The organism is Phaeodactylibacter sp. (assembly GCF_022763345.1).
Taxonomy (GTDB): Bacteria; Bacteroidota; Bacteroidia; order Chitinophagales; family Saprospiraceae; genus Phaeodactylibacter.
In genome coordinates, this window is record NZ_JALEGS010000024.1 from 1 (window position 1) to 168,023 (window position 168,023).

A 168,023-nucleotide genomic window follows, 5' to 3' on the forward strand; every position below is an offset into this window, starting at 1 on the left:
CCGTACTTTACCAGGATTCCACTACGGCTACGCCACTGGCCAGCGGGCTTGGGCTCGATACCATTCAGACGCAAATCTTCCCTAGCGGGCTACATACTTTCCAGGTGGAAATCACCACGCCCGATGGCTGTTCCTATTTCGCCACCGTGCAAGGGAATTTTATGGAAATTATCGTTGCTGTGCCCAATACCTTTACCCCTAACCGGGATGGCGCAAACGACTTCTTCAATTTCGTAGCACAGGCCAATATCGAGGACCTGGAGGTGCTGGAATTCAAGGTCTACAACCGCTGGGGCCAACTGGTCTACGACAATGAAACGCCGGACGATGGATGGGACGGCAACGCCAATGGAAAGGAGCAACCTACCGAGGTCTACTTCTACCTCATTCGGATTGCCCGTCCGAACGGATTTGAGCTGGGCACCTTCCAGGGGGATGTGACCCTGATCCGGTAAGCTAACCTACAGGAATCAAAAAAGCGCCAAACGATACGTCGTCTGGCGCTTTTTTGTTGGCGACCGTTTGTTATTGCTGATGCCCCCGGGTGAAGTACACGCGGGCACATGGTGGTCACATTGGGTTATAAATTCAGCTTGCTCGCAATATCTGTTGGAATAGCATCCTTGTGCACCATCAAGCCCACCGTTTTCATACGAAAGTAAGGAGCTGACATGTATAGGAAGCCTTCATAATCACTGATTTCGCCCCAGCTGTTTTTGGTGATGTAGTAAGTCTGCCCCTTCTGATCTTTAGCTAAGCCAGTGAGGTGCATGAGATGGTCATCGGTTGTCGAGAAGTTTTCGAAAGCTTTCTGCCGGTTTTCTTGCGTTACCTTAATCTCATCCACAGGGCTTTTGAATTGGTCGTCATCGTTCTGGTTCTCAGGTAGTATAGCCAGGCCATCTCCAGCGCTGAAGCCTTTCTCGCTGACATCTCCATCCCAGGCTACGGTGTACCCATTGCTGAGTGCATATTCTGTAATCGCCTGTAGTTCATCGAGCGGCACATTGAAGTAGCTGCCGTTGGAATAATTATCAGGAATCTCGAGAATGAAAGTCTCGTAGAAAGGGTGGTGCGCAAAGGACGTCAGCGATACATAGTCATCCGGATTGATAGGCAGGGCTTTTTTGAAGGATTCTGGTGTGTGAGTCTTGCCTTTATAAGAGAACGACTCCGGCACAGCGCCCATATACTGATCGATGATGGCTTCAAACGCGCCGGGCCACTTTTCACTGGGGCGCTTGCTTTCCAAGACACCGTCCAAAAAACCTTTCAGCGCGGCTTCCATTTCACTATGATCATGGTAGCGGTCGCCCTCCTTTAAACCGGAATAGACAGACTCCGGTACTGCGCCGGCCATTTCCAGGGCACGCATCACATCGTGGTTCAGGCTGCCCTGACTGAAGTTAGCTTTGCCCTGCCGCAGGACATAGTTGCGGGCTTTATCCTTGTAAATATTGCGGACTATATACATTTCAGAAAGGTCATAGCTGTCCTCTCCCAGGCGCATCAGCTCTGCTTCAATAAAGGAAATGGTAGAGAAACTCCAGCAGGTACCGGTGCGTTGCTGGTTTTTCACATCAGTGCATTTCAGCTCTTTCTCAACTGTAAATTTGTACTGTCCGAATACAGGGACCGAGAGCAAAAAAATTACTGTCCCCAACATCCATTGTTTCATGCTGCTATTGTGTTTTGTTTGGCACTGGAATCCAGGCCGGGTGAAAAAAAATTATCGCAATAAGGTAATATTTCCTTTGGTTTGGTAAGATTCCTGGTTAAAACACCTTACTTCCAGGTAATACCCATAGACATCAGCCGGAAGTTCCCGGTTTCGGAAGGTGCCGTCCCAACCGTCATGCTGTGGGTCAGATGTTTCGTAAACCTGCTCTCCCCAGCGGTCATAGATGACGAAGTAGAGCTCGTCAATAGTGCCTCCCTTCACCTGAAGGCGGTCATTCAGCCCGTCCCCGTCTGGTGTAAAGGCATTGGGCACAAAAATATAGGGCGTCAGGCATTCCGAAAGCCAGAAGATTTGTACCACCTCCTCATTCGAGCAACCATTGCCATCCGTGACCCGAACGGTGAAGGCCCTTGAGGTGTCCACAAAGACCTGCGGATTGAATACCCCCGGATTGCTCAGCCCGTTCGGAGGCAGCCATTCGTAAGTGTAATCGGGGTCCTGTGTGGCCAGCAATTGAACCAACTGAGGTTCGAATATAGTATCGGGAGTAGCCGATACGTCCAGTGGAGGCACTGTGGAGGTTACGGAAACAGCTATGGAGAGTGTTTTCACACAACCGAGTTCATTGGTAACCCATACTTCAAAATTGCTTCCCGCTCCTGCATCAACCGTCACGGCAGAAGTGCCCTGCCCGTTCAGAATATTTTCATCGGGCAGCCACTCATAGAACAAGTTCTGGTCCGGTGCCAGCTCGATGACTTCAAGTGTGGCGGTATCACCTTCGCAAATGCCTACAGTCGCATCGGTAAACACCAGAATGTTGCTCCCCTCCACCTGCACGCTGTCCTGCACAAAACAACCCAGGCTATCCTTGATGGCAACGTAAAAGGTCCGCAGCCCGGAAGGGTTAATGGTAAAACTGGGGTTGTCGCTCAGCTCTACACTGAAGTCCGCTTCGTCCGACCAGGCGTAACTTGCAGCTTGTGCGCTAAATGCAGACAGGGTCAGGCTCCCCTCACAAATCAGGGTGTCATTGCTCAGGGTATAATTTATCGGCGGGGCCACTTCCACCATGATCTCCCGCTCAAAAACACAGTTGCCACCGGTTTCCTCCATGACCACGGAATAAGTTTGAGGGGCATCCAGGGTAGCAGTAGGGTTGGGGCTGTTCTCATCACTCAATCCGGCTGCCGGCGACCAGGTGTAGGTATACCCTGGGAGTGGATTAGGATTGAGGTTTAAAGCTAGGCCCGGGCACCCTTGTAAAGTATCAGGGAGCATGGGTTCTGGAATATTTATGGCAACCGGTTGAATGATTTCATCCACGCAGCCATCACTGGAGGTAACAACCAACTGCACCTCGTAGATACCAGAGGCGGTGAACGTGAGTTCCGGATTAGCTCCGGCACCTGTCGCACCGTTACCGAAGTCCCAACCCCAGTCGATAATGTCGCTTTGTGTATTGACAGAGGCATCCGAAAATTGCACCGTTACGGAATCTGTGCAAGCAGTGATGTCATATGTAAAACCAGGCGTAATTTGTGGTGCGGTCACCTCGACCTGCTGAATTATAGTGTCCGGGCAAGCACTAAAATTATCCAGTATAGTCATGACTTCGTAAGTACCTGGCCCAGGGTAAGTATAGCTTACGGCACTCCCCTGCCCCACGGCACCGGGATTGTCTGGGTCACCAAAATACCAGTCATAAAACGGTGCATTGACACTCGTACTGCTGAACTGCACCGTAAACCCGCTGCACTGCTGCACCACCTGAAAACTATCCTGAGGAAAAGTGTCAATCTGAATCAGCTGCACACTATCCACCAGCGTACATCCAAATTGATTCTCCAGGCTGACCGTTAGCCCGTAACCGCCCGGTGCAGGAGGAGAAATAAAAACAGTCGGATTGTCATTGCCAAAAACAAGAAGGGAATCGGGCGCCCAAAGATAAGTGAGTGTATCCGTAAGGTCTTGATTGATGACCGCCGCTGCCCCAAGCGCACCCGGGCAAATCCCGCCCTGACTGGTGGTAATGACGTTTATGGCATTCCCGGTTACCGTTACGGAATCTACGGCAGTACAACCGAGCGCATCCCTAACCAGAACATAATACACTGCTGAGCCCATTGGGCTGACCTGCAGCGTGTCCCCTTCCCCAATCGGTTCAGTCAGCGCTGCATCTGCATACCAGTTGTAGAAGACCGCATTCGGATCGCTGGCCTGCAAGGTGAAGTCCGGAACGCAAATGGTGGTGTCCGGAGGAAGACTGGGGTTCAGGGCAGGGGCTACTTCCACCAGGACTTCCGTTTCTAAACTACAGTTGCCTGCTACATCTGAGACCGTTACCGAATAAGCGGTGGTTTCCAAAGGCTGAACGACTGGATTAGGCAGGCTGGGATCTTCGATATCTGGATGGCTGCCCCAGGAATAGGTGTAAGCCGCGTTGAAATCAGGATTCAGCGCAGTACTGTCTCCAGGGCACTGACTAAACTGTAAAGCCGTCAGGGCATTGCTCAGCAGCTTCACATCTATCGTTTGGCTGAGGGTGTCCGTACAGCCTTCAGTGGAAGTCAGCGTAAGGGCAACGGTGTAAGTTCCGGCTTCTTCAATCGTGAAAACGGGCGAAGGGGCCTCACTCGTAAGCCCGCCCGGGGTTACCGTCCAGTTCCAGGAAGCGATATCGTGCAAGGTGTCCTCACTATTGTCTTGTACCTGCAAGGCCGCCACATCACTGCAACCGTCGATTGACAATTCAAAATCAGGCACCAAGGTATTGGGCTTCAGGTGAATCTCTTGAAAAGCGGTATCCTCGCATACTTCACCGGGCGCAACGATGAGCATGACCGTATACTGCCCGGTATCTGAGAAGGTGTACACGGGGTCCGTCATCGCAGAAGACGCCCCAGGGTTACCAGGGTCATTAAACAGCCACAGGTAATTGCTGGAGCCATTGCTCTGATTATCAAAGTTGACAGTGAGGCTGCCACATTGCACCTCGGGGGCTGCAAAGGCGGCATCGGCTTCTCCACAGAGCCCAATATTGTATTGAAAATCCCGGCGGGTGGTGGAAATCAGAATACCATCCCGGTACTCTTCCACGCAAATGCCCACCACGAACTGCCCCTGAGTGACCGGAAAACCGGTTAGCAAGCCGGTTTCGGAGTTGATACTTAATGGCGCTCCGCCGGGCGAGCCGTTGAGCATATTATCGACGTTGTAGGGCGGATCGATCCACTGTATCTCATCGTAGGGCGGATTATTGGGGGGCTGAGGCTGGGGAATATCGGGCGTGGCACCAGTCAGGGGCGTACAAAGCCGGTAAACAATAGAATCTCCATCCTGATCAATGGCGGACTGGTCGAAGACGATGGGCTCATTGACGCAAATATAGATGGGCGGCCATTCCTTAAATTTAGGATTGCTGTTGCAGGCCTCCAAAGCCGCTTCGGAAATCGTCACGCCATAGGTTGCCCCGGTGTCGAGCGGGTCGACAATATTGACAATGGTTTCGTTCCGGCAGCACCTTTGGTACGCCAGCTGATACCCTCCGGGAATGGGCGGCAACGTCACAATAGTGCGGTAAGTCGTAGTGTGGACGCAGACATCCGGCGGGACGACCAGGCATTCGCTCGTCAGCACCGGGTTGAGGGTATCGTTGTTCATCAGCGGGAGCAGGATCTCTTGCAACAGCACATTGTCCTCATTAAAAACGCCTATTGAAGCCGGGTTATCAAACCAGGCATTGGGGTTGCCGTTATAGCAATCCCGGAAAATGGTCAGGGTGATTTCGTATTCATCATTGCCAAGACAGGTGTAATTCATTTCTCCCCCTACGATATGCGTGGCCTGCAAAACGTTGGGCAGGCACAACAGCAGGAAGGACAACAGTACACCAAAACGAAGCAACGGGTTCCACATCATGACAAGGACTGATTTAAGTGCAAAAAGATAAGGCAGAATTCCCGGCTGCCGAAGCAAAAGGAGGCAAATTGGAAGCTATTGTCCGAAAAATAGTAAGGCTGTACACCAAAAAACCTATCTTTTGCATCTGCTCTAATGTGATGAAAGTTGTGAATCGAAAATACCAATTTGTGACGGAGGAAGACTTGATCGAAGCCTGTCTGCAAAAAGACCGGCGCGCGCAGAAGGTGCTGTACGACCGCTATTCACCGGTGATGTACGGGGTTTGCAAGCGCTATGTCAAGTCTCCGGAAGATGCAGAGGATGTCTTGGTGGAAGCCTTCTACAAAGTCCTGACCAACCTGCACCAATACAAAGGCAGCGGCAGTTTTGAGGGCTGGATCCGGCGGATCGTGGTGAACGAGTCGCTTATGTTTTTGCGCAAGCGCCATAATTTCCGCCTAACACTGGAAATCAGCGAAGTGGACCAGCCGACCACGACCAACGTCATCAACCGGATGGCAGCAGAAGACATCCTGGGGCTGCTTAGCAAGCTGCCCACGGGCTACCGCACGGTATTTAACCTGTACGTACTGGAAGGCTACAAGCACCGGGAAATTGCTGACATGCTGGGCATCAGCATCAATACTTCGAAGTCACAGCTTATACTGGCCAAAAAGAAAATGCAGGATATGCTTGAAGATTTTGGCTACCCCGGGCTTCAAAAATTCAATAAATGAACTGCCCGGTTTTCATGATTTGCCTGTATAGAAGGAAACGGTAAATCATGCTCAACGTTACATTAACCCTGTAAAAAATACGCCATACCATGGCCAATAAAAAAGATCTCTTTTCCATATTTCAGGACAATCAGCACCTGTTTGATTCCGCTCCATCGCCGCGGGCCTGGGACAAACTGGAACGACGCCTCGACGGGCACCGCAGCCGCAACCGCCTGTCTACGCTTCGTACGATTTCGATGGCAGCAGCCGTACTGCTTTTGGCGGTGGTCGCAATTCTGATTTCCATTGCGGTTGGAGAAAAGCCCACCCGGTTGCTCAACAAGGGCCCACAGCCCCTGGCTTCCGAACAACTGCAAGCTGATGATGTAGAAGCCGCTGAAGAACTGCGGCAGACCCTGTATGCGCAGCGGGCCGAACAGCAACGGCAACGCCCAATCAACGAAGGCCCGGCTGACCGCAAGCTCATACTGGCCAAAAACCGGTCGGCCTCCACCGCACTCGAATCCCTCAACCGCTTCGACTGGATAGAAGGAGAATGGCAGCCACAGGATTCCAAAGCTCACCCGGCTATACAATGGAAGAAAATTGGCGATCATGCTATCGAAGGGCAGATGACGCAAGGCGAAGCAACCGAGCACATCCGTATTTTTCAGGACGGTGAAACGCTCTACTTTTCGACGGATTTCCGCAAGGACCAGCAAGTCCGTTTTGCCCTGCAGTACGCTACGCCCAATACCGCCGTTTTTGAAAGCAGCTCCGATGGCTTTCCTAAGCAGGTCACCCTCACCCGGAGCAGAAACAACCGTTTGACGCTCAAGTATGAGCAAAAAGATGCAGCCGCAGCACCGGGGCTCCTCAACCGCAGGCAGCAGGTCCGTTCCTGGTACAAAATTCAGCTGCAATAAGTAGTTCCTACGAACTATATCCGTTTGTGCTCATTATAATGAATACACTTTTATTCATTGGCAAACCAATGCCCAACACGAAGCGAGCCCACGGATATGAATTTCTTGCTGCGCCATCTTGAAAATGAAGTGCCAGAGTCAGCGCTCCTGGAAGGAGAAGCCTTGCTGGAAGGTGGTGCAGTAGAAGCGCTTCACGAACTGGAAAAACAGCTTTGGATCGCGCAGTCCGAAGGCTTCGAGGTGGAAGTCCAACTCTCCGGTCAAAAAGTCACCGCAGGCACCTGTGAGTGTGACGCCTTTAAGGCATCCGGCATTTGCGGGCACTTGGTCGGCACTTTACTTCAGGTACGACAGCAGCAACAGCGCCAAAAGGAAAAACGTGAGCAAAAGAAAAAAGCCACCAACACCCCCCGCCGCCTGACCACCGGCGTAGTCCTCGATCAGGTCGACCCTGGAGAACTGATTGACTTTGTGCGGGAATATGCCCGTACCCACCGTAATTTTTCCATTGCTCTGAAAGCACGCTTTGCCTCCTCCGTTTCCAATCTCAACAGTAAAGACAAATACTTACAGCTGCTGGATACCACCATTAACGCAGTACGCAAGTCCGACCGGCAGATTACAATGCGGGGTGCCCAACGGCTTAGCAGAGTGCTCGATGAACTGCATCAACAAATGGAACAGCATCTGGACGCCGGCAATTTAGTCGAAGTAGCGGACATCGCACTGAGCATTATTGAAAAAATCAGCCCCGTGCTGTCCAAAGTACAGCGGAAACGGGAACAAGTCAGGGTACAGCTGGTGGGGGCATTTGACTACCTCTTTGAGCTGGTTGACCGGTCCCCTGCACCCCAATTGCTCCGAAGGCTGTGGGCTGATAGCCAGCGTGAATACCCCAAGCGTACTTACCAGAGCAACCGCCTCGATGGCTACTTTTTCAAGCTGATGCTCAGCACTGCACAGGAGCCTTACCAGTTGGAAGCCCTGCTTGAAACGCTGGAAGATCGGGTCGGTCAGGAAGAAGAAAAAGACGGGACCGGGGCTGATTACATCCTCTTGCAAATTGCCGTGCTGGAAAAGCTGGACAGAGCGGAAGAAGCCCGTCAACTGATAGAAGCCCACCTCACGTCCCCGGACATCCTCGATTACGCTATAAAACAGGCACAGCGGCAAGGCAACCGGCCACGGGAAAAAGCACTGGCGCAGATCGGGCTGCGGCTGGACATGCCGGAAGTGTATCAGGACCGGCTGGAAGCATTGCTGCTGAAGATTTCCGAGGCAGAAGCAGATGCCAACAGCACAAAAACCTACGCGCTTTTGCAGTTTTTCCGTAAGCTCGACCTGCGGTTTTACAAAAAAGCCCGGGAAGCCACACCAAAGCCGGAACAACCAGCCCTCTTTGAGAACACCCTCACTCAGCTCCGGCAGCGCCCCTATAGCGCTGAGCTGCGCAACACTCTTGCCGGCTTACTGCTTGCTGAAGAACAGTGGCCGATCCTGATGGCTTATGCGGAGGAAGTGCAATCCCTCGACTTGCTTAGCGAAATAGATGAAACGCTCCTCCCCCTTTTTCCGGAACGAGTACGGCAGCTGTACCGGCAACTCCTCCACGAGTATGCCCGACATTACGTGGGCCCCAAAACGGCCCGGCGCATCGCCCTTGCCCTGCAGCATCTCCAATCCCTCGGCGCACAAAAGTTTGTGTCAGAACTGGCAGAGGAACTGCGCGTGCAATACCCCGAACGCCACACCCTTACTGCCGAATTATCCGCATTTGAAGAATAATTCCTAATTTCCCGACATGAAAGTAGAACTGTGGGCGATTGGAAAAACCAACGAACGCTACCTCGAAACCGGTATTGAGGTATATGCCAAACGGCTGAAGCACTATCTGAAGTTTGAGTTCAACATCTTGCCGGACGTTAAAAAAGCGGGCAAGCTAAGCCCGGTACAGCTGAAGGACAAGGAAGGTGAAACCGTACTTAAAGCCTTACAGGCAGGCGATTACCTTGTGTTGCTGGACGAGCGCGGCAAACGCATGACCTCAACCGCCTTTGCGGAATTCATCAACCACAAGTTGCAGCTCAGCCACCGGCGTATCATTTTCCTTATTGGAGGCGCCTTTGGTTTTTCACCAGCCCTCTATGAAAGAGCCGACCACAAAATTTCGCTTTCGGATATGACGTTTTCTCATCAGATGATCCGGTTGTTTATGGCAGAGCAAATCTACCGCGCCATGACCATCCTCAACAATGAGCCTTATCATAACGACTAGAAACCACGACTATGAGCATTAGCCTGACGATTATCCTGATTGGTATAACCGCCCTGATTTCCTATCAGGCGTTCAACAACCGGGAGCTGTTTTACAAGTCTGCCTTTCATCCGGCTTCCATTAAGGAATTTGGACAGATATCCCGCTTTCTCACCACCGGGTTTATTCATGCAAGCTGGGGCCACCTGGCCATCAATATGTATGTGCTTTACCTGTTTGGGGATATTCTGGAGCAGATTTTCACACAATGGCTCTTTTCGCCGGCTATTGGGCGCATCGTTTTTCTGGTTTTCTACCTTTCGGCGATTGTAGTCTCAGACATTCCCTCCTATTTCAAACATCAGGACAACCACGGTTACTCGGCAGTCGGTGCCTCAGGTGCGACTTCGGCACTGGTAATGGCTTATATCCTGTTCGACCCCTGGAACTGGTTTATTTTTCCACCGGTGCCGGGTGTCATTCTGGCGATAGGCTACCTGTGGTATTCCTCCTACATGTCGAAGCATGGCGAGGACCTTATTGCGCACGATGCCCACCTTTGGGGCGCGGTCTACGGGATTACATTTATGATCCTTTTGGCAGCGCTGACCCAACCGGAGTTGCTCACTATGTTTTGGGAGCGCTTTATGGAAGGCCCACGGATGCCAAACTTCTAAATCATGTTTTTTATCCTGTCCAAAGTCCTGGTATTTCTCCTCAAACCCATCACTTGGGTAGCCGGACTGCTCTTTTTGAGCTGGTTCTCTGCCAAGCCCAAGCGGAAACGCCGGTATGTGATGTTTGCGCTGGTGCTGTTGCTGTTGTTTTCCAACGGGTTCATTTTCAATATAGTGATCAGCGCCTGGGAGCCGGAAACGTTAACGGCCGACAAAATTGAAAAGCCCTACGCCGTAGGCATCCTGCTCGGGGGCTATTCCAACCTCAACATCCGCCCTGCCCATGACCGGCATAACCTTAATGAACGCGCCAACCGCTTTGCCAATGCGCTGGAGCTCTACAAAAAAGGGAAAGTCCGGAAGCTTTTGCTCACCGGCGGGCAGGGCTCCATTACCAAAAGAAACCCACCGGAAGCCAGCGAAGTGGTCGAATTCTTAGAAACCCTGGGCGTGCCCCGCAGGGATATCCTCGTGGAGGACCAAAGCCGAAATACGTATGAAAATGCGGTCTTCTCCAAAGCATTGATTGAAGAACAGCAACTGCAAGGCCCCTTTTTGCTGCTCACCTCCGCCTGGCATATGCCCCGAGCCCACGCCTGCTTTGAACAGGCAGGACTGGAGGTGACACCTTTTGCCGTAGATTACCTTACGGAGGAATGGGCACCTTCGCCCGAACAACTGGTGCTGCCCAATGCGCGGACACTCTACCTTTGGGAGCTAATCATTAAGGAATGGGTGGGCATACTTGCCTACCGGATCAAAGGCTACAACTAAGAGCGAAAAAGCCGTTGGCTAAGCTTTTGATTATCAAACCACTACCCTACTCTACCTGAATTAGTACAAAATCCCCGTCATGAAAGGGGATTTCCAGGAGGGGCTCATAAGCCGGGAATTCGCCCTCCGGCACCATCATAAAACTGCCCGGTTTCAGTTCATCATTAAAATGCACCGTTTGGCCACGCAGGCGGTTGAGCTCATAAATCACGGTATAGGAAATACGCCCATCCTGGTACATATGCAGGGGCTCATCACCGGCAATGGCTTGTATTTGATGAGCCAGGTCTGTATTGAACTGCCCCGCGCTGTCGTGCGCCCGCTGCGGAAGAATGGTCAATGCAAATAGCAAACGCCCGGCGATCAGTCCAAACAGGAGCCAGTTGAGCGCCAATTCCGGTTTTCTGAAATGCAGAATGGCCAGGCCGGCAAATACAAGCGCGCCGAGTCCGGTTATCCAGGCCCGCCCGGGCAGAAAGTCAAATGCGGGGAGAAAATTCAAGGTAACCGCGCCAAGTGACAAGGCTACCAGCAACACGCCTACGATCACCCGAAAAGTGCGTTCCCGCCACCGGGCCAGTACGCCCCGCTCCTGCCAGGCGTAGACGCCCACGGACAACAGCAAGGGGTAAAGCATGTAAATATAGCGTTGCTTAGCGCCAGGAGCCAGCCAGTAGACCACGAAGTTAGACAGGAAAACCACAACCGAAAAAGCCAGCAAAGGCTTAGCCCTGATTTGTCGCCATATCCCTCGGTGCGTGGCGAAGAGCACCAGTAGCAAGCTCATGGGCAGGGTGTCTTTTAGCGTATCGAGTGGGAAGATAAGCAAGTGCTCCAGTGTCCTCCCCAAGCTGTTTTGAACGGCAGTGCGCCCCACAGATTCGGAAAAGAGGTCTGCCAGGTAATTGCCCAGGCTGTTGTACTGATGGTAAAGGGCAAGATAACCTCCGGCAATGCCTGCAAAAACCGTAATCCCCAGCAGATGCTGCCAGGAAAAGAGCAGCCGCCAGCGCTTTTGATAAATCAGCCAGGATAATACGGTTAAGCCCAGAAAAGGGATAGAGGGTAGCCCTTTGGTCAACACTCCTATGGCAGCAAGCCCGTAGCTCAAGGTGAACATCAGGCTCCAGCGCGCTTTTTGCTCATAATGGAAGAACGCCAGCATGCTGCCCAGGGTAATCAGGCTGTAGAAAATGTCGATTTCCCCTAGCATGGAGAAGTAAAAATAGATGGCGCCGCAAAAGACATAGGATAACGCCCAAAGCTGCCCAAAGCCGGAATGGACATGTTGCCGACCGATCCGGTACAGCAGCAGCAGCGTGGCGATGAGTGACAAGATCGTTGGCAGTCGCAGCGCCCAGCGGCTGTACTCCCCAAATAGCGCAGCACTCCCGATGATCAGCCAGTTGAAAATCGGTGGTTTTTTGTAGTAAAACTCACCCAGCTGTCGCGGAACGATGTAGTTGCCGTTTTCCTGCATCTCCATGGCAATCAGGGCCCGGCGGGGCTCTTCCAGGTAGACAGGCTGTACCCCAATATTAATGAACAAGCTTACCAGCATGAGCCCCGCTGCCCAGGCCATCAGCCGTTTTTCCAGAGATGATTCCAGCATGCTATAGTTATTGTACCCCGCAAAGATGCCATTTTTTTCCCGCCTGGATAAGCCAATTTAGGCTTTGACAAAAGGGAGATCAAACCGACTCAACCTGAAGCGGGTTTGCGGCGTTTCCTTTCCTGAAGATTTCAGTTCGGGCGACAAACTGTGACGGTAATTACAGACCGCTTTGCTCAAACTTTTTATTTTTGCCCGGATTATAAAAAAACTACAAAGAAAAACCACGATGGCAGAAGATATCCAACAAGTAAAATGCCTCATCATTGGCTCTGGCCCCGCGGGTTATACCGCTGCCGTTTATGCTGCACGTGCCAACATGTCTCCCGTACTGTATACTGGCTCTGAGCCAGGCGGCCAGCTCATGATTACCACTGACGTGGAAAACTACCCGGGCTATCCGGAAGGCATCATGGGCCCACAAATGATGGAGGACTTCCGCAAGCAGGCGGAGCGTTTCGGTACGGATGTCCGTTATGAACTGATCAGCAAGGTAGACCTTACCGGCCCGGTGCACAAAGCCTGGACAGAATCCGGCCAGGAAATCCACGCCAACAGCATTATCATCTCCACAGGAGCCAGCGCCAAATGGCTGGGACTGGAGTCTGAAAAGCGGCTGACCAATAAAGGTGTATCTGCCTGCGCCGTATGCGACGGGTTCTTCTTCCGCGGAATGGAAACCGCCATCGTCGGGGGTGGAGATACTGCTGCCGAAGAAGCCTTATACCTTTCCAAGCTCAGCCCAAAAGTGCACATGCTGGTGCGCCGGGACGAGCTGCGGGCTTCCAAAATCATGCAGGAACGGGTGATGAATACCGAAAATATCGAAATCCACTGGAATACAGAAACTGAGGAAATCCTTGGAGAAGAGGAAGTGGAAGGCGTACGCGTGATTAATAACCAAACGAAGGAAACTTCCGTCATCCCGATCAAAGGCTTCTTCGTAGCCATTGGCCACAAGCCCAATACAGACATTTTCAAAGACTGGCTGGATATGGATGATACGGGTTACATCGTGACTAAGGGCAAGACCACCAAGACCAACATTAAAGGCGTCTTTGCCAGCGGTGATGCGCAGGATAATGTATACCGTCAGGCCGTGACCGCGGCGGGCACCGGATGCATGGCAGCCCTTGATGCAGAGCGCTATTTGACCGAAGAAGGGGTGATTTAGGGCTTGTTGGGATTTTGCTTTTGGAGCGAACGCAGCCAAATTTTATTCTGATCAAGGCGCGATGAGGGAACATCCGTACGGACGTGACCGATAGAACAACGAAGAGCAGGACAAAATTTGGCAAGAGCAGCCCGAAGTGTAAAATCCAAATTAAGCTCTTAAATCAATTCCCGCTCCAAAAGGGGGGCGATACTCGCCCAAAACATAGAAAATGGCTATATTACCGCCTCGGTGATATAGCCATTAATTTTTCAAAACCGAACCCAATAATATGTCAACTGCAACCGCAACCCGCTTTCGCCCGGGTGTCCTTCACGGTGACGAGGTTACCGAATTGCTAAACTATGCAAACGAAAACAATTTCGCACTGCCTGCCGTCAACGTGGTAGGCACCAACTCCATCAATGCAGTCCTCGAAACTGCACGGGAGGTCAACTCCCCGGTTATCATTCAATTCTCCAATGGTGGTGCCAGCTTTGTAGCCGGCAAAGGGCTTTCTAATGAAGGGGAGCGCGCTGCCATCCTTGGGGGCATCTCCGGCGCCATGCATGTGCATACGATGGCACAGGCTTATGGCGTGACGGTCATTCTGCACACCGACCACTGCGCGAAAAAACTCCTGCCCTGGATCGACGGGCTAGTGGAAGCCGGGGAGAAATTCTACAAAGACCGTGGCTATCCGCTCTACAGTTCTCACATGCTCGATCTCTCTGAAGAGAGCCTCGAAGAGAACGTTGAGATTTGCGCCAAGTACCACGAGCGTATGAGCAAAATCGGTATGACGCTGGAAATTGAGCTTGGCGTAACCGGCGGAGAAGAAGACGGCGTGGACAACACGGATGTAGACAGCTCCCGACTCTATACGCAGCCGGAAGAAGTTGCCTTTGCCTACGAAACGCTAAATAAGATCAGTGAGCGCTTTACCATTGCTGCTGCTTTCGGTAACGTGCACGGCGTTTACAAACCCGGCAACGTAGAGCTGAAGCCAATCATCCTAAAGAACTCGCAGGAGTATGTGAAGGAGAAATTTGGCACAAGCGATAACCCCATCAACTTTGTCTTCCACGGCGGTTCCGGTTCTTCCCGCGAGGAAATCCGCGAAGCGATCGAGTACGGAGCCATCAAGATGAATATCGATACGGATTTGCAGTGGGCTTTCTGGGACGGCATCCGCAACTACGACAAGAAGCACCACGACTACCTGCAGGCGCAGATTGGCAACCCGGACGGGGACGATGTACCGAACAAGAAGTTCTACGATCCCCGTAAATGGCTGCGCGCGGCTGAGGAAAGCTTCAAGATTCGCCTGAAGCAGGCGTTTGAAGACCTGAATTGCATCGATCAGAATAAGTAAGCGAAATAACAACCTTAAACAGGTACCATTACCGCAGTCCTCACCGGACTGCGGTATTTTTTTACCTGTTTAAAACACTACGGTACCCAACTCTTTGGCCAGTTCATTGCGCAGCTGTTTCAGCTTTTGGTCCAGTTTCAGGTGGGCCATGTAGTCCCCTTCCCCATTTTCCATTACCGCTCTGAGCTGCTCTGCGTTCTGCATGATCATGCGGTTGAGTTTGCGAAGCCGGAACCGTTTCATGGCAGAAAGGCTGTCTTTGGCAAAATTCTCATCAGGCATTTTCTGGGTATTCAGGAAAATCTCCCACTTATTTGCCCAGTTTTCGCTGTACTCATAAGGAGAAGCAGACAGGTCCACGGCAAGCTGCTGCACATCATCCTCAATATGGTGAAGGAAGAGCTTGGGCCTAACGGCCTTGCCCTCCGCCAGGGCTTCCATAGCAATTTGGAAGACCCGCTGATACAGACTGTTGTCGAACTCATCGAGCACATCTTCCACATTGGCAATAAGGTACTCCGCAACTGTTATACCATCTTCCTGATCGAACTGAGCATCACCTCCGGTGACCAGGATACGGACGAGGTCCCGCTCCTGAAAACCATCGCCAACGGGTTTTTCCCGGGCCGGAGCGGGCATTTCTTCCGGCGGCAACTCTTCGAACGGAAGGTCCGTAATCCCTCCCGGCTCTTCAGAAGGAAAAGGCGGCTCGTCTCCGGCACCAGGCGGAGGCGGTCCCTGAGACAGCTTTTTCGGGGAAGATGCCGGTGGTGCTTCCTGCTCTAGCCGGCGGGCACGTTCCCGCTGACGAGCCTCTCGCTGACGTTCCTGCTCTTGTTTCCGCAGCCTTGCCTCCACAGCTTTATTAGCTTCGTTGACCAAGAGCTGTTCGTCTACCCCCATTAGGTTGGCACACTCCCTGATGTACAAGGAGCGCTTGATGGGGTCGGGAATCTTGGAAATGCTCTCGACGATTTCCTGTATGAGTTTGGACTGCTTTACCGGGTCGCCCGCAGCTTCTTCCTGCAGCAACCCCGCCTGAAACATGATGAAGTCCTTGGCTTCCTGATCAACGTAGTTCCGAAAAGCATCCGTGCCTACAGACTGCACATAGGAATCAGGGTCTTCACCATCCGGCAGGAGTACGATTTTGACATTCAAACCCTGTTCCAAAACCAGCCCCAGCCCCCGTAGGGCAGCCTTAACGCCGGCTTTATCCCCATCGTAGAGGATTTTGATATTCTCCGTATACCGTTTGATTAGACCGATTTGCCCCACAGTAAGCGAGGTGCCGGAAGAAGCCACGACATTTTTCACATCTGCCTGATGCAGGGAGATGACATCTGTGTAACCTTCCACCAGAATGCACTCATCAAGCTTGCGGATGGCCTGCTTGGCATGGAACGCACCGTAAAGGACTTTACTTTTGTTGTAGACTTCCGTCTCCGGCGTATTGACGTACTTCGGGGCTTTAACATCCTTCACAAGGATACGCCCACCGAACCCTATAACCTTTCCGGAGAGGTTGTGAATGGGAAACATCACCCGGTCCCGGAAAAAATCGCGCCCGTACTGTGAAGTCAGGCCCAGCTGCTTCAGCAAATCTGCGTTATACCCTTTTTGGACGGCCGTCAGCGTGAAAGTGTCCTTGCCGGCAGGGGCATACCCCAGCCCAAACTTTTTGATGACCTCTTCCCGAAAGCCTCGTCGTTTGAAATAGCTTAGGGCCACACTTTTGCCCCGGTCGGTTTCAAACATCTGTTGCTGGTAAAATTGCTTGGCAAACTCATTGACCAAAAACAGGCTCTCCTGATGCTGCCGCTCGGCACGGGCCTCGTCGCTGACTTCGGTTTCTTCTATTTCTATCCCATATTTGCTTGCCAGGTAGCGCAGCCCCTCAGGATAAGAAAGCTGCTCATGCTCCATGACAAACTTCAGGGCATCGCCCCCTTCTCCACAGCCAAAGCATTTGTAAATCCCCTTGGAAGGCGATACGGTGAAGGAAGGTGTTTTCTCATTGTGAAAAGGGCACAATCCGATCAAATTAACGCCCCGCCGCTTCAGGTTGACGAAGTCTTCGACCACATCCTCCACCCGGGCGGTTTCCATAATTTCATCTATGGTCTTTTGCTTGATCATAATGCCAAAAATACGATTTTTGACTAGAACCGTTCATCCGTTAGCGGAGGCCCGCCGTTCTTTTTGATCCTTTAACAAGGTATTAACGCCGTTCTTTTTCATGCATTTTAACGTGCAACCCAGCGCTTATCAGGGCATTAGGAAATTCAGTTAACGGACGTTAAAAACGCTAACACCTTATGATATAACAAATCCCCTCAAGCCATCGTATTAGGAGCGAACAATTTAATGGGTGTTCTCATAGTGTGGGCTGCCCCGTCTCCGGAAAGGATGTGCGGGGCAGCGTTTTTTATACTGCTTCAAGACCGTTCATTTATTGGGCCTTAACAACAATTTTTAAAAAAAATTTGGTCATCATTAAACAAATAGTGCAAAAAGGCTGTATATTTGAGTATACAGAGAGAGCGCGTTAGTGAGCCCGCTGCACCTTCCTTCAAAATAGCAGCGGGTTTTTTTATGCCCTGAATCAAGCATTTCCCACTCTAATTTACTGAGAACCATTAAGGAACAAAACGGACTATCTCTTATTGATTGGTCTGTTGAGGCTTCACTGTAGTGGAGTCCGTTGCTTCTATGAAAAAAAAGCGGGCGGATTTTGGCGTGAAAAACATGGATTGGATGTAATCCGGCTGGCGGGTAATAAGTATTGGAGCAGTTGTGCCGGAAGAATTGAGGGCCACCCCTTCCAGGTCTACTTCTGCCGAAAAGTCTTTATAAGTCATCCGGTCGTATTGACTCAGTCCTAACCTGGAAGTTACGGTCACCTTTTCCGGAAAAATCCGGATGCTATCGGGTGCGTTCTTGACGACTAAGGGGACGTAGACGGATTTTTCCGTGAAGGATTCAACTTCTATTTGAGCCTCGGTTTGTTCCGGAGACAGGGCGAGTTCCGGAGGTGGCTTTTTTAAGCGTACGGTAGTCAGCAGGCTTTGCTTGAGGTTATTGAACACTATGGAATCCGAGGGCCAGGATTCAAACTGACTGACAATGGACTGCGGGCCAATAAGGGTTACGGAGTCCGGAGACAGGGCAACCGGAGCTTTCAGCTGATGGTCAGGAGCAAAACTCAGGACGGTGACAGGTACAATAGGCACCCGGCGGCTGGCCTGTTCTTCTGCCCGGAGGTTCAGCTGATCGTAATTAATTTCCAGTACCTTAATATCGTCAGAATACAGCTGTGCCTGAATATCGCTGCGCAATTGCCCGCGGGACAAGTTCAACCGGCTGATGCCATCCATGTTGTAGGTCAGCCCCAGCTCACTGCTGTAAAAATGGTCAAAGAGCAGGTCCCATCCGGTGCCCTCGAGGTCAACTACCAGGTTGTCCGGTGGCAGGGCGGAGAGCGAAGCCCCTTTAGGCAGTTCAATATTGAAATAAACCTCTTTTTGTGCGCGGTACGTTTGAGAGAGCTTGATCAGCAACCAAAAGACAAAGGCTATCCCGATACAAGCAAGCAGGATAGCCCGGTCTTCTTTCAGTTGAAACTTAAATATTTGCTTATTTATCTTGATCATCGCCTTCTGATACGAAGGACTCCGTCATCTCTTTGGAAATCGCACTGCGCGTCACCCGGATGAAGGTTTTGTTGGAGACTTCCAGGGTAGCTTCCGTTTCACTCAGCTTATTGATACGACCAATAATGCCGCTTGCGGTAACCACTTCGTCCCCTTTCTGTAGCCCTTCGTTAAATGATTTTTGTTCTTTTTGCCGTTTCTGCTGCGGGCGGATCAGAAACAGGTAAAAAATTACGATCATCGCACCGATGAACACCAGGTTCATCATGCCTGCATTGCCCGCTTGTAGCAGTAAGATAGCGTTTTGAGTCATGTTTAAGATGAATTTCGTTTGTTTTTATTGTTCAGCGCCTTCTTCCTTTACGAAGCCGCGCAGGTAGACTTTAGTTGTTGCCGGATAGGAGTTTGCTGTGATGATAACAGGTTTTACCTGACGGGCCCGTTTGTTTTTGGTGTCAAAGCGGACAAAAATCTCGCCCTCCTCTCCTACTGGTATCGGATCTTTCGGCCATTCCGGCACCGTGCACCCACAGGTGGAACGGGCGCCCTGAATGACAAGGGGTGCTTTGCCTGTGTTCTTAAACTTGAAGGTGTGCTCAACCATTTCCCCTTCCATCACTTCACCGAATTCGTAGTTTTGCTCCTCAAAACTCATTTTAGCCACATTGACCGTATCGATGGGCGTATCTAAAGATACCGGGTTGCGAATAATATCCGCATTACTGATGGCGCCATCCTTTTTAATCTCTTGTAGGTTTTTTTCTGAACTACTTTCCGGCTGTTGGCTGTCGTTGCTGCAAGCGGCAATCAGGAACAGGGATGCGAACAAAAAGACTGGCAGTGATTTCATCATAGCATTTCAATTTTTCAGCACAAAGGTAATGAACTCCATGAATCCTTAACCAAATTATCAACTAATCCGGGAAAGGATTTGTTTTGTCCCCTACAAATACGTACCCTCAGGCATGCAGATTTACCTTATCGGATTTATGGGTTCGGGCAAATCCTATACCGGCCAGCAACTGGCACAATTACTCAACCGCCGGTTCATTGATCTCGATGATTGGATTGAGCAGGAGGAGGCGCTTTCCATACGCGAAATCTTTGAGCAGCAGGGAGAAGGGCACTTCCGGCAGGCTGAGGCGCAAGCCCTCCGGCAAATGGTCCAGGAACCGCCTGCGGTGATTGCCACCGGTGGCGGCACCCCATGCTTTCACCAAAATATGGAATGGATGAACGCTAACGGGCTGACCGTTTACCTCGATACTGCGCCGGAGGTATTACTTCAGCGCCTGAAAAGCGGGCGGGACCACCGGCCGCTCATCCGTTCCCTGACCGATGAGGGCCTGCGGGCATACATCAGCCAGAAACTGCGGGAGCGCCGCCCTTTCTATCAGCAGGCTAGCGTCGTCTATACACAAGAGACCGGACAGGAGGCTGTTGCAGAAGACCTGGCGCACCAATTTTCTAACATAATCGGGCACTAAATGAAATGGGCAGGTGTAGATTACGGAAGCAAAATGGCAGGCACAACAGTCATTGCATGGGCTGAAGGCCGGGCGATCCGGCTGGCACAGAGCGCCGCCAAAAAAGATGCTGACAAGTGGGCCAAAAGCTGGGTGGAAGCGCACCGCCCCGACGCGCTATACCTGGACGCTCCTCTCAGCCTGCCCGGCGTTTACCACACCCCGGATGTATACGAAGATTTTTTCTACCGGGCTGCCGATAAAGAGGTGCAGGCCATGTCGCCTATGTTCCTCGGTGGGCTTACCGCACGCGCCATGCGTCTAAGCCGGGAACTAAAAGTCTTGGAATGCGCTACCCTTGAGGTCTACCCGGGGCAGCTTTCTAAAATCATGGCCTTAGACCGTAAGCGGTACAAAAAGGACAAAACTTACCTGCAGGAAGCTACCGAAATAGTCCTTGCCCATCTGCCGGATTATCAACTAGCAGCACTTCCAGCCAACTGGCATCAGGTAGACGCTTTGCTTGCCTTCTGTAGCGGATACCGGCATCAGCATGGGCTTGCGGCCATTTATGGTGGCATTGAAGAAGGGCAGATCATAGCTTAGCTTTTCAGAACCGGAAAAAAGCACTAGTTTTAAGGCTTACCAATTATTGGGCTACTGCTGAGCCCGGAATGGTCAGGCCCTATTCAATCAACCCAATTGCCTGCATGGCTTTCGAACTTACCATCCCGTTTTACGCTTTTCGGCTCCACCTGCTGACCGGCGGCAGCCTGCTCGCCCCGCTCAACGACCGCGAAGTGCTCCGCATTCGGGAAAAACTCCCCATTCTTGCCGGGCAATATGCGGAGGCACTGCAAAACAAAGTGCTCAATCAGGGGCAGATCAGCGAACTGCTCAACGAATACCAGCAAGGGCATTTTATCCCCGCTAAAGTCAAGGTGAGCTTTCCAGCTTCCAGGGATCAGTTCACTTATCCGGCCTTTGAACTTGAGTTCACCTACTATTTCAATCAATTGCAACCCGGTGAAGGGATATGGGCTATTGTGCCAGCTTTGGATTTAGAGGCTTATTCGGCCGTCCCTGAAGAGCTGGAGAAAAAGGTCATTGAGGCCATTCAACTTGACTTTGCCCGCCATCGCCGCCTGCAGGCCGTGCAAAACATCGTGAGCGCGATCTGGTTTGACCTCATCGAGCTTAAGCAGTACCCGATTACGCTTCAGGTGCCCAGCCCGAAGGAACTGGAGCAGATGGGCAATGAGCAGCAGGACCGGCTATTGCCCAAAGCAGCTACGGAACTTAAGATAGACACGCCCGCCAGTTATGGCAGGGAGAAGGAACTCGGGCAGCTGGCGCAAATCCTTACCGGCAACTTTCACCGCAATACTTTGCTCGTGGGCCCAACCGGAACTGGCAAAACCGCACTGGTCTGGGAGCTTGCCCGCCGGCAATCCGAATTTAAGCTGCCCGGCAAAATTTGGGAGACAACGGCTTCCACCCTCATCAAAGAATTGATGAAAGACACTGGCTGGCAGGAAAACCTATCCTTGCTTTGCCGGGAGCTTTCCGGTCAGCCCGACCTCCTCTTTGTGCGCAACCTGATGGACCTGTTCGAGGTCGGTAAATATGAAGGCAATACGGTAAGTATCGCAGACTACCTTCTGCCCTACCTTAGCCGGGGAGAGGTCACGCTAATCTCCGAATGCACGGATGAAGAGCTCGCCCGCATTGAAATCAAAAGCCCCTCCTACCTCAACGTCTTTCAGCGCATAGCTATCACGGAACCTGAGTCCGGGGAGCTGGAGCAAATCATTGAGCGAAAGGCTAACGACCTGGCCAGAGGGCAACGCATTAGTATTGACCCTTATGCCATTCAGGAGACGGTGCGGCTTAGCCGGCGGTTTACGCCCTACGATGGGATGCCGGGACGCCCTGTCCGCTTTTTGGAGAACCTCCTCCTCAACCGGAGGGGAAAGTCTCTACCTGGCGCCCCAACCGATTCGGTAGCCATACACCGTTCCGAAATCATTGCCCAGTTCAGCGAGGAGACTGGCATGCCGCGGTTTATGATCGACCCGGACCTGCCAATGGACCCGGAAGCCCTGCTCAAGCACTTCAATAGCCGTGTTTTCGGGCAGGAAGAGGCTGTTGGCCGGATTGTGGGCATTCTCTCTACCGTCAAAACCGCCCTGGCCCGGACCGGGAAGCCAATCGCCTCTATGTTATTTGTAGGTCCTACCGGTGTGGGCAAGACTGAGCTGGCCAAGCAGCTTGCAGAATTCATGTTTGGAAGAGCGGAGCGGATGACCCGTTTTGACATGAGTGAGTTCTCAACGCCCTATTCCGTACAGCGGCTCATAGGCCAAAGCTATTTTTCTGAGGGCCTGTTGACTTCGGCGATCCGGAAAGCGCCCTTTGGAGTGCTGCTGTTTGACGAGATTGAGAAGGCACATCCGGTCTTTTTTGACTTGCTTTTGCAAATGCTTTCTGAAGGGCGGCTGACCGACAGTCAGGGCCGGCTGGTCAACTTCTGCAGCACCATCATCATCATGACCTCCAATGTGGGAGCTGGCAGCCTACAGCTCAACCCCATAGGATGGCAAAAAGAGCAGACCATCAAGAGCGTGGAAGATCACTTTCTTAATGCAGTGCAGAAATATTTCCGCCCCGAGCTTTTCAACCGGATCGACCAGATTATCCCCTTTGCCCCGCTGGACAACCTGACCATCCGCTATGTGCTGGACCGCGAAATTGAACAGCTCAAGCGCCGCGAGGGCATCCGCTTCCGCAAAATGAACTTTGTGCTGACCGAGCCCTTTTTGGAACACCTCGCTACCCGCGGCTACGACAAACAATACGGTGCCCGCCACCTGCAGCGAACGCTCCGCCATGAGCTCATCCTGCCCCTGGCCTATGCCCTGAACCAACAGGATGTTGACGATCAGGTTGAAATCGTGGTAGACCTGAAAGATGGCCAACCTCACCTGACGACCAAATCAGACCCCTTGGGGCTCGACCTGTTATTGGAAGAATATACTAAAATCGCCTACGCTGACCATGCGAGCAATCTGCGCCGGTCGGTAGAAAAACTGATGGAAGGCAGTTCCTATGTGCACATGCTTTCCGAACTGGACCTGCTGACCGCCTCCCGCCGCCGCAAAGGCAAGCAGTTTTGGGAACAAAAGGAAAATGCAGAACGCTACGGCATTCTTACCGATCAAAAGGCACGTTTCGAGGCCTTGCTGCAACATACGGAGCAACTGGAGTTGCAGTTAGCCTTGTCCTGCCTCGATGTACAGCCCTATCAGCCCGAGTGGGTAGACACCCTCGATCAGGTGGAGCAACAGCTGCAACAGGAAAAACTTAATCTTTTTGAAATCCTGAACCCGGACAATAATGAATGCCCGCTTTATATTATAGGTGAGCCCCCTGAACGGGTAATCCGGTTCTATGAGGCGCTAATCAGGGACTTGCCTTTTGAGTTGGCTGCCACAGAGGCGGTCTGGCTCCGGGGCACGGAACCTAAAACTACCGTTATTTCAACAGAGCACAACTGGAGCAATGGCCAAAAGCCCGAGCCTCAAAATGCACAAGACAGACTAATTGGGGCTTGCTTGCACTTTACCGGGCAAGCTGTACGTGTTTATTTCAAACCGGAAACCGGTGTACAGTGGTGGCAGGAGGGGGCATCCGAATACCAGGAATTTTATGTTATTGCCGCACCTCAAAGCGTGAAACAGGCTCATGATCTGGTACGCACCGCTGAACGCCTGCCTTTCCCAACCCCGCACCGCGTGATTAACGCGGATACTATTCAGGATACCCAGTTTGACCTTAAAAGGGAACACCACGGCAATCAGCTACTGGAGCTCATCCAGGATAAGCTGGACCAGGAATTCCGCTTCAATATTGATAAGACAATTGGATAACAACCTATGAAAAAGACCATTTTCAGCAGCGCTATCGCCTGTTTATTAGGCTTTGCTTACCCTGCTTTGGGGCAGGAACAACAACCCAACAACGACCAGCAGTTTTACTGGGTCGCCTTCAAAGACAAAGCGAATACGCCTTACACGGTGGATGCACCGGAGGTCTTCCTTTCTCCCCGTGCCATTGCCAGAAGGCAGAAATTGGGCATCCCGGTGACAATGGAAGATTTCCCACCCAATCCCGTTTACCTAAAAGGCGTGACCGAAGCCGGGGCCAAAGTGCACCATACCTCCCGCTGGCTCAATGCCGCTACCATTTACGGAGAATCGTCTATGCTGCCGGATATTAAAGCCCTGCCTTTTGTGGATACCGTTTGGTATGCCGGGCCGTACCGGGCAAAAAAAGCCAGCGTGGAACGGGACGCGAAAATGGGCAAGCTCAAGAGCAAAGCGCTATCCGGGCAGCATTACGGTTACGGAACCAAACAGATCAAAGCCATCAACGGGGACAGCCTTCACCTGATGGGCTACCGGGGCAAGGGTGTCCTGATTGCCGTTATGGATGGCGGTTTCACCGGAGTGGACCAAAGCCCATTCTTCGACTCCCTCCGCGCTGACAACCGGTTGCTTACGTCCCTGGACATGGTCGATAAAGACACGCTGGTTTGGGAATCCAGCAGCCACGGTACCAAAGTCCTTTCCACTATGGCGGCCAATCAGCCGGAAGTGCTGGTAGGCACGGCACCAGATGCCACTTACGTCTGTATTAAAACTGAAGATACACGGGGCGAACACCGAATAGAGGAATGCCACTGGGTGGCCGGGCTTGAGTATGCGGATAGCCTCGGAGCAGATGTCATGAACTCTTCCCTGGGCTATACCCAGTTTGATGAGGCCTCTATGAACTACACGGCGGAGGACCTGACGGGGAGCATTTCTGTAGCCAGCCGGGCAGCTGATATTGCGGCCCGGAAAGGCATGCTGGTGGTCACGAGCGCAGGCAATGAAGGAGGCAGCCCCTGGCGCCGGATTGGTATACCGGCGGATGCGGCAGGCGCTTTTTCAATCGGGGCTACTGCGTTAAACGGGGATTTGGCGAGCTTCAGCTCGGTAGGCCCTACAGCAGACCGACGCATCAAACCGGATATTGTAGCGCCCGGAGCGTGGGTTACATTGGCTGATGCCTATCAGTATCAGGTCACGATTGGGTCCGGGACGTCTTTTGCCAGCCCGATTGTAGCGGGCATGGTCGCCTGCCTGCGCGAAGCTTATCCCGATGCCAGCGTAGAGGAACTGCTGAATGCCATCCGCAATAGTAGCAGCCAGTCTGACTTGCCTAATGTTGCTGTGGGGTATGGAATGCCAGATTTTGTTAAAGCCTACTTGGCACTTCGCCAACAACCCTAATAAAAAAACCGGGCGCTGCCAGTGGGTACGGCAGCGCCCGGTCAAAGTTTATTTTCTGAAGTTCTAAATCACCTGATGGTTGAAAGGCTGTATAACCATCTCGGATACTACGCCGGAGGTAGGTTGCTGGCACATGAACCATACCGCACGCCCGGCTTCCTGAGCCGTGATGAACTTATCCCGGTTTACAGGCATATCAATGTCATCCCAGAATTCCGAATCCACGCCGCCCAGGTAAAGGTTCGACAGCCTGATTTCTGTTCGCTTCAACTCTTCGCGCAGCGACTTCACCATGCCGTTTAACCCGTATTTGGAAGCCGCATAGGCTGCAGCGGCTGCCATAGGAGCCCGCCCCAGAACACCAGGGATGTTGATAATCATCCCTTTTTTAGAGGCCTTCATTGGAGGAAGGAAGGCCTGCATGACCAGGAAAGCACCTTTGAGGTTGATGTCAATCATACGGCTCATCTGCTCGTATTCGATCTGCTCAAACTTCTTGAGGTAGCCTACCCCGGCTGCGTTCACCAGAATGTCAATTTGATCCACTTTACTGTGGATTTGGTCCGCTACTTTTTGAACGGACTCCGGGTCAGTAACCTCCATGGTGAACACCTGATCATCAGGAATTTTATTGTCTTTAGCTACCTTTTTCAGCTTCTCCTGATCTCTGCCGGTAATGAAGACATTACCCTGAGAGTTTTTGATCATTTTGGCTGCTTCGGCACCAATGCCGCCGGTAGCACCTACAATCAATACCTTCTTGTTGGCTAATAATTCAACCGCCATAATTTAAATTTCGCTTTTTAGTCTTTGATAGTCTTTAGAAATTCTGCGCGTACATTCTCATTGAGAAAACGACCGCTATACTCAGAGGTAACGGTGCTGCACTGTGTGTGTTTAATGCCTCGCATTTCCACGCACATGTGCTTGGCATCCATATATACCGCTACATCATCGGTTTTGAGCACGCGCTTGAGCTCTTCGGCGATCTGCACGGTGAGCCGCTCCTGTACCTGCGGGCGACGAGCGAAGTGTTCTACAATCCGGTTGAGCTTAGACAGTCCAATCACCTTGCCATTAGCGATGTAGGCGATGTGGCATTTGCCATAAATTGGCAGAAAATGGTGCTCGCAAAAGGACTGCACCTGAATGCCCTTCTCCACCAGCATTTGCCGGTAACCAAATTTATTTTCGAATAAAGAAATCGCAGGTTTGGATTCCGGGTTCAGCCCGCCAAAGATTTCCTTGACGAACATTTTCGCTACCCGTCTCGGCGTACCGTTCAGAGAATCATCGGTCAGATCCAGTCCCAGGGTTTCCATGATTTCCCGGAAATGCTGACTGATGATTTCCATTTTTTCTTCATCAGAGCGGTCAAAGGCATCTGCCCGCAGCGGCGTGTCAACAGAGGTCGCAGCATGCATATCTCCCAATTCCTCCACGAGGTCGCTCCCATTATTAGGCACATAGCCGTTTACTTTCCGGGCAATACCATTGCCGGAATATTTTGAATTCACCATAAAGGATGTATTTTGAAATTTTTCGGGTTATTTGAGTGGCCAAATAGTCTACTATTGCCGTGTAATCTTAAAACCGATAGCCTAACACCAATTGCTGATAATTGTTTAACCATCGATCTACCGAAATGAAGCGGGCCCTGTCAGGTATTATTTTCTCGCTCGGGCTTTGGGCCTTGGCCGGACTGGGTGGCTGCGCCTCTGATCTGCCACCTCGTGAATCTTTTGAAGATTGTTTGTACGGTGCTCCGGAGCCCATTTTTGATGCCTCCCTGCCGGGGGTTTCTCAGCATCAGTTTGAGCTGCAGCCTGGCAAAGGGGTGGAGCGTTTTGTACTGAACCAATCTACGACTGTGCAAATTGAGCAGACCGGCTGCGATCAGATCAGGCAGGAATTCACATTCTCCTGGCAAGCAGTAACCCGGAAAGAAGACTGGGCGCTGCAGGCTATTCAAAAATACCGGGAGCTGGGCGAACTGGGAGCGCCCTATCTCTCTTTCAGCGCAATAAGCGAAGTACTGGAGTCCAGGAAGGAAAACTTGCGCCCCCGGGGTGAGCCCATCTCTTTGCAGCCCGGTTTAGCATTCCGAATCACGGCAGCCGAAGCAGGCCAAGAGTCAAAGCTCGTCACGGTCCTCTACGAAACCACGCCCGAAGAGGAATAAAAAACAGAATTTTATCTGACAGCCCTCGCCCCTGATTTACAAGGAATAGCGGAAAGCAGCAGCATTGCATAAATTAAAATAAAAATGTATAAACATTAAAAAACCAGCATCTTAATCAAATCATGAGCACCTTTCATCATTTTGTTGCTTGACAAATTGTCAGTGAGAATATTTTAGAAACCGTTCCCTTTGTTCTACTTTTAGATCATCAAAAGAAGATGTCCAACTCCCTATAGGCACAAAGATTAAGTATCAGCAAGTTAGAATGGACTCCGCGGCAGTGATAGCAGCGGAGTCCTTTTTTGTGCCTTCCCGCCGTTGAAAATCGTACTATAAGCTGCTTTGTTGTGACAACCGCGTTTTGGTCAGTATATTTGCGCTAATTTTCCAGCAGTCTGAAAAGCTGGAGGCTTGAAAATTTTCGCCTACTCCTGCTGATCGATTTTGCAGGCAGACTCATAATTAAAACCAGAAACAAGAACATGGATAAGTTTGATCTGATTGTAGTTGGCAGTGGTCCCGGAGGATACGTTGCCGCCATCCGCGCTTCACAACTCGGTATGAAAGTTGGTGTAGTGGAGCGGGAATCACTTGGGGGCATTTGCCTGAACTGGGGCTGTATCCCAACCAAAGCCCTGTTGAAGAGTGCTCAGGTTTTTGAGTACATCAACCACGCAGAAGACTACGGTATCAAAGTAGATAAAGCCAGCGTTGACTTCACCGGAATGGTGAAACGCAGCCGTAACGTGGCGGATGGAATGAGCAAGGGGATTAACTTCCTGTTCCGCAAAAATAAAATCACCGTACTCGATGGCCACGGCAAACTGCTCCGCGGCAAGAAGGTAGAGGTGACGGACAAAGACGGCAATAAAAAAGAATACAGCGCTGAGCACATCATTATTGCCACCGGCGGGCGGGCCAAAGAGCTGCCTACTGTTCCTATTGATGGAAAAAAGGTCATTGAGTATCGCAAAGCGATGAGCCTTGAAAAGCAGCCTAAGAAAATGGTTGTGGTGGGCGCTGGTGCCATCGGTACCGAATTTGCTTATTTCTATAGCTCTATCGGCACGGAAGTGACAGTGGTGGAATTCATGGAGCAGGGCCTGGTGCCCCGCGAAGATGCCGACGTGAGCAAGGAAATGAATAAAATCTATAAAAAGAAGGGCATCAATATTCTTGGCAACACCTCTGTGGAGTCGGTTGACACCAAAGGCCGTGGATGTACAGTTACCGTTAAGAACCGGAAAACCGGCAAGACGGAAGAAATCAAGTGCGACGTTGTACTTTCTGCAGCAGGCGTAGCGCCAAACACAGAGAATATTGGCCTGGAAGCACTGGGCATCAAAACGGACCGCGGCCTGATTCAGGTAGATGAGTTCTACCGCACCAACGTTGCAGGTATCTACGCAATCGGCGATGTGACGCCCGGTGCCGCACTTGCGCACGTTGCCAGCGCTGAGGGCATCATCTGCGTGGAGAAAATCGCAGGTGAAAATCCGCAGCCTATGGACTACAACAACATTCCAGCCTGTACTTACTGCGTGCCTGAGGTCGCATCAGTAGGCTATACGGAGCAGGCGGCTAAGGATGCCGGTTATGAAATCAAGGTGGGCAAATTCCCATTTTCTGCTTCCGGCAAAGCCAGTGCAGCTGGTGCGAAGGAAGGCTTCGTAAAGGTCATCTTCGACGCGAAATACGGCGAGTTCCTGGGCGCCCACATGGTCGGCATGAATGTAACGGAGATGATTGCAGAAGTAGTAGCCGCCCGAAAACTGGAAACCACAGGCCATGAGATCATCAAAACGGTGCACCCTCACCCCACGATGAGCGAGGCGGTGATGGAAGCGGCAGCAGCGGCTTACGACGAGGTGATCCACCTGTAGGGACCATTAAAATCAGGGCTCATGCGCACCCATTTGGATGCGTATGAGCCCTTTTTAATGGTGAATACTTGGGGGGGCATTTATTAACTCCTAAAATGCTCGAAAATCCGCTCAATAAACCGCTTGTCCTTAATGATGATATTGGCATCGCCCTTCATGGTCTGAGAAGCATCCAACTCCCGACCGAACTCTGTGACCAGGCCTCTGGGGAAATCAATAGTTAGGGCCACCTGCCCGTTGATCGGCACCTGACTGATAGATTCGACCTGCCCAATTGTTGACCCAAATTCCAGTACAGGGTACACATCGAAACTGACCACCACTTTTTTACCAGGCTTCACCGGGCTGGCTTTGGCCACCGGCAACCAGATGATGCCCTTCGCTTCCTGTTCCAGTTGCGGGACAACCACGCCAATTTCAAAACCTTCTTCGACAAATTGCTGCTCCGTAATGTCTTCCATGTAAAGCGACACCACTCCGGCTACCGGAGCCGTGATGACGTACTTAAACATCCATTCCTCTACGGCGCGCTGTAAGTCGTTAAAACGCTCCCGCAGCTCAATACCGGCCTGTTTTTTACTTTCAACGGAACCTTCGCGGACACCCGTTTTCTCCGCCCGGATACGCTCTTTTTCCAGTTCACGGTTCTTGATGGAAGACTCAACACTCTCCCGCATTCGTTGCAGGCTAAGCAACGACTCTCTGGTTTTCTCAATACGTGATTCAGCCAGAAGGTTATCCCGGACCAGCTTTTCCTCTCTCGCCAGCCGTTCCTGAACCAACTCGATTTGACTGTCCAGGTTTTCGATTCTCCGCAGGTCCGAGCGAATAATACTCTGTATCTTTTGAAGCTCGCGCTCCAATTGGTCAATGCTGTACTTATCGTAAGGGTTCTCCTCATACTGCTGCCTCACCTTCTGCTGCCGGTAGAAATCATAGAGCGGCTCCTTGATAGACCCCAGGACGAAGGTATCGGGTACTGAAAAGGCGAGCAGGGCAGAATCGGAAGGCGCCTCCATCATCATCATTTTGGACTCCAGCGTGAGCATATCCTCCAGGCGGGCATTGCTTTTGAAAACGACGATCACATCATTTTCCTTAACCGCAGCCTCATTTTCCACCAGGATAGACTGAACCCGGCCACTGATATTGGACACCAGGCGCTTGGGCGGTTCTTTGGAAGACACCGTAATACCGGCATCCACCACCACCGGGTATTCAATAAAATAACTAATATAGCCGAGCACCACTACGACAAGCAGTGCCAGCAATGTGCCAAACCGAGCCATCCATGGCGGAGGGGTACCCAGGATTTCCTGTACCTCTTCGCTTCGGATTTCTATATTTTCGTGCTCTTGCATAGGTGGTAGGATTTATGCGCCCAGCTCCAGTTGATTGCGGACCAGTTGGTAATAAGCGCCCCGCAGATAGGTCAGTTCGTCGTGCGTGCCTTGTTCTACAATTTCTCCACCTTCCAGTACAATGATATTGTCCGCGTTCATCACCGTGCTCAGGCGGTGCGCTACGGTGACCACGGTACGTCCGCGGAAGAAGTCTTCCAGGTTTTCCATGATCAGCATTTCATTATAGGCATCCAGTGCGGTAGTCGCTTCATCGAAGAAGATATAATCCGGGTTTTTGTATACAGCACGGGCGATGAGCATGCGCTGCCGCTGCCCCTGACTAAGCCCGAGCCCTTCCTGACCGATTTTGGTGTTGTACCCTAACGGCAGAGATTCAATGAAGGTCTGAATATTGGCCACCTTTACGGCATTCAGCAGTTTTCGTTTATCGATGATCTCATCGCCTAATGCAATATTACGAGCGATTGAGTCGAAGAAGATGTATCCATCCTGCATGACTACCCCGCATTTATTCCGCCACAGCCGGTTGTTGACATTAGACAAGTTGATGTCACCGAGACGGATCGCGCCTTCGGTGGGCTGATAGATATTGAGGAGCAGTTTAAGAATAGTGGTCTTGCCACTTCCACTTGTGCCCACGATAGCGGTCGTTTGTCCTTTGGGGATACGCAGGTTAACGCTGCGCAGGACGGTTGGGGAGTGCGGGCCATTGTATTGGAAGCTTACGTTTTCCAAAATCAGGTCACCGTACTCCGGCAATATGGTAATTTTCTCTTCCAGGTTCTCCTCGTTATCGCGGACGTGGATTTCGTTGAGGCGCTCCAGGCTGATTTTGGCTTCCTGCCTGGCCCGCAGAAACTCGAACAGCTGATTGAGGGGCGAATTCATCTGCCCTATAATGTACTGAACACCAAGGAGCATTCCCAGCGACATCTCATTATCCATAACTGCCTTGGCGACCATGAAAATGATCAGTAGGTTCTTAGTCTCATTGAAAAATCCCGACCCGGCACGTTGTATTTGCCCAATGCGCAAAGCGCTGACACTTGTGCGGAACAACCGGGCCTGAATACGCTCCCATGCCCACCGTTTTTGTTTCTCGGCATTGTGGAGTTTGATGTCCTGCATGCCACTGATGAGCTCCATCAGGTTGCTTTGGTTTTCCGCAGACTGATCAAAATGCTTGTAATCCAACTCCCGCCTCAGGTATTGGAAGTAGAAAATCCAGCCTATCTGAGCCAGGGTAAAAACGATAAAAATGCCAAAAATAGTCGCATCCCAAGCGAGTAACACTCCCGCAAAAACCAAGATATTCGCGAAGGTAAAAATGGAAACCAGGGAGGTAGAAGTCAGGAAACGTTGAACCCGCTCATGGTCTGCAATCCGCTGCATTAAATCACCAGTCACTTTTGAATCAAAAAAGCTGATGGGCAGCTTGGTGAGCTTGATTAGGAAATCAGAAATCAGGCTGATGTTGACGCGCACCGTTACGTGCAACAAAATCCAGCTTCGGAATTGCTCCACGGCCATCATCGTTGCGAACAGGAAAAACTGTGCCAGCAGAATAAGCTGTATGAAATTAAGGTCATCGTTTTCAATTCCTGTATCAATAATAGACTTGATCAGGAATGGAAAAATAAGCTGTAACAAACTGCCCAGTGCCAGCCCTACGCCCAGCTGTAGGAGCAGAGGGCGGTAGCGCTGAAAATAACTCCTTACGTAGCCAAAGCCAGACTTGTTGATCTTTTCGCCCTCGCGGGCATAAAACTCAGGTGTGGGCTCCAGCAAGAGTAGCACACCGACATCTTCCCCGTCCTCCACATCGCTTGCCCAGTTTTCAAGGAATTCTTCACGGGTCAGTTTGAATTTGCCCGCTGCCGGATCGGCAATCCAGACATGCCTGGAATTCGCCTTGTAGACCACCACGAAGTGTTCCTGTTTCCAGTGCGCGACAGCCGGGACCGGAATATCCCTCGCCAGGCGATCGAAGGTCGTCTTCACAGCCAGGCTTTGCAGCCCGATATGCTCAGCTGCGTCACTGATGCCCAAAAGGGTGACGCCCTGTTTGCCCATATAAGTCAGGTCTCGGAGATACTCTAGCGAGTAGTACCGCCCAAAATGACGAGACACCATGCGCAGGCAGGTTGCCCCGCAGTCCATCGCGTCGAGTTGCTGGTAAAATGGAAATCTCCCTGACATTTTTTTAGCCTTAGTGGTCAAGCCGAAAGCAAAATAATGGTCATTTGCTCCCCGACTAATCTCTACGCCAGCTCAATTTTATCACCAAAAGTCTGGCACAGAAATCTCTCCGATTCGGTTCTCTGAATTTCAACTATAGCAGTGTTGCGTATTCAGAGAACAAATTTAAATACGAAATATAAGGCGTTCAGGTATCTTTTAAAACAAAGTCACCGCAATTTCTTTAAAAACCGGGCAAAAAGCAACTTATGTAATTGAAATAGTGATATTTTTGGGCAAATTTGGGCTAAATGTACAATAGTTTCATCACTGTGGTCTGTGTTTTGGAGCATACGCATGAGCTCCGTTTGTTGCCGGAATACCTGCAAAATACCTTTGCCGTAGTGCGCCAACACTTCACGGATTTTGAATTTATTGTAGTCAACAACAATCCGGAAGCTTCTGCCGATGATGCCATCGAGCAGCTACCGGACGATCTGAAACATAATGTGTACCTGCTCAACCTTTCCCGTGCCACCAACCACAATCATGCTGTACTGGCTGGACTAGACCGAAGCAACGGGGACTACACGGTGATTTTTGAGTTTGACTTCTATCAGCAGCCTGAATTAATACTGCAGCTCTTTGAGCACAGCCGTAACGAAGGAGCAGATATCGTCTACATGCGGGCCCGGCAGCGGCAGGCAGGCGCCCACTTTCGACCGTTTTACAGTCTTTTCTACTTTATCCTGCGCCGCTATTCAGCCCTGGAAGTCGATGAGATGGCGCACAACACCCGGGTTATTTCCCGCCGGGCGCTTAATTCACTGCTGCGCCTGCGTGAGAATTTGCGGTACATGAAGGCCATCTACTCCATCGTGGGCTACAAAACGCGCTACCTGGAAACCGATGAGCCCCTGCATGGCAGAGAACAGGAGTCCTTCTCGGAGCGTTTCCGAACCTCGCTTATCGCGATTACGTCCTTCACTACCTTCTTGCGCTCCTTGCTGTTGTGGATATTTTTGTTTTCCCTGGTCTTTCTTATCGGCGTCATCGGTAATGCGCTGAAAGTGAAATTTACCGGCGTGGATTTGTTCGGTAGTGCCGGAGAGCCGTATCCGGGATGGACGTTTCTGGTCATCCTTATCGCCATTTTCTTTGCTACCACTTGCCTGAATTTGTACATCATGTCGATTTATCTATCGAATATCTACAATGAAATCAAGCAGCGCCCGCTTTACATCCTGGAATCAATCAAGCGATTCTAGCATTTAGCCATTCCAGCACATATTGAAAATGGGCTTCTTTTTCCGGTTCGTTATGTATTTCGTGGTACAGCTCAGGCCACGGCTTAAAGGTCACATCCCCTTCCAATTGAGCCGCAAAAGCTTCACTGGCTTCGGGGGAAGTGATACCATCTCCCGTGCCATGGGCGATCAGTAACGGAATAGGGAAACCACCCTTTTGCTGCATCATCCAGTCGCCTTCCTGCATCATGTCAATGCCTACTGCCGCAGAGATCCTGTCGTGGACCAATGGGTCTTCTTCATAGGCTTTCACCACTTTGGCATCTCTGGACAGCAAACCAGTTTCCAGATTGTTCCCCTGAAGCAAGCCCGGATAAATTCTCCGCATGAGCTTTCCTACTGCTACCAGTGCTGCTGGCGGCGTAAAGGAGAGTTGAATCCAGGGAGCGGAGGCAATCAAACCGGCAATTTCCGGGTTGCGGTGCAGGGTGTAAGAAAGCGCCAGCCCACCGCCCTGACTGTGGCCATACAGGAATACCGGCAGGTCCTGATAAGCGGTCCGGGCTTCGACCAACAACTGAGCAATCTCGTCCAGCAGAGGCTCCAGCCCGGGGCTGTGCCCACGCTTCCCCCCGGATTGGCCATGCCCACGCCGGTCGTAACCTAGAACAGCATAGCCGCGGGCGTTGAACCAGCGTGCCATATGATCATATCGTTCGATGTGCTCTCCCAAGCCGTGGGCGATCGCCAGGACAGCTTTGGGGTTCGCGACTGCCCATTCGCAAGCGTGTATGTTGATGCCGTCTTCTGTCGTCCAGGAAAGTGTCCGTTTCTGCATTATTCTTCTTTTGGTACTGCCTTGAATTGCCGCTGCCCTTCGATATAACCTACGACTTTAGAGGCCGGATAACGCCCCTCCAAGAAGGCCGCCCGGAAAGATTCTGCCTTTGCCTGCTCTTCGAAATGCCCGATCAGGTAGGAAAATTCGCCCTCCCCTAATTCTTCCAGCGTGATATTCCCATGCTGGAAAAACAGATCATGATCGGGAGGAAGCGGCATAGCCGTAGACATAATCTCAATTTTAAAGCCGTTGTAGCCTTCCGGAATTTCCTGTAGGTTGCGGTAGGCTGTATCCGTTTCTATCGTCTCAATTGGAATGACTTTACGATCATTAGCCCGCTGCTGAAAAGCCGGTTGGCGGTCTTCATTTTGCCGCACAGCTCCGCTCAGTGGTTCATCAAAACGCTCGGACAGCGGGATGGTGTCCACAGCAGATATCTGTGCCCCTGATCCGGGGCAACCGCTAAAGGCTAGCCCCTGATCCGGCAAAAAGAAAATGACAAATACGCTGTAAAATAAGGCTGATTTCATCATATTGTGCGATACCTCTGTTGTAATTCTTAGAACTTTTCTGAAAATTAGGTACAATAACGCAAAAATACCAACTTGTCTTCTATGAGTTTAAGAATAGTTTTTATGGGTACGCCAGATTTCGCGGTGCCTTCCCTTCGGATATTGGTACAAAACGGGTACAAAGTCGTAGGCGTAGTGACGGCTACTGACAAGTACGGCGGGCGCGGGAAAAAACAACTTTTGGAGTCCCCCGTGAAAAAATATGCCGTGGAGCAGGGCATCCCAGTCCTGCAGCCCAAAAACCTGAAATCGCCTGAATTCCAGGAAGAACTGAGGGGTTTGAATGCCAATCTTCAGGTCGTTGTCGCTTTCCGTATGCTGCCGGAAGCAGTTTGGGATATGCCGGAATACGGCACCTTCAACCTGCATGGTTCCCTGCTGCCACGCTACAGGGGCGCAGCTCCCATCAACTGGGCGGTCATCAACGGAGATGCCGAAACAGGCGTTACGACCTTCTTCATCCGCCACGAAATCGATACCGGTGATGTCCTCTTTCAGGAAAAAATGCCCATTGGCCCTAATGAAACCGCCGGAGCGGTCCATGACCGGATGATGCTGCTCGGGGCAGAAACGGTGCTAAAAACGGTCAAAGCTATTGAGTCTGGCGATTACCAGCTGCAAAAACAAGACGATGCCCTGGCGACTAAGGCTCCAAAGCTGTTTCGGGAAACCTGTGAAATTGACTTTGCTCAGCCGATCGAGAAAGTACACAACTTCGTGCGGGGGCTCAGCCCCTACCCTGCTGCCTGGACCACTCTGGAAGGCAAACAACTGAAAATTCTCCGTGCCCACTATGAGAAAGCAGATATGGATGCCACACCCGGCACCTTCCGCTCTGACAATAAAAGCTGGATTAAAATCGCAGCACCCGATGGCTGGCTGGTCGTAGAGGAACTTCAACTGCAAGGCCGTAAACGCATGAAAGCCAATGATTTCCTTAATGGTTTCTCCTTTTGATTTTTGAAATTATAAAAATAAAAACACAAGAAAATTCTAACTGAGTAAAAGCAAAAATAAAATGATTAAAGTTCTGGATCTTCATTTTCTGGACAAAAGCGACACGATTGCAGCATTTCTGGCAGAGACTTCAGCAGGACCCATCCTGTTTGAAACCGGCCCCTACTCCACCTTTAGCCATCTGAAAGCCGGGCTTGCAGCACAGGGCTATCAGCCTGAGGACATTGCCCATGTTTTCATCACACATATACACCTGGACCATGCCGGAGCAGCCTGGGCCATGGCAGAAGCAGGAGCCACCATATACCTGCACCCCTTCGGACAGGCGCACATGCATGACCCTTCCAAGCTCGTGGCCTCCGCTACCCGTATCTACGGCGACGATATGGAGCGGCTATGGAGCACCATGAAAGGCATCCCGGCAGCACAGCTAAAGACGGTGGACCATGAGGATACCATCAAAATCGGGGATACCGAAATTACCGCCTGGCATACGCCCGGGCACGCGGTGCACCATATTGCGTGGCAGGTTGGCAGCGCATTAATTGCAGGTGATGTGGCCGGGGTTAAAATTGGTGATGCTCCGGTTGTACCGCCCTGCCCGCCACCGGATATCAACGTTGAAGACTGGCAGGCTTCCCTCAACCTCATCCGGCAGTTACCTCTGCAAGCCATTTACCTGACCCACTATGGGCGGATTGCAGGGGCCAATATTCCCGTCCACCTCGATGAGCTGGAACAAGAGCTTTTAGCCTGGGCCGAATGGATGAAGCCGCACTTTGAAGCTGGTAGTGACCCAAAATCCATTACGCCGGAATTCATGGCATGGGTACAAGACCGGCTCACCGAAAAAGGCGTTTCGGAATCCATGCTGGAAATTTATGAAAATGCTAATCCTTCCTGGATGAGCGTGGCAGGCCTGCTGCGTTACTGGAAGAAACGAACCGCCGGGTAACCAACGATCACGAGGAAAAACATACCGCCTGTGAGGACAAATTTGTTACAATTTATGCCTTATTCTATTACGCGGTAGTAACGCTCATGGAGCCGCTGCCTTGTAACCCCAAACTGATGGAAAATACTGGCAGGGGCTCCTTTTATCCCATCATGCCTGCTATTACGCGCCCGGGGGCCACAAGCATTGCATCAAGATCTTCACCGGGCAAAGCGATGATTTGCTCTGCCCCCGCGTCCCATTCCATCCTACGCCCAAGTTTCCAGGAGAGCCCTGCCATATGAGCAGACATTGCTTCCTCAAAACCTTCCTCTATACCGCAGCTTACGGGTGTTCCATTACGGATGGCACCCAGCCATTCCCTGATGTGCAGCATAGCTGAATCGACCCGCTTGCCACCCCGGTAAGTCCAAAGCAGCCCTTTCTGGGCAAAGTATTTGGAGGTCGCTGAAGTCACGCCATCCGCATTGCCGGAAGCCGGGTCATAGGCATAAATCGGCACACTCGGGTCCATCACACCGCTTTCGATCAGGTGCCGGTAACGGGTAGAGTTCGGATCGGCATGCACCCGGAGTTGGTTGCCCAGCTCGAGTGTGCCATCGTGCCCCATCAGAAGGGTTTCACGCCAGTGCTGATTCCCAAGGGTAGCGCTGTAAACAAAGGTCATCCCCTTTTCCAGCCCGGCTTCCCGGCTGGAGCCCGTGGTGAAGTCCGGGTATTCCATTACTGCCTGGAAAACGTCCGGTACATCCCGCCCATCGCGGTGGGTGTAAATGCCGCCGGAAGCGGTTACGAAGCGGGGCATCCCCATATTGAGGATACAGTTGACCCGGTCGAAATCGTGGGTCATCAGGTCGCCGGACAAGCCCGAGCCATAGGCCCACCATTTGCGCCAGCGGAAGAAATGCTCTTTATTGAAAGGAATACTTGGCGCATTGCCCAGAAAAAGGTCCCAGTCGATGGTCTGAGGGCTGGCTTTTTCGTGGATATGGTACTGCCAGGCTCCATTATCGCTGTTACGGTTTGTATTGGCCTGTACCAAAGACACGTGCCCCAGCACCCGCTTCCGGATGATATCCTGAGCGGTAATAAAGCTTTGAGTCTGCCGGTGCTGATGCCCCACCTGAAAGATCGCTTTTGAGTTTCGGGCCGCTTCACGGAGAGCGTAGGTTTCCGCGATTTTATGGGTCATGGGTTTTTCCACATACACATGCTTGCCGGCCTGCAAGGCAGCGATAGCCACCGGTGCGTGCCAGTGGTCAGGGGTGGCGATGACTACTGCATCTATATCCGGGCTGTTGATCAGGTCTTCGTAGTGCCGATAGCGTTTGCAATCCGGGGAAGCAGATTGTGCCAGTTCAGCATTGACCTCGAAGACATCACAGACGCCGGTCAGCTTGACATTGAGGTTTTCCTGGTTCTGATAAGCTTCCAAAGCGCCGGTGTTGCCTTGTTCCTGCATCGCCTGCACCCAGGCCGGCGTAGCAAACCCCAGCACACGGACCAGGTGTTGACCGCGCCCTCCATTCCCCACAATACCGATCCGGACAGGTTCGCCTGACATATCAGAGGCGATTTCTGGGCGTTCTGCCTCGATATTGAGTTCCCGGAGGATTTGGTCTTTTTCCTGTTGTTTCTTCCGTACTTCGGCATAAGCGCCGGCCGCAATACCACCAATGAATGGCAATCCGATCAGTCCTTTGAGGGCTTTCCGGCGTCCCTGCAATGCGCCTTGCTCTGCTTGATGCTTATCCATGTTGTACCTGATTTTTCGGATTAAAAAATACGCCCAGCCCCAGCAGGTGCCCCGTTGGGAAATAGGCTAGTACACCGAGTGCAGCAAGTTCTACGAGGTTCTTGTTGACAATAAAGTAATTGCCTTCTGATGGGCCAGCGGCAGGTATGCCCGGCCAGGAAGGGTGCGCCAGGTAGAAAAAGGTGAGCATAGCGATACCAATATAAGCGCCCGCTTTCTCCCATATTCCAAGGATAAGGGTTAGCCCTACTGTGGATAAGGCCACCGCAGTTAAGGTATCTGAAACACCAATCAGGGCGTCATTGCCCAGCCATTGAAAAAGTGGCGCCAAAGGGCCCTGTGCACTGAGCAGGTACCCCTGAGCTGTCCAGCCGGGCGTTAGCAGCTTGATGAAGCCTTCAAATAGAAAATGCCAGCCGGCGAGGAGTCGGAGCGCTGTCAGAAAAAACAGCTGTGGTTTGGAATAGGACATAGCTATACCTCTTTGGTGTCGAGCTACTAAAGTCCACCATTACTTTTACTCCAAAAATGATAATTATCAGATCAAAAACTGATTATTGCCGGGCTGCTTCGATGGCCTTGCGCACACTGCCGTGCTCCAGCAAGAGGGCTTTGGCGTCATCGTAAGTACCGCCTACGGTATTTTTGATAATCTTGGTGCCCCGGTCCACCAGCTTTTGATTGCTCAGCTGCATATCCACCATTTTGTTGTCCACAACCCTTCCCAGACCAATCATAACGGTGGTGGAGATCATATTAAGGACCAGCTTTTGGGCGGTCCCGGCTTTCATGCGTGTACTCCCGGTGACAAATTCAGGCCCTACGATAACTTCCAGGGGATAATCGGCGTAAGCGCTGACCGGTGCATCCGGGTTACAAGTGATACAGGCTGTCAGGATGCCATGTTTCTGGCACTCTTTAAGCCCGTGTACTACATATGGGGTGGTACCTGAGGCCGCAATACCAATAACCGTATCCTGATCATTGACGAAATAATCCTGTAGATCTTTCCAAGCCTGGGTTTCGCTATCCTCTGCAAATTCGACGGCATTGCGTATGGCGTGGTCCCCACCGGCAATCAGCCCAATGACCCAATCCGGGGGCACACCGTAGGTTGGGGGGCATTCTGAGGCATCTAAAATCCCCAGCCGGCCGCTTGTGCCTGCGCCAATGTAAAATAAACGGCCGCCCTTTTTCATGCGCTCCAGAATGGCTTCGACTAATTCAGTGAGCCTGGGGATGACCTCCTGTACGGCAAGATGGACTTTGGCGTCCTCTTCGTTAATGTGGGTAAGGATTTCCTTTACCGGCATCTTTTCCAGGTGCCGGTAAAGGGAAGGTTCTTCGGTTACTTTTTGCATGCGGGTGCTTAATGATTTAGACTGAGTAGTTTGACGGTCTAGCTTTATTTTATTTCCGTCTCTAAAGTTAGAAAAACCGTTGCATTTTCGTCGGATTAATCTTTTTCCTCCACTACCACATCGACCGAGCGGTAGGCATCAATGACAGCCTGCTCGCCCTCTTTCCCAGGCATAGAATTACCATGCTCCATACCGAGGATGCCTTCAAAGCCTCGGCTGTGGATATACTGGAAAATATTTTTGTAGTTGATCTCGCCCGTGGTGGGTTCATTGCGCCCGGGATTATCACCGATCTGGAAGTAAGCGATCTCCCCCCAGCACTTTTCGATATTCGGCAACAGGTTGCCCTCCTGAATCTGCTGATGGTAAATATCAAACAGGATTTTGCAGGCAGGGCTGTCCACCGCCTTACAAATTTGGTAGCCCTGGGCCGCTTTGCTGAGGAACAGCCCCGGATGATTGTAGAAGTTGAGGGGCTCCAGCACCATTACCAGTCCATGGGGCTCTAAAATCGCGGAGGCTTGCTTTAGGGTTTCAATCACATTGGCCGTTTGGTAGCCCATGTCCTGCCGCAGGTCAACCAGCCCTGGCACAACGGTCATACAGGTTGCGTTGACCCGTTTGGCTACTTCCACACTTTCTTCGATCTCTTTTAGAAAAGCCTGCCGTTTCTCCTCATCGCCGCTGGCCAGGTTGGCATCATTCCAGGCAATGCTATGGGCCACGAAAACCCCCATTTCCATGCCCCGGCTTTCCATTGCCTTTGCCATTGCCTTTTGGAGTTCGACCGGCTTATTCTTCATACTATTGTCTTCAAAAGCGGTGAAGCCCTGATCAGCCATAAAGTGCAATTGCGCCACCGGGTCTTTTCCGGCCGTCTCGGCAAACATGCCCAAGTGAGGGGCGTATTTGAGGTTAAATTGTTGATGATCCTGCCTGCCCGTTCCCGCAAAACTAGGAGTGCCCGTGGCCATAGCTCCAGCGGCAAGCCCGGCCTTCTGAATAAATCCTCTTCTGTCCATCATGGTTTTGTTTTCCGTTTTGTTGGTCATGATTAAGCCCTTAATTTAGGGATAAAGCGGGAACAATTTATAGCAATAGCGAGGTAAAACCTAACTGTTATGCCCACAAATACCTCCTGCCTGAAAATGAAATCAGGGCAAAATGTCTATCTTGCAAGACTTTCAGACAAATCTCGAGCAAACCTATTCATGAGAGCGGATAACAAGGTGGTTCATGGGCTGTGGATAGGGGAAAAACTGACCCCCCTGGAGATCCTTTGCATTAAATCCTTCCAAGCGCAGGGGCATACGTTTTGTTTGTGGATTTACAATGACCTTGTCACTCCTCCGCCAACGGGCACTGTGGTATGTGATGCGAGGCAAATACTGCCCCGTGATGCTATTTTCCGTTACATTGACGGAAATGAATTTGGGCACGGCAAAGGCAGCCTTGCCGGCTTTTCGGATATCTTCCGGTACAAGCTGCTGTATGAGCATGGCGGATGGTGGACGGACATGGATATCACCTGCCTGAAACCGCTTGACTTCCAGAGTGCCTATGCATTCAGAGAACATGATGTGCTGCCTGTTGTCGGTAACCTCATGAAGTGCCCCAAAGGAAGCCCACTGATGGAATGGTGCTATCAACGGGCACGGGAACAGGTTGATGCCTGGAATACCGATTGGCTCCTGCCCATCCGCATCCTGAATGAGGGCATTTTCCAGTTCGGCCTGAATGGCTGCATTCACTCTATGACCAATCCAGATCGATGGGAGGTTGTGGATTGTTACCGCGAACAGCAATTGCGGCCAGCTCCTCAGTGGTATGCATTTCACTGGATGAACGAAGAATGGAGAAGCAAGGCCTTGTCGAAAAACAAGGTCCGGGCCCAGAGCTATCTGGCCAGTCTTTTTCACCGTTATAGTATTGAAATCCAGTTGTTGCCCCGACTACCGCTCCGAACACGCCTGAACCGGCGACTGGCTAAACAGGTGATTCCCTTTATCCCCCTTTTGGTACGCAGAAAGCTGAAAATACTATTATTCCGGTTTAACAAGCTAATCCCTTCCTCCTGATGCCTAACTATAAAGTTGCACTGTTTTTTTCATCTTTGTTAAAAAAACGCTCGCAAAAGCATGCGTAAATCCGCCCGCAAGACCATTGCGATCCTTTCTAATACCAGCTGGAGTATTTACAACTTTCGCAGGGGGCTTGTCAGGCGGTTGGCCAAGGAAGGATATCAGGTTTTAATTCTTTGCCCGCAGGACCGCTATACGGAGAAACTAAAAAACGAACCCTGCCAATTTATCCCAGTCAAGCTATCCAGGCATAAAGTTAATCCGATTCCCGACCTGCAGTATTCCTTTGAGGTATTTAGGGTTTTAAGGCAACATCGCCCGGATTTTTTAATCAGCTATACGGTCAAGCCAAATATCTACGGGCAATTTGCTGCCCGGCTCCTTCGCATCCCACGGTTAGCAGTGGTGACAGGCCTGGGCTACCTGTTTATCCGCCGAAATTGGAAAACGGTATTGGTAAAGTGGCTGTATAAGCATAGTTTTAAAGGTGCAAAAAAGGTATGGTTTTTAAATAAAGACGATCAGTCCTGTTTTTTGACAGAGGGTGTAGTTTCGCCCGCCCAGGCAGCCTATCTGCCCGGGGAAGGCGTAGATACTGGCTATTTCAAACCTAACCCGGTGCGGCCTGCAACAAGCTCCGCTCTTTGTTTTGTTTATGCCGGGCGCCTGATCAAAGAGAAAGGGGTTCCTGAATTTGTACAAGCCGCCCAAATCCTCAAACCCAGCTATCCTGAGGTGGAATTTCAAATTGCAGGCTTTTTAGAGAAGGACGCACCTGGCGCGATTAGTGCAGCTGATATTGTAACCTGGGAAAAAACAGGGGCCGTAAATTACCAGGGGGCCAAGGAAGACATTCGCCCTATCCTGGCCGAAGCCCATTGTGTAGTGCTCCCGACCTATTATCGGGAAGGTGTCCCCAGGATACTCCTGGAGGCTGCAAGTATGGGCATCCCAATAATCGGGACGCCCACTCCAGGCTGCAAGGATATTGTACTTGAGGGCAAAACCGGATTTCTCTGCCAGCCCATGGACCATAAGCAATTAGCGAGAGTTATGGAAAAAGTTATCAGAATGGACGATACCCAGCGGCACCAATTAGGAATAGAAGGCAGAAAAATTGTTCGAGCCTATTTTCAGGAAGAAATAATCATAAACCGTTACCTTCACTTCCTCCAACAGCTATTCGGTGCTACAGCAGAGCCAAAAGATAAAGCTACTTTAAAATTCAACTAAATTCGGCAACCTCAATCTTGCACCGACCAACCCATTGAACGCATGGCTTCTAAACAAAAGCATACGGCTAAATCCTCCCCACTTCTGATTGGCTGGGTAGTTGTGGGGTTGTTTATTAGTGGCTTCATCTTTGACCCGGCTGCCAGGGAGCCTTTTCTGCCAATTCGCCAGTTATTGATTGCCCTGTGGTTAGTGGGCGGTGCAGTCCTGGTTTTCCGTGTACCAGGCTTAAAAGTTGCCTTGCCTCCGGTCACCCGGCTTTTCATAGGGCTCAGCTTGGCTTTTCTGGGCTGGAATATCTTAAGTATATCCTGGAGCATTAATCCAACTGAGGCAGTTCTCGCTTCTAACCGGGTACTGCTGCAGGTAAGCCTTTGTGCCTTTTTTATTATAACTGCCCCGCTATTGCTGGAACGGCTGGGCCTGCTTGCGCGTATCCTTGCAGTGTACCTCTGCTTTTTGAGTGTGCTTAGCATTTTGCAGTACCTGGGCTGGACCAACTTCCCAATAGAGAGCAGCAGCCCGCCTGCGGGTTTGTCGGGTAACAGAAACCTGCTGGGGTCCATCCTGGTTATCCTTCTGCCCTGTGCACTTTACCTATTCTTTTTGGGGCAGCGGTATTGGAGTATTGCTGGCCTAATAGGTTTAGGGGCCGGTGTTATTGCGCTGCTGCTTTCGCAAACCCGTTCAGCTTGGGTGGCTTCTTTCGTCGCTTTTTCTGCTATTCAGATACTTTTGATGCTTCGGCGGAGCAATTTGTCTCCTGAATTGAAAGCGAGATGGAAATTTGTGAACTTATCGGTAGCAGGGGCCGTAGTGATGCTCGCGGGTTTGCTGGCAATAAGTGGGCAAGGCAATCAACTAAAGAATAACCTCCTAAATCGATTCTCCACGCTGGTTCAGGTTCCTGATGTTGATGATCAAGCTGAAAACGAGGCAGAACGCAACATTTTGGACCGATTACACCTTTGGCAACACACCACCGAACTGATAAAAGACCACCCCGTAAAAGGAGTAGGTGCCGGAAATTGGAAAGTCCGCTTTCCGGAATACGGAGGGAGCAGCGCACCCCGCTTCGAGGAAAAAGACAAACTCCGCGTTCGCCCTCACAACGAGTACCTGAGCATTGCAAGTGAACTGGGCCTGGTAGGTCTGGCCCTTTTTGTCTTGCTTTTGGCAACGCTAGCCTACCAATCGTTTCAGCTTCTTTTGAAAGCCCGGACGGAGCAGGGGATCATTCTCAACATCCTACTTATTGGAGTTGGTCTCGGGCTTGCTGTAGACTTTCTGTTTAGCTTTCCCCTGGAGCGTATGAGCCATAGTTATCTTATTGCGTTAAATATTGGGCTGGCGCTTCAGGGATCCAAAAGCAGTTCTACCCGCAAAGCCCGACCGGGCCTCTGGGCGGTGCTCCTGGGGCTTGGCGCACTGGCCGCTTTGGCAATAAGTTACTACAACTGGCAGGCGAACCGCAGTTTCCATCAGTTGCTGCGGGCTGAAGTCAGTGGGCAGTGGGACAAGGCCGTCTCCATCAGCCTGGAAACTGAGCAGATGCCATTGACGAGCCTGGACCCGCTTGGCGATCCTGTTGAATGGCATTCGGCAAATGCCTTAAAGCAAGTGGGCAAAAGCGATGCAGCACTGGAAAAAATTGAGGATGCGATCGAGGCGCACCCGAACAGCCATCGGATTTGGAACACTAAGGCTGCCATTCTGATACAGGAGGAGCAATTTCAGGAAGCCATAGAACCGCTAAAACGTGCGCTTACGTTGGCATCAGATTATGAGCCAGCCCTCTCCAACCTGGGTTATGCTTTCTACCGGACCGACCAATTCGAGGCGGCTGTCACTACCTTACTAAAGCTCGATCTGGAAAAGCATGCTAAAGTCCTTCCCGTCATTTGGGATGCCGGGCAGCGGATGGAACGCTCCTGGTTAGGCAACAGCCCTTTTTACCAGGCAGGCTTGAACGCGCTGAAGCCCCCTACTCCACTCCCTTTGGTACAATGGCCGTCGCAAATGCGGCAGCTTCAGCACCAGTTTGAATCAGAGAAAGCCTTCGTTGTCCAATACTTTGAGACACTGGGCCATTATGCGATGCTGAAAGCCTGGTCTGAAAAGCAGCCCCCCGAAGCCGTCATGGGCTTAAATGCGGCCTTACAGGAGCTGTACGAAAACCTGGCGCAGCAAGAAGACTATGCGGCCCTTGCAGATCGAGTCATTCAGAACCACCACACAGCAACTCTGCAAAAAATCCGGCAATTAACCAAAGATGAAATCATCACCGTAGGCGCAGTCCTGGTCCCATTACCAATTTAGGCTCACATGCACATTATCAACAACAAGCCTAAGCCATTTTCTCAGGAACTAAAGACCGTTTGGCGGGCATTACCCATCGCTATGGTCTTCGCAAAACGAGCGATCCGGATTAAGTACAGCCATACCGCACTGGGCTTACTGTGGGTTATTGTGCCTATTGCGGCCTATGTGGTGATCTATTCCGTTTTTTTTTCGGTCCTGCTTGAGATCGACACCCGGGAAACGCCCTATCCGCTGATTGCCTTTTCAGGCCTGTTGGGCTGGAACTATTTTAAGGATATCATTCATAATGTAGGCCCTTCGCTGCATCAGGAAGGCGAATACCTGAAAAAGAATGTATTGCCTAAGTTTATCATTCCACTGTACAAAAGCTTACTCGGGCTGGTGGAACTGGGCATTTCGCTGGGGCTCTTCTTTATTTTGATGCTCATCTATCGAGAGCCGTTAAGGTTATCCATTTTGATACTGCCCGTACTGATCATCATCAATCAGCTCCTGGGGTTTAGTATAGGGATATGGGTTTGTAATTTGTCCGGCCGAAGAAGGGACGTAGTACACCTGGCCATTTCGGGCCTCAATGTGGCCATTTGGCTGACTCCTGTTTTCTACCTCCCCGGGCTACTCCCGGAAGTTTATGAGCCATTTTTGTACCTTAATCCCATGACGACACTGATTGGTGCCTACCGCTGGGCATTGCTCGGGTTATCTTTCCCGCCGGCCTATGCCTGGGCAGCACTGCTTATTTGGGGAGTGGTATTGGTAGCGGGAATAAGAACCTTCTTCCGGCGGCAGTACGAACTTATTGACTATCTTTAATTAATGATTCAGGTAGATAACCTAGGCAAGAAATTTGGTATTCGGCAGCAATCAAAAGGCCAACCCACTACGGAAAAAGAGGTCTGGGCAATCCGTCAGTTGTCCTTCACCCTGCCCAAAGGGAAAGCTCTGGGGCTTATTGGGCCAAATGGCGCCGGCAAAAGCACCCTTTTGAAAATATTAGCCGGTATTTATCTGCCGACCTGTGGACAAGCCATACTTAGTGGGCAGTCAGGTGCAGTGCTGGACATCGGATCAGGATTCCACCCTGATCTAACGGGAAGAGAGAACATAAAATTTGCAGGCCGCCTGGCCGGATTAACCAAGGAGCAACTCGAAGCGGCTCTGCCAGAAATCATCGCATTCAGTGAGCTGGAGGAACATTTAGACACGCCGGTGAAGTATTATTCTTCCGGCATGTTTTTACGGCTGGCTTTCTCGACGCTCATCCATACCGAATGCGAAATTTTACTTTTTGATGAAGTCCTCGCTGTGGGCGACAGTGCATTTCAGGAAAAGTGTTTTCAAAAAATACAAAGCCTTAAACAGGACGGGAGGACCATGATTATGGCCAGTCATGAACCTGCAAAACTTGCTCAGTTCTGTGATGAGGTCATGGTGATGGCTAATGGGGCATGCCAATTTTTAGGGCCGGCACAGAAGGCGCTGTCTTTCTACAGCAAGCACTTTGCACTTAGCTCCACACCTCAACCACGGGACAGCCGCTACCTGGAGCAGCTGACTTATGAGGGGGCGACTGTAATTGGGGAACTCCCAAATGAGGAGATAGCAGTCACCTTTACCGTAAAACTAAAAGTGAAGTCACATCCGCTTACAGTCGCCATAGCCCTTACCGACAGTTTAAACCAACTGCTGTTTAGCGGCCATCAGCCTCTGGTTATGGAGAACGTCAACGCAAACGAGAGCATGGAAGTCCAATGGTCCTTTCCCAAATCACACTTAAACGAGGGCTTGTTTTGGGTCAACTTTTATCTTTTTGAAGAGCAGAACATTGTAGAGCAACTCCCTAAAGTAGGGCAACTGGAAATCCCTCCTTATCAGGACCCCAAACGGAATATCGAAGGAGGGTTCCACGCCATTCATATTGACAGTCAAATTCAGGTGAGCTATGAATAAAATGGTTGTCGCATTAACCGGAGCTACGGGCTTATTGGGTAGCAACATCTTATTTGAGCTCTTAAAACGGTACGAGGGTTCGCCCGGTTTGCTTACGATTTGGGTTTTAGGCCGGGCCGGGAAACAACTTTCCCTGAGGGAGCGTATCCGGCAATTGTTAGCCAATGATGGCGCCCACTACCTAAACATGCCGGACACGGCCCCATTGCTTGAGTGGATTCGAACCGTAGACTGCCACCTGGACCAGCCGAACCTGGGAATATCGGAAGACAGCTTCAGGAAGATGAAAAAAGAGCCCCCGCATTTATTTATCCACGCAGCGGCAGCTTTGGACTTTCGGGATCAGGCAGCGGTCCTGGATTTGCTGCAAAAAATTAACGTAGAGGGGACACAGCAGGCCCTGAATCTTGCGGAAGCGCTGGGCACTCCCGGCTTTGCCATGATCAGTACCGCTTACGTTTGCGGCATTCGGTCAGGGGTGGCCAATCCGGATTTCATGCCTGAGGATCAGCTTTTCAGAAACCCCTACGAGCGTTCTAAGCTGGACGGAGAGCGACTGGTCAGGCGTGCCGAACAGGAAGGCCGGTTCCGGCGGGTTTACTTTTTCCGCCCCACAACCATCTGTGGGCGCTTAATTGAGCATCCGGTTGGATACACACCTAAGTTTGATGTCTTTTACGCCTGGCTAGCCTTTTTCCTGAGGCTTAAGGCACGGCAATTAGGCCGTATGGACTATGAAACGCCAGCTAAGATTGACATTCGTGTGGCGCTGAAACCAGGATCAGGCCTAAATATTATCCCGGTAGATTATGCAGCCAAAGCTTTAGTGGAAATCAGCCTGCAACAGCCTCCTTCTAACGCCTTCCATTTGGCTTCGCCTTACCTGACCGATAATTATGAGGACCTTCCTGCCCTCTTAAAGTTCATCAATGTCCATCTACCCACGTTTGTCGAAGAGATGCCCCCTGCACTTAACACCCTGGAATACCTTTACTACCATAGGTCGGTAGGGAAAATCTATGACCCTTACATTAGCAAAAACGTGCCGGACTTTTCACTGGATTCACTGCACCAACACCTCCCCACCGGCTTCCCCGAGTGCCCAGCGGTGAAAGGTACTGTAATGACTCAGCTGCTAAAATTTGCAAAAAAGCATGACTTTGGACTCTAGAGCCTGCTTCCGGATTGGCGAAGGCCAGCTAAACCCCTCCCAATGTGGTGCCAAAGCTTTCCGGCAGCATGAGCTCAAACGTTTAGGGTTCCTGGTCCCCGATGGACTTATCCTGACGTATGACCAGGTTGACCACTGGGCAGCTGCCTGTCAGCTTTCCCAACGTGACACCTACGCTACTGCACTTGAACGCATCAGAGGTGCTGATCAAGGCAATGATTTTCTAGCGGCCGTCCTTAGTGCCCTCCTGGGGAAAGGGCCATTAATATTGAGAACAGCAGCGGCAACAGAAGACCGCCCGGACGGGACAATGGCCGGCCAGTTTGTCTCACGCCCCGGCATCCATACTACGGAGGACCTTCAGGAAGCGCTGGCAGCTGCATGGGCTGCTGCGGCAAGCCTGTCCTCTGCGCCGCTCCGGCTGTCGTTTTTGGTGCAGGAATATATTCAAACCGAGTATGGTGGCGTGGCCTTCACGGTTTCACCTACAGCACCTAAAGCGTCCGAAATAATAATGGAGGTTATTGAGGGAAGTTGCGCTCAACTCACAGGCGGAGCATCTCCGGATGCCAGGCTCACTTTCGACTGGAGGAACCAAACACTGGACAAGCCCTTCCCGGGCCAATTATCCAGGTTAGTTAGCAATGCCCAAATCACTCAATTGGGCAATACTTTTCTCGACCTGCAAAAGCACTTTGGATGCCCACAGGATATCGAATGGGGCGTTTGCGAAGGCGTACTGTATATATTTCAGTCGAGGCCCATCACCCGCATTGCTTTTTCGGCTGATACCATCTGGACGAATGCCAACTTCCGGGATGGTGGCATTGGGGCAGATATGCCTTCTCCGTTGATGTGGAGTTTGTATCAAATGACCTTTGACCAATCCATTGATGCTTTTTCAAAGCGCTACCACATTACGCCCGATACCCCGCCAAAAGCCTGGTCCCGCACCTTCCTGGGCTACCCGTACTGGAACCTTGCTGCAACCAAAAGCGGTGCCCGAAAAGTGTTGGGTTACGTGGAACGACAATTTGACCAAGGCCAGGGCGTCACCCCCTACTACGAGGGCGATGGAGAAGTGTCTAAGCTGACCCCAAGGCGGCTTTTCACGTCTCTCAAAGCGCTCCTTGCCATTCGAAAGTCGATAAAATCCCGTTTCAAGGTATGCCAGCAAACGAAAGCCTACTTTGAAAAGATAGCCAGCACGGAATTGGTAACGCCCCCTGATGAGCAGAGTGCCACGGCAGACCTGGTGCTTTATTTCGAGCGGTTGGTTACGCAACATCTGATGTACATCTATACCCGCTACTGGGAGATCATTTATGACAACACCTTTGTCAGTACATTCACACAACAAGCACTAGACCGTTACAACCGTAAAACAGGTTCCAATCTTGAGTTCCCGGCAGTTACAGCTAACCTCGAAAATGTGGCGCACCTACGACCGCTGGAAGCGCTTCTGGAATTAGGACAGGATATTTTATCTGATGACGCCGCCCATGCCTGGTGGACTGCCCATTCAGTAGAGGAAATATTCGAAACCTGGTATAATGGCTCCCCCTTTCCTTTTCAGGATCAACTCAAGGATTACCTGACGGATTATGGCTACAAAAGCTCCCGCGAACTGGAAATCCAGGCTCCAAACTGGTCGGAAGACCCTACCCCTGTTTTTCATGTCCTACGACAATTCCTGGCTGGTGCTTTTTCCGCCTCGGCTAAGCCGCATACACCCTGGCACAGCGACCGCTCACTCCCCCACAAGTTTAAGAGGCAGATAGAACAGCAGCGAAAACTACTTTGGTGGAAAGAGGAAATCCGGGACATCACCACCCAACTGTTCCACTATATCCGCAAATCTGTCATTGCGCTGGGCCAACGACTGGAAAAAGAGGGGATTTTGCCTAACGCCGAAGATGCTTTCTTTCTTACCCATCAGGAGCTCATCTGCCTGGGTAAAATGGGAACCGTAACGGCGGACTATCGGGAGCGAATTGTGTACCGGCGCAACCTTCAGGCGAGTTTCAGAAATTTTCAAAAACCAGATCTTATTTTTCCTGACCCGGCAGAGCATAGGACCACAACCGTAGGGTACTCTGGTTTGAAAGGCATTGGAGTCTGCCATGGCAAGGTGGAAGGGATTGCTGTTACCGTTAATGAAATCAATGATTTTTTTGACCCCAGCACTCTTGATGGCAGGATCCTTGTCACCCCCTATATCAACCCAGGACACCTTCCCTACTTTTCTAACCTCAAAGGCCTGATTACTGAAAACGGCGGTTTGCTTTCTCATGCGGCCATCATTTGCAGAGAGCTTAACATCCCTGCTATTTTCGGAGTACCAGACGCAACCCATAAACTCAGAGATAACCCCCGCATTCGACTCAATGGAAAGACTGGGGAAGTTGCTATCTTAGCTGAATGAAGCAGCTTTTTAGCATCGTGGGGACAGATGGTAGCGGAAAGGACTACCGGCTGGCGCAGATTATGGCTAAGGTTGATCCCGGCATTTTCTTTCCGCTGTCCTGTACGGCTTACCACCACTCTGCCTTTTGTGCGAACCCTGCTTTGTCCAGAACGCTGCAACGCCTTGGGGAGGAAGCCGACCGGAAATCAGATGCTGCCCTCAAAGGCATCTCCCTTTTTCTCAAGATGCTGCTCTTCGGTCAGGAGCTCCGCCATTTGCAGGAATCGCATCAGGCGAAGGTGGTCCTTTCCACCCGGCATCCGGTTACCGACACCCCGGCCTATGCCCGTTTGTTTATTCAGCAATTGGCCATGAGTGCTGAAGACCGAACCCAGGTCCTTTCCAGAGCACAGTCCTTTGTATCCCCAACAGAGTGGAAGTCGGTGGCAGCACTGCTATCTTCGGTGAAGGACAGGATGAACATGGAGCCAATACCTGATTTCATCGCCCGCACGGCCAGGCTTGACTGGACCGAACAGCTGAAAGTTTATATCCACATTTTTAATATCCCCCTTCCTGACAGGATTCTTTTCCTGAATCCACCAACAGCGACGATATTGGAACGGCTACAGGCGCGTACAGACCGGGTCCGGGAAACCCATGAGCAAGCGCTTTTTATCCAAACCCTAAACAAATACCTTGAACAAGCCCTGAGTGCCTTATGTGCCTGGAAGCCGGAAATCAAGTTGTATGCCACCCCAAATACAGGGGAGGCACTAGATAATACGATCCGTTCCTTTTTTAGCCTGGACAATTAAAAGTGAATCCCTTGAGAGCATTTGCCGCTAAAAACAACTGGCTTTTTTCAAAAGTACCAATGGCGTTTGGCTATTGCTATTTGGGATTACTGGTGGCTCCGGGGGAGGTGGGAAACAAAGCAGCCCTGCACTTAGCCACTATGCTCTTTGTTTTTCTGGGAAGCGGGCTCTTCGTCCGCTACTTCAATGACCTTTGCGATATTGATCAGGACCGAAAGGCAGGTAAGCAAAATATTGCCCGGGGTGATCACTCTGCCATTCGCTGGCTCAAGCTATCAGGGTATACCGCCATAATTCCTGTTGCCTTATGGTTTTCGGCTGCCCCATTCCCATTGTATCTGCTGATGGGCGTACAACACTTGCTTTACCTCCTCTATTCCATTCCACCCATTCGGCTAAAAGAAAAAGGCTGGCCGGGGCTGGTCTGTGACGCCGCCTACGGGCACGCTGTCCCTGCTGCTGTTGGCTTTGCCTTTGGGTATACCGCTGGTGCGAAAAGCAGTCCTGAAAGCCTGTGGATGCATATAGCTTTTGCGGCCCTGTCCCAGTTCGCGCTGGGCATCATCAATATCCTTTATCACCAGATTGAAGACCATCCGAAAGATAAAAAAGCGGGCGTCCTCACCTGGGTCGCCCTCAAAACACCAGCCACTGCCCTTAAAATAGGCTTTAACCGGTACGCCCCGCTTGCCCTGGCTTCACTTGGAGGCTTTTACCTGTATTGGGGTATTAATGGCTTTCCGGTTTTAGCCCTCGCCCTTTTATTGACCTTATTCCTAATCTCGGCTGCCTGGTTTAGCAATACCGCGAATACACCTGCCCGGCACTCCCCCAGGCTTCTGGCTTTAAATGAATTAACAGAAATCTGGGCCCCGCTTTATACCATTACGGCCCTTGTGTTCCAGGATCACAGATTTATTTATTTGCTGTTGCTCCATACGTTTATGTTTTACCGGATTATTTTCCCTTTCGTTTTTTATTACTTCAGACGGTTAGGAAGTGGCCTCCAATGGCTAAGTGGCCAACTGGTTTATTTTTACTACCACAAACTGCTGGTCTTGTACGCCAGATTAAAAAAACGCTTTTTCAGCTAAGACTATGTGCGGAATAATTGGTCAGGTTTCCCTTCAGGCTCCTATTCAGCAACGGCAATTCAATGCCATGCGGGATACCCTTCAGCACAGAGGGCCTGATGGTTTTGGCTCCTGGTTTTCTGAGAATCGTCTCGTTGCGTTAGGCCACCGGAGGCTCTCCTTCCTGGACCTTTCCGACAAGGGTAAGCAGCCTATGACCAATGAAACCGGATCGGTATGGCTGACTTTTAATGGAGAGATTTACAACTATATCCCCCTCAGAGCTGAACTGGAAACAGCAGGGCATCATTTCAGCTCAAAAACGGACTCCGAGGTGCTGCTTCACGCTTACGAGGAATGGGGTACAGGTATGCTCGGCCGGCTTAAAGGGATGTTTGCATTCGGTATCTGGGACGAACACCGAAAGCGGCTTCTAATAGCCCGGGACCGTTTTGGCATCAAACCACTTTACTATGGTTTCCTGAATAATCAATTTTATTTTGCCTCCGAGCTAAAAGCCATCCTCAAAGGGCTGGCCAAACGCCCTGCCCCATCTATGGAGGCGGTGGCTGACTTTTTGGTCTACCGGTATGTCCCCAGTCCGAAGACCATCTGGAAGGGGTTGAAGAAATTGCCGCCAGCCCATTACCTCGATATTTCCTTTGCCTCGGGGTCTCCTGATTTATTCCCCCAATGCTACTGGCAATTGCCAGATCCCAGGCTCAGGCCCACTCCCCGGGAAGCCGTCCTTCAGGTACATGAACTTCTATCCGAGTCTGTAGGGCAACACCTGCAAAGCGATGTACCGGTAGGCAGCTTTTTGAGCGGTGGATATGACAGCAGTGCGCTGGTCGCCTACGCCCATAAGCAAGGGAAAGCGCTAGACACCTTTTCGATTGGTTTTGAAGGCTGGGAAAAAAGTGAGCATCAATACGCCCATCAGGTTGCCGACCATCTCAACCTGCCTCTTCACACCCGATTAGCCGGCCGGGAACAACTCGCTTTGCTGGACCAGCTCGCTTATTTCTACGATGAGCCCCTAGGGGACATTTCTACCATCCCCACATTTATGGTGAGCCAAATGGCCAGTCAGCACCGAAAGGCCGTACTTTCCGGAGAGGGTGCGGATGAGTTATTCGCAGGTTATACCTGGCAAAAGCCCATTGCAGGCCTCAGCACCCTGAGCCGCCTTAAGTATTACCTCCCGGAACAAATTTCCGGAAGTAGTATTACCAGCTACTATGCCACTGCCATGGCAATGGGCCGTTTTGACCTGGAGGTATTAAAGGATACGATCCATCCCCGGCTGCACGATCAGCTGCCGGCTTTTCCCGACTGGTTTTATAAAAAGCATACCCGGCAGTACCCTCAATTATTAAAGACGGTTCAAAAGCTAGATATTCAAACCTTTATGGGTGAACTTGTGCTGACCAAGATCGACCGGGCGAGTATGGCGCATGGTTTAGAAGTGCGCGTCCCTTTCCTGGACCACGAATTGGCTGAATACCTATTTTCCCTACATCCGAAAGTATATTACCGGGCCAGCCAGACCAAGTTTTTGCTTTACGAGAACATCAAAAACACCCTGCCGGCAGAAATTTTGAAGCGGCCTAAACAGGGATTTGTAGGGCCAGACTCTTATTATATGGATATTGCATTTTATGCGAATTGTCTGAGGGATGGCCAATTGATTAAATCGGATGTGATTAGCCCGGCAGGCCTTGAACGATTACTACGGGACAAGGATCACTGGCGGCTTTGGAAACTAGTAGTACTCGAAAAATGGTGGCAGCGATGGATGACCTGAAGTCAAATAAGGCTAAAAACGTACCAGCCTTTCTATCCAGTGAGGTTAGGGCGGCATACAACAGGCAACGACCGCCAGCGTTGCAAAAGCGGCTGTGCTTTGCGCCCTTCAGCAGCCTGTACTTTTCCAGAAATGGCGATATTCTGGCCTGCTGTTATAACCGAAAGTTCGTTTTGGCACGCTATCCCGCCGACAACCTGCTCGGGGCCTGGTGTGGGGAAGAAGCCCAGAAAATGCGGCAGGCTATGATGGGAAAAGCTCTTCCTGCCGGCTGTTCGAGCTGCCAGGAGCAATTCAGGGCTGCCAATTTCAGCAATGTACTGGCTCGCAACTACGACCGATATGCAAATCTCCCGTTCCCGCAGGCGCCCCTGCGACTGGGAAGCGCTCTCTTTGCAGCTCCTTTTCCCCGGGCCTTTTTTCAGCAATTAAAAGCTGAGGCTCGTCAATTGAAGTACGGCCGTATCAGGGCTGCCTCCCCTCCGGATATGCCCCGCCTGATGGAATTCGAACTCAGCAATACCTGCAACCTCGAATGTGCATTTTGCTTTGGGGAGTTCAGTTCAAGCATTCGGCGCAACCGGGACCAATTGCTTGCATTCCCGGAACTCTACAATGCTGATTTTGTCGAAGAACTTCAACCCTTTTTACCTCACCTTTGGGAAGCCAAATTCCTGGGGGGAGAACCCTTTCTTATTCCGTTGTACTTCGAAATATGGACAGCCATCCGAAAGCTCAATCCAGGCATCAGGGTACATATTACCAGTAACGGTACTGTGCTGAATCAAAAAGTAATAGCGGCACTAGAAGGGCTAAAAGTAAGCCTGATCCTGTCCATCGATTCCTTTGAGGAAGATACCTTTGAAAACATTCGGAAGAACGCCAAATTTGGCCAGGTTATGACCAATCTCCAGTATTTCAGCCGCCTCGCAAGGCAGAAAGGCAGCCGCCTCACACTCGCGGTCAGCCCCTGCATACTCAATGCATGGGAAATCCCAGCAATTGTAGCGCGCTGCAATCAGGAAGGCTGGTATGTACATTTCAACACGGTTTGGTGGCCAGAGGAGTTATCCCTGCGCCGGTTGCCCGTACAGGAATTAGACCGCCTCATCCATCACTATGTACAATTCCGGACACACTTAAATACGAAGGTCAAACGACAAAATGCCAATGCTCTATCGGGTTTGTGCAACCAATTAAAACTGTGGAGTAAAAATGCTGGATCATATTGGACGCAAAAATAGGCAGGCAGCTACGAGGCTTACCTGGCTTTTTATTTTTACAGGCATAACTGCGCTGGTACTTTTCATATCCTCCTGCACCAGTAAGCCACCCCAGGAACAACGGCAGGAAACGTACAGGCTGGACCACCCGGAGCAAACGGTCGTTCACCTGACCAACACCGGACCAGAGGAAAGCCAATTCTTTATCGACATCAACCAGGGATGGTATCTCCAACGCACCCGGGTAGCTCAGCGAATCAAAGCTCAAAATATCGGGCAGGAAGCACAGGCCAGAGCAGCCTGGAGGCTCGTCGCCAAGACCACTCGAAATGCCCACCTCACCAGCGCCCGCTGGCTCCATGCACCAGAGTATCTACTGAATTCGGCCGGATATGGGTTCTGCGACGATATAGCCAGTGCCCTGGCTACTATCTGGCAGGAAATGGGCTTACCGTCCCGCATATGGCACCTGGGAGGACATGTGGTGCCTGAGGTAAACATTGGTGGAAAATGGCAAATGTATGATCCAGACCTCGGATTGTATTATTTGAGCGATGCACAGCAAGTTTTATCCGTAGAGGCCATTGCAGGCGGAGCAGCAAGGTGGGTAACCAATGGTACACAAACGGTAGACCTGCAAAACTTGCCCAGCCCCGTTACCCACCAGGAAAAATTCCTCCGTCCGGAGGATAATCACATCAATAGCTGGTTTTTAGACTCCATACCTGAGGAATCCGGGCAGTTTATTTTAGGGCCGGGTGCCCGCTTATCCTGTTGTGATTATCACCCGGGTTACTTCCCAAACAAGGTAGTGAAGATTTCACTCCCGGCAGGATTCAAAGGGCTCATCAAGGCACCCCTGATACTTGTAGATGCAGACGGTTTTACAGCAGAGGTGGAAAGTCAAATTAAAGCCGGTCATTATTTGCTCCCATCCGGGGAAATCTCCATTAGAACCCCGCTGCCGGAACTAAGCCACCTGTACTTTTTAGCCAATCGCCAATGGCCTGCTCTGGAAAATGAAAATTCATTATTCCTGGAGGGGACCAGGCTTCAACAATTGGAAGTCTCTTTTTCTCCTTCAGCCTCTTCTGGGGAATTGGCTGATTTTCATCATATTCCATCCTTTGATTTCAAAGATTACCTCACCTTTCTGTCCATTTGGCCCCAACTGCCGAAAGTAAAAAGCCTGGAAAACCTGAAGGCAACTTACCATCGATATCATTCCATTAAGGCAGGAAAAACTATAGACATTCAACTGGATTTTAAACCTCGCTATGAAGCACTGATGGACTTTCTTAAGCAAAATCCGGAATATGAAGAAGTCATTTTAAGTTCTCTTAGTCAACCTGAATTCCTTTATTTTATCCTTGAATATTTTTTAAAGGAGTACCCATCAGTGCAGCTTCCGGGCTTTATTGAACAAACTTATAAATCAGCCATTACCAACCAGCCAGAGCAATGAAGTATGTTTTTGTCGTTTGTGGCGCCGCGCAACATATCCAGACTTTGCACTTTGCTTTGGGCTTATTGAAGCAGTTTTCCCGAAAGCCGGCTGTGGTGGTGACGGATGCCTCCCGCAATGCCATTCCTATACAGCATAATGAGATCATAGACATCGCAACGCCGCCTCAGTTATCCGCTCACGAAGCTGCAATTTACCTCAAAACGAGCTTGCACCGGCACCTGGATTTCAATAACGACGAAACCTACTGCTACCTCGATTCAGATGTGTTGGCCGTACGGCCGGGTGTAGATGAGATCTTCAACCAGTTTATTCCTCCCATCCGATTTTGCAGTGACCACTGCCGGATGATGGAATTTAGTCCCAGTGCGGTGTATCAGCCTGGCTCAGAGGAGTTGATCCGGAAACAAAAAGAACTGGAAGTACTCCGGCACCGTTACCAGCCGCTGGAGGAAGCACAAAAGGCCGAAGCCGGCGCACATTACGAGCGCATCCAGGCCATCAAAAAAGCATTCAATGCTGCCCAACCGGCACATGCAGGAAAGTTTAAAGACTTTGGCTCCTGCAAGGGCAGGCTTCGGTTACTCCTGGCAAAAACCGCCTTCAAGGCGCTATTTTGGAGCAATGCCGTGCTCACTTTCCCGTTGGAAATCCTGTATCCGGGCATTCGGGAAAAATCATTTGAAAGTCTCCACAAGGCGCTATTTGGAGCACCGTTTGAATTTGACGCCTTTGTCCAGAAACATGGCTACCGTTATGACAAAAAGGAAAGGAAATGGTACGATGAGCAAGAACAATTTGTATTCGATGAAGCTATTGTCATCCGGGCCATAGAAGCCCGGTCTGCATTTCGCTGGAATGAACCCACATTATCCTGGCAAGACAGCGAAGGGAGGAAGGTCAGTTGGCCCAGCTCTGATGCATTGCGGCAGCTGATTCATCAAAAATTTGGGGTGCACATTAATCAGAAAAACTGGCAGCACTGGAACGGTGGGGTATTTCTGTTCGGCCGGGCATCCATTCCTTTTCTGGAACAGTGGCATGCATGGACCCTTGAAATATTCAATGACCCAAAGTGGAAAACCCGAGACCAAGGAACGCTTATCGCCACCGTTTGGAAGTACGGCCTGGAAAACCACTCTACCCTTCCTATAGAATACAACTTCATTGCAGATTATTACCACCCCCGCATTCAGTATAATGGAGATTTGTCTTTCAGGTTCAGGGGCTCACCAGACTGTATACGCCCTTTTCTCCTTCACATTTACCATCATTTTGGCGATACCAGCTGGCCACTGTGGCTGGATGTGGAGGACCGGGCCGGCCAATCCTTTTCACCAACTGAATAGTGTGGTGCCCTACGGGAAGGATAACAAAATCAGAGCGGAAGTTACTGTTTTTCTCCCCCTCACTGGTCAATCCTTATCAGCGCAACATTTGCCTTTGGCTGTCCAAAACACTGAAAAAGAGGTAAGCTCAAGCAGGGTCAAAGCAACACCTTACTCTACCACAAACTGCCGCCGCACCGGCTCTGACCAGGCGCCATCATTGTCTTTCACTCTAACCTGTACAGCGTAAGTGCCCGGACCGGGGTAGATGTAGTCCAGCTCAGATCGTTCCGTTTCAACGGTGTAGATGCCTTCCAGGGTAAACTCATATGCCATGATCTCACCGCCCCAGTTGCCATCCTGATCAAAGCTTTGCTTGGCGTCAAAACGCATGTGGTAAGGTGCTACCTCGTCCACCTGTTCCGCAACCAGGGCAGCTACTGGCTTGTAATTGCCAATGGCCAGAATTTCCACCAGGGCGGTTCCGGAAGCTCCTAATGGGTCTTCTGCCGACAAAACGAAAGAATGAGTACCCTCCTCCAGGGCCTGCAAAGTTAAGGTGCCCGTCTTTGGGGACTCTTCGATACGGGCATTATTGAGTATAAAGTCACCGGACCTGACCACTGCGCCGTTGAGTTTGGACATACTGAGCGTGTGGTCGTTTTGGTCATCCTCAATGCTATAGGACAATTCCATCAACTGCCCGGCATTGACCTTAAGGGTATCCTCGTACACGTCAGTGCCGTTCACCAACAGGATAGGCGGCTGTCCGTCGCCGTTGCCATTGTTTTCTTTTTTACAGCCAGCGAAGATTAGGCCTGCCAGGCAGCAGGTCATGATCGCGAAAGTTTTGAAGTTTCTGGGCATGATTTATTGCTTTACGATTTTAGTAATGGTTTGCTGGCCGTGCCCCTGTATACGCAGGTAGTACATGCCTGAGGGCAGGGCATCAAGGTTATTAAGCTGCCAGCTCCGGGGCTCTGGCCCGATTTCCAGCTGCTCAGTTGTTAACGTCCGGCCGAGGGCGTCTGCGAGGCTTATGGCATACTGCCCTTTATGCTGCGCCGTCAGCACTGCAGTAAGGGTGGAACGGAACGGGACCGGGAATACGGTACCGCGCACATCGCTGCTCCCCTGCATTTGGCTCGAGCGTTCGTCCAGGCCCGGGCCAAAGCCCTGATAGGGCAATACTTCCACCAGATCTGACATCATTTCGTTATTGGTACATCCATCCGGGTCGGTGACTTCCAATGACACATCAAACATACCCGGCAGATTGTAAAAATAGAAAGGCTCCATAGCGGTGCTCCATCCGCCATCGCCAAACTGCCAGTAATACGTATGACCGTTGGCAGGAGCCGCAGGCAGGAATTGCACTAGGTCTCCTTCTTCAAGGGTACCTTCAGGCGTGACGGTGAACGCAGCTTCCGGGGCCTGTACTTCTACTGCATATTGCAGCCTATCAGACTGGCACCCTTCGACAACTGCTTCCGTATACAATACCGCATTTGTGGCATAGCCTTGGCTCACGAATACATCACCCTGAGCAGCGGGGTCGGACTGGGACAGGCTTTCGTACCAGCTGATGGTGGCATCCGGGTAGCCGGGTACGGTGGCGGCGAAAAAGGCAGGCTCGTTTTTACAAACGACTGCCCCACCATTAGCAGTGATCACAGGCTGTGGAATATCCGCTTCCAGGTTATCCACCTCGATAGTGCCTTCAGTGGCAAGCCCCATAGCGTCCGTGACGGTTACGCTGTAGTTACCTGCTTCCAGGTTCGTAAGTGTCGCACTGGTCTGCCCGTTGCTCCAGGTGAAGCTGTACGGGGGCATTCCCCCCTGCACCGTCACAGTTGCTGAGCCGGCAGTGCTGCCTGCACAAAGCACATCTTTTGTGTCAAATAATAATAATAGCTGTTCTTCTGCTTCTACGGCCAGGCTCTGAGCTATTACTGAGCTGCAGCCCGCCTGGCTCGCGACTTCCAGCGAGGTTTCAAAACTACCGGAAGTGGCGTAGGTATGCTGAACACTCTGGCCCACAGCGGTATTTCCATCACCAAAGTCCCAATTATAATTGGCATAACCAGTGGTGTTTGCCTGGAAGGATAAACTCTCGCCAGCCTGAGCGTTTCCTGCCACTTCAAAAGAAGCGTCTATCGTTTCCACCTCGAAGGCAGCGGATGTCAAGGCGGAGAAGCAGCTTCCCCGCTGCGCTTGCACCTGTAGTTTTAGGGAGTCGCCTTCTGCCACGGCAAGGTAACTGTTGCCAGCTCCCAGCAGGGCACCGGACTCATCATACCAGAAATACTGGTCCACCACCTGTCCGGAAAAAGCTGTGGCCAGTATATTTTCACCAGCACAAAGGGGCAGGCTCGCAGACAAGTTAATCTCAGGAATATTAGGTGTTGGGAAAAGCGCATTAAGGCTGAAGGTTTTCTGGGCGCTATTGCCTTCGCTATCGGTGATGGTTACGGCATATTGGCCCGCAGGTACTTGTTCGAGAACCTCGGCATTACTGCCCGTGCTCCAGGCATAGGTAAACGGTGGTGTGCCATTCAGCAGCGTGGCTTCCACCAAACCAGTGGCCTCACCCGCACACGCTGGCTGTTCTATCTCCAGACTTACAGACAAAGCACCCTGAGCAATAACTTCTATAAAAGCAGGCTCCTGCACCGTCTGACTACAGCCCGACGGGCTTTCCGCCAGAAGGCTTACCGTGTATTGTCCTGGAGCATTATAGGTATGCACCGGGCTCATTTGAGTGGAAACCGTTCCATCACCAAAGGACCATAAGTAATCGTATGCTGCATCTCCATTGATAGGAGAAAAGCTGACTGTATTGCCGGCCGTGACAGTATTTGCAGAAGCCGTGAAGCCTTCATTGGGAGATTCAGATGCTATGGTAATCGGTGTGCGCGTACCGCTGCGGCAAGTGCCGGCCGCGGCTTCCACAAAGAAAGTCTGTGCAGCGCCTGCCAGCCCCTGTTGGCTGTAGGTCGGCCCACTGCCCAGCAAGTCGTTCCCAGAAGCGCTGTTGTACCAGAAGAATGTATTGGCAGCACCAGTGTTGTCGTAAGCATAGAGCAACAGGAACCCATCGCCACAAATGACATCATTGTTTGAGGCCGCCTGTGGTGCAGGCAGAGGAGGCACATTGCTTCCTACGGTTGCCTGTGCCACGGCTGTGGTGCCTTCCACATCGGTAACCGTTACGCTGTAGGTACCCTCGCTCACGCCCTGAAGGGCTGGCCCGGTGGCACCATTGCTCCACTCAAAAGTATAAGGGCCGGAGCCGTTGAAGACCTGGGCCGCTACAGCACCATCTGTCCCACCGCTGCATTGCGTATTTACCGCTTCCAAAAGCAGTCCAAGCGCCTGGCCAAAGCCAACGGGGACAGCCTGTGTATTGGATACTGCACAACCGGATCCGTCAGTCACCGTCAAGGTTGCGAGAAAAGTATTTTCTGAGGTGTAAGTATGAGCAGGAGTTTCGTCACCGGAAGTGGAACCATCCCCAAAGCCCCATTCATACATATAATCCGGGTTGATTTCATCCGGTGTAAAAGTTACCTCATCACCGGTTAGGATATCAGCCGGACTAAAGGTAAAACCAGCATCAGGGCCACTGGCAGGGACTTCCACCATCACCCGGCTGCTGTTGCAGGTGCCCAGCTTTGCTGCTACGTATACGGTATCTGTATCAGTGATAGGCCCAAATGGGAAAGTAGCACCTGCGTAGAGGAGGTTGCCTCCTGTGGGGGCATCATACCAAAGGTAATCAGCCTGCGAGGGGTTGTTGCCTGCGATCAGACTCACGATGGTGCCCGGGCAGGCTCCTCCGGAAATGGCCACTTCAGGCGCAACCAAATCACCAGCATGGCTAATTAATGCTACCACGGCAGAGGCGGTATTGCCTAATCCATCTGTAACTGTCACTTCATAATTGCCCGCAGGCAGCCCATCCCGGTCTTCCGTAGTGGGGCCGTCTGCCCATTCTATGCTATATGGCCATGCACCGCCTTCTACCGACAAGGCTAAAGTGCCATCGGTTGCATCCGGGCAAGTAGGTGCCTCTGCTTCTATGGCAAGCTGCAGCCCGCCACCAGGCAGCACCTGCACGGTTTGAGTCTCTGTTGCCCGACAGCCATTCTCTGTGGTGGCTTCCAGCATTACGGTGAAGAATCCGGGACCGTTGTAGGCATGCATGGCGCTAAATCCGGTAGCTCCATTGCCGTCACCGAAGGACCAGGCGTAGGTTTGATCACCCGGGCCGCTCTGAGCAACGAAAGTTATGGGTTCGCCGGCCGCCGTTACCACCGGTGAGGTGGAAAATGCCGCGTCTGCTGCTTCCACTTCCACAAAAACAGGCGTACGGGTACCGGAAGTACAGCCCTGGTATCGAGTTTCCACAAAATAGGCCTGTGCTTCAGTAAGTGCATTGAGTTCCAGATAACTGCCGGTAAAGACCGTTGTGCCGCCAACCGGCGCATCGTACCAATGGTAGGTCGCACCAGGCACCTCTGCGGTAGCTGCAAGCCAGGCAGTACCCTCAGCGCATACCGGACCTGCCTGTGCCTGCCCAACCTCGGGTGCCGGCAGTTCATCAATTAGTGCAGGGAGTGTGGTGGAGGCAACGGCTGTAGCCCCATTCGCATCTGTCACGGTAACTTCGTAGGTGCCGGTGTTTAGCCCTGTACGGACGTTGCCGTTCGCACCATCTTGCCAGTCAAAAGTGTAAGGAGGCTGACCGCCAAAGACCAGGGTGTTGATCGCCCCGGTTTCATCTTCGGGGCAAAACGGGTATTCTAAAGCAAACGCAGCAGACAGCTGTCCGTTTTGCGCTTCATAAACATTGACAAAACGGCGTTCAACAGCGGTGCAACCGGACTCGGACTGTACTTCCAGGTTTACTTCATACAATCCTTCCTGTGGATAGCTGTGGGTGGCCAAGGCACCTTCAGCATTCGTGCCATCCCCAAAAGTCCAGGTGTAAGTAGCGCCCGGCACAGTGGTCTGAGCAGCGAAGGTAATTTCCTGGTCAACTGATGCAGTGGGTGCACTAACACTAAAGTTCGCGGCTACTGATTCGTAGTGAATAGTCACTGGAGTCAGGTCAGAAATACACCCCTCATCCCGTGCCTGAAGGTACAGGGTATCCAACAGGTCACTGCCCTGCGCCTGAATAGAGGCACCCGCATATAGTACTTCCTGGCCCAGGGAATCTGCATACCAAAAATAGGACAGCCCTTCGCTTTGATTGGCGGCAGCGACCCATATTGGGGTGCCCGGGCAAGCTGGTTGCCCACCATTCACCACAGCCAGAGGCGGGTCTAACTCATCCAATGCACCCACTGTGGCACTGCCTACGGTGCTGTTGCCTTCACTATCGGTAACGGTCAGGAAGTACGCCCCGCTACCCACACCGTTTTGATAAGCTTCTGTACTGCCATTGCTCCACTCGTAGCTATACGGAGGCGTGCCGCCTATAGCATGGGCGGAAAGTGTTCCTGACGGGCTGCCCTGGCAACGGGCGGGCTCGGATAATGGCAAGGCTAAAAGGGTGGCTTCTCCACCACCGCCGCCTGAGCCGCCATCTGGTGCCTGTACGATTTGGATCCTGAGGGTTTCTTTGGCAACACAGCCTGATTGTACCGCAACTGCGGTAAGCATTACTTCGTAAATACCTGGTTCTGAGTAAGTATGCTGCATATCCGGGAACTGCCCGTTGGGTGTGTTGTCGCCCCAATCCCAGGACAATATGGTGCCCAGGTTCGTATTCAATGCAGAAAACTGAATTGGGGTGCCCGGGTAAGCGACCTCCAGGGTTGAAGTAAAGCGTGCATCCGGATTATTCACCTGAATATTTACCGGGGTACGGTCTGACACACAGCCGCCTCTGCGGGCTTCCACGTAGTAGGTATCGCTTTCCTCTATGCCGAATAGCAGAAAGGTATTGCCCACAAAAACCGGGTTATTGCCCAAAAAAGTGGGATACCAGTAATAGGTCACCCCTTCATCTCCTGAATAAGCCGTTGCCCAGGCATCGCCACCGGCACAAATGGCATTGGCGCCATTCACGATTACGGATGGTGGTGCAGGGCCGTCGATTTCTGCTCCAACTATGACTTGTATGCTGGCTCCCAGGCCATTGGCATCCGTGATGGTAGCGCTATACGTACCAGGCGTAAGCCCATCCAGGACTGGCTGGGCGCTCCCATTGCTCCAGGCGTAAGTATACGGGCTTTGGCCGCCCTGTATTTGTAATTGGATAGCCCCGCTATCGTCACCAGCACAAGTGGCGTTGGTGACAACAGGCAATAGTTGCATCGCTCCGCCCCAAACATTGACGAATTGAGCTGTGCTTGATACGCAGCCTTCCGGGCTTTCTACCTGAAGGGTCACTTCAAACGTACCGGACAGCAGGTAGGTATGGTCGTGCGGGCCAGGACCGGAAGCACTGCCCCCATCGCCAAAAGACCAGGTGTAGGTATAGCCTGCCTGCTGAGCGGCAGCCTGGAAAGTCGTGGACTCGCCCAAAGGCAGGGCTGATGTGCTGATGGTAAAACCGGATTCAATGGCAGGCACTTCAATGTTTACTGCTGTCAGCGCGGAAGCACAGCCGCCAATCCGGGCCTCTGCCCAAAGCTCCTGGCTGCTGCTCAAGCCAAAAAGCGTAAGCTGGCTGCCTGTGTAGAGCAATTGCGCGCCGGCAGCGTCTCCGTACCAGCGTATTTCTGCGCCTGGGCGGTCAGAAAAAGCCGCAACCGTTACGTCATCACCTGCGCACGCCTGTCCGTTGCCATTGGCGATTACGGTAGGGGCTTGCAGGGTGCCGCTGGCCAAAAGATCAAATACCGCTTCCCGCTCATTGCCCTGTGCATCGGTTACGGTCAGACCGTAACTGCCTGGCAACAAGCCGGATACAGTTGCGGTGGTTTCCCCATTTTCCCAGGCGTAGGTGTACGGCGGCGCTCCGTTGATGGCCTGCGCCGTAATGCTTCCTGAGGGGTCATCGTCACAGGCAGGGGCTTGCTGCGTAAACAACACGTCTATGCCCGTAGCGCCAACACTGAGGTATTGTTCCGTCCGGTTGATACAACCATCTGGTGTGGTCATTTCCAGTGACACTATATAATTGCCTGCAATGGTGTAGGCGTGGCTGGGCATGGGCGCTGTACTCGTAGCTCCATCTCCAAAATTCCAGGCATATGCATATTGCCCGTCGTTGACTTCCGGGGTGAATATTACGGTATCCTGTATGGAAGGGGCATTATTATTTAGCGTGAACGCTGCACTTGGCACCGGCAGTACTTCCACGTCGATTTCAGTAGGATCAGACAAGCAATTGCGGACATTGGTAAAAACCTCCAGCTCCCTGGAAAAGGCAATTTCGGGTAAGTACAGTGCATTGCCTTCCTGAATAAAGTTGCCGAAATTATCAAACCATTCGTAAGTAGGCATCTCGGTTTCTGCGCTAAAACTGAATAGATATACATCCTGACCTGCACAAAGGGTATCCTCTGGGGCTACGGCTAGTACAGGCGATAAAATTGCTCTGTTGAGATTTAGGATGTCTACGCTATCGACCTTCGCAAACCCATTATCGTCTGTAATGGTCAGGTAGTAACGGCCCTGGCCGATGTTGTCGATCCGGTCCGTGGTTGCCCCGGTACTCCAGAGGTAGTCATAGGGTGGCAAACCACCGGTCACGTTAGCTTGTGCAAAGCCGAAAGTATCGGCAGCACAGAGCACATCATCTTTGGTGAAATTGGCCTGAATGCGGACCGTGAAGATCGTATCCGGCTGCGCAAAGCTGCCCACCGTTTTATTTGTACTGAACAGCTCCGTAGTCGTACAGGGCAAGACCACGTCTGTACTTGCATCGTATACCTGAAAGGTAATATCATCCTGTGCACCGCTTACGGAGTATACAAACAAGCTGACAATATAGCGATCAAGCGCTGCTACGTAGGCCGGGCTCGACACGCCACGGATACCATTGGAATTGCCTACGAAAGCCGCAACCCGGTCATTGGGGTCAACGGACTCCTCCCCTTCTATATCGATCACTGCCGTAATGACCATGCTATTGGGGTAGTTGGCCGGGTCTACGGACCAGGTGGATTCGTCGAAGCGGTCGGCAGTGTCTTGAGCCAGTGCAGCACTACTACACCAAGCCATAAGGATCAAAAATATAAAATATACTCTAGGTGCCATGGAGCTAGTTTTTTCTCATTTTTATAATGGACGCTAAGGCCGGGGGCTTTGCTTGATTATCGGCAAGGCTAGACGATGTCCCCGGTCTGTTCTCAATTGCAACAAGTAAGTCCCGTCTGAAATATCTGGTGTCATACGAATGCTGCGCTTCCCAGCTTCCCAAACTGATTGTACCCTTTCGATTCGCTGACCGGAAATAGATAGCAACTCCAATTCGAAAGATCCACCGTAGGGAAGATCCAGCATTACATCGAGGTAATGGCTAAAGGGATTGGGCGTTGCCTGGAGTTGAATTTTCCCCTCAGGCAGTTCCAGCGTTTGTGTTGCTGCTCCCACCCAGATATCGTACAATCCATATCCTGTGCATCCTGCAAGGTCAGTCCGTGCTAATGAAGCCTGATAATGCCCTGGCAATTCGTACTGATGGAGTGGCGCAACGAGATCGCTTACCGCACCATCTCCAAATGACCAGGCAAAACTGCCCGTATTATCCCCCGGCAGAAATTGTACTGCGGTGGCAGTCGTCAGCTCTTCCGGTGGCGCGATGGTAAAGTCTGCGTCTGGCTCATAGACCTCAATAGTAGTCTCCAGAGGTTCTGATTGGCACCCCCGGTAGAAGGTTGAAGCATAAGCGGTAAATTGTGATTGTAAGTGCTCAAGCAGCAGGGTATTGCCCTCTTCTAAAACTTCACCCGCACTGTTTTGCCAGACCACGGTAGCCTCCTGATTTGGGGGCATAGCATGCAGGACAACATCAGTGCCGCTACAAGCGGGGTTGTCTGTGGATAGCTCTACCGTTGGAGCCGGGATTGTGATTTCCAGGTTTTCCAACACCACCGTATCTACAAAGGAAATACCCTCCTGACCGGTAATCGTAACAGAATAGTCCCCTGCGCTAAGGCCAGTGAGGGAGGCGCCGTAAGCGCCGTTGCTCCATTCAAAGGTGTAAGGAGCGGTAAGGCCACTTACCATAGTGACGCCAAGTGAACCGTTAGCATCTGCTTCACAGTAGGTATTCACGCGCTCATAGATCGCGCTCATGGCTTGGTTCTCAAAGGCATATGGGTTTGTAAAGCTACCCACTATACCATTGGGTTCGTAAACCAGGGTTTCCTTAGCCAGATAAACCTGGTCTTCGCTTGCATCGTACATCAGTATTTCCACTACATCCCCTGCATTAGTACCGTAAATAAGCATAGGTGCCATATAATCACCCAGTGCAGGGATATGGCTAATATGAGCTGCCCCACGGCAAACTCCATTTACGTACGCAGCGATTTTGTCCCCCTGATCCAGGCTCTGTACCGCATCAAACAAGGCTACGCCGGTCACGACCATGCTGGAAGGATATTCAGAGGGGTCTACAGACCAGGTTGATGGATCGGATGGTACGAAAGCAGCGATACGCTCTCCGCTCCCATCGGATACCGGAGCGGCAGTGAGTGGAGAAGTAGCGCCATCATATAGCATGACGGCGTTGGCTGCTGCCACCCGAATTTGATAAGCAAAGTTTGGCCGGATCACTTCCATGCCGCTGCCCAGGCCAAATAGCCATTGGGAAAGCCCCTGATCGTATTGGGCAACCATGTTCGCGGATAAGCCTGGTAGTGTCGGATCCTGTGCTACGGTAGTCAGGAAGTCTCCGTTTGATATGTTCAAAACACTAAAGGCATCATTGATAGCTATCGTATCCTGGACAGGAGCTCCGACTAAATTCCAGCCCTGTTCTAAAATTATGGGGCCGAATTCAGCATCCATGCCGGTTACCCGTATGGTATCATCCAGGCCGCCCAGGAATAAAATGTAACCTTCTTCAGCTTCTATGCTATCCAGGCCATTGGTGCTTAACCAACCTACACCTTCTACGTAGCCTGCTGACTTACTTTCGGTTTTGATAATATCACCATTCTGGAGGAACTTCAATTCCCGCAACTGTTCATCAACAGTCATATCCTCTTCCTGGCTGTTAAAGGAAAGCCAGGTAATGCCACCACCACCGTCTTCCTCTCCGTTCACCGGAATGTAACGGGCTAGGTCACTGTTACGGTCTACCATGAGGATTTCCGGATCTCCAAACGAGCCGATGGACTGAGCATCATCAAAGAACAAACTGTCGACCGGATAGCCATTGTATTCCCGGCCTTCATTGGCATCCCAAACCCTGAACTCTAATGGTGTGCCAATATCCTCCGGATCACCGTAAACCAGCATGAAGGCGGCATACTGCCCTACCTGTGTGCTGCTGATTCTGGCTACGCCCCGGATCTCATTGCCGATCCAGGCACTGATAATATCCATCGTATCTCTCGAGGTAACACCCGGTGCATTTGTGAATTCAAAATTCGTGATGACGGGGGTACTCGTAGCGTATTGAGAAGGATCGACTACCCAATAGGGAGGTTTAGCCAAGACGTTGACTTTAATCCTGACAGAATCTACCCCCTGGTTCATCAGCCCAGAGGTAGATACAAAGCGAATAACAGCTGTGGTATCCCCTACCGGAAGCTGTGAGCCATCAATCGTAAAGGTAACCGCTCTGCCCGTTGCAGCAGGCACAGAACCAGTGGTCGGATCAACCGTCAACCACGGGTAATCTGCATTACCGTCTGTTACATAATTAATGAAACCAATGCCGTCATTATAGAAAATGACGGTATTGAGCTCTCCCTCACTATCCTGATAGATGGTCGTCTCCAGGAGGGTATCCTGAACAAAGATATCCCTGGCAACGACTCTGAACTCCCATCTAAAGGTATCGAGGTATCGATTACCAACCTCATCTTCCAGATCATAGACTATGGCATCAAGAATTTGACCGTCGTAGTCCAGCAGTGTGGTATTATCGGGCTGGAAGACCAGTTTGTTTTCATTCGCAAAGCAGAATACCTCTCCGGGCACGGTATTGCCAGAGGCTCGCTCTGTGACTTCAAAGGTAAAGTTCCCGAGCTGCGCACAATCCAGTTCTTTATTAACCTTGATGCTAATCTCATCACCAGCCTGCCAGATACCGTCTGCCGGTTCCGTCAGGGCAAATACATCGCCGGTTTGCCGGCGGATTTGCCCTCTGATGATATTCGATTGCACTTCACCGGAAACTCCACAGAAAGAAATCGCGCGGATTTCATAAATCCCATCCGGATAGGCCTCGTAAAGTTCCGTGATGTCCCAGACAAAAAAGAACTTAGGTATCTGTCCAGGCCCAAAATTTTCTTCATTGTACGCAATCAGGGAATCGCTATTGACAATATAATTGGGGTCTAACTGTGAGGTAGGGATGCGTTCCCAGCCAGAACCATCGCCAATACGGCGGTACTCCAGGTACATTTCTTCTAATGAAGGGTTCGTTGCCTCGTAGTCCCGGATTTCAACAACGATGTTTTCCCGGCTGGTTTCCAGGAATGGATTTCGTCTTGCAATCAACCAATCATCTCCTGGAGAAGCAATGCTGATATCGCTACAGGGAAAGTCAAAATTGGCACTGATCGTTACCGTATCCCGGGTACCCAACAGGAATAAGTCACCATCCGTACAACTCGGCCTGAGCACAATGTAAATACTATCAAACTGGTAGTTATTTACAGAACGGGTGACCGTTAATGGTAGAATGACGGGCTGGTTAGGGTTGATAAAGGTCAGGGTCTGGCCGGTTTCATTACCTCCCCCCAACGGAGCGCCATTCAATCTGATTGCGGCACCATTCTCATTGCTTTCCCCTTCATGATATACAAAGAAATCTCTTTGCTCACCAAACGGACTTAAGTTAGTAAGTTGCACATAGAAAGTAGCCGGTTCATCCGGGTCCAGGTTATCGAGTTCCTGAAAATCGAAGGTAGCTTCTGTTTCAGGGTCATACAGAGATATATCAAAATTATCCCGGAGGATTGTCCCAGCTTCAGGAGGACAACTAGAGCGGCCGCCCAACAGCTGGAAGTAGGGTGTATGACCTGGATCACGCCCCTTAATTGCTGTAACGCTAAACTGATCCCCCGGATCATCATCAGACAATGTGTAGCTGATTGTAGATTCCACGGCCGCCTCTTCGAAATACTCTTCGCCCCATTCCCAACCTAGTTGCAATTGAGCACCACCTTTGAACTTCACATCAGCATTCTCAACCTCAAAGCCAAATCCGGCCGTAGACTCCCACTCAAAAACAATACCACCTGCAAGGCTAAAGTCAATCCAACTCTTGTTTTCATAAGTGGAGCTGGTGGTCCGTGTAATTGAAGTAGATTTATTAACATCCACGCCGGCAGAAAAGGTAGAGTTTTCTACATCTGAGGAAATACCCGTTAGGGCCGTAAAATCGCCAATTTTATCTTCTACTTCGGAGATCGTCAGATAGAGTGAATCCAGGTAAAAATCCACTGACCTGGTAGATCGTTCGTATTTTTGGGCAAGGTCTGTTGTGAAAATGATCTCCTGCAAAGGCTGGTTCAGGATAAAGCTATCCTGGGAGTTGTAGTACCCCACCCGGCTATCCGTGCAGAACTCATTTCTGGCTTCTTTGGCACTTTGAATACGAGTTCTGAAATCATCGGTCGGACCAAGGTCAAGGAAGAAATCAATAATAACCTGAGATAGCGTTGATGTAGAATTGACCTCTGTATCATCTGCAAATACACCAACCTGAGGAAGGTATTCAGAAAACTTATTGGTTTCTAAAGCTTCCTGCCAAAGCTGATCTGCATCATATTGCTCTGCACAAAGCATATAATAGGGGACGGATTCTCTAGACCAATAATTCAGAACGGACTGCCAGTTATCTGCTTCTGTCAGCAGGCGGCCTATAGCCTGAGAAGTATCCAATTCTACTCCGCCAACCTGAATGGTCAGTGTACCTTCTCTTACTGCCTCAATTTGGCTGAAGCGCTCATTGATCAATTGCTTGATCTGCCCCACCGTGTAATACCAATCGGTTTTGATCTCATTGAGAGAGATACTCAAATCATCCACTTTATCTAAGGAACAGGTATTCTCATCGTATTGAACAGACTGAACGATGCCATACTGGGTGGAGGCTCCAATACCAACCAGGACGTCCGCATCTGGGCCAACAAAATCACTGGTGTTGGAAGTCGTTATTTCCTGTGTGGTGGTTACAGATACTTCGTAAGCATCTTTATTGTTGATAATCTTGCCCCCGATCAGCTCTGTATCTATAAATCCACCAACTGATGCTACGGCGAATGAAGATTCAATTAGGAAACCGCCTCCACCTTTATAGTCCGTGTTTTCGGTAAGAGACTTGGTAAATGTCGTTCCTTCCTCTATGGAGCTGAAGCTACCATCGCCAGGAGGATCGCGCAGGATATAAACCGGGAATTTGACGATACCGTTTTCATCCTTAACGTCGACGATGATGTCGCTACCTGGCAGAGGAGAAGAGCCCAGGACAACAACAGGGATAATTTCCTGTGCCAGTAAATCTCCATTTGCAGAATAGTATTTCACGTCTATCCCTTTCCGGTAAGGGAAAACGAGGTTAGGTGACCCGCCAACGAATGGGTGAGGGTCGAATTCGTTTCGGTCGGCCCGGTAGAATAAGGTATCAATGGTATTGGTCTGCGCAGCAGCGTTATTGACAACAATATAGCCTTCATTAACGGCACAGAACTGTCCTTGAATCAGTTCTTCCACTGCAAAACGAATCGAGTAATCGTCATCCTGAGTGATAAGCCTTGGCTCAGAAGCATCCCCGCAAATCAGTTCTCCGAATTCATTAGCCACAGAAATGCTTGCAGGCTTATGGTACACAAGGTTCTTCTGCGTTAAAGAGTCCAGCACTTCATCAGAATAATTCTCGGTAAAGTTTTCGATATGCAGCGCCCTTAGGTCAATTTCGTCCGGTCGGTATCTTAGATAATCCACAATAAGTACGTTTTCCACAGTTGTAGGGAAAGCGTCTTTGACGGTAATGATCAAGTCGTCCACCGGAGGCAATTGGGCAGTCACTCTTCCTGTATTTGCCGTTTCAATTAATTGCTGGAAACAACCATCTCTAAGGCTGACCTCAATTTCGAAGGCGCCGTTACTGGAAGCCGGCCCGCCACACACAGTGGTTATGAAAAACTCCACATCATAAGTGAGGCTGTCCTTCCAATTGATTTCCGTAATTCTAGGCAGATTATTGAAGTCTGTAATTAAAGTTGTTGCATCTGCACCAAAATAGTGCAGGATACTATCTACTTCCATCCCATTATTCACAGAGCGTATTTGGATGGAATCGATTAGAATCTCGATTTCCTGTAAGCCCAATTCGTCCGGGCGCAGCACAAAGGAATACATTCCATCTTCATCCGTGGTCACTTCATCCGTACGTGTCGTGCTGTCAGAGAATCGATATTCAGCCTTCACCGTAATGCTGTCCAAACCACAGGAGAAGTGCTCATAAGCCACTTGTCCCTGGACAATATATGCGGTATTATTTAGGAATAGGATATTTGACTTAACGGAGTTCTCTGGCGAAATCGTAGAAGCGATAGGATTCGTTACAAAGTCATTGCCGTCTAAGGTTGCCGTCAAATCATAGGTCACAGTGGTATCGGCATAATAGACTCCTCCAATGTAAAATTGCCCGGCCACATCGGTAACGGCTTCATAGGTATATAATTCCCCATCGATCTGGGCTTTTGCCGTAATGGTTGTTCCCGGAACCGGGGCACCGCCTGAGGCCGTCAGCACTTCTCCTTCAAACACTCCATTTCCCCTACGGAAACCAGCATCTGACTTGGGTAAGGATTCCCGGTTTTCAGTCGTAAGGACCGTTACTTTATAAACATATTTCTTTCCAGGAATGCCCTCTGTATCGAGGTAGAAGGACTTGTTGGGGTCTTCCGTTGCGATCAATTCGTCATCCCGGTAAACGTTGAATCCATTTATATAATCCCGGTTGCCAGTGAAATCCCATTCTACCTTGGCACGACTGGTGGATACTCCATCCTCTGCCGTGACGGATTTCAGCTTTTGATACCACAACTCCAGCAAATCGGGTGAGAAAAAGAACGCCGCACCAGAGCTGCCATGGAAGGGTGCCCCAATGAGGAACCCTCCTTCACTTGCGGCTACGGAAAAACCAAAATCGTCCCCAGCCTGACCGGTACCATCTGGTATGGCGATAAAATCTACATAGTCAAATTCGTCTCCTGACCGGGAGAACAGAAACGCCAAGCCTGTCCTTGGACTAGAGTTGTCCCCTTCGTCTCTATGATTTCGGGCACCTACAAGCAGCCAGTCATCATACAAGGAGACGGCAGAGCCGAATTGATCTGAGTCCGAGTCATTATTCAGCGTAGGTTTATCAATACGTTGTATGCGTTCCCAGCTTCCGTTGGTAAGCTTGTGAATGTATACTGCTCCCGGGCCTTTTGCACTTGCGCCAATCGCCAGGCGGTTATCCTCTATTGAAACATCAATACCGAAGTTTTCCATTTCGCCTTCCCCTTCCAGCCTTTCTGTCCGGGTATAAGAACTGCCATTGCGCTCGTAAATGTCAACGAATCCATCTTCTTGAGCAGCAATACCTGATGCTGCACCTGCTATAACATAGGAATCAGAGGCATCCAGAGCGATATATTCTTTTGTATCCGTAACAGCGCCAGGTTGAGTAATAGTCGTTAGTTCAGACCAATTACCCCCTGATTTATTATAAACTTGAATGTTTTTCACGGTTTGCCGGCTTGCATATGCCCGTGAACCAAAGATCGTAACGTCCTGCCCAAGCCGTTCTCCATCAGCACCATCATCAAACAGTTCAAACACAGCGCTACCCGAAGTAAACCCCCCACTTGAGATGGTAAGATATCCACCTTCTGCATCATAAGCTGGCTCGCCCACAATGAACTCCTCGTCGTATAAATCCGTTGCGAATCCAAATTGCCCAGCCGCTATAATGCTATAGGTCTGTCTCTTATTCCAAACCTGATCAGAAGATCTACGATACAGGGTCACATTACCTAGTCCTGAAGATATCGAATTCGATTGAGGCGCACCTACCAGCGCGTTATTGCCGAACATGTTTACGGTCCAGCCAAAAGTCGTATTTACGGAAGGGTCGATAATGGTATTAAACCCTTCATTGAGCAGTCCCGGGAAACCAGTATCCGCTGCTGCTACCGAAGGAAAATCAACACCATAATCTGTACGGAAAGCAATAACCGAGTACGTATAATTAGATACCGCACCATTGCCAATATCATTAAACACATCCGCATAAGTTCTTACTCCTCCGGTTAGCGTGGCGATAGTCGAACCGTCCCGCTGTATTATAAACCCATCAACATTGGCCTCCAATGACAATTCCCAGCTCATCTCGACCCGATTGTCAAATGTTCCATCTGAGGCCTGGAAGTTGGAAGGTGTAGGGGGTTTGGGATAGGAAGCCAGATTTCTGGTTTCCGGTTCCGATTGGTAAAGAATACCATCTCGTACAGAAACCGCGGTCACCATATAATCGATCGATGCTGTAGGAATGGCTAATTCATCCAGGAATGTTGCCATATTGTTTTCCAGCTCATTGTAGAAAATCTGGAACTCGATAGTAGAGTCCTGCATCATCCCATTTTGATCCGTGTAGTCGATCATGTAAGTCACCTTGAAGTAATCCACTCCCTGAGCGTAGTACTTAAAGGAAAGCTCGGCATTTCCAAGATCAGTTTGTGACATAACCATGAGGTCCGTCACTTTCCGAATCTGCGGAAAAGTAATAGTATCTGAGGCCCCTTCAGACTGAAAATCCATCGAACCTCGGTCTAATAAAGCAATGACAGTGTATTCATGCACTGTCTCTGGCGTGCCTTCCAAGTCCTGATAACAAGTATCGGTTGCACCAAGGGTAGAAATCAACTCGCCATCCCTCAAAACCCGGAAACCATTAACTAAATCCCCACTGTAACTCCAGGAAACCTTGACTGCGTTGCTATCTGGCAAAGACAACAGGGTGATTTCCGGGTCTGCAACCCTTGGGAAAATCGCCTCTACAGTCTTAGGGTCTGAAACCAGCAAAGCGGCACCTGAAAGCTTGACAGCCTTCACCGAATAAATGTAAACCTGGTCAGGCTTGCCTGTAATATCTTTAAACTCCAGTCGTCCACCTGCATCCACAAGGCCAAGGACCTCATCGTTTCTCGCCACCTCGTAGTAATCGACTTCTCCTGTTTTGTGACTCCAATTCAGCAAAACAGAGTTATCATCTCCGTCATAACTAGCTGTTGCGGTTAAGTTTTCTACCGGATTAATGGTTGGGAAGGTTACCCGGGCGGGAGTAGTCCGGTTATAAACCCGCTCGCCGTCAACTTCCTGGAATGCCCGAATCAGGTAAATATATTCTATGCCCGCACTGGGTAAACTATCAAAAATATAGAAAGGCCCGTCCTCATCGACTGTTGCAATGCGATTCAGCCCTCTGTGCACCTCAAAGCCATCGTATATGCCTTCGCCAGTTGACCAGCTTACAACCACTTTTCTGGAACATTCGAAGGCTTGTGCCACAGCTTCCACGATTCTGGGGATAGAGTCCTGCCTAGGCATTGGAGGGGCCATGGAAGGTTGGAAAGTGTCATTGAAGGTGAAGGTTAGCGACGTATTTTCAACCGGTGTGGTAGCGTTGATCAACGGATTGTTTGTCACAGCTACGGACCGGCCTTGTTCCAAAAGGTTGACCGCAGTAATGTTGGTATTGTCTACCGGGAGGTTTTCAAAAATGGCAAGGCCTGCTTTGTTGGTATAAGCCTGGCCAAAGTACAACCCTCCGCCTTCCAGAGATACCTGTAGGCTGTCCAGGTTCCTGCCGTTTTGATCATTAAAAACGTAGGCAAAGATGGTCCCTGTATTTCTTTTCCGCCCAATATCATAAACCGGGATAGAGCTGGCCCCTTCGTAGATAGCCGTTACGGAGTATTCCTCTGTGACCCCAACTCCGGTATCATAATCATAGTATGCCCTGGCTGTTGTGGGAAGCGTGTCCAAAACTATACCTCCACGGCGAATAACAAACTCTGACAACTTAAATACCGGATAGGTCCACGTCAAGGCAACATGCATTGGGAAAACTTCAGAAGCATTGAAGTTTCCGGGCTTTTCTAACACTTCATTCTGAAGCGGGATACTCACTACACTATTTGCCGGGTCAGAAAAAAAGAAGCTGCCGTTAATATTTCGATAGGCACGAACGTCAAAACTGACAGAGGTCGTTGTACCATTAATATTGGGATAAAAAGACCGCTCCGTTTCATGAGGCTGAAGGGTGTCGAAAGGCACTCCATCAGCATACAAGACGTAGCCGTCATAATTCCTATAGGCCGAATTGTAGGTGCCATCCAACACAATAGTTGCTTTACCAGTTGAAGGCGTAATACTGGAAATAACCGGTGTAGCAATTTCTGGAAAGGTAGCCGGGTTAGGGATAGCCTGACTAAGATCGCTAAGGTATACTGTATCCAATTGCAGCAGGAATGTCCTCAATTCGTAAGTAACAGAACTGCCTGGAATACCTTGTAAGTCAAAAAACTCGTAATCATCTCCCTTATAGACCTCACCTATTTCAATCCCGTCCCTGTATATTTTAAAGCCTGTAAAGTTATCGAAATCTACAGAAGCACCAGGGATATCCCAAGAGATCAACATGGCATTATTGTTCGCCTGCTGAGCCACTGTGAGATTAGTAGCCTCCAGGAATGAAGGGAAGACATTGCCATCTGAGCTCAAAAACGCAGATTCAAACCGCTCATCTCCCAGCACAGGCCCGGTAAACGACCGGAATGCGGACACCTTATAGTCGTAGGTGGCTCCAGGAACGCCGGTATAGTCTGAAAAAGAGGTTATATTGGGATCAAGTACCGCTATCAGGCTATCGTTTCGATAAATCTGGAAGCCATCAAAATTATCCGAAGAATGAGTCCAACTTAAGGTAAGAATACCGTTGGTGTTGGCATCGAAGTTTTCATCAATCACCAGGTTTTCAGGTGTAGTTACCGCAGGAAACTGAAATGTATCTTTTATGGCAGCTACGACAAAGGAGTCGTTTCTTAAAGCATAGGCTTTTAGCTCGTATATATAAAAGTGATTCGGCTTTCCAGTTAAATCCGTTAAAGTCAGGGGGGCTAGCGTACTGTTTGTGCTCCCCAGCAGTTCGCCTTCGCGGAATAAAAGAAACTGAGTGGTATCAGCCGTAGAAAAGAAATCCCATGTAAAATCAATTTTGTCCGCTCCAACTACAGGCGTAAAGGTATTGATCGCAACAGAATCTTCACTAGGGGATAATGCGGTGCGGTAAAGGAAGTTCGCATTGCTTACTTCAGGTTGATCATTACTTAAGGTGATTTCCAGCAAACCTGGTGTGATGGAAGCATCATCCCGATCCGCAGTTAAAGAGAAGTTGGCAGACCGTCCATAGAATACATCCTCAAATGAATAAAAGCCCGTAAAGTCAGTAAGTACGGAGTCCTGTATGGTTGTATCAAGTACTTCTACCAGATATTTGATTTTCACGCCTTCAATCCCTAGCCCATCAGAATTACGAACAAACCCGGAAATCCGGCCATTAGCAGCAACCCCTCCGTCATCGGTTGCCCTCACAATAATCACTCCATCATCATCTAAAATATCGAGTGCATAATTACTATTAAGGCCATAAGTTGGAGAATTGTCAGTAGCGCTTGTGAGTGCATTGTTTTCAAATGTGGCAAATACGTTGTCATTTCTTCGGAGCACTATGGCATCAGCGAAAGCGGAGATATCGTTCCAGGTTAAATCAACTTTGTCGGAAAAAGTAAAGTCCGTAGCAGAAAGCCCGATAGCGTAAGTGGACCCTAAATCCTGAACCGTTGGGAATTCCACTTCACTAAAGACAGAATCAGTCAGCGCGCTATAGGTTCTGATGCAATAGCTATACTCTACACCATTGACTAAACTCTGTGGGGCATTTAAGACAAAATCGTCAACGTAGGTAAAGGTGGAATCAAGGATGGTTGTTCCGGGTATAACGGCAACGGTCACCTCTTGAGTGCCGGCCTTTCTAATCACCTGGAAAGAAGTACTCAACTCTGATTTATTGGTCCATTCAAGCTCTACGGCATCCACCCGAGTGGCATCCGTAGCTGACACACCTGTAGGAGGCTGAAAAGCTAAAGTAGAACCCGTAATCATCAAGCTCGAGCAGTCCATTACTGAAATCTCGTCACCAGGCCCAATCTCATAAAGAACCAGTTCATAATCGATCGATTGCCCGGGGCCGACAAAATGACGATAAACATTATTGACCACTGAAGGCATCGCGTCATCGATAATTTCGGTGTAAATAACTACCCCATCAGCTGTAAGCTCAAGGAATACACCATCTTCGTAGGTCTCGTTATTATTGGAAACATCTTCGAAACAAGCCTGGGCCAAGTCCCATTCTACATCGATATAAGCGTCACTTGAACCAACGGTTGCAGTAAATGGCTGGGAGATTGCTTGCTGAAAGCCAAAAAGCAAAAACCAGCTCAACGCTATGGGGAATAGTCGAGTCATGAGTTTTAGGATTTGTTATCTGTCTCACACGCCCGTTCAGATAGCATATCTGAACAGAACGCATTAGAAAAAACTATTTTTGAAGAAAACCGCTGTTGTTTAGGTCGTCCTGAAGGCAGGAAATAGCGATTTGCCTGAATTAAATTACTTCTAGATTCTCCAAAAATAAACTTTTTTTCAAGACTCTTGGCTACTAACATTACGATTACATGCTTTTAAATAATTTATTTAGAAAATAATGCCCCAAACAGAGATCACCCCCTATCTCTTTCATTCTCTTTGCTTTAGGGCCTTGGTGTCTGTTTGACAACAGGCAATGCCAAGCTTTGCCCCTGACTGCTTTCCAACCGGATCAGATACGTTCCATCCGCCAGATCAGGCAGCAGGCGGATCGTTTGCTCACCAGCCTGCCAGACCTCCTGCCGCCTTTCCAGGACTTGCCCGGAGATGGATAGCAGTTCAAGCGTGTACTGACCGCTGTAGGGTAGGTTGAGCTGTATATCGATTTGCTGCCCAAATGGATTGGGCGTGGCCTGCAAGCGTAATTCGCCCTCTGGCAGTTCGAGTACCTGCGTGGCCGCATTTACCCACAGGTCATAAAGCCCCTGGCCTGTACAGCCTGCAAGGTCGGTACGGGAAAGAATGGCCTGGTAATGCCCCGGCAGGTCATACTGATACTGCGGGCTAACCAGGCTGCTGCTCTGCCCGTCCCCAAAGTCCCAGGCGAAAGCACCTGTGGCTTCTGCGGGGCTAAACTGTACTTCCGTTTCCGTAGTCACTTCTACGGCAGGCTCTACCGTAAAACTTGCATCGGGTTGGTAGACCTGCACGGTAGCTTCCAGTGGCTCAGACTCACAGCCCCGGTACAACGTTTTAGCGTAAGCGGTATAAGCAGCCTGAATGCCCTCTATCATCAACGCGGGAGTTTCCTGCAATACTGATCCATCGGCTGTTTCCCAGCGTACAGATGCCTCCTGATTCGGAGCCTGCGCGTAGAGCACGACATCCGTACCCCGGCAGACCGGATTGTCGGCTGACCATTCCACTTGCGGAGCTGGAATTTCTACCTCAAGATTTTCAAGGGTCACGGTATCCGTGAAGAACAAGCCATTTGCACCGGTAATGGTTACGGTATAATCACCGGCGGTCAGGCCTTCCAGGGAAGCCGTTTGCGCGCCGGTATTCCACTCGTAGCTATAAGGTGGCTGCAGGCCACTGACCATGGTGATGCCCAGCGTACCATTGGCATCTGCGGCACAGTAAGTGCTGCTTTGGGCATAGGCAGCGCTCATGGACTGCGCTTCGAAAACGAAGGGTTCTACAAAACTACCTTCGATGCCGTTGGGCTGGAAAGAAAGCTGCTGTGCGGCCAGATGAACCCGGTCCGTGCTGGCATCGTACATGAGGAATTCGACTGTTTCGCCAGCCTGCGCGCCGTAGACAAACAGCGGTGCCCGGTAAGCATTCAGCGCTGATACAAAACTCACCGGCGCAACGCCCCGGCATTCGCCATTGACATAGGCAGCCACCCGGTCTCCTTCGTCCAGACTCATTTCTCCGCCAAACTGTAAGGTAGAGGTGATCACCATACTCGCAGGGTATGCTGAAGGGTCGACACTCCATGTTGACGGATCAGCAGGAGTAAAGACCGAAGGATTATAGCCAAAGCCATCGCTCACAGGCTCAGGGCTTAAAGGCACTTCGTAGCCATTATAAAGCATGGTTGCAGCGGGGTTGCCCACTAAAACCTGGTAAGCAAAGTTGGGCCTCATGACCTCCATGCCCGGTGCAAATAGCCACTGCGTCAGCGTTTCGTTATACTCCGCGATCATATTAGGTGGAAGGTTGAGAGCAGCAGGGTCTTGTGGAACCGTCTGCATACGGTCTCCATCCTCTACATTTAATAAGGTGAATGCATCGTTTATGCCTACCGTATCCTGAAGCGGATAACCAATCAGGTTCCAGCCCTGTTCCAGCAATATTGGCCCGAAAGTTGCATCACGCCCAGTCACCCGGATGGTATCGTCGAGGTTACCCAGAAACAGGATATAGCCTTCTTCCACATCAATACTATCAAGGCCGTTGGTACTAATCCAGCCTACACCTTCAACGTAGCCTGCTGAGGTCTCTTCCGTTTTTATGATATCTCCGTCTTGCAAAAACTTCAGCTCCCGGAGCTGTTCGCCAACCGTCATATCCGTTTCCTGACTATTGAAAGAGAGCCAGGTCAGGCCTCCGCCCCCGTCGCCTTCTCCATTCACCGGGATATAGCGGGCCCGGTCGCGGTCGCGGTTCACAAATAGCAACTCAGGGTCACTGAAAGATCCAATCAGCATGGTCTCATCGAAGAACAGGCTGTCGATTGGATAGGCATTGTACTCTTCCCCGGGATCAGCGTCCCACGCCCGGAATTCGAGCGGCTTACCGATATCTTCCGGGTTGCCGTACACCAGCATAAAGGCCGCATACTGACCGGTTTGAGTACTCGCGATTCGGGCCACCCCACGGATTTCATTGCCAATCCAGGCACTGACGATGTCCATAGTATCGCGGGAAGGATTGTTCCCAGGAGGTTGCGTATACTGATAGTTCACGACCACCTGCATAGAATTGGAATACTGCGAGGGATCTACTTCCCAATAAGGCGGACGAGCCAGTACATTGACTTTGATTCGGATATTGTCAACTCCGGCGTTGGCCAGATTAGAGTTCGAAACAACACTCAGCACAACCGTGGTATCCCCTACCGGCAGCAAGCTGCCATCAATATTAAATCGAACAGGCGTCCCATCAGACGTAGAGATAATACCGTTAGGAGGAGTAGCCTGTAGCCATGGAAGCCCCACAAGTTCAGGAATAGAAAAGCCAATGGTCGCTCCTGCCCCTTGATTGGTATTGAATAAGACCGTACTAAGAATCCCCTCGCTATCCTGATAAATCGTGGTTTCCAGGAAGGTGTCCTGCACGAGAATATCTCTCGCGACTACCCGGAAATCCCATTTAAAGGTATCTCTGGCGGGTACCGTATTACCATTTGCATCAAGGGTTTCCTGGACAACTCCTTGCGCATCTCTCAATAGCGGGAACGGATTTCCAAATTCGTCAACCAACCCGGAAACCTTAATGGTCAGCAACTGATCATCGAAGGGCTCCAGCGTCTCAAATAATGAGGAGGGTGCAAGAGGCAGGAATACTAACTTGTTCTCAGCCGGGTCACACCCGAAAGTACCGGGTACGGTGTCCTGCGTCAGTTCATTGACAACAAGGAAGGAGGCTTCATCCAGTGTGGCACAGTCCAGTTCCCGGTTGACCTTGATACTGATCTCATCGCCGGTCTGCCAGACCAAATCGGAAGGTTCAAACAACGCAAAAGCTTCGCCCGTCTGCCGGCGGATTTGCCCGCGGATGATGTTGGATTGGACTACGCCATCTGTGCCACAGGCAGCCACAGCCCTAACTTCATAGATACCATCCGGATATTTCTGGTATAATTCCGTAATATCCCAGCTAAAGAAGAATCGTGGCGACTCACCCGGACCAAAGTTTTCCATATCGTACTGTATCAGGGAATCCTGATTGACGATATAGCGCGGGTCAAGTTCTGTAAACGGTATAATCTCCCAACCTGAGCCATCACCAATACGCCGGTATTCCAGGTAGATTTCATCCAGATTCGGATTTTCGGAGTCATAATCGCCCACTTCCACTACGATCGCCTCCCGACTATCGGCCTGGAAGGGGTTACGGCGGGTAATGAGCCAGTCGTTGCCTGGTGAGGCTATACTGATATCGCTACAGGGCGTATCGAAGAAAGCACTGATGGTGACCGTATCCCGCTCACCGAGCAGGAAGAGGTCGCCATCGGTACAGCTCGGCCTTAGGACTACGTAAATACTGTCAAACTGATAGTTATTCAGGGAGCGGGTCAGCGTGAGTGGTAATATGACCGGTTGATTGGCGTTGATGAAGGTCAGGGTTTGACCAGATTGATTACCACCACCAATAATTCCACCGTTTAATCGGAGCGCGGCTCCATTTTCATTGCTTTCGCCTTCGTGGTAAACGAAGAAGTCCCGTTGTTCACCAAAGGGGTTAAGATTGGTTAGTTGTACATAGAAGGTAGCGGGCTGATCGGGGTTGAGGGCCCGAAGCTCCTGGAAATCGAATGTAGACTGCGTCTCCGGGTCGTAAAGGGAAATATCGAAGCGGTCGCGTTGAATAGCGCCAACTTCCGGCGGGCAGCTGGAACGGCCGCCGAGGAGTTGGAAGTAGGGGGTATGGCCGGGATCACGCGCCTGAATAGCAGTTATACTAAATTGGTCGCCGGGATCATCATCTGAAAACGTATAGGATATTGTAGATTCCGTTTCACTACTGCTGTAGAAGTCTTTACCCCATTCAAACTCCAGATCGATGCCCAGTCCTAGTTTATTTTCTACATCAACACTTTTCACTACAAGACCGAATCCGACATTAGCTTCAGTCCCCAATATGTTACCAATGCTGAGGGATAACGTAAAAAACCCTCTTTGAGCGAACTTGCTGCTTGTAGTCTGAGAAATGGATTTACTTTTCTCTATGTCTACCCCGGCAGAGAAGGTCGTATTTTCCACCTCAGGGATAAAAGACGCAGCAGGTGCTTGTTCAATTCTGGTAAGCACCTCGTCAGTATTCAAATAGAGAGAGTCTAGGAGATAATCTACTGCCCGCACGGCGTTTTCGTATTTGGCGGCCAAATCCGTAGTAAATATAACCTCTCTGATATCCGATGACAAAATAAAGCTATCCTGTGCATTGTATGACCCTATCGCCGGATCAGCACAAAATACTCTACGCGCTTCATCAGCTCTAGTTACTCTGTCATTGTAATCACTAGGAGCCTCAGCATTAGAGAACTCTACTTCCTGCCCAAAAACGCCCAGTCCCTGCTTGTATTCGTCTTCTAAATTATAGAACTGCACTTCAGACCAGAGCTGATTGGCATCATATTCTTCGGCACAGAACTGATAGAACGGTACTGATTCTACACGATGGTATTCCAGGATACGCTCCCAATTGAGCGCCTCGGTAATCAGCCTTTCAACAGCTTCAGCCGCAGGTAGTACATTACCGCCTACCTGAATCTCCAGGCTGCCAGCCCTTACCGAATCTGCCTGTGATCTTCTTTCATTAGCGATTTGTTTGATCTGGCCTACTGTATAGTTCCAGTCTGTCTTTATTTCATTGGGAGAAATATTAAAGCTCTGTACCTTAACAAGGCTACATGTTTCTTCGTCAAACCGGATTTCGTCTATCAGACCATACTGGATAGCTACGCCGATCCCCACCATTACATCGGCATCAGGTCCTACAAAATCCGATGTGGAAGAAGTAGAAATCGTTTGTTTGGCAGTAAACTCTAGCTCGAAAGTGTTTTCCTCATTCGTACCCCGGCCAACCCGCTGCTCTATATCCAGGTAGGCCCCTACACCAAATAGGGCGAGCGTAAGATCAGTTTCTACTCCTGCACCACCACGGAAAGAGAACACATCTGTCAGCGACTTAGTGAAGGTCTGTCCTTCTTCTATTGAACTAAAGCTGCCGTCCCCGGGTGGATCACGAAGAATATAAATTGGCATTTTTACCTGCCCCTCCTCATCCTCAACATCCACAATAATATCGCTACCTGGTAGAGGAGCAGCTCCTCGAACCACCACGGGAATGGTCCGTTGTGCTAACAAATCTCCTATATCCGAGAAGTACTGTAAATTGATCCCCTTTCGGAAAGGGGACACAAGGTTAGGAGCGCCTCCAACAAAACTATGCTGCTCGAAGTCTCCCGTTTCAGGCAGATAAAACAATGTGTCACGGCTATTTTCCTTAGCAGCAGCATTATTTATAATAATGTACCCTTCTGTTACATCACAGAGAACGCCCTGATGTATCTCTGTTACATCAAACCGTATAGTATATGAGCTGTTCTGGTCCAGTAAACGGGGAAGGTCAGGATTACAGCTAGGGCGCGTACCAAACTCAGATGCCAATGAAATAGTAGCTGGCTTGTGGTATACCAGCGTTCTCTCTAGTACCGTATCCGCTGCCTGCTGTACGAGGTTGCCATCCTGAAATTGAGTTTTTTCAATATGGAACGCCTCTAGTGCCAGTCCGGCAGGGCGATACTCCAAGTAGTTAACAATCAAATTATTTTCCAGAGAAAGTGGAGCGGCCCCTACTACCCGGGCTACTAACCCGTCAAGTGCGGGAAGTTGCATAGCCACCTTTCCGTTTAATCCTGTTTGTTCAATTCTCTTGAAACATCCATCCCTGGTACTAACTTCTATATCGAAACGGCCATTAGATGAGGCGGCAAACCCGCATACGTTTCTAAGGTTGATTTCTACATCGTAGGTCAGCACGTCCTGGAAGTTGACCTCCGTAAATTGAGGCACTGGCGACATACTGATTTGGCGGACCGGGTTTTCAAAGCGGTGAAGTATCGCAGCCTGCTCTGGCATTCCTTCGTTTCTCAGAAATATACTGTCAACTGTGACTTCAATTCGCGCCAGCCCCTCCAGGTATGGATTGAGTATCAATCCGTAATTGCCCTCCAAGTCGGTAGTTGTGGTTTCTTCTACCACCCCACCGGTTGACAATATATGGCGGGCCCTTACCGTAATGCTGTCAATGCTACAGTCTGTACCAGCGTAGGATACTCGACCGGCTACAGCATAGGCTGTTTTGTCGAAGAAAAAGATATTAGAACGTGTAGCGTTCTGGGGCGATAGCGTAAAGGTTTGGACTGGCTCCACAAAGCTATGATCCATAAAAGCGGCACTTAGACTGTAGTTGACCGGTTCTTCACCCACGTATATACCAGGAATGACAAACTGACCATTTTCATCAGAGGATGCTTCATAAGTAAATTGTTCGCCATCCACAATACCCTGAACGATGAGCTGAGCTCCCTGCACAGGCGCATTCCCTTGAAGTGTCAGGACTTCTCCTTCCAGCTGCCCATTACCTCTTGTAAAACCAATATCCGATAATCCGGAATCTTCATCTCCGTTGACCACTGCTGATACAATGTATACATACTCCCGACCAGGAACACCGTCGCTGTCGTTGTAAAAACGGTCATCGGCACCTAATGTAGCGATCCGTTCATCGTCCCGATAGACTAAAAAGTTGTCTATTTCCGCAATGTCTCCATTGTATTCCCAGGAAATACGGGTCCGGTTTGCAAAGGTGCCTTTGGTTGCTATTACCTCTGATAGATCCGTATTATCGCGAGTGTTAGCTACTCTTCCATTAATATTCCGCGGAATTGAATAATAGGTTGCCCCCTCTATATTTCGGTATGAACGGATAACATACTGCATATTTGTATTCGGCAAGTTCGGGAAAGGAAAGAAAACGTCCCGGTAAGACCGTTTACCGGGATTAAACACAAAGAAGGTATCCTGGAAGCTGTTAAATGTGCGTTCAATACGGAACCCATCTACATTTACGTTCAGATCCTGTGCCCAGTCAAGGTCTACCCAGTTAGGCCGGTCTGTAGTAGCAAAAAACGCATCAACCGGAGGAGGTGGCGGATAAACGGCTAAGCCGCTAAGTCCGGGGGCAGATTCAAAAAGAATACCGCCCCGCCGGTCAGTCGCCACGACCTCATAGCTATAAGCACCGTCTTTTACGCCACTCTTATCGCTAAAGGTGAAGGATTGGACAGTACCATCGTGGGTATAGGGTATACTGCCCAATTCGGTACGGTTACCTCCTATACTCCGGTACACAACAAATTGACTAACGCCCTGGGCGCGATAGTTAAAGCTAATTTCGGTTAGCCCCAAATTGGTATTTGGCATTGCCAAAACGGCAGATGGAGATAAAAGAGGTGGATATTCTATTTCGGCTTCTGAGGGACGGGACTGGAATAACATATCCTCCCGGCTTAGAAGTGCAACGATACTATACGTTGGCTCAGAAAATGGTATTCCGTCGTAGTCCCAGTAATTTCTCTCATTAGCGGGTACATCAGCCAGAGGAACACCATTTCTGAACACCCTAAAAGCGCTAACAGCATCGCCATTGTAAGACCAGTCCAGGCGTACCGCATTTGAATCGGGTACAGCAACTGCGGTGAATGGAGCCGGGCGGGCTACAGTAGGGAATACGACTTCGAGCGATCGGAAATCAGAATTGGAGACTCCGGTATTATTGACCCGTACAGCCCGTACTTCGTATATATATGTTTGGTCAGGTTTTCCCTGCGTATCAACATACCAAAGGGAGTCGCCACGACTTACTGAGGCAATAGGCAAACCATTACGGCGTATTTCGTAATAAGAAACTTTATCATTAAAGTGACTCCACTGTAATGTTATGCTATTGTCTAAGTAATTTAAGTTAGGCAAGGCAGATAAGCACTCTACCGCTGGTAGCTTTGGATATTCAAGGTTTCGAAAGACGGTCCTCTTATCAGCCTCTGGTATACGGCTCCCATCTTCCAGGACATAGGGCCCCACCAAGTAGGGATATGTTGTGGAATTCACACCAAGCGTATCTACAAAAAACTGTCTTCCTCCACTGTTTATCGCCGCTATTTCGGACAAGCCACGGTCCAAGACGCCCCCTGTTGCCTGTCCCTCAGTAAATGACCACGACGCTACCACGGCTTGTTCCTCCTCAAAAGGATGCAACTGAAAAGCGGTTACAATAGCAATGCTGTCCTCATAGGGTAAGGGGGGGGACACTGCTGGCAAAAAGTCATCCCGAAACAAAACGGTACGCACTGAGGCGTTTAAACCCGACTGGCTATTGGCGACAAGTTCATGCCCCGCCCCAATATCATCTACGATGATTTCCCAATCGCCACTGCCTACCAATTCATGCAAGCGAATAAATCGGAAATAACCGGAGCTATCAGTAGTAGTGCCTTGTAGAAAAGCATTTGTAGAAACATCCACTAGGCTGACACTAACACCATTTCGATCAGTAGTGTACCGCTTGGCTAATAATTGTCCTTGCAAGAAATCAGTCCCACGTCTTATACCACTTGCCGCTACGACCGGAGAAGTGTTTCCCTCGTACTCAGCTGTTAGGGTATACAAATGTTTTTGCCCCGGAGTGGCTTCGTAATCATAGTAATTACGGGCAGTGAAAGGAAGCGTATCCAATAGCACCCCGTCTCTGTAAACCGAAAAGGTGGCAAAGATGAAGTCCGGGAACTCCCATTTAAGCCCCACATGCATAGGAATATCCCTGGAAGCAGTAAAGTACTCAATGGAATCTAATGGAGCACCTGTCTGCGGAGGGATTGACGCTGTCTGGACAGCGATATCACTGGTATACACCACCTCGTCGACGGTACGGTATGCTGTGAGTTCAATATTGATATTGGTTAGACCACCCGCGACGTTAGGGGTCAAAAACGCGTTACGCTCAAATGGACGCAAGGTATCAAAAGGGACACCATTTGCACTAAGCACATAGCCGTCAAAATTACTGTACTGTTGTATATATGCAGCGTCTACATCAACGCGCAATACGCCGGGTGCGGGCTGGGTTACAGCACTAATAGCCGGCATTGCTACGGCAGGATAAGTCCCTGCTACCGTAGCTGCTGCACCAACGTAAGTCGTATCCGGTACATAAAGGAAAGGAGAAACGCTGTAGGTATAATTGATGCCTGCCCCACCTTGATAGTCCCGGTAAACATAACTCTGCCCCTTCTTGAGTACCCGTTTTACAGGTAAACCATTACGACTGACAATGAAGCCGGAAAGGTTATCGTAGTTCTCCGCAGTTGCGGGAAGCGACCAGCTTAGCTGGACAGCGTTTGATTCCGGTAATGGATTAACGATGAGTGATTGGGCTAATGGTAAGCCAGGTATCAAAAGTGGTCCAGAGTCAACAGGGTTAGATTCAAGAATATCATTAGATTCTGCTGCTTTCCTAAACGCAGTTAATTCATAGGTAAAAGTCTGACCAGGATTCGCATAGTAGTCATAGTAAATCCGGCTGGTGGTATCGAGTATAGCAATTAATTCATTATCTCTATACAGCCGAAACCCGTCAAAATTTTCCGAGTCATGATCCCAGCTCAGCGCCATGACATTATCACTGTTCGCATCAATTCCAACTTGTCCAATCAAATTGTAGGGCGGCTCGACTACTGGCATGGTGTCGAATAGCATTTTACTGCCAGAAACCAGCGAGTCTCCCTTAAAACCGTAGGCTACCACCCGGTATTGATAGATATAACCTGCACTTCCATCTTCATCCATCAGGGTAAACGGTTGTGGTTGTTGATCATCCGTGAAGTCAATCAACTGGCTTTCACGAAATAACTGGAAGTGTATGGTATCTCTTAAATTGCCCGAGGTTTGATAAGCCCATTCGAAGGAAAGTTCGTCTATTCCAGCCATAGCAACGACAGTATCTATAACTATGCTGCCTTCAAGACTATTGGGGTAGGTCTCACCGGAGGTGAAATTGAGTAACCTGCTTATTGGTTCTTCATTGCTCAATGTATCTCTTAGCCCCCGATTTGAAAAAGTAAACTGCCCCATGTTCCTGGCATTGACATCAAAAACGCCCCTTCTGCCAAAAAACACCTGATCAAAAGCATAAAAGCCTCTGTAATCCGTATATACCGTATCCCTCAGGGTGTCAGCTTCTATTCGGACAGAATAAGTCACCGGAATATTGGCGATACCCACTGAAAGAGGAGTACGAACAAAGCCGGAAATCCGACCGATAGCATCTAAATCGATCGTGACTACGTCACGCCCTCTCGTCTGCCCCTCTTCATTCAGTAAATCAAGCTGATAAGAGCTTGGCATTCCGAAGGTAGGCGTTTGATCCGTGTAAGCGGTGACGGTACTGTCCAAAGTCGCGATAACGATTCCATCCCGCCGGACATTCAGCGCACTCGCAAAGGGACTGACATCATTCCAGGAGAGGTTGATAATACTATTGTTTTCGACCATAGCGCCAAGGCCGATATCAAATGTACTACCGTTTGTACATACCTGCTCGGGTAGTGTTTTATCCAGTTGATCGTTGAAAGTAACCAGACAATATTCATAAACCTGGCCGTTGACCAGATTGTCTGGGTTTCCAGTTACGTAGGCGTCAACAAAAGTGAATGAAGTATCTACGGTTTCTGTGCCCGGAATAGCCTCTACCAATACACTATCAGTGCCGGTTTTACGAAATACCAATACACTGCTCGTTAACTGAGAGTTATTAGTCCAACTGAGCGTTACCTCTCCGGGAGAAGCCCCTGTCGATGCAGTTAGGTTAGTCGGAGCCTGAAACGGTATAGTTGAACCCGAAGTAGAAATACTAGTACAAGCCATTGCGCCGCTACCCCGGATAAACAAATTCAGGGTATAATCGACAGTGCTGTCTGGACCTATGAAGTGGCGATAGCTATCGGTGAGCAGGCCATCGGCGTTATATACTATAGTGGAATAGATGCGCTCCCCCTCGGCCAGCAACTCTAAGAGCACCCCATCGGGATAGGGCATACAGCGGTTATTGACGTTCTTGAAGCATTCTTCCAGCAGTTCCCAGGATATAATGATGTAGGCATCCGAAGTGTCCGTGGCGGTAAGGAGGCTCTGCCGGTTGAGGATGGGGAAATCCGGCTGCTGTACCCCCGGCTGGGCGGTGCCGCCACAGGCATCGAGGGTCGTGTAAAACACTTGTCCCAATGTTCCGCTAAAACTTCCCCCCGCACCCGTTGCTTCCGTATGAGCTGCGTGGATGCCGTTTTGTGCGGACAAGGCAGTAACCGAGAATGCCAATAATAGACATAAATAAATATATTTGAAATAACGCATGGCGTCATGAGTTTAGGTCGTCTGAAAAATAGAAAACGACAGAAGTTGCTCAAATTCTAACTGAAGCTAATTCCCTAGTGCCGGTGAACTTCTGAATACCACTATTCGGCTTTGATAATGTAATTAATGGTCAGATAAGGTTGCAGATTGTTATGGGGCATACCTTCCCCTACAGAAGAAGTCGTAAAGCTATGGGTGTGGTCTCCTTCTAGGTCTGTTTCAACATTGAGCACACCTGCATCTCCACCTCCTGAATCAATTTCATCAGTTGAGCCTCCTGCACCATCCCCCATCTTGACACTTACGTAGAAAGGAGGGTCTAATGCAGGATTTAGATTAGTAACTACATCATGTCCATGTTCTCCATCAGGATCTGTTGTACCATTGTGATTATGGCTGGGAATTTCGCTTAAATCCAGGGTATGCGTCCGTTCACCTCCGAATTCCCCGAGGTTATCAAATTCAACCTGATTGACATTGTAGCCAACCGGGACTCGCCCTTGAAGGTTGGGCACCCTGAAACGGCCTGGCTCAGCGCCATAAGTTGTGTTGATCAAATTAAATAAAGCCGGGTATTCGTTGACATCATAGGAAGTGCCGTCACAAAGCAGCCACCCGCTTGGAACACTTCCGGCATTACCAGCATAAGGGAGTATAGTACCTAGCGGTACGGTTAGGCTTGCTGCTCCTGAGGCAGCAAGTGTACTTGCCTCATCTGCTACAGCGGCTGACGCTGCCCGACCTGCATTTTTAGCATAAAGCGCATAAGGGACGCTAAGCAGTTGCGTGGTTCCTGTAATGGTATAATTCGTTCCTCCCATCGGGTCTATCGCCTGTTCAATGAAAAAAGGCCCCATCTCCCAATTTATAGCGGACAAGCTACCATTTACATTCGTTCCTGTTCCTATTTCAATGCTAAAGAGACCAGCATCGTTAGTTACCGGAGTGTGCGTTTCGCGGAACAGGTTTGAACCGGAGGTTGATCCCTGCAGGATGGTAATTTGAACGCCAAGGGTAGTATTGGTAATTGGGTTGTTGCTCAGGTCCCGTACCACCCCCTGATAGCTAAAACGATCAGGTGCCTGAGCAGTACTGGTTTGGACCAGGGAAAAAAATGCAATCATGCTGAGCAGAAACCCTTTAAAAAGGAAAGTAGGCTGAGGAACCAGTGCTTTGCACCAGTCAATGGGGTTTAGGTAATTCATGAGTTATGATTATTTATGATTTGCTAGGCCAAATTACAATAGCTTCTTTCACGAAGGTCGCACGAATCATTCAATAATTCGTACAAATCATGCAGAAGCCGTATTGTTTTTTCGGAATTGCCCGGGAGTCATTCCATAAAATTGCTTGAAAGTCCTGGCAAGGTAGGTTGAACTCGAAAAACCACAGGTGTAGGCAATCTCCGTAATATTCAGCTCACTTCTGGTTAGCAATATTGCGGCCTGCTGCGACCGGTACGCTGCAATAAGCCGGTTTGGAGATAGATTGTAAACCTCCCGAACCTTCCGGTATAGCGTGGAGTGGCTTAGTTTCATATTCTGTGATAAATCCTGAATACCGAATGAAGGCTGTTCTTTAAACAGATAGCCCAGGGCGGCTAACAGTTCTTTCTTAAAATCCGCATCCTGCTCTTTTTCGGCTCCTTGTTTTGACACCCAGGACAATACGTTTTCAATAGCTATAATCAACTCTGTTTCTTCCGGTGAGTGGCCAACTAAACTGATAACCCCTCCTGCCCTGGCTAGTACCCGCTCATCTGCATCAGCCTCCAATTCATATCCAATAATTGGCGTTTGCGACCCTGTCTGTGATTTTACTTTTTTCAAATAGTCCAGAGCTGCCCGCCCCACCAAAACGATAACATCATGCTTTACACTTTGACGCGGCATACCTGAGATAGCCAACTCCCAGATTGTTATTTCGAAAAAATCTGGCATATGCGCTTCTACCTGCTCCAGCTTTGACTGGTCTGCCCCTGCCAGCAGTATTTTAAACTTGGTCTTCTTTGATCGGCTATTGAATGCCTCCTTTATGTTGTCTACGTTTTTCATATGCTTTGCTTTATACAGAGCAAGAGCAAGTAGTGGATTGAGCCGTAGATTTTTGACCATTAAAGACCACGCACCAGAACAAGCTTAAGCGTGGAAATACTATCAAATAATTCGGTCTAGTCGCACTAGTACCAACCATGCAAAGCCTCAAGGGCCAAACATATCAATTGTTAAACCAACAGGTAATTTGCAATGTAGAACTTGAAGGTGAAAGAGGGAATATAGTCAACATGCTGCCACGGCTGAAACACCATAGCAAAGTTAATAGCTCATTGGTTTTCTAAAGATACCGAATGAAATCCATCTTACAAAACAGCCACTTTGAAAAGAAGGTTGATTAAGTAGTATTGCGAACCCTTTCCTTTGCTTTGTACCGTTTCAAATGTAAACCCAAAGGGTAAAGATTCCGAGAGGAATTCAGTAAACCAGCGGTATACACTCAGGGAAGGGGGCTATTTTCTCAGGGGATGGAAAACAGGCTGTTATCCCACCACCTCCCCAAATAAATCATAATCCGTAGCCTCCGTAATGCGAACTTCCGCAAAATCACCCACCCGCACATAATGCTCGGCGGCTTTCACCAGGACTTCGTTGTCGACCTCGGGGCTGTCGCCCTCGGTACGGCCGACGAAAAACTCGCCTTCCTTACGGTCGAAGAGGACTTTCAGGGTCTGCCCTACTTTCTCCTGGTTTTTGGCTTCGGAAATGGATTGTTGGATTTCCATGATGCGGCTGGCACGCTCGGCTTTGACCTCGGCGGGCACATCATCTTCGTACTCGTGAGCGATAGTGCCTTCTTCGTGAGAATACTGGAAAACGCCGAGGCGGTCGAACCGCATTTCTTCCACGAAGTTGCAGAGGTCCTGGAATTCTTCTTCAGTCTCACCGGGGAAGCCGACAAGAAGGGTGGTGCGCAGGGTCAGGCCAGGTACTTTCTCACGGGCAGTGCGGACCAGCTCCACGGTTTCCTCCCGGGTAATTTGCCGGCGCATGCGGTCGAGCACGGCGTTATTGGCGTGCTGTAACGGCATATCAAGGTAGTTGCAGACCTCGGGGCGCTCTGCCATTACATCGAAAATCTCAGTTGGGAATTTGCTGGGGTAAGCATAGTGCAGACGGATCCACTCAATGCCTTCCACATCAGCCAGGGCATGGAGCAAACGGGGCAGCTCGCGTTTTTTGTAGATATCCAGCCCGTAGTAGGTCAGCTCCTGAGCAATGAGCATCAATTCCTTGACGCCAAAACGGGCAAGGTTTTTGGCTTCCTCCACCAGTGCCTCGATAGGCCGGGACACATGCTTGCCGCGCATCAGGGGGATGGCACAAAAAGCGCAGGTCCGGTTGCAGCCTTCAGATATTTTCAGGTAAGCATAGTGCTGAGGCGTAGTGGTGATGCGCTCCCCGATCAACTCATGTTTGTAGTCAGCATTGAGTTTGGCCAAGAGGCCAGGCAGCTCCAGGGTGCCAAAGTAGGCATCCACTTCGGGGATTTCCTGCTCCAGGTCGTCTTTGTAGCGCTGAGAAAGGCAACCGGTAACATAGAGCTTGTCAATGCCGCCCTGCTTTTTGATCTCCGCATAATCCAGAATGGTATTGACAGACTCCTCCTTGGCCAGGTCGATGAAGCCGCAGGTGTTCACGATGACCACGTTAGCGTCCTCTTCATTGCTGTCGTGCACCACCTCGTAGTCATTGCCCCGCAACTGAGTGATGATATTCTCAGAATCCACCAGGTTTTTGGAGCAGCCCAGGGTAATGACGTTGACTTTATCTTGCTTTAAGGTCTTGGTTTTCATCGCGATACATCCATTTAAGCGCGCAAAGATACATTGATCTGCGCGATTCTTCAACCTTCGGAGGGCAAAAAGAATAGGCTGGAGCAAATCATGTTGCCCCAGCCTGAACCCTGGCCAATGGTTAGCGTTTACTTATTGCTTCACTACAGCAAATGCAGTTTGCTTGCCGTTAGCACGAATTACAACGATGTAAGTACCTTGTGGCTGTTTCATGGTGTACTGAACTTCTTGCAGCCCAGCATCCAGCCCCCCTTCAAACAGGCGACCCAACTCCTGTCCATTCAGGTCATACAGTGCGACCTCTGCTCTGCCTTCCGCTTCCATTTCAAAACGGACAGTCAGGTCACGTTCAACTGGGTTAGGGAAATAGCTGACGCCCATTGCTTCATTGGATACCGCTAGCGATTGCAGCCCACCGTTTGTCAGGCTCATCAACTGCATAATGCGGCCCTCTCCACCTTCAGGGTAATCTTCAGCAGAAATAACGCCATTCAGGACCTGTACCAGGTAGTTCGCAAGTGCCTGCTGATAAGTGATGCCCAGGGAAACAAAATCAGCGCCGCGGAATGGGTACTGATCGCCGCCTCTGGCCAGGAAATTGATCGTGGCCACTGTAATGTCCGGGGCACCAGCTACAATAGCGCCATCCTCTATGATTGAGGTACCGTCGTCCAGCGTAGCACTGACTACCCGGCTACCTGGTGTCACTACATTGCCATCCCCATCCAGTTCCTGAGGTGTTCCGGACAGGTCATACACAAAGCTAAATCCAGCTACTTGCGCAAAGCGACCACTTACGCCTTCTACTTGTGAGACAGCATTTTCCAATACTTCCTTGAACTGTGCAGCTGGCAAAGGTTCAACGATGGAAACAAAATTGGAAAATGGCAGCATGTCAAATGTCGTCAGCTCAGAAATATCACTGCCCGCAGCAATTATCGTATTGTTACGGATACCGCCACCGTTCTGAAGAGCGACCTGAGGCGTATTCGCGTTGAACTCCCCTGCAAGCTGCACGGCTTGCCAAAGCAAGGCATCTGCGATGAGGTTCCCCTGATTGGTCTCGCGGGTACGCACTTCCTGACGGACACCATTAAGCGCGACTTCCGTTATCGCCAGGATATTTTCCGCCAGATTGGCTACATAGGCAGCTACCGGGTCCACAATAGCTTCCTGAATCGTAGCATCTGCGTTCTCTGTATCGATCCGCACCGGATTGCTTTCCTCACAGACACTCACCACATCTCCGTTTTTATCAAATTGCACAAAGAGCTGACCTACATAACGATATTCGCCTGCCGTGGTTACCACATAGACCGTTTCGCCATCAACATCAGCTACTTCAAGCGGATAAGGGCCTCCTACAGAAAGGCCGGGCAGTGTGTCCGCAGGGTTATTCGTCAACAATTCGTCGCCTCCGCCGGCAATAACGATATCTACACCACTAATTTCTTTAATCAAAGCGGTATCCTGGTTAATTCCCTGCAAATGGCTGATGAGGATAATTTGCTCTGCGCCTTCCATTTCAAGTGCCGCCACTTGTTCCGCTACGATAGTTGTAAGTGCAGTATCTACCTCTACACCCCGTGGGCTGGAAATAAAGGGCAAGTCTGTCGTCGTCAAACCAAAGACCCCGATTTTTACACCATTCCGGTCAATGATCTTCCGGGCAGCAATTTTTCCATCCATAGCTAATTCCTGCAAGCCCGCTTCTGCTGAGAAGTCAAGGTTAGCGCTCAAAAAAGTAGCCTCGCTACCGGCAGTAGTGCCTTCAATTAGGCGCTCCAGAATTTCCGGGCCGAAATCAAAATCGTGATTGCCTATTGCAATAGCGTCATAGTCCAGTTCCTGCAGCAAAACAGCATCATAAAGCAGGGCATCTGCCGGCAATTCAAGGCTGGCGTTAAATTCCGGGCCAGGAAGAAAGTTGTCTCCGGAAGACAATAAAACACTCGCTACACCAGAGGCGTCACGAAGGGAATCCACCGTGAAAGCAAAGCGCGCGGCTCCGCCAAAAGCTTCAAGACCGGCACCGGCATTCACCAACTGAGATTCTCCGTCATTATTGTGAAGGATCTGCAAGGTGAAAGTTTTGTCGCTATCCGTGTAGGTGATGAAATTTTCCGAAAGTTCATAGCAGATGCTGGCCAGATCTACCGCAGCGGCATTATCTCCAACCTCAGCAGTGATAGCGCCTGCATAAGCCAGCCCCCAAATGCGGACGTTACCCGCATAGTCAAACAAGGTGGCTTCATCAGCTGGCAGGAGGTCCAGAATGGTATTTTCCTCATCTGTCACCACATACGCATAATCAGTAGTGGTGGAGCTTGTGCTGAAAGCTGTGACATCAGCCCGGTCGCTATTGCAGGAAGCTATCATATCTTCCTCGGCAACGGTGCCGCCTTCAATAGTTTCAGTACTGACAGTGACAAAGTTAGAGGAAAGCTCGGCACAAAGAGAAGCTAGCTGTGCGGTAGCAGCATTTTCGCCCACGGTTGCAGTAATTTGCCCGGCGTAGGAAAAAGCCCATACCCGGTACTGCCCAGCAGCGAGGCTGGAAAAATCAAATACGCCTTTGTTGTTGTAATCAAGTAGTGTGTTAGAAACATCGGTTAGTGCAAAAGCAACCGGGGTAGGATAGCTGCTTGCTTCAAATTTAAGGGTACTGACATCCCCAACTGCACAGGTGTACAGCTCGGTTGAGCCGTCATCCGCAGCCACAGTAAGCCCACTCACGCATTGGGCAGAAAGGTGAAAGCTCCCTAGCAATAAAGCCAGAGACACAAGTAAAAATTTTCTAGGATCCATAAAGTATATAAGGATTAAGGTGAAAAAATACGCACCATTATACTGTGCCAGCTATAGCACAGCACATCCTCATTACTGTAGCCAAAACAAGAAAAAATTAGATCATGGGATAAACGAGGGGGGAATTAAATATACTGACGATTAAGTGGTTTGCCACAGCAAACCTACTCAATGCCTGCCTGCGTATTGGTACTTCGGCAGACGGGTCAGCATTTACGCTGGGAAGTGGCTTGCTCCGATGTCGCAAATCCAAGATCCCGACATTTATCGTCGGTGACCTCTTCGTATTGCGTATACATGCTATTAAACGTGAATTTTGGATTTGAGTTAGCAAATTCAATGCTATTCTAAAAAACTTAATACTGAGTTCACATTCGTGCCACAAATAACTTTTCAGGAAGGCATGGCTAAACATTGCAAGATATTTTTCCTTTTATAGAAAATCCAAATGAAAACTTCTGTTGCCCTTCTTTTCCTTTCCCTGTTGGTAATGATGAGCTGTTCATCGACCAGTCAAAGCCCGCAGACGGCAGCCACAATGGGCCGAGGAGACACCACCTACGTCGACAACCCGCAAACGCTCGCTGATGTCCTCATCCGTGAGCCTGGCGTCAGCTTTCAGAGTGGCCAAATTACCGTACGCGGGCAAGCCTATCCGCTGTTTATTGTGGATGGCGTACCGGTTGGCCGCACCTACGGCGACGCGGTCAGCACAGTGAGTATTGAGGATGTCCGGTCAGTGGAAGTGCTCAAGAGTGCTTCCGAAACGGCGATTTACGGCCGGCGCGGTGCCAATGGCGTTATCCTTATCAATACCCGGTAATCCGCTACAAATCGCTGCGGGTGACCCGCCAGTAAGCCAGGTAGAGAAACAAGGCGCTGTAAACCAGCACGGTAATTGAAGCTTCCCAGGGCTGCAAATAGATGCTAAAGCCATACTTTGAGGTGAATTCATCGGCCATTTCCAGGAAAGGCAGAGCAACCAGGTCTTCTACTGCATTCATCGGATAAAAATGCATGCTGCGGTGCTCCACGATTTGCAGGTGTATGCCCCACCTCAGGATAAGCTCTATAAACATGATGTAAGCCAGGTAAAGGAACAGGGCAATCCCTGTACGCCGGATCATAAAGCCCAGAAAGAGCCCAAAGGCCATATACCCGAAGCACATCAGGAAGTACCGGGGTATGTAATCGGCATGCTGCCAGACTTTGTGCCAGTAGATGGCTTCCGTATTTAAGTACCCAATGGTAAAACCACAAAGAGCATAGTACAACGCAGCCAGCAAACTCACCACCACAATCAGGTAAAACTTACTGAGGAAGTACTGTTGCCGGCTCAGCCCGGTGATGATGTTCTGCCGCATAGTGCGATAGCTATGCTCCGTTGTCACCACCACTATCGATAAGAAGCCGAAAAAAAAGAAGCACAACCAATTGCCGATGTAGCCCAGATACTGCCATACGGTAGGGAACATGAAGAAAACCTCATTGGTGTTAATGGGCGGGGGCAGCTCATCAAACCGCAATCCAGTCAGTAATATAGCGGGCAGCAAAATGAGGTAGCAAATTGAAAACAGCCGGAAAGAGGTCAATTTCCGGATTTTCTTCCATTCCAGTCGGAGTAAATACAACATGAGGTTTATTGGTTGGCGGTGATTTCCAAAAATTCAGCTTCCAGGCTTTTCTTTACGATGCGCAGGTGAGAAAGGGTATGCCCCTTGCTGAAGGCCCACTCGTTGATCGCAGCAGCCGGCGTTTCATTTTCCAGGTGCAGCAGCAAGACACCCTCTTCCTGAAGCTCTGCTTTTTTGATACGGCTGTCTGTTTTGAAAGCGGCTTGCAGGCCGGGCATGTCCTCGGCTGCGACTTCCACCAGAAAGTCGTCGCTAATGATCGCACCTACCGTGCCGGAAGCGAGCAGGTGGCCATTTTTGATAATGGCGACATGGGAACAAACCTTTTCCACCTCATCCAGAATATGGCTGGCCATAATGATGGTCTTGCCAGTCTCGGCAATCCGTTGCAGGGTGTTACGGATTTCGGCGATGCCCTGAGGGTCGAGCCCATTGGTTGGCTCATCAAAAATGAGCACTTCCGGGTCGCCGACCATGGCCGAGGCAATAGCCAGGCGCTGTTTCATACCCAGAGAGTAGGTGCGGAACTTGGAAGTGCGCCGCTCGTAAAGATTGACCAGTTTCAACAACTCATCAAAGCGGGGTGCTTTTACCTGTTTGATGTGGGCTACGATCCCCAGGTTGTCGATGGCGTTGAGGTAGGGATAAAAGTTGGGCGTTTCCAGCAAAGCACCTACATGACGGCGGGCATCACGGCCATACTGCCCTTCAAACCACTCGAAGGAACCGCTGTCTGGGTGTGTAATGTCCAGAACCATCCCCAGAGTGGTGGTTTTCCCACTCCCATTCGGCCCAAGGATACCGTAAGCCATCCCCTGCTCCACTTCCAGGCTCAGCTCGTCCACCGCCTTGATGCGGCCGTACTTTTTTGTCAACCCGTTGATTCGTAATACATTCATTTGAGGTCGTTTTTCCAATAGTGAAACTAATAAACGGAATTCAACTGAGCGAATAGCTTTTTTAGGCTGAATAGCCCGATTTTTTAGATGAACCAAGTGACCGGATTCACGTTTCATCCCCGAACACCATCAACTGAATATGTCAAAATCTTACCGCACGCTCCGGCTTGTTTTGGGCGATCAGCTCAATCACAAACACTCCTGGTACGAAGATAAAGAAGCCGATACCCTCTACTTTCTGGCAGAAATGAAAAATGAGACGGGCTATGTCCGGCACCACGTCCAAAAAGTCGTCGGCTTTTTTCTGGCTATGCGCCACTTTGCAGACTACCTGCGCCAGGACGGGCACGAAGTGCTGTACTACACCCTGGATGAAGAGCGCAATCAACATTCGGTGACCGCCAATATTAAAGCGCTAATCGAAAAGTACTCCATTCAGCGTTTTGAATATCAACTGCCGGACGAATACCGCCTCGACCATGAGCTCAAAAGCCTGTGCGGCCAATTGGATATTGAAACAAAAGCGGTCGATACCGAACATTTCCTAACCGCCAGGGACGAGGTGGAATCCTTTTTTGCCGGAAAGAAAACCTACCTCCTCGAAACCTTCTACCGGGACATGCGCAAACGCTACAACATCCTGATGGAGGAAGATGGCAAAACGCCACTGACTGGTCAATGGAACTACGATCAGGACAACCGCAAGAAGCTGCCTAAAAAGCAGGACATCCCCAAACCCCTGCACTTCAAACGCGACGTCACCGAAATCGTGGAGCTGATCAAAGCAGCTGGCGTGGAAACGATTGGCAGAATTGATCCGGAGTACTACTACTGGCCAGTTACCCGAAAAGAGAGCCTGGAACTCTTAGAGCATTTCACCAAAATCCGCCTTCACCTCTTCGGCACCTATCAGGATGCAATGACGGACCGGGATTACCTCCTGTTCCATTCTAAATTGTCCTTCGCCATGAACGCCAAGCTGCTTTCGCCCCTGGAAGTTGTGGAAGCATGCGTCGATTACTGGGAAGAGCATCAGGAGCAAATCGACATCTCGCAAATCGAAGGCTTTGTGCGGCAGATCATTGGCTGGCGGGAATTCATGCGGGGCATTTACTGGGCCAAAATGCCGGAATACGCTACGTTGAACTATTTCGAACACAAGGCTCCCCTACCCGACTGGTACTGGACCGGCGACACGAAAATGAAGTGCCTGCACACCGCCGTCAATCAGTCGCTGGACCACGCCTACGCCCACCACATTCAGCGCCTTATGGTCACCGGCAACTTCGCCCTCCTCCTTGGCGTAGACCCCGATGAGCTTGATCAGTGGTACCTGGGCATTTATATGGATGCCATTGAATGGGTGGAAATCACCAACACCCGCGGCATGAGCCAGTTTGCTGATGGCGGTATCGTGGGGACGAAACCCTATGTAGCCAGTGCCAACTACATGCATAAAATGAGCGACCACTGCACCAACTGCGCCTACGACCGGAAGAAGAAAGTCGGCAAGGATGCCTGCCCTTTCAATAGCCTTTACTGGGACTTTTACGACCGCCACACCGATAAATTAGGCAACAACCCGCGCATCGGTATGATGTACCGCATCTGGAACAAAATGGATAGCGAGCAGCAGGAGGCGATACTCAAGCGGGCTGAATATATTAAGGTCCATATCAACGATTTTTAATATTGAGTTAATCTACGGCAATTAAGCAATCTGTATATTGAGGCTGGAAAACCCCATTTTTATGAAAGCGCCTCAATTCTACCTTATCCTATTCTTTTTGATTGCCCATGTAACTGCGGTCGTCGCACAGACCTACATTATGGGACTAGACACCTTTGTTACCACCTGCTCAGGTGAGTTTTATGACGATGGTGGCCCAGGTAATGATTACCTGCCCAATGGCCTTCATCAGCTCACCTTTTGCCCGGAGGAAAACAACAGCAATATCCGAATCAGCCTGCCAGCGCTGTTCATTGAAGAAGGTGACCTGCTCTGCTTCTATGACGGCATGAATACAACAGCACCGCTGCTCATTTGTAGTGATCAGGTGTTGTATGGACTTGGGTTTACTGTTCAGGGCTCTATGGCAAACCCTTCAGGCTGTATAACTGCCGTATTTGAATCTGACGCCAACGGTAATGGCTTCGGCTGGGAGGGCAGCATCAGCTGTATCGAAGATTGTCAGCCTATTCTGCCTGCTATCGGGCTATCCGAGCCAGCCCTCTCCAACCTGGGAACGCTAGACCTCTGCCCCGGGGATACGATGACGCTAAATGGAACCGCTACCTACCCTCAAAATGGGCTTGGCTACACGCAGTCCGATGAACTTACACACTTCAAATGGATTTTTGGAGACGGAAACTTTGCCGAAGGCGACACCGTGCACCATGTTTATGAATCTTCCGGCGGCTACTTGCTACAGCTCATAGCAACAGACACTGCTGGCTGTACCAATACCTTTTCTCTTCATCAGCGTGTACAAGTGTCGGAATATCCTGCATTCTTCACCTCAGAAGACACCACCACTTACTGTCCGGGAGACACCATAAGCCTGCTGGGCGGCACAGAGAACAACCCTGTGGAGCAAGCCATCGTTTCTGCCTATAATCCCGGTATGACTTTCCTTTACAGTGACGGGCAAAATCAGCAGTTATTCCTGCCTGATGGCAACGGCACAAGCTACACCGGTACTGTAAATGTCAATTCCTTCCCACCCGGCAGCACGATCATAAATGGAAATGAGCTGCAAGGGATTTGCTTGGACCTGGAACACTCCTACGCAGGCGACCTCGATATAGAGATCATCTGCCCAAATGGGCAATCAGCTTACATGATCAATTACGGCACCAGCTCTATAGGCTCCACCAACTTTGGAGAACCCTGGGCAACGGGCCCCGTCGATGTTGAACAAATGGACAGTACCCAGGGCATACCTTACACCTACTGCTTCAGTATGATTAACAATGATTTTGGAACACTCAATAGCGAAGCCGGTAACTTTATATACACTTACACCACTGTACCGAATGCGGAAGGCGAGCAATACACCTATGAGGATCACTATTTTCCAGCGGGCACTTACTTACCTGCAACACCGCTGACAGCTTTGGAAGGTTGCCCTTTGAATGGAGCCTGGACAATACGGGTACAGGATAACCTTTATCAGGACAACGGATGGCTTTTCTTATGGAATATTAATTTCTTCCTGAATACGCTTCCGGCGTTTTCGGCGGATATTAGCAGTACCCAATGGCTTCCTTCTTCGTCGACCCTCTACGTTGACTCTACCGCCCTGATCGCTATTGCCGATACAGTTAATCAAATGACCTTCCGTTTCGAAGCGACAAATGCCTTCGGCTGCCGGTCCGAAGAAACCATAACCATCCCTATACAGCAACCGGACGAAGCTCCCTGCGGAGTGGCGACGCGCGTCAAAGAGCCCCGGTCTAACGACCAGCAATTCTTACTTTATCCCAACCCTGCCCAAACAGAAGTACAAATCTCTTTTCCTGAAGCCTTGAAAAGCAATGGCTTACTCAGGCTGACCAACGCACAGGGAAGCCTCATCAGGCATATTAGGCTGCCTGAGGGCACAACGGAATATACACTTGACCTACAGGGGCTTGCCCCCGGATATTACGTCCTTTCCAGTCAGGCTTATTCCGGGCCGTTTACTGCTCGCCCACTCGTTATTGCGAAGTGAGGGCTAATGCGGCCAAAGCTCAATCCGGTCATCGTGCAAACGCACATCCATTTCTTTTGCCGTAGCCAGCCACTCGGTGAAGTAGGCACCAAGCATCTCCTTGCGCCATCCATCGCCTATGGCTTCCCGGGCCGTTTCTTCTCCGCTCCGAATGGACTTCAGAATCTGACGGGGCACTACCATATTGATGGAAATCTCCTCCTGAATGCAGCGGTACTTGATTACGTGGTAGAGCAGCTCCATGAGGACATCTTCTTCCGGAGAAGTATCAGATTCATATGGCAGGCGCTTCAGGATATCCAGCTCATCGGGAGTAGCTTCCATTTTGTATAGCCTTTCAAACTCATCTCCATACTTTTTGGCCAGTTTATCCGGAATACGACGGTTTTGCTTTAGGGCATTGGCACCGGAGGCAATGCCGCGCACGATGTGACTGATGTATTTGGAAGGCAGCACCATCTCCTTGGAATGATCACGCCGCTCAGCCGTGGCATTGCGCCAGGCAAAAAGCCGGAGCAGGAATACCCGGTCTTTCTTTTTCAGGCTGCGCATGATGTTGCTGTTCAGTGCATCATGGTGAGGGTCCTTGTAGTAGTAGGCTTCTTTTTCCAGGTGGGCAAACTCTTCAGCCGCCCAGTGTGTGCGGCCCCGTTTTTCCAGCTTGCGCTTCAGGGCCTCGTGCAGCTCTGGCAACGGAATGACGTCGTCCAGGGCATACTTCAGGGCTTTCGAATCGAAAGGGCGCTTTTCCCAGTCAGCCACTGCGTACCCCTTCTTTAGGTGCTGACCGGTTTCTCCTTCCACCAGTTTGCGAAAGGAAGTGGGATAATTGTACCCGGCAAACCCGGCAGCAATTTGGGTATCGAAAACATTCTTTGGCAATGTGCCATACAGATTGTAAAGGAGCCGGTAATCATTGTCACCAGCATGGGTGATTTTCTCAATCCTTTCATCTTGAATAAGCATGAGGAAAGGCCCCAGGTCATCCTTCAGCTTAATGGAGTCGATCAGGTAGAGCCCTGCATCAGAAATGGTCTGAATCAGGCAGAGCGTGGTCCGAAAGCGCTTTTCGCCTACGAATTCAGTATCGAAGCCCATCCATTTTAGGTCCCGGTGGGCCTGATAAAAGTCTTCCAGTGCCTCAGGGGTTTCAATCAGTGTGTACGGTGGTAGTCTGTGCGACATCTTGTAGTGCTAAATAACAAATAGTGGTTGCTATATCAAAACTGCCGGGAGGACTTGTAGCCGCCCGGCAGTTAGCAAATGTATCAAAAAGTTCTTACAGCTGGCTTAAAGCGGGATATTACCGTGCTTCTTAGCAGGTAGTTTGGCCACTTTATTCTCCAGCATCGTAAAGGCTTTAATCAGTTTGCGGCGGGTGTAGATCGGGTCAATGACCTCATCGATAAACCCGCGGCTTGCTGCCCGGTAGGGGTGGGCAAACTTTTCCTGATACTCTTTTTCTTTTTCCAGCAGCATGGCTTCCGGATCTTCTGCTTCCATGATTTCCCGGCGGAAGATGATCTCAGAGGCACCTTTTGCCCCCATCACAGCGATCTCAGAGGACGGCCAGGCGAAGTTCATATCCGCACCGATGTGCTTGGAGTTCATTACGTCGTAGGCACCACCATAGGCCTTGCGGGTAATCAGAGTCACCCGTGGCACAGTAGCCTCGCTAAAGGCATACAGCAACTTCGCGCCATTGACAATAATGCCATTCCATTCCTGATCGGTACCCGGCAGGAAGCCCGGTACATCCACCAGTACAAGGAGTGGGATATTGAAGCAATCGCAGGTACGCACGAAGCGGGCGCCTTTCTTTGAGCTTTCCACGTCAAGCACGCCTGCCAGGCTCATCGGCTGATTGCCGACCACACCTATGCTATGCCCACCAACGCGAGCGTAGCCCACCACGATATTGTCTGCGTAGTTGGGGTGAATTTCCATGAAGCTGCCTTCGTCCACCACACCTTTCACGACATCGCGGATATCATAGGGCTGATTCGTATTTTCCGGTACGATTTCCCGTAGCTGAGGCCTAAGTTCATCGCCAAGTTCATAAGGCAGTTTTGCCGGCTTGTCTTCACAGTTTTGAGGCATGTAGCTCAACAACCGCTTAATCTTTGCGATACAGTCAATGTCGTTAGCCGCAGTCAGGTGTGTAACGCCGGATTTGGTGGAGTGAGCAGAGGCACCGCCCAGCTCTTCAGCCGTTACTTCTTCGTTGGTTACCGTCTTGACCACGTTTGGCCCGGTCACGAACATATAGGAGGTGTTTTCCACCATGATCGTAAAGTCGGTCATGGCCGGAGAGTACACAGCACCACCGGCACATGGCCCCATGATAGCGGAAATCTGAGGTACCACACCGGAAGCCATCACGTTGCGGTAGAAAATGTCGGCATAGCCGCCCAGCGAGCGCACGCCTTCCTGAATACGGGCACCACCCGAATCGTTCAGTCCAATGACGGGCGCGCCATTCTTCATGGCCATATCCATGATCTTGCAAATCTTCTCGGCGTGGGTCTCAGAGAGCGAACCTCCAAAAACGGTAAAGTCCTGTGAGAACACATAAACCAGGCGGCCGTCGATCGTGCCATAGCCGGTAACGACGCCGTCACCCGGCACCCGCTGCTTGTCCATGCCAAAATCCGTGCAACGGTGCTTAACAAAGGCACCAATTTCTTCAAATGAGCCCTCATCCAGGAGAAAATGTACACGCTCCCGGGCGGTGAGTTTGCCCTTTTCGTGCTGTTTGTCAATGCGCTTTTGCCCTCCGCCTAATTCGGCTTTTGCCAGGCGGTCTTTTAACTCTACGAGTCGGTCTTTCATATTCGTAATAGGTTTACTTTTTTATGATAAAGCCTTTGCCGACAGAGTGTGCAGCACTGCGGAAAAGGGCATGGTCAATGGTGATAATCAAGTCTGTCAGCTTGGTTAGGAAAGGCTCCCGGGTGGAAGGCCGGAGTGCCATCCCTTTGTCGGGCTGCCGTTGGAGGTTGGTAGCGTTGGCCTTGAAGATGCGCTGAACGATGCCCGTCCAGTACATTTCAAGCAGCCCGATGATGTATCCACTTAGGTTTTGTTCAATCATTATGCTCAGCCGGTGGCGGTCTGACCATTGACGAAATTCCGTTTTTGAAACGAGGTACTCATGCCCAAAGGCATAGGCGCCCTGTGGAATCCGTTTTTTACTGAACCAGCTCAGCACCCGGTTGATCGGGTCGTAAGTTAGGGGAAAATCCAGAGATGGAAAAGTAATTAGCGCAATACCGTTGGGTTTTAATACTCTTTGTACTTCTTCGATCATCCTTTCCGGCTTGCCCACGTGCTCAATCACATCTACGGAAGTGATCAAGTCAAAATGGTTGTCCGGAAAGCTCAGGTTCAGAGCGTCTTCCACCCGGTAAGTCACGTTCTTCAGCCCCGCATTGAGCTGACGGGCATAGGCAATGTCCTGCTCGTTGATGTCGCAGGAAATCAGCTCCTCGCAGTATTGACTGATCATTGGATCGTAATCGCCTTCTCCGGTGCCCAGGTTAAGGGCTTTTTCAAAACGGCGGTCCTGCGACAGTCTTTTGAGATTGCGCCGAACGAAGAGGTAGCGGTTGCGGTAGGTCGGGAAGAGTAGTTTATAGTTCATTGCCGTATTTACATCAGGTTGAAAAGCCGCAAAATTAGTATTTTATAACTTTTGTGCTGCTTCCAGGTAGCGCTGCGCATTTTGGTTGTCTCCTAATGCTTGCAAAGCCTGAGCAGCCAGCTGATAGCCGGCCCGGAACCTTGGATTGGCTTCTATGGCTTTTTGTGCATTCTCATAAGCTTCCCGGTAACGTTGCTGTTGCTGATGGATAAGCCCCATGTAGTAGTAAGCTGCAAAATATTCATCGTTGACGCGGGTGGCATAATCGAAAGTCTGCAACGCTTCAGATGCCCGCCCGGTATTGAGGTAAGCCAATCCCTGATACAGGATAGCGGATTCTACATCGGGTGCGACTTCCAGGGCTTTTTGAGCTGCATTCAGCGCTTCATTGTACTGTTGGGTATTGATGTATGCATTAGACAAACCAATCCAGGCAATCTCATTGTCGGGGTGGTTTTGTACCTCTGCCGTAAATTGGCGGATCGCTTCCTGCCAATTGCTTTGCTTGATCGCCTGTTGGCCATTGTAGGCCGCTAGGGTTTCGTTTTTCTCAATCGTGGCAATGGGTACGCCGTTGACCGTCACGGTATGCACGGACTTGCTCGTCGGCCAGTTCCCCGACCGCAGATGAGCGCCCCGGATAAAGCGGGAAGGGAAAATAGCGTAGTCCCAGGGCTCATCGTAGCGGGAACTAAAGCGCACATACTCCATCTTCACTTTGCCGTTGAACTGCTCGCGGGTCTGACGGCTGGCCGGATAGTAAAATGTAGTAGCCAGCCGAATGGTATCCTGCATATGCTCACTCAGAATACCTTCGTCTTCCATCCAGTCGATCGCCTGCTTAACGCTAATGCCCCAATAGTCTGTTTCATAGGTACCAAAAGCGCCTTTCAGCCCACCACCAATAGGGTTAAAGTACACATAGGACAAGTGTGGATTGCGAATAATAAACTGGGTCGACTCAACCGCCATTAGCCCAAGAATACCATACAGACCATAAAGCATAGGCTTCTTATTGGCAAACAAATCCTCCAGGCTAATCCAAAACAGGGCCGCTACTGCGATCATGCTCGGGTAAATGAACATAAGGTGCCGCCAGCCATCGTGCAGAATAGAGTCTTTGTAAATGATATAGGCGACCGGGAAAACAGTAGCAAAATAAGCCAGCAAAACAGCCGTTTTATCGTACTTGCTGAGCAATCGGGGCAGCAGGAACAAACTGCCCAGGAAGCCCACCAGCACATAGAGCGGAATCGTTTTCACAATCCAAACCAGCGGATAAGACCAGGCGGTATCATCAGACATTACGTTCTCCCCTTCGAACAACAACCGGATCTTCACACCAAGTTGGGCGAACTCCGTCAATGCAGCTAATGGGTGCCCAATTGGGTCCACCAGTGCCGCCGGCCAAAACAAGACAGCTACGATGTACCCCACTACCGCAGCGCCGAGGCACCAGGCCAGGTACTGCCCAACGAGTTTGGTCTGTGTGGTCAGGCCTTTCACACCATATTTAAACAGAAAATCCAGCCCGGCAAAAAGCCCGAGGTAGGCAATCAGCAAAAGCCCGCCCGCCCGGGTAGCCAGTGCCAGCCCTATGCCGAGAGCAAGCCCCAGCACGTTGCGCCAGTCCGGCTTGGGCAGCGTACGGAATACCCGCACCATATAGTAGAGCGAAACGGCAAAGCCAGCTGCAAACGGTATATCTTTAGGATTCATCATGCTATGCCCCAGAAAACGGGGCGACAGGAACAACATCCAAATAGCCAGCACAGCGGCCCGCCACCCGGCGATCTGCCGGACAAACAGCCCTACGAATAATACCGCCAGCATGCCCATAAGCGCATTGAACAGATGCCGCACCTGATGGTAGCCTGTGTCAAACTCATCAAATCCAAGAGCAGCGTTGATCAGTCCGGTGGTCAGGTCAAAAAAGCCGCCGTAGTAGTGCATGTTTCCCTTCTCGATGTATAGCGCTGCCGTATCCGCACCAAAGGAAGTATAGTAATCCACCAGCTTTTCAGAGTAGTCCACCTGGTACTCATCGTCCCCGTTGATACCGGTACCTAACGACAACAAACCAGCCAGCAGGACCATACCAATAATTGAAAACTGAAATATCTTCTTCAGCAATGGGTCCTGGGGGCGCTCAGGCGGCGTGATCGCAGAAGCCTTTGGCGGTGCAGCTGGCACACTCTTGGCTGTGGCAGCGCTCTTCTTTGTACCCTGTTTTTTCTTGCTCATGAATCGCGTTCGTATTTGGACCGAAGATAGAAAAAAATGGACATTTGGCTATCCCAGGCTCTTTTTGTAACAAATTTTGCCCCCTCAGCTCTAATCCCTTCAAAAAAAGTGGAATGGATTGGTAAAATATCTAATTTTGCAGCCGTCATTTTTCGATTTTATTAATGCAAAAACAACAAGCAAATGGCATTGGCAGCAAAGACGCACCTCGCTCAGCGCATTCTGGAAATGGAAGAGTCCGCCACCATTAAAATGGCACAGATGGCCCGCGACCTGGCCGCAGAAGGGCACGAGGTCATCAGCCTCAGCCTCGGCGAGCCCGATTTTGACACCCCTGACCACATCAAGGAAGCCGCTAAAAAAGCGCTCGATGATGGTTACACCAAATACACGCCGGTCCCTGGCCTGGTGGAGTTGCGCAAAGCCATTCAGACGAAGTTCAAGCGCGACAACGGGCTGGAATTTGACCTGAGCCAGATCGTGGTTTCCAACGGTGCTAAGCAGTCTATTGCCAACATTTGTATGTCCCTGCTGGACGAAGGCGATGAGGTGGCCATCCTTGCCCCTTACTGGGTTTCCTACTCTGAGATCGTCAAAGTGGCAGGCGGCGTGCCCGTGCTGGTAAGCGCCGGTATCGAACAGGATTACAAAGTGACTGCAGATCAGGTGCGGGAGGCTCTCACAGAACGTACACGTATCCTGCTGTTCTCTTCTCCTTGCAACCCAACCGGTTCTGTCTACACCAAACCAGAACTACAGGCTATTGCTGATGTCATTGCCGAGCGGGATGATATTTACATCGTCTCTGATGAAATCTATGAATACATCAACTTCACCGATGAGCACGTCAGTATCGGCTCTTTCGAAAACGTAAAAGACCGCACCGTTACCGTCAATGGCTTTTCCAAAGGATTTGCCATGACCGGTTGGCGCCTGGGCTACATCGGTGCCCCACAGTGGATTGCCAGTGCCTGCGCTAAAATACAGGGGCAGTTCACCTCTGGTGCAACCGCTTTTGGACAAATGGCAGGTGCTCATGCCCTGACTTCTGATATGACGCCCACCCAAGAGATGAAAGCCGCTTTCCTGAAGCGCCGGGATATGATGATCGAGGAACTGAGCAAGATATCCGGCATGAAAGTCAATAAGCCGCAGGGCGCTTTCTACATCTTCCCGGACATCAGTGCCTACTTTGGGAAAAAAGCAGGCGACTTTGCCATCAATACTGCAGATGACTTCTGCGAATACCTGTTGAAGGAAGCCCACGTTGCCGTGGTCACCGGTTCTGCCTTTGGCGCACCTGAATGTTTCCGTATTTCCTACGCTGCCAGTGAAGCCGAACTGCGGGAAGCAGTGAAGCGGATTGCGGCGGCGGTGGAGCGTTTGGGGTAAATCCTATGCATCACAGAACACCCGGCGAAGGGAGTGCGCCAGGTGTTAACAAACAGGACGCCCGGCGCACTCCCTTCGCCGGGCGTCCTTGTTTGGCCCATTTACCAAATGTCAGCTCAGAGCGATGATCATCTACTCCCCCAGCGTTGCAATAAACGCTTCAAAGGTCTCGGCCTCCACACTCCAGTCCGGAGCGGGGATGCCTTCCCCCCATACATCCGGATTATCATAGAGGTTGAAGTAGCAGGCCCCATAGATCTCTGCTTTCTGTGGCCGCAGCACCTCTGCCGCTTCCCGGAGCCAGAAAGCCTGAAAATCTTCCGGCCCTTTCACCCCAAACTCAGTGATAAACAGGGGTTTTCCGGAAAGCGCTACCCGGTGCCGTTTACGCTTAAAAATCCGCTCAAAGCTCTCCTGTTGCTCATGGTCCGTTATATTCTTGTCCGGTAGCCCGTAGATGGCAATACTGACGTAGTCCACCACATCGTCCCCAGGATAAAACTCCATACTGCCCCGGTCGCCCGCCGGTCCCCAAACCCGTTTGATATTTGCCGGTAAGGTATCCGGAAAATTCATAAAGTAGCGGTAGGCCATGATGTATTCGATGGGGTCCTGACTTTGCCAGGGATAACGCTCAATCGGAATTTCCATTTCATGAGCGAAGCGCAGGTAAATGGTCTGATCTGCCTGCGCCAGGATTTCGTAAAGGTCCCGGATGTAGGTGTCATACTGCCCATGCTGCATTTTGGACAGCACCTGACGGTCGTGATTGGCTTCTGCATCTTTGAAGGGCTCGGCGGTGACAATCACTTCGTGCCCCCGGTCCAAGGCATCCTGAAGGTCCTTCCTAAATGGCCCCTGTTCCAGATCTGCCCAGTTGACAAATAAATGCTCTACTGTTACGCCATCAAGCCCGGTCAGCCGGTCTTTAGGGTCATAAACGCCTATCCGGAAATTGCTTTTTTCCTCCTCATTGATGGCTTCCATCCCGAGAGGGATATCCGCAAGCGGCGCTTGTGCCTGAACAGCCGCCTCAAGCCCTTCCTGAATCTCCGTTGCCTGTACATCCTCTACAGCAAATACCGCAATAGGCTTATCAAAAAAACGCAGGCGATGGACTTCACGGTACAGCTCCTCGCCCGGAGAGGTATAAGGCGGATAGGGCTTCGGTGGTGCCTCTGAATCATGCGCTACATCCACACTGATGACATCTACCACGTCAGCACCGGGCCAGTATTCCTCCAGCCCAGGATATCCCGCCGGGCCCCAAATGAACTTTAGGTCCGGATTGACGGCTCGGGCAGTGGTTACAAAATGCCGGTAGGCATCTGTATAAAGCTTGTGGTACTTCAGCTGCCAGGGGTAATCTTGCGCATCCACTTCCATGGCCTCTCCCCAGCGTAGGTAAACCGGCGCGCGGTGGGCTTTCAGGCGTCCTGCAAGCTGCTTAACCCGTTGGTCGTAATCCCCTCTTAGGGTTGCATTCAGGTTGGCGCCATAGCTGTCGGCCAATCCGGGTTCCGCTAATGCATGAATGGTTAGAACCAAGGGCTCAGATTGATCAATCAGATTATAAAAATCATCCAACTCCGCCTGATTCGGGGAGGCATTCCACCATTGGAGCAGGTAGCTCTGTGCACCTATCAGAGCGGAGTGATCATCGGCGCCGGCAACCGTCACAACCTCCCGGAGCAAGGGCTTTGGCCCGGCGTTTGCAGAACGGTCAAAGAAAATTCGGTAAAGGAAGAAAGCGAATAGTACGGCCACGCTTAACAGGAAGAGGGCTTTTAGGTTTCTGTGCATACTTGACCAAATTTATGGCTCTATCGTCTGCTCCTCACAGTACCGGATCAGGGCCCGGTAGATATCACTTCGACTAAGCAGATCGGGGTTGCCGATAATGACAATATGGTTGCGCGCCCGGGTCAGGGCAACGTTCAGTTTGCGGTCTACGCCTTCTTCAGACAGTGAAGTAAGCATTGCCAGTTGGTTGAGGGAATTGGTGCAAAGGGAAATGATGATCACATCCCGCGCTCCACCCTGATAGCGTTCTACTGTATCAATTGTTAATTGCTCCAGAGGCGCGCCCTGCTCTTCAAGTACCGACTTGATCTGGGCAATTTGCGCCCGGTAAGGCGTTATTACTCCTATGCTGCCCTCGTGCAGCCGCCATCCCTGCTGCCGGAATAGCTGCTGATACCCCCGTATGACCTCCCCCACTTTTTCGGCTTCAAAAGCATTCGTTTTTTGAGTGGCGCTGCGGTCATCGGCCGGGGTGGGCAGAAAAATGACGCGGCGGGAAGCAAGGTGTTGCAGGAGCTCATCGGCTTCTTCTTCCAGTACAACAGACAATGCCCGCTTTTGCTTACGGGCTACAGGTACAGAATCCGGCAAAATTTTCAGGCTGTTATCGTAAAAAAACTGGTTCGGGAAGCGCATAATGTCCTCATGCATACGCCCCTGATGGCTCAGCTGCGCGTAGGCCCAGTCCCAGCCGTTCTCCCGGCACCGCTTGAAGAGGCGCTCAAAGAGAGAGTTTCGCAGGTTGTACAGCCCAAGGTTATGCAGCATCGGGTCTTCAATTTCCGATACCACCGGGTCCTGTACCACTACTGCGGGCAGCTGCTTATGGTCACCGATCAGGATAAATCGTTCAAACTGCGGCAGTAAGCCTACCAGCATAGGTTCCAGGATTTGCGAGGCCTCGTCGATGATCACCCGGTTGAAATGCTTAAGCAGCAACAGTTCCTGCTTGCCGGCTACCGAAGAGACCGTACCCACTACAATCCTGTGCTTATTAATAATGGCTGTCAATGCTTCCCGGTCTTCCACTCCTTTGATCTTCTCCTGCAGGAGCTGCCCCTGATATTCGGGGGACGCGCCATAGCGGGAGCCTATACGCAAGTAGTGCTGCCGTATGTCAGGGCGAAGCCGTTCAATGGAGGCACAAATCTCATCTACTGCGCGGTTGGTGTAAGCCAGCAATAATAAGGTTTCCTCTGTTTCCTCAAACAAATACCCCACCAGGTGCTTGAGCATCATGCTCGTCTTGCCGGTACCGGGCGGGCCCCAAAGCAAAAAGTAATCTTCGGCAGCCAGCGCTTTTCGGAAGATATCCTGCTGCTCGGGGGTAAGCTCTGCGCTCACGGGTATGTCTTCTGGTATCCCCTCCCGGGGTGGGTCCTGCGTAAGCAGCAGGCGCTGCCGTTCCTTTGGGCTGTTGGCAAAAGTATACAACCCCCGGTACATGGTATTGAAACTGCTGTCCAGCAAGTCGTGCTCCAGGTTCCACAACGGCTGCTCCTCAAAAATCCGGGTATTGAACTGCCGGCTGCGCAGCCGGACCACCACCTGCTCATTATTGATGTGGATGATGGAGCATTTGAAAATCTGATTCGACAGCACTGCCTGCCCCTCCTGATGTGGATAAAGGACTGCGATATCACCTGTACGGAAATTGGCCAGGGGGTTGGTGTCCTCCGATTTCTGAAAAGTAATAGTGGGCTCTTCTTCCCGAGCATTCAGTTCCTGAACGGTCAGGTGGCTGATGATATCGAAGCCTGCCTGTTTTTCCTCAAAGCTGTTCAGCCAGAGCGAAGCCAGCCCATTGACCTGCTCCATGCCTTGCGCTCCGGCTTTAGCCAACTGATGTTCCCGGGCAATCAGGCCCGAAAAGGCGATGAAGTATCGTTTGGCCACTGCCCCCATGCCCTGATACACTTTTTCAAAGACCTCCATGTCGCGCCGGGTAAAGCCCTTGAGGTTGCTCTGCCGACGGGGGCTGAGTTTTCCAAATAACCGGTTGCCCTGCTCAAGCAGGTCACCCGATGCCGGGTCTCCAAGTTTAGACAATAGCCGTTCAATAGCTACCAACTGATTGCGGACTTGCAGGGCTTCGTACTGCTGCGCCTGAATGCGGGGCGCATAGCGCAGTTGGCGGTCGTCCTGCCCGGAGTACAGGATGTAATTGGCGGGGTCTACCGATTTTCCGAAAGCAGAACGCACCATCAGGTCATACAGCAATGTCTGGGTGTAGTGATTCGCACTAAGCCCGTAGGTATTGGGCATGAAAGGTTTGCCACTTTTTAGCTCTACGATGCTTGCCCGGTCGCTCCCAAGATGCAGCAAATCCAAACGGCCCTGTAGCCCATAGGTCTCAGCGTAAAAGCTGGGCTCCAGATAGCAATCTTCGGGGGTAATGCCCTGCTCCCGGAAACCCTCCTTTACCATTTGCTTCAGGTTGAGAAAGTGCTTTTGCGATTTTTGCATAATCTCCCGGACTTCCCGGTTCTCGAACAGGCAATACTGTAAGGGATTATTCACAAAGGTTTGCCGGAAGACTTCCCGGAAAGGCAGCTCGGAATCGCTCATCAGCTCATCAAGGAAGAAGTTGGCGATGTTTCCGATCATGAGGTATTTGTTCGGCTCCTTGGGCAGATATTTCTTAAGCAGGTAAGGCCAGGGATTGGTACCGTCTGGCTGGAAACATTCTGCTACAGCGGTCACGTCCATGAGGTAGTCCGGCTCCACCACAAAGGCGCGGGGATGGTAAAATCCCTGATCGTCCACCTCCACATCAAGCAGGTTCAGCACCAGAGGAAAGCCAAAAACGGAGCGGATCGCTTCGATGGTAGGCATGAAATTATCGTTGCGGTCGGCGTCATTGTATTGCACCCAGACAACGGTATCGGCCTGGGCTTCATCCCGCACCAGGAGTTGCTCAGCAGCCTCATCGTCTTCAAGTGCCACTACTCTTGCCTGCGGGATAAACTTTTCCACTTTATGGGCTTTCATACCTGAGGGCCAGGCTGGCGGATAGTCACCTCGAAGATGCTCCGGCAGAGAAGTATCCAGCAGTGCCTCAATCATATCTAGCAACACCTTAAACCCCAGCGCACGGATGTTGTCATCAACTGAATCGGGTTGGCGCATGGCTTTCAGGGCGCGTTTCCGAAACTGATGCAGGTAGAATTGCAAGCGTTTGTCCACCTCATCGCGGTGGCATACATAGGCCATACGGGCAAAAAGCGTGGAAAACTGTATGCGTTCAGCTTTGGTACACTCTATAAAAAGCAGGGTGAGCAAACGGTAGCAAGCCGCTATCTGATCACCGGGCGGCATCTCCTCATTGCGGACCACCTTATTTACTTCCTGGTAAAAGAGCTCCGCTAGTGCTGGTTTGTTGAGCTGATCGGACATAGCAGCAATATACGGCCAAATCCGTGAAGTTTACAAACCGATCAACCCAGCAGTTTATTCCGGACTTCCTCCAGCTGATGTTCCGTTTCCTTGATTTGCTCCTCAAGATTAAATTTCATGGAGGGGTCAAAAGCCTTAATTTGCTCCTGCTTAAAGGAATTTAGCTTCCGCTGTAGCAAGGCTGCCTGATTCTCCAGCCCCTGCCGCTCAAGGTCGCTCAGGGTGTGGGTTGTTTGCCTGCCGGTATTGGAATGGGCAGGCTGTTCTTCCTGCACTTCACCCAGGATGAGGTCCTCTTCCTCCAGGCTGTCCACCAGGTCAATCATGGCGTATTGGATCTGATTGAAAGTCAGCTGAGCAGATTCGCTACGGATGGTGCCTTGATTTTGCTCCCGTTTGGTGCGGTTGTAACGGGCCTGCTGCATAATGATGTCGGTCTCCCGGTAAGAATCATCGGAAATCAGGTCGTTGAGCGTGTCAAACACCCGCTCGAATTCGCCGGCAGCGAGGAAGCCTTTGAGCTGTTTTTTCAATCCCTTGAGCGTAGTTGGTTTGGCTTTTTTCGGAGCAGAGCTATCTTGAGCATCTCCACGGACATTGGAGTTGCCTCCACGGTTTGGCGTTACACCTTCCGGTGTTGAACTACGTCTCTCCTGCACGGGTGCATAAGCAAAGTCTTTCAGACGGAACATAAATTCGCCGCCCATGTCGCCCACATCGTACAAGGCTGCGCCACGTGGCAGCTGGTCCTTTACATTTTGCCCTACTGCATCGAGCACCATGTTACAAAACATGGAAACCCGCAAGCGCTGGTCCTGATTGTTCTTCAGGACCGCCAGGACCGCTTGCGCAAAAGGGCTGTGCTGTCCGGGCCGGCCGTCAGAAACGGGCTCGTTGCGCCCGGCGGTGAGCAACCACCGGGACGGCATGCTTTCCAGGCGGTCGACATAACTGGTATCCCGCTTTTGGGTAAAAATACTGCCTGAGTAACAGGAATCCGTTATAATAAAGGTGTGTTTGCTCTTAATGGCACGGATCAGGCGGGTGATCAGATCAAATGAAATATAGGAGCCAATATGATTTTTGCGGGCATCATAAGGTATCCAATAGCCCACATCCAAAGCCTTGTCGTACTCCCCGTGCCCGGCAAAGTACATCAGGAAGTTATCGTCCTCGCCAATCACATCCACCAGGCTCCGGAGGTGCTGAGTGATATTGGCCTGGGTCGCTTCCACGTCAAAATGGCAATGGGTGAGATCAGCATTGAACTGATACTTTTCCTCCAGCACCGTTTTGATTTTTTCAGCGTCCATTCGGGCGTTGTAGAGCTTGGGCATATCCGTATACTGATCGATGCCCACGATGTAGAGGTAGTTCTTGCCTTGTGGCTGATAAGTGCTGAGGTCCATTCCTCCGAATTCTGGCATAGTGCTTTAGGCTTAGTTCGGTGGCTAATATAGGTTTTTTTGAGATTAGTCCGTACGATGCGCCACCGTATCTTCCGGTACCCATACCTCCAGCGGCTGTACAGGGTAGCCATCGCTCCACTGCCCCATGAAAGCCGCCTCAGGGCCACAGCCTTTCGCCAGTTCGCAGTGCTCACCACGCAGTTCGCAGGCCATCATGGCATCCAGCATTTTCCAGTAGGCATAGTAATCGGCAGCATTCTCCTGTGCCACCCGGCGGGCGCGCTTTAGAGAAAGGTTTTCAACACCTCCATCGAAATCAGGGTCTATAGCATAACATTCATTGTGCCCGGCTGTAAGTTCCGGAGTGCCATGGTTATCCGGGAACTGCCGCATCAGAAAACGGCAAGGCGTTTGAGTGGCCGTTTGATAGACCGTACGGCCGAGTTCTTCCCCAACTACATAGTCATTGACGCTTACGATAATCCCCAAGCGGGTTTGAGGCGAAATGCCCTCGTAAGATTCCAGCAGCCCTCCATTTAAGGGGCCGGTACCGGGTGCGCACAATAATACCCCTTTCGGGTGCGGAAGCCCCAGTTCCGGGTAGCGGGCAGCAATATGGGCTGTAATGGCACCGCCGTAACTGTGCCCCGCCATAAAAAAAGCATTGGTATCCGGGCGCACCCGCCCCGCTTCCTCAGACAGCAGCTTCAATGCCGATTGAATGCCCTTAGCGGCGTTGGGTACAAAGTGCTTGGAGCTGGGAAAAAAGAGATTTTTTTGATACCGTGGATATATGACAATATTGCCCTGCCGGACGATGTGCCGTATCCAGGCTCCGTAAATCATAGGGTTGATCGCTCCATAGCCATGATGGAATACCACCACCGGGGCATTTTCCGGTACGGGCGAGGCAGGTTCGAACAACCAAAAGCCATCCGGGCGACGGGCGTGATCTGAAAATTTTACCTCAGCGTGTACATAATTTTGGCCTCCTGGCCCGGCTGCCGGTTGATCAGGTGGAGCAGGCTTTTCGGTATCCTGCGAATAAACCATGCTACCGATCAGCAATAAAGTAGGAATCCATAAATTTACCATACGCAACAAAACGGGATTTCACCAGGAATGTTTTAATCTGTCGGCCAACGCTCATCGGCTTCCGATAAGCTTTGAAAAAAAGTGTACATTTACGCCAAATCAGAGCAGCGCTTCATGCCATCAATCGCAGTAGAACAACCTGTAGGAATTATTGGAGCAGGCAGCTTTGGCACCGCAATTGCCAATCTCCTGGCGTATAATGTGGACGTACTGTTGTACAGCCGGCAGGCACCGCTTGTGCAGCAAATTAATGAAACGCACCGCCACCTTGATGTAGACTTGTCACCAAGGGTCCGTGCCACTAACGATCTACAGGAGCTGGCCCAATCCTGCACCCTCCTCTTTCCGGTCGTCCCTTCAAACAGCTTCCGCAAGATGATGCACAGCCTGGGGCCTCATCTGCGCCCTTACCATATTCTGATCCATGGTACCAAAGGGTTTGATGCCCCTGAGCACCTTTTTCAGGATGTGGATGACGGCAATCCCGTGTCACGCAGCGATGTAAGCACCATGAGCGAAGTGATCCTGCAGGAAAGTGTCGTTCAGCGGGTTGGTTGTCTATCGGGGCCGAACCTGGCCAGTGAAATCATGGAAGGCCAACCAACCGCTACAGTAATAGGCAGCGCCTACGACGAAGTGATCAGCCTTGGAAAGCGCGTGCTCAGCAGTGAGCATTTTCATGTCTTCGGCACTTACGACCTGCTTGGGGCCGAACTGGCAGGTGCATTGAAAAATATTATTGCTATTGGTTCAGGCATGCTAAAAGGCAAAGGGCTAGGCAAGAACATTCAAGCCATGCTCATCACCCGCGGGCTCACCGAAATGGTCTACTTTGGTAACGCCATGGGCAGCGATAGCAGTGCTTTTTTCGGAACCGCAGGCATAGGAGACCTGGTGGCAACGGCTACCAGTAAAAACAGCCGGAATTTCACCTTTGGCTACCGCCTTGGCCAGGGCGAAGCTATTGAGGATATCGAAGCCACCATGCCGGAACTCGCGGAAGGCGTGCGTACCCTCCGCATCGCCCGGAAGCTGGCCCGGCACTACAAACTTCGGGTGCCCATTACCGATATGCTGTACAAAATCGTATTTGAAAACTTTGATATAGACCGCGCGATCCACTTCCTGATTACGTATCCTTACGATGTGGACGTAGACTTCATCTGACCAGAACAACAACCATTATGTTACAGAAAGCCATTCCTCACCTTATTGCCTTAGGCATTTTCTTCGCCCTTTGTGCCGCATTCTTTTTTCCGCAGCTGGAAGGTAAAATGCCCCAGCAGGGGGATATCATTCAGTACCGGGGCATGTCGCAGGAGGTCCGGGAATACAAAGAACAAACTGGTGAGACCTCCCTGTGGACCAATGCCATGTTCGGAGGGATGCCTACCTATCAGATCAACACCGTGAGCGAAGGCAACACCCTGAAAGTCCTCGACAACATAGGGACCCTGGGCATGAAGCCGCCGATTGGCCGCTTCTTTCTGGCTATGGCGGGGTTTTACCTGCTCATGGTCGTGCTGGGCGCTAACCCCTGGCTGGCGGTGATCGGTGCTATTGCCTTTGGCCTGACCACCAACAACCTCATCCTTTTTGAGGCGGGCCACGAAACCAAGGTGAAATCCATTTCTTACCTCCCCATCGTGACGGTGGGGCTGCTCATGGCGTTCCGGAAACGGTACCTATTGGGCGGTATTCTATTCGCTACGGGGCTGGGCCTTAATATCATGGCCAACCACGTGCAGATGACGTATTACTTCGCCCTTACACTGCTCATTTTTGGTATTGCGGAGCTGGTCCACAACATCAAGCGCAACCAAATGCCCCATTTTGCTAAAGCAGCGGGCGTGCTCATTGCGGGTGGACTGCTGGCCCTTGGCGCTGCAGCTTCCAACCTCTGGATCACCTACGAATATTCAAAGGACACCATGCGTGGGGAGCCGATTCTGGAAACCACCGGAGACGCCTCTTCCAGTAGTGAAACGGATGGCCTGGCCTGGGACTATGCCATGCAATGGAGCAATGGAGTCGTTGATTTGTTTGCCTCTTATATTCCGGGGGTAGCCGGTGGTGGATCACAGGAAGCCATTGGGGATGATTCTGCGATCGCCCAGGATTTGAGACGCAAAGGCGCGCGCCTGCCTGCCAACTTCAAGGCTCCTTTATATTGGGGAGACCTGCCTTTCACCAGTGGGCCGATTTACTTTGGGAGCATCGTGTTTTTTCTCTTCCTTATGGGACTGTTTCTGGTCAAGGGCCCGGTAAAATGGTGGATTGGACTGGGCACCCTTCTTACGATGCTCTTGTCGATGGGCAATAACCTGGAGGGCTTCAACCGTTTGTTTTTCGACTATTTCCCATTGTACAATAAGTTCAGAACGCCTAACTCCATTTTGAGTGTCACGGCGTTTTTGGTGCCGGTGTTGGGCTTCCTGACGCTGCATAAGATCATCAACAAAAAGGTAACCAAAGAGGAGGCTATGCGTAGCCTCAAGATCGGCGGAGGGATAGCCGCTGCCATCGCCCTGTTCTTTGCTTTGCTTGGCCCCTCTTTTTTCGACTTCAACGGCGCAGGTGACACCCGGCTGGAGCAAAGTGGTTTTGACCTCGGTGCTGTCCGTGCTGACCGGCAGTCGCTGATGCGGGGGGATGCTTTCCGCACGCTCATCCTTGTGCTGCTCAGCGGCGGATTGCTCTGGGCCTACCTACAGGAAAAAATCAAGCTCAACATCCTGCTGATCGGCCTGGGTGTGCTGATTACATTTGACCATTGGACGGTGGGCCGGCGCTATGTGGATGAAGACCTATTCGTAACCGAGCGGCAATACTTTGCCGGCCTTGCACCCCGCCCTGTGGATGAGCAAATCCTGCAGGATACCGACCCGCACTACCGGGTATATGATGCGTCCATTAACACCTTCAACAGCTCCAAGGCTTCCTACTACCACAAAACCATTGGAGGCTACCATGCTGCGAAGCTGCAGAGGGCGCAGGACCTGATCGACCGCCACCTCAGTCAGGGCAACCAGAAAGTACTGGATATGCTGAATACCAAATACTTCATCGTCGGGCAGCCCGGTCAGGAACAGGTACAGCAAAACCCAAACGCCCTGGGCAATGCCTGGCTGATCAGCAATTTCCAAACGGTAAATTCTGCCAATGCTGAGATTGATGCGCTCAATGATTTCGATCTGGCAACAACGGCAGTCGTGCATCAGGATTTCAAGGAGTATATTGCCGGGTTGTCTCCATCCGGTGCAGGGCAGATCAAGCTGACCAGCTACGCGCCCAACCAACTGACTTATGAAGCGACCGTACAAGGCGATCAGTTTGCTGTCTTCTCTGAAGTCTGGTACGGTCCCGATAAAGGCTGGCAAGCTTACATTGATGGGCAGCCGGTAGACCACATCCGGGTGAACTACCTGCTGAGGGGCCTGAAAATTCCTGCCGGGCAGCACGAAATCACTTTTGAATTTTCACCGGCCTCCTTTGACCGGGGCGTTATGGTTTCCCGTATTTTCAGCAGCCTGATTCTTTTGGGCCTGATTGGTTATGTTGGGTACTCCGGCTATCAGTTCTATCAGAACCCGCCGTCAGAACCTAAACCACAAGACGCAGGAAGTAAGCAGACTCAACCTGCCACTACACGTACCCAACGCAAAAAGAAGAAAAAATAATGCGGAAGGATAGCCACGTCGCGGTGGTCGTCCCTTACCGCTTTGTGCCGCCCCATAACGGCGGGCACAAAGCGGCATTCGGGCTGTGCCAGTTCCTGTCGAAGCGTACCCGACTCACTGCTATTTCGACACCTGATAATGCAGATGACGCTGCGCCATTCCAACTGAAAGGCCTCCTAAGCAGTGGTATTGCCCGCTATGTGCTACCCGCCGGAGCTATCCGTATTAGCCGGTATTTCAAAGAAAATGGTATGGGCCACTGCATCGCCTTCCAGCCCTTCATTGCATTGTTGGTTTACTGGCCGTGCAAGAGGCAGGGGGTAAAGCTTTCCATCTACATCCAAAACCTGGAGTACCAGCGGTTCCGGAGCCTGGGAAAGGTATGGTGGCCTTTGGTCTTCGCCGTGGAGTGGCTGGCTTTTCGGCTGGCGCATCACCTTTACTTCATTTCTCCGGATGAAGTCGGGCCAGGGCAGCAGGTCTTTGGGCTTTCGCCCGAAAAGTGCAGTGTCTTGCCCTACGGCACGCCTCATCCCCGCCAACCGGAGCGGCAGCCTGCCCGGGCAAGTATCCGACAAAAGCATGGCTACGCTGAAGATGAATGCCTCATTATTTTCTTCGGGCCACAAACTTATCAGCCTAATTTGGAAGCAGTGGTGCGCATCATTGAGCACATTGAGCCGGCCTTTCAGCAAATGGCAGATTTTCCCTACCGCTTCCTGATCTGTGGAGGCGGGCTGCCAGCGGAGTACGACAAATTAAGGGCTTACCAAAATGTCGAGTACCTGGGCTATGTAGAAGACATTGAAGCCTACGTTCAGGCAGCTGACCTGATGGTGAACCCGGTCAATTCCGGTGGTGGAGTAAAGACTAAACTGGTGGAAGCGATTGCGTTGGGCACTACCGTAGTCTCCAGTTATACCGGCGCGCTTGGTGTACGCCCGGAAGCCTGCGGGCCAAAGCTTAGGCGGGTAGCCGATGAAGACTACACGGCATTTGCGAAAACGCTGCTGCAATGCTTCCGTGAAGGACGGGTCCCCACTCCAACAACATTTTACGAAACCTATTACTGGGGGAATATTGTGCAGTCCGTTAGCGGTTAATTTGAAAAGCCTTACCTTTGCCAGCCATCAAAAACAATTACCGTGACCAAAGCAGAAATCAAGACCGAAAAGGGCACCATGAAAGTCGAATTCTATGACGAGGATGCCCCGAATACCGTTGCTAACTTTGTAAAGCTCTCCAAGGACGGCTACTACGATGGCCTGACTTTCCACCGCGTCATCCCCAACTTCGTCGTTCAGGGCGGATGCCCGAATGGCGACGGCCGTGGCGGCCCCGGTTATACCATTGATTGCGAGCTTGATGGCGGCAATCAGTACCACGACCGTGGTGTACTGTCTATGGCGCACGCCGGACGGAACACCGGGGGGTCTCAGTTTTTCATTTGCCACAGCCGCGACAATACCGCTCACCTGGACGGCAACCACACCTGCTTCGGTAAGGTAGTGGAAGGCCTGGATGTGATCGACGATATTCGTCAGGGCGATAAGATTGAGGCCGTGGTGATCCACGAGGGGGTTTAATCATTCCATATTACAGCGCAAAACCATACCAATGAATCTGCTCCAGCAAATTTTGCAGTCCAAAGCCCTGGAACGCACCAAGCGCTTCGTGGGCAAACAATCGGGGCTCTACCTCAAGCTTAAGCGTTTCACCCCTTCCGCCAGCGAAGAGATGCGCACCGCTATGCTTTGCAAGCACATGGGCATCACCCACGTGGTGGATATCGGTGCGAACACCGGGCAATTTGCGGAGTCGCTTTACGATTTTGGGTTTTCGGGCAAGGTTGTCTCCTTCGAGCCGGTAGCCGCCGCTCGGGAAGAGCTGGAAAAACGCTCTGCCCCCTACCCCAACTGGACGGTTGCGGAGCGCTGTGCTATCGGAGCTGAGGACGGCACCATCACCATGAACGTGTCTGATGATACCGTCTTCAGCTCAGCTTTGCCGATCAAGGATTCCTACGTTTCCCACAATCAGAAGTCGAGGATTGTCCGGCAGGAAGAAGTTCCGGTGTTTCAAATCGATACCATCCTCCCGAGATATATCAAAGACCTGGACCACGCCAGCATCCTCTTCAAGATTGACACACAGGGCTTTGAAAAGCAAGTGCTCGACGGAGGGCCGGAGACGCTGGCCAATGCCAAGGGATTGAAAATTGAGATCCCGCTTTATGCCATCTACGACAATACTGAGTTCCAGTTTTACGACATCATGAACCTCGCGCGGCACCATGGATTCCAACCCTACAGTTTCCACATAGAAGGCGTAGACCTCACCACGGGCCGGGTGAATACGATTGATGGATTGTTCTTCCGTGAAGACTAAGTAATATGAAGTATGTCATCGTCATGCCGGCCTACAACGAGGAGGGCTTCATTGGGCGCGCCATTGAGTCCATTGCAGCGCAGACGCTGATCCCACAGCGCCTGGTTATCGTCAATGATGGCTCTACGGACCGCACCCGTGAAATCGTGGAGGGCTATCAGCAAACCTACCCCTGGATTCAGCTGGTCAACAACGATAAAAAGGAACAGCGGGCGGCGGGCTCCAAAGTCGTACGTGCTTTCTATCTGGGCTATCAGCAAATTCAAGATGCCTACGATTTTCTGGTCAAGCTGGACGCCGACCTTACCCTGCCCACCCACTATTTCGAGCGAATCGCTTCCCTCTTTCAGGCTGACCCAAAACTGGGCATCGCCGGCGGCACCATTGCCATAGAAGAAAATGGGGAATGGGTGTACGAGAATTTTTCGGATGTTGATCATGTTAAAGGCGCCTTCAAATCCTACCGGCGGGCATGCTTTGAGCAAATTGGAGGGCTGCGGGCCTCTATCGGCTGGGACACCGCTGATGAACTACTGGCCCGCTTCCACGGCTGGAGCATTCAGGTCGACCCGGAGCTACAAGTCAGGCACTACCGGGTACTGGGGGCAGAGACCGGCTCCGTGAAAATCCGCGTCAAAGTTGGCAATGGTATGTACCGGCTGCGCTACGGGTTTTTCATCACCCTTATCAGCGCCATCAAGGCCGGCTATCTGAACAAGCCGTATGGCATTACCGGGCTGGCTGTTCTCTGGGGCTGGATACAGTCCTTCCTGAAACAAGACGAATTTATCGTGACTGAGGAGGAGGGGCGGTTTATCCGGCGGTTTAGGAAAGATAGGATGCGGGGGAAGGTGTTTGGGTAACTCAATCGCAATCCTTACTTCTCTACTTCGCTAGATTAATATCTCCTGTAAGCGTTTCTACCCATCCATCTAGAAACCTGACCTTAACCAAAAAAGTAAAAACTCCAGGGTTCAAATCTTCCCCTTCAAATGTACCATCCCAGCCTAACCCCATCTCGCTAGCCTGAAAGTTGTAAGCTTCATATACCAATTCTCCCCAACGGTCAAATATCAGTAGCTTATCAACCCGCTCCACTCCTTTACCGCCATAGATATAAAATACATCATTAACTCCATCGCCATTAGGGCTAAAGGCATTTGGAATATATATTTTCCTTGGCTTCGTCACAACTACAGTAATTGGAGCCTCAGCTATGCACCCTGCGGAATCAACCATACTCACGGAATAATCTGTACTCTCAAACACAAATGCTGTTGGAAACTCACAATCAGAACAACTAAGACCTTCTGCGGGAGTCCAGAAAAAATTAACAGCTCTGTCGTAGTCAGCCTGAGTTGGAATCGCGATATCACAGCCTAATTCCACTTCAATAACTGATGGTAATTCAAGTAGAAGAGGATTAGGTTGAGTAATTACAAAAGTGGTATCTATTTCACAACCGGTTTCAGACACCATACTTAGCTCGTATTCACCTGCTGCAAGTCCTGAATAGAATCCTTCCTGTTGAACCGTTCCATCGTTAAGCTGAAAGGACAATGGCAGTTCTGGAGATACGGATAGTGACACTGCTCCATCTAATGCTCCAAAACATGAAGCTTCGGAAACATCAAGGGTTACCGCTCCCAGTGAAAAATTAGGTACCTCAACCAAAGCGGTGGAAAGGCACCCGTTTGCATCAACAACATCAACAATATATTCCCCCGGGAACAACCCTTCTATAGTATCAGAAAAAACCTGCTCTTGATTGATAAACACTTCATATGGCAATTCCCCTCCTTCCATCGATAAAAAAATCTCTCCGCTAGGTTCTCCCATGCACGCGGGAACCACTGAAAAAGAAACTTGTGCCGTATCATAATGCATTAAAGAAATTTCGTGTATGGAGTCACATCCGTTCAAAGCCAAAAAGGTATCTCTGTACATACCTTCAACTGATTCAAAACTTCCAAAAACAGAAACGGAGTCACCAGGACAGAAGAAAATCTCTTCATAGGTAACTACAGGTGGTATAAAAAAGGCATCTAAAATTACTGTAGAGTCACAACCATTATTGTTTGACCAGATATTTGTGTAAATACCGGTAACTGTGATAAGCTGATTACCGAGTGATATGGTGTCTCCCAGACATGCACTACGACTGATGCTCGTAAGTGCCGTATCCAAGGGAAAAACGTGAAAAAAATTCGTCACCTCACAATCTGCGGCCTGCAATACTTGCTCGTAGTCACCTGGTGCAGTGACGGTGAGATTTGTGAGAAATAAAGTATCTGATTCGCAAAGACCAACTGTATCGAACTGTGGTTCTTCGAAGATAACCTCGACACTTACAGAATCGTAGTATAAACATCCTTCCGGTGAAAGGGCTTCTACAAAAATATTGATGGCAGTATCTGGTGTTGCGATGGGATTACTACAAGCTTGGCAACTTAGGAAGTCTTGTGGAGACCAGCTGTATGTTGAATACCCAGGTAAAGACAACGGTAAGCTATCTCCTTCACAGATGATAATTTCATTATCCAGTTGTCCTGGCAATGAAATACCATTTAGCAATACTTCGTCACTAAAAGTCGTACCGCACGTATTCATGACAGTAACGCTATAAAGACCGGGCACTTGAGCGCTAATCTGAGTAGTAGTATCTCCATTCGACCAGTTATAGAATAGAAAGCCCTCAGTCGCCGAAAGCGTAACCGGAAATTCATTTTCACAGAAATCCAAATCAGGTCCAAGGTCTAAAGTGATGGGCTCAAGTTCCGTAGCAATAGTGGTGGCGTTATTTTGATAATTGCACTCATACAGTGTCGTCAAAGGATATTGATCGGCAGTCAGTGGAAACACCCCGGCCCCTTCATCGCTTATAATACCAAAAACCTCGGTGGGCTGGACATTTTCGAAGTCAATGATTAAATCAATTACAGTACATTCCCCCGAACCTAAATTGACTTCATACTCTTCTGAATATATAAAATCAGGAATTTCTTCCGATGGGTCCACAGCATAAACTGATATTGGCACATTTTCATTTATTAACGGTTCCGAGCCAGCATTGCAAACCCTAGCCTGCAGCACTCCGCCATCCAAACTGCACTCAAAGTCTAAAAACTCCAGAGTTAGATCAGGCAGAGAAAAATAGGGGTTATTGTATTGATTAACGAAAGTGTTAAGATCCGGTGGAAAGCTGATGAGATGGTGCTGTTGCTGAAAGGCAGGGACGGTCAAATCGTCGTTGATGTTCACATTGAAATAAGCGTGTTGATTCCAAACCGTTCGAGTATCCGCCCAGGGAAAAGTCCCTGATTCATAAGTACGGAGTTCATCGTCACAGGAACAGAGCATTTCTGCTTCACCGTCCTGATCAATATCTCCTACGGTCGGAGTATCCCACCCTGTGCCAGAGTTGCATGGAACGCTAAACAAGACAGTTCCACTCGGTCCGTCAAAAACCCTTAACTGAGAGCCATCCCGATGAATAACCTCTTTAGTACCATCTGAGTTAAAATCAAAAAAGGTACACCTGACTTGTCCGGATAAGTCCGTTGTCGAAACATCCCAAAGGATATTAAGGCTGCCCGATTGATAACTCAAAACATAGAGCCGGTTTCGCACACTAAATGCTATCTCAGGTATCAGGTCGTTATCCAAATCTCCAACCGTGGATAATGACATTTTCCCCTCACTACTAAAAACGGAAAATGATGGAGCAATGACTTGACTCGTCTGCAGGTCCCAAACATATATTGATGCTTCTGAAAAGCTACTGTGGCTAACAATCGCATCGAGATCTCCATCCAGATCAACATCTGCCAGGCTGGTATATCCATCAAAATTCACAGCTGCTTCAGTTTGAAGAGCTAAAACCCCATTTTCTATGTCAACTGAAAAAACCTGGCCTCCTGCAATCAGCTCAGCACCTTCACAACCTACACAACCAGAAAGGACATCAGCGGCAATCGGATTACCTCTGAGAAGTGATGTAAAAGTCACCCCGAAATTGAGTTGCTGATTACCAGATAGGATTCGTTCGCCGGTAAGTGAATTGAAAATTTGATCAAGTACATATATCTCAGGAATGCCATCTCCGTTAAAATCAACAATATTTGGGCTTAAACCGGGAAAATCATTGTTGTAGCCTATTACCTCGTCAGAAGTCCATTCTAAATCATACCCTGTACCATTGTTTTTATAGCATTTTAGCCTTAAAGGCGTGTCCGTACCACCTTCGTTGCTAGTTGCAATGAACAGTTCAGCGAAACCATCTCCATCGACATCTGCAATTGCGGGACCATCAAAAGTGTAATGCATGCGGTCAGTAAACACAACCTCTTCAAGCAAACCTGATTCGCCATTAAGGATTAAAAGATCATTTTCACCTTCAATACCTCCCTGATAAGGACCAGACTTTCCAATGATTTCAACAACACCATCACTATCAATATCTCCAAAGACTGGTGTATTATAATTATGCCAATCACCTGAGTAGGTCCAAAATGATGCAATCTCAAAATCGCTGGAAGGCAGAGCACCAAGGCAGGAATCTGATTCTATCAGGCAGGGGTCATAGTAAAATTCGTCACAACTGCCGCAACAATCACTATCGAAACAATCAATCAAACCATCCTGGTCATTATCAATACCATCATCGCATATCTCGACCATTTGCATGGAGCTGGAATTGAAAGCCGGCCGATTGGCTTCCACAAATAGACTCAGCATACTAATTAAGGTGAGCGCAAGGTTTAGATTTTGCATTTAATAGAAAATTCATTGAGGGAGCAATAAAATAAAATCACTACAATATACTGCAATAGGCCTTTAAAAACAAATCTATTAGAATTGCCTGACCCAGAAGCGAAGTCGGTCTTTCAATGAAGCTTTTCTGGAGGGATTGCTTCTCACTCTTAGGGTTTCAAGTGCTTCTGTGAGGCTGCCTTCTGCGCCTATTGCCTGCCAGAAAGTTTTGAAGCCTGACTCGATATCCTCCAGCTGAAGCGTGAGTTTATGGGGCTTGTCTTCCAAAAAGACGTCAATATTATCATTAACGGTATGAACGTAGTCAATGCAAAATGCGACCCCCTGCTCTCTAGGCCTCAGAAGCACACACTCCGTATAGCCATTTACAATGCTGCTAGGCATTGCCCACCTGCGGTTGTAACTCGCCGCCGTAGCCTCCACATCCCGCTTGAGGTGCACATAAAACGCATCCTTGCCATATTTTTTACCTAACTTGCCGAGCATCCAGCTCAGGCGGTTGTCAGCCTCAATGTGCTGATCCGGGTAGGCCACGCGGGCTTCGCCCAAAAGGGTCGACCGGGTTTCGTGGCCCGCCGTGTAGTTGGTGATGTGCTGGCAGGCTCTGATGAATGTCATAGACCCACTCCTTCCGGTACACAGTATAAAGACGTTCATCTCAGTTTCAATCATTTTGCTGCATGGGAAGCATTAAGCGTCAGGGAATTGGCTCCGGCCTGTTTATGTACATCGGCTTGCTCATTGGTTTTGCCAATAACATCCTCTACCCGCGTATGGTGGGCGAAGAGGTGCTGGGCTTTACCAACTGGCTGATGGAACTGGCCATGCTGTTTACACTGCTGGCAAGTTTCGGGAGCAATGCCACGATCATCCGCTTTTTCCCATATTTCAAAAATAAAGACGAGCAGCACAGCGGCTACCTGTCTTTTCTCTTTCTGCTCCGTACCCTCGGGTTATTGGCCACCGGGTTGGTGCTTTATCTTGCCAAAGACTTCCTGCTCCGGATTTATGGCACCGATGAAGGACAGACTTTTGTCGATGACTACTACAATCTGCTCTTCGTAGCTCTTGCGATGGTAGCTTACCTGGAGTTGCTTGAAAACTACCTGGCAGCTCTTTTGCGGCCAAGAGTGCCTACCTTTTTCCGCGATGTCTTTGCCAGAGTGCTGGCACTGGGGTTTATATTGGCGTATGGCTTCGGGTATATCAGCTTGTCTGCCTTTATCGTCCTTTATGTATGCCGGTTTGTGGCAAGTATAGCAGGTATGCTGGGCTTTACCTGGTACATCGGCGAACTGCACCTGCGCAGCGGATGGCCAGTATTCCGGAAGCCTGTTTTTAAAGAGATCGCTAGTTATAGCTTTTACTCGGTTTTTGCAAGCTTGGGCAGCAAAATCACCACCAAGATCGACATCCTCATGATTCCTGCATTGCTCAATTACGCAGCTGCGGGCATCTATACGGTCTATATGTTTTTCGCGCAGGTGATCATCATCCCGCATCAGGGGCTGGCCAAGATCGCTTCTCCCCTTCTGGCAGATGCCTGGAAACGGGAGGATTTCGATGAGATTCAGGATTTGTACAGCCGCCTCGCGCTAAGCAACCTGGCAGTCGGTATCCTAATCTATGTTGGCATCCTGATCAACCTGGATCACATTTCCACCATACTCGGAGAAGGCTTTGAAACGGGTAAAATGGTGGCGGTCTTTCTGGGACTGGGCCAGCTGGCACACGCAGCGAATGGCTATAACGGATTGTTGCTCAACTATTCACCGCTTTTCCGGTACGATCTCCTGTTCAAAGGCGCCACCGCTATCCTGACGATCATCACAAACTATCTCTTCATCAACTGGCTGGGCATCACCGGGGCGGCTTTAGCTACCGCCCTAACGATCGTGCTGATTAATGTCTTTATACAGTCTTTCATCTACCGGCATTATCAAATGCACCCTTTCTCCTGGCGGATGCTGGGGCTGGCAGGCGTAGGGCTGACCTGCCTGGGGGTAGACTATCTTATTCCGGTTTGGGAATGGCATTTCCTGGCCGACCTTGTCCTACGTTCAGGCATTGCCACCTTGCTTTACTGCACGGCGATTATCGCACTAAGGCTCACGCCGGATATTTCAGACTTCTTTTGGGAATACGTTGGGAAAGCAAGGGGACTATTGAAGCGATAAAGCTTTTTCTGCATCCCGAATCATCAGATTCACCCATCCTGTGTACATTTTAGCGGAGGGATGCAACCCGTCCCCAGCCAATAAATCAGGGTTTTGCAAGCCCTCACGGGACATCGGGGTGACATTGATAAACGGAATGCCGTAAACCTCGGCTTGCAATTCCAGATAGCCATTGTACTTTTCAATTTCTGAGGAGATTTGCGCAGGCTCACCAAAATTCTGCCCAAAGGGCGTATAGGCATAATCAGGCACTGAAACCAGTACCAAACGGCTCGTGTCGCCGGCAGCTGCCTCGATTGCAAAGTGCAATAAGTCTTCCAGGTCGCGTTCAAAGGTCACAAAGGGCAGGCGTTGATACTGATTATTGACGCCGACAAGCAGCGTAACAAGGTCGTAGGGCCGGTTAAGTGCTTCTGCCTGCTCGGCCGCATCCAACAAATCTGAGGAGGTCCACCCGCTCTTGGCGATGATGTCCGGGCTCTTGATGAAAACGGAGTCCTGATGCACCGCATTCAGCCGGGCAGTCAGCTGCTCAGGGAAGCGCTCCTTGGGCTCCACCGATGCCCCAATCGTATAACTATCGCCCAAAGCCAAATAATACAGGCTGTCTACGCCCGATGTGTTCTCGCTGCCCGATTGCTTCTCACCCTCGGGGGTAATGTCGGTATCCGAGCTGCATGCTCCTAAAAAGACCATCACTACAATCAGTACCCCAAAATATATTCTGTTCATTTGATTCAATACTTTTTGTCTTTGTTCCGTGTTGTATGCTCTAATGACACACCATTCCTTAAATGTACGCATGAGATTATAGAAGGTTATGTTTTCCAGCTTACATATTGCATGTTTTTTGATTCCCCTAGCTATCTGTCACAGAAAGTTATTATCTAAGCCAAAACAACAAGCCACTTTGTCAGCAAATAGTGCACATATATGACACTTCGTCTGATGCCATTGATATGGCACGCCCATTGAGCGTATTTAATATGCCGCCTCCGCCTCAAAAGAAGGCTGCGAACAATTTGACCTAAACCAATCCCACTCAATGAGCAACGACATTATTACAGACGAAGAAATCATAGAAGAGGTACAATCCGAAAGTGCAGACCAGCAACTACAGCGGGTTGAGAATGTGCTTCCGCAAAACCTGACCATCCTGCCGCTTCAGCAGCGCCCGATTTTCCCGGGTCTGGCTATGCCTTTGACTTTCAAGGGCAAAGAAATGGTAGCCGCGATCAAAAAGGCAGTAGAAGAACAAGATGGCTACCTCGGCTTAGTCCTGGCTCAGGAATATAATGCTGAGGATTATACCGAATCTGAATTCTACGAACATGGCACTTTGTTTCAAGTCCTGAGGGTCAATGAAGCGGCACCCGGCGTTGCCCAAATTCTGGGCCGGGGCGTTTCCCGCTTCAGCAAAAAGCGCGTAGTCCTCGTAAAGCCTACTCTGCGCTGGGAGGTGCAATACCATAACGAGCCTGACGAAAAGCCTGATCAGGACCTCAAAGCTTACATGATGGCCATCAGTGGAGAGATCAAATCCCTGTTGAAACTCAACCCGCTGTTCCAGGAACAGGTCAACATGGTGGTCTCCCAGCTCAACTACGATGCGCCGGGCCTGACGATGGATGTCATCAGCAACCTCCTGTCTTCCGATGCGGAAGTCCTCCAGGGATTACTCGAAACCTATGACCTCCATGAGCGCGCCCAAACCTTGCTCAAACTGATAAAGGAAGAACTGGAAATTGCCAAAATCCAGAAGCGCATCAATCAGCAGATTGAGGAAAAGGTCAACAAACAGCAGAAGGAATTCTTCCTCCGCGAGCAACTGAAAGCCATCAAAAAGGAGCTCGGCATGGAAAAAGAGGAGGGCGAATCGGAAATTGAAAAGCTGGAAAAGCTTTTTGAAGGCAAAGTCCTCCCGGAGGAGGTGCAGAAGACCGTAGAGGACGAGCTCAACAAACTCCGGACCCTTAACATCCAGTCCCCGGAATTCAACGTCACCCGCACTTACCTGGATACCATCGGCAGCCTGCCCTGGGGTATCCACTCCGAAGACAATGCAGATATCAAAGCCGCCCGTGCAGTTCTAAATGACGAGCACTACGGACTGGAAGAGGTCAAGGACCGCATCCTGGAGTTCCTCAGCACCGTCATAAAGCGGGGCGCAGTAAGCGGCTCCATCGTTTGCCTTGTTGGTCCTCCGGGGGTGGGCAAGACTTCTATTGGCAAGTCCGTTGCGCACGCCCTGAACCGGGAGTTTTTCCGTTTCTCAGTTGGTGGCATGCGCGACGAAGCGGAAATCAAGGGGCACCGCCGGACCTACATCGGGGCGATGCCAGGAAAGCTCATTCAGGCGCTGAAGCGGGCGGGCACCTCGAATCCGGTCATTATGCTCGATGAGATCGACAAAATCGGCAGCAGCTTCCGGGGCGACCCGGCTTCGGCCCTGCTGGAAGTCCTGGACCCGGAGCAGAACAACAGCTTCATGGACCACTACCTGGACCTGCCCTATGACCTGTCCAACGTCCTCTTCATCACCACCGCCAACCAATTGGACACCATCCCCGGGCCATTGCTCGACCGTATGGAGGTTATCCGCCTGGCGGGATACATTGCTGATGAGAAGGTGCAAATTGCCCGGCGCTATCTGTTGCCCAAGCAACTGAAGGAACATGGCTTCGAAGCTGACGAGATCGACATCACCGAAGACGCCCTCCGGGTCATTGTAGAGAAGTACGCCCGGGAAGCCGGCGTGCGGAATCTGGAAAAGCAAATCCGCAAGATCATCCGAAAAGCGACCCTGAAACTGGCAGAGGAGGAGACCATCGACTTTACCGTAGACAAGGACGATGTCGAGGAATTTCTCGGAAAGCCCATTTTCAAATCAGAGCGGCTTTACAATAAGTCTATTCCAGGTGTAGCGCTCGGGTTGGCCTATACCTCACTGGGCGGTGCCACGCTGTACATCGAAGCCAACGGCATACCTGGGCAAAATGGCAGCTTTAAACAAACTGGTCAGTTAGGGGATGTAATGAAGGAATCCGCTTCGATAGCTCATACCTACGTCCGTTCCCGACTGGCAGCCTTTGAAGCAGAGGATATCAAAAACTACTACGACAAGCATCAGGTGCACCTGCATGTTCCTGCCGGCGCAACGCCGAAGGATGGCCCTTCCGCAGGTATTACCATGGCGCTGTCCCTATTTGCGCTGGCTACCGGCAAAGCGATCCGTGACGATATTGCCATGACGGGCGAACTGACCCTTACCGGAAAAGTACTGCCGATCGGTGGCGTAAAGGAAAAGACCATTGCGGCCCGCCGGGTAGGCATTACCAACCTGATCCTGCCGGAAGACAACCGCCGGGACTTTGAGGAACTGCAGGACCACATCAAAGAAGGGATCAGCGTCCACTATGCCGATTACTTTGATGATGTGCTCGCCGCAGCTTATCCGGACGATGACTTCTGGAAAGTTTAGATTAACTTGGCGGTATGATGCATCAGCCCAATATCTTTACGCCTCACCCCGTAGTAGCTGCCGAAAGTCAGCGCAGTGGCGGGGTAAGCCCGGCGCCTTACCATAGCCTCAATCTGGGCATCAACACCGAAGATGCTCCGGAGCACATCAGGCAAAACCGGGAGCGGTTCTTTAAGGCGCTGGGCTGGCCGGATGGCGCATTCTGCTACAGTTATCAGGTGCATGGCAGGGAGGTTTTGGTGGCAAATGCACAGGGCGGTCATCATGGCTATGACGCCATTATCACCAAAGAGCCAGGTCTGCTTATTGGGGTGACAATTGCCGATTGTACTCCGGTCCTGGTTTTCGATCCTAAACAACGGGCAGTCGCTGCTATTCACGCCGGATGGCAGGGCACAGCTGCACAGGTTGTCACCCATACCCTAAACCGCATGCAGGATGAGTTTGCAACAAATCCCGCAGACTGCCTGGCCTACATCGGTACCTGCATCACCCAGCCCCACTACGAGGTTGACGAGCGGGTCGCAAGCCGCTTGCCCGAAACACACCTAAAGCCCGGAGGTAAGCCCGGTAAATGGATGGCTGACCTCAAGGGCGCCAATCTGGCCCAGTTGCTGTCGGCGGGCATTCCTGAAGCTCATATTGAAGTATCGCCCTACTGCACCTGGGCGGATAATGATCATTACTTTTCACACCGGCGAAATGAGGGCACTACCGGGCGCATGTTAGCTGTCATTGGTATCCAAAACAAACCGTCATGAATCACTGGCTTGTCAAATCAGAACCGGATGAATATGGATTCTCTGACCTGCAGGCGGAAGGTACGGGGCGCTGGGATGGCGTACGCAATTATGCCGCCCGCAATCACCTGCGCAATATGCGGGTGGGCGACCTGGTCCTTTTTTACCACAGCCGGAAAGGGCTTGAGGTAGCAGGCATCTGCAAAGTGGTACGCGAAGCCTATCCTGACCCTACAGCTGAAAAAGGTGATTGGAGTGCCATCGATTTAATAGCAGTGAAACCCCTTAAACAACCCGTTTCCCTGAAGTCCATCAAAGCCAACCCAAAGCTTCAGGAGATGCCGCTTGTGCGTATTGGAAGATTGTCGGTCATGCCGGTGGCAGAGGCGGAGTTTCGCGAGATCTTAAAAATGGGGAACACCATTATTGAATAATTACTTTCTTTACCGTCCGAAAACCTTCGCTTTGCACGATCAGCCAATAGACACCGGCAGGCAGTCCTGATACGTTGATCTCCGCATTTTCGGTGCTATCTGCCAGCTGCTGCAGGACCTGCTGGCCTTGTGCGCTAATCAGGTGCAGTTGTACGCTATCGTTGAGATCCCCTTCCTTCCATTGCAAATTAAGCACATGACTTGCCGGATTGGGCGCAATGGTAAAATCCAGACTGGGACCGGAGCTGTTTTCCGTATTCACAATCTGAACCTGCTGGCAAGACTGATTATTTCCAAAAAAACCATCCTGCTGATGGTTGGGCCCTAAGGCAAAAAAGCAAATATTGTACGCGATGTCGAATTCAAAAGGGCTGTTACTACCATAGGTGTTGTTTAACTGCACCGAGGCTTTATAGGAGCCGCCAGGCGGGAGATTCAGCCCATGCAAGCTTTTGATGATACGTAGTTCTCCACAGTTAAAACCATTAAGCCTGGGTGTGGCAATTACGACCTCCTGCAGGGTATCCTGACCGGCATTGACTACTTCGACGCTAAAGAAATGCTGAACCGAAAAGTAAGTGAGCGGGTGATCCACTATAGTGTTATTTAGGTTAAGGCTGTCCAGCTCAATAGCTCCAATTCGCACATCGGTTTCCATGAATGCCGGAGGTACTGATAAATCCTGACGGCTGCCCAGGACTGTCCGGGGATAAGTAAAATTCAAGGCGGATTCTGCCGGGCCTTCCAGCGTATAAACGAAGCGCTCCTCTTTCCACTTCAGGTTCTGTATTTCCAGTTCCGGTCCGGAAGTCCAAACCGAATCCCAAACCCCAATACCGGTGCGGCGGTAGATATTGCGGTCATCGAAGGCAACAAGCTGTGCTCCGTCCAAGGTAATGCCTTTGAACCCCGCACCTGACTCGGAATTTACATTCCCGGATGCAATATGCAGCAGCTTAAAGCCGGATGCGGTGGAATAATGAACAAAATCCTCCGAGGGGCCTAACAAAAAGTTAGACGTTGGGGCATCCTCTAAGTCGACGCTGTCCAACAATACACCTTGTGCATCCACTAAATAGCCCTTTGCACCGATATTGAGCAAAATCGTATTTTCATCTAATACAAGCTGCTGGTCGATAACCGGATAATCACTTAACGGATCAAAATCAAGCGTGGCCAGGCTGTCTAAATTAGAGTCCAGGATCAACAGCCGCCTGCCTGTGGACAGAGCGATATTCCCATTAGCCAGTGTGCTAAACCGAACAGGGTTGTCAAATCCATTCTGGAAAATGAATTGCCGGAAACCAAGGACCTGACCCGCAGTATCCACCCGCACAATAGCGTAGCCATCTTCGGGTGAGCCCACATCATCTGCCTGCCGGAAATTGCCTGATGCCAGAATACGACCATCAGATTCAAACGCTACCTCATGTAAGTAGCAAAAGCCGCAATCATATGGCGTTACGGACCATAGACTGTCTCCTTGTGCATCAAACAGCGTCATCAGGGGCATCATACAGGACTCCTGCTTGCCTGCTGCAACGGTGAGGCCTTCATTAATGGCGGCGTCATGGTAAGTCGCATGCGGCTCGAAAGGGACGTACTCAAAAATACCTTGAGCAAAAAACAAATGGGGCAGGCAAAAGATAGCCAGAAAGATGGTATACTGTTTCATATTTGGGGTTTTCTCTCAATATACCTCATCCCAGGGTAATGAAAAACCCTTCTTTTGCCATCCGCACGACCATCACACCAATAAATCAAACAGCATCTTACTGTCATTCAATGTTTGGTAGTCAATTTTAGAGGCTTGCATACGCTCCAGTAGGCGGTTATAGTCTTCCCACTGCTGTAGCTGTATGCCCACCAGCGCAGGCCCGGAATCCCGGTTGTGCTTTTTGGTATACTCAAAGTGGGTGATGTCGTCGTTGGGGCCGAGGACGTTGTTGAGAAAATCCCGCAAAGCACCTGCCCGCTGCGGGAAGCGGATGATGAAGTAGTGCTTTAACCCTTCGTAGAGCAGGGAGCGTTCCTTAATTTCCTCGGTGCGGGTGATGTCGTTATTGCTTCCGCTCAGGATGCAGACGACGTTCTTGCCCTTGATCTGCTCTTTATAAAAATCCAGTGCTGCCACGGTAAGGGCGCCGGCGGGCTCGACTACGATGCCTTCTTCGTTGTACAGCTGCAAGATAGTGCTGCAAACTTTCCCTTCCGGCACCAGCACCATATCATCCACCACCTGCTGGGCGATTTTGAAAGTCAGGTCCCCCACCCTGCGCACGGCGGCGCCATCCACAAAACTATCGATATGCTCCAGGGTGACCGGCTCACCAGCTTTAAGCGATTCGTACATGGCCGGGGCACCTGCCGGTTCCACACCGATGATTTTAGTATTCGGGCTTAGCTGATGAAAGTAACTGCCAAGACCTGACACCAATCCGCCTCCACCAATAGCGCAAAAGACGTAATCCAGGCTTTCATTGCAGTCTTCCAGGATTTCAAGCCCTACAGTCCCCTGCCCTTCAATAGTCCGTGGATCATTGAAGGGATGGATGAACTCCTTGCCATTCTCCTCCGCATCCCGGACCGCTTCGTGGTAGGCATCATCAAAAGTATCCCCCGTCAATACCACTTCCACCCATTCCTTGCCAAAAAGATTGACCTTTTTGATCTTCTGCCGGGGCGTCACACTGGGCATGTAGACCTTGCCCTTTACCTCCATTTTCTGACAGGCCAGCGCAAATCCCTGCGCATGATTGCCCGCACTGGCACAGACCACGCCCTTCGCCAGCTTATCTCTGGGCACCGTCGCCATTTTGTTGTAGGCACCCCGGATTTTGTAGGAACGTACCACCTGCATGTCCTCCCGCTTGAAGTACAAACGGCAACCGTAATGCTCCGACATGTGGTAATTGTACGTCAGTGGCGTAGGTTCTGCCACTCCGCGCAGGCGCATCTTCGCTTTGTAGATCGCCTCTACGGAAGGCAGGACAGTTGTCGTTGTGGATGTTGACATGGGATTACTTTTTTCCGATAGTTCGCTATACCTCAATAGTCTATTAAAAGCGGAGATGGCCTTCACTTGAACCTATCCGGATTGTCCATCATATACCCCAGCAAAGAGCCCACCTCAACGGAGTTTTCCAACCACGTATCATGCTGCCCCACAGGAATATAACCGAACCGGTAGGCAAATTGCGTCCAAACCTGCACCTCCGCATTCTCCGCATCCGAATCAGATAACTTGCTAATAAAATGCTTAGGATAACGCCGCTTCCTGTACCCCTCCGCAATATTCGCACACACCGAGCGCGAAGCCCGCCGGATCTGATCCGTCAACGAGTACCGCTCCTCCTTAGGAAAGGACTTAGAAACTTCAAAGATATCAACCGCCAGCTCAAATGCCTTCTTGTAAGCCAGCAACTCCGTATACCTCAAATTAAACCTCTTCTCCATCCTAATCCATTTTAAGACAAGTTAAACAAATCCCCCCACTGCCAGACTGCCCCACTGCAAGACTGCCGACTGCAAGACTGCCGACTGCAAGACTGCCGACTCCCGACTCCCCACTGCAAGACTGCCGACTGCCGACTGCCAGACTCCCGACTGCCCACTCCCCACTAAAAACCCTACCCAACCTTCTCCCCCTGATTCTCCGGCCGAAGCCCCCGCACCGTACGGCCCGCTCTCCACATCTCACTATCATGCAACTCCTTGAGTTCCGCATCCAGTTTTTCCCGGTAATCGGACTGACTATTGGAATCAATGGACCGCTGTGCTTCTTCGCCCTTTGCTACGCTATCGTATAATTCATCAAAGACCGGCGCTACCGCATCCCGGAACTTCTTCCACCAGTCCAACGCACCCCGCTGTGCCGTAGTCGAGCAATTCGCATACATCCAGTCCATACCATTTTCCGCTACGAGCGGCATCAGGCTTTGTGTCAACTCCTCTACAGTTTCGTTGAAAGCTTCGGACGGGCTATGCCCATGACGGCGCAGGCAATCGTACTGCGCAGCGAACAAGCCCTGAATGGCGCCCATCAAAGAACCCCGCTCACCGGTCAGGTCACTGTACACTTCTTGCTTGAAAGTCGTTTCGAACAGGTAACCCGAACCTACGCCAATACCCAGCGCAATCACCCGGTCCTTAGCCCGCCCGGTCGCATCCTGGAAAATAGCGTAGCTGGAATTCAGCCCTTTGCCGGCTACGAATAAACGGCGAAGGCTTGTACCGGAACCTTTGGGTGCCACCAGGATCACATCCACATCCTCCGGTGGGATAATACCCGTACGCTCCTTGTAGGTAATGCCAAAGCCATGAGAAAAATACAACGCTTTGCCTTTCGTCAACAGCGGTTTAATCTTAGGCCATACGGAGATCTGTGCAGCATCGCTCAGCAGGTATTGAATGACCGTACCGCGCTCTACGGCTTCCTCAATCGGAAAAAGTGTAACACCCGGCTCCCAGCCATCATCCACGGCCTTGTCCCAGGTCTTGGAATTCTGACGCTGACCGACAATCACATTAAAACCGTTGTCCTTAAGGTTAAGTGCCTGCCCCGGGCCCTGTACCCCGTAGCCGATAACGGCAATGGTTTCGTCTTTCATAATTTCCCGCGCCTTTTCCAGCGGGAATTCCTCACGGGTGACTACGTTTTCCTCTACGCCACCAAAATTTAGCTTTGCCATGTTATTTTGTTGTTTTTTAAGCTTTCTGAAATGTACTGCATGATGCAGGGGAAACGAAATAACGGAATTTCAACACCCGGCGCTGTTATCCCCGCCGCCTTTTAGCGGGCATTTTACAGTAGTAAAGCCAACTTCTTACTGCTTTACAACGGTCAGCCATCAAACCCAAACAAGGTATCTAAATTACTGATTTACTGATTGTTAAACCTACCAAAATCCAATCTGACTCACCACGCTTTCGCCCACCTTTCCCAAGGCAGCCCAAGGAGCGTATTACGAAATCCAAATAAAATAAAGCGGCACCGGTAATGCCAAAAGGATCACCAGTGCCGCTCATGTTACCGTTAGGCTCAAAAGAATTAATCAATCGTCGGCGTATCCAGCTCTGCCAGTGCTGCCTGTATCTCCTCTTCGGTGATTTCGTGCCTGACCAGATTGCCGCTCAGGTAATTTTCGTAAGCGGCCAAGTCAAAGTTGCCGTGCCCGCATAGGTGAATCAATATAGTCTCGCTCTTACCTTCCTCTTTGCAGCGCTTGGCTTCCTGAATGGCGGTGGCAATAGCGTGGTTGGTCTCAGGTGCAGGAATGATGCCTTCTGTTTTGGCGAAAAGCACGCCTGCTTCGAAGCACTCCAACTGATCGTGTGCGCGGGCTTCAATGAGTTGATCCCTTAGCAGCTGGCTCACTACAACGCCCGCACCATGGTAGCGCAGCCCTCCGGCATGAATCGGTGCCGGGACGAAGTTGTGCCCAAGGGTATACATCGGCAGCAGCGGTGTCATTCCGACCATATCGCCGAAGTCATAACGGAACACACCACGGGTAAGCTTTGGGCAGGAGGAGGGCTCGCTGGCAATGCACCGGATATTTTGGCCTTCTTCCAGATTAAGCCGCAGGAAAGGGAAGCTGATGCCGGCAAAGTTGGAGCCTCCACCAAAGGGCGCCACCACAATATCCGGCTGATCACCGGCTTTCTCCATCTGCTTGACGGCTTCCAGCCCAATGACCGTCTGATGCATGAGGACGTGATTGAGGACGCTGCCCAGGGCGTATTTCGTATGCTCGTCGGAGGCGGCCCGTTCCACAGCTTCCGAGATAGCAATACCCAGACTCCCCGGTGAGTCAGGGTTTTTGGCCAGCACCTGACGCCCCGCTTCGGTCAGGTCAGTGGGCGAAGGGTGGACGTTGGCGCCCCAGGTGTTCATCATCATCTTGCGGTAGGGCTTCTGCTCATAGCTGATCTTCACCATGTACACCTCGCATTCAATGCCGAAGTGCTGACAGGCAAAACTCAGCGCACTGCCCCACTGACCGGCACCGGTTTCAGTCGTGATGCGCTTAACGCCTTCTTGTTTGTTGTAGTATGCCTGCGCAACCGCTGTATTGGGCTTGTGAGAACCGGAAGGGCTCACACCTTCGTATTTGTAGTAAATTTTGGCTGGCGTATCCAGGGCTTTTTCCAACCCTATAGCCCGGAACATAGGCGTAGGACGCCAGATTTTATAAACCTCGCGGACTTCTTCCGGTATTTCCACCCATTTTTCCTGGGTTACTTCTTGTTGGATCAGGCCCATTGGAAAAAGAGGTGCAAGGGCATCCGGGCCGATGGGCTCCTTAGTGCCGGGGTGCAGCGGAGGCAGCGGCTTGTTGGGCATATCGTGCACAATATTGTACCACGCTTCCGGAATCTCATTTTCCGACAATAAGATTTTTCGTGTGTTCATGCTAATTTGAATTTGGTTGCAGTAATGCCCACCAAATTAGCATATTCACCAACTTTTTCTACTCCAATACCAAACAAAAATCGGCAATTTTACAAAAGCAGGATACAACCTCACACCTTTCTGCCCAAATGTACGAAGTAGTCCCATACGCCGCCGTAGGCTGGCTTCACACTATGGGAAAGTGTCGTGAATTCCTGCTCCAAAAGCGGTAACAGGTGCCCATCCATCCGGACATGATTGTTACCCATGTGGGTTTTGAACCACCCAAACCGGGAATCAAAAAAGTCCGCCACCGCTATGATACCCCCAGGTTTAAGATCCGCCTTTGCCTGCCGGATCAGCTCTTCCCACTGCGGGTTAATCATGGTTAGGGAATAGGAAAACAGGACGGCGTCGAATTGCTCCAGGTATTGAGTGTCGCCCAGTGCATAGGGGCGCTCCTCCAGTTGGACCCGCTGCGCAAACGGCTTGGTCGCTTTTGTGGCTTTCTCAATCATGTGAGTGGATACGTCCAGCCCGGTCAGGTGAGCTTTGGGAAAACGGCGAGCCAGCAGCCGAAGGTTGTAGCCGGTTCCGCAGCCTACTTCCAGGATACGGTGCGCTTTTCCGGGATCAAGGGGCAATTGGCGGATGACTGCCCGACGCCCAAACAGAAAGGTCCAGCGGGTGAGATCGTAGATTTTGGATTGCAGCACGTAATAACGCTGCATGGTTTCGTTCTGTTCTGAAACGGAAGCCGTAATGTGCTTGGATGCCATATTGGATGTTTAGATTTAGGAGGTGGCTACTGTACCTCGGCCAGGTAAACACTAGCGTAAGTGCCCACCCGGTCAAGTTGATGGGTTTTAGCCGTCAAATCCTGCTCAAAAATAACCGCTTCCTGCACAAAATCAGGGAAAAAGTCCACTTCATGAGCCGCTGAGCGCAGCAGGATTTTGGTGCCGGGCCGGCTGTTATCCAGTATCAGTCGCCACTCTTCCTCCAGTGCAGGCCGGTCATTGGCAGCCAGCCAGTCTTGATGGTCAAGGAGTACGTAGTGGGAATAGGCACCAGGATTGTCCTTCAGGAACTGACTAATGGTAGTGGTGTTGGTCTGCACCCGGTCTATTCGGTCACGCAGAGGCTTAAAGTGCTCTGGCATCAGGTAGTTAGGTGCGCAGGTTGCTGTGTAGGAACCATACATGTACGACCGGTAGAAATAATTGTCTTGCAAAGGCAACTCCGTGAATACCTTGCGCAGGCACTCCTGAATGAAGCCCAAAGCGCCACGCTCATATTTTTTCACAAAAAGCTCCTGCTGCGACCGGGGCACCCCTACCAGGCACATGGTGAGGTGGCGGTTGACCATCCACTCTACCATATTATTCAGGACACGCTCTTCCACCTGCAGGTAGATTTCCTTCTGCTCTTCCAGCGTCGCAGCGTGGAACATTTGATCGATCTGACGGAAGAGTTTCTTGCGCCCCTTTAGGTAATTGCTGGCCAGCCAGGCGAAAGTGCCCGAGGAGCCAAAATGATAAAAGGATTTCCGCAAGCCTTTAGGTGAAAAGTAATTGAGGTGCTCGTCCCAGTATTCCTGCGCATAGGCAGGCAGCGCTGAACGGAGCTGCTGTTGGTAGAGCTCCGGGAAAGCCTCGTGGCTGCCCCTGCCAAACACTTGAAACAACGTTTCCGGATCACTTTGCCTGAAAAAGGCACGCTTGAGTTCAAGCAAAGCATTTTGCCGGGGGTTCATGTCGATGCAGTGCACCGCTTTGGGCGCATCCAGCAGGTAATCCAGCGCATTGCAGCCAGCGCTTGTGATCATTACAATTTCGCTGTCCGCATCAATACCCATGAGTTCGCGGTCGCAGCGGGGGTCTTCCCAACAGGTATTGTAAACGAGGTTGCTCTTGTGTACGCGGTGAAACACCCAATCCCGCAGGTAGTTGATCTTCGTCACTTTTTAACGGTAAAAATAGTACGTGTCAACCCGCAGGACGTTAGCCCTAAATTATCTTTTTGCTAACTTATTGTAAACCGACGGGCTCCCGCTTAGCCAGCCACTGATAGGTGGCGAGCTGAGCCCTTACCGGCGTCCCCCCTTGATAGTGGTAAGGATTATTTTGTTCTGCATTGATTACCCGGGCCTTCGTGTTGTCTTCAAGTTGCAGATTGATGATATGCCGGATTTCCTCACGGATTTTTTCATCATAAACCGGGAAAACAACTTCCACCCGGCGGTCCAGGTTGCGGGTCATCCAGTCGGCGGAAGCAAGGAAGAGGCACTCCTCCCCTCCATTTCCAAAAATATAAACCCGGGCATGTTCCAAAAACCGGTCGACGATGCTTATGATCTCAAGGTTTTCACTTACGCCTTCCACATCCGGCACTGCACAGCAGATACCCCGGACAATCAACTGCACCTTTACGCCAGCCTGACAAGCTTCGTAGATTTTTTCAATCATTTCGGGGTCTTCCAGGCTGTTCATTTTGAGAATGGCGTAGGCTTTTCGCCCCGCTTTAGCCTGCTTGATCTCCTGCTTTAGCAAAGCCTCGAAACCGCTTCTTGTGGTGAACGGAGAAACCAATAAGTGCTTGCATTTCGGCATAATGATCTTCCGCTCCAGCAAATCGAAGACCTGCCCGACTTCTTTAGCCAGGCGGGGATCAGCAGTAAGTAAGGCGTGATCGCAGTACAGCCGGGCCGTTTTTTCATTAAAATTGCCGGTGCCCAGATAGGCATAATGCCGCAAATCCTCTTCCTCCTGCCGAATAATCAGCAACAACTTAGTGTGCACTTTGATGCCGGGATAGCTGTAAATTACCGTTGCGCCGGCTTTTTCCAACTCCGCCCCCCAGTACAGGTTAGCAGCTTCATCAAACCGGGCTTTGGCTTCGATAAAAGCGGTTACCTGCTTTCCGTTCTTGAGGGCTTCCAGCAATCCGTCCACTACCGCAGAGCGGGAAGCGACCCGGTACAAGGTAATCTTGAGAGTGGTCACATCAGGGTCTTCGGCTGCTTCCCGTATCAACCTTGGGATGTAGCCATATTGTTGATAGGGAAAATGAAGTACGGCGTCCTGCTCCCGCAGATAGGGCAATAGGGCTTCTGCCTGCTCAAGCTCCTCGTGAATCAGGGGCTCCATGGGCTCATCGTGCAGCTCACGCTGCTGAGTTGGGTTGGGAAAACCAAAAAAGTCGTTGAAATTGTGATAGCGGGCGCCGGGGATAAGGTCGTGCTTGCTTAGTTTCAGTTGCTCTTTGAGCAGCCCCAGAAGTTCTTCCGGCATACGGCTGTCATAGAGAAAGCGGGTGGGCAGCCCGATATTGCGTTCATCAAGACTTTCGCGAATTTTCTCTACCAGGTCGCCAGAGTATTCGTCATCGATGTAGAGCTCTGCATCCCGGGATACTTTGATGGCATAGGCCCCCAAAATGGGCTCATCCAAAAAAGCCGGGAGGTTGTAGCGGATGATATCATCGAGAAAAGTTACGTAGTAAGTACCTTCTTCTTCGGATGGCAGCTCCTGAAAACGCGGCAGATCATCTGTGGGCATTTGCAGGATAGCAGTACGGCCTTCCCCCTCCAGATCAATAACAAAGTAAAGCCCCTTGTTTTCCAGGAAAGGCCATGCTGATTCCGGCTCCAAAATAATGGGGTTCAGGCAGGGGTAGACTTTCTCAAAAAAGTAGCGTTTAGCAAATTCCCGTTGCGGCTCCGTGAAGGCTTCGTTGTTGATGAGGTGCACCCCGGCTTTTTCCAACTCCGGGAGGATATCCGTCCGGAAGATGCGGCCAAAGACTTCTTGCTGTTCCTGAACAATTTTGCGGATTTGCTTCAATTCTTTTTTAGGCTTCACCGTCAGGTCGAGGGCCTTACGTGTTTTCTTCTTCAGTTCCTTAAAGCTACGCAGAGAAGCCACACGCACCCGGTAGAATTCATCGAGATTGGAACTGTAAATGGCCAGAAACTTGATCCGTTCGTAGAGGGGCACCGATTTGTCCATCGCTTCCTGAAGCACCCGGTGGTTGAAAGAGAGCCAGCTGATATCGCGTTTGACCAATTCTGATTTTGCCATGCTACCTGCGGATTGATTTATTGAGGGTTAAGCAAGGCAGCAAAACTAGGCAGAATGCGTTTATATGCTAGAGAAGCAGTGTTATCTATATATTAAAATTTCAGCAAGAAGTCCTTCAGCAGCGCCCGGTAGGCCGGGGTGTAGGAGTCTTCCGCATCTGTTCCCCTTATGACCAGCTGATCGGTTTCGGTGGGTTTGTCTTCCTGCTCGAACTGCATCAGCAGGCGGTTGACCGCTGCCTCAGGCTTGGGTTGTACTTCGGTCACTTTGGTGCAGAACAGGTGGTATTCCTCCGCTCTTTCCTGAAACCGGAGCCCTTCGAGGTAAGGCAACACCAGGCAAAACCGCCCGTTTTTAGCCAATAACTGCCGAACCGCTATGAGCAAATCCCCGTGCGGCATGCGGACCGTTTGCCGGGCGATCGCACGCTCCTCCTTCATGCCAAAGGTGCCGCCGGAAAAGAACGGTGGGTTGGAAACGATAAGGTCGTAAGTGGTGCGGGTTGTGCGCGCATAGTCCTGAATGGCTTCCTGAATCACAGACAAGCGCTCTTTCCAGGGGGAGGACTCAAAGTTAGCACCAGCCTGTTCACAGGCTACATCGTCAATATCAACCGCATGGATGGTAGCTTCCGGGGCACGCTGTGCCAGCATGAGCGCAATGACGCCGGTCCCGGTGCCTATATCAAGCGCCTGAGTAGCGGCATCTACCTGAGCCCAGGCACCGAGCATGATCCCATCCGTGCCTACTTTCATCGCGCAACGGTCTTGCTGTACAGCGAATTGCTTAAACTGAAACGGAGCGGTTTGTTCTTCTGTCTTTGCCATAGCTGGATTCAAGTAAGGGGAGCAGGTTTTTGTTGCTGCTCCCCTTATTAAGGCTTTTTAGTCAGAATGGTTCAACAGATTGCTTACTGCTGAATATCGTTGAGGTTGCGAAGGGTCAGCTGGGGCGAGTTAAACTCGGACACCATAGCTGTAAGGGTAAAGGCACCATTAGGCACCGCACTACCGGAGAAAGTGGCTTGACTACGGGTGAAGGTCGCAATGGTAGCTGTACCGTCATCCAGCGTCTTGGCACCGGAGAATGTACCACCCTCTGTGTAAGAAACATCGGAAACCTTAACCAGGGTGGACTCCCAGGCTTCCGCATTATCCAGGATCTCCTGAATGGTGGCGTCACGTGGTTCCGGCAAGGTGCCGTTGCCCATACTTGTTGCATCGGCGTTGTCCACGTCATTTATCTGGAGCAGCCCGTTAAATTCACTCAGCTCGTCACCGCCAACACTGACTTCCACCTCTTCACCCAAAGCGAAGCTATGAGGATCCGCAAAGCGGACAACTATGCCTCCGGTTTCGTCCTGAATGACCATATTCCGGAAGTCTGTATTATTCGCATCCACATCCGAGATCACTACGGCATTGATAAAGCGGTTGGCTGGCACAGCTGATGCACCACTTTCAAATAAAGTGCGGAGTTCTGCCAGGCTAATTTGCTCGGGGTCACCGCCGGTACCGGTTTCGCCCCCTACATCTTCCAGGTTCCGGATGACCAGCTGATGGTCGGTGAACTGAGAAACAATAGCGGTCATATCCACAGGCTCCGCCGGCAGTGCAGAACTGGCGAAGGTTGCTGAGGGGCGGGTGAACATCGTAATGCTGCCAGAACCGTCATTTACTGTGGTGGCACCTGTAAAGGTCGCGCTACCGGAAATGCTTGCGCCATTGATCTGCACCAGGGTAGATTCCCAGGCCTCAGCATTGTCCAGCACCTCTCCGATAGTAGTTACACGCGGTTCCACCGGATCGCCCATGCCATTGGAAGTAGCGAGGTCGTTATTGATAAAGTCAAGCTGCAGCAGGTCATTATAAAGTGAAAGCTCTTGGCCGGAAACCACCACTTCGATCTCTTCGCCCAGGCTGAAGCCGTGGTCGCCCTGGAAGAAAATGGTAATGCCTGCCGTACCATCCTGAACCACCGCTACCCGGCCGTCAAAGTTGCCATTCTGATTATCAGAAATCACTACGCCACGAATTTTCCGGTCTTCGGGGCCTTCTGTTCCGCCATCCGCAAATACATCCCGCAGTTCCCGGATAGTCATGAGTTCCTCTTCGCCCGTGCCGGCATTGCAACGCGTGCCGGCCATGTCTACATCGAGGTCAGCGGCACGAATAAACAGCTGCTTGGTATCTCCAAATACATTAAAGATAGCGGTGAGCGTACCATTGCCATCGGGCAGGGTATCAATTGCGAAGTCCGCGAAACCACTTGTACGAACGACAATTTCATTGCCATCACAATCCTGAAGCGTACGGTTAAGCGTGCTGCGGCCAAAAGCATCGGCGTAGGTCAGCCCCAGCTCAAAGGAGGCAAATTCCACATCTTGCAACTGTACCAGCGTGGAAATATCGTTGACGCCCAGGGAGTTAATCGTGCGGACAGCGGGCTCCGGCTCGCCGACCAGCATACCGCGGTAAATGCGCGAATTGTAGTCGATGATGTCGCCCAGCTCTTCACCACCACCTTCCTGAATGATATAACCGCCCAGTTGCACGATACCGTTGAACTCGCCTAAGACCAGTCCCTTACAGTCAATAGCGACCTCACGCCCAAGTGGGAAGAGGTTGAAGGCATCCGTCAGGTTGATGAGCACCTCGATACCAGCCGTGCTGTCCTGAATAATCAGGGAGCGGAAGAAGTTGCCCTGCACGTCGTTGCCAACAACGATGCCCTGTACGATGACATCTGTCTCGATAACCGTCAGGCGGCCGGGGATGTAAAGACTTTTGAGATCTGCAATAGAGGTGTTGCCCGTCACTTCAAGTTCTGTGCCCGTTACAGGCGGCTCTTCAAATTCGGTATCAACACAGGATGGAAGCACAGCCATGCTAAGCAGCAGGCTAAAAAAGAACAGCTTTGATAACTGAAATTTCATTGTATAATGGCTTTTATGTCTTTCTAAATGATGATTGAGGTTCTGAATTACAGGCGCAAACTTACATTCACAAAGAAGTTGCGGCCGTACAGGTAGTAATATCGGGGCTGAAAAACAGAATCAGCGCCAGTCCGGGCATCAAAGTCAAAGCGCAACTGATCAAAACCGCCCGTAATAAAGTCGGTGTTGTTCAGGATGTTGTTGACCCCCGCATTGATGTACAGGAAGGTGCTGCCAAACTTGAAGGACTTGCCACCGAAAAAGTCAACGGTGAACTGACCGTCAGTCTGACGCTGCGCCACAATCTGATCATACTCCAGAGAACTGGGCTCCAGCCCAATCACAGCCTCCGGTGAACGGTTGATCGGGCTGAAATCGATAAACACGTTATCGAAGTAGTTGAAGTTCAGGTAGGCAAACCAGAAGCCTTTCGGGCGAAGATTCAGCCCCAGGGTGTAAGCATTTTGGGGGCGGCCCGGCACCTTTAGCCCTTTTTGGAACACCTCAAATTCGCTATTGACCTGATCGAAGGTCTCTTGATCGTCACCGTACAACTCGCCCTGTGCATTGCTATTGAAGACATAGTCTCCCAGCGCCGCCACGCCCCGGATGCTCAGGGATGGCGTGACCTTTGCCTCGATTGCCAGCTCTGCGCCCTGATGCAGTTGGTCCTGCCCGGTCATCACAAGGCTGCCAAAAGCCCGCTGCAGGTCATTGTAGAACCGGATGATCTCGGTGCGGTTATCAAATTGCGTGTAGTAAAGCGATGCCCGCCCTTGTACATTGGGCGAACGCAGCAAGTAGCCGATTTCACCACCGTAAATGGTCTCGCTTTCCAGGCCCGGCACCAGCTGATCGCGCGTACGGGGCGACACATAGGCATTTCGGGCAAATGGAGCGCGGGTCATGTGCGTACCATTGGCAAAAAGGTAATTCCGGCCATCAATTTTATAGGTAATTCCACCTTTCACGCCAAAGTTGGTGAAATTCTGCTTTTCGGATTCTCCGAACGATTGATCCGGGAAGCGGCCCGTACGGTATTTACCCGTTCGCCAGAAGGTGGTTTGGCTGCCATTGACCGCAGCGAAAATATCAAAGCGTGGCAGGGTAAACTGTCCCTGAAGCCATCCATCAGCCCGGCGTACATCAATATCGTAGCTCCATCCAAAGCGATCACCCTCACGTACAATCCGATTGGGGTTGTTCAGGTCGCTCTGCTGCACCTCCGGATTGTCCGGAAAGTCACGCACGGCAAAAGCGTCGATGTCTACAAAGTAATCGGCACCAAGCAGGTCATCTACCACCTTAAAGTTGTCGATGGTTTGCGTCTGATAAGTCAACCCGCCGCTAAGCGTGAAGATGTCGCTGATGATGTGATTGTAATTGGTGTAAAAGTTGAACTCCTCGGAGTCGTAGCGCCGGTCTTCCACCATGTACTGTGCCCAGCGGCCTTCCACCTCCTGCCCTTCCAGGAACTGAGGATACTTGTCTGCCAGCTGAGAAGTCCGGTTGACCTCATAAAACTGATCCCAGTTGATCTGCCGGGAGGATTCATTATTGCGCAGGTCCGCTTCTACGATGGCGGCGGCCTCAGGTTGCCCGATAGACTCGAAATAGCTCGGCAGGTTCCGGTAGTAGTCGGGGCGGGGGTCCGGCGCTTCAAACCAGTTCAGAGCGGTACCGCCGATGCGGCCAAACTGATAAGATGCGGTAGTGGTTAGTGTAGCGTCTTCGCTCAACTGCCAGTCGTGCCGCAGCATAATTACCGGCTGATGCACCCGGGAAATCCGTGAGTTCCGCTTTTCACCATTTTGGTAGCCCCAGAAAGGGTTGTAGTAGTTGTTGTCAGCCAGGTCGTACATTTCCGGCGTACTTGCGCCTGCCCGGCCGCGCTGTGTCGGAGCGCCAAATGTGGTGAGGTTAAGGAGGTGGTTGTCTCCCAGCTTTTTGTCAATAGCCATGAAATAGGCGTAGGCATCATAAAAACTGCCCTCCTCGTAACCTTCCTGCGCCCAACGGCGGGAACCGGAGAAGGAAAAGGCCCAGCCATTGTCCATCATACCGGTAGAATGTGTGAGCATGGTACGCCAGCGGTAGCCCCGGTTCGTTGCTGACATGGTCACACGGGTCTGTTCGCGCTGTGAGGAAGCTCGGGTATCAATGGAAGAACCTCCCCCCACACCACCAAAGGCATAGGAAAGGGGGCTGAGGCCGATTTCTGCATTACGGTTGCGGGTCACGTCATTCAAACCGCCCAGAGCACTCCAAAACGCACGGCCGTTTTCCAATTCGTTGAAAGGCACACCATTAATATAAACAGCAGTATTTTCAGAGTCGTAGCCCCGTATACGGAAACGCGCGGGACCAAAGGTAAAGGCAGCCGCTGAGACAAACACATCTCTCGAGGCAGCGAGCACACCGGAAATATTCTGATTGTCCGTTTCCTGCTCCAGGTCACCATCCGAAAGGGTAATGGTGGGGATGAAGTCCTCTTTGTTGGTGATCCCTTCTTCCCGCTGAGTGGGCACGAGCTGGACTTTACCGATTTCATACACCCCTTCGCCCTGATCCTTGACGGTGGTACTGAGTGTTTGCTCGATGTAATCCTCTTTGCCACGGAAGGTAAAGTCATGGCTGCCCTCCGGCACCTCAAAGAAAGTGAAAGTACCTTTTTCATCAGAAACGGCTGTTGTCCCATCATCAAGGGTTACAACAACGGCAGCGATGGGAAGGTCCGTCTCACTGTCAAAGACGGTACCGCGAACCTCCACTTGCGCTTGTAACAGCCATGCAGGCAAAAGCGCTAAGAGGGTAAAAAGCGTTCTTTTCAGTTGCATAAGTATGATTTATGTCAGAGTAATGTACGATGTGGCGGGTGTGTGATTGTTGGGATAGTTGTGCGGCATTCAGGGGGCATTGGTCCTAAAAGCGAGTGCAAAAGTAGAAGAAAAATAACTTTATTTAAGACCGGGCGCCCAAAAATTAACCAAAACTTAATACCGATGGCCAATTCGGTCTTCGTTTTTACAAAAGCAGATTTGATATATTTGCCGCCAATTGCCTTTCCGGGCACTTCAAACCTGAGAAAACAAATTTATGCTACGCACGAATTCCCAACATTATTGCTCCAGTTTCCAATCCAGGAGTAGGATCCCACGCCATCTTTTTTTCCTGTTGTGCCTGCTCTTTGCAAGTTCAGCGGTAACCGCTCAGCAGAACTACAAGATCGCTGCCGTAGGTTTTTACAACTTCGAAAACCTCTTTGACACCCTTGATACGGAGGATGTCCGCGATACCGAATTCACGCCCACCGGGAGCAAAGTCTGGAACACCAAGCGCTACCAGGCCAAACTGGATAACCTGGCTAAAGTCGTGGCAGAGTTAGGCACGGACGTTACGCCGGACGGGGTTGCCATTCTTGGGGTTTCGGAAATAGAAAACCGCAGTGTATTGGAAGACTTTGTGAAACACCCCCTTATTAAAGACCGGAACTACCAGATCATCCATCAGGACTCCCCTGATGAGCGTGGGATCGATGTCGCGCTTTTGTACAACCCCAAGTACTTCGAGCTGAAGGGCCATGAGAACCTCTTTGTGGAACTCTACCGGGACGGCGAGCCCGATTACACCCGTGACGTCCTCCTCGTTTCCGGCAATTTTGACGGCGAGCCCATGCATTTTATGGTCAACCACTGGCCCAGCCGAAGCGGGGGGGAAGCAGCCAGTCAGCCTGCCAGGAACAAGGCTGCGTTGGTTTGCAAAACCGCCGCCGACTCCATCTTCGCTGAAGACCCTAAGGCTAAAATCGTCATTATGGGCGACCTCAACGATGACCCCATCAGCCCGTCTGTAAAGGAAGTCATTGGCGCAAAGACCAACCGCCGGAAAGTGCGCAAGGCGGAGTTCTACAACCCCATGTATGAGCTGTACCGCAAGGGCATTGGGACCCTGGCTTACCGGGATGCCTGGAGCTTGTTCGATCAAATGATTCTCTCCGACGGGTTGCTGGACGAGCGGCAGGAGGGCTATCAGTTTTACAAAGTCAGAATACACAGCCCCCGCTACCTGTTGCAAAAACACGGCCGGTTTAAGGGATATCCGTTTAGGACTTTTGGCGGAAATGAGTACCTTGGGGGCTATAGCGACCACTTCCCGGTATATATTTTTATGGTAAAGCCTGCCGAGTAGCCTGGTGCGATCAGACCGAAGTTTATTTGTTGCACTTTTTCTTAGCCTTTATTGCTGAGCGGGTTTAGTGTGCAGGTAATGACGGCTTCATCCATCATTGGCCCGGCAAGGCTTAAAATTGCAGGCACTTGGCATTCGAAAAGGCACCACTGGAACTTAGCGGCGACTTCAAAGCCGCCCTTCAGATGATTGAGAATGAGGGGCGGAACGTCTTCATCACTGGGCGGGCGGGCACAGGCAAGTCCACCCTGCTTCAGTTGTTCCGCAATACGACGCGAAAAAAGACCGTAGTGCTCGCCCCTACCGGCATTGCCGCCCTGAATGTGGGCGGGCAAACCATTCACTCCTTTTTTGGGTTCCCGCCCAAGCCCTTAAGCAGACAGGACCTTAAAAAGCGCCGCAACCGCAGGTTGTACACCAACCTTGAAGTGCTTGTGATTGATGAGATCTCCATGGTCCGGGCCGATATGCTGGATAATATCGACTGGTTCCTGCGCATCAACCGGGAAGTACCTGCCCCGTTTGGCGGGCTGCAAGTGGTCTTCTTTGGGGATATGTTCCAGCTGCCTCCCGTGGTGGCCAATGACATCGAAGCCATGCGCTTTCAGCTGGAGTACGATTCGCCCTATTTTTTTTCTGCTCATCTGTTTCAGGATCAAACCTTTTTCCTGGAGATGATGGAACTCAACAAAGTCTACCGGCAGGAGAACCGCAACTTCCTGCGCTTGCTGGAGTCCGTACGCCTCAACCGGCTGGATTACGATGACCTGGAAGACCTCAACAGCCGCCATCTGCCCCAGTTTGAGCCGGAAGATTTCTACGTCACCCTCTCTGCACGCAACGCCACTGTTGACCGCATTAATCAGAGAGAACTCAGCCGGATACCACTGGAGGAAAAAACCTATGTCGCCACCATCAGCGGGCAGTTCAACCCCCGCCTCTACCCTACGGACCCTGCTCTGAAACTCAAGCTGGGCGCACAGGTGATGTTCATCAAAAATGATCCGGACAAACGCTTTGTAAACGGTACCATCGGCAAGGTAATCAAGCTGGACAAAAAGAACGTGACGGTACAAATTGAGCAGGCGGATGGCACCCCTACCCAATTGGAGGTAGAGCCCATGGAGTGGGAAGTAGTCAAATACAAACCCAGCGAAAAAGACCCAAACCGGATAGAAACTGAAACTTTAGGCAATTTTACCCAGCTCCCTTTGCGTTTAGCATGGGCCATTACGATTCATAAGTCGCAAGGCAAGACATTCGACAAAGTCATTATCGACCTGGGCAGAGGCGCCTTCGAGCACGGGCAGACCTACGTGGCGCTCAGCCGCTGCCGGAGCCTGGAAGGCATTGTTCTAAAGACACCATTGCGCATGCAGGACATCCTAATCGACGAGCGGGTCGTTCAATTCTACGAAACCCACTTCTAATTAGCGAACTTAATCCGGTTTGAAGACATCTTGGTAAGAAAACGCTCACCAACCACATGCGGCTATTCTGGTTTCTATTCTTTGGGCTGGTTTTCCCGGCTACTGCTTTACTGGCACAACCTTCCAACGACACCCTGGAGATCTATAACGTCAACCCCTGGGTAAGCGGCGGCGTAGGGCTGGTGGGCACTTATACCAATATCATCGGGCTGCCCAAAGTAAAAGATAAAGAGCGATTGACCGAACTCGAACTTGAGCGGCTCCTTCGCACCGGGGTTAACCGATTTAACCAGTCTGGGCTGACTCAAGACCCAGCAAAACGGGAAAACGCCCACCAGGTCTCTGACTTCTTTATGTATGGCACAGCGAGTATGCCCTTCCTCTTATTTTTGGACAGAAAAGTAAGAAAAGACTACCGGGATGTCGCGCTAATGTACTTCGAAACCATTGCTTTAACTTCAAATCTGTACACCTACAGCCCACTCGGCCCCACCTTTATCGACCGGTACCGCCCACTGGCCTTTTACGAAGAAGTTCCGGTCAGTGAGCGACAATCGGGCAACATGCGAAATTCCTTCTATTCAGGGCACGTAGCCACTACTGCGATGGGCGGCTTCTTTTTGGCTAAGGTTCTGCATGACTATCATCCGGAATGGGGCAATCGGCGTTGGCTGTTATTCGGAGCCGCCACCCTTCCTACGGCCACCGTTGCCTGGCTTCGGGTGCGTGCGCTAAAGCATTTCCCGACTGATGCCATTGCCGGCGGTTTGATTGGCGCTGGAATGGGGATTCTGATACCTGAATTGCACCGCAAATTTCAAAACAGAGTAAAAGTACAGGCTGGTTTTGGGGTACAGGGCAATAACCTGGGCCTTATTTGGGTATTTTGAGTCCGGGTAATTAATACTGCAACTTCGTTGCAAAACCCTTCAGGAAGGCTATCTTTGCGCCCGTTAACTTAATCAGGCAAAATGGTCAAGGAAGAATGGTTCGCTGAGTGGTTTGATTCCCCTTATTATCACATCTTATACAAAGACCGGGATGAATCTGAAGCAGAAGGCTTCATAGATCACCTTTTGAACACCCTCGATCCGCCTACAGGCAGCTGTATGCTCGACCTGGCCTGCGGCAAAGGCCGCTACTCCCGTCACTTGGCCAGCAAGGGGTACGATGTAACAGGTCTTGACCTCTCTGCTCAAAGCATTGAGTTCGCCCGTCAGTTTGAGCACGAGCGCCTCCACTTTTTCACCCATGACATGCGGGAACCCTTCCGGGAAGCTGCTTTTGATTACGTTTTCAACTTTTTCACCAGCTTTGGCTACTTTGAGGAAGAAACAGAAGACCTGCAGACCCTGAAAAATGTGGCGCACAGTTTAAAGCCGGATGGCACCTTCGTACTCGATTTTTTTAATGCCCACTACGTCCGGCAGCGCCTGACCGGGCCCGAACACCGGGAAATCAACGGCATCGTGTTCGATCTCCGCAAGAAGCAGGAAGACCAGCATGTAGTCAAGACCATACGGTTTGCCGATGGGCACAAGCACTATTTCTTTGAGGAGCGCGTACGCCTGTTTGAGCTGAGCGATTTTGAGCGGCTCTTTGAACTGGCAGGGCTCAACATCCTGCGTACTTACGGTGACTACCAACTACAGCCCTACAATTGGATGGAAAGCCCCAGGCTGATTTTAGTTGCCAACCAAACCACCCTCTAAGCTATGGAATCACTGCTGTCCAACCTGCTTTATTGGGATGAATCCCTCTTCCACCTGATCAATGGCGTATGGACCCACCCTTTGCTGGATGAAATCATGCCCTGGTGGCGAGACAAGAAAACCTGGATCCCACTGTATATGATCTTGGCTGGATTTGCCGTCTATCGCTTTCGCCTGAGGGGTTTATACTTTATTCTGGGCGTGGTCCTAACAGTTGGCGTAGCCGATACGGTAAGCAGCAAGGTGATGAAACCCACCTTTGAGCGCCTCCGCCCCTGCAATAATACGGAGCTGCCCTTTGAGGTAGAACAACGGGGCGGCTGCGGCGGTGGGTACAGCTTCACTTCCTCACACGCCACCAACCATCTGGCTATAGCCTGGTTTATTGTCCTGACGCTGGGGGCCACTTACAAATGGCTAAGGTGGCCATTGATTATTTGGGCGATAAGCATAGCCTACGGGCAGGTCTACGTAGGAGTGCACTATCCACTTGATGTCCTCGTTGGCGGGTGCATCGGAAGCCTTATTGGCTGGGGGCTCAGCAAAGCCTTCAATGCCCGCCCTGCACTAAACCTTCAAAATGCGACTATATGAGCCTTCCGGAATACATCGCCTTATTCTTGACCGTTATTGCGGGAGGCTGGCTAAGCTTCCGGTACAGCACTTTTAATGATCAATGGCTTAAGCTCACCTTGTCCTTCAGCGGTGCCTACATCATGGGGATAACAGTGCTGCACCTGATGCCCGGTGTGTTCGAGCAGGGCGGGCACAATGCTGGCTTCTGGGTATTGGGCGGTTTTTTTACCCAGCTTATTCTCGAGCAATTCAGCCGGGGTATAGAACACGGGCATGTGCACGCCCATCAGCACGAGCCCGGCAGTTTTGCGATACAGGTTATGATCGGGCTCTCCCTCCACGCCCTGCTGGAAGGTATGCCACTGGGTTATTTTGAAGACTTCCACGCCCACCACCATCAGCATGAGGAAGGCGGGCAGCAATTGCTCATCGGTATTATTCTGCACAAGCTCCCGGCCGCCTTTGCGCTAGTAGCCCTGCTTATCCGCTCCGGCTTTAGCAGAAAGGTTACCTGGACGTGCCTGGTCATTTTCGCGCTGATGTCCCCCCTTGGAGCTCTTACGGCTGGTTTCTTTGGTTTTTCGGGCGCACAAATCGCCAATCTGCTGGGTTTTGTAATCGGCTCTTTCCTTCATATTAGTACCACCATACTGTTTGAAGCCGATGACACCCATCAGCACCGGGTGTCCTGGCGGAAGCTGGGCGTGATCATCCTTGGGGTTGCATTGTCAATCGGCGCGGATATGATCTAACGCTTAGCGAAAATTCGCTAAAATCATTTTTGCCGATGCTGGTTGATAATCAACTTCTTACCCAAAACAGAAATGTCATTATTTGCCATACCCTAAATTTATTGTGTTAAGGCTGGGTTAATTGTATTTAAAATTCCCTATTTTGGCAGCCGAAATCCAAATAATTTTTCTGAACCAGACAGGTGGATGACATGAAATTTGCACGCATAGGTTGGTTTCTAAATTTTGTTCTTAGTTTGCTGTTTTTCAATGCTTCCCATGCGCAGGTCACCCTGAGTGGAAAAGTGTTTGACGAGAACACAAAAGAGCCTTTAATAGGAGCAAGTGTCGTAATAGATGGCACCACCGAAGGTACTGTGACCGATTTTGACGGTGCCTTTGCGCTGAAAACCCAAAGTAGCCTACCGGTAAAGCTTAGTGTATCCTATGTCGGGTACGAGCCTAAAATTGTGGACGTGGCTTCTGATGAGGAGCTGGACATCTTCCTGGGCGAGTCCGTAATCACCACTGACGTGGTAGAAGTTAGAGGTCAGCGTATTTCAGATAAACAGAAATCCTCTCCGCTAACGGTGGAGTCTATGGATGTGCTGGCGATTAAGGAAACGGCAGCCACAAGTTTCTACGAAGGCCTGGGCAACCTCAAAGGAGTGGACCTGACCGCTGCCAGCCTTGGCTTTAAAGTCATTAACACCCGGGGCTTCAACAGTACGAGCCCGGTGCGTTCTTTACAGCTCATCGATGGAGTGGACAACCAATCGCCAGGGCTTAACTTTTCTCTTGGTAATTTTCTTGGAGCTTCTGAGCTTGATGTGCTTAAGGTTGACTTGGTGCAAGGCGCTAGCTCCGCTTTTTACGGCCCAGGTGCTTTTAATGGGGTCATCAGCATGACTACCAAGGGACCTTTTTACCATAAGGGACTTTCGGCTATGGTCAAAGCAGGTGAGCGTAACCTGGTGGAATCCGCCTTCCGCTGGGCGGATGCAGTAAAAAATAAGGACGGACAGGATGTGTTTGGGTATAAAATCAACTTTTCTTATTTGCGCGCAGACGACTGGGAAGCAGACAACTTCTCACCCGTTGACAACTCCATCGTCGATGCCAGTAACCCGGGGCGGTTCGATGCGGTGAATATTTACGGTGATGAGTTTTTTGCCGGGAACAACCTATCCGGAGCACTGCCATGGAACTTTGTAGGTCTTGGCACCTGGTACCGCACAGGTTACCGGGAGGTAGACCTCGTAGACTACGATACTGAAAACATCAAAGCCAATGTGGCCTTTCACCTGCGCACAAACCCCTCCAAAGGAATAGAATCTCCGGAACTTATATACGCAAGCAGCTTCAGTACGGGCACTACGGTGTACCAGGGCGATAACCGGTTCAGCCTGCGGGATATTCTGTTTTTCCAGAACAGGCTGGAGTTTCGTAAACAAAACAAATTCTTCATCCGGGCGTATGCCACTCATGAGGATGCCGGCAACTCCTACGACCCTTACTTCACAGCATTGCGTTTACAGGAAAGGGCAAAGACGAACCAGCAGTGGAGTGCTGATTATGTTGGTGCTTGGAGAGGCCGAAACGAGCTTGGAATCAACTTTGAAAACCGGGCCCGGCAACTGGGTTATCCGGAGCTGGAAATCGTAATCAACCCTGATGGGTCAATTTCCACGATGTTTGACAACGAAGCCGCTAACCAGTGGATTATGGAATTCCAGGACTCGTTAACAGCCTGGCATAGCTTTGCAGAACAAATTGCCAATTTGGAGAACCCAATCAGTACGGAACCCTCACAGGATTTTCTACGGCCTGGCACCCCGGAGTTTCAGCAAGCCTTTGATGAAATTACTTCCGGTAAAAACAATGAAGAAGAAAACGGCACCCGATTTTTTGACCGTTCTGCCCTGTATCATGTGCACGGAGAATACCGATTTACGCCTGAATTCGTAGACGAAATTGTTGTTGGAGGTAATTATCGACTTTATACCCCCGACTCAGATGGTACCATTTTTTATGACACTGCGGATGTAACCATCACGAACAGCGAATTCGGCCTGTATGCTGGTGTTAGCCAAAAATACTTTGACGAGCGCCTCACGCTCAGCGGCACCTTACGAATGGATAAAAACGAGAACTTCGACGCTGTCGTATCTCCGGCGCTATCCATGGTTTGGAAACCCAAACCCAATAATTATCTGCGTGCCTCGTTTTCATCCGCATTGCGTAACCCTACTTTAGCGGATCAGTTTCTAAACCTTAATGTCGGTCGTGCTATCCTTGCCGGCAACTTAAATGGTGTAGACAGTCTGATCACGATCGAGTCTTTTGACCGCTACCGGGATTCACTTGACCTCAACCAATTGGAATACATTGATATTGATCCTGTCCGCCCGGAGCAGGTACGCACCTTTGAATTGGGATACCGAACAACGCTTTTCAATAAGCTCTATGTAGATGCGGGGTACTACTATAGTGTATACACTAGTTTCCTTGGCTTTAACATTGGTGTAGAGGCTACTTTCGATGAAGCTACAGGATTCCCAACCGACTTACAGGCTTACCGGTATGCTGCCAACTCAAGAAATAATGTAACTACACAGGGTTTTTCTATTGGGCTGAACTATTACTTTGGGGATTACTATCAGCTTTCCGGAAACTACAGCTGGAACCGGCTCAACTCTGATATTGACGACCCCATCATTCCGGCATTCAATACTCCGGAGCATAAATTCAATATCGGTTTCTCCGGTCGGAATATTGTAATGGATCTTGGGGGGCTGACGCTGAAAAACTGGGGCTTCAATATCAATTACAAATGGATAGAAGGCTTCATCTTCGAAGGCTCTCCCCAATTTACCGGCTTTATTCCAAGCTATGATTTGCTTGATGCACAAATCAATTACCACGCCCGGTCAATCAATACAACCTTCAAGTTGGGTGCATCCAATGTCCTTAACAACCTGGTATTCCAAACCTATGGTGGTCCTCGCGTAGGTCGCCTGGCTTACTTTAGCCTGCTTTACGAATGGAAAAAGAAATAGCAACTAACCGTTTTAACAGCAATAACCAAAATGTCTTCCTATGAAGAAAATTAACATGATTCTAATGCTCCTGCTTGCCGCAGCTACGTTACAGCTTCAGGCACAGGAAAGATACCTGGACATGATCTTCGACAATTACGAAGTCGAGACTCAGTTTTACGGTACAAACGTCACCGTCCTTACGGTTCCCCTAACAGGTGAAGTAACCCTCCGCCCTCTGGCTATTGATATCTACACTCCGCCTGAGGAAGATATGGAGACCAATAGACCAATTGTACTTTACTTCCATACCGGAAACTTCCTTCCACACCCGGCAAATGGCAGTACCGGAGGCACTATGAAAGATAGCACAGTAGTTGAAATTGCCAGCCGTCTGGCACGAATGGGCTATGTGTGCGGCGTAGTGGATTATCGTAAAGGTTGGAACCCACTTGCTGCAACACAGGAAGAGCGTACCAATACTCTAATCAATGCTGCTTACCGTGGTGTTCAGGATTCCCGTACTGCTGTACGTTACTTCAAAAAGACGGTAGCTGAAGAGGGCAATCCATGGGGCGTAGACACCACTCGTATTGTAGCATGGGGACAAGGTACAGGTGGATATATTTCTTTTGCGACTGCTACAATCGACCAGTACCTTGATATTGTTCTGCCTAAGTTTATTGGTCAAGATATTACGGGTGATGGACAGCCAGATCCGATGGTCCTTTTGCCTATTCATGGTGACCCGGATGCGACTACCTTTGGCATAAACCCGCTTAATGGAGATACGCTTTGTGTACCCAATCACGTAGGCTATGACTCTGATATTGACCTCGCTGTCAATATGGGTGGTGCAATGGGAGATACCTCATGGCTCGATGCAAGTGATCCTCCATTTATTTCATTCCAAGTCCCTACAGACCCGTTTGCACCCTATGAGGAAGGCATTCTTATTGTTCCTACTACAAACGAGCAGGTCGTTGAAGTTCAGGGGGCTTACACAGTGCAGTCTAAAGCACATGATCTGGGTCTGAACGATATTTTCATTACAGCGGATTTTCAAGATGAAATCACTATGGTTGCCAATAGCCGAAACGACGGTCTGGAAGGGCTTTACCCACTAATTGGTTCTAACCCATTAGACAGTGGCCCATGGGAATGGTGGGATCCTGCGACGAATGAAAACCATGACAATGGTATTATGACCAATATGGATATGTCTCCAGAGAAGGCACGTACTTATATCGATACCATCATGGCCTACTACGCCCCACGCGCTTGTGCAGCATTATTCCTGCCTTGTTCGCCAGTGGGCACTCAGGAAGCCTTGCTGGATGCCAAGGAAGTAGGACTGATTCTTGCGCCTAACCCGGCTATCGAGGAAGTACGCCTGCAAACCAATGCGGCATACCCGGTAAAAGACCTGCTGCTGTATGACATCAGCGGCCGACTGGTGCAAACACAGTTCAACTTGTTTGAAAATAACATCGTAGTTCCGCGCGAAGACCTGCCATCCGGTATGTACTTTGCCCGCCTTCGATTTGAAGACAAGGGCAGCCTGGTGCAGAAGATTATCTTCAAGTAAGCCTGTGAAGGTTGAAAACTGAAAAGCGCAACACTGCTCATCAGCAGTGTTGCGCTTTTTTTTATTCCAAATCCAGCGTGAAAGTAGCTTTTTCTACCCCCCAATCAAAGCCTTCACCTTCTGCTCATCCAACGGCTTCTCAATGAAGCCCATCACATGGCTATGCTCGTTAGCCCGGTTAATATCAGACGGATCAATGGATGAGGAAACAATGTAAATCGGGAAGGTCACCGCTGATCCTTTCTCCTCCAGCTGCTCCAGAAAAGTCCAGCCATCCATGACCGGCATATTCAAATCGAGCAGGAGCAGGTCCGGCTTTTCCTCTATCAAACGGTTGATGGCTTCCTCAGCATTGCTGAAAGACTGTATGTCAGCCTCTGGAAACACCCGTTTCAGACTGAATTTTGCGGTCAGTAGAAAGATCTTGTCGTCATCTACCAAAAAGATCTTATCAAAACTACTCATATCGTGAGGTAATGTAGCTTTCTGCATTCGGGACAGGTGTGGAACGCTTATTATTTTGCGGTTTTTCTATTTGCAATGGGCTATTCAGTGAACTGAAGGCCGGTTGCTTCACACCCGCAATGCCAATAAAAGTATAGTTAAATATCTAGTTTGCAAATTCAATTGACAAATTAAGGTATTTACGCCTTAATTTTCAGTATTTGGGCATTTTTTACTCACAGTCTGGCAAGGAAAGCTAAAGTGTCCGCTCCATCCGGATAATCCCAGAGTGCTGGTTCCTGTGCCTTACCAAAACTGAATGCGGGTATCGGCAGTGCTCCGCTTTTGGCAACGGTGCATTGTACCTCGCTTTCTCGCGCCTGTATCTCTTTAGTTACTTCCTCCAACGAGCTGTAGAACTCGTAATGCAGACAGGCTATGCGGGATTGCAATGCCGGGGCTTCCACCAGCAGAATGCAACCATTGGCTTTAAATTCTATCTTATTTAGTACAAAAAGAGCATAGTTGTAATCGAAATTGTTTTTGTACTTCGTATTGAGCACCACTTCCCGGTATTCGTGCAGGGCTTTCAGCAAAGGGTCAAAATCATACCCCTCTGGTACGTACAGCTTAGCCACATTGCGGCAGCCTAGTCCGTAGTACCGGAATATGTCTTTTCCTAATGCCTGCAATTCCTCAAGCGTCTCGTCTCCGGTGAGCACCGCTACGCCGTTCCGGTTTTTGCGGATGATGTTGGGATACTTTGAGAAGTACGCCTCGAAATAGCGGGCCGAGTTGTTGCTGCCGGTAGCAATGACGGCCTCAAACCCATGCAGGCGCTCGGTTACCTCTGTATAAGCCAGGGTACGCTCATCCAGGCGCTCCAGTATTTTCATCAGATACGGAAAAAGGAAAGGGTCTTTTTCAGATAACTTCACCTGCGCCTGATGACCGGAGACGAATACACAAAGCCAGTCATGGAAGCCAACCAACGGAATATTACCAGCCATGACTATCCCCACTTTCTTAGGACTGCTTTCGGCTAGCTGGTAGCGCGATAGCCATTCCCGCAATCGGTCCCGGTTGAGCATCTGTACCGCTAATTCCCGAATCGCTTCCTGCTGACTGTCTTCAGTAAACCAGCCATTGTGAAAAGCGGTACGTTTCATGACCGCTTCCAGGTACTCGTCTTTGCCCAGGAGGTGATCGCCGAGTTGCCCCAATACTTCTATACGCTCGGATAATGTCATGTATTAGTTTTTGGTTTGATCTGATGCAATAGATCTAAAATGCCGGTACGCCCCATCGCCTCCAGCCGGGCGATATTCCGGTTGGGGATATCTTCCGGGGCTTCGTAATGCTCCAGTGCTGCCTCCAAACGTTCTTCCCGGATCAGGTGCAGCATTGGATAAGGCGAACGGTTCGTGTAGTTGGATACGGCATCTGGTGCCTCCCCTCCAAACTGATAGGCCGGGTGGAAGGAAGCCACCTGAAGCACCCCTTCCCATTCCTCATCAACAATAAGCGCTTCGACCTCGCGGAGATAGTCATTGTAGTCAAAAAAGTTGCTCAATACGTGCGGGTGTATCAGAAGCGTGGTTTCCACCTCCTTCCACGGGTGGCGGATAAGATATTCCCCCTCAGCAATAAGATCTGCCGAAAGGGCATCCGTAGTAGTTGCTTCAGAGACCTCGATGCGGATTTGCCCGAGCCTGTAGGGTTTTGCTGCAAACGGACAGAAATTAAGCCCAATGACAATCTGCTCCAACCAGCGCCGGGTATGTGCTATGTAGTCTTGCGCGCTCATTACAACTGTTTCTTGGCCTGACGGTCCCGCAGATAGGTGCGCCAGCGTTCCAGCGCTTGCTCAAACTCCTCCGGCAGCTCACTTTCAAAATACATCCGTTCCTTAGTTGCCGGGTGGGTAAATCCCAGGCTTTTGGCATGCAGCGCCTGACGGGGCAATACCTGAAAGGTGTTCTCCACAAACGATTTGTATTTGCTGAAAACCGTGCCTTTCACGATTTGGTCGCCACCGTATTTCATGTCATTGAAAAGTGGGTGCCCAATGTGCTTCATATGCACCCGGATTTGGTGCGTCCGCCCGGTTTCCAGCTTACATTCCACTAAAGAAACATAGTACAGGTCTTCCAGCACGCGGTAGTGGGTCACCGCCCATTTTCCAGCCTCCCCTTCCGGAAAGACGGTATGCTTTTGCCGGAAGCGGGGATGACGGCCGACATTCCCACGGATGGTGCCTTGTTCTTCTTCAAAACCGCCCCAAACCATAGCTACGTAGCGACGGTCGATGGTATGCTCGAAAAATTGCCGCGCCAGGTGTGTCATTGCATAATCCGTTTTCGCTACCACCAAAAGCCCGGAGGTGTCTTTATCGATGCGGTGCACTAATCCCACCTGCTGATGGGAATTGCCCTCCAGTACAGGCAGCTCCTCAAAGTTGAAGTGGTAAGCGAGGGCATTCACCAGCGTCCCGTCCGGATTGCCTACTCCGGGGTGCACGACCATACCGGCAGGCTTGTGCACGATCAGCAGGTCATCGTCTTCGTAGCGGATATCCAAGGGGATATTTTGCGGCTTGACAAAGTTGGCCTTCTCCGCATAGTGCTGAGGGACAACGACTTCAATCTCATCCCCCGGCTTGATCTTGTAGTTGGGCTTCACCTGCTTCCCACTTACGGTGATCGAACCCAGTTTTATGGCATCCTGCACGCGGCTACGAGACACATGCTGTAGCTTGTCGTTCAGGAACTTATCAATCCGGATCATGGACTGCTTGGGGTCCGCTTTGATCACCTTATGCTCAAAATATTCGTCTGAAGTATTATCTTCCATCGCTTTTTCCACGGCCTGTTTTTTGGGAATGGTATTGGGTGTCGCTTAATTAGCGGGCAAAGTTACAGAAAATGAACACACCCTAATGAATGAATCTTGCCAATCTCATCAGGGTCCTAACATTTCCGTGGAGGCGACTGTTTATACTGACGATTAAGTGGTTTGCCACAGCAAACCTACTCAATGTCAGATGCTATGTTTAGCATCTGAGCAAGTTCTTTGAAAATTTCATAGATTA

106 protein-coding genes are annotated in these 168,023 nt (G+C 50.6%); 53 read left to right on the forward strand and 53 right to left on the reverse strand.

What is annotated here, in order from left to right; translation table 11 throughout:
- The coding region (locus tag MRY86_RS06665) for a gliding motility-associated C-terminal domain-containing protein (RefSeq protein WP_293562703.1) at positions 1-455 on the forward strand (455 nt) is incomplete at its 5' end.
- Positions 456-580: 125 nt separating this feature from the next.
- On the opposite strand, the gene MRY86_RS06670 is transcribed toward MRY86_RS06665, so the two are convergent.
- Complete coding sequence (locus tag MRY86_RS06670) at positions 581-1,678, reverse strand: C1 family peptidase (protein WP_293562702.1); 1,098 nt, start codon at positions 1,676-1,678, stop codon at positions 581-583.
- Positions 1,679-1,729: 51 nt separating this feature from the next.
- Positions 1,730-5,602, reverse strand: a complete 3,873-nt coding sequence (locus MRY86_RS06675; RefSeq protein ID WP_293571117.1) for a PKD domain-containing protein — start codon at positions 5,600-5,602, stop codon at positions 1,730-1,732.
- A gap of 17 nt (positions 5,603-5,619) precedes the next feature.
- Between MRY86_RS06675 and MRY86_RS06680 the strand changes: the two genes are divergently transcribed.
- From MRY86_RS06680 to MRY86_RS06705, 6 genes are all read left to right on the forward strand, one after another.
- Entirely contained in the window at positions 5,620-6,321 is a 702-nt protein-coding gene (locus MRY86_RS06680; RefSeq protein WP_293566789.1) for an RNA polymerase sigma factor, read from the forward strand.
- A gap of 89 nt (positions 6,322-6,410) precedes the next feature.
- Positions 6,411-7,229 carry a DUF6265 family protein gene (locus tag MRY86_RS06685; protein WP_293566790.1) on the forward strand — a complete coding sequence of 273 codons (819 nt, stop codon included), beginning with the start codon at positions 6,411-6,413 and terminating at the stop codon, positions 7,227-7,229.
- A gap of 96 nt (positions 7,230-7,325) precedes the next feature.
- Complete coding sequence (locus MRY86_RS06690; protein WP_293566791.1) at positions 7,326-9,014, forward strand: hypothetical protein; 1,689 nt, start codon at positions 7,326-7,328, stop codon at positions 9,012-9,014.
- 16 nt (positions 9,015-9,030) lie between these two features.
- A complete protein-coding gene (gene rlmH / locus MRY86_RS06695) occupies positions 9,031-9,504 on the forward strand; it encodes a 23S rRNA (pseudouridine(1915)-N(3))-methyltransferase RlmH (RefSeq protein ID WP_293566792.1) in 474 nt (157 codons plus the stop codon).
- A gap of 11 nt (positions 9,505-9,515) precedes the next feature.
- A complete protein-coding gene (locus MRY86_RS06700; RefSeq protein ID WP_293566793.1) occupies positions 9,516-10,160 on the forward strand; it encodes a rhomboid family intramembrane serine protease in 645 nt (214 codons plus the stop codon).
- Positions 10,161-10,163: 3 nt separating this feature from the next.
- Positions 10,164-10,934, forward strand: a complete 771-nt coding sequence (locus tag MRY86_RS06705; protein ID WP_293566794.1) for a YdcF family protein — start codon at positions 10,164-10,166, stop codon at positions 10,932-10,934.
- A 46-nt stretch (positions 10,935-10,980) separates the two neighbouring features.
- Here MRY86_RS06705 and MRY86_RS06710 read toward each other — a convergent pair whose 3' ends face one another.
- Positions 10,981-12,546: a glycosyltransferase family 39 protein gene (locus MRY86_RS06710; protein ID WP_293566795.1), complete on the reverse strand. Its 1,566-nt coding sequence runs from the start codon at positions 12,544-12,546 to the stop codon at positions 10,981-10,983.
- A 229-nt stretch (positions 12,547-12,775) separates the two neighbouring features.
- On the opposite strand from MRY86_RS06710, the gene trxB reads away from it, so the two are divergent.
- Together trxB and fbaA are read left to right on the forward strand one after the other, a co-directional pair.
- Positions 12,776-13,720 (forward strand): thioredoxin-disulfide reductase, encoded by a 945-nt coding sequence (trxB, locus tag MRY86_RS06715; RefSeq protein ID WP_293566796.1) that lies wholly within the window; start codon positions 12,776-12,778, stop codon positions 13,718-13,720.
- A gap of 271 nt (positions 13,721-13,991) precedes the next feature.
- On the forward strand, positions 13,992-15,074 hold the full coding sequence (gene fbaA / locus MRY86_RS06720) for a class II fructose-bisphosphate aldolase (protein WP_293566797.1): 1,083 nt from the start codon (positions 13,992-13,994) through the stop codon (positions 15,072-15,074).
- A 69-nt stretch (positions 15,075-15,143) separates the two neighbouring features.
- Here the strand turns inward: fbaA and dnaG are convergent, their stop codons facing one another.
- The 4 genes from dnaG to MRY86_RS06740 form a co-directional block, all read right to left on the reverse strand.
- Positions 15,144-17,213, reverse strand: coding sequence for a DNA primase (dnaG, locus tag MRY86_RS06725; RefSeq protein WP_293571119.1), 2,070 nt, complete (start codon positions 17,211-17,213; stop codon positions 15,144-15,146).
- Between the two features lie 524 nt (positions 17,214-17,737).
- Positions 17,738-18,727 (reverse strand): YbbR-like domain-containing protein, encoded by a 990-nt coding sequence (locus MRY86_RS06730; RefSeq protein ID WP_293570491.1) that lies wholly within the window; start codon positions 18,725-18,727, stop codon positions 17,738-17,740.
- Positions 18,711-19,040 (reverse strand): preprotein translocase subunit YajC, encoded by a 330-nt coding sequence (yajC, locus tag MRY86_RS06735; RefSeq protein ID WP_293570492.1) that lies wholly within the window; start codon positions 19,038-19,040, stop codon positions 18,711-18,713. Before yajC ends, MRY86_RS06730 begins: the two co-directional genes overlap by 17 nt.
- 24 nt (positions 19,041-19,064) lie before the next feature.
- On the reverse strand, positions 19,065-19,580 hold the full coding sequence (locus MRY86_RS06740; RefSeq protein WP_293570493.1) for a DUF1573 domain-containing protein: 516 nt from the start codon (positions 19,578-19,580) through the stop codon (positions 19,065-19,067).
- A 112-nt stretch (positions 19,581-19,692) separates the two neighbouring features.
- Here MRY86_RS06740 and MRY86_RS06745 point away from each other — a divergent pair, with 112 nt between their 5' ends.
- The 4 genes from MRY86_RS06745 (at position 19,693) to MRY86_RS06760 (ending at position 25,529) form a co-directional block, all read left to right on the forward strand.
- Positions 19,693-20,214, forward strand: a complete 522-nt coding sequence (locus MRY86_RS06745) for a shikimate kinase (protein ID WP_293570494.1) — start codon at positions 19,693-19,695, stop codon at positions 20,212-20,214.
- Positions 20,215-20,799 (forward strand): DUF429 domain-containing protein, encoded by a 585-nt coding sequence (locus tag MRY86_RS06750; protein WP_293570495.1) that lies wholly within the window; start codon positions 20,215-20,217, stop codon positions 20,797-20,799. It begins immediately after the preceding gene.
- A 104-nt stretch (positions 20,800-20,903) separates the two neighbouring features.
- Complete coding sequence (locus tag MRY86_RS06755; RefSeq protein ID WP_293570496.1) at positions 20,904-24,122, forward strand: AAA family ATPase; 3,219 nt, start codon at positions 20,904-20,906, stop codon at positions 24,120-24,122.
- 6 nt (positions 24,123-24,128) lie between these two features.
- The gene (locus MRY86_RS06760) at positions 24,129-25,529 is read left to right on the forward strand and encodes a S8 family serine peptidase (protein WP_293570497.1); all 1,401 of its coding nucleotides are present in this window, start codon (positions 24,129-24,131) and stop codon (positions 25,527-25,529) included.
- A gap of 63 nt (positions 25,530-25,592) precedes the next feature.
- On the opposite strand, the gene MRY86_RS06765 is transcribed toward MRY86_RS06760, so the two are convergent.
- Together MRY86_RS06765 and folE are read right to left on the reverse strand one after the other, a co-directional pair.
- Complete coding sequence (locus MRY86_RS06765; protein ID WP_293570498.1) at positions 25,593-26,315, reverse strand: SDR family oxidoreductase; 723 nt, start codon at positions 26,313-26,315, stop codon at positions 25,593-25,595.
- 17 nt (positions 26,316-26,332) lie between these two features.
- Entirely contained in the window at positions 26,333-26,953 is a 621-nt protein-coding gene (gene folE, locus MRY86_RS06770; protein ID WP_363325470.1) for a GTP cyclohydrolase I FolE, read from the reverse strand.
- 221 nt (positions 26,954-27,174) lie between these two features.
- Between folE and MRY86_RS06775 the strand changes: the two genes are divergently transcribed.
- Together MRY86_RS06775 and lpdA are read left to right on the forward strand one after the other, a co-directional pair.
- Positions 27,175-27,711 (forward strand): hypothetical protein, encoded by a 537-nt coding sequence (locus MRY86_RS06775; protein ID WP_293571121.1) that lies wholly within the window; start codon positions 27,175-27,177, stop codon positions 27,709-27,711.
- 482 nt (positions 27,712-28,193) lie between these two features.
- Positions 28,194-29,594: a dihydrolipoyl dehydrogenase gene (gene lpdA / locus MRY86_RS06780; RefSeq protein ID WP_293566693.1), complete on the forward strand. Its 1,401-nt coding sequence runs from the start codon at positions 28,194-28,196 to the stop codon at positions 29,592-29,594.
- 83 nt (positions 29,595-29,677) lie between these two features.
- On the opposite strand, the gene MRY86_RS06785 is transcribed toward lpdA, so the two are convergent.
- Positions 29,678-30,955 carry an HlyD family efflux transporter periplasmic adaptor subunit gene (locus tag MRY86_RS06785; RefSeq protein WP_293566694.1) on the reverse strand — a complete coding sequence of 426 codons (1,278 nt, stop codon included), beginning with the start codon at positions 30,953-30,955 and terminating at the stop codon, positions 29,678-29,680.
- Between the two features lie 12 nt (positions 30,956-30,967).
- On the reverse strand, positions 30,968-33,157 hold the full coding sequence (locus MRY86_RS06790) for a peptidase domain-containing ABC transporter (protein ID WP_044226246.1): 2,190 nt from the start codon (positions 33,155-33,157) through the stop codon (positions 30,968-30,970).
- Positions 33,158-33,447: 290 nt separating this feature from the next.
- On the opposite strand from MRY86_RS06790, the gene MRY86_RS06795 reads away from it, so the two are divergent.
- A complete protein-coding gene (locus MRY86_RS06795) occupies positions 33,448-34,404 on the forward strand; it encodes a glycosyltransferase (RefSeq protein WP_293566695.1) in 957 nt (318 codons plus the stop codon).
- Here the strand turns inward: MRY86_RS06795 and MRY86_RS06800 are convergent.
- Both MRY86_RS06800 and MRY86_RS06805 read right to left on the reverse strand, forming a co-directional pair.
- A complete protein-coding gene (locus tag MRY86_RS06800; protein ID WP_052516317.1) occupies positions 34,391-35,221 on the reverse strand; it encodes an alpha/beta hydrolase in 831 nt (276 codons plus the stop codon). The genes MRY86_RS06795 and MRY86_RS06800 overlap by 14 nt on opposite strands.
- On the reverse strand, positions 35,221-35,757 hold the full coding sequence (locus tag MRY86_RS06805; RefSeq protein ID WP_044226244.1) for a hypothetical protein: 537 nt from the start codon (positions 35,755-35,757) through the stop codon (positions 35,221-35,223). The genes MRY86_RS06800 and MRY86_RS06805 overlap by 1 nt, the downstream gene beginning before the upstream one ends.
- A gap of 81 nt (positions 35,758-35,838) precedes the next feature.
- Between MRY86_RS06805 and fmt the strand changes: the two genes are divergently transcribed.
- Together fmt and MRY86_RS06815 are read left to right on the forward strand one after the other, a co-directional pair.
- Positions 35,839-36,753, forward strand: a complete 915-nt coding sequence (gene fmt, locus MRY86_RS06810; protein ID WP_293566696.1) for a methionyl-tRNA formyltransferase — start codon at positions 35,839-35,841, stop codon at positions 36,751-36,753.
- A gap of 61 nt (positions 36,754-36,814) precedes the next feature.
- The gene (locus tag MRY86_RS06815; RefSeq protein ID WP_044226241.1) at positions 36,815-37,708 is read left to right on the forward strand and encodes an MBL fold metallo-hydrolase; all 894 of its coding nucleotides are present in this window, start codon (positions 36,815-36,817) and stop codon (positions 37,706-37,708) included.
- Positions 37,709-37,850: 142 nt separating this feature from the next.
- Here MRY86_RS06815 and MRY86_RS06820 read toward each other — a convergent pair whose 3' ends face one another.
- The 4 genes from MRY86_RS06820 to MRY86_RS06835 all read right to left on the reverse strand — a co-directional run bounded on the left by MRY86_RS06820 (position 37,851) and on the right by MRY86_RS06835 (position 41,847).
- Complete coding sequence (locus tag MRY86_RS06820) at positions 37,851-39,464, reverse strand: Gfo/Idh/MocA family oxidoreductase (RefSeq protein WP_293566697.1); 1,614 nt, start codon at positions 39,462-39,464, stop codon at positions 37,851-37,853.
- On the reverse strand, positions 39,457-39,936 hold the full coding sequence (locus tag MRY86_RS06825) for a hypothetical protein (protein ID WP_293566698.1): 480 nt from the start codon (positions 39,934-39,936) through the stop codon (positions 39,457-39,459). Before MRY86_RS06825 ends, MRY86_RS06820 begins: the two co-directional genes overlap by 8 nt.
- 82 nt (positions 39,937-40,018) lie before the next feature.
- Positions 40,019-40,825, reverse strand: a complete 807-nt coding sequence (gene murQ / locus MRY86_RS06830; RefSeq protein ID WP_293566699.1) for an N-acetylmuramic acid 6-phosphate etherase — start codon at positions 40,823-40,825, stop codon at positions 40,019-40,021.
- A 95-nt stretch (positions 40,826-40,920) separates the two neighbouring features.
- On the reverse strand, positions 40,921-41,847 hold the full coding sequence (locus MRY86_RS06835; RefSeq protein ID WP_363325409.1) for a TIM barrel protein: 927 nt from the start codon (positions 41,845-41,847) through the stop codon (positions 40,921-40,923).
- Between the two features lie 189 nt (positions 41,848-42,036).
- Between MRY86_RS06835 and MRY86_RS06840 the strand changes: the two genes are divergently transcribed.
- From MRY86_RS06840 to MRY86_RS06900, 13 genes are read left to right on the forward strand one after another with little or no spacing between them, the layout of a single operon-like run.
- Positions 42,037-42,903, forward strand: coding sequence for a glycosyltransferase (locus MRY86_RS06840; protein WP_293566701.1), 867 nt, complete (start codon positions 42,037-42,039; stop codon positions 42,901-42,903).
- A 60-nt stretch (positions 42,904-42,963) separates the two neighbouring features.
- Positions 42,964-44,139: a glycosyltransferase family 4 protein gene (locus tag MRY86_RS06845; RefSeq protein ID WP_293571123.1), complete on the forward strand. Its 1,176-nt coding sequence runs from the start codon at positions 42,964-42,966 to the stop codon at positions 44,137-44,139.
- 42 nt (positions 44,140-44,181) lie between these two features.
- Complete coding sequence (locus MRY86_RS06850) at positions 44,182-46,458, forward strand: O-antigen ligase family protein (protein WP_293571125.1); 2,277 nt, start codon at positions 44,182-44,184, stop codon at positions 46,456-46,458.
- Positions 46,459-46,464: 6 nt separating this feature from the next.
- Complete coding sequence (locus MRY86_RS06855) at positions 46,465-47,274, forward strand: ABC transporter permease (RefSeq protein WP_044226229.1); 810 nt, start codon at positions 46,465-46,467, stop codon at positions 47,272-47,274.
- A 3-nt stretch (positions 47,275-47,277) separates the two neighbouring features.
- Complete coding sequence (locus MRY86_RS06860; RefSeq protein ID WP_293563251.1) at positions 47,278-48,411, forward strand: ABC transporter ATP-binding protein; 1,134 nt, start codon at positions 47,278-47,280, stop codon at positions 48,409-48,411.
- Positions 48,404-49,582 (forward strand): SDR family oxidoreductase, encoded by a 1,179-nt coding sequence (locus MRY86_RS06865; RefSeq protein WP_293563252.1) that lies wholly within the window; start codon positions 48,404-48,406, stop codon positions 49,580-49,582. The genes MRY86_RS06860 and MRY86_RS06865 overlap by 8 nt, the downstream gene beginning before the upstream one ends.
- Positions 49,572-52,007, forward strand: a complete 2,436-nt coding sequence (locus MRY86_RS06870) for a PEP-utilizing enzyme (protein ID WP_293571127.1) — start codon at positions 49,572-49,574, stop codon at positions 52,005-52,007. The genes MRY86_RS06865 and MRY86_RS06870 overlap by 11 nt, the downstream gene beginning before the upstream one ends.
- Positions 52,004-52,807 carry a hypothetical protein gene (locus MRY86_RS06875; RefSeq protein WP_293563254.1) on the forward strand — a complete coding sequence of 268 codons (804 nt, stop codon included), beginning with the start codon at positions 52,004-52,006 and terminating at the stop codon, positions 52,805-52,807. The genes MRY86_RS06870 and MRY86_RS06875 overlap by 4 nt, the downstream gene beginning before the upstream one ends.
- Positions 52,808-52,818: 11 nt before the next feature.
- Entirely contained in the window at positions 52,819-53,901 is a 1,083-nt protein-coding gene (locus tag MRY86_RS06880; protein ID WP_293563255.1) for a UbiA family prenyltransferase, read from the forward strand.
- A gap of 4 nt (positions 53,902-53,905) precedes the next feature.
- Positions 53,906-55,687 carry an asparagine synthase (glutamine-hydrolyzing) gene (gene asnB, locus MRY86_RS06885; RefSeq protein WP_293563256.1) on the forward strand — a complete coding sequence of 594 codons (1,782 nt, stop codon included), beginning with the start codon at positions 53,906-53,908 and terminating at the stop codon, positions 55,685-55,687.
- Entirely contained in the window at positions 55,675-56,931 is a 1,257-nt protein-coding gene (locus MRY86_RS06890) for a radical SAM protein (RefSeq protein WP_293563257.1), read from the forward strand. The genes asnB and MRY86_RS06890 overlap by 13 nt, the downstream gene beginning before the upstream one ends.
- A complete protein-coding gene (locus MRY86_RS06895) occupies positions 56,903-58,375 on the forward strand; it encodes a transglutaminase domain-containing protein (RefSeq protein WP_293563258.1) in 1,473 nt (490 codons plus the stop codon). Before MRY86_RS06890 ends, MRY86_RS06895 begins: the two co-directional genes overlap by 29 nt.
- Positions 58,372-59,724: a hypothetical protein gene (locus MRY86_RS06900; protein ID WP_293563259.1), complete on the forward strand. Its 1,353-nt coding sequence runs from the start codon at positions 58,372-58,374 to the stop codon at positions 59,722-59,724. The genes MRY86_RS06895 and MRY86_RS06900 overlap by 4 nt, the downstream gene beginning before the upstream one ends.
- A gap of 150 nt (positions 59,725-59,874) precedes the next feature.
- Here MRY86_RS06900 and MRY86_RS06905 read toward each other — a convergent pair whose 3' ends face one another.
- From MRY86_RS06905 to MRY86_RS06940, 8 genes are all read right to left on the reverse strand, one after another.
- Positions 59,875-60,570 carry a PKD domain-containing protein gene (locus MRY86_RS06905; RefSeq protein WP_293563260.1) on the reverse strand — a complete coding sequence of 232 codons (696 nt, stop codon included), beginning with the start codon at positions 60,568-60,570 and terminating at the stop codon, positions 59,875-59,877.
- A 3-nt stretch (positions 60,571-60,573) separates the two neighbouring features.
- On the reverse strand, positions 60,574-67,920 hold the full coding sequence (locus MRY86_RS06910) for a PKD domain-containing protein (RefSeq protein WP_293571129.1): 7,347 nt from the start codon (positions 67,918-67,920) through the stop codon (positions 60,574-60,576).
- Between the two features lie 33 nt (positions 67,921-67,953).
- The gene (locus MRY86_RS06915; protein ID WP_293571131.1) at positions 67,954-80,430 is read right to left on the reverse strand and encodes a PKD domain-containing protein; all 12,477 of its coding nucleotides are present in this window, start codon (positions 80,428-80,430) and stop codon (positions 67,954-67,956) included.
- A 284-nt stretch (positions 80,431-80,714) separates the two neighbouring features.
- Positions 80,715-92,255: a PKD domain-containing protein gene (locus MRY86_RS06920; RefSeq protein WP_293571133.1), complete on the reverse strand. Its 11,541-nt coding sequence runs from the start codon at positions 92,253-92,255 to the stop codon at positions 80,715-80,717.
- 101 nt (positions 92,256-92,356) lie between these two features.
- Positions 92,357-93,460, reverse strand: a complete 1,104-nt coding sequence (locus MRY86_RS06925) for a tail fiber protein (RefSeq protein ID WP_293565528.1) — start codon at positions 93,458-93,460, stop codon at positions 92,357-92,359.
- 87 nt (positions 93,461-93,547) lie between these two features.
- Positions 93,548-94,309, reverse strand: a complete 762-nt coding sequence (locus tag MRY86_RS06930) for a helix-turn-helix transcriptional regulator (protein ID WP_293565529.1) — start codon at positions 94,307-94,309, stop codon at positions 93,548-93,550.
- 482 nt (positions 94,310-94,791) lie between these two features.
- Positions 94,792-96,105: a 30S ribosomal protein S12 methylthiotransferase RimO gene (gene rimO, locus MRY86_RS06935; RefSeq protein WP_293565531.1), complete on the reverse strand. Its 1,314-nt coding sequence runs from the start codon at positions 96,103-96,105 to the stop codon at positions 94,792-94,794.
- Positions 96,106-96,237: 132 nt separating this feature from the next.
- Positions 96,238-98,913 (reverse strand): 5'-nucleotidase C-terminal domain-containing protein, encoded by a 2,676-nt coding sequence (locus MRY86_RS06940; RefSeq protein ID WP_293565533.1) that lies wholly within the window; start codon positions 98,911-98,913, stop codon positions 96,238-96,240.
- Positions 98,914-99,361: 448 nt separating this feature from the next.
- On the opposite strand from MRY86_RS06940, the gene MRY86_RS06945 reads away from it, so the two are divergent.
- Positions 99,362-99,736 (forward strand): TonB-dependent receptor plug domain-containing protein, encoded by a 375-nt coding sequence (locus MRY86_RS06945; RefSeq protein ID WP_293565535.1) that lies wholly within the window; start codon positions 99,362-99,364, stop codon positions 99,734-99,736.
- A gap of 4 nt (positions 99,737-99,740) precedes the next feature.
- Here the strand turns inward: MRY86_RS06945 and MRY86_RS06950 are convergent, their stop codons facing one another.
- Both MRY86_RS06950 and MRY86_RS06955 read right to left on the reverse strand, forming a co-directional pair.
- Positions 99,741-100,547 carry an ABC transporter permease gene (locus MRY86_RS06950; RefSeq protein WP_293565537.1) on the reverse strand — a complete coding sequence of 269 codons (807 nt, stop codon included), beginning with the start codon at positions 100,545-100,547 and terminating at the stop codon, positions 99,741-99,743.
- Between the two features lie 5 nt (positions 100,548-100,552).
- Positions 100,553-101,446: an ABC transporter ATP-binding protein gene (locus tag MRY86_RS06955; protein WP_293565539.1), complete on the reverse strand. Its 894-nt coding sequence runs from the start codon at positions 101,444-101,446 to the stop codon at positions 100,553-100,555.
- Between the two features lie 139 nt (positions 101,447-101,585).
- Between MRY86_RS06955 and MRY86_RS06960 the strand changes: the two genes are divergently transcribed.
- Entirely contained in the window at positions 101,586-103,136 is a 1,551-nt protein-coding gene (locus tag MRY86_RS06960; RefSeq protein ID WP_293565541.1) for a cryptochrome/photolyase family protein, read from the forward strand.
- A 61-nt stretch (positions 103,137-103,197) separates the two neighbouring features.
- Positions 103,198-105,159: a PKD domain-containing protein gene (locus MRY86_RS06965; RefSeq protein WP_293565543.1), complete on the forward strand. Its 1,962-nt coding sequence runs from the start codon at positions 103,198-103,200 to the stop codon at positions 105,157-105,159.
- A gap of 3 nt (positions 105,160-105,162) precedes the next feature.
- On the opposite strand, the gene MRY86_RS06970 is transcribed toward MRY86_RS06965, so the two are convergent.
- The 4 genes from MRY86_RS06970 to MRY86_RS06985 form a co-directional block, all read right to left on the reverse strand.
- A complete protein-coding gene (locus MRY86_RS06970) occupies positions 105,163-106,344 on the reverse strand; it encodes a ribonuclease D (protein ID WP_293565544.1) in 1,182 nt (393 codons plus the stop codon).
- A 105-nt stretch (positions 106,345-106,449) separates the two neighbouring features.
- Positions 106,450-107,991: an acyl-CoA carboxylase subunit beta gene (locus MRY86_RS06975; RefSeq protein ID WP_293565546.1), complete on the reverse strand. Its 1,542-nt coding sequence runs from the start codon at positions 107,989-107,991 to the stop codon at positions 106,450-106,452.
- A 13-nt stretch (positions 107,992-108,004) separates the two neighbouring features.
- Positions 108,005-108,802: a class I SAM-dependent methyltransferase gene (locus MRY86_RS06980; RefSeq protein WP_293565549.1), complete on the reverse strand. Its 798-nt coding sequence runs from the start codon at positions 108,800-108,802 to the stop codon at positions 108,005-108,007.
- Positions 108,803-108,844: 42 nt separating this feature from the next.
- Positions 108,845-111,046, reverse strand: a complete 2,202-nt coding sequence (locus MRY86_RS06985) for a tetratricopeptide repeat protein (protein WP_293565551.1) — start codon at positions 111,044-111,046, stop codon at positions 108,845-108,847.
- A 183-nt stretch (positions 111,047-111,229) separates the two neighbouring features.
- Here MRY86_RS06985 and MRY86_RS06990 point away from each other — a divergent pair, with 183 nt between their 5' ends.
- Complete coding sequence (locus tag MRY86_RS06990; RefSeq protein ID WP_293565553.1) at positions 111,230-112,438, forward strand: pyridoxal phosphate-dependent aminotransferase; 1,209 nt, start codon at positions 111,230-111,232, stop codon at positions 112,436-112,438.
- A 132-nt stretch (positions 112,439-112,570) separates the two neighbouring features.
- On the opposite strand, the gene MRY86_RS06995 is transcribed toward MRY86_RS06990, so the two are convergent.
- Genes MRY86_RS06995 through MRY86_RS07010 form a run of 4 tightly spaced genes read right to left on the reverse strand, consistent with a single transcriptional unit; the run spans position 112,571 to position 120,141 of the window.
- Positions 112,571-114,241 (reverse strand): hypothetical protein, encoded by a 1,671-nt coding sequence (locus MRY86_RS06995; RefSeq protein WP_293571135.1) that lies wholly within the window; start codon positions 114,239-114,241, stop codon positions 112,571-112,573.
- A gap of 12 nt (positions 114,242-114,253) precedes the next feature.
- On the reverse strand, positions 114,254-117,637 hold the full coding sequence (locus tag MRY86_RS07000; protein WP_293563155.1) for an AAA domain-containing protein: 3,384 nt from the start codon (positions 117,635-117,637) through the stop codon (positions 114,254-114,256).
- A gap of 41 nt (positions 117,638-117,678) precedes the next feature.
- Positions 117,679-119,064: a caspase family protein gene (locus MRY86_RS07005; RefSeq protein WP_293563154.1), complete on the reverse strand. Its 1,386-nt coding sequence runs from the start codon at positions 119,062-119,064 to the stop codon at positions 117,679-117,681.
- A gap of 45 nt (positions 119,065-119,109) precedes the next feature.
- Positions 119,110-120,141 (reverse strand): alpha/beta hydrolase fold domain-containing protein, encoded by a 1,032-nt coding sequence (locus MRY86_RS07010; RefSeq protein ID WP_293563153.1) that lies wholly within the window; start codon positions 120,139-120,141, stop codon positions 119,110-119,112.
- A 114-nt stretch (positions 120,142-120,255) separates the two neighbouring features.
- Here MRY86_RS07010 and MRY86_RS07015 point away from each other — a divergent pair, with 114 nt between their 5' ends.
- From MRY86_RS07015 to MRY86_RS07040, 6 genes are read left to right on the forward strand one after another with little or no spacing between them, the layout of a single operon-like run.
- Positions 120,256-121,308 (forward strand): NAD(P)H-dependent glycerol-3-phosphate dehydrogenase, encoded by a 1,053-nt coding sequence (locus MRY86_RS07015; RefSeq protein ID WP_293563152.1) that lies wholly within the window; start codon positions 120,256-120,258, stop codon positions 121,306-121,308.
- A gap of 17 nt (positions 121,309-121,325) precedes the next feature.
- Positions 121,326-123,821 (forward strand): YfhO family protein, encoded by a 2,496-nt coding sequence (locus MRY86_RS07020; RefSeq protein ID WP_293563151.1) that lies wholly within the window; start codon positions 121,326-121,328, stop codon positions 123,819-123,821.
- Positions 123,821-124,924, forward strand: a complete 1,104-nt coding sequence (locus MRY86_RS07025; RefSeq protein ID WP_293563150.1) for a glycosyltransferase family 4 protein — start codon at positions 123,821-123,823, stop codon at positions 124,922-124,924. Before MRY86_RS07020 ends, MRY86_RS07025 begins: the two co-directional genes overlap by 1 nt.
- Positions 124,925-124,966: 42 nt before the next feature.
- Complete coding sequence (locus MRY86_RS07030; RefSeq protein WP_293563149.1) at positions 124,967-125,407, forward strand: peptidylprolyl isomerase; 441 nt, start codon at positions 124,967-124,969, stop codon at positions 125,405-125,407.
- A 31-nt stretch (positions 125,408-125,438) separates the two neighbouring features.
- Entirely contained in the window at positions 125,439-126,209 is a 771-nt protein-coding gene (locus MRY86_RS07035) for an FkbM family methyltransferase (protein WP_282779937.1), read from the forward strand.
- A gap of 5 nt (positions 126,210-126,214) precedes the next feature.
- Positions 126,215-127,072, forward strand: a complete 858-nt coding sequence (locus MRY86_RS07040; protein ID WP_293571137.1) for a glycosyltransferase family A protein — start codon at positions 126,215-126,217, stop codon at positions 127,070-127,072.
- 22 nt (positions 127,073-127,094) lie between these two features.
- Here MRY86_RS07040 and MRY86_RS07045 read toward each other — a convergent pair whose 3' ends face one another.
- Both MRY86_RS07045 and MRY86_RS07050 read right to left on the reverse strand, forming a co-directional pair.
- Complete coding sequence (locus tag MRY86_RS07045) at positions 127,095-130,895, reverse strand: FG-GAP-like repeat-containing protein (protein ID WP_293571139.1); 3,801 nt, start codon at positions 130,893-130,895, stop codon at positions 127,095-127,097.
- A gap of 165 nt (positions 130,896-131,060) precedes the next feature.
- A complete protein-coding gene (locus MRY86_RS07050) occupies positions 131,061-131,600 on the reverse strand; it encodes a hypothetical protein (protein WP_293566899.1) in 540 nt (179 codons plus the stop codon).
- A 62-nt stretch (positions 131,601-131,662) separates the two neighbouring features.
- On the opposite strand from MRY86_RS07050, the gene MRY86_RS07055 reads away from it, so the two are divergent.
- Positions 131,663-133,159 (forward strand): oligosaccharide flippase family protein, encoded by a 1,497-nt coding sequence (locus MRY86_RS07055; RefSeq protein WP_293566898.1) that lies wholly within the window; start codon positions 131,663-131,665, stop codon positions 133,157-133,159.
- Here the strand turns inward: MRY86_RS07055 and MRY86_RS07060 are convergent.
- On the reverse strand, positions 133,145-133,891 hold the full coding sequence (locus tag MRY86_RS07060; protein WP_293566897.1) for an SGNH/GDSL hydrolase family protein: 747 nt from the start codon (positions 133,889-133,891) through the stop codon (positions 133,145-133,147). The genes MRY86_RS07055 and MRY86_RS07060 overlap by 15 nt on opposite strands.
- A gap of 313 nt (positions 133,892-134,204) precedes the next feature.
- Between MRY86_RS07060 and lon the strand changes: the two genes are divergently transcribed.
- From lon to MRY86_RS07075, 3 genes are read left to right on the forward strand one after another with little or no spacing between them, the layout of a single operon-like run.
- Positions 134,205-136,640 carry an endopeptidase La gene (gene lon, locus MRY86_RS07065; RefSeq protein WP_293571141.1) on the forward strand — a complete coding sequence of 812 codons (2,436 nt, stop codon included), beginning with the start codon at positions 134,205-134,207 and terminating at the stop codon, positions 136,638-136,640.
- Between the two features lie 14 nt (positions 136,641-136,654).
- The gene (gene pgeF, locus MRY86_RS07070) at positions 136,655-137,401 is read left to right on the forward strand and encodes a peptidoglycan editing factor PgeF (RefSeq protein WP_293571143.1); all 747 of its coding nucleotides are present in this window, start codon (positions 136,655-136,657) and stop codon (positions 137,399-137,401) included.
- The gene (locus tag MRY86_RS07075) at positions 137,398-137,814 is read left to right on the forward strand and encodes an EVE domain-containing protein (RefSeq protein ID WP_293566627.1); all 417 of its coding nucleotides are present in this window, start codon (positions 137,398-137,400) and stop codon (positions 137,812-137,814) included. Before pgeF ends, MRY86_RS07075 begins: the two co-directional genes overlap by 4 nt.
- Here MRY86_RS07075 and MRY86_RS07080 read toward each other — a convergent pair.
- The 11 genes from MRY86_RS07080 to MRY86_RS07130 form a co-directional block, all read right to left on the reverse strand.
- The gene (locus MRY86_RS07080) at positions 137,804-139,489 is read right to left on the reverse strand and encodes a T9SS type A sorting domain-containing protein (RefSeq protein WP_293566628.1); all 1,686 of its coding nucleotides are present in this window, start codon (positions 139,487-139,489) and stop codon (positions 137,804-137,806) included. The genes MRY86_RS07075 and MRY86_RS07080 overlap by 11 nt on opposite strands.
- A gap of 72 nt (positions 139,490-139,561) precedes the next feature.
- Positions 139,562-140,830 (reverse strand): threonine ammonia-lyase, encoded by a 1,269-nt coding sequence (gene ilvA / locus MRY86_RS07085; RefSeq protein ID WP_293566629.1) that lies wholly within the window; start codon positions 140,828-140,830, stop codon positions 139,562-139,564.
- A 62-nt stretch (positions 140,831-140,892) separates the two neighbouring features.
- On the reverse strand, positions 140,893-141,270 hold the full coding sequence (locus tag MRY86_RS07090) for a four helix bundle protein (RefSeq protein WP_293566630.1): 378 nt from the start codon (positions 141,268-141,270) through the stop codon (positions 140,893-140,895).
- A gap of 173 nt (positions 141,271-141,443) precedes the next feature.
- Positions 141,444-142,505, reverse strand: a complete 1,062-nt coding sequence (gene ilvC / locus MRY86_RS07095) for a ketol-acid reductoisomerase (RefSeq protein ID WP_044226152.1) — start codon at positions 142,503-142,505, stop codon at positions 141,444-141,446.
- A 359-nt stretch (positions 142,506-142,864) separates the two neighbouring features.
- On the reverse strand, positions 142,865-144,229 hold the full coding sequence (locus MRY86_RS07100; RefSeq protein WP_293566631.1) for a TrpB-like pyridoxal phosphate-dependent enzyme: 1,365 nt from the start codon (positions 144,227-144,229) through the stop codon (positions 142,865-142,867).
- A gap of 110 nt (positions 144,230-144,339) precedes the next feature.
- Entirely contained in the window at positions 144,340-144,987 is a 648-nt protein-coding gene (locus MRY86_RS07105; RefSeq protein WP_293566632.1) for a class I SAM-dependent methyltransferase, read from the reverse strand.
- 26 nt (positions 144,988-145,013) lie between these two features.
- Positions 145,014-146,171: a BtaA family protein gene (locus tag MRY86_RS07110; protein ID WP_293566633.1), complete on the reverse strand. Its 1,158-nt coding sequence runs from the start codon at positions 146,169-146,171 to the stop codon at positions 145,014-145,016.
- Between the two features lie 67 nt (positions 146,172-146,238).
- A complete protein-coding gene (gene ppk1, locus MRY86_RS07115; protein ID WP_293566634.1) occupies positions 146,239-148,290 on the reverse strand; it encodes a polyphosphate kinase 1 in 2,052 nt (683 codons plus the stop codon).
- Positions 148,291-148,382: 92 nt separating this feature from the next.
- Positions 148,383-149,117 (reverse strand): methyltransferase, encoded by a 735-nt coding sequence (locus MRY86_RS07120; RefSeq protein WP_293566635.1) that lies wholly within the window; start codon positions 149,115-149,117, stop codon positions 148,383-148,385.
- Positions 149,118-149,200: 83 nt separating this feature from the next.
- Positions 149,201-151,225, reverse strand: coding sequence for a DUF5689 domain-containing protein (locus MRY86_RS07125; RefSeq protein ID WP_293571145.1), 2,025 nt, complete (start codon positions 151,223-151,225; stop codon positions 149,201-149,203).
- A gap of 47 nt (positions 151,226-151,272) precedes the next feature.
- On the reverse strand, positions 151,273-154,062 hold the full coding sequence (locus tag MRY86_RS07130; RefSeq protein WP_293566787.1) for a TonB-dependent receptor: 2,790 nt from the start codon (positions 154,060-154,062) through the stop codon (positions 151,273-151,275).
- Positions 154,063-154,321: 259 nt separating this feature from the next.
- Between MRY86_RS07130 and MRY86_RS07135 the strand changes: the two genes are divergently transcribed.
- The 8 genes from MRY86_RS07135 to MRY86_RS07170 all read left to right on the forward strand — a co-directional run bounded on the left by MRY86_RS07135 (position 154,322) and on the right by MRY86_RS07170 (position 164,488).
- Positions 154,322-155,413, forward strand: a complete 1,092-nt coding sequence (locus MRY86_RS07135) for an endonuclease/exonuclease/phosphatase family protein (RefSeq protein ID WP_293571146.1) — start codon at positions 154,322-154,324, stop codon at positions 155,411-155,413.
- A gap of 128 nt (positions 155,414-155,541) precedes the next feature.
- On the forward strand, positions 155,542-156,843 hold the full coding sequence (locus MRY86_RS07140; protein WP_293571148.1) for a PIF1 family ATP-dependent DNA helicase: 1,302 nt from the start codon (positions 155,542-155,544) through the stop codon (positions 156,841-156,843).
- Positions 156,844-156,899: 56 nt separating this feature from the next.
- Positions 156,900-157,733 (forward strand): phosphatase PAP2 family protein, encoded by an 834-nt coding sequence (locus tag MRY86_RS07145; protein WP_293563676.1) that lies wholly within the window; start codon positions 156,900-156,902, stop codon positions 157,731-157,733.
- Positions 157,734-157,814: 81 nt separating this feature from the next.
- Positions 157,815-158,555 (forward strand): class I SAM-dependent methyltransferase, encoded by a 741-nt coding sequence (locus MRY86_RS07150; RefSeq protein ID WP_293563674.1) that lies wholly within the window; start codon positions 157,815-157,817, stop codon positions 158,553-158,555.
- A gap of 3 nt (positions 158,556-158,558) precedes the next feature.
- The gene (locus MRY86_RS07155; protein ID WP_293563672.1) at positions 158,559-159,149 is read left to right on the forward strand and encodes a phosphatase PAP2 family protein; all 591 of its coding nucleotides are present in this window, start codon (positions 158,559-158,561) and stop codon (positions 159,147-159,149) included.
- Positions 159,146-159,883, forward strand: coding sequence for a ZIP family metal transporter (locus tag MRY86_RS07160; protein ID WP_293571150.1), 738 nt, complete (start codon positions 159,146-159,148; stop codon positions 159,881-159,883). The genes MRY86_RS07155 and MRY86_RS07160 overlap by 4 nt, the downstream gene beginning before the upstream one ends.
- A gap of 191 nt (positions 159,884-160,074) precedes the next feature.
- A complete protein-coding gene (locus MRY86_RS07165; protein ID WP_293571152.1) occupies positions 160,075-162,921 on the forward strand; it encodes a TonB-dependent receptor in 2,847 nt (948 codons plus the stop codon).
- Between the two features lie 40 nt (positions 162,922-162,961).
- Positions 162,962-164,488 carry a T9SS type A sorting domain-containing protein gene (locus MRY86_RS07170; RefSeq protein ID WP_293571154.1) on the forward strand — a complete coding sequence of 509 codons (1,527 nt, stop codon included), beginning with the start codon at positions 162,962-162,964 and terminating at the stop codon, positions 164,486-164,488.
- 93 nt (positions 164,489-164,581) lie between these two features.
- Here the strand turns inward: MRY86_RS07170 and MRY86_RS07175 are convergent, their stop codons facing one another.
- The 4 genes from MRY86_RS07175 to MRY86_RS07190 form a co-directional block, all read right to left on the reverse strand.
- On the reverse strand, positions 164,582-164,980 hold the full coding sequence (locus MRY86_RS07175) for a response regulator (RefSeq protein WP_293571155.1): 399 nt from the start codon (positions 164,978-164,980) through the stop codon (positions 164,582-164,584).
- A 188-nt stretch (positions 164,981-165,168) separates the two neighbouring features.
- A complete protein-coding gene (locus MRY86_RS07180; protein WP_293569581.1) occupies positions 165,169-166,182 on the reverse strand; it encodes an acyl-CoA reductase in 1,014 nt (337 codons plus the stop codon).
- Positions 166,179-166,739 carry a DUF1415 domain-containing protein gene (locus MRY86_RS07185; RefSeq protein ID WP_293569579.1) on the reverse strand — a complete coding sequence of 187 codons (561 nt, stop codon included), beginning with the start codon at positions 166,737-166,739 and terminating at the stop codon, positions 166,179-166,181. The genes MRY86_RS07180 and MRY86_RS07185 overlap by 4 nt, the downstream gene beginning before the upstream one ends.
- The gene (locus tag MRY86_RS07190; protein WP_363325455.1) at positions 166,739-167,785 is read right to left on the reverse strand and encodes an RluA family pseudouridine synthase; all 1,047 of its coding nucleotides are present in this window, start codon (positions 167,783-167,785) and stop codon (positions 166,739-166,741) included. Before MRY86_RS07190 ends, MRY86_RS07185 begins: the two co-directional genes overlap by 1 nt.
- Positions 167,786-168,023 lie beyond the last annotated feature (238 nt).

Bases quoted from the DNA above. Each gene is read 5' to 3' on its own strand.
- MRY86_RS06670 (WP_293562702.1), bottom strand. From the start codon at position 1,678: ATGAAACAATGGATGTTGGGGACAGTAATTTTTTTGCTCTCGGTCCCT.
- MRY86_RS06675 (WP_293571117.1), bottom strand. From the start codon at position 5,602: ATGATGTGGAACCCGTTGCTTCGTTTTGGTGTACTGTTGTCCTTCCTG.
- MRY86_RS06685 (WP_293566790.1), top strand. From the start codon at position 6,411: ATGGCCAATAAAAAAGATCTCTTTTCCATATTTCAGGACAATCAGCAC.
- MRY86_RS06690 (WP_293566791.1), top strand. From the start codon at position 7,326: ATGAATTTCTTGCTGCGCCATCTTGAAAATGAAGTGCCAGAGTCAGCG.
- rlmH (WP_293566792.1), top strand. From the start codon at position 9,031: ATGAAAGTAGAACTGTGGGCGATTGGAAAAACCAACGAACGCTACCTC.
- MRY86_RS06700 (WP_293566793.1), top strand. From the start codon at position 9,516: ATGAGCATTAGCCTGACGATTATCCTGATTGGTATAACCGCCCTGATT.
- MRY86_RS06705 (WP_293566794.1), top strand. From the start codon at position 10,164: ATGTTTTTTATCCTGTCCAAAGTCCTGGTATTTCTCCTCAAACCCATC.
- MRY86_RS06710 (WP_293566795.1), bottom strand. From the start codon at position 12,546: ATGCTGGAATCATCTCTGGAAAAACGGCTGATGGCCTGGGCAGCGGGG.
- trxB (WP_293566796.1), top strand. From the start codon at position 12,776: ATGGCAGAAGATATCCAACAAGTAAAATGCCTCATCATTGGCTCTGGC.
- fbaA (WP_293566797.1), top strand. From the start codon at position 13,992: ATGTCAACTGCAACCGCAACCCGCTTTCGCCCGGGTGTCCTTCACGGT.
- dnaG (WP_293571119.1), bottom strand. From the start codon at position 17,213: ATGATCAAGCAAAAGACCATAGATGAAATTATGGAAACCGCCCGGGTG.
- MRY86_RS06730 (WP_293570491.1), bottom strand. From the start codon at position 18,727: ATGATCAAGATAAATAAGCAAATATTTAAGTTTCAACTGAAAGAAGAC.
- yajC (WP_293570492.1), bottom strand. From the start codon at position 19,040: ATGACTCAAAACGCTATCTTACTGCTACAAGCGGGCAATGCAGGCATG.
- MRY86_RS06740 (WP_293570493.1), bottom strand. From the start codon at position 19,580: ATGATGAAATCACTGCCAGTCTTTTTGTTCGCATCCCTGTTCCTGATT.
- MRY86_RS06745 (WP_293570494.1), top strand. From the start codon at position 19,693: ATGCAGATTTACCTTATCGGATTTATGGGTTCGGGCAAATCCTATACC.
- MRY86_RS06750 (WP_293570495.1), top strand. From the start codon at position 20,215: ATGAAATGGGCAGGTGTAGATTACGGAAGCAAAATGGCAGGCACAACA.
- MRY86_RS06755 (WP_293570496.1), top strand. From the start codon at position 20,904: ATGGCTTTCGAACTTACCATCCCGTTTTACGCTTTTCGGCTCCACCTG.
- MRY86_RS06760 (WP_293570497.1), top strand. From the start codon at position 24,129: ATGAAAAAGACCATTTTCAGCAGCGCTATCGCCTGTTTATTAGGCTTT.
- MRY86_RS06765 (WP_293570498.1), bottom strand. From the start codon at position 26,315: ATGGCGGTTGAATTATTAGCCAACAAGAAGGTATTGATTGTAGGTGCT.
- folE (WP_363325470.1), bottom strand. From the start codon at position 26,953: ATGCATGCTGCGACCTCTGTTGACACGCCGCTGCGGGCAGATGCCTTT.
- MRY86_RS06775 (WP_293571121.1), top strand. From the start codon at position 27,175: ATGAAGCGGGCCCTGTCAGGTATTATTTTCTCGCTCGGGCTTTGGGCC.
- lpdA (WP_293566693.1), top strand. From the start codon at position 28,194: ATGGATAAGTTTGATCTGATTGTAGTTGGCAGTGGTCCCGGAGGATAC.
- MRY86_RS06785 (WP_293566694.1), bottom strand. From the start codon at position 30,955: ATGCAAGAGCACGAAAATATAGAAATCCGAAGCGAAGAGGTACAGGAA.
- MRY86_RS06790 (WP_044226246.1), bottom strand. From the start codon at position 33,157: ATGTCAGGGAGATTTCCATTTTACCAGCAACTCGACGCGATGGACTGC.
- MRY86_RS06795 (WP_293566695.1), top strand. From the start codon at position 33,448: ATGTACAATAGTTTCATCACTGTGGTCTGTGTTTTGGAGCATACGCAT.
- MRY86_RS06800 (WP_052516317.1), bottom strand. From the start codon at position 35,221: ATGCAGAAACGGACACTTTCCTGGACGACAGAAGACGGCATCAACATA.
- MRY86_RS06805 (WP_044226244.1), bottom strand. From the start codon at position 35,757: ATGATGAAATCAGCCTTATTTTACAGCGTATTTGTCATTTTCTTTTTG.
- fmt (WP_293566696.1), top strand. From the start codon at position 35,839: ATGAGTTTAAGAATAGTTTTTATGGGTACGCCAGATTTCGCGGTGCCT.
- MRY86_RS06815 (WP_044226241.1), top strand. From the start codon at position 36,815: ATGATTAAAGTTCTGGATCTTCATTTTCTGGACAAAAGCGACACGATT.
- MRY86_RS06820 (WP_293566697.1), bottom strand. From the start codon at position 39,464: ATGGATAAGCATCAAGCAGAGCAAGGCGCATTGCAGGGACGCCGGAAA.
- MRY86_RS06825 (WP_293566698.1), bottom strand. From the start codon at position 39,936: ATGTCCTATTCCAAACCACAGCTGTTTTTTCTGACAGCGCTCCGACTC.
- murQ (WP_293566699.1), bottom strand. From the start codon at position 40,825: ATGCAAAAAGTAACCGAAGAACCTTCCCTTTACCGGCACCTGGAAAAG.
- MRY86_RS06835 (WP_363325409.1), bottom strand. From the start codon at position 41,847: ATGGACAGAAGAGGATTTATTCAGAAGGCCGGGCTTGCCGCTGGAGCT.
- MRY86_RS06840 (WP_293566701.1), top strand. From the start codon at position 42,037: ATGAGAGCGGATAACAAGGTGGTTCATGGGCTGTGGATAGGGGAAAAA.
- MRY86_RS06845 (WP_293571123.1), top strand. From the start codon at position 42,964: ATGCGTAAATCCGCCCGCAAGACCATTGCGATCCTTTCTAATACCAGC.
- MRY86_RS06850 (WP_293571125.1), top strand. From the start codon at position 44,182: ATGGCTTCTAAACAAAAGCATACGGCTAAATCCTCCCCACTTCTGATT.
- MRY86_RS06855 (WP_044226229.1), top strand. From the start codon at position 46,465: ATGCACATTATCAACAACAAGCCTAAGCCATTTTCTCAGGAACTAAAG.
- MRY86_RS06860 (WP_293563251.1), top strand. From the start codon at position 47,278: ATGATTCAGGTAGATAACCTAGGCAAGAAATTTGGTATTCGGCAGCAA.
- MRY86_RS06865 (WP_293563252.1), top strand. From the start codon at position 48,404: ATGAATAAAATGGTTGTCGCATTAACCGGAGCTACGGGCTTATTGGGT.
- MRY86_RS06875 (WP_293563254.1), top strand. From the start codon at position 52,004: ATGAAGCAGCTTTTTAGCATCGTGGGGACAGATGGTAGCGGAAAGGAC.
- asnB (WP_293563256.1), top strand. From the start codon at position 53,906: ATGTGCGGAATAATTGGTCAGGTTTCCCTTCAGGCTCCTATTCAGCAA.
- MRY86_RS06890 (WP_293563257.1), top strand. From the start codon at position 55,675: ATGGATGACCTGAAGTCAAATAAGGCTAAAAACGTACCAGCCTTTCTA.
- MRY86_RS06895 (WP_293563258.1), top strand. From the start codon at position 56,903: ATGCTGGATCATATTGGACGCAAAAATAGGCAGGCAGCTACGAGGCTT.
- MRY86_RS06900 (WP_293563259.1), top strand. From the start codon at position 58,372: ATGAAGTATGTTTTTGTCGTTTGTGGCGCCGCGCAACATATCCAGACT.
- MRY86_RS06905 (WP_293563260.1), bottom strand. From the start codon at position 60,570: ATGCCCAGAAACTTCAAAACTTTCGCGATCATGACCTGCTGCCTGGCA.
- MRY86_RS06910 (WP_293571129.1), bottom strand. From the start codon at position 67,920: ATGGCACCTAGAGTATATTTTATATTTTTGATCCTTATGGCTTGGTGT.
- MRY86_RS06915 (WP_293571131.1), bottom strand. From the start codon at position 80,430: ATGACTCGACTATTCCCCATAGCGTTGAGCTGGTTTTTGCTTTTTGGC.
- MRY86_RS06920 (WP_293571133.1), bottom strand. From the start codon at position 92,255: ATGCGTTATTTCAAATATATTTATTTATGTCTATTATTGGCATTCTCG.
- MRY86_RS06925 (WP_293565528.1), bottom strand. From the start codon at position 93,460: ATGAATTACCTAAACCCCATTGACTGGTGCAAAGCACTGGTTCCTCAG.
- MRY86_RS06930 (WP_293565529.1), bottom strand. From the start codon at position 94,309: ATGAAAAACGTAGACAACATAAAGGAGGCATTCAATAGCCGATCAAAG.
- rimO (WP_293565531.1), bottom strand. From the start codon at position 96,105: ATGAAAACCAAGACCTTAAAGCAAGATAAAGTCAACGTCATTACCCTG.
- MRY86_RS06940 (WP_293565533.1), bottom strand. From the start codon at position 98,913: ATGGATCCTAGAAAATTTTTACTTGTGTCTCTGGCTTTATTGCTAGGG.
- MRY86_RS06945 (WP_293565535.1), top strand. From the start codon at position 99,362: ATGAAAACTTCTGTTGCCCTTCTTTTCCTTTCCCTGTTGGTAATGATG.
- MRY86_RS06950 (WP_293565537.1), bottom strand. From the start codon at position 100,547: ATGTTGTATTTACTCCGACTGGAATGGAAGAAAATCCGGAAATTGACC.
- MRY86_RS06955 (WP_293565539.1), bottom strand. From the start codon at position 101,446: ATGAATGTATTACGAATCAACGGGTTGACAAAAAAGTACGGCCGCATC.
- MRY86_RS06960 (WP_293565541.1), top strand. From the start codon at position 101,586: ATGTCAAAATCTTACCGCACGCTCCGGCTTGTTTTGGGCGATCAGCTC.
- MRY86_RS06965 (WP_293565543.1), top strand. From the start codon at position 103,198: ATGAAAGCGCCTCAATTCTACCTTATCCTATTCTTTTTGATTGCCCAT.
- MRY86_RS06970 (WP_293565544.1), bottom strand. From the start codon at position 106,344: ATGTCGCACAGACTACCACCGTACACACTGATTGAAACCCCTGAGGCA.
- MRY86_RS06975 (WP_293565546.1), bottom strand. From the start codon at position 107,991: ATGAAAGACCGACTCGTAGAGTTAAAAGACCGCCTGGCAAAAGCCGAA.
- MRY86_RS06980 (WP_293565549.1), bottom strand. From the start codon at position 108,802: ATGAACTATAAACTACTCTTCCCGACCTACCGCAACCGCTACCTCTTC.
- MRY86_RS06985 (WP_293565551.1), bottom strand. From the start codon at position 111,046: ATGAGCAAGAAAAAACAGGGTACAAAGAAGAGCGCTGCCACAGCCAAG.
- MRY86_RS06990 (WP_293565553.1), top strand. From the start codon at position 111,230: ATGGCATTGGCAGCAAAGACGCACCTCGCTCAGCGCATTCTGGAAATG.
- MRY86_RS06995 (WP_293571135.1), bottom strand. From the start codon at position 114,241: ATGCACAGAAACCTAAAAGCCCTCTTCCTGTTAAGCGTGGCCGTACTA.
- MRY86_RS07000 (WP_293563155.1), bottom strand. From the start codon at position 117,637: ATGTCCGATCAGCTCAACAAACCAGCACTAGCGGAGCTCTTTTACCAG.
- MRY86_RS07005 (WP_293563154.1), bottom strand. From the start codon at position 119,064: ATGCCAGAATTCGGAGGAATGGACCTCAGCACTTATCAGCCACAAGGC.
- MRY86_RS07010 (WP_293563153.1), bottom strand. From the start codon at position 120,141: ATGGTAAATTTATGGATTCCTACTTTATTGCTGATCGGTAGCATGGTT.
- MRY86_RS07015 (WP_293563152.1), top strand. From the start codon at position 120,256: ATGCCATCAATCGCAGTAGAACAACCTGTAGGAATTATTGGAGCAGGC.
- MRY86_RS07020 (WP_293563151.1), top strand. From the start codon at position 121,326: ATGTTACAGAAAGCCATTCCTCACCTTATTGCCTTAGGCATTTTCTTC.
- MRY86_RS07025 (WP_293563150.1), top strand. From the start codon at position 123,821: ATGCGGAAGGATAGCCACGTCGCGGTGGTCGTCCCTTACCGCTTTGTG.
- MRY86_RS07035 (WP_282779937.1), top strand. From the start codon at position 125,439: ATGAATCTGCTCCAGCAAATTTTGCAGTCCAAAGCCCTGGAACGCACC.
- MRY86_RS07040 (WP_293571137.1), top strand. From the start codon at position 126,215: ATGAAGTATGTCATCGTCATGCCGGCCTACAACGAGGAGGGCTTCATT.
- MRY86_RS07045 (WP_293571139.1), bottom strand. From the start codon at position 130,895: ATGCAAATGGTCGAGATATGCGATGATGGTATTGATAATGACCAGGAT.
- MRY86_RS07050 (WP_293566899.1), bottom strand. From the start codon at position 131,600: ATGACATTCATCAGAGCCTGCCAGCACATCACCAACTACACGGCGGGC.
- MRY86_RS07055 (WP_293566898.1), top strand. From the start codon at position 131,663: ATGGGAAGCATTAAGCGTCAGGGAATTGGCTCCGGCCTGTTTATGTAC.
- MRY86_RS07060 (WP_293566897.1), bottom strand. From the start codon at position 133,891: ATGAACAGAATATATTTTGGGGTACTGATTGTAGTGATGGTCTTTTTA.
- lon (WP_293571141.1), top strand. From the start codon at position 134,205: ATGAGCAACGACATTATTACAGACGAAGAAATCATAGAAGAGGTACAA.
- pgeF (WP_293571143.1), top strand. From the start codon at position 136,655: ATGATGCATCAGCCCAATATCTTTACGCCTCACCCCGTAGTAGCTGCC.
- MRY86_RS07075 (WP_293566627.1), top strand. From the start codon at position 137,398: ATGAATCACTGGCTTGTCAAATCAGAACCGGATGAATATGGATTCTCT.
- MRY86_RS07080 (WP_293566628.1), bottom strand. From the start codon at position 139,489: ATGAAACAGTATACCATCTTTCTGGCTATCTTTTGCCTGCCCCATTTG.
- ilvA (WP_293566629.1), bottom strand. From the start codon at position 140,830: ATGTCAACATCCACAACGACAACTGTCCTGCCTTCCGTAGAGGCGATC.
- MRY86_RS07090 (WP_293566630.1), bottom strand. From the start codon at position 141,270: ATGGAGAAGAGGTTTAATTTGAGGTATACGGAGTTGCTGGCTTACAAG.
- ilvC (WP_044226152.1), bottom strand. From the start codon at position 142,505: ATGGCAAAGCTAAATTTTGGTGGCGTAGAGGAAAACGTAGTCACCCGT.
- MRY86_RS07100 (WP_293566631.1), bottom strand. From the start codon at position 144,229: ATGAACACACGAAAAATCTTATTGTCGGAAAATGAGATTCCGGAAGCG.
- MRY86_RS07105 (WP_293566632.1), bottom strand. From the start codon at position 144,987: ATGGCATCCAAGCACATTACGGCTTCCGTTTCAGAACAGAACGAAACC.
- ppk1 (WP_293566634.1), bottom strand. From the start codon at position 148,290: ATGGCAAAATCAGAATTGGTCAAACGCGATATCAGCTGGCTCTCTTTC.
- MRY86_RS07120 (WP_293566635.1), bottom strand. From the start codon at position 149,117: ATGGCAAAGACAGAAGAACAAACCGCTCCGTTTCAGTTTAAGCAATTC.
- MRY86_RS07125 (WP_293571145.1), bottom strand. From the start codon at position 151,225: ATGAAATTTCAGTTATCAAAGCTGTTCTTTTTTAGCCTGCTGCTTAGC.
- MRY86_RS07130 (WP_293566787.1), bottom strand. From the start codon at position 154,062: ATGCAACTGAAAAGAACGCTTTTTACCCTCTTAGCGCTTTTGCCTGCA.
- MRY86_RS07135 (WP_293571146.1), top strand. From the start codon at position 154,322: ATGCTACGCACGAATTCCCAACATTATTGCTCCAGTTTCCAATCCAGG.
- MRY86_RS07145 (WP_293563676.1), top strand. From the start codon at position 156,900: ATGCGGCTATTCTGGTTTCTATTCTTTGGGCTGGTTTTCCCGGCTACT.
- MRY86_RS07150 (WP_293563674.1), top strand. From the start codon at position 157,815: ATGGTCAAGGAAGAATGGTTCGCTGAGTGGTTTGATTCCCCTTATTAT.
- MRY86_RS07155 (WP_293563672.1), top strand. From the start codon at position 158,559: ATGGAATCACTGCTGTCCAACCTGCTTTATTGGGATGAATCCCTCTTC.
- MRY86_RS07160 (WP_293571150.1), top strand. From the start codon at position 159,146: ATGAGCCTTCCGGAATACATCGCCTTATTCTTGACCGTTATTGCGGGA.
- MRY86_RS07165 (WP_293571152.1), top strand. From the start codon at position 160,075: ATGAAATTTGCACGCATAGGTTGGTTTCTAAATTTTGTTCTTAGTTTG.
- MRY86_RS07170 (WP_293571154.1), top strand. From the start codon at position 162,962: ATGAAGAAAATTAACATGATTCTAATGCTCCTGCTTGCCGCAGCTACG.
- MRY86_RS07175 (WP_293571155.1), bottom strand. From the start codon at position 164,980: ATGCAGAAAGCTACATTACCTCACGATATGAGTAGTTTTGATAAGATC.
- MRY86_RS07180 (WP_293569581.1), bottom strand. From the start codon at position 166,182: ATGACATTATCCGAGCGTATAGAAGTATTGGGGCAACTCGGCGATCAC.
- MRY86_RS07185 (WP_293569579.1), bottom strand. From the start codon at position 166,739: ATGAGCGCGCAAGACTACATAGCACATACCCGGCGCTGGTTGGAGCAG.
- MRY86_RS07190 (WP_363325455.1), bottom strand. From the start codon at position 167,785: ATGGAAGATAATACTTCAGACGAATATTTTGAGCATAAGGTGATCAAA.